The organism is Allobosea sp. BK604 (genome assembly GCF_004341515.1).
Lineage (GTDB): Bacteria > Pseudomonadota > Alphaproteobacteria > Rhizobiales > Beijerinckiaceae > Allobosea.
Map to the genome: position 1 here is coordinate 56756 of NZ_SLZF01000004.1, position 230686 is coordinate 287441.

206 protein-coding genes, 2 tRNA genes and 2 pseudogenes (1 of these 210 only partly in view) are annotated in these 230686 nt (G+C 67.0%); 130 read left to right on the forward strand and 80 right to left on the reverse strand.

Annotated features, from left to right (window positions below):
* Positions 1-125: 125 nt before the first annotated feature.
* Positions 126-1103, reverse strand: coding sequence for a Bug family tripartite tricarboxylate transporter substrate binding protein (locus EV560_RS13415; protein WP_165923452.1), 978 nt, complete (start codon positions 1101-1103; stop codon positions 126-128).
* A gap of 288 nt (positions 1104-1391) precedes the next feature.
* On the opposite strand from EV560_RS13415, the gene EV560_RS13420 reads away from it, so the two are divergent.
* Positions 1392-2366 carry a Bug family tripartite tricarboxylate transporter substrate binding protein gene (locus EV560_RS13420; RefSeq protein WP_165923453.1) on the forward strand — a complete coding sequence of 325 codons (975 nt, stop codon included), beginning with the start codon at positions 1392-1394 and terminating at the stop codon, positions 2364-2366.
* A gap of 164 nt (positions 2367-2530) precedes the next feature.
* A complete protein-coding gene (locus EV560_RS13425; protein WP_131856291.1) occupies positions 2531-3244 on the forward strand; it encodes a 2'-5' RNA ligase family protein in 714 nt (237 codons plus the stop codon).
* A 115-nt stretch (positions 3245-3359) separates the two neighbouring features.
* Here EV560_RS13425 and EV560_RS13430 read toward each other — a convergent pair whose 3' ends face one another.
* Complete coding sequence (locus tag EV560_RS13430) at positions 3360-4982, reverse strand: GMC family oxidoreductase (protein WP_131856292.1); 1623 nt, start codon at positions 4980-4982, stop codon at positions 3360-3362.
* 390 nt (positions 4983-5372) lie between these two features.
* Here EV560_RS13430 and EV560_RS13435 point away from each other — a divergent pair, with 390 nt between their 5' ends.
* From EV560_RS13435 to EV560_RS36380, 7 genes and pseudogenes are all read left to right on the forward strand, one after another.
* Positions 5373-6635, forward strand: coding sequence for an ABC transporter substrate-binding protein (locus EV560_RS13435; protein ID WP_207908024.1), 1263 nt, complete (start codon positions 5373-5375; stop codon positions 6633-6635).
* Between the two features lie 84 nt (positions 6636-6719).
* Positions 6720-7940 carry a CaiB/BaiF CoA transferase family protein gene (locus EV560_RS13440; protein WP_131856293.1) on the forward strand — a complete coding sequence of 407 codons (1221 nt, stop codon included), beginning with the start codon at positions 6720-6722 and terminating at the stop codon, positions 7938-7940.
* Between the two features lie 10 nt (positions 7941-7950).
* A complete protein-coding gene (locus tag EV560_RS13445) occupies positions 7951-8592 on the forward strand; it encodes a flavin reductase family protein (RefSeq protein WP_131856294.1) in 642 nt (213 codons plus the stop codon).
* A 14-nt stretch (positions 8593-8606) separates the two neighbouring features.
* Positions 8607-9389 (forward strand): ABC transporter ATP-binding protein, encoded by a 783-nt coding sequence (locus tag EV560_RS13450; RefSeq protein ID WP_131856753.1) that lies wholly within the window; start codon positions 8607-8609, stop codon positions 9387-9389.
* On the forward strand, positions 9382-10110 hold the full coding sequence (locus tag EV560_RS13455) for an ABC transporter ATP-binding protein (RefSeq protein WP_131856295.1): 729 nt from the start codon (positions 9382-9384) through the stop codon (positions 10108-10110). Before EV560_RS13450 ends, EV560_RS13455 begins: the two co-directional genes overlap by 8 nt.
* A 21-nt stretch (positions 10111-10131) precedes the next feature.
* A pseudogene (locus tag EV560_RS36375) lies at positions 10132-11016 on the forward strand (branched-chain amino acid ABC transporter permease); the annotation flags it as partial.
* Between the two features lie 87 nt (positions 11017-11103).
* Positions 11104-12048: a branched-chain amino acid ABC transporter permease gene (locus tag EV560_RS36380; protein ID WP_465247010.1), complete on the forward strand. Its 945-nt coding sequence runs from the start codon at positions 11104-11106 to the stop codon at positions 12046-12048.
* A 48-nt stretch (positions 12049-12096) separates the two neighbouring features.
* On the opposite strand, the gene EV560_RS13465 is transcribed toward EV560_RS36380, so the two are convergent.
* The 3 genes from EV560_RS13465 to EV560_RS13475 form a co-directional block, all read right to left on the reverse strand.
* Positions 12097-13056 (reverse strand): D-2-hydroxyacid dehydrogenase family protein, encoded by a 960-nt coding sequence (locus EV560_RS13465; RefSeq protein WP_131856297.1) that lies wholly within the window; start codon positions 13054-13056, stop codon positions 12097-12099.
* Positions 13057-13064: 8 nt separating this feature from the next.
* Positions 13065-13976, reverse strand: coding sequence for a LysR family transcriptional regulator (locus tag EV560_RS13470; RefSeq protein ID WP_131856298.1), 912 nt, complete (start codon positions 13974-13976; stop codon positions 13065-13067).
* A gap of 118 nt (positions 13977-14094) precedes the next feature.
* On the reverse strand, positions 14095-14868 hold the full coding sequence (locus EV560_RS13475) for an enoyl-CoA hydratase/isomerase family protein (RefSeq protein ID WP_131856299.1): 774 nt from the start codon (positions 14866-14868) through the stop codon (positions 14095-14097).
* Positions 14869-15207: 339 nt separating this feature from the next.
* On the opposite strand from EV560_RS13475, the gene EV560_RS13480 reads away from it, so the two are divergent.
* Positions 15208-16080: an MBL fold metallo-hydrolase gene (locus EV560_RS13480; RefSeq protein ID WP_131856300.1), complete on the forward strand. Its 873-nt coding sequence runs from the start codon at positions 15208-15210 to the stop codon at positions 16078-16080.
* A 7-nt stretch (positions 16081-16087) separates the two neighbouring features.
* On the opposite strand, the gene EV560_RS13485 is transcribed toward EV560_RS13480, so the two are convergent.
* Positions 16088-16969, reverse strand: a complete 882-nt coding sequence (locus tag EV560_RS13485; protein ID WP_131856301.1) for a GntR family transcriptional regulator — start codon at positions 16967-16969, stop codon at positions 16088-16090.
* Between the two features lie 97 nt (positions 16970-17066).
* Between EV560_RS13485 and EV560_RS13490 the strand changes: the two genes are divergently transcribed.
* Both EV560_RS13490 and EV560_RS13495 read left to right on the forward strand, forming a co-directional pair.
* Positions 17067-18215, forward strand: coding sequence for a C45 family autoproteolytic acyltransferase/hydolase (locus EV560_RS13490; RefSeq protein ID WP_131856302.1), 1149 nt, complete (start codon positions 17067-17069; stop codon positions 18213-18215).
* Positions 18216-18240: 25 nt separating this feature from the next.
* The gene (locus EV560_RS13495; protein ID WP_131856303.1) at positions 18241-19785 is read left to right on the forward strand and encodes an ABC transporter substrate-binding protein; all 1545 of its coding nucleotides are present in this window, start codon (positions 18241-18243) and stop codon (positions 19783-19785) included.
* Between the two features lie 115 nt (positions 19786-19900).
* Here the strand turns inward: EV560_RS13495 and aptA are convergent, their stop codons facing one another.
* Both aptA and EV560_RS13505 read right to left on the reverse strand, forming a co-directional pair.
* The gene (gene aptA / locus EV560_RS13500) at positions 19901-21238 is read right to left on the reverse strand and encodes an omega-aminotransferase AptA (protein ID WP_131856304.1); all 1338 of its coding nucleotides are present in this window, start codon (positions 21236-21238) and stop codon (positions 19901-19903) included.
* A gap of 103 nt (positions 21239-21341) precedes the next feature.
* Positions 21342-22226 carry a GntR family transcriptional regulator gene (locus EV560_RS13505; RefSeq protein WP_131856305.1) on the reverse strand — a complete coding sequence of 295 codons (885 nt, stop codon included), beginning with the start codon at positions 22224-22226 and terminating at the stop codon, positions 21342-21344.
* Positions 22227-22311: 85 nt separating this feature from the next.
* Between EV560_RS13505 and EV560_RS13510 the strand changes: the two genes are divergently transcribed.
* A complete protein-coding gene (locus EV560_RS13510; protein WP_131856306.1) occupies positions 22312-23454 on the forward strand; it encodes a C45 family autoproteolytic acyltransferase/hydolase in 1143 nt (380 codons plus the stop codon).
* Positions 23455-23561: 107 nt separating this feature from the next.
* Positions 23562-25124, forward strand: coding sequence for an ABC transporter substrate-binding protein (locus tag EV560_RS13515; protein ID WP_131856307.1), 1563 nt, complete (start codon positions 23562-23564; stop codon positions 25122-25124).
* Positions 25125-25136: 12 nt separating this feature from the next.
* Here EV560_RS13515 and EV560_RS13520 read toward each other — a convergent pair whose 3' ends face one another.
* Positions 25137-25766 (reverse strand): GntR family transcriptional regulator, encoded by a 630-nt coding sequence (locus EV560_RS13520; RefSeq protein ID WP_131856308.1) that lies wholly within the window; start codon positions 25764-25766, stop codon positions 25137-25139.
* Between the two features lie 117 nt (positions 25767-25883).
* On the opposite strand from EV560_RS13520, the gene EV560_RS13525 reads away from it, so the two are divergent.
* Genes EV560_RS13525 through EV560_RS35770 form a run of 9 tightly spaced genes read left to right on the forward strand, consistent with a single transcriptional unit; the run spans position 25884 to position 35004 of the window.
* Positions 25884-26768 (forward strand): alpha/beta hydrolase family protein, encoded by an 885-nt coding sequence (locus EV560_RS13525; protein ID WP_131856309.1) that lies wholly within the window; start codon positions 25884-25886, stop codon positions 26766-26768.
* A gap of 40 nt (positions 26769-26808) precedes the next feature.
* The gene (locus EV560_RS13530; protein WP_131856310.1) at positions 26809-28350 is read left to right on the forward strand and encodes an ABC transporter substrate-binding protein; all 1542 of its coding nucleotides are present in this window, start codon (positions 26809-26811) and stop codon (positions 28348-28350) included.
* Positions 28351-28380: 30 nt separating this feature from the next.
* Positions 28381-29325: an ABC transporter permease gene (locus EV560_RS13535; RefSeq protein ID WP_131856311.1), complete on the forward strand. Its 945-nt coding sequence runs from the start codon at positions 28381-28383 to the stop codon at positions 29323-29325.
* The gene (locus tag EV560_RS13540) at positions 29322-30137 is read left to right on the forward strand and encodes an ABC transporter permease (protein ID WP_131856312.1); all 816 of its coding nucleotides are present in this window, start codon (positions 29322-29324) and stop codon (positions 30135-30137) included. The genes EV560_RS13535 and EV560_RS13540 overlap by 4 nt, the downstream gene beginning before the upstream one ends.
* A complete protein-coding gene (locus tag EV560_RS13545) occupies positions 30137-31798 on the forward strand; it encodes an ABC transporter ATP-binding protein (RefSeq protein WP_131856313.1) in 1662 nt (553 codons plus the stop codon). Before EV560_RS13540 ends, EV560_RS13545 begins: the two co-directional genes overlap by 1 nt.
* A gap of 48 nt (positions 31799-31846) precedes the next feature.
* Positions 31847-32650, forward strand: coding sequence for a polysaccharide deacetylase family protein (locus tag EV560_RS13550; RefSeq protein ID WP_248312039.1), 804 nt, complete (start codon positions 31847-31849; stop codon positions 32648-32650).
* Complete coding sequence (locus EV560_RS13555; protein WP_131856315.1) at positions 32647-33411, forward strand: polysaccharide deacetylase family protein; 765 nt, start codon at positions 32647-32649, stop codon at positions 33409-33411. The genes EV560_RS13550 and EV560_RS13555 overlap by 4 nt, the downstream gene beginning before the upstream one ends.
* A gap of 23 nt (positions 33412-33434) precedes the next feature.
* A complete protein-coding gene (locus tag EV560_RS13560; RefSeq protein WP_248312064.1) occupies positions 33435-34859 on the forward strand; it encodes an ABC transporter substrate-binding protein in 1425 nt (474 codons plus the stop codon).
* 4 nt (positions 34860-34863) lie between these two features.
* Positions 34864-35004: a hypothetical protein gene (locus EV560_RS35770; protein WP_165923455.1), complete on the forward strand. Its 141-nt coding sequence runs from the start codon at positions 34864-34866 to the stop codon at positions 35002-35004.
* Between the two features lie 467 nt (positions 35005-35471).
* Here EV560_RS35770 and EV560_RS13565 read toward each other — a convergent pair whose 3' ends face one another.
* The 6 genes from EV560_RS13565 to EV560_RS13590 all read right to left on the reverse strand — a co-directional run bounded on the left by EV560_RS13565 (position 35472) and on the right by EV560_RS13590 (position 41463).
* Complete coding sequence (locus EV560_RS13565) at positions 35472-36581, reverse strand: 5-methyltetrahydropteroyltriglutamate--homocysteine S-methyltransferase (RefSeq protein ID WP_131856317.1); 1110 nt, start codon at positions 36579-36581, stop codon at positions 35472-35474.
* A 15-nt stretch (positions 36582-36596) separates the two neighbouring features.
* The gene (locus tag EV560_RS13570) at positions 36597-37367 is read right to left on the reverse strand and encodes an ABC transporter ATP-binding protein (protein ID WP_131856318.1); all 771 of its coding nucleotides are present in this window, start codon (positions 37365-37367) and stop codon (positions 36597-36599) included.
* Positions 37360-38112 (reverse strand): ABC transporter ATP-binding protein, encoded by a 753-nt coding sequence (locus EV560_RS13575; RefSeq protein ID WP_131856319.1) that lies wholly within the window; start codon positions 38110-38112, stop codon positions 37360-37362. Before EV560_RS13575 ends, EV560_RS13570 begins: the two co-directional genes overlap by 8 nt.
* The gene (locus EV560_RS13580) at positions 38109-39131 is read right to left on the reverse strand and encodes a branched-chain amino acid ABC transporter permease (protein WP_131856320.1); all 1023 of its coding nucleotides are present in this window, start codon (positions 39129-39131) and stop codon (positions 38109-38111) included. Before EV560_RS13580 ends, EV560_RS13575 begins: the two co-directional genes overlap by 4 nt.
* A 155-nt stretch (positions 39132-39286) precedes the next feature.
* Positions 39287-40141, reverse strand: a complete 855-nt coding sequence (locus tag EV560_RS13585) for a branched-chain amino acid ABC transporter permease (RefSeq protein WP_131856321.1) — start codon at positions 40139-40141, stop codon at positions 39287-39289.
* Between the two features lie 140 nt (positions 40142-40281).
* Positions 40282-41463 carry an ABC transporter substrate-binding protein gene (locus tag EV560_RS13590; protein WP_131856322.1) on the reverse strand — a complete coding sequence of 394 codons (1182 nt, stop codon included), beginning with the start codon at positions 41461-41463 and terminating at the stop codon, positions 40282-40284.
* 619 nt (positions 41464-42082) lie between these two features.
* Between EV560_RS13590 and EV560_RS13595 the strand changes: the two genes are divergently transcribed.
* The 4 genes from EV560_RS13595 to cysN all read left to right on the forward strand — a co-directional run bounded on the left by EV560_RS13595 (position 42083) and on the right by cysN (position 46409).
* Positions 42083-42868 (forward strand): SDR family oxidoreductase, encoded by a 786-nt coding sequence (locus EV560_RS13595; protein WP_131856323.1) that lies wholly within the window; start codon positions 42083-42085, stop codon positions 42866-42868.
* Between the two features lie 171 nt (positions 42869-43039).
* The gene (locus tag EV560_RS13600) at positions 43040-43879 is read left to right on the forward strand and encodes a phosphoadenylyl-sulfate reductase (protein WP_131856324.1); all 840 of its coding nucleotides are present in this window, start codon (positions 43040-43042) and stop codon (positions 43877-43879) included.
* Positions 43876-44778 (forward strand): sulfate adenylyltransferase subunit CysD, encoded by a 903-nt coding sequence (gene cysD / locus EV560_RS13605; protein WP_131856325.1) that lies wholly within the window; start codon positions 43876-43878, stop codon positions 44776-44778. Before EV560_RS13600 ends, cysD begins: the two co-directional genes overlap by 4 nt.
* Complete coding sequence (cysN, locus tag EV560_RS13610; RefSeq protein ID WP_131856326.1) at positions 44778-46409, forward strand: sulfate adenylyltransferase subunit CysN; 1632 nt, start codon at positions 44778-44780, stop codon at positions 46407-46409. The genes cysD and cysN overlap by 1 nt, the downstream gene beginning before the upstream one ends.
* A gap of 96 nt (positions 46410-46505) precedes the next feature.
* Here the strand turns inward: cysN and EV560_RS13615 are convergent, their stop codons facing one another.
* The 6 genes from EV560_RS13615 to EV560_RS13640 are packed head-to-tail and all read right to left on the reverse strand — an operon-like array spanning position 46506 to position 51949.
* On the reverse strand, positions 46506-46907 hold the full coding sequence (locus tag EV560_RS13615; RefSeq protein ID WP_131856327.1) for a RidA family protein: 402 nt from the start codon (positions 46905-46907) through the stop codon (positions 46506-46508).
* Between the two features lie 51 nt (positions 46908-46958).
* Positions 46959-48602: a benzoate-CoA ligase family protein gene (locus EV560_RS13620; protein ID WP_131856328.1), complete on the reverse strand. Its 1644-nt coding sequence runs from the start codon at positions 48600-48602 to the stop codon at positions 46959-46961.
* 1 nt (position 48603) lies between these two features.
* Positions 48604-49818 carry an acyl-CoA dehydrogenase family protein gene (locus EV560_RS13625; protein ID WP_131856329.1) on the reverse strand — a complete coding sequence of 405 codons (1215 nt, stop codon included), beginning with the start codon at positions 49816-49818 and terminating at the stop codon, positions 48604-48606.
* A gap of 1 nt (position 49819) precedes the next feature.
* Positions 49820-50653, reverse strand: a complete 834-nt coding sequence (locus tag EV560_RS13630; protein ID WP_131856330.1) for an enoyl-CoA hydratase family protein — start codon at positions 50651-50653, stop codon at positions 49820-49822.
* Positions 50650-51192, reverse strand: a complete 543-nt coding sequence (locus EV560_RS13635; RefSeq protein ID WP_131856331.1) for a MarR family winged helix-turn-helix transcriptional regulator — start codon at positions 51190-51192, stop codon at positions 50650-50652. The genes EV560_RS13630 and EV560_RS13635 overlap by 4 nt, the downstream gene beginning before the upstream one ends.
* 1 nt (position 51193) lies before the next feature.
* Positions 51194-51949 (reverse strand): SDR family NAD(P)-dependent oxidoreductase, encoded by a 756-nt coding sequence (locus EV560_RS13640; RefSeq protein ID WP_131856332.1) that lies wholly within the window; start codon positions 51947-51949, stop codon positions 51194-51196.
* Positions 51950-52192: 243 nt separating this feature from the next.
* Here EV560_RS13640 and EV560_RS13645 point away from each other — a divergent pair, with 243 nt between their 5' ends.
* From EV560_RS13645 to EV560_RS13675, 7 genes are all read left to right on the forward strand, one after another.
* A complete protein-coding gene (locus tag EV560_RS13645) occupies positions 52193-54517 on the forward strand; it encodes a bifunctional salicylyl-CoA 5-hydroxylase/oxidoreductase (protein ID WP_131856333.1) in 2325 nt (774 codons plus the stop codon).
* Between the two features lie 91 nt (positions 54518-54608).
* Positions 54609-54950, forward strand: coding sequence for a hypothetical protein (locus EV560_RS13650; RefSeq protein WP_131856334.1), 342 nt, complete (start codon positions 54609-54611; stop codon positions 54948-54950).
* Between the two features lie 140 nt (positions 54951-55090).
* Entirely contained in the window at positions 55091-56038 is a 948-nt protein-coding gene (locus EV560_RS13655; RefSeq protein ID WP_131856335.1) for a ring-cleaving dioxygenase, read from the forward strand.
* A gap of 157 nt (positions 56039-56195) precedes the next feature.
* On the forward strand, positions 56196-57623 hold the full coding sequence (locus EV560_RS13660; RefSeq protein WP_131856336.1) for a phospholipase D-like domain-containing protein: 1428 nt from the start codon (positions 56196-56198) through the stop codon (positions 57621-57623).
* Positions 57624-57643: 20 nt separating this feature from the next.
* Positions 57644-58369: an endonuclease/exonuclease/phosphatase family protein gene (locus EV560_RS13665; protein ID WP_131856337.1), complete on the forward strand. Its 726-nt coding sequence runs from the start codon at positions 57644-57646 to the stop codon at positions 58367-58369.
* 637 nt (positions 58370-59006) lie between these two features.
* Positions 59007-60047 carry a DUF2778 domain-containing protein gene (locus tag EV560_RS13670; RefSeq protein ID WP_348982217.1) on the forward strand — a complete coding sequence of 347 codons (1041 nt, stop codon included), beginning with the start codon at positions 59007-59009 and terminating at the stop codon, positions 60045-60047.
* A 44-nt stretch (positions 60048-60091) separates the two neighbouring features.
* The gene (locus EV560_RS13675; RefSeq protein ID WP_131856339.1) at positions 60092-60355 is read left to right on the forward strand and encodes a hypothetical protein; all 264 of its coding nucleotides are present in this window, start codon (positions 60092-60094) and stop codon (positions 60353-60355) included.
* Positions 60356-60635: 280 nt separating this feature from the next.
* On the opposite strand, the gene topA is transcribed toward EV560_RS13675, so the two are convergent.
* Complete coding sequence (topA, locus tag EV560_RS13680) at positions 60636-63290, reverse strand: type I DNA topoisomerase (protein WP_131856340.1); 2655 nt, start codon at positions 63288-63290, stop codon at positions 60636-60638.
* 228 nt (positions 63291-63518) lie between these two features.
* On the opposite strand from topA, the gene EV560_RS13685 reads away from it, so the two are divergent.
* Genes EV560_RS13685 through dprA form a run of 5 tightly spaced genes read left to right on the forward strand, consistent with a single transcriptional unit; the run spans position 63519 to position 67915 of the window.
* Positions 63519-64463 (forward strand): aspartate carbamoyltransferase catalytic subunit, encoded by a 945-nt coding sequence (locus EV560_RS13685; RefSeq protein WP_131856341.1) that lies wholly within the window; start codon positions 63519-63521, stop codon positions 64461-64463.
* Between the two features lie 5 nt (positions 64464-64468).
* Positions 64469-64717, forward strand: coding sequence for a hypothetical protein (locus EV560_RS13690; RefSeq protein ID WP_131856342.1), 249 nt, complete (start codon positions 64469-64471; stop codon positions 64715-64717).
* A 1-nt stretch (position 64718) separates the two neighbouring features.
* The gene (pyrC, locus tag EV560_RS13695) at positions 64719-66011 is read left to right on the forward strand and encodes a dihydroorotase (protein ID WP_131856343.1); all 1293 of its coding nucleotides are present in this window, start codon (positions 64719-64721) and stop codon (positions 66009-66011) included.
* 53 nt (positions 66012-66064) lie between these two features.
* On the forward strand, positions 66065-66688 hold the full coding sequence (plsY, locus tag EV560_RS13700) for a glycerol-3-phosphate 1-O-acyltransferase PlsY (protein ID WP_131856344.1): 624 nt from the start codon (positions 66065-66067) through the stop codon (positions 66686-66688).
* Between the two features lie 6 nt (positions 66689-66694).
* A complete protein-coding gene (dprA, locus tag EV560_RS13705) occupies positions 66695-67915 on the forward strand; it encodes a DNA-processing protein DprA (RefSeq protein ID WP_131856345.1) in 1221 nt (406 codons plus the stop codon).
* Between the two features lie 112 nt (positions 67916-68027).
* Here dprA and EV560_RS13710 read toward each other — a convergent pair whose 3' ends face one another.
* The 3 genes from EV560_RS13710 to EV560_RS13720 all read right to left on the reverse strand — a co-directional run bounded on the left by EV560_RS13710 (position 68028) and on the right by EV560_RS13720 (position 69728).
* Positions 68028-68291 carry a hypothetical protein gene (locus tag EV560_RS13710; RefSeq protein ID WP_131856346.1) on the reverse strand — a complete coding sequence of 88 codons (264 nt, stop codon included), beginning with the start codon at positions 68289-68291 and terminating at the stop codon, positions 68028-68030.
* A gap of 65 nt (positions 68292-68356) precedes the next feature.
* On the reverse strand, positions 68357-68650 hold the full coding sequence (locus tag EV560_RS13715) for a hypothetical protein (RefSeq protein ID WP_131856347.1): 294 nt from the start codon (positions 68648-68650) through the stop codon (positions 68357-68359).
* A 154-nt stretch (positions 68651-68804) separates the two neighbouring features.
* Positions 68805-69728 (reverse strand): AEC family transporter, encoded by a 924-nt coding sequence (locus EV560_RS13720; RefSeq protein WP_207908025.1) that lies wholly within the window; start codon positions 69726-69728, stop codon positions 68805-68807.
* Positions 69729-70039: 311 nt separating this feature from the next.
* Here EV560_RS13720 and EV560_RS13725 point away from each other — a divergent pair, with 311 nt between their 5' ends.
* On the forward strand, positions 70040-70480 hold the full coding sequence (locus EV560_RS13725; RefSeq protein WP_131856349.1) for a hypothetical protein: 441 nt from the start codon (positions 70040-70042) through the stop codon (positions 70478-70480).
* Between the two features lie 181 nt (positions 70481-70661).
* Entirely contained in the window at positions 70662-71012 is a 351-nt protein-coding gene (locus tag EV560_RS13730; RefSeq protein WP_131856350.1) for a DUF5320 domain-containing protein, read from the forward strand.
* Positions 71013-71072: 60 nt separating this feature from the next.
* Here EV560_RS13730 and ruvX read toward each other — a convergent pair whose 3' ends face one another.
* The 3 genes from ruvX to EV560_RS13745 form a co-directional block, all read right to left on the reverse strand.
* Positions 71073-71561 (reverse strand): Holliday junction resolvase RuvX, encoded by a 489-nt coding sequence (gene ruvX, locus EV560_RS13735; RefSeq protein WP_131856351.1) that lies wholly within the window; start codon positions 71559-71561, stop codon positions 71073-71075.
* Positions 71562-71613: 52 nt separating this feature from the next.
* A complete protein-coding gene (locus EV560_RS13740) occupies positions 71614-72603 on the reverse strand; it encodes a tripartite tricarboxylate transporter substrate-binding protein (protein WP_131856352.1) in 990 nt (329 codons plus the stop codon).
* A gap of 66 nt (positions 72604-72669) precedes the next feature.
* Complete coding sequence (locus EV560_RS13745; protein WP_131856353.1) at positions 72670-73386, reverse strand: GntR family transcriptional regulator; 717 nt, start codon at positions 73384-73386, stop codon at positions 72670-72672.
* A gap of 138 nt (positions 73387-73524) precedes the next feature.
* On the opposite strand from EV560_RS13745, the gene EV560_RS13750 reads away from it, so the two are divergent.
* From EV560_RS13750 to EV560_RS13770, 5 genes are all read left to right on the forward strand, one after another.
* Entirely contained in the window at positions 73525-73812 is a 288-nt protein-coding gene (locus tag EV560_RS13750) for a UxaA family hydrolase (protein WP_131856354.1), read from the forward strand.
* Positions 73813-73969: 157 nt separating this feature from the next.
* Positions 73970-75160 carry a UxaA family hydrolase gene (locus tag EV560_RS13755; protein WP_131856754.1) on the forward strand — a complete coding sequence of 397 codons (1191 nt, stop codon included), beginning with the start codon at positions 73970-73972 and terminating at the stop codon, positions 75158-75160.
* A gap of 76 nt (positions 75161-75236) precedes the next feature.
* A complete protein-coding gene (locus EV560_RS13760) occupies positions 75237-76289 on the forward strand; it encodes a YeiH family protein (RefSeq protein ID WP_131856355.1) in 1053 nt (350 codons plus the stop codon).
* A 2-nt stretch (positions 76290-76291) separates the two neighbouring features.
* Positions 76292-77221 carry a hydroxyacid dehydrogenase gene (locus EV560_RS13765; protein ID WP_131856356.1) on the forward strand — a complete coding sequence of 310 codons (930 nt, stop codon included), beginning with the start codon at positions 76292-76294 and terminating at the stop codon, positions 77219-77221.
* Positions 77218-78180: an Ldh family oxidoreductase gene (locus EV560_RS13770; RefSeq protein WP_131856357.1), complete on the forward strand. Its 963-nt coding sequence runs from the start codon at positions 77218-77220 to the stop codon at positions 78178-78180. The genes EV560_RS13765 and EV560_RS13770 overlap by 4 nt, the downstream gene beginning before the upstream one ends.
* 29 nt (positions 78181-78209) lie before the next feature.
* On the opposite strand, the gene ade is transcribed toward EV560_RS13770, so the two are convergent.
* Complete coding sequence (gene ade, locus EV560_RS13775) at positions 78210-79910, reverse strand: adenine deaminase (RefSeq protein WP_131856358.1); 1701 nt, start codon at positions 79908-79910, stop codon at positions 78210-78212.
* A gap of 125 nt (positions 79911-80035) precedes the next feature.
* Between ade and EV560_RS13780 the strand changes: the two genes are divergently transcribed.
* From EV560_RS13780 to gatA, 3 genes are all read left to right on the forward strand, one after another.
* Positions 80036-80734, forward strand: coding sequence for a metal-dependent hydrolase (locus tag EV560_RS13780; RefSeq protein ID WP_131856359.1), 699 nt, complete (start codon positions 80036-80038; stop codon positions 80732-80734).
* Between the two features lie 170 nt (positions 80735-80904).
* The gene (gatC, locus tag EV560_RS13785) at positions 80905-81192 is read left to right on the forward strand and encodes an Asp-tRNA(Asn)/Glu-tRNA(Gln) amidotransferase subunit GatC (protein ID WP_131856360.1); all 288 of its coding nucleotides are present in this window, start codon (positions 80905-80907) and stop codon (positions 81190-81192) included.
* An 85-nt stretch (positions 81193-81277) separates the two neighbouring features.
* Entirely contained in the window at positions 81278-82792 is a 1515-nt protein-coding gene (gene gatA, locus EV560_RS13790; RefSeq protein ID WP_131856361.1) for an Asp-tRNA(Asn)/Glu-tRNA(Gln) amidotransferase subunit GatA, read from the forward strand.
* A gap of 148 nt (positions 82793-82940) precedes the next feature.
* On the opposite strand, the gene EV560_RS13795 is transcribed toward gatA, so the two are convergent.
* Both EV560_RS13795 and EV560_RS13800 read right to left on the reverse strand, forming a co-directional pair.
* The gene (locus EV560_RS13795) at positions 82941-86129 is read right to left on the reverse strand and encodes an efflux RND transporter permease subunit (RefSeq protein ID WP_131856362.1); all 3189 of its coding nucleotides are present in this window, start codon (positions 86127-86129) and stop codon (positions 82941-82943) included.
* Positions 86130-86257: 128 nt separating this feature from the next.
* The gene (locus EV560_RS13800; protein WP_131856363.1) at positions 86258-87397 is read right to left on the reverse strand and encodes an efflux RND transporter periplasmic adaptor subunit; all 1140 of its coding nucleotides are present in this window, start codon (positions 87395-87397) and stop codon (positions 86258-86260) included.
* 231 nt (positions 87398-87628) lie between these two features.
* Between EV560_RS13800 and gatB the strand changes: the two genes are divergently transcribed.
* The 4 genes from gatB to EV560_RS13820 all read left to right on the forward strand — a co-directional run bounded on the left by gatB (position 87629) and on the right by EV560_RS13820 (position 91007).
* The gene (gene gatB, locus EV560_RS13805; protein WP_131856364.1) at positions 87629-89110 is read left to right on the forward strand and encodes an Asp-tRNA(Asn)/Glu-tRNA(Gln) amidotransferase subunit GatB; all 1482 of its coding nucleotides are present in this window, start codon (positions 87629-87631) and stop codon (positions 89108-89110) included.
* Between the two features lie 4 nt (positions 89111-89114).
* A complete protein-coding gene (locus tag EV560_RS13810) occupies positions 89115-89621 on the forward strand; it encodes a GNAT family N-acetyltransferase (protein WP_131856365.1) in 507 nt (168 codons plus the stop codon).
* Positions 89622-89686: 65 nt separating this feature from the next.
* Positions 89687-90175 (forward strand): GNAT family N-acetyltransferase, encoded by a 489-nt coding sequence (locus EV560_RS13815; RefSeq protein ID WP_131856366.1) that lies wholly within the window; start codon positions 89687-89689, stop codon positions 90173-90175.
* 124 nt (positions 90176-90299) lie between these two features.
* Positions 90300-91007, forward strand: a complete 708-nt coding sequence (locus tag EV560_RS13820) for a glutathione S-transferase N-terminal domain-containing protein (RefSeq protein WP_131856367.1) — start codon at positions 90300-90302, stop codon at positions 91005-91007.
* A 126-nt stretch (positions 91008-91133) separates the two neighbouring features.
* Here the strand turns inward: EV560_RS13820 and EV560_RS13825 are convergent, their stop codons facing one another.
* The gene (locus EV560_RS13825; RefSeq protein ID WP_248312066.1) at positions 91134-91472 is read right to left on the reverse strand and encodes a DUF2147 domain-containing protein; all 339 of its coding nucleotides are present in this window, start codon (positions 91470-91472) and stop codon (positions 91134-91136) included.
* A gap of 403 nt (positions 91473-91875) precedes the next feature.
* Here EV560_RS13825 and EV560_RS13830 point away from each other — a divergent pair, with 403 nt between their 5' ends.
* The 3 genes from EV560_RS13830 (at position 91876) to ndk (ending at position 93410) form a co-directional block, all read left to right on the forward strand.
* Positions 91876-92145, forward strand: coding sequence for a sel1 repeat family protein (locus tag EV560_RS13830; RefSeq protein WP_248312040.1), 270 nt, complete (start codon positions 91876-91878; stop codon positions 92143-92145).
* 190 nt (positions 92146-92335) lie between these two features.
* On the forward strand, positions 92336-92911 hold the full coding sequence (locus EV560_RS13835; protein WP_165923457.1) for a YbhB/YbcL family Raf kinase inhibitor-like protein: 576 nt from the start codon (positions 92336-92338) through the stop codon (positions 92909-92911).
* Positions 92912-92987: 76 nt separating this feature from the next.
* A complete protein-coding gene (gene ndk / locus EV560_RS13840) occupies positions 92988-93410 on the forward strand; it encodes a nucleoside-diphosphate kinase (protein WP_131856370.1) in 423 nt (140 codons plus the stop codon).
* Positions 93411-93579: 169 nt separating this feature from the next.
* On the opposite strand, the gene EV560_RS13845 is transcribed toward ndk, so the two are convergent.
* On the reverse strand, positions 93580-94401 hold the full coding sequence (locus EV560_RS13845; protein WP_131856371.1) for a MipA/OmpV family protein: 822 nt from the start codon (positions 94399-94401) through the stop codon (positions 93580-93582).
* Between the two features lie 334 nt (positions 94402-94735).
* Between EV560_RS13845 and EV560_RS13850 the strand changes: the two genes are divergently transcribed.
* Positions 94736-96823 carry a molybdopterin-containing oxidoreductase family protein gene (locus tag EV560_RS13850; protein ID WP_131856372.1) on the forward strand — a complete coding sequence of 696 codons (2088 nt, stop codon included), beginning with the start codon at positions 94736-94738 and terminating at the stop codon, positions 96821-96823.
* A 123-nt stretch (positions 96824-96946) separates the two neighbouring features.
* Positions 96947-97294, forward strand: a complete 348-nt coding sequence (locus EV560_RS13855; RefSeq protein ID WP_131856373.1) for a hypothetical protein — start codon at positions 96947-96949, stop codon at positions 97292-97294.
* Here the strand turns inward: EV560_RS13855 and EV560_RS13860 are convergent.
* Complete coding sequence (locus EV560_RS13860; protein WP_131856374.1) at positions 97278-98000, reverse strand: glutathione S-transferase family protein; 723 nt, start codon at positions 97998-98000, stop codon at positions 97278-97280. The two genes, EV560_RS13855 and EV560_RS13860, sit on opposite strands and share 17 nt — an antisense overlap.
* A gap of 111 nt (positions 98001-98111) precedes the next feature.
* Here EV560_RS13860 and EV560_RS13865 point away from each other — a divergent pair, with 111 nt between their 5' ends.
* Positions 98112-98894, forward strand: a complete 783-nt coding sequence (locus EV560_RS13865) for a helix-turn-helix transcriptional regulator (RefSeq protein ID WP_131856375.1) — start codon at positions 98112-98114, stop codon at positions 98892-98894.
* On the opposite strand, the gene purN is transcribed toward EV560_RS13865, so the two are convergent.
* Positions 98822-99385, reverse strand: coding sequence for a phosphoribosylglycinamide formyltransferase (gene purN / locus EV560_RS13870; RefSeq protein ID WP_465247011.1), 564 nt, complete (start codon positions 99383-99385; stop codon positions 98822-98824). The genes EV560_RS13865 and purN overlap by 73 nt on opposite strands.
* Before the next feature lie 56 nt (positions 99386-99441).
* Positions 99442-100515: a phosphoribosylformylglycinamidine cyclo-ligase gene (purM, locus tag EV560_RS13875; RefSeq protein ID WP_131856377.1), complete on the reverse strand. Its 1074-nt coding sequence runs from the start codon at positions 100513-100515 to the stop codon at positions 99442-99444.
* A 151-nt stretch (positions 100516-100666) separates the two neighbouring features.
* On the opposite strand from purM, the gene EV560_RS13880 reads away from it, so the two are divergent.
* From EV560_RS13880 to EV560_RS13895, 4 genes are all read left to right on the forward strand, one after another.
* Complete coding sequence (locus EV560_RS13880) at positions 100667-101197, forward strand: CDP-alcohol phosphatidyltransferase family protein (protein ID WP_131856378.1); 531 nt, start codon at positions 100667-100669, stop codon at positions 101195-101197.
* Positions 101198-101371: 174 nt separating this feature from the next.
* The gene (locus EV560_RS13885; RefSeq protein WP_131856379.1) at positions 101372-102481 is read left to right on the forward strand and encodes an AI-2E family transporter; all 1110 of its coding nucleotides are present in this window, start codon (positions 101372-101374) and stop codon (positions 102479-102481) included.
* Complete coding sequence (locus EV560_RS13890; protein ID WP_131856380.1) at positions 102474-103187, forward strand: P-loop NTPase family protein; 714 nt, start codon at positions 102474-102476, stop codon at positions 103185-103187. The genes EV560_RS13885 and EV560_RS13890 overlap by 8 nt, the downstream gene beginning before the upstream one ends.
* Positions 103188-103201: 14 nt before the next feature.
* The gene (locus EV560_RS13895; protein WP_131856381.1) at positions 103202-103558 is read left to right on the forward strand and encodes a gamma-glutamylcyclotransferase family protein; all 357 of its coding nucleotides are present in this window, start codon (positions 103202-103204) and stop codon (positions 103556-103558) included.
* A 12-nt stretch (positions 103559-103570) separates the two neighbouring features.
* Here the strand turns inward: EV560_RS13895 and EV560_RS13900 are convergent, their stop codons facing one another.
* The 3 genes from EV560_RS13900 to EV560_RS13910 form a co-directional block, all read right to left on the reverse strand.
* Complete coding sequence (locus tag EV560_RS13900; protein WP_131856756.1) at positions 103571-103975, reverse strand: type II toxin-antitoxin system VapC family toxin; 405 nt, start codon at positions 103973-103975, stop codon at positions 103571-103573.
* Positions 103975-104214, reverse strand: coding sequence for an antitoxin (locus EV560_RS13905; RefSeq protein WP_131856382.1), 240 nt, complete (start codon positions 104212-104214; stop codon positions 103975-103977). The genes EV560_RS13900 and EV560_RS13905 overlap by 1 nt, the downstream gene beginning before the upstream one ends.
* Positions 104215-104277: 63 nt before the next feature.
* Positions 104278-105522 (reverse strand): acyl-CoA desaturase, encoded by a 1245-nt coding sequence (locus EV560_RS13910; RefSeq protein ID WP_248312041.1) that lies wholly within the window; start codon positions 105520-105522, stop codon positions 104278-104280.
* 256 nt (positions 105523-105778) lie between these two features.
* On the opposite strand from EV560_RS13910, the gene EV560_RS13915 reads away from it, so the two are divergent.
* Both EV560_RS13915 and ppx read left to right on the forward strand, forming a co-directional pair.
* Positions 105779-107971, forward strand: a complete 2193-nt coding sequence (locus EV560_RS13915; protein ID WP_131856384.1) for an RNA degradosome polyphosphate kinase — start codon at positions 105779-105781, stop codon at positions 107969-107971.
* Positions 107955-109481, forward strand: a complete 1527-nt coding sequence (gene ppx, locus EV560_RS13920; protein WP_131856385.1) for an exopolyphosphatase — start codon at positions 107955-107957, stop codon at positions 109479-109481. The genes EV560_RS13915 and ppx overlap by 17 nt, the downstream gene beginning before the upstream one ends.
* 53 nt (positions 109482-109534) lie before the next feature.
* On the opposite strand, the gene rnd is transcribed toward ppx, so the two are convergent.
* Entirely contained in the window at positions 109535-110674 is a 1140-nt protein-coding gene (gene rnd, locus EV560_RS13925; protein WP_131856386.1) for a ribonuclease D, read from the reverse strand.
* 278 nt (positions 110675-110952) lie between these two features.
* Here rnd and aspS point away from each other — a divergent pair, with 278 nt between their 5' ends.
* From aspS to EV560_RS13950, 5 genes are read left to right on the forward strand one after another with little or no spacing between them, the layout of a single operon-like run.
* On the forward strand, positions 110953-112731 hold the full coding sequence (aspS, locus tag EV560_RS13930) for an aspartate--tRNA ligase (RefSeq protein WP_131856757.1): 1779 nt from the start codon (positions 110953-110955) through the stop codon (positions 112729-112731).
* Between the two features lie 7 nt (positions 112732-112738).
* Entirely contained in the window at positions 112739-113110 is a 372-nt protein-coding gene (locus EV560_RS13935; protein WP_131856387.1) for a hypothetical protein, read from the forward strand.
* A 14-nt stretch (positions 113111-113124) separates the two neighbouring features.
* Positions 113125-113424 (forward strand): hypothetical protein, encoded by a 300-nt coding sequence (locus tag EV560_RS13940; protein WP_131856388.1) that lies wholly within the window; start codon positions 113125-113127, stop codon positions 113422-113424.
* A 43-nt stretch (positions 113425-113467) separates the two neighbouring features.
* Positions 113468-114388 (forward strand): glycosyltransferase family 2 protein, encoded by a 921-nt coding sequence (locus tag EV560_RS13945; RefSeq protein ID WP_131856389.1) that lies wholly within the window; start codon positions 113468-113470, stop codon positions 114386-114388.
* Positions 114385-115446 (forward strand): acyltransferase family protein, encoded by a 1062-nt coding sequence (locus tag EV560_RS13950; protein ID WP_465247005.1) that lies wholly within the window; start codon positions 114385-114387, stop codon positions 115444-115446. Before EV560_RS13945 ends, EV560_RS13950 begins: the two co-directional genes overlap by 4 nt.
* On the opposite strand, the gene EV560_RS13955 is transcribed toward EV560_RS13950, so the two are convergent.
* Together EV560_RS13955 and EV560_RS13960 are read right to left on the reverse strand one after the other, a co-directional pair.
* Positions 115418-116131 carry a CatB-related O-acetyltransferase gene (locus EV560_RS13955; protein WP_131856390.1) on the reverse strand — a complete coding sequence of 238 codons (714 nt, stop codon included), beginning with the start codon at positions 116129-116131 and terminating at the stop codon, positions 115418-115420. The two genes, EV560_RS13950 and EV560_RS13955, sit on opposite strands and share 29 nt — an antisense overlap.
* Positions 116121-117959, reverse strand: coding sequence for a hypothetical protein (locus EV560_RS13960; protein ID WP_131856391.1), 1839 nt, complete (start codon positions 117957-117959; stop codon positions 116121-116123). The genes EV560_RS13955 and EV560_RS13960 overlap by 11 nt, the downstream gene beginning before the upstream one ends.
* Positions 117960-118140: 181 nt before the next feature.
* Between EV560_RS13960 and EV560_RS13965 the strand changes: the two genes are divergently transcribed.
* The 4 genes from EV560_RS13965 (at position 118141) to EV560_RS13980 (ending at position 119484) form a co-directional block, all read left to right on the forward strand.
* Positions 118141-118617, forward strand: coding sequence for a DUF192 domain-containing protein (locus EV560_RS13965; protein WP_131856392.1), 477 nt, complete (start codon positions 118141-118143; stop codon positions 118615-118617).
* 226 nt (positions 118618-118843) lie between these two features.
* Positions 118844-118920 (forward strand) — tRNA-Pro (locus EV560_RS13970).
* Between the two features lie 31 nt (positions 118921-118951).
* On the forward strand, positions 118952-119257 hold the full coding sequence (locus EV560_RS13975) for an ETC complex I subunit (protein ID WP_131856393.1): 306 nt from the start codon (positions 118952-118954) through the stop codon (positions 119255-119257).
* Positions 119258-119407: 150 nt separating this feature from the next.
* A tRNA-Arg gene (locus EV560_RS13980) sits at positions 119408-119484 on the forward strand.
* Positions 119485-119522: 38 nt separating this feature from the next.
* Here the strand turns inward: EV560_RS13980 and EV560_RS13985 are convergent.
* Complete coding sequence (locus EV560_RS13985) at positions 119523-119813, reverse strand: hypothetical protein (protein WP_131856394.1); 291 nt, start codon at positions 119811-119813, stop codon at positions 119523-119525.
* Between the two features lie 298 nt (positions 119814-120111).
* Between EV560_RS13985 and EV560_RS13990 the strand changes: the two genes are divergently transcribed.
* The 3 genes from EV560_RS13990 to EV560_RS14000 all read left to right on the forward strand — a co-directional run bounded on the left by EV560_RS13990 (position 120112) and on the right by EV560_RS14000 (position 122957).
* Complete coding sequence (locus tag EV560_RS13990; protein WP_131856395.1) at positions 120112-121800, forward strand: ArnT family glycosyltransferase; 1689 nt, start codon at positions 120112-120114, stop codon at positions 121798-121800.
* A gap of 63 nt (positions 121801-121863) precedes the next feature.
* Positions 121864-122613 carry a glycosyltransferase family 2 protein gene (locus EV560_RS13995; protein ID WP_131856396.1) on the forward strand — a complete coding sequence of 250 codons (750 nt, stop codon included), beginning with the start codon at positions 121864-121866 and terminating at the stop codon, positions 122611-122613.
* Positions 122613-122957, forward strand: coding sequence for a lipid-A-disaccharide synthase N-terminal domain-containing protein (locus EV560_RS14000; protein ID WP_131856397.1), 345 nt, complete (start codon positions 122613-122615; stop codon positions 122955-122957). Before EV560_RS13995 ends, EV560_RS14000 begins: the two co-directional genes overlap by 1 nt.
* Before the next feature lie 213 nt (positions 122958-123170).
* On the opposite strand, the gene EV560_RS14005 is transcribed toward EV560_RS14000, so the two are convergent.
* The 3 genes from EV560_RS14005 to metC form a co-directional block, all read right to left on the reverse strand.
* Entirely contained in the window at positions 123171-124376 is a 1206-nt protein-coding gene (locus tag EV560_RS14005) for a glycosyltransferase (RefSeq protein ID WP_131856398.1), read from the reverse strand.
* Positions 124373-125362 carry a polysaccharide deacetylase family protein gene (locus EV560_RS14010; RefSeq protein ID WP_131856399.1) on the reverse strand — a complete coding sequence of 330 codons (990 nt, stop codon included), beginning with the start codon at positions 125360-125362 and terminating at the stop codon, positions 124373-124375. The genes EV560_RS14005 and EV560_RS14010 overlap by 4 nt, the downstream gene beginning before the upstream one ends.
* 679 nt (positions 125363-126041) lie before the next feature.
* Positions 126042-127232, reverse strand: a complete 1191-nt coding sequence (gene metC / locus EV560_RS14015) for a cystathionine beta-lyase (protein ID WP_131856400.1) — start codon at positions 127230-127232, stop codon at positions 126042-126044.
* Positions 127233-127499: 267 nt separating this feature from the next.
* Between metC and EV560_RS14020 the strand changes: the two genes are divergently transcribed.
* The 6 genes from EV560_RS14020 (at position 127500) to EV560_RS14045 (ending at position 133744) form a co-directional block, all read left to right on the forward strand.
* Complete coding sequence (locus EV560_RS14020; protein WP_131856401.1) at positions 127500-128525, forward strand: amino acid ABC transporter substrate-binding protein; 1026 nt, start codon at positions 127500-127502, stop codon at positions 128523-128525.
* Between the two features lie 155 nt (positions 128526-128680).
* Positions 128681-129703, forward strand: coding sequence for an amino acid ABC transporter substrate-binding protein (locus EV560_RS14025; RefSeq protein ID WP_131856402.1), 1023 nt, complete (start codon positions 128681-128683; stop codon positions 129701-129703).
* Positions 129704-129829: 126 nt separating this feature from the next.
* Positions 129830-131023, forward strand: coding sequence for an amino acid ABC transporter permease (locus EV560_RS14030; RefSeq protein ID WP_165923459.1), 1194 nt, complete (start codon positions 129830-129832; stop codon positions 131021-131023).
* Between the two features lie 10 nt (positions 131024-131033).
* Positions 131034-132413, forward strand: coding sequence for an amino acid ABC transporter permease (locus EV560_RS14035; RefSeq protein WP_131856403.1), 1380 nt, complete (start codon positions 131034-131036; stop codon positions 132411-132413).
* Between the two features lie 21 nt (positions 132414-132434).
* Entirely contained in the window at positions 132435-133223 is a 789-nt protein-coding gene (locus tag EV560_RS14040; protein ID WP_131856760.1) for an amino acid ABC transporter ATP-binding protein, read from the forward strand.
* 233 nt (positions 133224-133456) lie between these two features.
* Positions 133457-133744, forward strand: a complete 288-nt coding sequence (locus EV560_RS14045) for a hypothetical protein (RefSeq protein WP_131856404.1) — start codon at positions 133457-133459, stop codon at positions 133742-133744.
* Positions 133745-133831: 87 nt separating this feature from the next.
* Here the strand turns inward: EV560_RS14045 and EV560_RS14050 are convergent, their stop codons facing one another.
* Both EV560_RS14050 and EV560_RS35775 read right to left on the reverse strand, forming a co-directional pair.
* Positions 133832-134992: a glycerophosphodiester phosphodiesterase gene (locus EV560_RS14050; protein ID WP_131856405.1), complete on the reverse strand. Its 1161-nt coding sequence runs from the start codon at positions 134990-134992 to the stop codon at positions 133832-133834.
* A gap of 332 nt (positions 134993-135324) precedes the next feature.
* Positions 135325-135465: a hypothetical protein gene (locus EV560_RS35775; RefSeq protein ID WP_165923460.1), complete on the reverse strand. Its 141-nt coding sequence runs from the start codon at positions 135463-135465 to the stop codon at positions 135325-135327.
* A 182-nt stretch (positions 135466-135647) separates the two neighbouring features.
* Between EV560_RS35775 and EV560_RS14055 the strand changes: the two genes are divergently transcribed.
* Positions 135648-136946: an RsmB/NOP family class I SAM-dependent RNA methyltransferase gene (locus EV560_RS14055; RefSeq protein ID WP_131856406.1), complete on the forward strand. Its 1299-nt coding sequence runs from the start codon at positions 135648-135650 to the stop codon at positions 136944-136946.
* A 48-nt stretch (positions 136947-136994) separates the two neighbouring features.
* The gene (gene guaA / locus EV560_RS14060) at positions 136995-138560 is read left to right on the forward strand and encodes a glutamine-hydrolyzing GMP synthase (RefSeq protein ID WP_131856407.1); all 1566 of its coding nucleotides are present in this window, start codon (positions 136995-136997) and stop codon (positions 138558-138560) included.
* Positions 138561-138587: 27 nt separating this feature from the next.
* Here guaA and EV560_RS14065 read toward each other — a convergent pair whose 3' ends face one another.
* Both EV560_RS14065 and EV560_RS14070 read right to left on the reverse strand, forming a co-directional pair.
* Positions 138588-139418, reverse strand: coding sequence for a hypothetical protein (locus tag EV560_RS14065; protein WP_131856408.1), 831 nt, complete (start codon positions 139416-139418; stop codon positions 138588-138590).
* Positions 139419-139491: 73 nt separating this feature from the next.
* Entirely contained in the window at positions 139492-139719 is a 228-nt protein-coding gene (locus tag EV560_RS14070; protein ID WP_131856409.1) for a hypothetical protein, read from the reverse strand.
* 113 nt (positions 139720-139832) lie between these two features.
* Here EV560_RS14070 and EV560_RS14075 point away from each other — a divergent pair, with 113 nt between their 5' ends.
* A complete protein-coding gene (locus EV560_RS14075) occupies positions 139833-140405 on the forward strand; it encodes an HdeD family acid-resistance protein (RefSeq protein WP_131856410.1) in 573 nt (190 codons plus the stop codon).
* Between the two features lie 30 nt (positions 140406-140435).
* Complete coding sequence (locus EV560_RS14080; RefSeq protein ID WP_131856411.1) at positions 140436-141920, forward strand: alpha/beta hydrolase; 1485 nt, start codon at positions 140436-140438, stop codon at positions 141918-141920.
* Positions 141921-141922: 2 nt separating this feature from the next.
* On the opposite strand, the gene EV560_RS14085 is transcribed toward EV560_RS14080, so the two are convergent.
* The 8 genes from EV560_RS14085 to EV560_RS14120 all read right to left on the reverse strand — a co-directional run bounded on the left by EV560_RS14085 (position 141923) and on the right by EV560_RS14120 (position 149417).
* Positions 141923-143728 carry an SLC13 family permease gene (locus EV560_RS14085; protein WP_131856412.1) on the reverse strand — a complete coding sequence of 602 codons (1806 nt, stop codon included), beginning with the start codon at positions 143726-143728 and terminating at the stop codon, positions 141923-141925.
* Positions 143729-143844: 116 nt separating this feature from the next.
* On the reverse strand, positions 143845-145476 hold the full coding sequence (locus tag EV560_RS14090) for a complex I subunit 5 family protein (RefSeq protein ID WP_131856413.1): 1632 nt from the start codon (positions 145474-145476) through the stop codon (positions 143845-143847).
* Entirely contained in the window at positions 145473-147008 is a 1536-nt protein-coding gene (locus EV560_RS14095) for a complex I subunit 5 family protein (protein WP_131856414.1), read from the reverse strand. Before EV560_RS14095 ends, EV560_RS14090 begins: the two co-directional genes overlap by 4 nt.
* Positions 147005-147352, reverse strand: coding sequence for an NADH-quinone oxidoreductase subunit K (locus EV560_RS14100; protein ID WP_131856415.1), 348 nt, complete (start codon positions 147350-147352; stop codon positions 147005-147007). Before EV560_RS14100 ends, EV560_RS14095 begins: the two co-directional genes overlap by 4 nt.
* Positions 147349-148281, reverse strand: coding sequence for an MnhB domain-containing protein (locus EV560_RS14105; RefSeq protein WP_131856416.1), 933 nt, complete (start codon positions 148279-148281; stop codon positions 147349-147351). The genes EV560_RS14100 and EV560_RS14105 overlap by 4 nt, the downstream gene beginning before the upstream one ends.
* On the reverse strand, positions 148278-148568 hold the full coding sequence (locus tag EV560_RS14110) for a cation:proton antiporter (RefSeq protein WP_131856417.1): 291 nt from the start codon (positions 148566-148568) through the stop codon (positions 148278-148280). Before EV560_RS14110 ends, EV560_RS14105 begins: the two co-directional genes overlap by 4 nt.
* Positions 148568-148858 carry an MrpF/PhaF family protein gene (locus EV560_RS14115; RefSeq protein ID WP_131856418.1) on the reverse strand — a complete coding sequence of 97 codons (291 nt, stop codon included), beginning with the start codon at positions 148856-148858 and terminating at the stop codon, positions 148568-148570. The genes EV560_RS14110 and EV560_RS14115 overlap by 1 nt, the downstream gene beginning before the upstream one ends.
* Positions 148851-149417, reverse strand: a complete 567-nt coding sequence (locus EV560_RS14120) for a Na+/H+ antiporter subunit E (RefSeq protein ID WP_131856419.1) — start codon at positions 149415-149417, stop codon at positions 148851-148853. The genes EV560_RS14115 and EV560_RS14120 overlap by 8 nt, the downstream gene beginning before the upstream one ends.
* Before the next feature lie 236 nt (positions 149418-149653).
* Between EV560_RS14120 and EV560_RS14125 the strand changes: the two genes are divergently transcribed.
* On the forward strand, positions 149654-151399 hold the full coding sequence (locus EV560_RS14125) for a metallophosphoesterase family protein (protein WP_131856420.1): 1746 nt from the start codon (positions 149654-149656) through the stop codon (positions 151397-151399).
* Here the strand turns inward: EV560_RS14125 and EV560_RS14130 are convergent.
* The 16 genes and pseudogenes from EV560_RS14130 to EV560_RS14205 all read right to left on the reverse strand — a co-directional run bounded on the left by EV560_RS14130 (position 151389) and on the right by EV560_RS14205 (position 170298).
* Complete coding sequence (locus tag EV560_RS14130) at positions 151389-152432, reverse strand: AI-2E family transporter (protein ID WP_131856421.1); 1044 nt, start codon at positions 152430-152432, stop codon at positions 151389-151391. The two genes, EV560_RS14125 and EV560_RS14130, sit on opposite strands and share 11 nt — an antisense overlap.
* An 85-nt stretch (positions 152433-152517) precedes the next feature.
* Positions 152518-153588 (reverse strand): patatin-like phospholipase family protein, encoded by a 1071-nt coding sequence (locus EV560_RS14135; protein ID WP_131856422.1) that lies wholly within the window; start codon positions 153586-153588, stop codon positions 152518-152520.
* 37 nt (positions 153589-153625) lie between these two features.
* Entirely contained in the window at positions 153626-155359 is a 1734-nt protein-coding gene (locus EV560_RS14140; RefSeq protein WP_248312042.1) for a hypothetical protein, read from the reverse strand.
* A complete protein-coding gene (locus EV560_RS36385; protein WP_248312069.1) occupies positions 155359-155880 on the reverse strand; it encodes a DUF1269 domain-containing protein in 522 nt (173 codons plus the stop codon). The genes EV560_RS14140 and EV560_RS36385 overlap by 1 nt, the downstream gene beginning before the upstream one ends.
* Before the next feature lie 279 nt (positions 155881-156159).
* Positions 156160-156621: pseudogene (locus EV560_RS36390) on the reverse strand (M17 family peptidase N-terminal domain-containing protein); the annotation flags it as partial.
* 18 nt (positions 156622-156639) lie between these two features.
* Positions 156640-157812 carry an efflux RND transporter periplasmic adaptor subunit gene (locus EV560_RS14150; protein WP_131856425.1) on the reverse strand — a complete coding sequence of 391 codons (1173 nt, stop codon included), beginning with the start codon at positions 157810-157812 and terminating at the stop codon, positions 156640-156642.
* On the reverse strand, positions 157812-160898 hold the full coding sequence (locus tag EV560_RS14155; protein ID WP_131856426.1) for an efflux RND transporter permease subunit: 3087 nt from the start codon (positions 160896-160898) through the stop codon (positions 157812-157814). The genes EV560_RS14150 and EV560_RS14155 overlap by 1 nt, the downstream gene beginning before the upstream one ends.
* Entirely contained in the window at positions 160895-162031 is a 1137-nt protein-coding gene (locus EV560_RS14160; protein WP_248312043.1) for an efflux RND transporter periplasmic adaptor subunit, read from the reverse strand. Before EV560_RS14160 ends, EV560_RS14155 begins: the two co-directional genes overlap by 4 nt.
* Before the next feature lie 547 nt (positions 162032-162578).
* A complete protein-coding gene (locus tag EV560_RS14165) occupies positions 162579-163268 on the reverse strand; it encodes a response regulator transcription factor (RefSeq protein ID WP_131856428.1) in 690 nt (229 codons plus the stop codon).
* Positions 163265-163648, reverse strand: coding sequence for a response regulator (locus EV560_RS14170; protein WP_131856429.1), 384 nt, complete (start codon positions 163646-163648; stop codon positions 163265-163267). The genes EV560_RS14165 and EV560_RS14170 overlap by 4 nt, the downstream gene beginning before the upstream one ends.
* Positions 163645-164292: a response regulator transcription factor gene (locus tag EV560_RS14175; RefSeq protein ID WP_131856430.1), complete on the reverse strand. Its 648-nt coding sequence runs from the start codon at positions 164290-164292 to the stop codon at positions 163645-163647. The genes EV560_RS14170 and EV560_RS14175 overlap by 4 nt, the downstream gene beginning before the upstream one ends.
* Positions 164289-167216 (reverse strand): MASE1 domain-containing protein, encoded by a 2928-nt coding sequence (locus tag EV560_RS14185; protein ID WP_165923462.1) that lies wholly within the window; start codon positions 167214-167216, stop codon positions 164289-164291. Before EV560_RS14185 ends, EV560_RS14175 begins: the two co-directional genes overlap by 4 nt.
* A 221-nt stretch (positions 167217-167437) precedes the next feature.
* A complete protein-coding gene (locus tag EV560_RS14190) occupies positions 167438-168205 on the reverse strand; it encodes an SDR family oxidoreductase (RefSeq protein WP_131856431.1) in 768 nt (255 codons plus the stop codon).
* Between the two features lie 40 nt (positions 168206-168245).
* Positions 168246-169007, reverse strand: coding sequence for an SDR family oxidoreductase (locus EV560_RS14195; protein WP_131856432.1), 762 nt, complete (start codon positions 169005-169007; stop codon positions 168246-168248).
* A gap of 131 nt (positions 169008-169138) precedes the next feature.
* Positions 169139-169579 carry a hypothetical protein gene (locus tag EV560_RS14200; RefSeq protein WP_248312044.1) on the reverse strand — a complete coding sequence of 147 codons (441 nt, stop codon included), beginning with the start codon at positions 169577-169579 and terminating at the stop codon, positions 169139-169141.
* Positions 169580-169668: 89 nt separating this feature from the next.
* A complete protein-coding gene (locus EV560_RS14205; RefSeq protein ID WP_131856433.1) occupies positions 169669-170298 on the reverse strand; it encodes a DUF3306 domain-containing protein in 630 nt (209 codons plus the stop codon).
* Between the two features lie 484 nt (positions 170299-170782).
* Between EV560_RS14205 and EV560_RS14210 the strand changes: the two genes are divergently transcribed.
* The gene (locus tag EV560_RS14210; RefSeq protein ID WP_131856763.1) at positions 170783-171499 is read left to right on the forward strand and encodes a nitroreductase; all 717 of its coding nucleotides are present in this window, start codon (positions 170783-170785) and stop codon (positions 171497-171499) included.
* Between the two features lie 233 nt (positions 171500-171732).
* Positions 171733-172650, forward strand: a complete 918-nt coding sequence (locus EV560_RS14215; RefSeq protein WP_131856434.1) for an MBL fold metallo-hydrolase — start codon at positions 171733-171735, stop codon at positions 172648-172650.
* 72 nt (positions 172651-172722) lie between these two features.
* Here EV560_RS14215 and EV560_RS14220 read toward each other — a convergent pair whose 3' ends face one another.
* Both EV560_RS14220 and EV560_RS14225 read right to left on the reverse strand, forming a co-directional pair.
* Complete coding sequence (locus EV560_RS14220; protein WP_165923463.1) at positions 172723-173448, reverse strand: helix-turn-helix transcriptional regulator; 726 nt, start codon at positions 173446-173448, stop codon at positions 172723-172725.
* A 493-nt stretch (positions 173449-173941) separates the two neighbouring features.
* Positions 173942-175123 (reverse strand): alpha/beta hydrolase, encoded by a 1182-nt coding sequence (locus EV560_RS14225; protein WP_248312045.1) that lies wholly within the window; start codon positions 175121-175123, stop codon positions 173942-173944.
* Between the two features lie 354 nt (positions 175124-175477).
* Here EV560_RS14225 and EV560_RS14230 point away from each other — a divergent pair, with 354 nt between their 5' ends.
* The 5 genes from EV560_RS14230 to EV560_RS14250 all read left to right on the forward strand — a co-directional run bounded on the left by EV560_RS14230 (position 175478) and on the right by EV560_RS14250 (position 182289).
* Entirely contained in the window at positions 175478-177028 is a 1551-nt protein-coding gene (locus tag EV560_RS14230) for an AbgT family transporter (RefSeq protein WP_131856436.1), read from the forward strand.
* A 45-nt stretch (positions 177029-177073) separates the two neighbouring features.
* A complete protein-coding gene (locus tag EV560_RS14235; RefSeq protein WP_131856437.1) occupies positions 177074-178288 on the forward strand; it encodes a M20/M25/M40 family metallo-hydrolase in 1215 nt (404 codons plus the stop codon).
* Between the two features lie 53 nt (positions 178289-178341).
* Complete coding sequence (locus EV560_RS14240; protein ID WP_131856438.1) at positions 178342-180171, forward strand: SLC13 family permease; 1830 nt, start codon at positions 178342-178344, stop codon at positions 180169-180171.
* A 282-nt stretch (positions 180172-180453) separates the two neighbouring features.
* Entirely contained in the window at positions 180454-180699 is a 246-nt protein-coding gene (locus tag EV560_RS14245) for a hypothetical protein (protein WP_131856439.1), read from the forward strand.
* A gap of 141 nt (positions 180700-180840) precedes the next feature.
* Positions 180841-182289 (forward strand): metal-dependent hydrolase family protein, encoded by a 1449-nt coding sequence (locus EV560_RS14250; RefSeq protein WP_131856440.1) that lies wholly within the window; start codon positions 180841-180843, stop codon positions 182287-182289.
* Positions 182290-182424: 135 nt separating this feature from the next.
* Here the strand turns inward: EV560_RS14250 and EV560_RS14255 are convergent, their stop codons facing one another.
* A complete protein-coding gene (locus EV560_RS14255; RefSeq protein WP_131856441.1) occupies positions 182425-183765 on the reverse strand; it encodes a PQQ-dependent sugar dehydrogenase in 1341 nt (446 codons plus the stop codon).
* A gap of 330 nt (positions 183766-184095) precedes the next feature.
* On the opposite strand from EV560_RS14255, the gene EV560_RS14260 reads away from it, so the two are divergent.
* The 6 genes from EV560_RS14260 (at position 184096) to EV560_RS14285 (ending at position 191749) form a co-directional block, all read left to right on the forward strand.
* A complete protein-coding gene (locus tag EV560_RS14260) occupies positions 184096-185688 on the forward strand; it encodes an ABC transporter substrate-binding protein (protein WP_131856442.1) in 1593 nt (530 codons plus the stop codon).
* Between the two features lie 170 nt (positions 185689-185858).
* Entirely contained in the window at positions 185859-187475 is a 1617-nt protein-coding gene (locus EV560_RS14265; RefSeq protein ID WP_131856443.1) for an ABC transporter substrate-binding protein, read from the forward strand.
* Between the two features lie 304 nt (positions 187476-187779).
* Positions 187780-188790 (forward strand): ABC transporter permease subunit, encoded by a 1011-nt coding sequence (locus EV560_RS14270; RefSeq protein WP_131856444.1) that lies wholly within the window; start codon positions 187780-187782, stop codon positions 188788-188790.
* 43 nt (positions 188791-188833) lie between these two features.
* Positions 188834-189745 carry an ABC transporter permease subunit gene (locus EV560_RS14275; RefSeq protein WP_131856445.1) on the forward strand — a complete coding sequence of 304 codons (912 nt, stop codon included), beginning with the start codon at positions 188834-188836 and terminating at the stop codon, positions 189743-189745.
* A 4-nt stretch (positions 189746-189749) separates the two neighbouring features.
* Positions 189750-190772: an ABC transporter ATP-binding protein gene (locus tag EV560_RS14280; RefSeq protein ID WP_131856446.1), complete on the forward strand. Its 1023-nt coding sequence runs from the start codon at positions 189750-189752 to the stop codon at positions 190770-190772.
* Positions 190769-191749: a peptide ABC transporter ATP-binding protein gene (locus EV560_RS14285; protein ID WP_131856447.1), complete on the forward strand. Its 981-nt coding sequence runs from the start codon at positions 190769-190771 to the stop codon at positions 191747-191749. The genes EV560_RS14280 and EV560_RS14285 overlap by 4 nt, the downstream gene beginning before the upstream one ends.
* Here the strand turns inward: EV560_RS14285 and EV560_RS14290 are convergent.
* A complete protein-coding gene (locus EV560_RS14290; RefSeq protein WP_131856448.1) occupies positions 191716-192672 on the reverse strand; it encodes a LysR family transcriptional regulator in 957 nt (318 codons plus the stop codon). The two genes, EV560_RS14285 and EV560_RS14290, sit on opposite strands and share 34 nt — an antisense overlap.
* A 107-nt stretch (positions 192673-192779) precedes the next feature.
* On the opposite strand from EV560_RS14290, the gene EV560_RS14295 reads away from it, so the two are divergent.
* The gene (locus EV560_RS14295; RefSeq protein ID WP_131856449.1) at positions 192780-193769 is read left to right on the forward strand and encodes an MBL fold metallo-hydrolase; all 990 of its coding nucleotides are present in this window, start codon (positions 192780-192782) and stop codon (positions 193767-193769) included.
* Between the two features lie 10 nt (positions 193770-193779).
* Here the strand turns inward: EV560_RS14295 and EV560_RS14300 are convergent, their stop codons facing one another.
* Positions 193780-194907: an aminodeoxychorismate synthase component I gene (locus tag EV560_RS14300; protein ID WP_131856450.1), complete on the reverse strand. Its 1128-nt coding sequence runs from the start codon at positions 194905-194907 to the stop codon at positions 193780-193782.
* A 17-nt stretch (positions 194908-194924) separates the two neighbouring features.
* On the reverse strand, positions 194925-195740 hold the full coding sequence (panB, locus tag EV560_RS14305; protein WP_131856451.1) for a 3-methyl-2-oxobutanoate hydroxymethyltransferase: 816 nt from the start codon (positions 195738-195740) through the stop codon (positions 194925-194927).
* A gap of 300 nt (positions 195741-196040) precedes the next feature.
* On the opposite strand from panB, the gene EV560_RS14310 reads away from it, so the two are divergent.
* The 28 genes from EV560_RS14310 to EV560_RS14445 form a co-directional block, all read left to right on the forward strand.
* Positions 196041-196991: a LysR substrate-binding domain-containing protein gene (locus EV560_RS14310; protein WP_131856452.1), complete on the forward strand. Its 951-nt coding sequence runs from the start codon at positions 196041-196043 to the stop codon at positions 196989-196991.
* A 195-nt stretch (positions 196992-197186) separates the two neighbouring features.
* The gene (locus EV560_RS14315; RefSeq protein ID WP_165923464.1) at positions 197187-199307 is read left to right on the forward strand and encodes a TonB-dependent siderophore receptor; all 2121 of its coding nucleotides are present in this window, start codon (positions 197187-197189) and stop codon (positions 199305-199307) included.
* Between the two features lie 10 nt (positions 199308-199317).
* The gene (locus EV560_RS14320; RefSeq protein ID WP_131856454.1) at positions 199318-200316 is read left to right on the forward strand and encodes a siderophore-interacting protein; all 999 of its coding nucleotides are present in this window, start codon (positions 199318-199320) and stop codon (positions 200314-200316) included.
* The gene (locus tag EV560_RS14325; RefSeq protein ID WP_131856455.1) at positions 200313-201218 is read left to right on the forward strand and encodes an ABC transporter substrate-binding protein; all 906 of its coding nucleotides are present in this window, start codon (positions 200313-200315) and stop codon (positions 201216-201218) included. Before EV560_RS14320 ends, EV560_RS14325 begins: the two co-directional genes overlap by 4 nt.
* The gene (fhuB, locus tag EV560_RS14330; RefSeq protein WP_165923465.1) at positions 201211-203205 is read left to right on the forward strand and encodes a Fe(3+)-hydroxamate ABC transporter permease FhuB; all 1995 of its coding nucleotides are present in this window, start codon (positions 201211-201213) and stop codon (positions 203203-203205) included. Before EV560_RS14325 ends, fhuB begins: the two co-directional genes overlap by 8 nt.
* Before the next feature lie 221 nt (positions 203206-203426).
* On the forward strand, positions 203427-205082 hold the full coding sequence (locus EV560_RS14335) for a hypothetical protein (RefSeq protein WP_131856457.1): 1656 nt from the start codon (positions 203427-203429) through the stop codon (positions 205080-205082).
* 60 nt (positions 205083-205142) lie between these two features.
* Positions 205143-206948, forward strand: a complete 1806-nt coding sequence (locus EV560_RS14340) for a type I secretion system permease/ATPase (protein ID WP_165923466.1) — start codon at positions 205143-205145, stop codon at positions 206946-206948.
* Positions 206935-208236 (forward strand): HlyD family type I secretion periplasmic adaptor subunit, encoded by a 1302-nt coding sequence (locus tag EV560_RS14345; protein WP_131856459.1) that lies wholly within the window; start codon positions 206935-206937, stop codon positions 208234-208236. Before EV560_RS14340 ends, EV560_RS14345 begins: the two co-directional genes overlap by 14 nt.
* A 31-nt stretch (positions 208237-208267) precedes the next feature.
* Positions 208268-209266, forward strand: coding sequence for an amino acid ABC transporter substrate-binding protein (locus EV560_RS14350; RefSeq protein WP_131856460.1), 999 nt, complete (start codon positions 208268-208270; stop codon positions 209264-209266).
* A 238-nt stretch (positions 209267-209504) separates the two neighbouring features.
* Positions 209505-210755: an ABC transporter substrate-binding protein gene (locus tag EV560_RS14355; protein ID WP_131856461.1), complete on the forward strand. Its 1251-nt coding sequence runs from the start codon at positions 209505-209507 to the stop codon at positions 210753-210755.
* A gap of 173 nt (positions 210756-210928) precedes the next feature.
* Positions 210929-211783 (forward strand): helix-turn-helix transcriptional regulator, encoded by an 855-nt coding sequence (locus EV560_RS14360; protein WP_131856462.1) that lies wholly within the window; start codon positions 210929-210931, stop codon positions 211781-211783.
* Positions 211776-212789, forward strand: coding sequence for a branched-chain amino acid ABC transporter permease (locus EV560_RS14365; RefSeq protein ID WP_131856463.1), 1014 nt, complete (start codon positions 211776-211778; stop codon positions 212787-212789). The genes EV560_RS14360 and EV560_RS14365 overlap by 8 nt, the downstream gene beginning before the upstream one ends.
* Position 212790: 1 nt before the next feature.
* Positions 212791-213885 carry a branched-chain amino acid ABC transporter permease gene (locus tag EV560_RS14370; RefSeq protein ID WP_131856464.1) on the forward strand — a complete coding sequence of 365 codons (1095 nt, stop codon included), beginning with the start codon at positions 212791-212793 and terminating at the stop codon, positions 213883-213885.
* Complete coding sequence (locus tag EV560_RS14375) at positions 213882-214670, forward strand: ABC transporter ATP-binding protein (RefSeq protein WP_131856465.1); 789 nt, start codon at positions 213882-213884, stop codon at positions 214668-214670. Before EV560_RS14370 ends, EV560_RS14375 begins: the two co-directional genes overlap by 4 nt.
* Positions 214663-216912: an ABC transporter permease gene (locus EV560_RS14380; protein WP_131856466.1), complete on the forward strand. Its 2250-nt coding sequence runs from the start codon at positions 214663-214665 to the stop codon at positions 216910-216912. Before EV560_RS14375 ends, EV560_RS14380 begins: the two co-directional genes overlap by 8 nt.
* A complete protein-coding gene (locus EV560_RS14385) occupies positions 216909-217790 on the forward strand; it encodes a phosphoenolpyruvate hydrolase family protein (RefSeq protein WP_131856467.1) in 882 nt (293 codons plus the stop codon). Before EV560_RS14380 ends, EV560_RS14385 begins: the two co-directional genes overlap by 4 nt.
* 183 nt (positions 217791-217973) lie before the next feature.
* Positions 217974-220886: a flotillin family protein gene (locus tag EV560_RS14390; RefSeq protein ID WP_131856468.1), complete on the forward strand. Its 2913-nt coding sequence runs from the start codon at positions 217974-217976 to the stop codon at positions 220884-220886.
* 11 nt (positions 220887-220897) lie between these two features.
* Positions 220898-221335, forward strand: coding sequence for an SRPBCC family protein (locus EV560_RS14395; RefSeq protein WP_131856469.1), 438 nt, complete (start codon positions 220898-220900; stop codon positions 221333-221335).
* Between the two features lie 3 nt (positions 221336-221338).
* Positions 221339-221791, forward strand: coding sequence for an SRPBCC family protein (locus EV560_RS14400; RefSeq protein WP_131856470.1), 453 nt, complete (start codon positions 221339-221341; stop codon positions 221789-221791).
* A 1-nt stretch (position 221792) separates the two neighbouring features.
* A complete protein-coding gene (locus tag EV560_RS14405) occupies positions 221793-222614 on the forward strand; it encodes an FAD binding domain-containing protein (protein WP_131856471.1) in 822 nt (273 codons plus the stop codon).
* 10 nt (positions 222615-222624) lie between these two features.
* Entirely contained in the window at positions 222625-223107 is a 483-nt protein-coding gene (locus EV560_RS14410) for a (2Fe-2S)-binding protein (RefSeq protein ID WP_131856472.1), read from the forward strand.
* A gap of 11 nt (positions 223108-223118) precedes the next feature.
* Positions 223119-224891 carry a xanthine dehydrogenase family protein molybdopterin-binding subunit gene (locus EV560_RS14415; RefSeq protein WP_248312046.1) on the forward strand — a complete coding sequence of 591 codons (1773 nt, stop codon included), beginning with the start codon at positions 223119-223121 and terminating at the stop codon, positions 224889-224891.
* Between the two features lies 1 nt (position 224892).
* Positions 224893-225936, forward strand: coding sequence for a xanthine dehydrogenase family protein molybdopterin-binding subunit (locus tag EV560_RS14420; protein ID WP_131856473.1), 1044 nt, complete (start codon positions 224893-224895; stop codon positions 225934-225936).
* Between the two features lie 4 nt (positions 225937-225940).
* On the forward strand, positions 225941-226825 hold the full coding sequence (locus EV560_RS14425; protein WP_131856474.1) for an AAA family ATPase: 885 nt from the start codon (positions 225941-225943) through the stop codon (positions 226823-226825).
* Between the two features lie 91 nt (positions 226826-226916).
* Positions 226917-228029 (forward strand): vWA domain-containing protein, encoded by a 1113-nt coding sequence (locus EV560_RS14430; RefSeq protein WP_131856475.1) that lies wholly within the window; start codon positions 226917-226919, stop codon positions 228027-228029.
* The gene (locus tag EV560_RS14435; protein ID WP_131856476.1) at positions 228026-228910 is read left to right on the forward strand and encodes an amidohydrolase family protein; all 885 of its coding nucleotides are present in this window, start codon (positions 228026-228028) and stop codon (positions 228908-228910) included. Before EV560_RS14430 ends, EV560_RS14435 begins: the two co-directional genes overlap by 4 nt.
* Before the next feature lie 14 nt (positions 228911-228924).
* Complete coding sequence (locus EV560_RS14440; protein WP_131856477.1) at positions 228925-229773, forward strand: MBL fold metallo-hydrolase; 849 nt, start codon at positions 228925-228927, stop codon at positions 229771-229773.
* Between the two features lie 163 nt (positions 229774-229936).
* A protein-coding gene (locus EV560_RS14445; RefSeq protein WP_131856478.1) for an isochorismatase family protein crosses the window boundary here: on the forward strand, positions 229937-230686 show its start. 882 nt of this gene lie beyond the right edge of the window; the window shows 750 of its 1632 coding nt (coding positions 1-750); the start codon lies at positions 229937-229939; the stop codon falls past the right edge of the window.

Below are 230686 nucleotides of genomic sequence, written 5' to 3' on the forward strand. Positions count from 1 at the left end.
CGAGCACCCGGGTCTTGCCTTCGGCAAGCCCGAGTACAGGCTCCGCGAAGCAATCCAGGGGCGGCAGCGCTCTACGTCCCCGGATTGCTTCGTCGCTACGCTCCTCGCAATGCCGGGCATCGATCCTATTGCGGCTCGATCTTGGCGTCGCGGATCACGTTGCGCCAGGTCTCGATATCGCGCTCGACCACGGTCTTGAACTCGGCCGGGCCGAGCGTGCGCGGCACGAGGCCCTGCAGCTTCATCCAGTCCTGGATCTTCGGCTGCCTGACGATGTCGATGATCGCGTCGCTCAGCTTGGTCACGATCGGCTCCGGCGTCGCCGCCGGCACGAAGAAGCCGAGCCAATAGACCTGCTCGAAGCCCTGGCTCATGCCGCTCTCGCGCATGGTCGGCATGGTCGGCATCAGCGGCGAGCGCTCGGGGCTGGTCACGGCGAGCGCCTTGATCTGCCCGCCTTCGGCCAGCGCGCGCGAGGCGGTGACGGTGTCGAACAGCAGCTGCACCTCGTTGCCCATCAGCGCCTGGATCGAGGGGCCGCCGCCGCGGAACGGCACATGCACCATGTCGATTCCGGTCTGCAGGCCGAAAAGCTCGCCGATCAGATGGCCGGACGAGCCCTGGCCGGCCGAGCCGAAATTGAGCTTGCCCGGATTAGCCTTCGCATAGGCGATGAACTCGGCGACGTTCTTCGCCGGCAGCGACGGATGGGTCACCATCAGGTAGGGGCCGATCGCGACCTGGGCGAGCGGCCGCAGATCCTTGCTGACATTATAGGGCAGGTGCTTCTTGAAGCTCGGGTCGACCGTGATCACCGAGGTGTGGAACAGGATGGTGTAGCCGTCGGCATCGGCCTTCGCGACGGCGTCGGTGCCGATCGAGCCGGCGGCGCCCGGCCGGTTCTCGACGATGACGGACTGCCCGAAGCGGGCGCGCAACTCATCGGCGACGGTGCGCGCCACCGGGTCGGTCGAGCCTCCCGGCGGATAGGGCACCACGATCTTGATCAGCTGCTTGGGGAAGCTGTCCGCCGGGCCTTGCGCGGCGGCGGGGAGAAGCACGGCCAACTGGGCGAGCAGGGCCAGGGCGAGACGCCCGATCATCGGCCGATCCTTTCCTTGAGAATCATTCCTCGCCGAGGCGGCGGGCGCTCTTTGATCGGCTCCAGACGCGTTTCGGCAAACGAAGGTTATCGGGCTCGCCGCGCCGCAACCATTCACGCCGGGCGGAGGGCAGGTTTGCGCCGCGTGGAAAGCCGCTACGCCGCAATGATCCGCAGCCCAGCTTTTCATCTGCCGCACAACTGCTCGACGCGGCGTGGCCATGTTCGCACAGGCGAAGGCTCTGCTAGCTCTCGCCGCGGAAGCCATGTGCTCTCGGGGAGAATGAACATGCTCGATCGTCGCCATTTCCTGGCAGGGGCAGGTGCTTCGCTCGCCGTCGCCGCGTCGGGGCCGGCCTCGGCCCAGGCCTGGCCGTCGAAGCCGGTGCGCTTCATCGTGCCCTTCGTCGCGGGCGGCGGCTCGGATGTCGCTGCGCGGCTGCTGGCCGAGGAGCTGCGCCGCGTGCTGGGCGTGCCCTTCGTCATCGAGAACCGGCCGGGGCTCGCCGGCTCGCTCGGCGCCGATGCAGCGGCCAAGGCCGAGCCCGACGGCTATACCATCGTCATCGCCACGCCCGGCGTGCAGATGACCAATCCCTTCCTCTACGCGAGGCTGCCCTATGACGCGATGAAGGACCTCCGGCCGATCGTCCATGTCGCGCAATTGCCGAGCGTGCTGGTCGTCCACCCCTCCGTGCCGGCGAAGACGACGGCCGAGTTCATCGCTCATGCCAAGGCCAATCCCGGCAAGCTCAACTTCGCCAGCAACGGGCCGGGCTCGGCCAGCCATCTTGCCGTCGAGCTGTTCAAGACCATGGCCGGGATCGACATGATCCACGTGCCCTATCGTGGCTCGGGGCCGGCGCTGCTCGACCTCGTCGGCGGCCGCGTCGATTGCGCCATCGACTCGCTGACCGCGATGATGCCGCAGGTCCGCGACGGCAAGCTCAGGGCGCTCGGCGTCTCGACGGCGCAGCGCGTCTCGCTGGAGCCGAACCTGCCGCCGATCGCCGACGGCCTGCCGGGCTACGACGCCTTCACCTTGCTCTACCTCACCACGGGCTCGGCCGTGCCCGACGCGGCCGTGACGAAGCTGAATGCCGCCGTGAACGAGATCCTGGCCTTGCCCGAGATCAAACGCCGCTTCGAGGAGCAGGGCATGCTGCCGACCGGCGGCACCCCGGCCGAGCTCCAGGCCGTGATCGAGACCGAGCGCGTCAAGTGGAAGCGCATCATCGATGTCGCCGGCGTGAAGGTGGAGTAACGGCGGCCCATCGAGCCGCGCGCCCGCACGCCGGCATCGAACGCCCGAGGGGATGCACCGGAGGGCGGCTTCAGGGTAGCCGAAAGCGCATGGCGCGCAGAATCGCTTTCAACTAGATTTCTCCCCGGACACGCCGCTCTTCCACGCATTCGGGGAGGAAAACGATGGCGACATTCGTCACAGCCATCGGCTTCGGGCTGGCCTTGATCTTCGGCTTCGCCCAAGGGGCCATCGCCCAACAAAAACCGGTGACAGCGATCGACATTGCGCTCGAGCCCGACGCGACGATGCTTCAGCACGCGAAGGACGCCAACGCGCGGCTGCTCAAGTCTTTCCCGAAGGGCTTTGCGCTGGATGAGACGCACCACCCGCATGTCACCATGGTGCAGCGCTTCGTCCGCACGGCCGATCTGGACAGCGTATACGCCGCGGCGAATGCGGTTCTGGCCAAGGAAAAGCCGACCTCATGGACGCTGAAAGCTTACAAATATTACTATATCCCGTCTTCGCCGGTCGGCCTCGCGGGGATCGTCGTCGAACCGACCGACGAGTTGCACCGGCTGCAGGATGAGCTGATCAAGGCCGTCGAGCCCTACACCGTGAAGACCGGGACGCCGGCGGCGTTCTTCAGCAGGGATGGCGGCCGCGACATCCAAAGATCGCTGATCGAATACGTCGCCAATTTCGGCACGATCGCGGCGGGCAAGCGCTTCAATCCGCATGTGACGATCGGGGTCGGAACGGAAACCTATTTGAAGACGATGCTGGCCGAGCCATTCGGCACGTTCACGTTCTCGCCGACTGGTGCGTCGGTCTATCAACTCGGCACGTTCGGCACGGCTCGGAAGGAACTGAAGGCGTTGCCGCTGACGCCCTGAAGCGCGGCACGGCAAACGACCGGCAACGCGCTTCCTGCCGCCGATGGCGCAAGACGTCATCGAGCATACATTCGCGCCATCCCCGCGCGGCGGGTCGAAGGCGGAGCCTTCGCCGCTACGCCCGCGAATCCTCCTTGATCATCGCAGCCGCCTTCTCGGCGATCATCATGGTCGGCGCCGCCGTATTGCCCGAGGTGATGCGCGGCATCACCGAGGCGTCGGCGACACGCAGGCCGGCGATGCCGCGCACGCGCAGGCGCTGGTCGAGCACGGCCATCGGATCGTCCTCGCGCCCCATCTTCGCCGTGCCGACCGGGTGGAAGATCGTCGTGCTGTATCTGGCCGCGGCGTCGAGCAGGGCCTCGTCCGTGTCGGCCGCCGCCCCCGGCAGGTATTCCTGCGGATGGAAACGGGCGAGCGGCGCCTGCGCCACGATCCGGCGCGCCAGCCGCAGCGCATCGACCGCGACCTGCTTGTCCTCCTCGGTATCGAGATAGTTCGGCGTGATCGCCGGCTGCTGCGCGGCGTCCGCGCTCTTGAGATGCACGCTGCCGCGGCTCGATGGGCGGAGATTGCAGACGCTCGCGGTGAAGGCGCCGAACTTGTGCAGCCCGTCGCCCCATTTGTCGAGCGAGAGCGGCTGGAAGTGGAATTCGAGATTGGCGGTGGCGTAGTCGGGCGAGGACTTGGCGAAGGCGCCGACCTGCGAGGGCGCCATGGTCAGCGGCCCCGTGCGGAAGGCGGCGTATTCCAGCGCCATCAGCGGCCGGCGCCAGAGCTTGGCATAGTCGGTATTGAGCGTGCGTACGCCCTCGACCTTGTAGACCGGCCTGATCTGCAGATGGTCCTGCAGGTTCTCGCCGATGCCGGGCAGATGCGCCTTCGTCTCGATGCCCAGTCCCTGCAAGCGCTCGCCATGGCCGATGCCGGAGCGCTCCAGGATCGCCGGCGAGCCGAAGGAACCGGCGCTGAGCACGATCTCGCCGCCAGCCTCGGCCCGCAGCTTTTCCCCGCCGCGCGAGAATTCGACCGCGACCGCCTTGCCGTCGGCGACGACGATGCGCTCGACCAGCAGGCCGGTCTCAAGCTTGAGATTCGGCCGGCTGAGCACCGGCTTGAGGAAGGCGCGATAGGCGCTCATCCGCCGGCCGCGCTTCTGGTTGACCTGGAAATAGGCGGAGCCCGCATTGTCGCCCGAGTTGAAATCGGCGATGCGCGCGATGCCGGCGGCCTCGGCCGCATCGCGGATCGCGTCGAGCACGTCCCAGCGTACGCGCGGGTTCTCGACGCGCCATTCGCCGCCGGAGCGATGCAGGTCGTTCGGCGGGTCGATATGGTCCTCATGCGCCAGGAAATGCGGCAGCACGTCGTCCCAGCCCCAGCCGTCGAGGCCGAGCTGGCGCCAGCCATCGTAGTCGGCGGCCTGGCCGCGCATATAGATCATCGCGTTGATGGCCGAGCAGCCGCCGACGACCTTGCCGCGCGGGAAGGGCAGGGCCCGGCCACCGAGCCCGGCCTGCGGCTCGGTCTGGAACAGCCAGTCGGCGCGCGGATTGCCGATGGCGTAGAGATAGCCCACGGGGATGTGAAACCAGATCCAGTTGTCGTCGCCGCCGGCCTCCAGCACCAGCACGCTGCGTCGCGGATCGGCCGACAGCCGGTTCGCCAGAACGCAGCCGGCCGAGCCCGCGCCGATCACGATATGGTCGAAAGTCCCGATGCTTCTGCGCGTTGGCATGGCGTCCTGCTCGTCAAAAAATCCGCCGGCGGGCAGCCAGCCATATCAGCGAAGCGCTAGCCGGGCCACGCCGCGCCGGCAATGAAGCTGGCCGGTAAGCATTGTTGCCGAAAGCGCAAAACCGCACAGGCGACGATGCCTCCGGCCGACCCGGTCGAACGGGCGTCCGGTTGTGCGCATGCGGCAAGGCGATCACCGCGCTGTTGGTTTTGGGGCCGCTATATCAGCGCAAAAGCCCGGATTTTTGCTTCCCGGCGCACATTGGCTTTCCATTTTCAGCATAACCCAACCGATTGAAGGGGAGCAGGCGGCTCAATAGGGTGCCTCGAACCAACCGGCCGCAACCACAAAAATGGCCGTGTGCGAGCGAGGGACCTGGAGGGGATCGCCATGAACGAGACACGTGCGAAGACGAAGACGGCGATGCCTCGCAATGCGGCGATGCTCAGGACGGCGGCGCTTGGCGCTGCGATCGGCATGCCTCTCCTGGCGGCGCTGCCGGCCCAGGCCCAGATCTCCGACGATGTGATCAAGCTCGGCATCACCAACGACCAGTCCGGCATCTATTCGGCGGCCGGCGGCCCCGGCGTCGTCGCCGCGGCGCGTATGGCGGTCGAGGATTTCGGCGGCGCGATCAACGGCAAGAAGATCGAGATCGTCGTCGCCGACAACCAGAACAAGCCCGATATCGGCGTCGGCATCGTGCGCCGCTGGCTCGATACCGAGAAGGTCGACGCCATCGTCGATGGCGGCAACTCCGCCGTCGGCGCGGCGATCCAGGAGGTCACCCGCGAGAAGAACAAGGTCTTCCTGATCTCCGGCTCGGGCACGACATTGCTGCACAACGAGGCCTGCTCGCCGGTCGGCTTCCAATGGTCCTGGGACAGCTACGGGCTCGCTGCCGGCACGGCCGGCGCGCTGGTCAAGCAGGGTCTCGACACCTGGTTCTTCATCACGGCCGACTATAATTTCGGCCATGTCCTGGAGCAGCAGGCCTCCGACATCGTCAAGAAAAGCGGCGGCAAGGTGCTGGGCGCGTTGCGCCACCCGTTCAACACCGCCGATTTCTCCTCCTACCTGCTCCAGGCCCAGGCCTCGGGCGCCAAGGTGATCGCGCTCGCCAATGCCGGCGGTGACACCGTCAACGCCATCAAGCAGGCCAACGAGTTCGGCCTGACCAAGGGTGGCCAGAAGCTCGCGGCGCTGCTGCTCAACATCACCGACACCCATGCGCTCGGCCTGCAGACCGCGCAGGGCCTGATCGTCACGACCTTCTATTATTGGGACAAGGACGAGAAGACTCGGCCCTTCGGCGAGCGCTTCCTCAAGCAGACCGGCTCGGCTCCGACCTGGCTCCAGGCCGGCGCCTACAGCGCCGTCACGCATTACCTCAAGGCGGTCAAGGAAGCCGGCACCGACGAGACCAAGGCGGTGGTCGAGCAGATGCGCAAGACCAGGATCAACGACGCGATGACGACCGATGGCTGGATCCGTGAGGACGGCAAGGTCATGCGCGGCGTCGACGTGGTCGAGGTCAAGGCGCCCGGCGAGTCGAAGAAGCCCTGGGACTACTACAAGGTCATCGCCTCGGTGCCGCCGGAGGCTGCGGCCATGCCGCTCTCCGAGAGCAAGTGCCCGCTCGTGAAGAAGTAAGCCTGCCGCTTACGAAAGGCCGGGGCGCGCTCTCGGGTGCGCTCCGGCCAACCTTTTCCTGATCCGCCTATGGGAGCCGTCGTCTTGGCCGGTCCGCTGTCGCATATCCGCGTTCTCGATCTCAGTCGCGTCATGGCCGGCCCCTGGGCCGGGCAGATGCTCGCCGATCTCGGCGCCGACGTGATCAAGGTCGAGCGCCCGAAAGTGGGCGACGACACGCGCGGCTGGGGCCCGCCCTTCCTGAAGGACAAGGATGGCAACAACACCCGGGATGCCGGCTATTTCCTCTGCACAAATCGCGGCAAGCGCTCGCTCACCATTGATTTCGAGAGTGAGCAGGGGCGCGAGATCGTCCGCCGGCTGGCCGCGCGCTCCGACATCCTGCTGGAGAATTTCAAGGTCGACACGTTGCAGCGCTTCGGTCTCGGCTATGACGAGCTCAAGCTGCTCAATTCCAGCCTGATCTACTGCTCGATCACAGGCTTCGGCCAGGACGGTCCGCGCCGCGCCAGCGTCGCCTACGACTTCATGATCCAGGCCATGGGCGGGCTGATGAGCGTCACCGGCGAGGAGGACGGTCAGCCCGGCGGCGGGCCGCAGAAGGTCGGCGTCCCCATCGTCGACCTGATGACCGGCATGTACGCCACCATCGCGGTGCTCGCCGCGCTCGCCCGGCGCGATACGACCGGGCAGGGCGACTATATCGACCTCGCCATGTTCGACGTCCAGGGCGCCTTCCTCGCCAACCAGGCGATGAACTACATGCTCTCGGGCAAGCCGCCGCGGCGCTATGGCAACGGCCACCCGAACATCATGCCGCAACAGGTCTTCGCCTGCCGTGACGGCCATGTCGTGCTCGCCGTCGGCAATGACGGGCAATTCGCCAAGCTCGCCCAGGTGCTGGGCGTGCCGGAATGGGCGAGCGACGAGCGCTTCCGCCTCAATGCCGGCCGCGTCGCCAATCGCGACGAGTTGCTGGCGCTCGTCGCCGGGCATTTCGCGACGTGGACGCGGGCCGATCTGGTCGCGGCGCTGGAGAAGGTCGGCGTGCCCTGCGGGCCGATCAACGCGGTGCCGGAGGTCTTCGAGGACAAGCAGGCGATCCATCGCAAGATGCGGATCGAGATCCCGCATCCGGTCGCGGGTTCGGTGCCGCAGATCGCCAATCCGATCCGCTACGCCCAGGCACCGATCACGCATGAGCGCCACCCGCCGCTGCTCGGCGAGCACAATGCCGAAATCCTCGCCGATCTCGGCTTCACGCGGAAGGAGATCACCGATCTCGCCGCCTCGGGCGTGATCTGAGGAGCGCTTCATGTTCTACGATCCGCGCAGCGACGAGCACGGTCTGCCGCACAGCCCCGTCACCGCGCTGGTGACGCCGCGGCCGATCGGCTGGATTTCGAGCGTGAGCCGGGCCGGGGTGGTGAACCTATCGCCCTATAGCTTCTTCAACCTGGTCTCGGCCTATCCGCCCTTCGTGATGTTCTCGAGCGCGCCGGCAAAGGATTCGCAGCGCAATGCCGAGGAGACCGGCGAGTTCGTCGTCAACATCGCGACCTATGATCTGCGCGACGAGGTCAACGCATCCTCGGCCGAGTTCGGCGCCCATGTCAGCGAGCCCGCGGTCGTCGGGCTGGAGATGATCCCCTGCCGCAACGTCCGGGTGCCGCGCGTTGCGCGCTCGCCGATCGCGCTCGAATGCCGCTACTCCAAGACCGTCGGCCTCGAATCCGGCGACGGCAAGCCAAACCCTTCGGCGATCGTGATCGGCGAGGTGGTCGGCATCCATATCGACGAGGCCGTGCTGGTCGAGGGCCTGATCGACGTCACCAGCGTGCGCCCGCTCGCCCGCCTCGGCTACATGGATTATTGCGTCGTCGACGAGGTCTTCGAGATCAGGCGGCCGGGCGAGCCGGCGGCTGCGCTCAGCCGTAAGGCGGAGCCGGTCTCGTGAGCGCCGTGCCCGCCATGCCGGTCGCAGCGGATGCCGCGACGCCATCGCGCGATATCGTCCTGCGGACCGAGAAGCTCACCAAGGTCTTCGGCGGCTTCAAGGCCGTCGACGATGTCAGTTTCGCGGTCGAGCGCGGCACGATCCATGCCGTGATCGGACCCAACGGCGCCGGCAAGACGACGCTGTTCAACCTGCTGACCAAGTTCCACCTGCCGACGACCGGCCGCATCTTCTACGGTCAGGACGAGATCACGACGATGCCGGCCGACGAGACGGCGCGGCAGGGCATCGTCCGCTCCTTCCAGATCGCCGCCGTCTTCCCGCAGATGACGGCCTACGAGAATGTCCGCCTCGCCCTGCAGCAGCGCATGGGCAACTGGTACCGCTTCTGGAGCCCGGAACGCTCGCTCGCCGGCCTGCGCGGGCGCGCCGAGGAACTGCTCGCCGCCGTCGGCCTCTCCGATTTCTGCGAGACCTATGCCTCGGACCTGTCCTATGGCCGCAAGCGCGCGCTGGAGATCGCGACCACCCTGGCGATGGAGCCCAGGATCCTCCTGCTCGACGAGCCGATGGCGGGGCTCGGCCATGAGGATATCGACCGCGTCGCCGCCCTGATCCGCGAGGTCGCCATCGGCCGCACCGTGCTCTTGGTCGAGCATAACCTGCGCGTCGTGGCCGATCTCTCCGACACCATCACCGTGATGACCCGCGGGCGCGTGCTGGCCGAGGGCAGCTATGCCGAGCTCGCCGCCAATCCGGCCGTGGTCGAGGCCTATATGGGGACCGGACATGGCTGAGCCTGCCCGACAAGCCGCTGCCGCCCCCTTCCTCGAGATCCGCGATCTCAACGCCTGGTATGGCGAGTCGCATGTGCTGCAGGGCATGAGCTTCTCGATCGCCGAGGGCGAGCTGGTCACGCTGCTCGGCCGCAACGGCGCCGGCAAGACCACGACCCTGCGCGCCATGATGGGCATTCTCGACAGGCGCCAGGGCTCGGTGCGCTATCGCGGCGAGGAGCTGATCGGCGCGCGCTCCTATCGCATCGCCCGCGCCGGCCTGGCCTATTGCCCGGAGGAGCGCGGCATCTTCGCCAGCCTTAATGTCGAGGAGAATCTCAAGCTCCTGCCGATCATCGACAAGGGCGGCATGGCGGTCGAGGAGATCTACGAGCTCTTCCCCAATCTTGCCGAGCGGCGTCGCAGCGACGGCAACAAGCTCTCCGGCGGCGAGCAGCAGATGCTCGCCATCGGCCGCATCCTGCGCACCGGTGCTCGCACGCTCCTGTTGGACGAGCCGACCGAGGGGCTCGCCCCGGTCATCGTCCAGCGCATCGGCGAGGTGCTGCGCCTGCTCAAGGCGCGCGGCTTCACCATCCTGCTCGTCGAGCAGAACTTCCATTTCGCCGCGACCATCGCCGACCGGCACCATCTCGTCGAGCACGGGCAGGTCGTGGCGATGATCCCCAATGACGAGCTCGACGCGCAGCGCGACCTGCTGCGCCATCATCTCGGCGTCTGACGGCCGGGCAAGGTTCAAAGAATGATCACTGTTCCGCTTCTCGGCATTCCGCTCCAGGTCCTGCTCGGCCAATTGCTGCTCGGGCTGATCAACGGCTCGTTCTACGCATTGCTGAGCCTGGGCGTCGCGATCATCTTCGGCCTGCTCAACATCGTGAACTTCGCCCATGGCGCGCAATATATGCTCGGCGCCTTCGCGGCCTATTTCCTGCTGAAGCTGACCGGCATCGGCTATTGGGGCGCGCTGATCCTGGCGCCGCTGATCGTCGGCGCGCTCGGCCTCGTCATCGAGCAGCTCTTCCTCAAGCGGCTCTACAAGCTCGACCATCTCTACGGCATGGTGCTGACGCTCGGCCTCGCCATGGTGATCGAGGGCGTGTTCCGGCATTTCTTCGGCGCTGCCGGCCTGCCTTACGGCATACCCTCGGCGCTTCAGGGCGGCCAGAATCTCGGCTTCATGTACCTGCCGAACTATCGCGGCTGGGTCATCGTCGCCTCGCTGATCATCTGCTTCGGCACCTGGTACCTGATCGAGCGCACGCCGCTCGGCGCCACCCTGCGCGCCGCCACCGAGAACCGCGTGCTGGTCGAGGCCTTCGGCCTCAACGTCCCCCGCATGGTGATGCTGACCTATGGCTCCGGCGTCGCGCTGGCGGCGTTGGCCGGCGTCATGGCCGCGCCGATCTACCAGGTCAGCCCGCTGATGGGCACGAATGTCATCGTCGTCGTCTTCGCCGTCGTGGTGATCGGCGGCATGGGCTCGATCCTCGGCGCCATTCTCTCCGGCTTCACGCTCGGCCTCGTCGAGGGCCTGACCAAGGTCATCTATCCCGAGGCCGCCTCGACCGTGGTCTTCGTCATCATGGCGGTCGTGCTGCTGACCAGGCCCGCCGGCTTCCTCGGCCGCAACCAGGCCGCGCCGACCGGCAACAGCTTCCTCGCCGATGCCGTCTCGCTCGGCGCCCGGCGCTGGACGAAGCCGGTCGAGATCGCCTTGCTCGCCTTCGCCTGCGTCGCGCCCTTCTTCATCTATCCGCTCTTCCTCTCGAAAGTTCTGTGCTTCGCGCTGTTCGGCGCGGCCTTCGCGTTGCTCGCCGGCCATGTCGGCCTGCTCTCCTTCGGCCATGCCGCCTATTTCGGCGCGGGCGCCTATGTCACGGCCTACACCGCCAAGGCCTGGGCGCTGCCGCCCGAGCTCGCCATCCTGCTCGGCACCGGCGTCGCGGCGCTGTTCGGACTGCTCTTCGGCTGGCTCGCGATCCGCCGCTCCGGCATCTATTTCGCCATGGTGACGCTGGCGCTGTCGCAGCTCATCTTCTTCGTCGCGCTCCAGGCGAAATGGACCGGCGGCGAGGACGGCATCCAGGCCGTGCCGCGCGGCCGGCTCTTCGGGCTGGTCGATCTCGAGCAGCCGCTCGCGATCTATTTCTTCACGCTGGTCGTCTTCGTCGCCTGTTTCCTGCTGATCCGCCGCATCACCAGCTCGCCCTTCGGCCAGGTGCTGAAGGCGACGGCGCAGAACGAGGCGCGGGTGATCTCGCTCGGCTACAAGGTCCAGCGCGCAAAACTGCTCGCCTTCGTTCTCTCCGCCGCCCTGGCCGGCCTCGCCGGCTCGATGAAGGCGCTCGTCGTCAAGCTCGCTTCGCTTGCCGACGTGCACTGGTCGATGTCGGGCGAGGTGCTGCTGATCAGCCTGATCGGCGGGCTCGGCTCGCTGCTCGGCCCGATCTTCGGCTCCTTCGTGCTGATCGGCATCGGCGACTATCTCGCCGCCGCCGGCGCCTGGGTGACGGTGCTGCAGGGCCTGATCTTCGTCTTCAGCGTGCTGCTGTTCCGGCGCGGCCTCGTCGGCGGGCTCGATGATCTCTTCGGCTGGTTCGCGCGCCGGCGCGGCAAGGCCGCCGCGCCGCTCGCCATCCGCCCGGCGGCGGGCGAGTAGAGTTCCGGCCCGAAACCGGGGTTGCGATAACTCGCCCGCTGATCCGGCTCAGGCGGTCAGCACCCGCACCGGGTTGTTGTCGAGCCAGCGCGCGATGTCCTCGACCACCCCGGTGAAATAGGCGCGGTAATTTGCCTGGGTGACATAGCCGAGATGCGGCGTCGCCACGACATTCGGCAGGCCGCGCAACGGATGTGGCACCGGCAGCGGCTCGGTATCGTAGACATCGAGGCCCGCGCCGGCGATCCTGCCGCTCTTCAGCGCATCGATCAGCGCAGCCTCGTCGACGATCGGCCCGCGCGACGTGTTGATCAGCAACGCCTGCGGCCGCATCAGCCCGAACTCGGCCGCCCCGATCAGCCCGCGCGTGCCGGCATTCAGCGGCACATGGATGCTGACGATATCGGATTGCCGCAGCAATTCGTGCAGCGTCGCGGCGCGCTCCGCGCCGACCGATTTCGCGGTCTCCTCGCTAAGCGAGCGGCTCCAGCCGAGCACGTTCATGTCGAAGGCGGTGCCGACGCGGGCGACGCGCTGGCCAAGATTGCCGAGACCGATAATGCCCAGCGTCGTGCCGCGCAGATCCCGCCCGACGCTGGTCTGCCACGGCCCGCCGGCATGGAAATTGGCGTTCTCCGCCGGGATCGTGCGCGTCAGCGCATGGATCAGCCCCCAGGTCAGCTCGGCCGTGGTGCCTGGCGCGCTCGACGTGCCGCAGACCGTGACGCCCTGTTTGGCCGCCGCGGCGAAATCGATCGAGGCGTTGCGCATGCCGGTGGTGACGAGGAGCTTCAGCTTCGGCAGGGCGGCGAAGAGCTCGGCCGGGAAGGGCGTGCGCTCGCGCATCATCACCACGATCTCGGCATCGGAAAGGAGCGCGATCAGCGCTTCGCCGACGACGGGCGCAGTGCTGACGCGGAGGTTGACGCGCTCGCGCAGGGAGCTCCAGTCCGCCATCTCGAGCGCGACATTCTGATAATCGTCCAGGATCACGCAGGTTGGTGTCATCGTCGTCCTCAAGCGCGCACGGCCTCGGGCAGGTAGCGCACCAGGAAATCCGTGAAGGCGCGGATCTTCGGCGCGTTCTGCATGTTCGGCGGATACATCACATAAACATGGGTGTCGAAGGTCGCCATCGTGGTGATCTGATGCTCCGGCAGCACCCGCACCAGCCGTCCGCGCCGCTCCTCCTCGCGCACGACATAGTGGTGGAAGATGCTGATGCCGCAGCCGGCCAGCGTGGCCGAGAGCAGGGCGCCGACATCGTTGCTCTGGAACAGGCCCTCGATCCTGACCTCGCGCATCTCTTCGGGCTGGCCGATGCGCCAGATCGTCGGCTCGTCATTGACGACGAAGGCCAGGCAATTATGGCTCAGCAGCGCTTCCGGCGTCTCCGGCAGGCCGAATTCGGCGATATAGGCCGGGCTGGCATAGAGCCCCTGCTGGGCCGAGACGACGCGGCGCGTGATCAGCGAGGAGGCCGGGCCGAGCCCGAAGCGGATACCGATATCGATGTCGTCGGCGAGCGTGTCGATCTGCTGGCTCGTGAGTCGCAGGTCGATCTTCAGGCCTGGCTGCTCGCGCATGAATTTCGGCAGGAGCGGTGCGATCAGGCGCGCGCCGAGCGAGACGCGGCTCTGCACGCGCAAGGTGCCGCGCGGCTTGTCGCGGAACAGCGCGACCGCGTGGTCGGCCTCCTCGAGATTCTCCAGCACGCGCCTGACCGCGCCATGATAGGCCCGGCCGGCCTCGGTCAGCGTGACATGGCGCGTGGTGCGCACGAAGAGCGGCACGCCGAGCCGCTGCTCCAGCGCCGCGATCCGGCGCGAGACGGTCGAGGGCGGCAGGCCGAGCTGGCGCGCCGCGGCCGAGAAGCTGCCGGCCGCGACGACCTTGGTGAAGACCCTGAGATCGGCGAATTCGTGCATCGGGCGAGGGCGTCCATCGAGGGCCGGGCGGGCCTCGCATCAAGCCGGCGCACCATGTCGCGCTTTGCCGGCCGCCGCAATGCGGACGAGCGCAGATCTCAGTGTACCTGCGGCGTATCTAGCGCCCTTTGAACACGGGCTTGCGCTTCTCGACGAAGGCGCGCTGCGCCTCCTTGGCATCCTCGGTATGGGAAAGGGCGACGGTGATCGACTGCTCGTAGCGATAGCCGTCGCGCACCGGCATCTCCGCCGTGGTGCTGAAGCCGCGCTTGGCACCCTGGACCGCCAGCGGGCTCTTGGCGGCGATGGTGCGGGCGATCTCCATGGCCGCCGGCATCAGCTCCTCCGCCGGCACCACCTTTTCGATGATGCCGAGACGATAGAGTTCCTGTGACGTCACGCGCGCTCCGGTGAAATAGAGATAGCGCGCCTTCGACTTGCTGAAATGCTCCATCACGAAGCTCTGCCCGCCGGAGAGGCCGACATCGACCTCCGGCATCGAACCATAGGCCGTGTCGGTGGCCAGCATGATGTCGCAGGCCAGCATCAGTGCGAAGCCGGCGCCGATCGCGGGGCCGTTCACCGCCGCGATCACCGGCTTGGTGCAATCGGCGACGGCATAGAAGAACTCGCGGGCGACGCGGTTATGGCTGATATAGTCGCCCGGCTCCTGCACCAGACCGACGCGCTCCTTGACGTCGGCCCCGGCCGAGAAGGTCTTGCCGGCCGCGGTCAGGATCACGACGCGGACATCGTCGCGGTCGCTGAGCTGATCGAAGATGCGGATCGCCTCCTCGCGCGTCTCGCGATTCTGCGCGTTCACCGGCGGGCGGTTGAAGGTCACGGTGGCGATGAAGTCGCTGACCTCGACCTGGAAATGCTTGTAGCTCATCCTCGTCCTCTCGCGGGCGCGGCTTTGGCCTGGCCGGCGCGTCCCGTCCTGCAGCGGCCGGACATCCGGCCCCGTTTCTGCTCGTCGTCTTCGTAGGGCAGGTTAGGGGCTGGCGCGAAGCAGCGGAAACAGCGGCGCTTCGCAAAGCATTTGTGCGCTCGCTGCAATGGCTTGCCGGCGCGCGCTGCCTATGGTGCAACGCCGGCCCGCCAGGGGCCGGGCGTTCTGGAGCATTCCCGCGTTTCCTCGACTCGCGAACATGCGCCAGCCTTTGTGTCATCGCATTGTCCTCGCGAACCGGTGCCCGCTTCGCTCGAAAATGCTCCAGGGAGAGACGGCATGTTCCGCTTTGGCGAAGTCGAGATCAGCGTGGTTCCGGAGCTGATGCTCCGCGAGCCGGCCAGCCTCTATCCCGATTTCGCGCCGGAGGTGGCGCAGGCCGAGCTGTCCTGGCTGGCGCCGCATTTCTACGATCCGGCGAGCCAGACCTTCGCCTCCAGCATCCATACCTATGTGCTGCGCTTCCCCGGCCGGCTCGTCATCGTCGATACCGGCGGTGGCAATGCCAAGGACCGGCCGGCCTCGCCGCGCTTCCACCGGCTGAACGAGCCCTATCTCGAGCGTCTCGCGCTCGCCGGCGTGACGCCCGAGGCGGTCGATCTGGTCGTGCTGACCCATCTCCATGTCGACCATGTCGGCTGGAACACCACGCTCGTCGACGACCGCTGGGTCCCGACCTTTCCGAAGGCGCGCTACGTCTTCTCTGCGACCGAGCGTGACGCGCGCGACCCTGCGCGCGGCGGCGCCAGCAAGCCCGCAGCCTATCAGGACATTTTTCGCGACAGCGTCCAGCCGGTGATCGATTCCGGCCAGGCCTGGATCGTCGAAGGCACGGAAACGCTGGCGCCGGGGCTCGACCTGATGCCGATCCCCGGCCATGCGCCCGGCCAGATGGCGGTGCGCATCCGCTCGCAGGGCCAGGAGGCGCTGCTGATCGGCGATGTCATGCACCAGCCGCTGCAGGTCCGCGCCCCGCATTGGAACAGCCGCTATTGCGAGGATCAGGAGACGGCGCGCGCCACGCGGCTGAAGCTGCTCGATTATGCCGCCGAGACCGGCTGCGCCATTTTCGCCGGCCATTTTGCCCATCCGCACGGCGGTCATGTCCGCCGCGACGGCGAGGGCTATCGCTTCGAGCCGCTGGTGGCGTGACGCAGCCTCAGCCCTGATCGAGCCAGTCCTGCGCCGCCTGCCTGAGATGCGCGGCGAGGAGGCTCGCAGCTCCCCGCCGGTCGCCGGCGGCGAGCGCGTCGAGGATGGCGAGATGCTCCTCGCAGGATTGCGTGATCTGCTCCGGCGTCAGCTGCGGAAAATCGGCGAATTGATGCATCCGCCGCAAGGTGTTCTGCCGCTTCACCGCCTGCACGAAGAAGCGGTTGCGCGACCATGAGGTGAGCGTCTCGTGGAAATGCGCATTGACCTGGAACCACATGTCCGGGGCGATCTCGGCGGCGGGCTTGCGCATCAGGGCCTGATGGGCGCTCCGCATCCGCTCCAGCTCGGCGCGGTCGATCCGGTAGTTCAGCTGATTCAGCGCGGCGCATTCCACCGCCTCGCGGAAGGCGTAGCTCTCGATGATCGCCTGCGGCGTGTCGAGGCTTTCGCTGAAGCGCCAGCCATGGCCGCGCTGGCGCTGGACTACGCCCTCGGCCGCGAGCCGCTGCAGGGCGCGGCGCACATCACCGCGCGAGGCGCCGAAGCGTGCGATCAGCGCGTTCTCGGTGACCTCTTCGCCGATCAGCCCGGAGGAGCGTTCGATCAGGAGCTTCTGGTAGAGGTCGCCGCTGCCGGTCGCCTCCTCCACGCATTGCTCGATCATCGCCGCGTCGATCGGCCGGTTGAGCTTGAAACCGGTGCCCGGCTCGCGGCGCAGGATGCCGCGTTCGCTGAGGTCGATCAGCGCCCGGCGCACCGGGGTGCGCGACACCCCGAGCCGGCCCGCAAGCGGCTTTTCCCCGACCGGCGCTCCCACCGTCCAGGCCTCGTCGCGGCCGATTCGCAGGATATCGCCGATGATTTCGTGATGTAGTCCGCTCGGCACGGAAGGCGTCTCCCCAGCAGGGCCACTCTGTCATTGACAGGCGTCTTTGGCGATGGTCCCATGCACAACGTTGACGTAAAAAACACAAGGGCTGTGGATGATCGCGCCGTTTCCCTTCGTCCCGGTCTCCGGCACGCCCTATGAGCGCGGCCGTCAGCATGGCACGGCCGTGGCGGAGCGGGTACGCCGCAGCGCGCGCTTCTATTCCGGGCAGATCGACAAGCTCGGCCTGCGCCCCGGCCAGCGCGAGGCGCTGATCGCGGAATTCGCCCGCAGCATCGCCGCCTTCGACGGCGACTATCTCGAGGAGATGCGCGGCATCGCCGACGGCGCCGGGCTCGATCTCGAAGCCATCGTGATGATCAATGCCCGCACCGAGGTCGTCGCCAAGGCGCGGCTGCTCGCCTCCCGCCCGGTCGAGGATGATGACGAGGACGAGGAGGCGATGGCCGATGGCTGCACCGGCGCCATCATCCTGCCCGAGCGCAGCTGGAACGGCGGCATCATCCAGGGCCAGAACTGGGACTGGCAGCCCGAATGCGCGGAAACCGCGATCGTACTGCGCATCCGCCGCGAGGACGGGCCGGATGTGCTGACCTTCGTCGAGGCGGGTGGGCTCGGCCGGCACGGCATGAACTCCGCCGGCATCTGCGTCACCGGCAATTACCTGCGCAGCGACCGCGACTATTGCCAGGAGGGAGTGCCGCTGGCGCTAATCCGCCGCAAGGCGCTGGAACAGGAGCATCTGGCGCTGGCGATGAAATTCGTCGCCACCACCCCGAAGGCCTGCTCGACCAATATGATGCTGAGCCAGAATGCCGGCTTCGCCATCGATCTGGAATGCGCGCCGAACGAGGCCTTTCCGGTCTATCCGCAGGACGGGTTGATCGTGCACGCCAACCACTGGGTCAGCCCGGTGGCGCTGACCAAGCTGCGCGACACCGGCTTCGCCTCCTCGCCCGACAGCCATTATCGCGACTGGCGCGTGCGCAAGCTGCTGACCGAGCCGCAGCGCTTCCTGACCCGCGAGGATCTCAAGGCGGCGCTTTTCGACGATTTCCTGACGCCGCATTCCGTCTGCCGCCCACCGCGCGCCGGGGCGACCGGTGACCTGACGGCGAGCGTTGCGATGATCCTGATGGAGCCGGCGCTCGGCATCATGGAGGTCGCGCCGCTGCCGGCGCTGAACCGCAATTTCACCTGCTACAGCCTCAAGGACGATCCGGTCGCGGTCGCGGCCGAGTGACGGCAGGCGACGAGGGGAGATGCCGATGATCCGTAGACCGCTTGCCGCGCTTGCCGTCCTCTCCGCCATCGCCGCCACGCCACTGGCCGCGCAGACCCTGACGGTCGCGCTCAAGGCCGATATCCGCGGCACCAATCCCGGCGTCAATCGCGACGACGACACCGACGCCGTGACGCTGCACATGGTCGAGGGGCTCGTCGCCTATCGCGAGGGCGGCACGGTCGGCTCGATGCTGGCGGAAAAGATCGAGACCTCGCCGGATGGGCTGACCTACACGTTCGAGCTTCGCAAGGGCCTGTCCTTCCATAACGGCGCGCCGCTGACCGCGCAGGACGTGGTCTGGAGCTGGCAGCGCTACATGGACCCGAAGACGGAATGGCGCTGCCTCGCCGATTTCGACGGCCGCAACGGCCTGAAAGTCGAGGCGGTCGAGGCCGTGTCGCCGACCACCGTGCGCATGCGCATCAACGAGGCGAATGCCCTCTTCCTGTTCTCGCTCGCCCGAACCGATTGCGGCAGCGCCGCGGTGATCCACAAGGATTCCCTCAATCCGGACGGCTCCTGGAAGGCGCCGGTCGGCACCGGCCCGTTCAAGCTCAGTGAATGGAAGCGCGGCCAGCAGATCGTGCTGACGAGGTTCGACGGCTACCAGTCCTTGCCGGGCGGGCTCGACGGCTTCGCCGGCGGCAAGCGCCCGCTCGTGCCGGAGGTCAAGTTCCTGGTCGTGCCCGATGCCGCTTCGGTCAAGGCCGGCCTGCTCTCCGGCCAGATCGACATCGCCGAGGTGCTGAGCTCGGATGTCGCGGCGCTGCGCAAGGAGAAGGGCGTCACGGTCCAGACCGTGCCAACCGCGGCGCGCCATGCGCTGCTCTTCCAGACCAACGATCCGGTCTTCCGGAAGCCGGCGATGCGCAAGGCGCTTGCCGCTGCGATCGATTTCGGCCAACTCGTCGCGATCATCTCCGATCTCGACGTCAAGCCGAACAACTCGACCATCCACGCCAAGTCGACCTATCGCAGCGAGGTCCAGAACCTTTCCTTCCACTATGATCCTGCGCTGGCTAAGAAGCTCCTGGCCGAGGCCGGCTACAAGGGCGAGCGGCTGAAGATCACCACCAACAACCGTAAATCCTCGCCGAGCTTCAATATCGCGGTCGTGCTGCAGTCGATGTTCCAGGCGGTCGGCGTCAACTCCGACATCGATGTCGTCGAATGGGCGACGCATATGGACCGGTTCCTCAAGGGGAACTACCAGCTCATGGTGCATTCCTATTCGGCCCGGCTCGACCCGGCGCTGAGCTTCGAGCATTTCACCGGGCCGAAGGCCGACCAGCCGCGCAAGGTCTGGGACGATCCGGCCGTGATCGCGCTGCTCGACAAGGCCTCGAAGATCGAGAATGTCGCCGAACGCCAGGCGATCTTCGACGACCTGCACAAGCGCATGATCGACGACGTGCCGCTTGTGATGCTGTTCAACTCGGTCGAGGCCTGGGCCTCGACAGCCCGTGTCGAGGGCTTCGTGCCCTGGGAGTCGCGGATCAGGGCCTGGGAGGTCAGCCTGAAGAAGTGAGCAGCCACCACCGTCATGCTCGGCCTTGTGCCGAGCATCCACGTCTTGAACACCGCACTCGACAAGCGAAGACGTGGATGGTCGGGACAAGCCCGACCATGACGGGAAGGGCGTCTCAATCCAGCTTCGCCAACACAGCCTCGATCACGCCGAAGACCTCCTCGATCTCGCCCTGCGAGATGATCAGCGGCGGCGACAGCACGATCGTGTCGCCCGAGCCGCGCACGAGCACCCCGGCATCGAGGCAGGCCTTGGCGCCGGCCGCGCCGCGCGTTCCCGCTGCGCCCGCCTTCGGCGCGAGCTCGATGGCGCAGAGCAGGCCGAGCGTGCGGATATCGACCACATGTGGCGCACCCTTCAGCGCCTGCGCGCGCTCTTGCCAGATCGCCGAGCTCGCCCTGGCCTTCGCGACGATGCCCTGCTCGGCGAAGACGTCGAGCGTCGCGAGGCCCGCGGCGCAGGCGAGTGGATGGGCCGAATAGGTATAGCCGTGGAAGAGCTCGATCACGTCGGGCGGGCCGGCCATGAAGGCGGCGTAGACATCGCCGGAGACGATGACGCCGCCCATCGGCACCGAGCCGTTGGTCATGCCCTTCGCGCAGGTGATGAGGTCGGGCGTGACGCCGAGAGCCTGTGCCGCGAAGGGGGCACCGAGCCGGCCGAAGCCGGTGATGACCTCGTCGAAGATCAGCAGGATGCCGTGCTTGCTGCAGATCGCGCGCAGGCTCTCGAGGTAGCCCTTCGGCGGCGGGTAGACGCCGCCCGAGCCGATCACCGGCTCGACGATCACCGCCGCGACGCTCAGCGGGTCGTGCACCTCGAGCAGCTTTTCGAGATCCTCGGCATAGGCCGCGCCGCGCTCCGGCTGCCCGGGCGAGAAGGCCATGCCGGCATCATAGGGCAGGGGCAGATGCGCCACCTCCGGCAGCAGCGGCCCGAAGCCGCGCTTCTGCCGCCCGAGCCCGGCGACCGAGAGCCCGCCGAAGCCCATGCCGTGATAGCCCTTGGCCCGGCCGATCAGCTTGGTCCGGCGCGCGTCGCCGCGGGCATGGTGATAGGCGCGGGCGATCTTCAGCGCGGTATCGACGGCTTCCGAGCCGGAATTGACGAAGAAGACATGGTCGAGTCCGTCAGGCGCGAAATCGCAGAGCCGCGCCGCATAGGTCTGCGCCGCCGGGTGGCTCATCTTGAAGGAGGAGACGAAATCGAGCCGGCCCGCCGCCTCGCGGATCGCCTCGACGATGTGCCGCTGGTCATGGCCGGCATTGACGCACCAGAGCCCGGCCATGCCGTCGAGCACGCGCCGTCCCTCCGGCGTGATGTAGTGCATGCCCTCGGCCCGCTCGAACAGGATCGGCTCCTGCCGGAAGGCCCGCATCGGCGTGAACGGCATCCAGAACGCGTCGGGCTCGTTGCCGCGGTCGGCTTCGCTGCGAAGGGCTGTGGCTGGCATGTCTGATCTCCGGCGCGCAGGGGTGGATCGCACCGGCTGGGCCAGGCGATCTGGCCATAGTGTGTTTCTATTGAAGAAAAGACAATAGCGTGTGAGGGGCGCTTTAGCCGGGGCGTCCGTCAGGCGCTCGCAGGGTGCTGGCGCGCTGCAGATGCCGGCGCATCAGTGCCGATGCGACCTCGCGATCGCCGGCCGCGATATAGTCGAGGATCTGCAGGTGCTCGGTGCAGTTCACCTCGACGCGCTCGAAGCCGAAGATCCAGTCGTAATTGGAGAGGCGCCGGAGCTGGTTCTGCCTGCGGATCGCGGCATGGACGAAGCGGTTGCCGGAGGCGGCCGCCAGCCCCTCGTGGAAATCGGCGTTCATCTCGTAGAAGGCGACAGCGGAGCTGTCCCGCCACGGCCGCTGCAGCGTCTCATGGTGGCGGGTGCGCATCTCGTCGATCCAGCCCTGCTCGATCGCGAAACCGGGCTCGAGCAACGCCATCGGCTCGATCATCAGGCGGAAGCGATAGGCCTCGTCATGCACCGAGGAATCCCGCGGCGCCAGCAGGAAGCGCCAGCCATAGCCGGGCTTGCGCTCGATCATGCCGAGATCGGCGAGGCGGGCGAGCAGGCGCTGCACCTCGGGCCGGCCGAGTTCGTAGCGCCGCATCACCTCCATCTCCGAGATCTCGTCGGCGATCAGCCCGGCCTCGCGGTCGCGCGCCAGCTTGACCAGGACGAGCTCGGTCGCATCCGGCGTCGCGCCGCCATCATTGGCGGCGCTTGGGACCGCGACCAACTCGACCCCCTTGTTGGAATGGCGGCGTACGAAGCCCTGCTCGGCGAGATAGTCGATCGCGGCGCGCACCGGCGTGCGCGAGACATTGAGCCGCTTCGCCGTGCTGTTTTCGTTGAGCCAGGTGCCCGCCTCCAGCCCGTCCTCGCGGGCCATTTGCAGGATGGCGTCCGCGATCTCGCGCTGCAGCCGGGTCGGATTTGCCATGAAAATGCTCTTGCCTGTCTTAGCTCAAGATGAAATACATTTCTTTTCGACGATGCGCCAGAGCATGCTCAAGGAGGCCCGGCCGATGGTTGAACCCTTTCCCTTCATCGATGTCTCCGGCTCACCCTATGAGCGCGGCCGCCAGCATGGACAGGCTGTGCCCAAGCGCGTCAAGCGCTCGATCGAGCTCTATGGCGGCCAGCTCACCGAGCTCGGCTATGATTCTGCGGCCAAGTCGCGGCTGATCGGCGAGTTCGCCCGCGAGATCGAGGCCTTCGGCCCCCATTATGTCGAGGAGATGCGCGGTATCGCCGACGGCGCCGGCGTCAGCCTCGAAGACATCGTGATGATCAATGCCCGCACCGAGGTCGTGGCCAAGGCGCGGCTGGAGAAGGCGAAGCCAGTCGAGGCCAACGAGGAGCTCGACGATGGCTGCACCGGCGCGGTGATCCTGCCCGAGCGCAGCGCCACCGGTGAGCTGATCCACGGCCAGAACTGGGACTGGAAGGCCGAATGCGCGGAGACCGCGATCGTGCTGCGCGTGCGCCGCGATGACGGGCCGGATTTCCTCACCTTCGTCGAGGCCGGCGGGCTCGCGCGCTGCGGCATGAACGCGGCCGGCGTCACCATCACCGCCAACTATCTCGAGAGCGAGCGTGACTTCACCCAGACCGGCGTGCCGCTGGCGCTGATCCGGCGCAAGGTGCTGGAGCAGGAGCATTTCGCCATGGCGATGAAGGCCGTGGCGACGACGCCCAAATCCTGCTCGAACAACATGATGCTCTCGACCGTCGCCGGCTTCGCCATCGATTTCGAATGCGCGCCGGACGCGGCCTTCCCGATCTATCCGCAGGACGGGTTGATCGTGCACGCCAACCATTGGGTCGGCGAGATCGCACTGACCAAGCTCACCGATACCGGCACCCCGCGCGTGCCGGAGAGCTTCTATCGCGACTGGCGCGTCCGCAAGCTGCTGGACGAGGCCGGCCGCAAGCTCTCCGTCGACGATCTGAAGAGCGCCTTGTTCGATGACTTCCTGTCGCCCTACGCCGTCTGCCGCCCGCCGCGCCCGAACGAGACCGGCAATCTCTCGGCGACCGTCGCGATGGTGGTCATGCAGCCGGCGCGCGGGATCATGGAGGTCGCGCCGCTGCCGGCGCTGAACCGCCAGTTCACCCGCTACAGCCTGACCGAGGAGCCGGTCACGCTGGCGGTCGCGGCCGAGTGAGCTCAGCGGAATAGGACGACATGGCGCGGAGACCGAAGAGGGCGGCCCGCGCCGACGCGTTCGAGAGACAGGCGAATTCGAGAGATAGGAAAGACGGAGGAGTGATCATGGTCTCAAAGCCGATCGCGGCGGCCGCCTTCGCGGGCGCTGCTCTTGCCGCAATTCTGGCCGGGCCGGCGCAGGCGGCGTCGGTGATCAAGGTGCAGCAGAACGCCGATATCCGCAGCATCAACCCCGGCGTGAACCGCGACGACAATACCGACGCCGTGGTGCTCCATATGGTCGAGGGTCTCGTCGCCTATGGCGAGGATGCCGAGGTCAAGCCGCTCCTGGCCGAGAAGGTCGATATCTCCGAGGACGGCAAGACCTACACGTTCACGCTGCGCAAGGGCGTCAAGTTCCACAACGGCGCCGAGCTGACCTCGGCCGACGTCGTCTGGAGCTGGAACCGCTACATGGACCCGAAGACCGACTGGCGCTGCCTTTCGGAATTCGACGGGCGCGGCCGGGCGAGGGTCGAATCCGTCACGGCGCCCGATCCGGCGACGGTGGTATTCAGGCTGGATACGCCGAGCGCGCTCTTCCTCGCCAATATCGCCCGCACCGATTGCGGCATGACCGCGATCATGCACAGGGACTCGGTCAGGCCCGATGGCAGCTTCGACAAGCCGATCGGTACCGGCCCGTTCAAGTTCGGCGAATGGAAGCGCAGCGAGTTCATCCGGCTCGAGCGCTTCGCCGATTATGCCAGCCTGCCCGGCAAGATCGACGGCTATGCCGGCGGCAAGCGCCCGCTGGTCGACGAAGTTCGCTTCATGATCATCCCCGACAGCTCGACCGCCAATGCGGCGCTGCTGCGCGGAGATATCGACATCGTGCCCGACGTCGCCAATAACGAAGTCGCCGAGCTGCGCAAGAACCCCAAGGTCGAGGTTTCCGTCGTCTCGAACATGGGTCTCGTCGGCATCCTCCTGCAGACGCGCGATCCGCTGCTGAAGAACGTCAAGCTGCGCCAGGCGATCGCGGCCGCGCTCGATACGCCCGAGATCGCAAATGCGGTCACCGACGGCCTCGGCAAGTCGAACAACTCGATCGTCCCGGCCATGTCGGCCTTCCACGGCCCGGTCGAGAAGCAGGGCTATAAATACGATCCTGCCGCCGCCAAGAAGCTGCTCGCGGAGGCCGGCTACAAGGGCGAGCCGATCGTGATGCTCGCCAACAAGCGCTACCCGCAGAGCTTCGATTCCGCCGTCATCGCCCAGCAGATGCTGCAGGCGGTCGGGCTCAACGTCACCATCGAGGTGCTGGAATGGGCGACGCAGCTCGACCGCTACAGCAAGGGCAACTACCAGATGCAGGCGTTCCCCTATTCGGCGCGGCTCGACCCTTCGCTGAGCTTCGAGTCGATCGCCGGCCCGAAGGACAAGCAGCCGCGCAAGGTCTGGGACGATCCGGATTCCCTGGCCCTGCTCGACAAGTCGATGGTGGTCTCCGACCGGGCCGAGCGCCAGAAGCTGTTCGACGAGCTGCACAGGCGCTTCATCGAGCAGGTGCCGATGGTGATGCTCTATAACGGCCTCGATGCCGGCGTCTTCAGCAAGAAGGTGAAGGGTTACCAGCCCTCGATCCTGTCGAAGCCGCGGCTCTGGGAAGTCAGCATCGGCCAGTGAGCCGAGCTGCCGTCACGGGTCGTTCCTGAGGATATGGCCCGTGATCAGCTCGGTGAGGCGCACCGAGTCGCGCGCCTCCAGCGCCTCCAGCATGGCGTGATGGTCACGGTCGCTGCGCTGGAGCGCCTCGTGCGAGATCCAGACCGTGACATCCGAACCGCGCGAGCGGTCGCGCAGGTTCCAGATCAGCTCCTCCATGATCGGATTGCCGCTGAGATGATACATCAGGTGGTGGAATTCGCTGTTGATCCGGCTCCAGTCGGCCCGCGTGCCGCCCTGCACGGCGCCGGAAAACCGCTCGGCGATCTCGCGCAGCTTGCCGAGGGTGGAGGCGTCGACCGCCGCGACGATGCTGGCCACGGTCGCGGTCTCGATCGCGACGCGAGCCTCGCGGATATGGCGCAAGGTGGCGCTGTCGATCTCGGCGACGCGGTAGCCGCGATTCGGCACGTGCTCGATCGCCTTCAGCACGACGAGCTTGTCGAGCGCGGCGCGGACGTCGAACCGCGTCGCCTGGAACTTCTCCTCGAGATCGATCTGGCGCAGCCATTCGCCCGTGCGATAGGCGCCGGTCCGGATCGCCTCGGCGATCTCGCCGGCGAGGGGGCGCTTTTGTTTCCGCTTCCGCATCACGCTCGTCATGGTTGTTCCTTAGCCTATCCGGCCGCGTGCTTGCTACAGCAGCGAACGCAGCTTGCCAGACTTCGTCGTCTATGCAACTAAATTGGCGCCAATTTAACTGCCAATCAAGGATGTCCGATGACTGCCGCCCCTGCGAAGCCTGACGCGCCCGAGTCCGATGCGGCGGCCCGCGGCCGCGCGATGTACGACCTGGAGAGCACGCCGGTCATCGCCTGCAAGCATGATCCGCGCTTCAGCTACTGCCTCTATGTGCCGCCGACGCTGGGGCAGGGCGAGGAGCCCTCGCTCGTCGTCACCATGCACGGCACCGGCCGCGGCTTCGTCGGGTATCGCGACGGCTTCGCCGAATTCGCCCGCTGGAACAACTGCATCATCCTGGCGCCGCTCTTCCCGATCGGCGTGCGCGGCGACGGCAATCGCGACGGCTTCAAATACATGCGCGAGGGCGACATCCGCTACGACCTCGTCCTGATCAAGATGATCGAGGAGGTCGTCGCGCATTACGGGCTGAAATCCGACAAGTTCGCGCTGTTCGGCTATTCCGGCGGGGGCCATTTCGCCCATCGCTTCTTGATGTTCCACCCGCAGCGCCTCTGGGCCGCCTCGATCGGCGCGCCGGGCTCGGTGACGCTGCTCGATCCGACCCGCGATTTCTGGGTCGGCACCCGCAACGTCAAGGAGCTCTTCGGCCTCGAGATCGATACTGCCGCCATGGCCAAGGTGCCGGTGCAGATGATCGTCGGCGCCGCCGATCTCGAGACCTGGGAGATCACCCACAAGGAAGGCGGCCGCAACTGGATGCCGGACGCAAACCATGCCGGCAAGAACCGCCCGGAGCGGCTGGCGGCGCTGAAGAAATCCTTCGAGGAGCACGGCATCGCGGTGCGCTTCGACCTCGTGCCGAACATGCCGCATGACGGGCCGAAGGCGCTGTCGCGGGTCCAGGATTTCCTGGCCGACGTGCTCAGGAAGCGCCGGACCGGGGCGGCCAGGGCCGCCTGAGAACAACAAGCCTATAATCATCAAAAACAGGGGATCGTCGATGAACCGTATTCTTGCTTCCGCCTTCGCCCTGGCCCTCTCGGCCGGGGCTGTCCAAGCCCAGACCCTTACTGCGGTGCTGAACGCCGACATGCGCTCGTCCAACCCGGGCGTGAACCGTGACGACAACACCGACATGATCGTGCTGCACGTCGTCGAAGGCCTCGTCGGCTATGATGAGGGCGGTGCGGTCGGCCCGCTCCTGGCCGAGAAGGTCGATATCTCCCAGGACGGCAAGACCTACACCTTCACGCTGCGCAAGGGCGTGAAGTTCCACAACGGCGCCGAGCTGACCTCGGCAGACGCGCTCTGGTCCTGGAACCGCTACATGGACCCGAAGACGGATTGGCGCTGCCTCGGCGATCTCGATGGCCGCAACGGCCTCAAGGTCGTCTCCGCCACGGCACCGGACGCCAACACCTTCGTCATGGAGTTGAACGCGCCGAACGCGCTCTTCCTCGACACGCTCGCCCGCACCGATTGCGGCGGCACCGCCATCATCCACAAGGACTCGGTCAAGGCCGACGGCAGCTGGGACAAGCCGATCGGCACCGGCCCCTTCACGTTCGGCGAATGGAAGCGCGGCCAGTCGGTCCAGCTGCTCGCTTATTCCGGCTATGCCTCGCCCAAGGGCGACAAGCCCGACGGCATGCTCGGCTCCAAGCGCCCGCTGGTGAAGGAAGTCCGCTTCATGGTCATCCCCGACGCCGCGACGGTGAAGGCCGGCCTGATGTCCGGCTCGCTCGACATCGCCTCGGTGCCGGCGAGCGACGCGGTCGAGCTGAAGGCACATCCGCGCCTCAATGTCATCACCGTCACCAACCCGGTGCGCCACGGCCTGATCATGCAGACGCGCGATCCGGTGCTGAAGAACGTCAAGCTGCGCCAGGCGATCGCGGCATCGATCGATTTCCCCGAGCTCGTCGCCAACGTCACCGACAATCTCACGAAGCCCAACAACTCGCCGATCTACACGACCTCGAAATATTTCGGCGAGGTCGAGAAGCAGGGTTTCAAATACGATCCGGCGCGGGCCAAGAAGCTGCTGCAGGAGGCCGGCTACAAGGGCGAGAAGATCGTGATCCTCGCCAATAAGCGCTCGACCGTGCCGAGCTTCAACACCGCGGTCATCGCCCAGCAGATGATGCAGGCTGTCGGCATCAACGCCGAGATCGAAGTCCTGGAATGGGCGACCCAGCTCGATCGCTACAACAAGGGCAATTTCCAGATGGAGTCCTTCTCCTACTCCGCCCGCATCGACCCCGCGCTCGGCTTCGAGCAGATTTCGGGGCCCAAGGACAAGCAGCCGCGCAAGGTCTGGGAGGATCCCGAGGCGCTGGCGCTGATCGACAAGAGCATGGTCGTGTCCGATCCGGCCGAGCGCCAGAAGATCTTCGACGAGCTGCATAAGCGCTTCATCGAGCAGGTGCCTTCGATCTTCACCCATAACGACATCGACATCGTCGCCCATTCCAAGCGCGCCTCCGGCGTCAAGCCGTGGATGTCGAAGCTGCTGCTCTGGGAAGTCAGCGTCGCCAACTGAACCGCAACGGAACGGGGAGGGTAGGAGCGCATGCTTCGCTTCGCGCTGACGCGCATCCTGATGGCGTTGCCGACATTGCTGATCGTGGCGGTGTCGGTCTTCGTCCTGATCCGGCTGATCCCGGGCGATCCGGCGCAGCTCATGCTCGGCGACCTCGCCGACCCCGCGAGCCTCGCCGATCTGCGCGCCAGGCTCGGCCTCGACAAGAGCCTGCCGGTCCAGTTCGGCATCTGGTTCGGCAACCTGCTGCAGGGCGATCTCGGCCAGTCGATCTCCTCGCAGCAGGCGGTGCTGCCGCTGATCCTGCAGCGCTTCTGGATCAGCGCCCAGATCGTGCTCGTCGCGGTCTTCCTCGCCTGTCTCGTCGCCGTGCCGGCCGGTGTCATCGCCGCCTGGCGCCAGAACAGCACGCTCGATCTCGGCCTCGTCGGCCTGGCGACGCTGCTGCTCTCGATCCCGACCTTCTGGCTCGGCCTGCTGCTCCTGCTCTTCTTCGGCCTCAAGCTCGAATGGCTGCCGGTCGTCGGCTATGTCTCGATCAGCGAGGATGCGACCCGCGGCATCCTCTACCTGGTCATGCCGATCATGACGCTGTTCCTGCACGAGATCGGCGTGCTCCTGCGCATGGCCCGCGCCTCGACGCTGGAAGTGCTCAGGCTCGACTATATCACCCATGCCCGCGCCAAGGGTCTCTCGGAAGGGGCGGTGCTCTGGCGCCACGCCTTCAAGAACGCCTTCGGCCCGACATGGACGCTGATCGGCCTCGTGCTCGGCAACCTGCTCGGCGGCATCGCCGTGGTCGAGACCGTCTTCACCATCCCGGGGCTCGGCCGGCTCCTGGTCGATTCGATCTTCGCCCGCGACTACCCGGTCATCCAGGGCTGCCTGCTCTTCGTCGCCTTCACCTATGTCATCGTCAATCTGGTGATCGACCTGTGCTATCCGATCTTCGATCCAAGGGTGACGGCGCAATGAGAATGCCCGCACCCAACGCCCTGCTCGGCGGCTTCCTCATCGGCACCCTGATCATCGTTGCGCTGATCGGCGCGGTCTGGACGCCTTATGATCCGCTCCAGCTCAGCTTCCGCGCCAAGCTCGCCGCGCCCAGTGCCGCCCATTGGCTCGGCACCGACGAGTTCGGCCGCGATGTCGGCAGCCGCCTGATGGCGGGCGCCGCCACCAGCGCCTGGATCAGCCTGCTCACCGTCACGCTCGCGGTCATCTGCGGCACGGTGATCGGCATCCTCAGCGGCTATTTCCGTGGCTGGTTCGACCGTATCGTGATGGCCTTCAACGATGCGCTGCTGGCCTTTCCCGGCATCCTGCTGGCGCTCGGCCTGCTGGCCGTGCTCGGCGCCAACAAATACGGGATCATCGTTGCGCTCGGCATCGCCTATACGCCCTCGGTCGCCCGCATCGTCCGCGGCGCCGTGCTCTCGCTGCGCGAGCGCGAGTTCATCGCCGCCTCCAGGGTGATGGGCAATTCCGAGCTCTTCACCATGGCCCGCCACATCCTGCCGAACTGCATCGCGCCGCTGACCGTGCTGGCGACCTCGATGTTCGGCTATGTGCTGCTGGCCGAGAGCGCGCTCTCCTTCCTCGGCCTCGGCGTGCCGCCGCCGGCCCCGACCTGGGGCAACATGCTCGCCGGCAGCCGGCCCTATATCGGCCAGGCGGTCTGGCTCGGCATCTTCCCGGGTCTCTGCATCTCGCTCACCCTGCTCGGCATCAACCTTCTGGGCGACGCCGTGCGCGACAAGCTCGACCCGCGCATGAGGGGGATGTGATGGCCGAGAACACCACCCCGTTGCTCGCCGTCGACAACCTGACGCTCGAGATCAACAGGACCGGCAAGCGCGTCGTCAACGGCGTCAGCTTCTCGGTCTTCCCCGGCGAGATGGTCGGCATCGTCGGCGAATCCGGCTCGGGCAAGACGCTCGCCGCCCGCGCCGTCATGGGCTTCATCCCGCCGGCGATCCGGAAGGTTTCCGGCACGATCCGCTTCGAGGGCCAGGACGTGATGACCATGGCGCCGAAGCTGCTGCGCGAGATGCGCGGCGCCCGCGTCGGCATGGTCTTCCAGGAGCCGATGACCTCGCTCAACCCCTCGATGCTGATCGGCGAGCAGCTCGACGAGGGTCTGGCGCTGCATCGCAAGCTCAGCACCGCCGAGCGCAGGGCGCTGATCCTCGACATGCTCCGGCGCATCGGTATCCGCGATCCCGAGGGCGCGCTCACCGCCTATCCGCACCAGTTCTCCGGCGGCATGCGCCAGCGCATTATGCTGGCCTCGGTGATGCTGCTGAAGCCGGCGCTGCTGCTGGCGGACGAGCCGACCACCGCGCTCGACGCGGTCGTTCAGCGCGAGGTGCTGGAGCTGATGGTCGATCTGACCAAGGCCAACAACACGGCCGTGCTGATGATCTCGCACGATCTCGGCATGATCGCGCGCTATTGCAGCCGCATCATCGTGATGCAGCAGGGCGACGTGGTCGAGCAGGGCCTGGCGCAGGACCTGCTCAGCCGGCCGCAGCATCCCTATACCCGCAAGCTGCTGGCGGCGATGCCGCATCGTGGCCCGGCGCGCGTGCTGCCCAGGGCCGATGTGCCGATCGTCGCGGTCCGTGACCTCGTCGTCGACTATGGCGGCCGGCAGGGCTTCTTCCGCAAGGAGAAGCCGAAGCGCGCGCTGCATGGCGTCAGCATCGACGTCCAGCCCGGCGAGGTCGTCGCCGTGGTCGGCGGCTCCGGTTCGGGCAAGACCACCCTCGGCGGCGCCATTGCCGGGCTGGTCAAGCCGAGCGGCGGCGAGATCCGCTTCAACGGCAAGCCGATCGACAGGAGCGAGACGGCCTATTGGGACTATCGGCTGAACTGCCAGATGGTCTTCCAGGATCCGTATTCCTCGCTCGATCCGCGCATGACCATCGGCGATCTCGTCGGCGAGCCGTTGCGCCTCGTCTCCGGCATGGGCAAGGCCGAGAAGGCCAGGCGCGTGCAGGAGGTGCTGACCGAGGTCGGCCTCGCCGAGGGCTTCGCCAGCCGGTTCCCGCATGAGCTCTCCGGCGGCCAGCGCCAGCGCATCGCCATCGCGCGGGCCGTCGTGCGCCGGCCGAGCTTCGTCATCGCCGACGAGCCGGTCTCGGCGCTCGACGTCACCGTGCGCGCCCAGGTACTGGAGCTCTTCGCAGAGCTGCAGCGCAAGCACGGCTTCTCCTGCCTGTTCATCAGCCATGATCTCGGCGTGGTCGAGCAGGTCGCCGACCGCGTCGTCGTCATGCACGAGGGCCGGATCGTCGAGGAGGGCAGCCGCGACGCGATCTTCGACAATCCCCGCCACGATTACACGCGAAAGCTGCTCTCGGCGGTGCCGGGGCTGGAGAGCACCGGCGATGGCGGCGTGCGCCTGTTCTGGCGCCTGTCGGAGGGCGTGACGGCAGAGGCCTGAGCGCAGGGGATATTGGCCAGCAGGGCAGGAGCGTTGGATATGACGAGTATGAACAAGCCCCGCTGGCCCGGCGGGGCCCGGGCCGTGATCTGCGTGACCGTTCATGTCGACGGACCGGCGGTCGAGGCCGGGCGTGGCCAGAACCCGCTCGGCATCAACAGCCGCGGTAATTACGCGCTGCGCCGCGGCGTCGACCGCTATCTCGACATGCTTGCGCGCCACGGCATCAAGGCAACCTTCTTCTGCTGCGGCTACGATGCCGAGCACTGGCCCGAGCCCTTTGTGAAAATGCATCGGGCCGGCCACGAGATCGCGGCCCATGGCTACCAGCACGAGGGTTTCGACCTCGGCGAGCGCGAGCCGGAGCTGCTGGAGAAGACCCATCGCATCCTGACCGATGTCGTCGGCGAGGCGCCGGTCGGCTGGTGCTCGCCCTCCGGTCGCAAGAGCAAGCTGACGCTGCCAACCCTGCGCCGCCTCGGCTATCGCTACGATGCCAGCGAGAAGGACGAGGACCTGCCTTATCTGCTCGATGACGGCTTCGCGGTCGTGCCGAACAACACCGTCTCGCTCGACGATTTCCCGATGTACTTCACCGGCGGCGCGCTGGCCTGCGAGGTCGAGCGCAATTTCATCCAGGAATTCGACGCGATCAGCGGCCGAGACGGCTATGTCCATCTCACTGTGCATCCCAAGGCCGGCGGCGGCTCGGGCACGCCGGCACGCGCCGCGGCGGTCGACCGCTTCCTCGCCTATGCCAAGGCGCAGACGGGCGTGCGCTTCATGACCTGCAGGGAGATCGCCGACCATTGCCTGGCCGATCCCGCAGCCTGGCGGGAGCCGCGCCAATGACCCTGCTTCTCACCGTCAATGTCCATGGCATCGGACCGGAGGCCGCGACCATGCCCGAGGCCGAGCTCTTCGGCCGCGACGCCCATGGCCGCTACACCTACCGCATCGGCCTGGCCCGCGTGCTCGATGCGCTCAGGGACTATGGACTGAACGCGACCTTCTTCTGGCCCTCCAGCGAGGCGCAGCGCATGCCGGCGCTGTTCGAGCGCTGCCTGAAGGAGGGGCACGAGATCGCCAGCAATGGCCGCGCCTTCGAGGACCACGCCAAGCTCGGTGCCGAGGAGAATGCGGTGATCGAGGAGGCGCATGAGATCCTGACGCGGCTTGGAGGGGCGCCGATCGGTTTCCGCTCGCCGACCGGGACCTTGTCGGAACGATCCATCCCGATCCTGCAGCGTCTCGGCTATCGCTACGATTCGAGCTTCCTCGACGACGACGCGCCCTATGCGCTCGCCCATCACGGCGGCGCCGGCATGGTCGAACTGCCGATCTCGGAAGGCTTGACCGACGCCACCCATTTCCGCCGCCGCGTCACGCAGGACCGGGCCGAGGCGCTGCTGGCCGAGGAGCTCGTCGCGCTCCTTGGTGTCGAAGGCTATGCCTGCCTGACCGTCCATCCGCGCGCCGATATCGGCATCGGCCGGGCCGCGCGCCTGCCGATGCTGGAACGGCTGGTGAAGCTCGCCGCAATGCAGGGCGTCGAGCCCGGGCTCTGTCGCGACGAGGTGGCGCGCGCGAGCCGGGACTTGGCGGCGCAATGATCGGATCTCGGGAGAGGATCGTGATGGGACATCGCAACCTGCCGGGCCGCCTGCTGCGCTCGGCCCTGGTTATTGCGGCGGGCTCGATGCTGCTGACCGGCGCCGCCTCGGCCCAGACGCTGCGGACGGTGATCAACGCCGATATCCGCGGCCTGATGCCGGGCAGGAGCCCCGACATCTCGACCGGCAGCGTGTTGCAGAACGTCTATGAGGGGCTCGTCGCCTGGCGCGCCGATGGCAGCGTCGCGCCGATGCTCGCCGACAAGATCGAGACCTCGGATGAAGGGCGCAGCTATACCTTCACGCTGCGCGACGGCATCACCTTCCACAACGGCGCGCCGCTGACCGCGAAAGAGGTCGTCTGGACCTGGACGCGTTTCCTCGATCCGAAATCGGCCTGGCCCTGCCGCGGCAATTTCGACGGCTCGAACGCGATCAAGGTCGAGACGGTCGAAGCGCTCGACGACAGGCGCGTCGTCTTCCATCTCGCCAGCCCGAGCGGCGCCTTCCTCAGCGCCATGGCCCGCGCCGATTGCGACTCGACCGCCATCGCCCATCCCGCTTCCGTCGATGCCGACGGCAACTGGATCGCCGCCATCGGCACCGGCCCGTTCAAGCTCGCCGAATGGCGCAAGGGCCAGTTCGTCGAGCTTGCGCGCTTCGACGCCTACAAGCCGCGCAGCGAGGCAGCCGACGGTCTCGCGGGAGCCAAGGCAGCCAAGGTCGAGAAAATCCGCTTCGAGCTGATCCCGGATGCGCAGGCGACGAAGCTCGCGCTCTTCCAGGGCAAGATCGATATCTGGCCCGAGGCCGACAGCAACCAGATCAAGGAACTGCAGCAGAACCCGGCGGTCAGCGTGGTCTCGACGCCCTTCTCGGCGATCTACGCCCTGCCGTTCCAGACGCGCGATCCGGCCCTGGCCGATCCGCGCATCCGCCAGGCGATCAACTATGCCATCGACCGCCAGAGCATGTCCGCCGCCCTTGTCGACGGCAAGGTGCCGCCCTCGGGCTCGCTGATCCCGGCGACGAGCAGCTATTACGGCGCGGTCGAGAAGACCGGCGCCGAATTCGACCCCGCCAAGGCCAAGGCGTTGCTCGCGCAGGCCGGCTACAAGGGCGAGCGCATCGTCATCCTGACCAACAAGCAGAATGCGATCATGGCGGATACGGCGATTTATGTGCAGTCGATGCTGCGCGCCGTCGGCCTCAACGCCGAGGTCGAGATGCTGGAATTCGGCGCGCAGTTCGAGCGCTATTATGCCGGGCGCTACCAGATGATGGTCTGGAACGTCACGCCCTATCTCGACCCGCTCTTCATCGTCGAGCGCTTCACCGGCGGACAAGGCGCGCCAGGCCGACAAGCCCTGGGACAATCCCAAGGCGCGCGAGCTGCTGAAGAGCCTCTTCGCCGAGAGCGACGTCGCCAGGCGCCAGGCGCTCTATGACGAGATGCACAAGCTCTACCTGCAGGACATGCCGATGGTGGTCTGGGGCACGCGCGTCGGCTTCAGCGCGATGCGCAAGAACGTCTCGGGCTATGAGGGTTGGCCCGGGCAGAAGCCGCGATTCTGGGGCGTGTCCGTGAATTGAAGGGCGCCACCTTCTCCCCTTGCGGGAGAAGGTACCCCGAAGGGGCGGATGAGGGGTCGCGCTGCCCTGCATCGGTGAGCTTGTTCGAGTGGGTGCGGTAGCCGTCGCGCGACCCCTCATCCGTCTCGGCTTCGCCGAGCCACCTTCTCCCGCAGGGGGAGAAGGGAGGGAGCCGCAGCCCCAGACCTCCGTCTCGACGATCAGCCCGATCGTCGGCCACTCCCGCCAGAGCAGAAGCGCGATTTCGAGGTGTTTTGGTCAATCGAAGGGCGCCCCCTTCTCCCCTTGCGGGAGAAGGTGCCCCGAAGGGGCGGATGAGGGGTCGCGCTGCCCTGCATCGGTGATCTTGTTCGAAGGGTTGTGCGGTAGTCGTCGCGCGACCCCTCATCCGTCTCGGCTTCGCCGAGCCACCTTCTCCCGCAAGGGGAGAAGGGAGGGCCTCCCGCAGGAGGAGAAGGAAGGGAGCCTCAGCCCCAGACCTCTCGCGACGTCTCGACGATCAGCTCGAGCTTCCGCCACTGTTCGTCCTCGGCCAGTGTGTTGCCTTCCTCTGTCGAGGCGAAGCCGCATTGCGGCGAGAGGCAGAGCTGCTCCAAAGGCGCGAATTTCGAGGCTTCGTCGATGCGGCGCTTCAGATCGTCCTTGCTCTCAAGCACGCCGGTCTTGGAGGTCACCAGCCCGAGCACGACCTGCTTGCCCTTGGGCAGGAAGCGCAGCGGCTCGAAGCCGCCGGAGCGGTCATTGTCCCATTCCATGAAATAGCCGTCGACCGGCATGGTGTTGAACAGCAGCTCCGCGATCGGCTCGTAGCCGCCGGACGCGATGAAGGTCGAGCGGAAATTGCCGCGGCACAGATGCATGGTGATGGCCAGGTCTTTCGGCTTGTCCGCGAGCGCGGCGCGGACCATGCCGGCATAGATCTCCGGCTGGTGCTCGGGATCGTCGCCCCGCGCCCGCAGCATCTCGCGCTGCTCGGGGTCGCAGAGATAGGCGAAGGAGATGTCGTCGAGCTGCAGATAGCGGCAGCCGGCGTCGTAGAAGGCGTGCACGGCCTTGTTATAGGCGCTGCCGACATCGGCGTAGAACGCCTCCATCTGCGGATAGACGCCCATATTGATCATCTTCCGGCCGCCGCGATAATGCAGCATGCTCGGGCCGGGAATGGTCATTTTCGGCGTCGAGCCGGGCGAGACATTGTCGCGCAGGAAGCGGAAATGCTCGATCATCGGATGGCCGGAGAAGCCGATCTTGCCGGTAATCCGCAGCGATTTCGAGATGCCGACGCCGCCCTTGAAGTTCATGCCGGAATCGGCGGTGATCGCGTCGACGCCGTCGAGTTCCTCCATGAAGTCGAAATGCCAGTAGGCGCGGCGGAACTCGCCATCGGTGATGCCCTTGAGGCCGATCGCCTCCTGCTTTTTGATCAGCTTGCGGATCTCGGTATCCTCGATCGCCTTGAAGGCGGCATCGTCCATCGTGCCGGCGGCGTGCTTTTCGCGAGCCTCCTTCAGCGGCGCGGTGCGCAGCAGGCTGCCGACCATGTCGGCGCGGAACGGGGGAGTGGTCCTGGCGGTCATGCTCTTGTCCTCAGGTCAGTGAGCGTGTTGCCCGGTCCCGCCGGGCGGAACCGGTGTCGATGAACGCCGAGGCCGGGCAGGGCGCTCGGCGACGGAGAGATGCGCGGCCATAGCCGCCTCGTCGGCCAGCAGCTCGGCGGAGCTGGCCGCGTGCACGATCGCGCCTCGGTCGAGGATCACGGCCCGGTCGGTCACCGGCAGGATCTTCCGCGCCTTCTGCTCGACCAGGATCACGGTCAGCTTCTCCTCACGGATCAGCCTGGCGATCGCGGCGAGCAGCTCGTCGACGATGATCGGCGCAAGGCCTTCCAGCGGCTCGTCGAGCAGGAGCAGCTTCGGATCGAGCATCAGCGCCCGCGCCACGGCGAGCATTTGCTGCTCGCCGCCGGAGAGCTGGTTGCCGAGATTGCGCCGGCGCTCGCCGAGGCGCGGGAACATGGCGTAGACCCGCTCGATGCCCCAGGCGCTGCCGCGCTGCACTGCGGTCAGGTTCTCCTCGACCGTGAGCGAGCGGAAGATGTTGCGCTCCTGCGGCACCCAGCCGATGCCGAGCGCCGCGCGCCGCTCCGGCGCGAGCCGGGTGATGTCCTCGCCATTGAAGCGCATCCTGCCGGAGACATGCCGCGTCAGCCCCATGATGCTGTCGATCAGGGTGGTCTTGCCGGTGCCGTTGCGGCCGAGCAGGGCGAGCGCCTGGCCCGCATCGAGCGAGAGCGAGAGACCGTTGATCACGACGGCGTCGCGATAGCCTGAAACCAGGCTCTCGATCGCGAGGAGCTCAGACATGCGCGTCCTCCCCGAGATAGACCGCTTTCACGCGCGGATCGCCGGCGATCTCATCGACCGGGCCCTCGGCGAAGAGCATGCCCTGCACCAGCACCGAGATGCGGTCGGCGAAGGAGAAGACCAGCTCCATGTCGTGCTCGATCAGCAGGACGGTGACATTCTCGGGCAGCGCCGCGACGCTGTCGAGCACGTCGTGGCGCTCATCCTCGGGTACGCCGGCAGCCGGCTCGTCGAGCAGCAGCAGCTTCGGCTTGCAGGCCATGGCGAGCGCGATCTCGAGCAGGCGCTGCTTGCCATAGGGCAAGGTGTTGGTGCGCCGCGTCATCATCGCCCCGAGCTGCATGCGGGTGAGCAGGGCCTCGGCCTCGTCGATCACGGCGCTGTCGGAACCGACCCGCGACCAGAAGCGCGCGCCGGTGCCCTGGCGCTCGGCAATGGCGAGGCTGACCGTCTCCAGCGGCGTCAGGTCGGGAAAGAGCTGGTTGATCTGGTAGGTGCGGGCCATGCCGCGCCGGACCCGGCCCTGCTGGCTGACGCGGCTGATGTCCTCGCCATTGAGGTGGATCGTGCCCGCGCTCGGCGGCAGCACGCCGGTCAGCAGGTTGATGAAAGTGGTCTTGCCGGCGCCGTTCGGGCCGATCAGCGCGTGTCGGGCGCCCTGCGCCACCGTGAGCGAGATCTCGCTATTGGCCTTGAAGGCGCCGAAGCTCTTGCCGAGCCCGTCCGTCTGGAGTGCGGGTGTCATGGCCGGCGCCCCCCGATCAGCCGCAGCAGCGGCGCGAACGGCCGGGCGATCCCAGCCACCAGTCGGTCCCGGCCGATCAGCACCAGGATCACCAGGATGAAGCCCATCCAGAAGATCCAGTAGGCCGGCGTCATCGCCGAGAGCGTGTCCTTCATCAGCTTGAAGGCGATGGCGCCGATCAGCCCGCCATAGAGATAGCCGGAGCCGCCGATGACGAGCACCAGCAGCGCATCGGCAGAGCGCGAGAAATCGAGCACTTCCAGCGAGACGAATTGCGTCGTCTGGGTCAGCAGCGCCCCGGCCATGCCGGCATAGACGGCTGCGAGCGTGTAGATCGCGATCAGCCGCCGGTTCGGCGCGATGCCGATCGTCGCGGCGCGCAGCCTGTTGTCCTTCAGCGCCTTCAGCGACAGGCCGAAGGGCGAGTTGACGATGCGCCGCGCCGCTAGGAAGAGCAGGAAGGTCACGCTCAGGCTATAGACATAGGCGGTCCTGCCGGTGAAATCGAACTCGAACCGTCCGAGAATGGCGCTCGGCGCGACACCGAGCAGCCCATCCGTGCCGCCGGTGATCCAGTCGAGCCGGTTGGCGATCTCGTGGAAGATCAGGGCGACGCCGAGCGTCACCATCAGGCGGGTGAGATCGGTTCCGCGCAGGATCATGAAGCTGGCGAGGAAGCCGGCCGCGCCCGCGAGCGCACCCGAGATGAGCAGCCCGGTCACCGGCTCGGTGACGCCGTATTTGGTCAGCAGCCCCGCCGCATAGGCGCCGACGCCGAAGAAGGCGGCATGGCCGAGCGAGACGATGCCGGCATAGCCGAGGATCAGGTCGAGCGAGAGCGCGAACAGGCCGAGGATCGCGATCTCGTTCATCAGGAGATGGCGATTCGGCAACAGAAGAATCAGCGCGAAAGCACTGAGCCAGAACAGATATTCGGGCCAGCGCCAGGCCGCTTTCGCGTTCAGGAAGGCAGCTGGCGCGGAGGTTTCCCTGGTCTCGGGCGGGACGGAGGTGAGCATGGCTAGCGCGCCTTCCCATCAGAGAAAGACGCGCCGCTGCACTCCGCCATTGCAAGCGTAGCGAAGCCATGCAGGAGGATCGCGCACCACGTCCCCCTGGATTGCTTCGTCGCTTCGCTCCTCGCAATGACGGGTGCGGATGGTTGCGCCATGGCTCAGCGTCCCCGCGCGAACAGGCCCTGCGGCCGGATCATCAGCACGGCCAGCATCATCGCATAGATGATGAAGGCGCCAAGCTGGGGCACAAGGTACTTGCCCATCACATCGGCGACGCCGAGCAGCAGCGCCGCCAGCAACGGCCCCGTCAGGCTGGACGTGCCGCCGACCGTGACCACGATCAGGAAGTAGAGCATGAACTTGAGCGGGAAGCCGGGATCGAGCCCGACGATCTCGGCGCTGAGTGCACCGCCGAGCCCGGCCAGTCCCGAGCCGAATGCGAAGGTGATCGCAAAAACCGTGCCGACGGGAATGCCGAGCCCGCGCGCGACGCGCCTGTCGTCGACCGCGGCGCGCAGCTGGCTGCCGAAGCGCGTTCGCGCCAGGATCAATTGCAGGCCGAGCGCCATCAGCCCGCAGATCACCACGAGGAAGAGCCGGTAGACGCCGATGCCGACGCCGGCGACGGTGATCCGCCCCTGCAGATAGCTTGGCAATTGGATATTCTGCTGCGACGAGCCCATCAGGTAATCGGCGGCGGCGATCGCCATGAAGACGAGGCCGATCGAGAACAGCACCTGGTCGAGATGGCTGCGCTCGTACATCCGGACGTAGAGCGTGCGCTCGAAGACGAGGCCGAGAGCGGCACTGAACAGGAAGGCGAGCGGCAGGCAGGCGAGGAAGGGCACGCCGAAACGCGTCATCAGCACGACCGTGGCGTAGCCGCCGGCCATTGCGAAGGCGCCATGGGCGAGGTTGACGAAGTTCATCAGCCCCAGCGTGACGGCGAGCCCAGCCGCCATTACGAAGAGCAGCATGCCATAGGCAATCCCGTCGAACAGGATGGTCAGCAAAGGGGGACGGGCTCCGATACGATGCTGCGTGCTGCGTGCTGCGAGCAGGCGCGTGCGCGGCGCCTGCTCGTCCAGTGGTCCCGGATCGGGGCTTGGCCGCGTCCGGGATGATCGCCTAGGCAATCACTTGGTGGCGTCGATCACTTGGCGGCTTTGACCGGGTCCGCCACCGCTTCGAAGGTCGAGAACTCGACATTGTAGAGCTGGCCATCGACCCGCTCGACCTTGCGGACATAGACGTTCTGGACGATGTCGCGGGTCTTGGGGTCGATCGAGATCGGCCCGCGCGGGCTCGTCCAGCTCATGCCCTTCATGGCTTCGAGCAGCGCTGTGCCGTCGGTCGAGCCATTGGTCTTCTTCAGCGCCTCGTAGATCAGGTTCATGCCGTCCCAGCCGCCCATGGCCATGAAGTTCGGGCGCATGTTGGCGGCCTTGGTGAAGGCGGCGACGAAGGCCTTGTTCTCGGGCGAGTTATGGTTTGCCGAATAATGGTGCGAGGTGACGGTGCCGAGCGCGACATCGCCCATGCTGTCGACCTGGTCGTCATCGGTGACGTCGCCGGTCGCAATCAGCCTGACGCCCGACTTGTCGAGCCCGCGCTCGACGAATTGCTTCATGAACTGCGAGCCGAAGCCGGAGGGCACGAAGACGAAGAGCGCGTCGGGCTTGGCATCGCTGACGCGTTGCAGGAAGGGCGCGAAATCGGGATTGCGCAACGGCACGCGCACCTCGCCGATGACCTCGCCGCCGGCCGCGGTCAGCCGCTCCTTGAAGGTCTTCTCGGCGTCGATGCCCGGGCCGTAATCGGTCACCAGGCTCATCGCCTTCTTGACGCCGTTCTTGCTCGCCCAGTCGGCGATGCCGATCGTCACCTGCGGCAGCGTGAAGCTGGTGCGCACGATATAGGGCGATTGCTCGGTGATCGAGGAGGTCGCCGCCGCCATCACGACCATCGGCGTTTTCGACTGAGTCGCCAGCGGCGCAGCGGCGAAGGCGAGCGGAGTCAGCCCGAATCCGGCGAGGACGCTGACCTTGTCGTTGACCAGGAGCTCCTGCGCGATGCGGCGGGTCACGTCCGGCGTGCCGGTATCGTCCTTGACGATGAGCTCGATCTTCTTGCCGGCGACGGTCGCGCCCTTCTCAGCGATATAGAGCTTGGCCGCGGCCTCGACCTGCCGCCCGGTCGAGGCGGAGGGGCCGGTCATCGGCAGGATCAGGCCGATCTTCACCGTCTCCTGCGCCAGCGCCGGAGATCCGGCAAGCACGAGAGCGCCGCCGAGCGCGATCGCCGCCCGGCGCGAGAAGGCAAATCTGGATGTCATCGAGCTCTCCCTAAGATGTGCGATTATCGCACTATTATTCTGAAATCGCACAGGTTTTCCGCCGATTGCTTGAACCTGTCAATTAGGTCGATAGGCGAGGTCGATGACAATTATCACTTGAGCGGCAGCGGCGCCCGGATTCTGCCGCGGCGCCATATTGCCGCGCCGGACGATCCGCCAATCGCGGGGGTGGGATCAGCCTGTTCTTATTCCGTGCCTCCCGCCGCCGGCTTCGGACTGAGCTTCTGGTCTGACTTGTGTGTGGAAGTTGGGGCCTCGTCGGGCTCGGGATTGATCGAGACCTTCTTCAGGGAGTCCTTGTCCGGTGCGCCCTGGATCGACCTGACCTTCCGCTCCTCTTCCGGCGATAGCTTGTTTCCGCGCCCGTCTCGCATGGTGGTGGCCTCCTTCTGGTGGTCCCCCTCGGGGTTTAAACCGATGGCCCGGACCCCTGTTCCGCCTGCCGAGGGTCTTTGCCATCCTCTCCCTGGTCGTCCCTGAACAGATCATGGCCCGATCGGGCATTGCCCGTTGGCCGCGATCTGTAGCAGGAGTTGTCGGGATCGCGCCGGCATCGACCGCTGCGCGGCGCAACGCCCTGCTCGCATACGAGGGAATCATGGATCTCGGACTTCACGACAAGCGCGCCCTCGTGCTCGGCGCCAGCCGCGGCCTCGGCGCCGCCATCGCCCGCACGCTCGCCCGGGAGGGTGCCACGGTGATCGCCGCCGCCCGCAATACCGCCGCGATCGATGCCTGGATCGCCGAATGTCCTGTGGAGGTGCAGGGGCGCATCGTCGCCGCCAGCCTTGACCTGTCGGATGTCAATTCGGTCGAGACCCTGACCGGCGTGTTGGAACATGCTGGCGGTATCGACATCCTGATCGGCAATTCCGGCGGCCCGCCGCCCAAGGAGGCGAGGGAAGCGAGCCGCGCCGACTGGCTCGCCCATTTCGAGGCGATGGCAGCCAACCTGTTCCACCTGACCCAGGCCTTCCTGCCCGGCATGGCCGAGCGCGGCTGGGGCCGCATCGTCACCATCACCTCGTCCGGCGTCGAGCAGCCGATCCCGCGGCTCGCGCTCTCGAACGGCGTGCGCTCGGCCGTGCTCGCCTGGTCGAAGACGCTGGCCGGCGAGGTCGCGGCGCAAGGCATCACCGTCAATGTCGTCATGCCCGGCCGCATCCAGACCGAGCGGGTCGCGGAACTCGACCAGGCCGCCGCGTCCCGTGCCGGCAAGAGCGTCGAGGAGGCCGCCGCCGCCTCGCGCGCGACGATTCCCGCCGGCCGCTACGGCACGCCGCAGGAATTCGCCGATGTCGTCGCCTTCCTCGCCAGCGAGCGGGCGAGCTATGTGACGGGGGCCAAGATCAGGATCGATGGCGGCGCGACGCGCGGGATCTGACCTGGATCAGTCCGGTGGAATCGGCCGCAAAAGCCGATTCCGCCGGCTGTCGGGAAGGTTCTTCTACTTTCGACGTGAAATAAGAAAAACCACGCTACTGCCTGTGAATTGATCATTAGGGCCTGCGGGTATAGCTCAGGTGTTCGATTTACCGAACGCTGACGTGTTGCCATGTCCCTGGATAAGCTCGTCTCCGATCGGCGCCTGACCGGGCTGCGAGGCGAGCCCGGGGGCGTCGTACCCCACGAATCCGCGCTGCAGGCACGGGCGGCCGATCTGGTGCGTGCGTTCGGCGCGGCGGATGCGCCGGGACGCCTTGCCGGTCTGGTCGCCAGCGCGCCCGGCCGTATCGTCTTCACCTCCAGCTTCGGCCTCGAGGACCAGGTCCTCACCCATCTCATCGCCAGCGTGAAGCTGCCGGTCGAGATCGTCACCCTCGATACCGGCCGGCTCTTCCCGGAGGTCTATGCGCTCTGGGAGGAAACGGAGCGGCGCTATGGCGTGGTGATCCGGCCGTTCTATCCGCGGCATGAGGCAATCGAGCTCTATGTCCGCCAGAACGGCATCAACGGCTTCTATCATGCACGCGACGCCCGCAAATCCTGCTGCGATATCCGCAAGGTCGAGCCGCTCGGCCGCGCGCTCGCCGGCGCCGATCTCTGGATCACCGGGCTGCGCGCCGACCAGTCGGCCGCGCGTGGCGGCGTTCAGCTGGCCGAGGCCGATGCCGAGCGCGGGCTGATCAAGTTCAACCCGCTGCTCGACTGGTCGCGCGAGCAGGCGCTCGCCTTCGCCAGGAGCGAAGCAGTTCCGCTCAACCCGCTGCATGAGAAGGGTTTCGTCTCGATCGGCTGCCAGCCCTGCACCCGCGCCATCGCGCCGGGCGAGCCGGAGCGGGCCGGGCGCTGGTGGTGGGAGGACGATGCCGCCAAGGAATGCGGACTGCATGTCGGCGCGGACGGCAAGCTCACGCGCGCCAAGGCGCCGGAAGCGGCGGAGGCACGCTCATGATCCAGCTCAGCCATCTCCAGAAGCTCGAAGCCGAGGCGATCTTCATCATCCGCGAGGTCGTCGCGACCTGCGACAAGCCGGTGCTGCTCTATTCGATCGGCAAGGATTCCGCCGTCCTGCTGCATCTGGCGATGAAGGCCTTCTATCCGGCCAAGCCGCCATTCCCGCTGCTCCATGTCGACACGACCTGGAAGTTCCGCGAGATGATCCGGTTCCGCGACGAGACGGCGGCGCGGCTCGGCCTCGATCTCATCGTCCATATCAACCAGGATGGGGTGAGGGCGGGGATCAACCCCTTCGCCTCCGGCTCGCGCGTCCATACCGACGTGATGAAGACGCAGGGGCTGAAACAGGCGCTCGACCTTCACAAGTTCGACGCGGCCTTCGGTGGCGCGCGCCGCGACGAGGAGAAGAGCCGGGCCAAGGAGCGCGTCTTCTCGCTGCGCTCGCCCGAGCATCGCTGGGATCCGAAGAACCAGCGCCCCGAGCCCTGGCAGCTCTTCAACACCCGCAAGCATCGCGGCGAGAGCTTTCGCGTGTTTCCGCTCTCGAATTGGACCGAGCGCGACATCTGGGACTATATCGCGCTCGAGAACATCCCGGTCGTGCCGCTCTATTTCGCCGCCCCGCGCCCGGTCGTGCGCCGCGACGGCGCCTGGATCATGCGCGATGACGAGCGCATGGATCTGGCTCCCGGCGAGGTCGTCGAGACCCGCATGGTCCGCTTCCGCACGCTCGGCTGCTACCCGCTGACCGGGGCGGTCGAGAGCGAAGCGGCGAACCTCACCGATATCATCGCCGAGATGCGCTCCTCGCGCGCCTCCGAACGCCAGGGCCGCGTCATCGACCATGACGGCTCGGGCTCGATGGAACAGAAGAAGCAGGAAGGCTATTTCTGATGGGTCTTGCCGCCGAGAAGAAGCGCCAAAGCGCCGCTGCCCCGCTTCCCGCCAATGATGCCTCCGGCCTTGCCGGCACCGGCCAGAACTCGCTGCTGCGCTTCATCACCTGCGGCTCGGTCGATGACGGCAAGTCGACCCTGATCGGCCGCATGCTCTACGAGGCCGGGGCGGTCTTCGACGACCAGCTGAGCGCCCTCGACAGCGATTCCAGGAAGTTCGGCACGCAGGGCTCGCAGCCCGATTTCGCGCTGCTCGTCGACGGGCTCTCGGCCGAGCGCGAGCAGGGCATCACCATCGATGTCGCCTATCGCTATTTCGCCACGGACAAGCGCAGCTTCATCGTCGCCGACACGCCCGGCCACGAGCAATACACCCGCAACATGGCGACCGGCGCCTCGACCGCCGATCTCGCCATCATCCTGATCGACGCCCGCAAGGGCCTGCTGCCGCAGACGCGGCGGCATTCCTTCATCGTCTCGCTGGTCGGCGTCCGCCATGTCGTGGTCGCCATCAACAAGATGGACCTCGTCGATTACGACGAGGCGGTGTTCGAGCGCATCGCCGCCGATTATCGCGCGGCGGTGAAGAGCCTCGGCTTCGCCTCGGTCCATTTCATTCCGGTCTCGGCGCGCGACGGCGAGAACGTCATGCGCCCGTCGCGGGCGATGCCCTGGTATGACGGGCCGGCGCTGCTGCCCTTCCTCGAGACGATCGCGATCGCCCGGGCGGAGCGCGGCGAGGACGGCTTCATCCTGCCGGTGCAATGGGTCAACCGGCCGGATCTCGATTTCCGCGGCTATGCCGGCACGCCGGTGCGCGGCCGCATCCGCGTTGGCGAGGCGGTCACGGCATTGCCCTCCGGGCGCACCAGCACGGTCGCGCGCGTCATTGGCGCCGCCGGCGACACCAGCAATGCCGCCTCCGGCCAGGCGGTGACGCTGACGTTGACCGACGAGGTCGACATCTCGCGCGGCGATCTCATCGTCGCCGCGGAGGCGCCGCTGCCGGTGCGCCGCGAGCTCAAGGCGAAGCTGCTCTGGACCGGCGAGCGCGCCATGCTCGAAGGCGGCCAATTCGCGCTCAAGCTCGGTACCCAGGCCGTCAACGCCACGGTCGAGACCCTGCATCACAGCATCGATATCGAGGGTTTCCAGCCGGTGCCGGCGCAGAGCCTGCGCATGAACGGCATCGGGCTGGCGACCCTGCGCTTCGACCGGCCGCTGGTGGCGCTGCCCTATGACGACAGCCGCGAGCTCGGCGGCTTCATCCTGGTCGACCGGATCAGCAACGAGACGGTGGCCTTCGGCTTCGTCGCCGCCGAGGCGCGGCCGGGCCGTGACGAGCCGCTGCCGGAGGAGGGAGCGGCCCAGCGCTTTCGCTCCGCGGCGATCCGCCTGGTCGGACGACGCGGCACGCCGGAGCGGCGGCTGTGGTGGAGTGCAGTGAGCTGGCGCGTGCTCAGCACGGCCGGGCTGTTCGCGGCAGCGTTTGCGCTGACCGGGCGGCCCGACCTCTCCGGCGCGCTGGCGCTGGGCGATATCGCACTGCGGCCCTCGCTGCGGGCCCTGCATGCGCATCTCTGGCGCAAGCATCCCGGCGCGGCGCTACAGGACGGCGCCGGGATTTAATCTCCGTCATTGCGAGCGCAGCGAAGCAATCCAGGGGGACGTAGAGCGCTGCCGCCCCTGGATTGCATCGTCGCTGATGCTCATCGCAAGGACGCTTTAGCCGCCGATCACCGCCGTCGCCTCGATCTCGATCAGCGCCTGCTGCTCGACCAGCGCTACGACCTGCACCACGGCCATGGCCGGGAAATGTCGGCCGAGCACCTCGCGGTAAACCGGCCCCATCTCCTTCAGGCTGGCGCGATAGGTCGCGATATCCGTGACATACCAGGTCAGCCGCACGATATCCTCGACGCGCCCGCCGCCGGCCTCGACCACAGCCTTGATATTGACCAGCGTCTGGCGGAGCTGGCCGATGAATCCCTCGGCGAAGGCCCCCTGCGCATCCCAGCCGACGAGCCCGCCGGTGACGAGCACGCGCCCTTCGGCGACCATGCCGTTGGCATAGCCGCGCGGTACGGGCCAGCCCTCCGGCAGGATGGCGCGGTTCTGGTTCGACATGAGGGTTGCCTCGATTTGTGGGCTGTTGCAGCCGATTCCTAATGCAGAGGTTCAGGATTCGCCGCGTGCCATCTGGCGCAGGGCGAAACGTTGGAGCTTGCCGGTCGGGGTCTTGGGCAGGGCCGCGACGAATTCGATGGCGCGCGGATATTTATAGGGCGCGATCGCCGCCTTGACATGCTCCTGCAACGCCTTGACCAGCGCGTCATCGCCTCGCCGGCGCTCGCGCAGCACGACATAGGCCTTCACGATCTGGCCGCGATCTGGGCAGGGTGCGCCGACCACCCCGCATTCGGCCACGGCCTCATGCGTCAGAAGGCAGGCTTCCACCTCCGGCCCGGCGATATTGTAGCCGGCCGAGATGATCATGTCGTCGGAGCGGGCCTGGTACCAGAAATAGCCGTCGGCATCGCGCAGATAGGTGTCACCGGTGATGTTCCAGCCGTTCTGGACGTAGTTCGCCTGGCGCGCATCGGCGAGATAGCGGCAGCCGGTCGGGCCGCGCACGGCGAGGCGCCCGGCCGTGCCGTCCGGCACCTCCTCACCCTCGGTGTCGACGATCCTGGCCTCGTAACCGGGCACCGGCACGCCGGTCGAGCCCGGGCGGATTGCCTCGCGCGGCGCGCCGATGAAGATGTGCAGCATCTCGGTGGCGCCGATCCCGTCCATCAGCGGCAGGCCGGTCGCCGCCTGCCAGGCATCGAACGTCGCTTTCGGCAAGGTCTCGCCGGCCGAGACGCAAATGCGGAGAGAGGAGATGTCACGACCTTCCAGCCTCTCCAGCATGGCGCGATAGGCGGTCGGCGCGGTGAAGCAGACGCTGGCCTTGTGGCGCTCGATCGCCGTGACGAGATCCGGCGGCGCGACCTTGTCGGGCAGCAGCATCGCCGCGCCGATCCGCATCGGGAACAGCACCATGCCGCCGAGCCCGAAGGTGAAGGCGAGCGGCGGCGAGCCGATGAAGCGGTCATCGGGCGCGGCCTTCAGCACGCGCGCGCCATAGCAGTCGCAGATCGCCAGCAGGTCCTGATGGAAATGCATCGTGCCCTTGGGCTCGCCGGTCGTGCCCGAGGTGAAGCCGATCAGGCAGACATCGTCGCGGGCCGTGTCGGCGGCCTCGAAATGCTCGTAGCCGTCCTGCGCGACCAGTGCTTCGAGATCCGCCTGCGTGCCACCGCCCCAGCTGACGATGCGCTGGAGCTCCGGCGCCAGCTTCTGCGCCGCTTTGAGGTCGTCGACAAGGCGGTGGTCGCAGAGCGCCAGCGCGATCTGCGCCTTGCGGATCGGATAGGCGAGCTCGCCCGCCCGCAGCATCGGCATGGTCGCGACCACGACGCCACCCGCCTTGATCGCCGCGAGATAGGCAGCGACCATCATCGGCGTATTGGCGGCGCGCAGCAGCACGCGATTGCCCGGCACGAGCCCGAGATCGCGCACCAGCACATTGGCGATGCGGTTCACCTGCTCGGCGAGCTCGGCATAGCTCCAGCTCGCATGGTCGGAGACGATCGCGGTGCGCTCACCGCGCCCTTCCGCGACATGGCGATCGAGCAGTTCTGTGACGGCGTTCAGCCGGTCAGGATAATCCAGTCCGGCTTCGGCCAGGCGCAACTGCGGCCAGGTTTCGCGCGGCGGCAGGTTGTCCCGCGCAAAGCTGTCCGAGTGTCCCGACCGCACGAAATTGGCGGTGTCCATCTCATTCCCCTGGCTTTTTGCCTTGTGTCTTCAACAGGTCGCGCGCGATCACGACCTTTTGCACCTCGCTGGCGCCCTCGTAGATGCGCAGCGCCCTGATCTCCCGATAGAGCTCCTCGACCTTCACGCCCCTGGTCACGCCGAGCCCGCCATGGATCTGCACGGCGCGGTCGATGACGCGCTGCGCATTCTCGGTGGCGACGAGCTTGGCGAGCGCCGCCTCGCGGGTGACGCGGGCCGCGCCGCGATCCTTGGTCCAGGCGGCGCGGTAGACGAGGAGGGCGGCGGCATCGACCTCGGCCGCGCTTTCGGCGATGGCGGCCTGCGAGAGTTGCAGGTCACCGAGCGTGCCGCCGAACAGTTTTCGGCCATTGGCCTGGACGAGCGTCTCGTGCAGCGCGCGCCTGGCGAAGCCGAGCGCCGCAGCGCCGACCGTCGAGCGGAATATGTCGAGCGTCGCCATTGCCACCTTGAAGCCGTCGCCGGGACCGCCGATGCGGTTCTCGGCCGGGATGCGGCAGGCGTCGAAGCGCAAGGTCGCGAGCGGGTGCGGCGCGATCACGTCGATGCGCTCGGTCACGCTCAGGCCCGGCGTGTCGGCCTCGACGAGGTAGGCGGAAAGGCCGCGCGCGCCTGGCGCCTCGCCGCTGCGGGCGAAGACGACGTAATGGTCGGCGATGCCGCCATTCGAGATCCAGGTCTTCTCGCCGTCGATGCGCACATGCGTATTGCCGTCCGGCGTCGCGGTGGTCGCCATCGCGGCGACGTCCGAGCCTGCCTCCTTCTCCGACAGCGCGAAGGCGGCGATACGCCTGCCGTCGCGCACGCCGGGCAGGATGCGCTGCTTCATCGCCTCCGGGCCGGCGATGCTGATCGAGCCGGTGCCGAGTCCCTGCATGGCGAAGGCGAAATCGGCGAGTCCGTCGCGGGCAGCCAGCGTCTCGCGAGCGAGGCAGAGCGTGCGGACGTCGAGGGCCTCGGAAAGCCCGCCATGGGCGGCAGGCACCACCGCCTTGAGGAAGCCGGCTTCGCCGAGTGCCTTCACCCGTGCGCGGCAGGCTTCGTCGACATCGTCATGCGGCAGGTCGGGCAGGGTGGCATCGGCCCAATCGGCGAGTTGCCTGGCGAAGGCGCGCTGGCGATCCTCGAAGAACGGCCAGTCTAGCGTGTCGCCGAGGATGCCGAGGCCGAGAGGGGCGACGCCGGGCGCTGCCATCTCAGTTGCCCTCGAAGACCGGCTTCTGCTTGGCGGCAAAGGCGTGATAGGCGCGGGCAAAATCCTCGGTCTGCATGCACAGCGCCTGCGCCACCGCCTCGGCCTCGATCGCCGATTCGACCGACATCGCCCATTCCATTTCGAGCATGCGCTTGGTCATGGCGTTGGCGAAGGTCGGTCCATCCGCCAGCTCGGCGGCGAGCGCCTGCGCCTCCGACAGCGCGGCCTCCTTGGCGACGAGCCGGTTGAGAAAACCCCAGCGCTCGGCTTCCTCGCCCCTGAGCACGCGGCCGGTATAGAGCAACTCTGCGGCCCGGCCCTGGCCGATGATCCGCGGCAGCATCGCGCAGGCGCCCATGTCGCAGCCGGCCAGGCCGACACGGTTGAACAGGAAGGCGATCTTGGTCTCGGCCGTGCCGAGCCGGATATCCGAGGCCATCGCCATGATCGCGCCGGCGCCGGCGCAGACCCCGTCGATCGCGGCGACGATTGGCTGCGGGCAGGCCCGCATCGCCTTGACCAGCTCGCCGGTCATCCGGGTGAACTTCAACAGGTCCTTGGTTTCCATCGCGACCAGCGGCCCGATGATCTCGAACACGTCGCCGCCCGAGGAGAAATTGCCACCGGCGCCGGTGACGACGATCGCCTTGACCTGTTCCTCCTTTTGCGCGGCGAGGAAGAAATCGGTCAGCTCGCGATAGCTCTCGAAGGTGAGCGGGTTCTTCTTCTCCGGCCGGTTCAGCGTCACGGTCGCGAGCTTGCCGGTGACCGAAAGCTGGAAATGCCCCGGCGTGAAATCGGCGAGCGGCAGGATCGTGGCGTTGGCGGCGCTCATGCGCTGTCTCCCTCGCCATTCGCCTCATCGGCGCGGCGCTTGATGGCCTGGTGCAGCGAGGCCTTGGTCTGGCCGAGTAGGCGGAACAGCTGGGCGAGCTCGGGCTGGTCGAGCCCGGCGAAAAGCTCGGCGATCCAGCCCTCGTGCCGTTCGGCCATGGCCTTGAAGCTCCTGCGGCCGAGCGGGGTCAGGGTCAGCACCTGAACGCGCCGGTCCTGCGCCGCCGGGCGCTTGTCGACGAGCCCATCCGCCAGCAGCCCGGCGACGACGGCGGTGACATTGCCGTTCGAGACCATCAGCCGCTGCGAGACCTCGCCGACCGTCATGCCCGCCGTCGATTTTTCGAGCTGCGCCATCAGGTCGAAGCGCGGCAGCGTCGTCTTGAACTCCTCGCGCAGGCGGTTGCGAATCTCGGTCTCGATCAGGGTCGAGCAGGTCAGCAGCCGCAGCCAGAGCCGCAGTTCGTCCTTGTGGTCGCCGGGGCGCTCATTGGCCTTGGTCTCGCGGTCGAGCACGAAGCCGGGGGCGGGCGTTTCCATCTTAGAACTCCCCGCCATTGATCAGCAGCGATTGGCCGGTGACCGAGGCGCTCGCGGAGCCGCAAAGATAGAGCACGGCGGCGGCGACCTCGGTCGGCTGGATCAGCCGCCCCTGCGGATTGTCCTTGACCAGCTCGGCCAAAGCCTGCTCGGCAGACTTCCCGGTCTTGGCCGTGATCGCGGCGACGCCGCCCGCCACCATGTCGGTATCGGTATAGCCGGGGCAGACGGCATTCACGGTCACGCCGCTGCGCGCCGTCTCGAGCGCGAGCGAGCGGACGAGTCCGATCACGGCATGCTTGGCGGCGACATAGGCGGACACATAGGGATAGCCGCGATGGCCGGCGGTCGAGGCGATCGCGATCAGCCTGCCGGTCTTGCGCTCGATCATGCCCGGCAGGGCAGCGTGGAAGACATTGACCGTGCCGATCAGGTTGAGCTCGAGCATGCGCCGGAAGCGCTCGCTATCGCTCTTCAGGAACGGCCCTGTCTCGACCGCGCCGGCATTGGCGACGACGATGTCGAAGGGAAGCGGCTCGGCGAGTCTGGTCATGGCAGCGGCGATGGCGGCCTCGTCACGAACATCGGCCCGGGCACAGGCATCGGCGGTGCCGCCGGCGACAGCCGCTTGCAGGACAGCCTCGTCCCGGCCGATGATCGAAACCTGAGCGCCGGCCGCCTTCAGCGTCGCGGCGATGGCGCGGCCGATGCCGCGTCCGCCACCCGTCACCAGCGCATGCCGTCCCGCCAGATCCATGCCGCCGCTCCTCCTGAGGAGAATATATTTTAGGTCTAAAGGAATTTGCAAGCTGGTTGTCATGGCGCCGCTGCGGTGCGATTTCGCCACGCCGAGGCAGGCTATCGGCTTTTCCTGCGGTGGCAGCCGGATGGCACAGCTGAGCCGGAGCGATCGCGTCGGCAACCCTCTTGAGCAAAAATTATTTCAGACCTAAAATAATTTTGGATCGAGATGGGCAGATCGGGGGCAGGGAGGTCGCGCATGCGTATCGCGGTGGTCGGCGGCGGGCCTGCGGGGCTCTATTTCGCGCTCCTGATGAAGCGCGACTGGCCGGAGCTCGACGTCACGGTGTTCGAGCGCAACCAGCCCGACGACACGTTCGGCTTCGGCGTCGTCTTCTCCGACCAGACGCTCGACACCTTCAAGGCGGCGGACGAGGTGAGCTATCGCGCCATCGTCGATAATTTCGCCTACTGGGACGATATCGAGATCCACTTCAAGGACGCGACCTTCCGCGTTCCCGGCAACGGCTTCTGCGGCTGCTCGCGCCGTTCGCTGCTGATGCTGGTGCAGGAGCGCTGCCGCCAGCTCGGCGTCGCCCTCAAATTCGGCGAGGAGGCCGGCGATATCGAGCTGCTGAAGCGCGAATTCGATCTCGTCGTCGCCGCCGACGGCATCAACAGCCGCATCCGCGAAGGCTGGCGCGAGCGCTTCAAGCCGCAGACCGATCTCCGGCCCAACAAGTTCACCTGGATGGGCTCGACCCGCCCCTTCGACGCTTTCAGCTTCTTCTTCAAGGAGACCGAGCACGGGCTCTTCATCGCCCATTGCTACCAGTACGAGATCGGCCGCTCGACCTGGGTGCTGGAGACCGATCCCGAGACCTTCGCCCGGGCCGGGCTGGACGATATGGACGAGGCCGGCTCGGCCCTCTTCCTCGAGGGCGTCTTCGCCGAAGAGCTCCAGGGCCACAGGCTTATCACCAACCGCTCGCTCTGGCGCAATTTCCCGATGATCCGCTGCGAGCGCTGGGTCTCCGAGAATGTCGTGCTGATCGGCGACGCCAAGGCGACGGCGCATTTCTCGATCGGCTCCGGCACCAAGCTGGCGATGGAGGATGCGATCGCGCTGCACCGCGCCTTCGGCGCGGCCAGGCTCGATGTTGCCGACGCGCTGGCGCTCTACGAGCGCACCCGCCGCGTGGAGGTCGAGAAGACCCAGCATGCCGCGGATGTCTCGCTGGTCTGGTTCGAGCAGCTGCGCCGCTTCTGGGATTTCGATCCGCTGCGCTTCGCCTTCGGGCTGATGACCCGCTCCAAGGCGATCACCTATGACAACCTCGCGCTGCGTGCCCCGGAATTCGTCGCGGCTGTCGACGAGCTGGTGGCGGAGGAGGTCGGGCCGGACGCTCGCCGCAAGCGCGACGGCACGCCGGTGCCCCCAGCCTTCCAGCCGTTCAGGCTGCGCGAAATGGAGATCGGCAACCGGATGGTGCTCTCGCCGATGTGCCAGTATTCGGCGCAGGAGGGCATGCCGACCGACTGGCACCTGATGCATTACGGCTCGCGTGCCGTGGGCGGGCCGGGGCTGATCGTCTCCGAGATGGTCTGCGTCGCCGCGGATGCCCGGATCACGCCGGGTTGCGCCGGCCTCTATAGCGACGAGCAGGAAGCCGCCTGGACCCGCATCGTCGCATTCGTCCATGCCAATTCCTCGGCCAAATTCTGCCTCCAGCTCGGCCATGCCGGACGCAAGGGCGCAACCAAGCTGATGTGGGAGGGCATGGACCGGCCGCTTCCCGGCGGCGCCTGGCCGATCATCTCGGCCTCGCCTTTGCCCTACTACCCGGAGAGCCAGGTCCCGCGCGAAATGACCCGCGCCGATATGGACCGGGTCCGCGACGAGTTCGTCGCGGCAGCCGAGCGCGGCGAACGCGCCGGCTTCGACATGCTGGAGCTGCATTGCGCCCATGGCTACCTGCTGGCGAGCTTCCTCTCGCCGCTGACCAACCAGCGCAGCGACGAGTATGGCGGCTCCATCGAGAACCGGCTGCGCTACCCGCTCGAAATCTTCCGCGCCCTGCGCGCGCTCTGGCCGCATGACAAGCCGATCTCGGTGCGCGTCTCGGCGACGGACTGGAAGGAAGGCGGGCTCTCGGCCGAGGATTCCGTCGCCATCGCCGCTGCCTTCGCCGAGGAGGGCTGTGATCTCGTCGACGTCTCCACCGGCCAGACCGTCAACGACAGCCGGCCGATCTATGGCCGGATGTTCCAGACGCCGTTTTCCGACCGCATCCGCAACGAGGCGCGGATCGCCACAATGTGCGTGGGGAACATCACGACGGCCGATCAGGTCAACACCATCGTCGCCTCCGGCCGGGCCGATCTCGTCGCGCTCGGCCGGCCGCATCTTGCCGATCCATCCTTCGTGCTGCGCGCGGCGGCCTGGTACGGCGTCGATATCCCGCAGCCGGTGCAATACCTCGCCGGCAAGGACCAGCTGATGCGCAACACGCCGCGCGAACGCGAGGAACTGATCGAGCTCAAGCTCAAGGCCCGGCCGAGCGCGCACGCGCAAGGGCACTGAAGAGCCGGGGGAACATCCCGCGCGGCCACCCGTTGCCCGATGAATGGTTCATCGCGCCGGCTTAAATGCCGGCAAGGCAAGGGGTTTTTCGATGCTTCGCTCCGCTTCCCTGTTGGCGACGGCCGTAGTCGCCATGCTGGCCCTCCCAGGGCCGGCTTTCACCCAGGCGCCACAGACGCCGGCGCAACCGCCGCCAGCCGCCGCGCCGGATGGCAATTCCGGCCTCGGTCCGCAGACCACGCATCCATCGCAGGTCGACAAGGGCCAGAACATGATCCTGCCCTCCGCCGGGAGCGCCGGCCGCTCCGCCGCGCCGACCATGGTCTATGACTGCAAGGAGCGGCCGCACGAATGCACCACGCCGGTGACGCCGGCCGACAAGGCGACGGCGCCGGCGCAGTCCACTCCGCCCGCAACCGCACCCAAGCCCTGAGTATATATCGCTGGCGGCCTGTTCATTGCATTCACGCAATGGAGCCTTTGGCGGAGCCGATCTATCATGCCGTGGCGAACCCGCTATCTCACAGGCAGAGCGCAGGCCGCATCGGCCTGCCATAGATCATGAGGCCAGCGATGAAGCTCACCGGCATCCACCACGTCACCGCGATCTCGGCCAATGCGCCGCTGAACCGCCGCTTCTACGTCGAGACACTCGGCATGCGCCTCGTCAAGAAGACGGTGAACCAGGACGACACCTCCGCCTATCACCTGTTCTATGCCGATGGCGCCGGCTCGCCCGGCAGCGACCTGACCTTTTTCGATTGGCCGGCGGCCCCGGCCAGGCGCGGCACGCATGCGATCGTGCGCACCTCGCTGCGCGTCGCCAACGAGGCCTCGCTGCAATGGTGGCGTGAGCGGCTGACGGCGGCCGGTGTCACAGTTTCCGACATCCGCAGCATCAACGGCCGCGCCTCCATCGATTTCGAGGATCCGGAAGGCCAGCGCCTGACGCTGATCGCCGATGGCGGCGACATCCCCTTCGTCGTCTGGGAGAAGAGCCCGGTCCCGGCCGAGCATCAGATCCGCGGCCTCGGGCCCGTCACGATCTCCGTGCCGCGTCTGGAGCCGACCGAGACCGTGCTGACCAAGCTGCTCGGCCTGGAGCGGGCCGCGAACTATCAGCATGCGGACCATGCCGGCGGCGACATCCATGTCTTCAATATCGGCGCGGGCGGCCCGGCGGCGGAGCTGCATGTCGCTGTCGAGCCCGACCTGCCACAGGCGCGGGAAGGGGCGGGCGGCGTGCACCATCTCGCGCTGCGCACGCCGACCTTTGCCGATTACGACGAATGGGCGGAGCGCCTGCGCGCCGTTGGCTACCCCAATAGCGGCCCGGTCGACCGTTTCTATTTCCGCTCGCTCTATTTGCGCGAGCCGAATGGCGTGCTGATCGAGATCGCCACCGACGAGCCGGGATTCTCCGCCGATGAGCCGGCCGAGACCATGGGCGAAAAGCTCGCACTGCCGCCTTTCCTGGAGCCGAAGCGGGCCCAGATCGAGGCGGGCCTGAAGCCGCTGTAGCGCACGTCCTTCTCCCCTCGGGGGAGAAGGTGCCTGTGAAGCAGGCGGATGAGGGAAGGGCCGCTCTCCAGCGGCCCTTTTTCTTAGCTGAGCTACCCACAAGGCGAGAAGGATCGAGCTTACGGCCAGGCGGATTTCGTAGTACGCCATCAAGGACATGGACGCCGCCGCGCTCGCCTCGCCCCTGCTCGACCATGGAGCGTTGCTCCTCACGCTCGCGCATTTCGCGAGCGCCTTCGCCGTCACCCTCCACGCCCTGTTCGGCAAGCGCGAGGTCGCGGCCGCGATCGGCTGGATCGGCCTCGCCTGGCTTTCACCCTTTTTCGGTCCGTTCCTTTATCTCTGCCTCGGCATCAACCGGGTGAAGCGCCGGGCGCAGCGCCTGCGCGGCCCCGAGGGCAGCACGCTCCAGGGCGCGGCGCGCAAGGGCAGGGCGGGCAAGAGCGACCACAGCCTGCAGAACGCCGTCGGCAAGATCACCGGCATCGACTGCCTGCCCGGGCGTGTCACCGACGTCCTGCATTGCGGCGATGAAACCTATCCGCGCATGCTCGAGGCCATTGCCGGCGCACAGAAGAGCATCATCCTCGCGACCTTCATCTTCCGCGCCGACGCCGCCGGGGAGCGCTTCATCGCGGCGCTCGCCGAGGCGCATCGCCGTGGCGTCGCCGTGCGTGTCCTGATCGACGGCTTCGGCGGCGGCTTCCTGCGCTCTCACGCCTATCACCGGCTGCGGGAGGAGGGCGTGCCGGTCGCCCGCTACCTGCATTCGCTGCTGCCCTGGAAGATGCCGCTGCTCGATCTCAGGCTGCACAAGAAGATCATCGTCGTCGACGGCGCGGTCGCCTTCATCGGCGGGGTCAATATCGGGGCCGAGAACCTGCTCGCCACCAAGCCGCCGGAGCCGGTCTGCGACGTGCATTTCCGCATCGAGGGGCCGGTCGTCGGGCAGATCGCCGCGAGTTTCCAGGACGACTGGTCCTTCACCACCGGCGAGAGCCTGGACGGGCCGGAATGGCTCGCCGAAGACCATGACGTGAGCGGCGCGCCGGCACGCGTCGTCGCTTCCGGCCCGGACCAGAGCGTCGACCCCCTCGTGCTCGTCCTGCTGGCGGCGATCAGCTCTGCCAAGCGCACGATCAAGGTCGCGACGCCCTATTTCCTGCCGGACGAGCAGATCCTCACGGCACTGCAGCTCGCGGCGCTGCGCGGCGTCGGCGTCGATATCGTCATGCCCTCCGTCAACAATCATCGCCTGGTTGGCTGGGCCGTTTATGCCCATGTCCGGCCGCTGCTCAAGATGGGCTGCCGGCTCTGGCGCTCGCCGCCGCCCTTCGATCATTCCAAGCTCATGGTCGTCGACGATGAATGGTGTCTCGTCGGCAGCGCCAACTGGGATGCGCGCAGCCTGCGTCTGAACTTTGAGTTAACAGTCGAGTTTCATGATAGTGATTTGGCAAGGCGCCTCGGTGCCATTATCGAGGGCAAGCTGACCGATCCCATCACCGTGGCCGAAATCGACGGCCGGTGGGGCATCGTGAAGATTCGCGATGCCGCCGCGCGGCTGCTGATGCCTTATCTGTAGAACGCTAAGCCGAGGTTTTGGTGAAGGTCGCTTCCTACAACATCCACAAGTGCCGCGGCACCGACCGCTTGGTGCGCCCGGACCGAATCATCGGCGTTCTCGGCGAGATCGGCGCTGATCTCGTTGCGCTGCAGGAGGTCGATCGCCGCTTCGGCCAGCGCATCGGCCTGCTCGATCCCCTGACCCTGCAGAAGGAAACCGGCCTGCACCTCTTGGTGCAATCGGACCATGTCGACGGCCATGGCTGGCACGGCAACGCACTGCTGGTGCGCGGCGAGCCTGTCTTCTATCGCCGCTTCCGTCTGACCTTGCCGGGGCTCGAGCCGCGCGGCGCCGTGGTTGCTGAGCTCGATCTGGGCGAGGGCAAGTTCCGCGTCATCGCGGCCCATCTCGGCCTGCTCAGACGCTCGCGCGTGGACCAGGCCAATGCGCTGCTGAACGCCTTTCTCGAGCTCGTACCGATGCCGACCATCCTGCTCGGTGATTTCAACGAGTGGCGCCGCAGCCGCAAATCCTCGCTCAATGTGCTCGAGCCCTATTTCGGCGGCTCGCAGCCGCTGCCGAGCTTCCCCGCTCAGAGGCCGATGCTTTCGCTCGACCGGATCCTCGGCTGGCCTCAGGGGCTGATCAGTGAGCTCGCCGTTCACGACACGCCGCTTTCGCGCAAGGCCTCGGACCATCTGCCGCTCAAGGGCCGGGTGGATCTCGAGGCGGTCAGCGCCTCCTTCCGCAAGGCTGCGGCCTGAGGCCACGCCCCCTGCCACGCTCGCGCCTCCTATCGGCCGCAATCCCGCCCGAAGCAGCGGCTTGAAGACGCCCGTCCAGAGCATTTTCGAGCGAAGTGGGCACCGGTTCGCGTGAAGAAAATGCGATAAATCAGAAGCTTAGAGTATTTTGCGCTTCGAAGGAGCGCGGAAATACTCTAGCGCATCGGCCCGAACGTGGATTGCGGTTGTCGGAGCATGCCGAATGCGAAACCAGGAAGCTGGATCATCGGAAACGTATCCGATGATCGAGCGTTGGCGGGTCGGTATCGTTGCAACTAAGCACACTCAAAAAAGATCGTCTTGGTTCACGCGTGATTAACCAAACGCGCGCCTTATGAGCTGAACGACGTTTGGGGCTTCCCTCTTCTGATCATTGGACCGGCAGGACGGTCCGCTCGCGGCTCGCGATGGCGAGCGCGCGCGGGACATCTGCGTGCCGGCGCCTGTCGGGAGCGGGGAAGAGTATCCGAGTATCCCGAGAGTGCGGCGTATGAGAGAATCGACCTATAGGCTACGTGGCGCTTCGCGCTCTCGCGCTCGCCGGCATAGAACCCGCTTCCCCCGGATCGTCTTTCTTATCGTCGCCTTCGGCGTCGCCGCCATCGTCGGCATAACCGTGCGCGACAATGACAGGGCTCCGCGTGAATCCGTCCTGCGCGAGCTCACGCCTGTGCTGGCCGCGCCGGCCAAGGTTGCCGCCGCCGATCCCTACGACCCGATGATCGATCCGGGCTTCTCGCTCGGTCATTCGCCGCGTTCGCTCGGCGAGAGCGAGCCGCTCGGCGCCGGGTTCCAGCTGGCGGCCCCGGCCCCTGAGGCTCCGGCGGCCGACCAGCAGGCCGCTGCGGAGGATGAGCCCGACAGCGCCCCGGCGCTGCCGTTGCCGCCGCTGCCGCCCGCGCCGCCTGCCGCCAGGCTGGCGCAGCAGAACGCGCCGCTGCCGGTGCCGCGCCCCTCCGATCTCAAAGCGCCGCAGGCTGATCTCAAAGTGCCGCAGGCCGATAAGGCGCCACAGGCCGATATCAAGGCCTCGCCCGCTCCGGAGGCGCCGCGCCTCGCCGAGCGGCAGCCGTCGCGCCGTGAGCGGCTGGCCGCCGCGGCCAAGGCGACTGCGCCGGCCCCCGAGGACAACCGCAACTTCTTCGAAAAGATCTTCGGCATGCAGCGCTCGTCGGGCCCGGCGCTCGCCTATGCCGCGCCTGAGGACGATGTCATCGACCGCTCGCGCGGTCGTAGGCTGAGCCCGACCCTGCCGAGCTCCGCAGCCCCGGTCACCTCGGCCCAGACCGCGATCTACGACATCTCGGCGAAGACGGTCTACATGCCGAATGGCGAGCGGCTCGAGGCCCATTCGGGCCTGGGCGATAAGATGGATGACGTGCGCTTCGCCCATGTCCGCATGCAGGGCGTGACGCCGCCGCATGTCTACGATCTCACCGAGCGCGAGGCCTTGTTCCACGGCGTGCGTGCGCTGCGGCTCAACCCTGTCGGCGGCAGCGGCAAGATCTTCGGCCGCGCCGGCCTGCTCGCCCATACCTACCTGCTCGGGCCACGCGGCGACTCGAATGGCTGCGTCTCGTTCAAGGATTATGAGCGCTTCCTGCAGGCCTATCTGCGCGGCGAGGTGAAGCGGCTGGTCGTCGTCGCCAGCATGTAAACCGGAGGTGCCAGGGTCCGCGGGCCGCAACCTGGAGGGACCCGATGCGCATTGCGAGATATTCCGGCGCGGGCGCCCTCGCTGCCGTCCTGTTGCTCGCGCTCGGCGCATCCGCGCTCGCGGAGGTCCGCTTCGGCAACAATGTCCGCGTCGGCGGGCATGATTTCTCGAACCGGACCTATGACCGCAGGAATCGCGCGGTGATCCATCTCTATGACCGCACGCCGCGCAATCCCGGCTGCGTCTGGCGTGCCGACGGGCGCGGCGGCCGCGTGCAGGTCTGCCACCTGCGCCGCAAGCCGCGCTAGCGCATTTTCGAGCGAAGTGGATACCGGTTCGCGTGAAGAAAATGCGTCAAAACAAATGGATAGAGCATTTTCGTGATTCGAAGAAACGCGGAAATGCTCTAGCGCATCGGCCCGAAAGGTGGATTGCGGTTTTCGGGAAAGCCGATGCGAAAGCAAGGAGCCGGATTCGATCGGGTTGAATCAATCCGATCAAATCCGGCTCTAAACCATTGATAGAAGGCGCGGATCCGATCTGACCGCCTCGCGATCAGATCGGCGCGTACGCTGGCGCAGGCGCCGCTCAGTCCTTCGCCGCCGTCTTGGCCTTTGCCGGTGCCTTCTTGGCGGCGGCCTTGGGCGCAGCCTTCTTCGCCGGCGCTTTCGTGGCCTTCGCCTTGCCGCCCTTCGCGCCACCTTTGGCGCCGCCATTGGCTGCGGCCTTGGCATTGACCAGCTCGACCGCCTGTTCGAGCGTCAGCGTCTCCTGGGCCACGGCCTTCGGAAGGGTGGCGTTGACCTTGCCCCAGTTCACATAGGGCCCGTATTTCCCGGCGCGCACCACGAGCTTGCCGCCGTCCGGATGTTCGCCGAGCTCGCGCCCGGGGACCGCGGCAGCGCCGCGCCCGAAGCGCCCGCCCGCGCCGCTCTCCTTGGCGACGATCAGGTCGATGGCGCGATTGCCGCCGAGCTGGAGGACATCGTCATCCTTGTCGATATTGGCGTAGGTCTTGCCGTGCTGGACGTAAGGTCCGTAGCGGCCGATGCCGACCAGGATCGGCTCGCCGCTTTCGGGATGTTTCGCCACCTCCTTCGGCAACGCCAGCAAGGCCAGCGCCTTGTCGAGATCGACCGACGCCGCGCTCATGCCCTTGGGCAGGCTCTGGCGCTTCGGCTTCTCGCCCTCGCCGAGCTGGACATAAGGCCCGAAGCGGCCGTCGCGCAGCGTGACCTCGAGCTCGGTGACCGGATCCTTGCCGAGGATGCGCACGCCCGGCGTGCCCTGGCCGCCATCCTGCGTCGCCTCGCCTTCGGCGGCGGGGATGGAGAGGGGGCGCGTATAGCGGCATTCCGGATAGTTGGAGCAGCCGACGAAGGCGCCGAACTTGCCGAGCTTGAGCGAAAGCTGGCCGGTGCCGCAGGTCGGGCAGATGCGCGGATCGCTGCCATCGCCCTTGGCCGGGAAGATGTGCTCGCCCAGGATCTCGTTCAGCGCGTCCAGGACCTCGGCGACGCGCAGCTCCTTGGTGCCGGCGATCGCCTTGGTGAACTCTTCCCAGAACTCGCGCAGCAGCGCCTTGTAGTCGATCTCGGCATTGGAGACGCGGTCGAGCTTCTCCTCCAGGCTCGCCGTGAAGTCATATTCGACATAGCGCTTGAAGAAGCTCTCGAGGAAAGCCGTGACCAGCATGCCCTTGTCCTCGGGCATCAGGCGCTTCTTCTCGATGCGCACATATTCGCGGTCGCGCAGCGTCGCCAGCGTCGCGGCATAGGTCGATGGCCGGCCGATGCCGAGCTCCTCCATGCGCTTGACCAGGCTCGCCTCGGAATAGCGCGGCGGCGGCTCGGTGAAATGCTGGTCGGCGGCGATGGCGCGCTTCTCCAGCGGGTCGCCGGCCTTCATCGGTGGCAGCTTCCTGCTGTCCTCGTCCTCCTCGTCGTCGCGGCTCTCCTGATAAAGCGTCAGGAAGCCGTCGAAGAGCACGACCTGGCCGGAGGCGCGCAGCTCGAGATTGCGGGCGCCGACCTTCGCCGCGACGTCGACGGTGGTGCGTTCGAGCTCGGCCGATTCCATCTGGCTCGCGATCGTGCGCTTCCAGATCAGCTCGTAGAGCTTGGCCTGTTCGGGCTCGAGATGGCGCGCGACCATGGCCGGCAGCCGGCCGAGATCGGTCGGGCGGATCGCCTCATGCGCCTCCTGGGCGTTCTTGGCCTTGACCGTGTATTTGCGCGGCACGTTCGGCACGTAGTTCTCGCCGAACTCCTTGCCGATGACGCGGCGGGCGGCGGCGATGGCGCTGCCATCCATGTCGACGCCGTCGGTCCGCATATAGGTGATCAGGCCGACGGTCTCGCCGCCGATATCGACGCCCTCATAGAGCCGCTGCGCCACCTGCATGGTGCGGGCCGGCGCCATGCCGAGCTTGCGCGAGGCCTCCTGCTGCAGGGTCGAGGTCTGGAAGGGCGGGTAGGGGTGGCGCTTGACCGGCTTCGCCTCGACCTCGGCCACATTGAACAGCGCGCTCTCGAGCGCCTGCTTGAAGGCCTCGGCCTCGGCGCCCGTGCCGATATCGAGCCGGGTGATCTTCTTGCCGTCGGCGCCGACGAGGCGCGCATCGAAGGTCGCGCCGGTCTTGGTCGCCAGCGTCGCCACCAGCGACCAGTATTCCCGGGCCCGGAAGGCCTCGATCTCGCGCTCGCGGTCGCAGACCAGCCTGAGCGCGACCGATTGCACACGTCCGGCCGAGCGGGCACCGGGCAGCTTGCGCCAGAGCACCGGCGAGAGCGTGAAGCCGACGAGATAATCGAGTGCGCGCCGCGCCAGATAGGCGTCGACCAGCGCCTGGTCGACCTGACGCGGATTGGCCAGCGCCTTCTGCACGGCGTCCTTGGTCACGGCGTTGAAGGTGACGCGCTCGACCGGGATGCCCTTCAGCGCCCGCTTCTCGTTCAGCGCCTCCAGCACATGCCAGGAGATCGCCTCGCCCTCGCGATCAGGGTCGGTGGCGAGGATCAGCTTCTCGGCGCCCTTGACCGCCTTGACGATCTCCGAGACCTGCTTGGCGCCGCGGCCCTCGATCTCCCAGAGCATCTTGAAGTCATGCTCTGGATCGACCGAGCCGTCTTTCGCCGGCAAGTCGCGAATATGCCCGAACGAGGCGATGACCTCGTAATCGGAGCCCAGATATTTATTGATCGTCTTGGCCTTGGCCGGCGACTCGACGACGAGGAGCTTCATGGCGATTTCAGTCTCATAGGCGTTCGGCGAAGCAAGCACGGCTTGTGCCTGTTCCGCGGGGCGCCGGAATACCGTTTCGGAATTGCGCGCGAAAGTGGGTCAGCACGCCGGCCCTGTCAAATGGGGATTGCGGCATGAATGCAACAGTGGCTTGACGATCAGCACTGTCGAAAGCCGCGGCAAGTGCCTTGCGCCCGACACGACTCAACCCTAAACAGCGATCTTCAAATGACATCGCCAGCCCCGATCTATCCGCACCGCCACCTCCTCGGTATCGAGGGTTTGTCGCATTTGGATATCGAAGCGCTGCTTGACCGCGCCGAGGACTATGTCGCGCTCTCGCGGCAGGTCGAGAAGAAAACGGCGACGCTGCGCGGCCGCACCCAGATCAACCTGTTCTTCGAGCCGTCGACCCGGACGCAGGCCTCGTTCGAGCTCGCCGGAAAGCGCCTTGGCGCCGACGTCATGAACATGTCGGTCGCCTCTTCCTCGGTGAAGAAGGGCGAGACGCTGATCGACACCGCCGCGACGCTGAACGCGATGCGGCCGGACATCCTCGTCGTGCGCCATCATGCCGCCGGTGCCGTGAACCTGCTCGCCCGCAAGGTCGACTGCTCGGTGGTGAATGCCGGCGACGGCGCCCATGAGCATCCGACCCAGGCGCTGCTCGATGCGCTCACCATCCGCCGCAACAAGGGCCGGATCGCCGGCCTCACTGTCGCCATCTGCGGCGATATCCTGCATTCGCGGGTGGCACGCTCCAACATCATCCTGCTCAACGCGCTCGGCGCGAAAGTCAGGCTGATCGCGCCCTCGACCTTGTTGCCCGCGGGCATCGAACGCATGGGCCTTTCCGTCTTCACCGACATGAAGAAGGGCCTGGAAGGCGCTGATATCGTGATGATGCTCAGGCTCCAGCTCGAACGCATGCACGGCGCGTTCGTGCCCTCCTCGAAGGAATATTTCCGCTATTACGGGCTCGATCGCGAGAAGCTCGCCTTCGCCCAGCCCGATGCGCTGGTCATGCATCCCGGCCCGATGAATCGCGGCGTCGAGATCTCCTCCGAAGTCGCAGACGGCGCGCAGTCGCTGATCCGCGAGCAGGTCGAGATGGGTGTCGCCGTGCGCATGGCGGTCCTGGATGCGCTCGCGCAGCACCTGCCGAATGGCTGAGCCCGATGGAGCTCTTCCTAGCCTGGCTGTTGCGACAGATGCGCCGTGCGCGCGTCGTCTTCATCGGACTTTATCTGGTCAGCGCGGCAGGCTTCCTCCTGGCCGATCCGCGCTCCGGCTGGACATGGTTCATCGTCATTGCCGGGGCGCTGCTCTGCCTGCTCTTCTGGGGGCTGGTCGCGTTCTGGACGATGGTCTTCACCGATAAGCACAACCCTGCCTCCGACGACGGGACCCGCCGCGAAAATGCCTGAGATGCGCGAGCTTGCGATCGTCAACGCCCTGCTGGTCGATCCGGCTTCGGGCCGGCAGCAGCATGGTTCGCTGCTGCTGCGCGGCGGCGCCATCGCCGATATCGCCTGGGGCGGCGCACCGGCGACGGGCGAGGGCGTGAAGCGGCTCGATGCCAGCGGGCTCGTCGTCGCGCCCGGCCTCGTCGACCTGCGCGCCTATCTCGGCGAGCCCGGCGCCGAATTCCGCGAGACGCTCGGCACCGGCTCGCATGCCGCTGCCGCCGGCGGCGTCACCACCATCGTCTGCCGGCCCGATACCGACCCGCCGATCGACGATCCCGCCATCATCGATTTCATCAAGCGCCGCGCCCGCGACAAGGCGATTGTCAATGTCCTGCCGGCCGCCGCGCTGACCAAGGGCATTGCGGGCCGGGAGATCACCGAGTTCGGCCTGCTGCTCGAAGCCGGCGCCGTCGCCTTCACCGATGGCGCCAAGGCGGTGAAGAACCCGCAGGTCATGCGCCGTGCCATGACCTATGCGCGCGATTTCGACGCGCTGCTGATGAACCATGTCGAGGATCCGGACCTGCTCGGCGCCGGCGTGATGAACGAAGGCGAATTCGCCAGCCGCAAGGGCCTGCCGGGCATTCCGGTCGAGGCCGAGACGGTCATGCTCGAACGCGATATCCGCCTCGCCCGGGCGACCGGGGCGCGCTACCACGCCGCGATGATCTCCTGCGCCGAATCGGTCGAACTCGTGCGCCGGGCCAAGGCGGAAGGCGTCCGCATCACCTGCGGCGTCTCGATCAACAACCTGACGCTGAACGAGAACGATGTCGGCGACTACCGCACCTTCTGCAAGGTCTCGCCGCCGCTGCGCCATGAGGACGAGCGCCTCGCCATGGTCGAGGCCCTGGCCGAGGGCGTGATCGACGTCATCGTCTCCGACCACGACCCGCAGGATGTCGAGACCAAGCGCCAGCCCTTCAGCGAGGCGGCCAATGGCGCGCTCGGCATCGAGACCATGCTCTCGGCGTCGCTGCGGCTGGTCCATGCCGGGCAGATCGAGCTGCCGGCCCTGCTCGGCGCGCTCTCGTCACGCCCGGCCGAATTGCTCGGCCTGCGCTGCGGCAGGCTGGCGGCGGGAGCGCCTGCCGACCTGATGCTGCTCGATCCCGACGCGCCCTATGTCGTGGACAAGCGCAAGCTCAAGTCGCGCGCCAAGAACTCGCCCTTCGACGAGGCGCGGCTGCAGGGGTTGGTGCAGACGACTTTGGTTGCCGGAGCAGTGGTCTACGAGGCCGAGCCGGTCTAGTTTGATTGGTGGCCGCTCGAGTTTGGGCGGTGGCGGGGGGAGCTGGGAGCGGCATGCCGGATGGATTGAACCTGGGCCTGTCCTGGCCCGTGCTGCTGGGCGCGCTCGTCATCGGCTATCTGCTCGGCTCGATCGCGTTCGGCATGGTCCTGACGCGGCTCAGCGGCGGGCCGGATCTGCGCAGCATCGGCTCGGGCAATATTGGCGCGACCAACGTCCTGCGTACCGGCAACAAGAAGCTCGCGGCGGCGACGCTCGCCGGCGACATGCTCAAGGGCACGGCGGCGGTCCTTCTTGCCACCTATCTCTTCGGCTCGCGCGAGGCCGGGTTGGTGGCGGGGCTCGGCGCCTTTCTCGGCCATCTCTTCCCGGTCTGGCTGAATTTCAAGGGCGGCAAGGGCGTCGCCACCTATCTCGGTATCCTGATCGGCGTGAAATTCTCGATCGCGCTGGTTTTCGCGGCGATCTGGCTGAGCATCGCCTATCTCACGCGTTATTCCTCGGTCTCGGCGCTGATCGCGAGCCTGCTGACGCCGCTGCTCCTCTGGTTCTGGGCCGGGCTGCCCCAGGCGGCCGTGCTGATGGGCGTGCTCAGCCTGCTGCTCTGGTTCATGCATCGCGAGAACATCGCCCGGCTGCTGTCCGGCAGCGAGGGCAAGATCGGCCAGAAGGGCTGACGCGGCATGGCCGCCGTCGTGCTCACCGAGCGCCAGCGCCTCGATTGGCTCCGCCTGATCCGCAGCGAGAGCATCGGCCCGCGCAGCTTCCGCGCCCTGTCCACCCGTTTCGGCAGCGTCTCGGCGGCGCTGGAGGCCTTGCCCGAGCTCGCACGCAGCGCCGGCCGCAGCATCCGCATCTGCAGCATGGCCGAGGCCGAACGCGAATTCGAAGCCCTGCGCCGGCTGCGCGGCCGCTTCATCGCGCTGGGCGAGCCGCACTATCCGGTGCCGCTGCAGGCGATCGATTCCGCCCCGCCGCTCATCTCCGTGCTCGGCGAGCCGGCGGCGCTGCTGCGCCCCTGCGTCGCACTGGTCGGCTCGCGCAACGCCTCGGTCGCCGGGCTGAAATTCACCGCGAAACTGGCGCAGGAGCTCGGCGATGCCGGCTTCGTCATCGTCTCCGGCCTGGCGCGCGGGATCGATACGGCCGCCCATAGCGCCAGCCTGGCGACGGGAACCGTCGCGGTGCTGGCCGGCGGGCTCGACGAGGTCTACCCGCCGCAGAATCTCGGACTGTTCGAGCGCCTGCAGGGCAACGGCGCCGCAATCAGCGAGATGCCTTTGGGCTGGGCGCCGCGCGGCCGCGATTTTCCGCGCCGCAACCGGCTGGTCTCGGGGCTGGCGCTCGGCACGGTCGTGGTCGAGGCCGCGCATAAATCGGGCTCGCTCATTACCGCCCGCTTCGCCAATGAGCAGGGCCGCCAGGTCTTCGCGGTGCCCGGCTCGCCGCTCGATCCGCGCGCCGAAGGCGGCAACCACCTCATCCGCGAAGGGGCGACGCTGTGCTCCGAGGCCTCGCATGTCATCGAGGCGCTTACGCCCCTGCTGCGTCCGGACGCAGCATTTCCGCACGCCACGACCTGGATCCGGGAGGAGGGGCGCGCCGGCGAGGCCGAGCCGCTCTGGGACGAGCTCGACCTGCCCGAGGTCGCCCCGGCGCCGCAGACCGCCACGCTCTCGGCTGCGGATTGGGGCGAGCCGGCTGAAGCGTTGGCGCCGCAGGATGGCGGCGATCTTCTGCGCGTCAGCTTGCTCGGCCTGCTTGGTCCGGCCCCGGTATCGGTCGATGATCTCGTTCGCGCCAGCGGCCGCCCGGCCAGGGATGTCAGCCGGGCGTTGCTCGAGCTCGAACTCGACGGCACGGTCCTGCGCCATCCCGGCGGCACGCTCAGCCGCGCCATCTGAGTGCGCCAGCCTGGAGCATTTTCGAGCGAAGTGGACACCGATTCGCGTGAAGAAAATGCGTCAAAACAAAGGGATAGAGAATTTTCGCGATTCGGAGAAACGCGGAGATGCTCTATCTGTCGCGCCAGCGCTGTGCCTGCGTGCTGGCTTCCTGCCGGGCCATGTCGAGGAAATAGAACAGGTGCTGCAGTTCGGCCGCGCGTGCCATCACGCCCATCTCGGCGAGCAATTGCTCGATATAGCGCGCAGCCTCGAAGCGAAGCCAGCGCTGCTGGTCCTGCGGACAATCGAGCGGATCGTTGGCAGGTAGTTGCGGTCTGATGAAAGCCCCGGCTTCGCCGGAGCGAACGGCCTCGTTCGTGCTCTCGGGCTGCATGGCATGTCTCTCGCGTGTGCACGGAGAAATCTACAACCTTTGATTTAATGAATCGTGATCGGCTCTTAGTCGAGATCGGTCTTGCTTTTCCGGTTCTCGACCTGGGTCGAGGCTTCGAGCCGCGCCATGTCGATGAAATAGGCCAGTCCCTCCAGCTCGGCCCCCTGGGCCATCGCACGCAGCTCGATGCACATGCTCTGGATATACTCGGCCACCTTGAGCTGGTGCTGATCCTGCTCGTCCGAGGTCATCGCGGCGAAGGACAGATCGGAGCGCAGCATCTCCGCCTTGGCTTCCCTGGCTTCGGCATCATTGACGTTTGCTGCTTTTCCGGCCGGCTTCTCGTCTCGCGAATTCATGGCGACATGCCTTTCGCAGGCGCCGGAACGGGTCCGCGCGCGACTGTCTCATTTCCAGACAATTGCCAACAAACTGCCGTCCACGCAATCTCTGCGTGCATGATATTCCAGCTGCAACTGAATTATCCGGGGAGCAAGTTACCCGAGGAGCAGATTACCCGAGGAGAATGATTGCGAGCGGCAGGGTGGCGAGCGCGAACAGGGTCTGCATCGTCGTGATCTCGGCCATCAGAGGCGCGTCGCCGCCCATGTCGCGCGCCAGGAAATAGGCTGCCGTGGCCGTTGGCACGGAGGCTGCGATCACGGTGATCGTCAGTGCCGTGCCGGTGACGCCGAATTGCCGCGCCAGCGCCCAGGCGAGCAACGGCATGACCACGAGCTTCAGCAGGATGGCGAGCACATGCGCGAAGCGCGGCTGCCTGAGCCTGTGGATGTCGAGCCCGGCGCCGACGACGAGCAGCCCGACGCCAAGCGAGGCGCGGCCGAGAATATCGACATAGGTGGTGAAGGCGACCGGCAGCAGCCACTGCACCTGGTTGAGCGCGAGGCCGACCGCGGAGGACCAGATGAAGGGGTTGATCGCGATCGAACGCACCGTCTCGCCGGTGCTCATCGGCTTGCCGCCGGCATAGCGCGCCAGCACCATGACGCAGAGGACATTGAGCAGCGGAATCATCGAAGCGACGGCGATGGCCATCAGCGTCGCGCCCTCGCGCCCATGCAGCCCGGCCGCGAGCGCCAGGGCGACGAAGGTGTTCCACCGCACCGAGCCTTGCAGGATCGAGGTGAAGGCCGGCCCCTTGATGCCGCCGCGCTCGAGCAGCGGCCGTGTCGCCATCAGGCCGCCTGCGACGAGCAGGATGGCGCAGACCAGGGCAAGCCCCATCGCCAGCACCGGCAACTGCCTGAGATCCGCGACGGCGAGCGTGTAGATCACCACGGCTGGGAACAGCACCTGGTAGGTCAGGCGCTCGACCCCTGCCCAATGCGCGGCCGAGACGAAGCCGCGTTCCTTCAGCGCCCAGCCGGTTGCGAGCACGAGGAAGATGGCGATCAGGCTGTTCAGGATCGGCGTCATGCTGGAACCAGGCTGCACGGAAGGCCCTGCCGACAAGCGGAAGCGGAACAATCCGGCAAGGGGAGGGTTGCTGAAGGTGGAGTCGTCATCGGGAGGTGGCACACCTGTCATGACGACGCGCACCGGACAAGCGCTTCCAATCGGTACGGGGCTGCGCCTGCCGCAATCCCGCCCTGATTGGTTCAGGCCGCATTCAACCGATTGGCCTGATCATGCGTCGCAAGTTCTGGCCCGAAGCATTTTCAAGCGAAGTCGATTCCGGTTCGCCTGATGAGGATGCCGAGGCGCCAAGGACCACAGGAGATCAGACAATGGCTTCGTTGAAGATTGCCGCTATCGCGGTTTTGACGGCCACCTCCATCGGGTCGGCCGCGCTCGTGACACCGGCCTTCGCCGAACAGCGCAGGCCCAGCGTCGATGCAGGCCGACTCGACAAGGCTCCGGCCGAGTACAGTCAGTATTACCGCCGTGGCTATTATCGCGGCGGCGGCTGGGGCTACAATCGTGGTGCGGCCGTCGCCGCCGGCGTCGGCCTCGGCGTACTCGGCGCAGCTGCCATCGCAGCCAATCGCCGCGCCTATTATGGCGACCCCTACTATTACGGTGACGGCTACTATGGCGGTGGCTACGCGCCTGTCTACGCCGAGCCGCCGGTCGTCTATGCGCCAGCTCCGCGCTATTACGCGCCGCGCTACGGCTATGGCTACATTCCCGACAATATCCGGGATCCGGCCGGCGGCAGCTATCGCTGAGGCGCAGCTATCGCCCAGGCCTCACCGCTGGGGCGGATAACGTCAACAAAATCTGAACGCCTGACATCTAGGGTCATCGGGCCGCTGCCGTCATCGACGGTGGCGGCCCTTTTATTGAGCGCGCATGAGCGGCGCGGCGCGCGATCCGCAATGGCCGTCGAGACGACCTTGGAGAAAGATGATGGAAGGCTCCCTCAAAACGCTGCTGGCCGGTTGCGGCGCACTGGCCCTGGCGGCGCTCTGGTCCGGCACCGCGGCGGCCCAGTATTACAACGACGGCTATCAGCGCCAGTATGAGCGTCGCGGCTACGAGCGGCCCGGCTACGACCGCGGTTACGACCGTGGCTATGACCGCGGCCAGGATCGTGGCCAGGATCGTGGCTACGAGCGTTCCCGCCGCGACTATGGCTACGGCAACCCCGGCCGCAGCAACCCGGTCAACCGCATGACGATCGACGAGCAGAAGCAGGCGCTCAAGAATCACCGCGAAGCGCAGAAGAAGGCGATCAAGCGCGGCTACGTCATCCCGTAACGGCACCGCTCGCCGCTGTCATCGCGCCGCCGTGGAAGCCTCCGCGGCGGCGTTTCCATGTCAGTCGTCCTGTTCCGGCGGCGCCATGCGCAGCAGCCGGTCGAGCGCGCCCTGCAGGATATAGGCGGCGGCCATCTTGTCGACGACCTCGGCGCGCTTGGCCCTGGAGGCATCGGCGTCGAGCAGGGTCCGGGTCACGGCAAGCGTCGAGAGCCGCTCGTCCCAGAAGACGATCGGCAGCGAGGTGAGGGGGGCGAGATTGCGGATGAAGGCGCGTGTCGATTGCACGCGCGGGCCTTCCGAGCCATCCATGTTGAGCGGCAGTCCGATCACCAGCCCGGCAACCTCGTACTTCGCCGCGATCTTCAGGAGCGCCGCGGCATCGAGACCGAACTTGACCCGCTTGATCGTCTCGAGCGGCGTCGCGATCTGGCGCTCGACATCCGAGAGCGCGAGCCCGATCGTCTTGGTGCCGAGATCGAGGCCGAGCAACCGCGCTTGGTCGGGCAGGTCCAGGAAGGCTTCGAGCGGCACCAGATTGGCTGACATGCCGCGCGATAGCACGCGCCGCCCGCTGAGGCGAGCGGCGCGTTCGAGCGACTCAGTTGGCATTCTGCGGCGTCACGCCGGCTGCCTTGAGCGAGGCGGCCCATTTCGCCACTTCGTCGCCGAAGCGCTTTGTATGGGCGTCGCGGGTCCATTCGGCCTCGGGGAAGGCGCTGGTGCCAACGGCCTTGAAGCGATCGAGCACCATGGGGTCCTTCAGCGCCGCCTTGAGCGCGCCGTTGAGCTTGTCGAGGACCGGGGCCGGCGTGTTCTTCGGCGCGTAGAGCCCGTGCCAGATCGTCATTTCGAGATCGGTGCCGGCCTCCTTCGCCGTGGGCGTGTTCGGCAGCACGTCGAGCCGCCCGGTCGAGGTCACCGCATAGGCGCGGATCTTGTCGCCCTGGATCTGCGGCACGGCGGTGGTCGACTGGTCGCAGAGCACGTCGACCTGGCCGGAAACGAGGTCGTTCATGGCCGGGCCGGTGCCGCGATAGGCGACCTGCGTGAACTTGGCGCCGAGCGCCTGCGACATCAGCACGGCGCAGAGATGCGAGTTCGAGCCGACACCGGCATGGGCGACGGTCAGCTTGTCGGCCTGGGCCTTGGCGTAGGGGAAGAAGGCCTTGCCGTCGACCGGGGGCAGGGCGAGCTTGCCGGCCACCACCATCGGCCCGGTATTGACCAGCCCGACCGGGGCGAAGGCGGTCAGCGTGTCATAGCCGAGATTGCTGTAGAGCGAAGGCGCCGCCGCCAGCGCGAGATGGTGGATCAGCAGCGTGTAGCCGTCGGCATCGGCCGAGGCGAGGCGCTTGGCGCCGGCCGTGCCGCCGGCCCCGGCGACATTCTCGACCACGACCTGCTGGCTCAGCGTCCGGCCCATATGGTCGGCGAGGAGGCGGGCGATCACGTCGCTCGGCCCGCCGGCCGCGAAGGGCACGATCAGGGTGAGCGGCTTGGTCGGGAAATTCTGCGCCATGGCCGGGCCGGCGAGCCCCAGCGCCAACAGGCCGGCAAGCGCAATACGTCTGGTCGTCCTAGCAAACATTCGTTCCTCCGGTTGTGATTGCACCGCTCTTCGGCGGCTTCAGGTGAGCGCAGCCCCGTTTCGGGGTCAGCGCAAATCGGACAGGTAGTGAGCCTCCTCCGTCAGGCAAAGGCTCAGGCGCCGCTCGACCGGCATGCCGTCGAGCGCGAGCGCGAGGCGGTCCACCTGCAGGGCGGGAGAGCGCGCGGCGACACCGAGCAACACGGCATCATCGGGGGCAAGCGCGACGGCCTTCAGACGCTCGCGGGCATGGGCGATGGTGACGCCGTAGCGCGCCGCGTAGAGGCTGTAGAGATTGTTCGGGATCGGATCGACCTCGAGCCCCCGGAACAGCCGCTGCGGCAGGCTGAGCGTCTCGACGATCAGCGGCGCGGCATCGAAGGAGCGCAGCCGCCGGATGCGGATGACCTTGTCCCGGGCCGGGAGATCGAGCGCCTCGCGCTCGGCCGCGTCGGCCACCCCCGTCGTCACGCTCAGCACCGCGCTGTCCGGAAAGCGCCGCTCGCCCTGGTCCGGCACCAGCTTGAAGAACTGGAAGAGGATGCGCCGCTCGTCATGCTCGGCGACGAAGGTGCCGCGGCCCTGCTTGCGCACGACCAGGTTCTCGGCCGCGAGCTCGTCGAGCGCCTTGCGCACGGTGCCCTGGCTGACTCCGATCTCGGCGGCGAGCTGCCCCTCGCTCGGCAGGCCTTCGCCCGGCGCCCAGACGCCGTCGACCAGCCGGCGCACGAAGATCGCCTTCACCTGCCGATAGAGCGGCCGGAAGCCGAGCGGCTCGGCCATGCCGGGCTCGCCGCCTCGCTCTGCATTTTCGTGCTTGTGCACACTCATATGTCTTATATAAGACTTAGCCAAACGCAGGTCGAGCCCGATTTTAGTCGAGGGCATCGATCCTGCCGCGAGGATCGAAGGAGGCCAGACATGAGCAAGCCCCATCTCTTGGTGCATGAGAAGAAGGATACGGTCGGTGTCGTCGTCGTCGAGGGCCTGAAGGCCGGCACCGACATGCTGTGCGTCGTCACCCACGACAATTCGGATTTCCACCTGACCGCCAAGATGGACATTCCGATCGGCCACAAGGTCGCGCTCCAGGACATCAAGAAGGGCGATACGATCTGGAAATACGGCCAGGACATCGGCAAGGCCGTCGCCGACATCAAGAAGGGCGAGCACCTTCACGTCCACAACGCCAAGACCAAGCGCTGGTAAGCAGCCCGATCCACGACATTCAGGGCTCCCGCCTCGGTCGAGCCCGCCAAGCTGAGAGGACAACGCCATGTCGATCGTCGCCAATTTCGATCTCGTGAAGGGCAAGCTCGGACGGGTGAAGGGCCGCAAGATCGAAGCGCCCGAATTCAAGGCCCCGATGGTGAAGCGCCCGAGCGGCCGCAGCCTCGATTCCTTCCACGGCTGGCGCCGTGAGAATGGCCGCGTCGGCGTGCGCAACCATGTGCTGCTGCTGCCGCTCGACGATCTCTCCAACGCCGCCTGCGAGGCCGTCGCCAACAACATCAAGGGCACGCTGGCCATCCCGCATGCCTATGGCCGCCTGCAGTTCGGCGAGGATCTGGAGGTGCATTTCCGCACGCTGATCGGCACCGGCGCCAATCCGAACGTGGCCGCCGTCATCGTCATCGGTATCGAGGATGGCTGGACCAAGATCGTCGTCGACGGCATCGCCAAGACCGGCAAGCCGGTCGTCGGCTTCGGCATCGAGGGCCATGGCGACATCGCCACCATCGCCAAGGCGTCCTATGTCGCCAAGGAATTCGTGCAGTGGTCGACCGAGCTGCAGCGCGAGAAATGCGGCATCGAGGAGCTCTGGGTCTCGACCAAATGCGGTGAGTCCGACACCACCACGGGCCTCTCTTCCTGCCCGACCGTCGGCAACATGTACGACAAATGGATTCCGCGCGGCGTCTACGGCGTCTTCGGCGAGACCTCCGAGATCACCGGCGCCGAGCATCTCTGCAAGGCCCGCGCCGCCACCCCCGAGGTCGGCGAGCGTTGGTACAAGATGTGGAAGGCCTATCAGGACGACGTCATCGAGGCGCACAAGACCGACGACCTCTCGGATTCGCAGCCGACCAAGGGCAACATCGCCGGCGGCCTGACCACGATCGAGGAAAAGGCGCTCGGCAATCTCGAGAAGATCGGCCGCGAGTGCAAGTTCATCGACATCCTGGAGCCGGCGCAGACTCCGGCGAGCGGGCCGGGCCTCTACTACATGGACACCTCGTCGGCCGCGGCCGAATGCGTGACCCTGATGGCGGCGGGTGGCTACGTCGTGCACACCTTCCCGACCGGGCAGGGCAATGTCATCGGCAACCCGATCGTCCCCGTGATCAAGATCACCGGCAACCCGAAGACCATGCGCACCATGCCGGAGCATATCGACGTCGACGTCTCCGGCATCCTGCGCCGTGACCTCACCATCCCGCAGGCCGGCGACGCTCTGATCCAGAACATCGTGCGCACCGCGAATGGCCGCCTCACCGCGGCCGAGACACTTGGTCACCGCGAATTCTCGATGACCAAGCTCTATCGCTCGGCCTGATCACACGCTAACGGGCAGGGCGGTCCAATCGGCCGCCCGCCTTCGATCCCTGAATGAACGAGCCCGGAGCGCGTTCTTGACCACCGCGACCTCTTCCCCGCTCAGCACCTGGCGCCCGCTCGTCGATGGCATCGTGCTGTCGGTCATCGTCGCTGTCGCCTCCGATTTCGCCGAGCCGGCGCTGAAGAAGCTGATCGGCGCGCAGGTCGGCATTCCCTCGGTGGTGATCGCGCTCGTGCTCGGCATGCTGCTGCACCCGTTCGCCAACACGCCCCGCTTCGTCCCGGGCATGACCTTCTGCGTCAAGAAGCTGCTGCGCTGGGCGATCGCGCTGCTCGGCCTGCGCATCGCGCTCGGCGACATCGTCGCGCTCGGCCTCTCGACGGCGCTGCTCGTGGTCCTCGCGATGACGTTGACCGTCGCCTCCGGCTTCCTGCTGGCGCGCTGGCTCGGCCGCGAGCGCGGCACCGGCGCGCTCGCCGGCGTCGCCACCGCCGTCTGCGGCGCCTCGGCGGCTCTGGCGACGGCGACGGTCGTGCCGGACTACAAGGGCAAGTCGGCCGACGTCGCCTTCACCGTCATCGCCATGAACGCGCTCTCGACCCTGGCGATGCTCGGCTACCCGCTGATCTGCGTCTGGCTCGGCCTCAACGCCCAGCAGACCGGCATCCTGCTCGGGGCGACCATCCACGACGTCGCCCAGGTCGTCGGCGCCGGCCAGTCGGTCTCGGACGATGCGGCGAATGCCGCCGTCATCGTCAAGCTCTTCCGCGTGTTCATGCTGCTGCCGGCCGTGCTGATCGTCGGCTGGTGGCTGGCGCGCGATGGTCACAAGGTCAGCGAAGAGGCCAAGGTGCCGGTGCCGGTCTTCGCGATCGTCTTCCTCGGCCTGTGCCTGCTCAACAGCCTGCTCGCGACGCAGCCGGCGCTTGCCGGGATCTACCCGCCGATTCGCGCCGGCCTGCTCGAAGCCTCGCGCTGGGGCCTGCTGGTCGCCATCGCCGCGCTCGGGCTCGGTACCTCTATCGCCGCCATGGCGCGGCTCGGCTGGCGCCATCTCGTCCTCGTGACCGGAACCTCCCTCGTGATTCTGGTCGTCGTCACCGGCGGCCTGCTAGCCCTGGGCTGAACATGACCGATATCGTCGTCACCGAATTCATGGATGAGGCTGCAGTCGAGGCGCTGAAGGCGCGCTACACGGTCCATCACGATCCGGATCTGTTCGCCAAGCCGGATGAGCTGGCGAGGCTCACCGCCGGAAGTCCGGCCCTGATCGTGCGCAATCAGACCCAGGTGCGCGGCGCGCTGCTGGACGGAGCGAAGAGTCTGAAGGTTGTCGGCCGGCTTGGCGTCGGCCTCGACAATATCGACATGGAGGCCTGCGCCGCTCGCGGCATCAAGGTCTTCCCGGCAACGGGGGCGAACAGTCTCTCGGTCGTCGAATATGTCATCGGCACCGCCATGACGCTGCTGCGCGGCGCCTATTTCGCCAATGCCGCGATGCTCGCCGGCGAGTTTCCGAAGACCAAGCTGATCGGCCGCGAGATCGCCGGCAAGCGCATGGGCCTCATTGGCTTCGGCGCCATTGCCCGCGATACCGCCCGCCATGCCCGCCTGCTCGGGATGACCGTCGCCGCCTACGATCCTTACGTCGCGGCTGACGACGCGGCCTGGGGCGATGCCGAGCGGCTCGAGCTCGACACGCTGCTCTCGACCTCCGACGTCATCAGCATCCACCTGCCTTTGACCCCCGAGACCAAGGGCGTGATCGGCAAGGACGCCTTCGCCCGGATGAAGCCGGATGCGGTGCTGATCAATGCGGCGCGCGGCGGCGTCATGGACGAGGAGGCATTGGTCGCGGCGCTAAAGGGCGGCACGCTCGGCGGCGCGGCGCTCGACGTCTTCGCCGAGGAGCCCCTGCGCGGCGGCGCCAAGCTCTTCGCCGGCACGCCGAACCTGATCCTGACGCCGCATATCGCCGGCAATACGGTGGAATCGAATGGTCGTGTTTCCGGCCTCGTCGCCGAGCGCGTCATTGCTGCGCTGGAGGGGCGGATATGAAGCTCTCGCTGGAACAGGCTGAAGCCAGGATCGCGGAACTCTTCGTCGCCGCCGGCGCCTCGCCGGCCAACGCCGCCTCGGTTGCCTGGGCGCTGGTCATGGCCGAGGCGGACGGGCTCAAGGGCCACGGGCTCTCGCGCGTGCCGACCTATCTGGCGATGCTCAAGGCGGGCAAGGTCGACGGCAAGGCCGTGCCGATCGCACGCCGGCCCAAGCCCGGCGTGCTGGCGATCGACGCCGCCCATGGCTTCGCCTATCCGGCGATCGACCTCGCCGTGATCGAACTGCCCGAGATCGCGCGGGCCCAGGGCATCGCCGCCGCGCCGATCCGCCGTTCCAGCCATTGCGGCGCCGCCGGCCTGCATGTCGAGCGCCTGGCCGAGCAGGGCCTGGTCGCCCTGCTCTTCGCCAATACGCCCGGCGCGATCGCGCCCTGGGGCGGTTCCAAGCCGGTGTTCGGCACCAATCCGATCGCCTTTGCCGCGCCGCTCGCCGGCCGCGAGCCGGTGGTCATCGACATGGCGCTGTCGAAGGTCGCGCGCGGGCCCATCGTCGCGGCCAGGCAGAAGGGCGAGAGCATCCCGGAAGGCTGGGCGCTCGATGTCGACGGCAAGCCGACGACCGATGCCGCCGCCGCGCTCGCCGGCACCATGGTGCCGCTCGGCGACGCGAAGGGTGCGACGCTGGCGATGATGGTCGAGATCCTTGCCGCCGCGCTGGTCGGCACGCATTTCGCCTTCCAGGCCTCGTCCTTCATCGACGACAAGGGCGGCCCGCCCGATACCGGCCAGCTCATCCTCGCCATCGACCCCGCCGGCATGGGCGGCAACTGGTTCGGTGAGCGCATGAAGCTGCTGGCGCATGCGATCGAGGAGCAGGAGGGCACCCGACTGCCCGGCGTCCGCCGGCTGAATCTGCGGGCGAAGGCGAAGGCGGAAGGGATCGAGGTCGATCTTTGATCGGCCGTCAGGCTCGGGCTTGACCCGAGTCAGACGTAGTCGAACCTGTCGACATCGACCAGTCCCTTGTCGGTGATCTTCAGGTGCGGGATCACCGGCAGCGTCAGGAAGGCGACCTGCAGGAAGGGCTCGGCCAGCACGACGCCGAGCGCCTTGGCCGCGGCCCGCAGGCCCTCCAGCCCATGGCGCACAGCCTCGAAGGGCTGATCGCTCATCAGCCCTGCCACCGGCAGCGCCAGCTCGGCCACGACCTTGCCCTGGTCCGCCACCGCGAAGCCGCCGCCGATCTCGATCAACCGGTTGGCTGCTGCCGCCATCGAGGCCTCGTCGACGCCGACGACGCAGAGATTATGGCTGTCATGGCCGACCGAGGAGGCGATGGCGCCGTGCTTCATGCCGAAGCCATTGACGAAGCCGGTCGCGATGCCGCCTGATCGTCCGTGCCGCTCGATCACCGTGACCTTGACCGCGTCCTGGGCGAGATCGGGCAGAGCCTCGCCGTCGCGCGCGGGCAGGGACATGGCCAGCCGCTCGGTGATGATCCGGCCCGGCACGACGCCGATCACCGGTGTCTCGCCCGGACGCGCCGCCGCCCTGAAATCCGCCTCCGTCAGCTTCCGGCTCTTCACGCTGCCGAGGCCGACCGGCGCGACCGGGCGCCGATCGGCAAAGAGCCCGGCCTCTACCATCCTCCCACCGGCAAAGACCTGCTTGACGCAGCAGGCCGCGAGATCCTCGACCAGCACGATATCGGCGCGCTTGCCCGGCCCGATGAAGCCGCGGTCGAACAGGCCGAAATTCCGCGCCGCCGAGAGCGAGGCGACGCGATAGGTCGCGAGCAGGTCGGCGCCGTGCGCGATCGCGGTGCGGATCATGAAGTCGAGATGGCCTTCCTCGGCAATGTCGAGCGGATTGCGGTCATCGGTACAGAAGGCGAGGAAGGGCGAGGCGTCGCGGCTGATCAGCGGGATCAGCGCATGCAGGTCCTTCGAGACCGAGCCCTCGCGGATCAGGATCGCCATGCCCTTGGCGAGCTTCTCGCGGGCTTCCTCGGCAGCGGTGGTCTCGTGGTCGGTGCGGATGCCGGCGGCGAGATAGCCGTTGAGGTCCATGCCGCGCACCAGCGGCGCATGCCCGTCGATATGCCGGTGGGAGAAGGCCTCGAGCTTGGCGAGGCAGCCGGCATCGCGATGCAGCACGCCGGGGAAGTTCATGAATTCGGCGAGGCCGATCACCTTCGGGTGGTTCATCAGCGCGACGAGATCGGCCGCTTCAAGCTGTGCTCCCGCCGTTTCCAGATGCGTCGCCGGCACGCAGCTCGAGAGCTGGACGCGCAGGTCCATGCGCATCTGCTCGGCGCAGGCCAGGAAATAGGCGATGCCCTCGCTGCCCAGCACATTGGCGATCTCGTGCGGGTCGCAGATCGCGGTGGTGACGCCATGCGGCAGCACGCAGCGCTCGAATTCGAGCGGCGTCACCAGCGAGGATTCGACATGCAGATGCGTGTCGATGAAGCCGGGCACGGCGATCAGGCCGGTCGCGTCGAAGCTCTCCTTGCCCTCATAGCGGCCATGGGTGCCGACGATCGTGTCACCGCACAGCGCGATATCGGTTTCGACCAGCGCGCCGGTGACGAGGTCGAGCATTCCAGCGCCGCGGATGACGAGATCGGCCGGCTCGTCGCCACGACCCTGGGCGATGCGGCGGGACAGGGTTGCGGCGTCGGTCATGGCGTCACCTCGGCTTGGAATCGTGAGCGCGAGCCTGCACGCCCGTGGCCGCAAAGTCGACTTGGTGTCGTCGCCGAACGGGCCTAGATAGACCGGCCCGTCATCGTGCCGCTGGAGACCTTGCGATGAAACTGACCTGGTACGGCCAATCCGCCTTCCGACTCGATCTTGCCGGCGCCTCGCTGCTGATCGACCCGTTCTTCACCGGCAATCCGGCCTTCGAGGGCGATGTCGCGGAGATCTCGAAGGGCATCGGCCATATCGTCGTTACCCATGGCCATGGCGACCATATCGGCGACACGCTCGCCATTGCCGAGGCGACCGGCGCGACAGTCGTCAGCAACTATGACCTGTGCATGTACCTCGCCTCGAAGGGCTTGAAGAAATTCGAGCCGATGAACACGGGCGGCACCGTCGATCTCGGTGCCTTCTCGGTGACGCTGGTCCGTGCCGACCATTCGGCCGGCCTGGTCGAGGCCGGCGTCGGCTTCCCGCTCGGCAGCGCCAATGGCGCGATTATCAAGGCCAAGGGCGAGAAGACGCTCTGGCACATGGGCGATACCGACATCTTCTCGGACATGGCGCTGCTCAGCGAGATCCATGGCGTCGAGATCTGCCTCTGCCCGATCGGCGACCGCTTTACCATGGGCGGCAAGGTCGCCGCGCTGGCGATGACCCGCTTCGTCAAGCCCAAGCTGGCGGTGCCCTGCCATTACGGCTCCTTCCCGATCATCGACCAGAACGCGGATGCCTTCGTCGAGGGGCTGAAGGGCAGCGACGTCAAGGCGGTGGTGCCGAAAAAGGGCGAGGCGGTCGAGCTCTGACCCGAAACCCTCTCCCGTAAGGAGAGGCCGGAACACGGTGAGCCTGACCGCGGTGAGGGGCCCCGCGTTTCCTCGTTTGGCGGCGCAGCATTGTTGCGGGCAAATCATCCGCGTCTTATAGCGCTGGGACGTTTCAGCGCCTTTGGCGCCAAGGTCTTCAGGAGCCTGCCATGTCGGTCGATCTCGCCACCGTCAAGCGCGTCGCGCATCTCGCGCGCATCGCCGTGCCGGAGACGGAACTGCCTAAGCTGCAAGGCGAGCTCAACGCCATCCTCGGCTTCGTCGAGCAGTTGAACGAGGTCGATGTCGACGGCGTCGAGCCGATGACCTCGGTCACGCCGATGGCGATGAAGCAGCGCGCCGACGTGGTCAATGACGGCGAGATCGCCGACCGCATCGTCGCCAATGCGCCTGCCTCCGAGGACGATTACTTCATGGTGCCGAAGGTGGTTGAATGAGCGCCTGAAGCGCTCATTCAACCATCCCGGACGCGCGAAGCGCGTTCCGGGATCGCTTCCAATTCAGCCCGACCGGATTTCAAACGTGACCGATCTCACCCGCCTGACGCTGACCGAGGCCCGCGACGGCCTCAAGGCCAAGACCTTCTCGTCGACCGAACTCACCCAGGCGCATGTCGCCGCGGTCGAGAAGGGCCGCGCGCTCAACGCCTATGTGCTGGAGACGCCGGAACATGCCCTGAAGCAGGCCGCCGCCTCCGATGCCAGGCTCGCCAGGGGCGAGGCCGGCCCGCTCGAGGGCCTGCCGCTCGGCATCAAGGACCTCTTCGCCACGCAGGGCGTGCGCACCACGGCCTGCTCGAAGATCCTCGGCAATTTCGTGCCGGCCTATGAATCGACCGTCTCCAGCCAGCTCTGGCGCGACGGCGCGGTCATGCTTGGCAAGCTCAACAACGACGAATTCGCCATGGGCTCGTCGAACGAGACCTCGGCCTTCGGCAATGTCGTCAATCCCTGGCGCCGCCAGGGCTCGAATGTCGGGGCAGGGGCCTCCGGCGCGATCGAGGGCAATCATCTCGTGCCGGGCGGCTCCTCCGGCGGTTCGGCCTCGGCCGTCGCCGCCGATCTCTGCCTCGCCGCGACCGCGACCGATACCGGCGGCTCGATCCGCCAGCCTGCCGCCTTCACCGGCACGGTCGGCATCAAGCCGACCTATGGCCGCTGCTCGCGCTGGGGCGTCGTCGCCTTCGCCTCCTCGCTCGACCAGGCCGGGCCGATCGGCAAGACCGTGCGCGACTGCGCCGTGATGCTGCGCTCGATGGCGGGCCACGATCCCAAGGACACGACCTCGGTCGACATGGCCGTGCCGGATTATGAGAAATCCGTCGGCCGCTCGGTCAAGGGCATGAAGATCGGCATACCCAAGGAGTACCGGCTCGACGGCATGTCGCCCGAGATCGAGGCGCTCTGGCAGCAGGGCATCGCCTGGCTGAAGGCGGCCGGCGCCGAGATCGTCGACATCTCGCTGCCGCACACGAAATACGCGCTGCCGGCCTATTACATCGTCGCCCCGGCCGAGGCCTCGTCCAATCTCGCGCGCTATGACGGCGTCCGCTACGGCCTGCGCGTGCCGGGCAAGGACATCGTTGAGATGTACGAGAGGACCCGCGCCGAAGGCTTTGGCGCCGAGGTCAAGCGCCGCATCATGATCGGCACCTATGTGCTCTCGGCCGGCTATTACGACGCCTATTATCTCCGCGCCCAGAAGGTCCGCACCCTGATCAAGCGCGATTTCGAGACCGTCTACGCCGATGGCATCGATGCCGTGCTGACGCCGGCGACCCCGTCCGCCGCCTTCGGCATCGGCGAGAAGGGCTCGGCCGATCCGGTCGAGATGTACCTGAACGACATCTTCACGGTGACGGTGAACATGGCCGGCCTGCCCGGAATCGCTGTTCCCGCAGGCCGCGACGTGCAGGGCCTGCCGCTCGGCCTGCAGCTCATCGGCCGGCCCTTCGACGAGGAGACGCTGTTCTCGCTTGGCGAGGTGATCGAGCAGGCCGCCGGCCGCTTCCCCGTGCGCGAGCGCTGGTGGGCCTGAGCCCGGCTGGAGCCACGCACGGAAACGGACAAGGGCCGCGCGAGCGGCCCTTTCTTTTCTTGCCGCTCCTGCCCGCCCATCGAGGACCGTTCAAAGCGAAGCGGCCCGCCTCCGGGGGAGGCGGGCCGCTTCGCGTCAGGTCACCGGATCAGTGCGCCGTGTGCGCGTCGCTTGATGCCGGCTCCGGCTTTTTCTTCTTCTCGAAGAGTCCGGCGAGCCAACGCACGACGACATAGAACACCGGTGTGAACAGCAGGCCGAAGGCGGTGACGCCGATCATGCCCGAGAACACGGCGACGCCGAGCACCTGGCGCATCTCCGCGCCGGCGCCGATCGAGATCGTCAGGGGCAGCACGCCCAGGATGAAGGCGAGCGAGGTCATCAGGATCGGCCGCAGCCGGGTCCTGGCGGCTGCGATCGCCGCTTCGCGCCGGGTCATGCCCTCGTCCTCGGCCTGCTTGGCGAATTCGACGATCAGGATCGCGTTCTTCGCGGCGAGGCCGACGAGCACGACGAGGCCGATATCGACCAGCACGTTGCGGTCGAAATCCTTGTACCCGACGCCGATCATCGCCGCGAGGATACACATCGGCACGATCAGGATGACGGCGAGCGGCAAGGTCCAGCTCTCGTAGAGCGCCGCGAGCAGCAGGAAGACGAAGACGACGGCGAGGCCGAAGGCCATGATCGCGGTATTGCCGGCGAGCTTCTCCTGCAGCGCGATCTCGGTCCATTCGAAGCCGAAGCCGGCCGGCAGCACCTTCTGCGCGATCTGCTCCACCGCCGCGATGCCCTGGCCGGTCGAATAGCCGCGCGCCATCGAGAGCTGCACCTCGGCTGCCGGATAGAGGTTGTAGCGCGGCACGCGATAGGCGCCGGTCGTGTCCGAGAAGGTCGCGACCGAGCCGATCGGCACCATCTCGCCATCGGCATTGCGCGTCTTCAGGTCGGCGACGTCACGGATGTCGAGCCGGTTCGGGTTGTCGGCCTGGGCCGTGACCCGGAAGGTGCGGCCGAGGATGTTGAAGTCGTTGACATAGGCGGAGCCCATATAGATCGACAGCGTCTCGAACACGCGCGTCACCGGCACGCCGAGCATCTCCGCCTTGGTGCGGTCGATATCGGCGTAGATCTGCGGCGTCTTCGTCGAGAACAGCGTGAAGGGCTGCTGGATGCCCGGCGTCTGTCCGGCCGTGCCCGCAACGGCCCAGGTTGCACCTTCGAGCGCCGCCAGGCCGCGCCCGCCACGATCCTGGACATAGCCTTTGAGACCGCCGCCCGTGCCGATGCCGGGAACCGCCGGCGGCTCGATGATCAGCGCGAAGGCCTCGCCGATCTGGAAGAGCTGGCCGCGCAGGTCGTTGAGGATGCCCTGGGTCGTAAGGCCCTGCTTGGCGCGCTCCCTGAAGTCGGAGAGCGTGACGAAGGCGACGCCGGCATTCGGCGCCATGGTGAAAGTCGCGCCGTCAAGGCCCGCGAAGGTCACGGCATGGGCGACACCAGGGCGCTTCAGCAGCATGTCGGTCGCCTTGCGGATGACCTCGTCGGTGCGTTGCAACGACGCGCCCGGAGGCAGCTGGAAGACCGCGATGAAGTAGCCACGGTCGAGCTGCGGCACCAGGCCTGTCGGGATCGCCACGAGGCGCTGGCCGGCGACCGCGATCAGCGCGGCATAGACCAGCAGCATCAGCACGCCGACGCGGATCAGGCGCGAGGTCACCGCGCCATAGGCGCGCGAGAGCCAGTCGAAGGCCTTGTTGAAATATTTGAAGAACCAGCGCAGCGGCGCGCTCAGCATGGCCAGGAAGCCCTTCGGCTCCTCATGGCTGTGCGGCTTCAGCAGGATCGCCGCCAGCGCCGGCGACAGGGTCAGCGACACGAAGCAGGAGATCGCCGTCGAGGCCGCGATCGTGACCGCGAACTGCTGGTAGAACGTGCCCTGCAGGCCGGTGATGAAGGCGGTCGGGATGAACACGGCGCAGAGCACGAGCGCGATCGCGAGCAGGGCGCCGCCGACCTCGTCCATGGTCTTGTGGGCCGCGTCCACCGGGCTCATGCCCTGCGCGAGATAGCGCTCGACATTCTCGACGACGACGATCGCGTCGTCGACGACGATGCCGATGGCGAGCACGAGCGCCAGCAGCGAGATCGTGTTGAAGGAGATCCCGACGGCGCTCATGATCAGGAAGGTGCCGACCAGCGAGACCGGGATCGCGATGATCGGGATGATCGCAGCGCGCCAGGTCTGCAGGAACAGGATCACGACGATGACGACGAGCAGGATCGCCTCGAGCAGCGTCTGCACCACTGCCGAGACGGATTCCCTGATGAACTCCGTCGGGTTGTAGACGATCGTGTACTCGACGCCGGCCGGGAAGTTCTTCGACAGCGTCTCCATCGTCTTGATCAGCGAGTCGGAGGCCGCGAGCGCGTTCGAGCCCGGGCGCTGGAACACGCCGATCGCCACCGCTTCCTTGTTGTCGAGATAGGAATTGGTCAGGTAGTCCTGCGCGCCGAGCTCGACCCGGGCGAGGTCGCGCACGCGGATCGTGCCGCCATCGGCATCCGAGCGGACGACGATATTGTAGAACTCGTCGATGCTGGTCAGGCGCCCGAGCGTGTTGACCGAGAGCTGGAAGGCGCCGTCGGACGCCGCCGGCGGCTGGTTGATCGCGCCTGCGGCCACCTGGATATTGGCGGCGCGGATCGCCGCGACGACATCGCCGGCAGTCAGGTTGCGGGCCGCGACCTTGGCCGGATCGAGCCAGACGCGCATCGAATAGTCGCGCGCACCGAAGACCTGGACGTCGCCGACGCCTTCGACGCGGGTCAGCACGTCCTTCACGTTCAGCGTGGTGTAGTTCGAGACATATTGCTGGTCGCGCGTGCCGTCCGGCGACAGCATGTGGATGACCATCAGGAAGTCCGGCGAGGCCTTGCGGACCTGCAGGCCGAGCGCACGCACCTCCTGCGGCAGGCGCGGCTCAGCCACCGAGACGCGGTTCTGCACGAGGACCTGGGCCTGGTCGACATCGACGCCGGCCTTGAAGACGACGCTGATCGTGACGCGCCCGTCGCCGGTCGACTGCGACGAGATATAGAGCATGTCGTCGACGCCGTTGACCTCCTGCTCGATCGGCGCCGCGACTGTCGAGGCGACGACCTCGGCGGAGGCGCCCGGATAGCTCGCGGTGATCGTGACGGTCGGCGGCGCGATCTCGGGATATTCGGCGATCGGCAGCGTGCGCAGCGTGATGGCGCCGGCGATCGTCAGCAGCACCGAGAGGACGGTCGCGAAGATCGGCCGGTCGATGAAGAAATGGGCGAAGCGGAACATGTTTCGGTCCTGGCCTGGAGCAATTCCGGGAAACGCGTTGACCGGTTTCCCCTCGGGAATTGCGCCAAAGAGACTTGGGCAGGGCGGACGGAGGATACCGTCCGCTCATTGTTGTGGCCTTCGGGCCGTCAGTTGGCGGCGGCCGCCTTGATCTCGCTGGGCTGCGGCGTCACCGTCGCGCCCGGACGCACTATCGGGTTGGCGATGCCGTTCACGATGATCTTGTCGCTCGGCTCGAGACCCTTGGTGATGACGCGCAGCCCATCGCTGATCTGGCCAAGCTGCACCGGCTTCGGCACCACCTTGTTGTCCGGCCCGACCGCCAGGACGATCTTGTTGGCCTGGTCGGAGACGATCACGGCATCCGGCACCAGCAGCGCATCGGCCTCGCCGGCGAAGAGCCGCATGCGACCGAAGGTTCCCGGCGTCAGCATCCCGTTGGGGTTCGGGAAGACGGCGCGGGTACGGATCGTGGCGGAGCGGGCGTTCAGCGTGTTGTCGACGAAGTCGATCTTGCCTTCCCGGTCCCAGCTGCGCTCGTCGGCGAGACGCACGCGCACGGGGGTGCCGGGCTTGCGCAGGTCCTGCAGCCGCGCATAGCGCAGGTAGTCGGCCTCCGAGGCGTCGAAGACGAAGTTGATCGGATCGACCGAGACGATCGTCGTCAGCAGCGTCGCGCCGGACTGGCCGCCGGCGATCAGGTTGCCGGCATCGACGCGCCGGTTTGAGATGCGTCCGTCGAGCGGCGCGCGCACCTGCGTCCATTCCAGGTTGAGCTCGGCCGTCTTGAGATTGGCCTCGGCCGCCTGCTGCTGGGCGATGGCGCCGTTCAGGTTGGCGCGGCGCTGGTCGACGTCGCGCGCGGTGATCGTGCGGTTCTGCGTCAGGCCCTCGGCGCGTTCGACCTCGTTGCGGGCGAGCTCGACCTGGGCGCCGGTGCGCGCGACCTCGGCCTTGGCCGCATCGACTGCGAGCCGGTAGGGGCGCTGGTCGATGGTGAAGAGCAGGTCGCCCCGCTTGACCATGTCGCCGTCGCGGAAATGGATGCTGTCGAGGAAGCCCGAGACCCGCGCGCGGACCTCGACCTGCTCGCGCGCCTCGAAGCGGCCGGTGAACTCGTCCCAGTTGGTCACGCGCTTGGCGAGGGGCGTTGCGACCTGGACCGGCGGAGCCGGCGGCGCGCCCTGGGCCCAGGCAGCATCGGCCGACATGGCGGCCACGGCCGCGATGATGGCGAGTGCAAGGCCCCGTGAACGGCGAACTGTCATGGAAAAACTCCGGATAGCGGGATCGGCACAACCGAGACAGGTTTCCAATCGTGCGCGCAACAAATGGGTCACACTGACGATTGTCAAGTTCCGTCACTCGACACGGCTGTCAAATTCACGTCACATAAGCAACATTCCGGCCATGGGGTGACAGGATGGCAACAGAGGCTTGCCGCCCGGGCCTCGAAGTTTTAACCGATACGCCACACTCTTCGAGCCGGAAGACCCGCAATGAACGCGCATGCCCGCCCCGCCGACCCCAAGAAGCTGATCAAGGGCGCCACCGGCGATTGGGAGATCGTCATCGGCATGGAGATCCATGCGCAGGTCACCTCCAACGCCAAGCTCTTCTCGGGCGCCTCGACAGCCTTCGGCGCCGAGCCCAACGAGCATGTCAGCCTCGTCGACGCGGCCATGCCCGGCATGCTGCCGGTGATCAATGCCGAATGCATCCGCCAGGCGGTGCGCACCGGCCTTGGTCTCAACGCGCGCATCAACAACCGCTCGGTCTTCGATCGCAAGAACTATTTTTACCCCGATCTGCCGCAGGGCTACCAGATCAGCCAGTACAAGAGCCCGATCGTGGGCGAGGGCGAGATCGTGGTCGACCTGTCGCCGACCGAGCAGATCACCGTCGGCATCGAGCGCCTGCATCTCGAGCAGGATGCCGGCAAGTCGATCCACGACCAGCATCCGACCATGAGCTTCGTCGATCTCAACCGCTCCGGCGTGGCGTTGATGGAGATCGTCTCGCGGCCGGACCTGCGCTCGGCCGACGAGGCCAAGGCCTATGTCACCAAGCTGCGCACCATCCTGCGCTATCTCGGCACCTGCGACGGCGACATGGAGAAGGGCAACCTGCGCGCCGACGTCAACGTCTCCGTGCGCCGCCCCGGCGAGCCCCTCGGCACGCGCTGCGAGATCAAGAACGTCAACTCGATCCGCTTCATCGGCCAGGCGGTCGAGGTCGAGGCACGCCGGCAGGTGGGCATTATCGAGGATGGCGGCACGATCGACCAGGAAACCCGGCTCTACGATCCCGGCAAGGGCGAGACCCGCTCGATGCGCTCGAAGGAAGAAGCGCATGACTATCGCTATTTCCCGGATCCGGACCTGCTCCCGCTGGAATTCGACGACGCCTTCGTCGAGGACCTGAAGGGGCATCTGCCGGAGCTGCCCGACGCCAAGAAGGCGCGCTTCATCGCCGAATACGGGCTTTCACCCTATGACGCCTCGGTGCTGGTCGCCGAGCGCGACCAAGCCGATTATTTCGAGGCCGTAGCCAAGGGCCGCGACGGCAAGGCCGCCGCCAACTGGGTCATCAACGAGCTCTTTGGCCGCCTCAACAAGGAAGGCCAGGACGTCACGGATTCGCCGGTCTCGGCCGCGCAGCTCGGCGGTCTCGTCGATCTGATCGGCGAGGGCGTCATTTCCGGCAAGATCGCCAAGGACCTGTTCGAGATCCTCTGGTCGGAAGGTGGCGACCCGCGTGAGATCGTCGAGAAACGCGGCATGAAGCAGGTCACCGATACCGGCGCGATCGAGAAGGCGGTGGACGAGATCATCGCCGCCAACCCGGACAAGGTCGAGCAGGTCAAGGCCAAGCCGACCATGCTGGGCTGGTTCGTCGGCCAGGCGATGAAGGCCTCCGGCGGCAAGGCCAACCCGCAGGCGCTGAATGAGATCCTGAAGAAGAAGCTGGGTATCGAGTGAGAGTGTGACGCCGGACGGTCTCATTATCCGGGATGCGGTCACGGCCGATCTTCCGGCCGTCCGAGCGCTATTGGTCGAGACCTGGCACGATACCTATGACGGCATCTATGGCTGGCGCCGGGTGGCCGAGATCACCAATGCCTGGCACTCCCTGGAGAACCTCAGCGCCCAGCTCGACCGCGACGGCGAGGCCTTCCTCGTCGCGCAGGTCGGCGAGGAGATCGTCGCGACCTCCTCGGCCAGGCGTGAGCGCGACCGGGCGGCGCTGCTGACCAGGCTCTATGTCCTGCCGGCCTATCAGGGCATCGGCATCGGCCGCACCTTGCTGCAGGTCACGCTGGCGCATTTCCCGCTGGCGCCGGTGGCGCGGCTCGAGGTCGAGCTGCAGAACGAGCCGGCCATCGCCTTCTACGAGCGCATGGGCTTCTTCCTGCAGCGCTCGGCCCGGTTCGATGGCCGCGAGGACACGCCCAACACCCTGATGATGGCCAAGCGGCTCTTCGCCGATTGAGGCTGGTTCCGCCTGGCGGCGCGATGCTCTAAAGCCGGCGCATTGCTGCCCGAGGAGCCTGCGCCATGAGCGAAGCCAAAGTCGCCCCGTCCGAGATCACGATCCGTCCGGCCCGGCGCGAGGATGTCCGCCGCGTCGCGACGCTGATCATGCTCGGCGCCGCCAACCAGACCATGACGCCGGCCGAGATCGAGGCGGAGGCCGCCCATCCGTCCTATGAGCAGTCCTTCGACGTGGTCGCGGCCAGCCCCGACAACACGCTCTTCGTCGCCGAGCGAAACGGTGCGGTGATCGGCACCTTCCAGGTCACGATCATTCCCGGAATCATCTCGCGCGGACGCAAGCGCGCCAAGTTCGAGAGCGTGCATGTCGCGCCGGAATGCCGCGGCATGGGCGTGGGCGCCGTGATGATCGGCTTCGCCATCGACTTCGCCAGGAGCAAGGGTGCCGAGCTGGTCGAGCTGACCTCGAACAAGGCGCGGCTCGACGCGCATCGCTTCTACCGCAATCTCGGCTTCGACCAGAGCCATGAGGGTTTCAAGATCCTGGTCTGAGGAGGGCGTCCGCAACCGCCTTCACGACATGGCGAACCCGCTTGGCGAGCGGGCGCTTCGGCTTCCAGCATCATCCGAAGCAGCCTAAATCTGACGCCGAGCCAACTGCGACAGGAAAAGTACCATGTCAGCCAGCCAGACCCAGCCGATCGAGCTCTATTATTGGCCGACGCCGAACGGCCACAAGATCACGATCATGCTCGAGGAATGCGGGCTGCCCTATAAGATCGTGCCCGTGAATATCGGCAAGGGCGACCAGTTCAAGCCGGAATTCCTGGCCTTCTCGCCGAATAACCGCATGCCGGCGATCATCGATCCCGAAGGGCCTGACGGCAAGCCGATCACGGTCTTCGAATCCGGCGCGATCCTGCAATATCTCGGCCGCAAGACCGGCAAGTTCTATCCGAGCGACGAGCGCGCCCGCGTCGCCGTCGACGAATGGCTGTTCTGGCAGATGGGCGGCTTCGGCCCGATGCTCGGCCAGACCCATCATTTCCGGCTCTACGCGCCGGAGCAGATCCCCTACGCCGTCGAGCGCTACACCAACGAGGCCAACCGACTCTACGGCGTGCTCAATCGCCGGCTCGAGGGCCGCGACTATATTTGCGGCGAATACTCGATCGCCGACATGGCCTGCATCGGCTGGGCCCGCGGCTGGGAGCGCCAGGGCCAGGACATCAAGCAGTTCCCGAATGTCGGGCGCTGGCTCGAGACCATGCAGGCGCGCCCCGCGGTCCAGCGCGGCCTTGCCGTCGGTGCCGAGCTGCGCAACCCGGCTGGCATCAGCACGCCCGAGGAAAAGGCCGTCCTGTTCGGCCAGCGGGCGCGGTAGGCCGCGCCCGCAATCTCGTCATGGTCGGGCTTGTCCCGGCCATCCAAGCCTTCGCTGCTCGAGCGCGGTGTTCGAGACGTGGATGCTCGGCACAAGGCCGAGCATGGCGGGGGCCCGCCAAGAACCTCAGTTGGACCGCGACCATTTGGCCGAACGGCAGATCATGCCGCCGAGCACGCAGCCCGAGGTGGTCAGCGTGTCGCCCGATAGCGCCATCGTGCCGGAATAGGTCTTGCCGTCTTCGGGGTTGAAGGCGCTGCCGCTCCATTTCCCGGGGCCGTTCGGCTTCATGTCATAGAAGATGCGCTGGCCGAGCTTGGCCGGGCCGGTCGGGTCCTTCAGCCAGGACAGCGTGCCGCACATCGCCTCACCGCATTTGGCGAAGCGCACGCGCGAGGCGCCCGTATCGCGCAGCCAGGTGCCGGTGACGTCCTGCGCCAGGGCAGGGCCGGCGAAACCGAGCATCACGACGGAAAATGCGAGACGTCGCGCCCCGCCGGCGCGCGCAATGGTAGCCATGCTTTCCTCCCTCGTGACCAGCTGTGACCGCATGGTTCAGATGTAAACTATATCCGATCCGTCCGTGGCTTCAAGTTCGCTCGGACAAGCAGGCCCTTCGCGGCTCATCGCCGGCCAGGGTGAACGAGCCGTCAACGGCCGCGTCCGGCGCGCTCGAAGATATCTTTGAAAAATATGCGCTTTTCGCCATGTCGGCGTAAACGGGGCGTTGATTTAACCGGTCGATTACGACTCGTTGAGCTTCGATTCATCGCAAATTTTAGCGGAGTTTTTCAGGGCTCGGACAGAATCTCATCCTCACAAGCCGGCCGAAAAACAGGACTGGCGCAGGAATAAAAGGGTGGTTGTCATGGCGCAGTTGGAGATGAACGCGGTTCCGGCCGCATTGATGATCCCGACCGAGGCTCCGGCCGAGGCCTATTACGAGCTCGGCCTGATGCATGCGTCGGGCCGCTGCGGTGCGGTCAATCTCGTCGCCGCGCAGACCTGGTTCAATGTCGCGCTCGCCCGCGGCTGCGGCCGGGCCGCGTCGCATCGCGCCGAACTGGCGCTGGAACTGTCGCGGGACGAGCTTGCCGAAGCCCTGCGCGAAGCCCGCAGCTTCCTGACGCGGCACTAGAGCCTTTCCGCGTTTCTCCGAATCGCGGAAGTCCTCTATCCCTCTGTTTTGACGCATTTTCTTCACGCGAACCGGTGTCAACTTCGCTCGAAAATGCTCCAACGAGCAGCCGCCATAAACGGCATGATGCCCGGCGCGGCGAGGGCCGTCCCAGCCCGCCGGTTTCGCCCGCGACGTTCGGATGGGAGCGATGAACCCTGCTGTCGAGCGTGCCATTGGCCGGTTGCTCCGGCCGCTCAGGGCAAGCGAGCGTCATCTCGCCTGGAACGATCCGCGCCTCGCTGAGGCGCCGCCGGATATCCGGCTGACCAGCGCAGCCTTTGCCGATGGCGGCGCGATCCCGCTGCGCCATGCCGGCGCGGGCGTCGGCGCCAATCTCTCGCCGCCGCTCGGCTGGAGCGGTGTCCCTCACCACACTGCCGAGCTTGCGCTGATCGTCCAGGATCCCGATGCCCCGCTGCTCAGGCCGGTGGTCCATCTGATCGCCCTGGGCCTGCCACCCGGCCGCGACGGCCTGGAGGAAGGCGAGCTCGCGCCGGACAAAAGCGGCGGGATCCGATTCGGTCGCGGCTCTTTCCGTCGCATCGGCTATGCGGGCCCGCGCCCGGTGCGCGGCCACGGCCCGCATCGCTATGTCTTCCAGATCGTCGCGCTCGTGCGCCCGCTCCCCGTCCCGTCCGAGCCCGATCTCGCCGCGACCCTGGCAGCGATGGCGGGGATCGTCAGCGCGCGCGGGCGCTTGACCGGTACCTTCGAACGGAGCTGACGGCCTGCCTTGTGGGCCGGGCGGGGCGCCGCTATAAGCGCGCCACTTTTCCCCGTTTGCCCTCAAGGAACCCACGATGGCTGTCCAGCGTACCTTCTCCATTCTCAAGCCCGACGCGACGAAGCGCAATCTCACCGGCGCGGTCAACGCGGTCATCGAGAAGGCCGGCCTGCGCATCGTCGCGCAGAAGCGCATCCAGATGACCAAAGCCCAGGCCGAGACCTTCTACGCCGTCCACAAGGAGCGGCCTTTCTTCGGCGAGCTCGTCGAGTTCATGACCTCCGGTCCGGTCGTCGTGCAGGTCCTGGAAGGCGAGAACGCCATCGCGGCCTATCGCGAGGTGATGGGCGCCACCAACCCGGCCAACGCTGCCGAGGGCACTGTCCGCAAGCTCTTCGCCCAGTCGGTCGGCGAGAACACCGTCCATGGTTCGGACGCTCCGGAGACCGCCGCGATCGAGATCGCGCAGTTCTTCTCGGGCAACGAGATCGTCGGCTGATCCCAGCCTTCTGTTCCCGCATCGGCCTTTCCCGAAAACCGCAATCCACTTTTCGGGCCGATGCGCCAGCCAATAGCGAAACGGCGGAGCCAAGGGCTCCGCCGTTTTCGTTTGTGCCGTCAGGGACTTGAGTCTCGGCCCTCATGCGAGGGCCGAGGCAGGCCGAAGCTCATCTGAAGCCCGAGTCGAAGGCGTAGCTGGCGGAGATGCCCACGGTCCAGGAGTTGCGCGAGCCCCAGGTCTTGACGATCGGCGCCTGGGCCGCATCGCCGACCAGGTACTTGTACTCGACATAGGCCGTCGTCGAGAGATTGTCGGTCCAGTTATAGGTCGCCTGGGCAATCGCGCCGACCGAGTAGACGCCGGCATTGAAGCGCTTCAGCATTCCGCCGCCACCAGCGGTGTAGGAGCCGTAATAGGTGCGCAGATAATCGGCACCGACGACGCTCATGCGCGGTCCGGCGCCGAGCGTCCAGGCGCCGATGCGCTGGAAGGCATCGAGCTTGAAATCGGCGACGAGCGCATCATGCGCGACGATGCCGCGGCGCAGATCGGCGCGGGCACGCAGCCAGGAGGTCGGGTAGAACTCGACGAAGCCGCCGGCCTCGGCGCCGAACTTGGTCTCGGGAACGGCAACCAGCGCCGGGTTGACCTCGGCCTTGCGCTTCCACAGCAACTCGCCGGAGAAGCCGACGCGCCAGCCCTGGCCGGAGAAGAAGCCGACGGTCAGCGTCGGGTCGTCCTCGGCCGACCACCAGGTGCTCTTCAGGCCGCGGCCGAGCGAGATGATCGGCCTGGCGCGGAAGACGTAATCGTCCGAGCCGGTGTAGTCCGGCTGGTAGCGCAGGCCGGCGCCGACCGTGACGTACCAGTTCTGGGCCGATTGGGGCGAGGTGAGAGTGGTGTAATCGCTCGACTGCGCCTGAGCGCGATCGGAAAACGACAGGGCAAGACAGGCCAGGACGCCTGCCAGGTACGCAACGCAACGCATTAGTCGGACTCCGGCGCCGCGGCGCCTTTGGCAAACACAACGCGGGCAATCTGAGCCATTTACCTTAACCCAAGGTTGATGCGGCCACCGGTCGGGCCAATCCGCCGAAATTCATCCGTAAAGGAGATGCGCCGATTCCTGAAGGGCGCGCAGCGAAGGTCGGGCATGGGCTGGGTGGGCCGACGAAAAAGCCTGGCGCATCGGCGCGAAAAGTGGATTGCGGTTTTCGGAAGAAGCCGATGCGAAAACAAGGAGCTAGATCAGAGGACCGGATCCGCTATCCGGTCCGATGATCTAGCTTCCGCTTTTGCTGGAGCTGTTCTAGGAAATCCGGATGACGGAATTGCCACGCATCAAGCTGCAGCCATCGGTTTGCCCGCATGACTGCCCCTCTGCCTGCTCGCTCGAGATTGAGGTCATCGACGGGCGCAGCATCGGCCGCGTCCGCGGCTCCAAGCGCCAGAGCTATACGGATGGCGTCGTCTGCGCCAAGGTCGCGCGCTATTCCGAGCGCATCCACCACCCTGACCGGCTGCTCCATCCGCTGCGCCGCACCGGGCCGAAAGGGTCGGGCTCCTTCGCGCGCATCTCATGGGACGAGGCGCTCGACGAGATCGCCAGCCGTTTCCTCGCCATCGAGGCCGAGCATGGCAGCGAGGCGATCTGGCCGTATTACTATGCCGGGACGATGGGGCTGGTGATGCGCGACGGCATCAACCGCCTGCGCAACGTCAAACGCTATTCCGGGCAATATTCGACGATCTGCACGACCATGGCGTGGACCGGCTATATCGCCGGCACCGGCCGCCTCGCCGGGCCGGACCCGCGCGAGATGGCGAAGTCCGATTGCGTGGTGATCTGGGGCACGAATGCTGTGCACACGCAGGTCAATGTCATGCACCACGCCGTCAAGGCGCGGAAGGAGCGTGGCGCCAAGATCGTCGCCATCGACATCTACCATAATCCGACGCTGGCCCAGGCCGATCTGGCGCTGGTCCTGCGCCCCGGCACCGATGGCGCGCTCGCCTGTGCCGTGATGCATGTCCTCTTCCGTGACGGCCACGCCGATCGCGACTATCTCGCCCGCCATACCGATGCGCCCGAGGAACTCGAGGCGCATCTCGCCAGCCGCACGCCGGAATGGGCGGCGGCGATCACTGGCCTCTCCGTCGCGCAGATCGAGGAATTCGCGGCGCTGGTCGGCACCCGCAAGAAGAGCTTCTTCCGCCTCGGCTACGGCTTCGCCCGCCAGCGCAACGGCGCGGTCAACATGCATGCGGCGCTCTGCGTGCCGACCGTGACCGGCGCCTGGCAATATGAGGGCGGAGGCGCCTTCCACTCCAACAGCGGCATCTACAAATGGCGCAAGAGCCTGATCGAGGGGCTCGACGCGCTCGATCGCTCGATTCGCCAGCTCGACCAGTCGCAGATCGGCCGCGTGCTGACCGGTGATGCCGAGGCTTTGCGCCACGGTGGTCCGGTCAAGGCGCTGCTGATCCAGAACACCAACCCGGTCACGGTCGCGCCCGAGCAGGAACTGGTCAAGGAGGGCTTTGCCCGCGACGACCTCTTCACCGTCGTGCACGAGCAGTTCATGACCGAGACCGCCGCCATGGCCGATATCGTGCTGCCGGCGACGCAGTTCATGGAACATGACGACCTCTACCAGGGCGGCGGCCACCAGCACATCATGTGGGGCGGCAAGCTCATCGACGCGCCCGGCGAATGCCGCTCGAACCATGAGGTGATCGTCGGCCTGGCTGCGCGCCTCGGTGCCGAGCATCGCGGCTTCGCCATGACCCCGCGCGAGCTCGCCGACTGGACCTTGCAGGAGAGTGGCCGCGGTCCGCTGGACGAGCTGATCGCCAATGATTTCCACGACATCCAGCCGGATTTCGACACGGCGCATTATGTCGACGGCTTCGGCTATCGCGACCGCAAGTTCCGCTTCAAGCCCGACTGGCCGAAAGTGCCGAACGCCAATGCCGGCCCGGTCGGCCCCTGGCAGACGATGCCGGCCCTGCCGGACCATTGGGATGTGATCGAGGGCGCCGACGAGGCCCATCCGTTCAAGCTCGCGACTAGCCCGGCCCGCAGCTTCCTGAACTCGACCTTCACGGAGACGCCGAGCTCGCAGAAGAAGGAAGGCGGCCCGACCCTGATGTTGCATCCGCAGGATGCCGCTCCGCTCGGCGTCGCCGAGGGCGACGAGGTCGTCATCGGCAACCAGCGCGGCAGCGTCCATCTCAGGGCGGTGCTGTTCGAGGGCGTCGTGCGGGGCGTCGTCATTGCCGAGTCGATCTGGCCCAATGCCGCCCATAAGCATGGCCGCGGCATCAACACGATCACCGGGGCCGATGCGGTCGCGCCCTTCGGTGGCGCCGCCTTCCACGACAATAAAGTCTGGATCAAGCGGGCGTGACCTTGCGGGCTCTTGACCTTTACCGAGCGCTGTGAACCATCCGCGCCGCATGCACCGCGGCATGATCCTTGCCCGGCAGGCGGCATTTCGAGGATTGGGCAAGACATCATGATGATGCGGCGGATGGGTGCGGCCTTGCTGGCCGGTGGATTTTCTGTGCTGTTCGGGGCCGTGGCCTATGCCGCCAGCAGCTCGGCCCCGCTGCCGCCGCCGGACCCGACGGCGAAGAACCTGACGCCCTACATGATCCAGCTGCGCGCCTTCGACGCCTGCCTGCATGTCCAGTCGCGCCTGATGAACACCACCCGCGAGGCGGTGCACACCCCGTGCAGCTGCTACGCCAAGGGCACCGTCAACGCGATGACCAAGGACGAGCTCCAGGCCTTCCGCGACACCGGCTATTTCAACGACACGGCCCGCGCCAAGGGCTTCGACTTCATCGACCGCTGCAAGCTCAAGCGGCCGAGCTGAGCTCCTCGCGCTCGTTAAAATAGGCCGCCCTGATCCGCGCCGCATAGGCGACGAGATTGGGGTGGCCCGCGATCACGCCGCGCAGCGGTGAATCGAAGAGCTGGCACAGCCCCGCCACCATGAAGGCGCCGACCGTCGCGTCGGCCCAGCACGGTTCCTCGCGCACCAGGAAACGGCGCTCGCCCAGCACGGCGGCGACGGCCCCGACAGCTTGCCGGGCGAGTTCCAGCCGCTCCGCCGGCGTATAGCGGCCCATGCCATGGCCATGCAGGTTCTGGCGCACCTTGCGCTTGATCATCGCGATGACGAGAGGGCGCAGCGGCGCCGGCACGGCCTCAAAGAAATGCCGCGGGCCGCGGTCGAAATTGGCGTCGACGGTCCAGCGCTCCTGCACCACCATCCAGTAGAGATGGTCTTCCAGCATCTTCTCGACCGCCCAGGCGGCGCCGCGCTGCTCCGCCGTCAGGCCCTTGTCGAGGTCGACGCCGTGCCGGCGCTCCAGATGCAGGCGGATGAAGGTCGAATCGGCAATGATCTCGCCATTCTCGACGATCATCGGCAGCTTGCCCTTGGGCGCCTTGCGCATGTTGCCGCGCTTGCGCTCGAAGGGCAGGCCGGACATCTGCAGCAGCAGATCGGCCTTGATGCAGAACGGGCTCGGGTCCGGCAGGCCGAAGCCCGGGCCGAAAGCATGCAACTCGATCATCGCGAATCCCCCTTAGGCCCGGCCATATCATGCTCCTGACATAGTCCTGACAATTCCTGTCAGGACCGCTAGAGCATTGTTGCCCCGAAACCGACGGGTGGGAACTGCCCCATGCAACGCGCTGAACGATTGCTCGACTTGATCCAGGGCCTGCGCCGCCGTCGCCGCCCGGTGACGGCGGAGACGCTGGCCTCGGAGCTCGACGTGTCCGTGCGTACGATCTATCGCGATATCGGCGCCCTGATCCGCCAGGGCGTGCCGGTGCGCGGCGAGGCTGGCATCGGCTATGTGCTCGATGCCGGCTTCGACCTGCCGCCGCTGATGCTCTCGCCCGACGAGATCGAGGCCGTGCTCGTCGGCATGCGCTGGCTCAGCGAACGGGCGGACCCGGTGCTCTCGCGCGCGGCGGAGGACGTGGTCAGCAAGGTCGCGGCCGTGCTGCCGCAGCATCTCAAGCCGATCCTGCTCGATGGCGCACTGTTTGCGCCGGCCTATGGCCGGGACATGCCGGTCGACCAGGTCGATGTCGCCGGCATCCGCGCCTCGATCCGGATGGGCCGCAAGATCTCGGTCCGTTACCGCGACGAGGCCGGCCAGGAGACGCAGCGCATGATCTGGCCGATCGGCCTGACCTTCTATGACCGCGTCCGCATCGTCATTGCCTGGTGCGAGCTGCGCGAGGCCTTCCGGCATTTCCGCACCGATCGCATCACCGAGCTCGACCTGCGCGAGGAGCGCTATCCGGCCCGGCGCGCCGACCTGCTGAAGCGCTGGCAGAACGAGGAGGCGGAAGCCGAGGCGAAGCGCGCCGAATGCGCCGATCAGCGCCGGATGACGGAATCGCCTGCGAGCACGGCCCGGCCGCTCGCGACCTCGGCCAGCGCCAACGGATAGAGCTTGTGCTCCTGCTCGAGCACGCGGGCGGCAAGCTTGTCCTCGTCGTCGCCGGGCAGGACCGGCACCTTGGCCTGCGCGATCACCGGCCCGGCATCGAGCTCGGGCACGACGAAATGCACGCTGCAGCCATGCTCGGCGACGCCGGCCTCGAGCGCCTGCCTATGCGTGTGCGTGCCGCGGAACAGCGGCAGCAGCGAGGGGTGGATGTTGATCAGCCGGCCCTGCCAGCGCGTCACGAACCAGGGCGTCAGTACGCGCATGAAGCCGGCGAGCACGACGAGCTCGATCTGGTTGATGCGCAGCACCTCGTCCATCGCGCGCTCGAAGGCCTCGCGATCCCCGCGGAAGGGGCGGTGATCGACCGCGGCGGTCGCGATGCCCGCTTCGGCCGCCCGCGCCAGCCCGCCGGCTTCCGGCGCGTTCGAGAGCACGAGCGTGATCTCGGCCGGGAAATCGGCGGGCTTCGCCGCCTCGACCAGCGAGACCATGTTGGAGCCGCGGCCCGAGATCAGGATCGCGGTCCGCTTGCGCGCCGGGCCTGAACTCACAGCTTGAGCGCCCCGCGATAGCTCACCTGCTCCGCGCCCTCGGCCACGGGCACGATCTCGCCGAGCCGGACCGGCGCTTCGCCGGCCGCCTTGAGCGCGGCCTCGACTTCGGCAGCCTTGTCGGCCTGCGCTGCGACGATCATGCCGATCCCGCAATTGAAGGTGCGCAGCATCTCGCGCTCGACGACGCCACCGACCTTGGCGAGCCAGGAGAAGACCGGCGGCACCGGGATGGCGGGAAGGTCGAGCGCGACGCCGAGTCCGTCCGGGAGCACCCGCGGGATGTTGTCGGGGAAGCCGCCGCCGGTGATATGCGCCAGCGCCTTGATGCCGCTCGTCGCCTTCAGCGCCTGCAGCAGCGGCTTCACATAGATCCGGGTCGGCACCAGCAGCGCCTCGGCCAGGCTCGTCTCCGGCGCGAACGGGGCGGGGGCGTCCCAGGCGAGGCCGGAGACCGCAACGATGCGCCGGACCAGCGAATAGCCGTTGGAATGCACGCCGGAGGAGGGCAGCCCGAACACGACATCGCCTGGCACGAGGTCGGCGCGTGGCAGCAGCGCGCCGCGCTCGGCCGCGCCGACGGCAAAGCCGGCGAGGTCATAATCCTTCTCGGCATACATGCCGGGCATCTCGGCCGTCTCGCCGCCGATCAGCGCGCAGCCGGCCTGGCGGCAGCCATCGGCGATGCCGCGCACGATCTCGACGCCGACTTTCGGGTCGAGCTTGCCGGTGGCGTAATAGTCGAGGAAGAGCAGCGGCTCGGCGCCCTGGACGATGAGATCGTTGACGCACATCGCGACGAGATCGATGCCAATCGTCGAATGCAGCCCGCTCTCGATCGCGATCTTGACCTTGGTGCCGACGCCGTCATTGGCCGCGACCAGGATCGGGTCGCTGAACCCGGCTGCCTTCAGGTCGAACAATCCGCCGAACCCGCCGATCTCGGCATCGGCGCCGGGCCGGCGCGTCGCACGCACCAGCGGCTTGATCGCATCGACCATCGCGTTGCCGGCATCGATATCGACGCCCGCCTGCGCATAGGTCAGTCCGTTCGCGCCCGGTTTGCTCATGGCTCCGCCTTCCTTGTTCTGGCGCGAGCGATAGGCAAGCCGGCATGGTGTTGCAAGCGCGAAGGGCGCTTTCGGGCGCGCCGATGTCGATAACTCGAATTTTCAGGCGCCATGTTCTAGCCTTTACCCAGCAGAAGCCGGCGAGCCCGCGATGACGCTTCCCAACCTGATCACGGTCGGCCGGCTGTTCCTGGTGCCGCTCGTCATCCTGATGATCGTCAGCCAGCGCTGGCAGGCCGCTTTCGCCATTTTCGTGATCGCCGGCGTCTCCGATGCGATCGACGGCATCCTGGCGCGGCACTTCGGCATGGCGAGCGAGCTCGGCGGCTATCTCGACCCGATCGCCGACAAGGCGCTGATCGTCTCGATCTATGTCACGCTCGCCATGGTCGGCGCCGTCCCGGCCTGGCTCGTCATCCTCGTGGTCTCGCGCGATCTCATGATCGTCTCGGCGGTGATCCTGTCCTGGGTGATGGGCAAGCCGCTCGCGATGACCCCATTCGCCATCAGCAAGATCAACACTGCCGCGCAGGTCATCTTCGCCGCCCTCGTTCTCGGCAGCCATGCTTTCGGCGTCGATCCCGGCGCTGCAGGAGAGGTCGTCGAGCTCGCCGTTGCCATATTGACGGTCGGCTCGATGGCGGCCTATCTCGCCTTCTGGCTGCGCCGTATGGCGGCCTGAAGCTGTCCGGGGAGGGCGGCTTGGAACCCCGCCCGGCGCTCACCATGTCTCGGCCGTGATGCCGATGGGTGCGAGCCGGTCGGGCGACATCATGCTCTCATGATTTCATGCTCGCATGAGGTCCTGGGAGCGCTGACCAAAGGCAATGCCGGATCTCCTGGGGGCCACCTGATCATGACATTGCAGCGTCAAATCGGCTTCTGGCTGCTCGCGCTTGCCGTTCTCGTGCTGGGGCTCGTGCTGCTGCGCGACGTGCTGCTGCCCTTCATCGCGGCCTTGGCGCTGGCCTATCTGCTCGATCCGCTGGCCGACAGGCTGGAGCGGCTCGGCTTGCGGCGGCTGACCGCGACCATCGTCATCCTCATCCTGTTCCTGCTGATCTTCGTGCTGGCGCTCGTCCTGCTCGCGCCGCTGCTGACCCAGCAGCTCGCCGGCCTCGTCGCCCGGCTGCCCAGCGACGCCGCCAAGCTGCAGGCCCTGGTGATGGAGCGCGGCGCCCCGCTGATCGAGCGTTTCGGCGGCACCAAGCTGGCCGCGGACGCCCAGAGCTCGCTCGGCAACCTCGTCGGCGCCGCGACGAGCTGGGTCGGCAGCGTCCTGCAATCGCTCTGGTCCGGCGGCACCGCGATCATCGGCATTTTTTCGCTGCTGGTGCTGACGCCGGTCATCGCCTTCTATCTCCTGGTCGACTGGGATCGCATGTGCGCCACGGTCGACAGCTGGCTGCCGCTCGACCATCGCGATACGATCCGCGGCCTGCTGCGCGAGATGGACACGGCGATCGCGGGGTTCCTGCGTGGCCAGGCGCTGCTCTGCCTTCTGCTCGGCGCGTTCTATGCGGTCGGGCTGAGCCTGGTCGGCGTCAATTTCGGCGCGCTGATCGGCATCATCAGCGGCTTTCTCTCCTTCATCCCCTATGTCGGCTCGCTGACCGGGCTCGTGCTTTCCGTCGGCGTCGCCACCGTGCAGTTCTGGCCGGACTGGACCTGGCCGCTCGCCACGCTCGCCGTCTTCGTCCTCGGGCAGTTCATCGAGGGCAACATCCTGCAGCCCAAGCTCGTCGGCGACTCGATCGGCGTCCACCCGGTCTGGCTGATGTTCGCGCTGCTCGCCTTCGGCACGCTGTTCGGCTTTGTCGGGCTGTTGCTGGCCGTGCCGCTGGCTGCGGTCATCGGCGTGCTCTGCCGTTTCGCGCTCCGGCAGTATCTCGCCAGCAACATCTATCATGGCGGCGATGCCGCCAAGGCCGCCGAGATGCACAAGCGGCACGGGGCCGATGTCTGAGCCTCCGAATTCCGAACCTTCCCGCCGCCCGCGCCAGCTCGCCTTCGACCTGCCGGTCGACAGCCGCCATGGCGTCGAGGATTTCCTGATCGGCCCCTCGAACGAGGCCGCCTATGGCCTGGTCGAATCCTGGCCGGGCTGGCCCGAATCCTGGCTGCGCCTGGTAGGGCCGGAGGGCGCGGGCAAGACCCATCTCGCCGCGATCTGGGCCGCGCGCGCCCATGCCTGGACCGTGCCGGTCACCGAGGTGACCGAGGAGAACGTCCTGCACCTGATCTCCGGCGGTGCGCTCGTCGTCGAGGATTGCGACCGCGGCCCGCGCGATGAGCCCGCCCTGTTCCACCTGATGAACGCGGTGAGGGCGAGGGGCGGCTTCCTGCTGCTGACGGCCCGCTCCGCGCCCGATCTCTGGGGCGTGCGCGTGCCCGACCTGCTCTCGCGCCTCCGGCTCGCCCCGCACGCAACGATCGCGCCGCCGGACGATGCACTGCTGCGGGCGCTGCTGGTCAAGCTCTTCATCGACCGCCAGCTCGTCGTCGATACCAGCATCATCGAGGCGCTGACGCTGCGCATGGAGCGCTCCTTCGCCGCGGCGCGCGCCATCGTCGATGCGCTCGACAAGCTCTCGCTGGAGCGCGGCCGCCGGGTCACGCGGGCGCTGGCGAACGAGGTCCTGGCGGAGCTGTTTCCGCAGGATGTGGACTGAGTTGGGGGTACGGAATGAGTGCCGAAGACGCGACGATCTGGCTGTTCTCCTACGGCACCTTGCGCCAGCGCAACGTCCAGCTCGCCACCTTCGGCCGCGAGCTGGAGGGCCATGACGACGCGCTCGTGGGCTTCTCCCGCGCCATGGTCGAGATCAAGGATCCCGCGGTCGTCGCGACCAGTGGCGAGACGCATCACCCGATCGTGGCGCCGAGCGGCAACCCGGCCGACGAGGTGCCCGGCGCGGTCTTCCGCATCACGCCCGCCGAGCTCGCCGCTGCCGACAGCTACGAGGTCTCGGACTACAAGCGCGTCGCGGTGACGCTGAAATCGGGCATCGAGGCCTTCGTCTATATCAACGCGGCGGGGTGAGGCTTCGGCTGTTCATTCCAGCCAGTTCTCGAGCTTGAGCCCGCCCACGCGCGAGAACTCGTCGAGGTTGTTGGTCACCAGCGGCGTGCCAAGCGCGCAGGCATGGGCGGCGATCAACAGGTCGTTGGGCCCGATGAGTCGCCCCTTTTGGGTCAGCTCGTGTCGGATGCGGGCATATTCGCGATCCGCGGGCTCATCGAGCGGCAGGATCTCAAGCGCGGACAGAATGGTCTCGACCTGGTGTGTCAGCGCCGGCGACGCTCGTTTGGCGCAGCCATAGCGAAGCTCCGCCGCGACCACGATACTGATCGCGAGCCCATCATCACCGAGTTTCGCGATATGTCGGCTGACTGCTCCCGCGGGATTTCTGACGAGATCGGAGACGATGTTGGTATCCAGCATGAAGCGCGGCTGGATCACAGCTCGATCTCGCGAGGCAGGGAGAGGTCCTCGTCGACATCAGGGAAGGGCTCGTCCAGAGGGGACAGGGTCTCCAACACGGCGAGAAGCGAAAGCTTGCGCAACGGCTCGATGACCAGCCTGCTGCCCTCGCGGCGCATCACCGCTTCGTCTCCGGGCAGCTCGAATTCCACGGGGATGCGAACGGCCTGGTTGCGGCCGTTGCGGAACAGTTTGACGTGGCGTTCCTGATTCATGGTGAGCCCTCCGGCATAGGCCTAAGCATATGCCGGAGATGGCGATGTTTCAACGATATGAGATCAGCGATCTGCGCCGGCTTGGGCGGGAGCAGCCACCAGCCGCGCATGCATCGCCTCCAGCAGCATGTCATGCGCCCGCGCCGCGATCGCATCCAGCGAAGGCGTGCGCACGAACATCGCCGAGGCCTTCTCGCGCAGCTCTTCGCGGCTCGGCAAATGCGGCAGATGCGGCAAGTGCCAGTGCGAGACCGCTTCATGCGCCTGCTGCTGCATGGCGGCGAGCCGGTCGCCGGCGCGGTGCTGCATCTCGGCGAGCGCCGCCTTGAGATCGGCCAGCGTCATGCTCGGCAGGTGCAATTCCGGCAGGCCGGGGCTCGCCGCATAGGCCTCGCGGAAGGCGCTGACGACGCGGTCGAGCGGCACGGAGGCCGCCAGCCGTTCGGCTGAGCGCTCGATCACGCGCGGCGGCAGTGCCTGCGAGCGCTCGATCACCGCCTGCGGCGGGGCCTTCAGGTCCCAGACCAGGCGGAGCTTCGACAGGCCGAGGATCGCGTAATAGGTCGGGTCCCATTGCCACCAGCGAAAGCCCTGGCGCACGCTGTACTGATAGGCATGGTGGTTGTTGTGCCAGCCTTCGCCCATGGTAATGATCGCGAGCCACCAGTTGTTGCGGCTCTCGTCGCCGGTCACATAGTCCTTGTCGCCATGCACATGGGCGAGCGAGTTGATGCAGAAGGTCCCGTGATAGACCGCGACCGTCGACCAGAAGAAGCCGACGATGAGCCCGGCCCAGCCGTCGATGGCGAAGCAGGCCAGGGCCAGCAGCACCGCCGGAGCCAGCTCGAACCGGTGCAGCAGGCGCAGCTCGGGAAACCGGGTCAGGTCCTGGATGCTCGAATCGTCGAAGCGGTCATGGCTTTTGCTGAAGATCCAGCCGACATGCGAATAGGCGAAGGAGGTCAGGACCGGCGAATGCACGTCATGCTCGGTATCGGCATGGCGATGATGGTGCCGGTGCTTCGAGGCCCACCAGAGCACGCTCTTCTGCGCCGTCGACTGCGCCAGCACCGCCAGCAGGAACTGGCCGACACGGCTCGTCTTGTAGGAGCGATGCGAGAAATAGCGATGGTAGCCCGCGGTCACCGCGAACATGCGCAGCCAATAGAGGCCGATCGCCAGCCAGGCCGAGGTCCAGGTCACGCCACTCCAGATCGCGCCGAAACAGGCGAGATGGGCCAGCACGAACGGGATCGCCGACGGATAGACGATGTCGCCATCATCATGCGCAGTGGTGGTGTCGCTCAAGAAAACCTCGTCGGGGAAGGAAAAAGGAGCAGCCCTGCCGCCAAGCTGCGGCGCGGATTCCGGCATAGCCAACTCAGATTCACCAAACAGGAGCGGCGATTTCTCCGCAAGTGCGCCTCTCGCCGCATCCTGTTCACAGAATCGCGCCGCGCGCGAAGACATCCTAGTGTCATGGAATGGTCACGCTAGGATGTCTTCAAGGCCGCATAGGAGATTCGGTGTGGCCAGAGCAGTGTCCCGTTTGAAGGCGAAGCCCATGAATCTCGAATCCACGGATGCGAGCCCGCTCGAGGCCATTCTCGTCGAAGCCGAGACCGGATTGCGGCATTCGCCCGCCCGCTTCATGAACCGCGAGCTCTCCTGGCTTCAGTTCAATCGCCGGGTGATGGAAGAGGCCTCGAACCGCAACCACCCGCTGCTCGAGCAGCTGCGCTTCCTCTCGATCTCGGCCAATAACCTCGACGAATTCTTCATGGTCCGCGTCTCCGGCCTGCGCGAACAGCTCAAGGCCGGCGTCGTCACGCAGAGCCAGGACGGGCTGACCCCGGCCGAGCAGCTCGTCGAGATCGGCAAGGCGACGACGGCTCTGACCGCCGACCAGCAGGCGCGCTGGGTCGAGCTCAAGCGCGAGCTGCACGAGAACCGCATCCTGCTGCTCGGGCCGCAGGATATCGGCGCGCAGCATCGGACCTGGCTCGAGGATCATTTCCTCAATTACGTCTTTCCGGTGCTGACGCCGCTGGCGATCGATCCGGCGCATCCGTTCCCGTTCATCCCCAATCTCGGCTTCACCATCGCGCTGGCGCTGGAGCGGACCAGCGATGGCCGCCAGCTCGACGCGCTGATCCGCGTCCCGATCAAGATCGATCGCTTCATCGAATTGCCGGATCTGGCGCGTGATGGCGGCCACCGCTTCATCACGCTGGAAGACACGGTCTCGCTCTTCATCGCCAAGTTGTTCCCGGGCTATTCCGTCAAGGGCACCGGGTCCTTCCGCGTGATCCGCGATTCCGACCTCGACATCGAGGAGGAGGCCGAGGACCTGGTCCGCGTCTTCGAGACCATGCTGAAGCAGCGCCGCCGCGGCGTCGTGATCAGGCTCGAGGTCAGCATCGGCATGCCGGCCCATCTGCGCCAGCTCATCGTGCGCGAGCTCAAGGTCGACCAGGACGAGATCGATCAGGTCGAAGGCATGATCGGCCTCAACGAGCTGTCGCAGCTCGTCGGCGTCGACCGGCCGGACCTGAAGTTCAAGCCGTTCAATGCCCGCTTCCCCGAACGCATCCGCGAGCATGGCGGCGATTGCTTCGCCGCGATCCGCCAGAAGGACCTGATCGTCCACCATCCCTATGAGAGCTTCGACGTCGTCGTGCAGTTCCTGCAGCAGGCGGCACATGATCCCAGCGTCGTCGCGATCAAGCAGACGCTCTACCGCACCTCCTCAAACTCGCCGATCGTGCAGGCCCTGACCGAGGCCGCCGAGGCCGGCAAGTCGGTGACCGCGCTGGTCGAGCTCAAGGCCCGCTTCGACGAGGAAGCCAATATCCGCTGGGCCAAGGAGATGGAGCGCGCCGGCGTCCAGGTCGTCTACGGCTTCATCGAGCTCAAGACCCACGCCAAGCTCTCGATGGTGGTCAGGCGCGAGGCGGGACAGCTCGTGAGCTATTGCCATATCGCGACCGGCAATTATCACCCGATCACGGCCCGCATCTATACCGACGTCTCCTTCTTCACCGCCGATCCGGTGATGGGCCAGGACGTCGCCCGCGTCTTCAACTTCATCACCGGCTATGCCGAGCCGGCCGAGCTCGAGAAGATGTCGGTCTCGCCGGTCGGGCTGAAGCAGCGCCTGCTCGCCGATATCGCCGAGGAGGTCGCCCATGCCAAGGCCGGCCGCAAGGGCGCGATCTGGGGCAAGTGCAATTCGCTGGTCGACCCCGAGATCATCGACGCGCTCTATGACGCGAGCCGCGCCGGCGTCGAGATCGATTTCGTCGTGCGCGGCATCTGCTGCCTGCGGCCGGGTGTGCCGGGCCTCTCGGACAATATCCGCGTCAAGTCGATCGTCGGGCGCTTCCTGGAGCACACCCGCATCTATGCTTTCGGCAGCGGCCACGGCTTGCCGTCGCCCAAGGCCAAGCTCTACATTTCCTCGGCCGACCTGATGCCGCGCAATCTCGACCGCCGCGTCGAGGCGCTGACGCCGATCCAGAACGCGACCGTCCACCAGCAGTTGCTCGAGCAGATCATGCTCGCCAACTTTCTCGACAATGAACAGAGCTGGACCATCTTGCCCGATGGTGGCTCGCGACGCATTGTCCCGCCGCCGAGCGACGAGTCGTTCAACGCCCATAATTATTTCATGACAAATCCGAGCTTGTCCGGCCGTGGAAAATCACTCTCCAGTTCAAGTCCTCGCAGCCTCGCGCGCCGTGGCCGAAAGGGTTGATCCCGTCCTGCTTCCGGGGCGGCTGAGCCATGGCGAGACCCTCGCCATCGTCGATATTGGCTCGAATTCCGTCCGCCTCGTCGTCTACGAGATGCTGTCGCGCTCGCCGGCGCAGGTCTTCAACGAGAAGGAGATGGCCGGTCTCGGCCGCCAGGTCGCGACCACCGGCCGGCTCGCCGACGATGCGATGGCGAAGGCGCTCGAAGCGCTGGTGCGCTTCCGCATCCTCTGCGAAGCGATGCAGGTCGGTACGATCCGCGTCATCGCCACGGCGGCGGCGCGCGATGCCGCCAACGGCCACGACTTCATCACCCAGGCCGAGAAGGCGATCGGCCAGCCGATCGAGCTGATCTCCGGCAACCGCGAGGCCTATCTTTCGGCGCTCGGGGTGATCTCCGGCTTTGCCGAGCCCCACGGCGTGGTCGGCGACCTCGGCGGCGGCTCGCTCGAGCTGATTTCGGTCGATGGCGACCGGGCGGGCGAGGGCGTAAGCCTGCCCATCGGCGGCCTTGCCCTGATGGACCGCTCGAAGGGCTCGCTCAAGGCCGCCGAGAAGATCGTGCGCGAGGAGCTCGACCATCTGCCGCAGCTTGCGGCGATGCGCGGCAAGGATTTCTTCGCCGTCGGCGGCACCTGGCGCGCGCTCGCGACACTCCACCAGCGCCAGTCGGGCTACCCGCTCAGCGTCATGCACGGCTATACCGTGCCGGCCCGCGACGTCGCCGAATTCGCCCGCATGGTCGAGCGCGCCGATTCCTCGATGCTCGAATCGATCGATGCCGTGTCCTCGGCCCGCCGGCCGTTGCTCGCCTACGGCGCCTTGATCCTCGATCTCGTGATCAAGCGCGGCCGGCCGCGCGCGGTCGTGATTTCGGCGAGCGGCGTGCGCGAGGGCCTGCTGCACGATCAGCTGCCCGAGCGCGAGCGCAAGGTCGATCCGCTCCTGCGCGGTGCCCAGGACTACAACCAGCTTCGGGCCCGCGATCCGCGCCATGCCGCCGACCTGATCGCCTGGATCGACAAGCTCGTCACCAGCACCGGGTTGCACGAGGACGGGGCGAACCGGCGCCTGCAGGACGCCGCCTGCCTGCTCTCCGATATCGGCTGGCGCGCCCATCCGGATTATCGCGGCGAGCAGAGCCTGAACGTGATCGCGCATGCCGCCTTCAGCGGCGTCGACCATTCCGGCCGCGCCTTCCTGGCGCTGACCGTGTTCCATCGCTATGCCGGCGCCAAGAGCGACACGCTGATGGCGGAGGGGCTGCGCCGGCTGCTGACGCCACGCTTGCTGGAGAAGTCGCAGCTGCTCGCCAGCGCCTTCCGCGTCGCCTATCTGCTTTCGGCCGGCATGCCCGACATCCTGCCACGCATCTCGCTGACCTGTGTCGACCGCCGCCTCGTCCTGCGCCTGCCCGAGGATCTGAAGGCGCTTGCGAGCGACCGGGTAACGGGTCGCCTCAGGCAGCTCGCCCGCCTGCTCGGCCGCGAGCCGGAGGTGAGGGCGGGCTGAAGCTTTGCGCTGAAGCCTCGCGCTGACGTCGCGCGTTCGAGACTTGCGCCGCGTCAGGCCACCGTGACGCGGCCGCGCACGATCCTCAGGCTGAGCCTGCCGTTCTTCAGCGCCACGGCCTTCTCGCCGAAGACCTCGCGTCGCCAGCCCTGCAGGGCGGGGACGTCGGCATCGTCGTCGAACGAGATCGCCTCGAGATCGTCGGATGAGGCGAGGATCTTCGGCGCGACACGCTCGGCATCGGCCGTGGCCTTGAGCAGCACCTTGAGCAAGTCGAGCACCGCGCCATTGGCCGGCCGGCCGCGCTCGCGCTCCAGCCGCGGCAGGTCGCGCGTGTCGAGCGCGTTGCCCCGCTCGATCGCCGCCAGCACCTCGCCGCCGGCGCGCGAGCGCTCAAAGCCGTTCGGCACCGAGCGCAGCTCCGCCAGTGCCTCGACCGAGCGCGGGCCGCGCTGGACGATATCCATCAGGGCATCATCCTTGAGCACGCGCTGGCGCGGCACGTCGCGCGATTGTGCCTCGCGCTCGCGCCAGGCGGCGAGCTCCATCAGCAGGGCCAGCTCCTTCGGCTTGCGAATGCGCCCCTTCAGGCGCTGCCAGGCATTCTCCGGCTTGACCTCATAGGTCGCCGGCGAGGTCAGCACCGCCATCTCTTCGGCGACCCAGGCTTCGCGTCCGCTCGCGGCGAGATCGGCCTTGAGGGCGAGATAGATGTCGCGCAGATGCGTCACGTCCGATTCGGCATAGGTCAGCTGTGCCTCGGTCAGCGGCCGGCGCGACCAGTCGGTGAAGCGCGAGGACTTGTCGATCCGTGCCTTGGCGAGATCGTTGGCAAGCTGCTCGTAGCCGACGGAATCGCCATAGCCGCAGACCATGGCCGCGACCTGCGTGTCGAAGAGCGGCGTCGGGATCAGCTTGCCGATGATCCAGACGATCTCGAGGTCCTGCCGTGCGGCATGGAAGACCTTCACCACGTTCTGGTCGGCCATCAGCGCCAGGAAGGGCGCGAGGTCGAGCTCGGGAGCGAGCGGATCGACCAGCACGGCCTCATCAGGAGAGGCGAGCTGGATCAGGCAGAGCTTCGGATAATAGGTCGTCTCGCGCAGGAATTCGGTATCGACCGTGACGAAAGGATGTTCAGCCAGACGCGCGCAAGCATCGGCCAAGTCCTGGGTGGTGGTGATCAAGCTCATGTCTTCGGCTCATAGAGCATGCGAAGCCGCAGGGAAATGCTGATTCGCCAGCCCTTTCCAATAAGGCCTTGGCGCGGCCGATCATGCAATCCGCCTCGCAAACCCGGCGCGAAGCTCTCGCTTTCGCCGGATGGCCCGGTCTCGCTTGCGGCGAGTTTGTGGCGGAATCTCACGCGACATTTCTTGACAAGCCGCCCGCGCGCGTGTGCTTACGCGCCTAGCTTCGGCCGGCCACGCGCTGGCCTTTTTCGCATTTCCGAAAGACGAGTGCCGTGACCCTGCATCGCTATCGTTCCCACACCTGCGGCGCGCTTCGCGAGAGCGATATCGGCTCGACCGCGCGCCTCTCCGGCTGGTGCCACCGCATCCGCGACCATGGCGGCGTGCTCTTCATCGACCTGCGCGACCATTACGGCATGACCCAGGTCGTGATCGATCCGGATTCGCCGGCCTTCGCCGATGCCGAGAAGGTCCGCTCCGAATGGGTCATCCGCATCGACGGCAAGGTCAAGGCGCGGCTTGAAGGTACCGAGAACCCGAACCTCGCCACCGGCGCGGTCGAGGTCTTCGCGACCGAGCTCGAAGTGCTCGGCCCGGCCGGCGAATTGCCGCTGCCCGTCTTCGGCGATCTCGAATATCCCGAGGACACGCGCCTCAAGTACCGCTTCCTCGATCTGCGCCGCGAGAAGCTGCACAACAACATCATGCTGCGCGGCAAGGTCGTCGACTCCATCCGCAACCGCATGAAGAACTCGGGCTTCTCCGAGTTCCAGACGCCGATCCTGACGGCCTCCTCGCCGGAAGGCGCGCGCGACTTCCTGGTGCCGAGCCGCTTGCATCCCGGCCATTTCTACGCGCTGCCGCAGGCGCCGCAGCAGTACAAGCAGCTCCTGATGATGGCGGGCTTCGACCGCTACTTCCAGATCGCGCCCTGCTTCCGCGACGAGGACCCGCGCGCCGACCGCCTGCCGGGCGAGTTCTACCAGCTCGACGTCGAGATGAGCTTCGTCACGCAGGACGACGTCTTCCGCACCATGGAGCCGGTCATCGCCGGTGTCTTCGAGGAATTCGGCGGCGGCAAGTCGGTCACCAAGGACTGGCCGCGCATCCCCTATGCCGACGCGATCACCAAATACGGCTCGGACAAGCCGGACCTGCGCAACCCGATCGAGATGCAGGCCGTCTCCGAGCATTTCCGTGGCTCGGGCTTCAAGGTCTTCGCCCGCATCCTCGAGGACGAGAAGGCGCAGGTCTGGGCCATTCCGGCGCCGGGCGGCGGTTCGCGCGCCTTCTGCGACCGGATGAACTCCTGGGCGCAGGGCGAGGGCCAGCCGGGCCTCGGCTACCTGATGGTCAAGGAGGATGGCGAAGGGCAGGGGCCGATCGCCAACAATATCGGTCCCGAGCGGGTCGCGGCGATCATCGCCCAGATGTGCCTGAAGGGCGGCGATGCCTGCTTCTTCGTCGCCGGCAACCCGGAGAAGTTCTACAAGTTCGCCGGCAGCGCCCGGAACAGGGTCGGCTCCGAGCTCGGGCTGATCGACGAGAACGCCTTCGCCTTCGCCTGGATCGTCGACTTCCCGATGTACGAGTGGAACGAGGACGAGAAGCGGGTCGATTTCTCGCATAACCCGTTCTCGATGCCGCAAGGCGGCCTGGAATCGCTGCAGAAGGACGATCCGCTCGCGATCAAGGCCTTCCAGTACGATATCGCTTGCAACGGCTATGAGCTCGCCTCCGGCGGCATCCGCAACCACCGCCCCGAGGCGATGGTCAAGGCCTTCGAGATCGCGGGCTATGGCGAGGAGACGGTGGTCGAGCGCTTCGGCGGCATGTACCGCGCGTTCCAGTATGGCGCTCCGCCGCATGGCGGCATGGCGGCCGGCATCGACCGCATCATCATGCTCCTCGCCGGCGCGACGAACCTGCGCGAGGTCGCGCTCTTCCCGATGAACCAGCAGGCGGTCGACCTCCTGATGGGCGCTCCTTCGGAAGTCGGCCCCAAGCAGCTGCGCGAACTGCATATCCGCCTCAACCTGCCCGAAAAGAACGGCTGACCTCGCCATGCCCTGCCTGCCCCGAGGAGCGCGGTTCGCCGCGCTCGCGTGCCTGCTCGCCCTGCCGCTCGGGGCCTGCGTCTCGACCGCCTCCAACCCGAGCGCGATCCGTGCGGCCGAGTTCGCCAACCTGGTCTCGCGCTCGACCGCCTGTCGCGCCGGCTATCCGCGGGCAAACACGCTGGAGCAGTTTCTCGCGGCCGAGCGCGCCCGCGGCGCGACGCCGGAGCAACTCGCCAGCGCGCGTTCGGCCTATGTCGGTGTCTCCGAGGCCGACACGATCAACCAGGGCGTCAAGCCGCAGCCCTGCACCGCCGACGAGCGGGCGGAGCTGAAGGCGAAGATGGCCAGGGTCCGCGCCGGCGAATTCAGCTTCTGAGCCGGGACGCTGCGATGTCCTTGGTGAAGCTCGGCGCCGGCGGCGCGGTCATGCTCGGCCTTGCCGGCTGCGTCACGGCGGGCCCGATTCCCGGCACGCCGGAATATGCCGCGGCTCAGGTCTCGCGCGGCTACGATTGCGGGGTGAAGGTCGAGCGCAGCCGCGTCATTGCGAGGCTGGCGCCGCAGGAGCGGCGGCGCTTCGTCGAAGCCAATGCCAGCTATGCGGTGAGGTCCTATAACGCGCCGCGCCGCTGCGATGCGTCCGAGCGGCAAAGCGTCCAGCGTGAGCTGAGCGAATTGGCCCGGCGCTGAATTCCGCTTGCGTGCAGGGGTTGATCCCGGCCAGAAGGCAGGCATGTCGGCTCCCGCCCAAGCTCCAGCCCCGCTTCGAGACGATGTCACCGCGATCGTCGTCGCCTTTGACAGCGCCGAGGTGCTTCCGGCCTGCCTTGCGGCGCTGGCAGGCGAGGGCGTGCCGACGATCGTGGTCGATAATGCCAGCAGCGACGATTCCGCGGCGATCGCGAAGGGTCATGGCGCGCGTGTACTCGCCAATGCCCGCAACGAAGGCTATGGCCGGGCCAATAATCTCGGCGTCGCCGCCTGTGACACGCCCTTCGTCCTGATCGTCAACCCCGATCTCGTCCTCGGCCCCGGCGCTGTCGCGGCACTGCTGTCGGCGGCGGCGCTTTATCCCGATGCCGGCATGCTGGCGCCGCGCATCGTCGAGCCTTCGGGCCGGGTTTTCGTGCAGCCGCGCTCGCTGCTCTCGCCGCCGCATCTCAATCAGGCCAAGGCTTTGGTCATTCCCGAAGGCGATGCCTGCCTGCCCTTCCTCTCCGGCGCCTGTCTGCTGATCCGGCGCGAGCTCTTCCTCGCGCTGGGAGGTTTCGACCCCGCGATCTTCCTGTTCTACGAGGATGACGATCTCTGCCGTCGCTTGCGCGATTCCGGCCATGCGTTGGTGCATGTCGATGCAGCGCGGGTGGAGCACGCGCGCGGGCGCTCCAGCAAGCCCGACCTGGGCCGGCGCTTCCGGGCGCGCTGGCATCTCGCCTGGTCGCATTTCTATGTCGCCGCGAAATACGGCCTGCCGGCGCCATCGCGCTGGACGATCCTTGAAAACGGTGCAAAGGCAATCGGTTACGGCCTGATCCTGAACCTGGACAAGTTGTTCGCCCATGCCGGCTCGGTGGCGGGCGCGCGGGCCTGGCGCAGAAACGTGACCGCGCTGGAGCAGGAGGAGCTCGTCGAAAAGGCGGGAGCAGCCAGGTGAAGGCCAATCCGGTCCCGCTGAGCGCGATCGATCGCGCGCTCGATCACGAGCACAATAATTTCGGCCTGCTGCGGCTGGCGCTGGCGCTTGCCGTCGTCGTCTCGCATGCGTTCAGCGTCACGACCGGCGTCGTCGAGGACGAGCCGCTGGCGCGCCTGACCGGATTCACGCTTGGCGAGCACGCGGTCAACGGCTTCTTCGCCATTTCCGGCTTCCTGGTGACGATGAGCTTCGTCAATCGCGGCTGGCGCGACTACATTCTCGCGCGCCTGCTCCGCATCGCGCCCGGCCTGATCGCGGCGACGCTCGTCGTCTCGCTCCTCCTCGGCAGCGCCCTGACCCGGCTCGATCTTGGCGCCTATCTCGGCGATTCCAGGCTTTGGCGCTTCATCTACGGCACGTTGACCAGCTTCAAGAGCGCGGCGCCCCTGCCGGGCGTGTTCGACGGCAACCCGCTACCCTTCCCGATGGGCACGGTCTGGACGCTGAAATACGAGACCTTGTGCTATCTCGGCGTCTTCGTGGCCGGGCTCGCCGGCTTGCTGCTGCGTCGTGAAGTGGCGCTGGGCGCGCTCATCCTGCTGACGCTGGCCGTGATCGGCCGCGAGATCGTCGCGCCCGACGGACCCAAGGGCGTCGAGACGGCGCTTCGCCTGCCGCTGATCTTCCTCGCCGGCGGCGTCGCCTATCTCTGGCGCGAGCGTGTGCCGCTGTCGCTGGCGGGCCTCGCCGCGGCGATGGTGCTGACGGCGCTGCTGGCCTGGACGCCCGCCTTCAAGGCGGCGCTGTTCCTGACCACCGCCTGGGGCGTGCTGGTGCTGGCCATGGCGCCTCCGCTGACACGCTGGCGCAGCGAGCCGCCGGCCGATCTCTCCTATGGGGTCTATCTCTATGGCTGGCCGGTGCAGCAGGCGCTTGTCGTGTTCTGGCCGGGCGCCGCCGCCCTGGTCCTGCTCTGGCCGGCGCTGGCGCTGACGCTCATCGTCGCCGCCCTCTCATGGTACGGCATCGAGAAGCCGGCGCTCGGCCTCAAGCGCCGCCTGCTGCGGAAGTCCTGATCCGCGCGACCAGCTCGTCGACTTTCTCCGACATCAACAGGGGCAGCAGCGTCTTCACCCGGGCCTCCGGCAGCTCCCACCAGCGTAAGGCCAGCAGCGCCGCGATATCGGCCTCCGGCAGGCGCTTCCTGATCTCGCGCGCCGGATTGCCGCCGACGATCGCGTAGGGCGCCACATCCTTCGTCACCACGGCCCGCGCCGCGATCACGGCGCCATGGCCGATCGTGACGCCCGACATGATCATCGCCTGCGAGCCGATCCAGACGTCATGGCCGATCGTGACGTCGCCGCGCGTCGCGTCATGGCCGCCCATGCCCCTTGCCTCCGGCCAGAGACCGGGCAGGGCGGGGAAGGGATAGGTCGTCGCCCATTCCGTGCGGTGATTGCCGCCGAGCAGGATCTCGACGCCATCGGCGATGGAGCCGTAGCGCCCGATCGTCAGCCGGGCGCCACTCTCGGGAAAGCGCACCTTCGGCCGGCCATAGCTATAGGCGCCGGCCATGATCTGCCCCGGCCGCCGCGCGATCAGATGCGCGAGGTGCAGCCGGGTCTGGTTGTCGGGGTTGACGCGCTTGCGCAGGAAGCCGCGCGGCCCCTGCGGCAAGCCCGCCCACCAGGACACGAGCGCGCCCGGTCGCCAGCTCTCATCCTCGGGCGGCAAGACGCCGCCAGCCTCACTGGGCATTGGCCTTGAGGTTGATCTTGTCGAAGATCTCGGTCGGATCGGCGATGGCGATCACGTCGGCAAGGCCAAGTCCGCTCGCCGTCTTGGCGGTGGCTTCGACAGTGAGCGTGCCCGGCTGGGCGACGAAGCGCGAGACCGCCGCCGCGAGCGTCTTGGCGCCGTCGGACGGGCCGAGGATCGCTGCGAGGCCGAGGCTCGCCATCATCGCGTATTGGCGCTTGACCTCGTCCGGCTTGCGGTTCGACTTGCGCGCCTCGTTCTCGACCAGCTTCTCGAACAGGCCGAGATTCTGCAGCTTGGCCTGGACGTTGCGCGCGGTCGCGCCGAGGGCGGCGATCTGCGCAAGCGCGGTATCGCTGGAGAACAGGTCCTTGGTGACGTTGCCCAGGGTGCCGGAGGCTTGGAGCTGGCCCATGCCGGCGCCGCCGACCGCGATATTGCGGATGGCGAGCTCGTTGCTGCCGGCGTTCCAGCCGAGGTCGAGCTTGGCCGAGAGGTCGAGATTGCGATAGCCCATCGCGATCAGGTCGCGCACCGCCGGGTTGCCGGGGCCTTCGACCACCGGGACCTGGAGCTTGTCGATCGTCATGGCGAGATTGGTCGGGATGCCGTTGAGCTGATCGCTCGCCTTGATCTCGAACGTGCCGAGCCCGATCCGCAGGGGCGGCAGCGCCTGGCCCGGCTTGGCGCCCTTCTGCGGCGCCTCGGCGGTGAGGCCGGTGAGCCGGATCGTGCCAAGCGTCGGAATCAGCGAGCGGTAGTCGATATTGTCGAAATCGGCATCCGGCTGGGAGAGCACATCCTTCCAGCCCTTGATCGTCGAGCCGAACGAGAAGCCGCTATAGCTGATCAGGCCGATCGTGCCCTTGGCGTCCTCCGTCGCGAAGTCGAAGCCTTCGAGCGCGAAGCCGGATTTGGTCGGGGTATCCTCGCCATAGGCCATGCGGGCGATCTTCATGGTGACCGCGACCGGCTTTTCGTTCGGCTTGGGCGGGGTCACGATGTTCATCGCCACGTCGCGGACCTCGCCGCTGCCATAGTCGACCGTCTCGAACAGCGAGAGCAGCGCGAGGCCGATGCGCTTGTCCGCCTCGGTCTGCTCGGGCGTGCGCTTCGCCGTCGGGTCGCGCCCGCTCTTCTGATCGGCTTCGGCCTGCGCGACGATGCGTGAGAACAACTCCCCGAGCGGCTCGGATCCGACCTTGACCTTGAAGGCCCGGCCGCTCGCCTTGCCCATCGACATCTTGCCGGCGGCGCCCAAGTCGAGCGCATAGCCATCCATCTCGAAGCGGTCATAGAGCGGCAGCGCCTGCTCCTCGACGCCGGGCGCAGCCTTCTCGCTGAAGACACGGGCGATCTGGCGCAGGTTCATCCCCTCGAAGCCCATGCGCTTGAGCTCGCCGGTCATGGTGCCGGTCGGGGCGCCCGTCACGGCCAGCGTGCCGCCGGCGGCCTCGCCGCGCGCGATCCTGCCGTCACGGATCTCGCTGAAGCGGATGTCACGATAGATCGTGGTCTGCTTCTGCGCGCCCAGTTCCTGGACGATCGAGAGTTCCGGTGCGGTGATCTCGGTCGCGCCGAGGCGGCTCATCCGGGACGCGGTGCTCTCGCCGGTAGTCGCGTTGAACAGCGCGATGAAGGCCTCGCGCTCGAGCGGCGAGCCCTTGACGGCGATCTTCGGCACCGTGATCGCGGCTCCGCCGAAATCGAATTTCAGGTTGTCGATCTGGAAATCGGCGGCCAGCGCTGGCTGCACCAGCACGATGAGCGTGGCTGTTCCGGCAATCCGGGTCAGCCGCGTCAGGCTGCCAAAGGTCGAGGCGATCATACCCATCTCCTTGTTGGGGCAGCGAACCTGCCGCAAGGCCGCGACGAAAGAAAGACATCCCCACTAGGTCTGGGCATGAAAAACTTGACCCACGCCCCGCCATGCTCCGTATCTGTCGCAGATTCGCCATCTGACGGGCGCAGGAGCCCGGCGACAGACGATGAATGCTGGGAGTCTCGAGATGCAGTCCGCCAGACGTTTCCTGATAGCCTGCTTCGCCTGGCTGCTGCTCGCCCCGCTCCCGGCTTTCGCCCAGCAGGCCGCAACCGCTCCTGCGACCGGGCTTGAGCCGCTCGCGATCGTCAGCGGTGGCCAGCGCCACAGCTTCCAGGTCGAGGTCATGCGTACGCCGGATCAGCGCGCGCGCGGCCTGATGTACCGCAATTACATGCCGCCCGATCGCGGCATGCTCTTCGATTTCGCCCGCAGCGAGCCGGTCGCGATGTGGATGCAGAACACCTACATCCCGCTCGACATGCTGTTCATCCGCGCCGACGGCACCGTCGCGCGTATCGCCGAGAACACCGAGCCGCTCTCGACCCGCACGATCCCCTCGGGCGAGCCGGTCCTGTCCGTGCTGGAAGTGAATGGCGGCACCGCCGCCAAGCTTGGCATCAAGCCGGGCGACAAGGTCGAGCACTCGCTTTTCAAGAAGTGACGGCTCTGCCGCGGCGGCTGGAACAACGCCGTGTCGGCCGGGCGTTGGCTCGTCACCTTGCGATCTGTGCCCGCTGCCCGAAAACGCGATGTGAAAGCCACACGGAATTTTGTCGGCGTTCGGTTCCCAAATCGTCCCTTCGATGTTATTCCGTTCCGCGTCGCGCCATGCTGTCGAGGACATGGCGGGGCGGTTTTGCAAGTGTTTCGATGCATTTGCGGACCGGCGGGGTATAGCGCAGCCCGGTAGCGCATCTGCTTTGGGAGCAGAGGGTCGCAGGTTCGAATCCTGCTGCCCCGACCATTCGCGACACCACAGACGGCCGAGCCAGACGATGACCGCACGCATCTATCGCCCCGCCCGCAACGCCATGCAGTCGGGCACCGCCAAGACCGAGCGCTGGCTCCTGGAATACGAGCCGGAGCAGCCGCGCCAGATCGAGCCGCTGATGGGCTGGACCTCGTCGGGCGACATGAAGAGCCAGGTCAAGCTCTGGTTCGACACGGAGGCCGAGGCGGTGGCCTATGCCACGCGCAACGGCATTCCCTATCGCGTCGAGCAGCCGCATGATCCCAAGCGCCGCTCGATGGCTTATGCCGACAATTTCAAGTTCAACCGCGTCGGCCAGTGGACGCATTGAACGGGTGCCGCCTCGAGCGGCATCGAGCGCATCGGCCCGAGAAGCGGATTGCGGTCTTCGGACAAGCCGATGCGAAAACAAGAAGCTGGATCATCGGGTCCGATGATCTGGCGAGCATTCCGGATGGCGGGAGCGTCAGCTCCGACCAACGGGCCCGTAGCTCAGATGGATAGAGCAGCAGCCTTCTAAGCTGCTGGTCGCAGGTTCGAATCCTGCCGGGCTCGCCATATTTGGCCACTAGCAGCAACATGGCTGCCAGCCTTTCTCACTCTTCGCGGCCAAGATTGCGCAGGCGCCGGATCGCCGCCCGCGGATCGGCCGGGCGCCGCCGCCACAATTCCCGCGCCAGGCCGATCGCGGCTCCCAGCACGAAACTTGGTAGTGCGATCGCGATCGGCGCGGTGACGAGGCCCATCGCGCAGCCGCCGGAATCGCCGGGGCTGCCGCAGACCGGGTCGAAGATCATCAGGCCGATCACGAAAAGCAGTGCGAAGAGCGGCCCGAGAAGCAGGCCCCACAGTCCCGTGCGGATCGTGCCCCAGATCAACTCGCCCATATTTGCCCCCGCCGATGCGGCAGGCTAGCGCATTGGCCGGAAAAGTGGATCGCGGTTTTCGGAGAATGACGATGCGATCGAGCGGCAAGGCGACACCGTGTCATCGCGTTCAGCTTGCGGCCGCCTGTGGGGCAGCGTAAACCGCGCCCGCTGCCGGCGACGGCGGCCTTCGCCTTGATCGCGCCCGAAAGGCTCGTCATTCGGGCGCCGCCCATGCTTCGCCATCTGGCGGAGCGGGACGGCCTGCCCGCCGCATCCAGCCCTTGAGGAACGCGACCACCGGTCGCGAGGGATACCGATGATCTCGATAGGTCCCGTGCTCGACCGTCTTGCTGGAGCCGCTTCCGCCAGCCATTGGCGCGCCTGCGCGCTGCTTGTGCTGATCGCGCTCGGCGCCTTCCTGCCCGGCTTCAGCACGGTGCCGCCCTTCGATCGTGACGAGCCCCGCTTCACCCAGGCCAGCAAGCAGATGCTGGAGAGCGGTGATTTCATCGATATCCGCTTCCAGCAGGAGGCCAGGCACAAGAAGCCGGTCGGCATCTACTGGTTGCAGAGCGCCGCCGTGGCGGCCGGCGAGCATCTCGGCGTGCCCGAAGCCCGTGTGCAGATCTGGCTCTACCGGCTGCCCTCGCTGATCGGTGCCATCGCCACGGTCCTGCTGACCTATTGGGCCCTGCTTGCCTTTGTCTCGCCGCGCCTGGCCTTGCTGGGCGGGGCGCTGATGGCCGCCGCGGTGCTGCTCGGCGTCGAGGCGCGCATCGCCAAGACCGACGCGGTGCTTGCCGCCTGTGCTGTCGCGACCATGGGCGCGCTCGCCCGCGCCTGGCTCGACTGGACGCGCTCGCTGCCCTTCGTGCCGGACCGGCGCAACTGGCTCGTCTTCTGGGGCGCGACCGCGATCGCGATCCTGATCAAGGGTCCGATCGTGCCGATGGTCTGGGGCCTCGCCACCATCGTGCTGGCGATCCGCGAGCGCAGCTTCCGCTGGTTCGCGCCCTTGCGGCCGCTGAGCGGGCTGATCCTTTGCCTGATCGTCGTGATGCCCTGGGTCGCGGCCATCGCCTGGAAGACCGGTGGCGCCTTCTTCAGCGAAAGCGTCGGCAACGACATGCTCGGCAAGGTCGCCGAGGGACAGGAGAAGCATTGGGGCCCGCCCGGCCTCTACCTCCTGATCTTCTTCGGCACTTATTGGCCGGCAGCGGCCTTCGCCGCCATGGCCGTGCCCTTCGCCTGGGCGCGCCGGCGCGAGCCGCAGATCCTGTTCCTGCTCGCCTGGATCATCCCGTCCTGGATCGTCTTCGAGGCGGTGCCGACCAAGCTGCCGCATTATGTCCTGCCGCTCTACCCGGCGATCACCGGTCTCCTGCTGCTGGCGGTGGTCAATAACGGCATCGACCGCTTCCGCTTCGGCGCGGTCGCGACGGCCTGGCTGGTCTTCCTGGTTCCGGCGGCGCTGGTCGGCGTCATCCTCTACGCCAACTGGACCTTCGACCACACGCTGCCCTATCTCGCGCTGCCCGTGCTGGCGCTCGCGCTCATCGTCGCGGTGCTGGTCGTCAACGCCTTCCGCCGCAGCGATTTCGAGGGCGCGCTCTGGCGCTGCGTGGTCGCGAGCCTGCTGCTCAGCGTCGGCGTCTTTGGCCTGGCCTATGAGAGCCTGCGCTCGCTGCAGCTCTCGCCGCGCCTGGCCGAGTCCGTGCGCGCCGTCGGCTGCGCCGATCCCGCGGTGATCACGGTCGGCTATCGCGAGCCGAGCCTCGTCTTCCTGACCCGAACCGACCTCGCCATGGGCGCGGATGGCGCCGCCGCGGCCGAGTTCCTCAACCAGCCCGGCTGCCGCGTCGCCCTGGTCGAGAAGCGATTCGCGGCCGATTTCCAGGCGGCCATCGCCAAGGCCGGCATCACCCCGCGTGTCGTCACCACCATTCCCGGCTTCAATCTCAATGGTGGCAAGCGGCTCGAAATCGGCGTATTCGCGCGCCAGTGAAAGCAGTTGCCCCATTCGCCGGCTTGACGCAGTTTGCGCGCCGTTCTCCCGGATAAAGCTCGAGTGACCGAAGTTTCGCCCATCCATCCGCTTCTGCTCAGCGTCGTCGTGCCCGTGCGCAACGAGGTCGGCAATGTCGGGCCCCTGATCGCCGATATCGAGAAGGCCTGCCAAGCCGTCGCTCCGTTCGAGGTCATCTATGTCAATGACGGCTCGACCGACGGCACCCAGGCCGCGCTGACCGAGCTCGCCGCGACGCGGCCCTGGCTGCGCATCATCAGGCACGTCGAATCCTGCGGCCAGAGCGCGGCCGTGCGCACAGGCGTGCGCCATGCCCGCGCGCCGGTCGTGGCGACGCTCGACGGCGACGGCCAGAACGATCCGGCCTTCCTGCCGCAAATGGTCGATACCTTGCAGAAGGGCGGTCTCCAGGCCGGGCTCGTCCAGGGCCAGCGGGTCGGGCGCAAGGATACCGGCTTCAAGAAATGGCAGTCGCGCATCGCCAACAGCGTCCGTGTCCGCGTCCTCAAGGACGGCACGCGCGATACCGGTTGCGGCCTGAAATGCTTTCGGCGCGAGGCCTATCTCGCCTTGCCCTATTTCGATGCGCTGCACCGCTTCATGCCGGCGCTGATGGTGCGCGAGGGCTATCACGTGCTGCATGTCGACGTGCGCGACCGGCCGCGCCTGACCGGCGTCTCGAATTATGGCTTCTTCGATCGACTCTGGGTCGGAATCCTCGACCTCACCGGTGTCTGGTGGCTGATCCGGCGGCGCCGGCGCGTGCCGCAGATCGTCTCGGAGGCGCGCTGATGCTGATCGATCTCCAGCACAAGATCGGCGACTATTTCCACGATGTCTTCGTCAACAACATCGACTGGTGGGTGTTGCTCGGCGTCGTCGCCCAGGCGCTCTTCACCATGCGCTTCGTCGTGCAATGGCTGGCAAGCGAGAAGGCGAAGCGCTCGGTCGTGCCGATGACCTTCTGGTGGTTCTCGATCGGGGGCGGCGCGCTGCTTTTCCTCTACGCGCTCTACCGGCGCGACCCGGTCTTCATCCTCGGCCAGGGCTTTGGCCTGTTCGTCTATTGCCGCAACCTGCAATTCGTCCTGCGCGCCAAGGCGCGGGGCGAGGATTCCAATGCCGGGCCCGGATAGGCTGCGGCACGTCAGAACATTTTCGAGCGAAGTGGATACCAGTTCGCATGAAAAAATCCGATAAAACAAAGAACTAGAGAATTTTCGCGATTCAAGGAAGCGCGGAAATGCTCTAAGCGTCTGATATTGCGATGCCCTCGCGGGCGGGATGGAGGCGGCGGGCTCGGAGCGCTCCTGGGCCTGATCCGCGACGATTGCGCGGCAGCGGGGTGCTCATGCAGGCCGCTCGATGGCCGACAGCAGCTTGCGGGCCTCGATCGCCACATCGAACTCGCGCTCGATGGTGCGGCGAGCCATGCCCGCCATCTCGCGCGTCGAGGCTGGGTCGGCGATCAGGCGCTCGATGCACTGGGCCAGTTCCTTCGCATCGCCCGGTTCGGCCAGCAGGCCGGAGGAGCCGTGTTCGATCAGTTCGGGAATGCCCGACACCCGCGTCGACACCACTGGCAGACCGGCGGCCATCGCTTCCATCAGGGCCACCGGGATACCGTCGCAGTCGCCACTCGCTGTGACGACCGACGGTAGCGCGAACACCCCCGCACGGGCGAGGTAAGCCCTGACCTCCTCCTGCTTGAGGGCGCCGAGCATGGTCACCCGGTCCGACAGGCCGGCCGCATCGATACGCGTCTGCAGCGCGCGGTGCAGCGGCCCTTCACCGATCACAAGGCATTCGAATGGGACGTTGCGGCGCGCGAGCAGTTCGCAGGCGTCGACGAGGTGGTCGAAGCCCTTGATCTCGGCGAGCCGGCCCACCGCCAGGATCAGCTGCCGGTGGCGCCCCGCGGGCGCGAACTCGAAGTCCGCCGGGCGTACGCCGCAATGGATGATGCGCATGCACTGCAACGCGAGGGGCGACACATTGTCGGCGAGGTAGCGGAGATTGAACTCGGAGATTGTCACGCCGAACGCGGCTGTGCGCATCTTTTCGGCCAGCATGTGGTCTTCGAGGAAGATGTCGTGGGCGTGCGCTGTAAAACTGTACGGCTTGTCGAGCCGCCGGGACGCGAGCATGGCCGAGGTGGACGGGTAGGTTGCCCAGTGCGCGTGCAGATGGTCGGGCGCGAGCCCGCGCAGCGTGGGCAGAAGCGCCAGCGTGCGCCACCACACCACCAGTGTCTTGACCAGTGCCACGGGGTGCCGCCACAGGCCGCGCACGATATCGGCCAGCGCGGAGAGCTCACGCCGCGGATGCTGCAGGCAGGTGCCGAGTACCTGCGCCACTGGGCGCACGCCGCGCAACGGGTAGATGACCCGGTCGAGCAGCGCAGCCGCGTCGGACTGCACCATCTTTTCCACCGGGTGTTTCAGCGACACGATGTGGACGTCCACGCCCAGCCGGATCAGTTCGCTGATCTCGCGGACGATGAACGTTTCCGACCAGCAGGGAAACCGCGACGTGAAGTAGAGGACTTTCGTCACGGGGCGGGCTGGGCGTCGCTGCGCAGCAGCCGGACGCGCAGGCGCCCGTAGCGATGGTTGCCGAGCAGCCGCTTGGCCGACGCAAGGATGAGGTAGCAGGCACGGCGGTTGGTTATCTCCCACCAGTCATGGCCAAGCCAGCGGGCCAGTTGCGCGTCCGACGTGGACTGCAGCACCGCGAGACGGGGCACGTCCCAGGGGCCTTCGCGGGTATGCCAAAGACCCACGCGCGACGAGCACACGGCGGCGTAACCGGCGCGCGCGGCGACGACGCGCAGGTTGGGGGTCACGCGGCCGCCGGGAGGGGCGAACAAGGTGACCGGCCGGCCTAGATGATCCTCTATGGCCTTCTTGGAATCGACGAGCTGAGCCACGACCTCCGCCGGGCTCAGCTCGTTGAGGTAGCAGTGATCCTGTCCATGCGACTGGATGGACATGCCGGCATCGGCCATTGAACGCAGGTCGCTCCAGCCGAGGTTATGTGGCTTGCCCACCCGGGACGGGTTGATGAAAAAGTCGGCACTGCCGCCGGCGCGGGCGATGCGTTCGGCCGCCGGGCCGTTGCTGCCGTGGCCGTCGTCGAATGTGAGCGCCACGCTTGCCGCGCGGTCAGCCGGTGCGGCCAGCAGCTGTGCCACGCTGCGCACGCGCAGGCCCGCCTGGGCGGCCAGCGCGAGGTGACTGTCGAACTGGCGCGACGTGACGGTGTAATGCGCCTCGGCACCCGCGCATTCGCCGCGCTTGTTGCCCATCGCGTGGTACATGAGGACCGTAACGGTGCTGTTCATGTTCCCGGCGGGCACCTCACGCCTGTATAAGGGGAATGCCGGGCGGCCCTTGGCGGCGAAGTCGTTACTTCGACCGGCAACCAAATCCGAAGCAGTGCTGAGATCGCCCTTTTCCAGGCTTACCAGCGCAGAGTGCCGCGCGGCCTCAAGATCGGAGCCCGATAATGCCGGTTCTTCCACAACCTGACGGGTGATCATTTGTTGCGGCTTTTAATTGGTGCGTACGCATTTCAGCAGAGAGGCGATATACTCGTCCAGTGAGGAATTCCGCTATGATTGAGCCGGAACAACACTATAAAGTGGTACTTCCGCTGCTTAGACGCATCCATAGCGTCCGGGCAGGATCGGTCCATGTCCAGCTCTTGTTCTAGCATCGTTCCTGCGACAACGGGATCCCAGTTTTCGGTCCGATGCTTTATCTCGCAGCTCAGAGCCGCGCGAACCTAGCTTTGAGATGGGCCTTGCCGATGTCGACACCGACGGTGACGAGCGCAGACTGATCCATCTTGTCCGCGTCCCCGGCTTGCCATCCGGGTCACAACGCCCTGGTATCCGTTCAGGCCGCGAGGAAAGGTGAGGGGCATAGTGGTCGGCGCGACAGGCTTCTGGTTGGCGCTCCTTCGACACCGGCGCGGTGCCACCAAGAAAAACCCCGCCGAGGGGCGGGGCTTGGGAGGCTTGAAATCGTGCTTTGTTCAGTCCCTACAACACAGCTCGGCAGAGCGCGGCATCTCAAGTGAGCCGCCATACTATCTCGTGACGAGCCCCGGCACCGCTGCCGAGCGCGCCGTCGCCGGATGTCGGGTCGCAGAAGGCGGCGCGTCAGGCTCGGCGAAGACGATCGCCTCTCGCCGTGCCGCCATCCCGGCCGATTGGCTCAGGCCGCGGCCTTGAGCCGGGCGAAGCCGGCTTCGAGGTCGGCCTTGAGGTCACTGAGATCCTCGAGCCCGATATGGAAGCGGATGGTCGGTCCCTCGAAGCCCGGCTTTGTCGCCGTGCGGTAGGGTCGGCAGTCGAAGGGCAGGGCGAGGCTCTCATAGCCACCCCAGGATGCGCCCATGCCAAACAGCGCGAGCCCGTCCAGCATCGCGCCGACCGCCTTTTGCGAAACGGGTTTCAGCTCGACCGCGAAGAGCGAGGAGGCGCCGGTGAAGTCGCGCTTCCAGATCGCGTGGCCCGGGTCGCTCGGCAGGGCAGGGTGCAGCACCCGCGCCACTTCCGGACGGCTCTCGAGCCATTTCGCCATATCGAGGCCGGCCGGCATCTGCTCCTTCAGGCGCACATGCATGGTGCGGATGCCGCGCAGCGTCAGGTAGGCGTCCTCCGGCGCGATGATGACGCCGAGCGTCTGCCAGGTTTCCTGGAGCTGCTTGTAGAGCTCGGGCGTCCGGGCCGAGACCGTGCCGATCAGCACGTCGGAATGACCGGCATAATATTTGGTGCCGGCCTGGACGGAGATGTCGACGCCGAATTTGTGGGAATCGAAGAAGAGCGGCGTCGCCCAGGTATTATCCATTAGAACGAGAACATCGCGGGCATGGGCGGCTTCGACGATGGCCGGGATGTCCTGCATCTCGAAGGTCTGCGAGCCCGGCGCTTCGGTCCAGACCGCCTTGGTGTTCGGCTTGAACAGCTTGGCGATATCGGCGCCGATCGTGGGATCGTAATAGCTGACTTCGACGCCCAGGCGCGGCAGCATCTTGTCGCAGAAATTGCGCGTCGGCCGATAGACGCTGTCGGTCACCAGAAGGTGATCGCCGGCAGACAATATCGCCAGCAGCGGCAAGGTACAGGCGAGCAGGCCGGAAGAGCAGACCAGGACGCCGGCGCCGCCTTCCATGGTATTCAGCGCCGCCAGCAGCGCGTCGATCGTCGGGTTGCTCTGCGTGCCATAGGTGTAACGCGCCTTGCGGGCGAGGAAATCTTCCATGTTCGGATAGATCACCGTCGAGCCACGCACGATCGCGGGATTGACGAAGCCGTAGCTGTCGGCCGGATCGCGGCCTGCCAGGACGAGGCGGGTCTTCTCGCGCAGCTGCGCGAAGTCTGACGGAGCTAGTTTTTTCATGGAGCCGACGCGTGGGAGGAGGGTCTGACGGGCGGGGCGGCCGAGCTTGACCGCCCCCTGAAAGTCGCATGTGATGCGGGGGCTGGAAAGAGGCACGTCGGGAAGGGGCCGTTGCTTGACGCTCATGCGCCGCTCTGGCAATCGAATCCGGGGAACGTCGCTCAATTTATGTGCAACCGAGCCGGCCTTGCGCACCGGATGACGACGCAACCGATGCTTGCTCCGCCGGCGGGGACCGGGCGGACCATCTCAACGGGAGAGACAATGATGAAGAAACTCATGGCAGCCGCGATCGCCGGGCTCGGGCTCGCGATCTCCGCTTCGGCGGCGTCGGCGCAAGCGCCTCAGACGCTGGCCCAGATCAAGTCGCGCGGCATTCTCAACTGTGGCTCGAATACCGGTCTCGCCGGATTCGGCGTGCCGGACGCGCAGGGCAACTGGCAGGGCCTCGACGTCGATTATTGCCGCGCCATCGCGGCGACGATCTTCAACGACCCGACCAAGGTCAAGTTCATCCCGCTCTCGGCCAAGGACCGCTTCACCGCCCTGCAATCCGGCGAGGTCGACGTCCTGGTCCGCAACTCGACCTGGACCATGTCGCGCGACACCTCGCTCGGCCTGCTCTTCACCGGCGTGAACTATTATGACGGCCAGGGCTTCATGGTCCGCAAGAAGCTCGGCGTTACCTCGGCGCTGCAGCTCTCGGGCGCCTCGGTCTGCACCCAGCAGGGCACCACGACCGAGCTCAACCTCGCCGACTTCTTCCGCGCCAACAACCTGAAGTACGAAGTCGTGGCCTTCGCCACCTCGGACGAGACGGTCAAGGCCTATGATGCCGGCCGCTGCGACGCCTTCACGACCGACGCCTCCGGTCTCTATGCCGAGCGCCTGAAGCTGACCGCGCCGGACGACCACATGGTCCTGCCCGAGATCATCTCCAAGGAGCCGCTTGGCCCGTCGACGCGCAACACCGATGCGCAATGGTTCAACCTGGTGAAATGGGTCCATTTCGCCATGCTGAACGCGGAGGAGCTCGGCGTGACCAAGGCCAATGTCGACCAGATGCTGAAATCCGACAATCCGGAGATCAAGCGCCTGCTCGGCACCGAGGGCAAGTTCGGCGAGTCGATCGGTCTGACTACCGACTGGGCCTATCGGATCGTCAAGCTGGTCGGGAACTACGGCGAGTCGTTCGAGAAGAATGTCGGCCAGGGCTCGCTCCTGAAGATCGCCCGCGGCCAGAACGCGCTCTGGACCAAGGGCGGCCTGCAATACGCTCCGCCGGTGCGCTGAGCTGAATTCGGGGGCGTCGGCTACTGCCGGCGCCCTTTTTCCCTTTGGAAACAGAGACGAAAGGAGAATTTGACCAACCGCACGCTTGGTCCAGGACTTGCAGGATAACCGAGGACGGGCAGGAACCCGTTCCGCCAAAACAGGGGACAACAACCATGAACAAGTTCTACGCCGCAGCGCTCGTCGCTGCTGCAACGACAGCGTGCATCGGCGGGGCACAGGCCCAGACCGGGCTGCTCGCCCAGGTCAAGAGTCGCGGACAGCTCGTGTGCGGCGTCGGCCCGGGCCTGGCCGGCTTCGGCATTCCCGACGCCCAGGGCAATTGGACCGGGCTCGACGTCGATCTCTGCCGCGCCATCTCCGCCGCGATCTTCAACGATCCGAGCAAGGTCAAGTTCGTTCCGCTCTCCTCGAAGGACCGCTTCACCGCGCTGCAATCGGGCGAGGTCGATCTGCTCTCGCGCAACACCACCTGGACGATGTCGCGCGACACCTCGCTCGGCCTCAACTTCGCGGGCGTGAACTATTATGACGGCCAGGGCTTCATGGTCCGCAAGAAGCTCGGCGTCGATTCCGCCTTGAAGCTCGCCGGCGCCTCGGTCTGCACCCAGCAGGGCACCACGACAGAGCTGAACCTCGCCGACTATTTCCGCGCCAACAAGATGAAGTACGAGGTCGTCGCCTTCGCCACCTCGGACGAGACGATCAAGGCCTATGAATCGGGCCGTTGCGACGCCTTCACCACCGACGCCTCCGGCCTCTACGCCGAGCGCCTGAAGCTCTCCACGCCGACCGACCATATCGTGCTGCCCGAGATCATCTCGAAGGAGCCGCTCGGCCCGGTCGTGCGCCATGGCGACGACGCCTGGCTCGACATCGTCAAATGGACCTATTTCGCCATGCTCAATGCCGAGGAGCTCGGCATCACCAAGGCCAATATCGACGAGATGCTGAAATCGGAGAACCCCGAGATCAAGCGCCTGGTCGGCACCGAGGGCAAGTTCGGCGAGGCGATCGGCCTCGGCAACGACTGGGCCTATCGGATTGTCAAACATGTCGGGAATTATGGGGAATCATTCGAGAAGAATGTCGGCGAAGGCTCGTTGCTGAAGATCGCCCGCGGCCAGAATGCGCTCTGGACCAAGGGTGGCCTGCAATACGCCCCACCGATCCGCTGAGGAGGCGGCGCGCCGCGTTCAAGGGGAACGGCGCGTGAATGACAAGGCCGGCGGCGCCCGAACGGGTGGCGCCGGACGCCACTGAACAAGAAGCCGCCGCCTATCAAGAAGAAAAGGGCGTAGACCGTGTCGACACTCTCAACCGAACCGGCCCGGCCGGGCAAAGCCTCGCTGTTCTACGACCCCAAGATACGGGGCTACGTCTATCAGCTCTTGCTCCTCGCCGTCGTGGTGTTCGTGATCTACGAGGCCGCCACCAACGCGATCGACAACCTGCGGGCCCAGAAGATCGCGTCGGGCTTTGGCTTCTGGAACAATGCGGCGGGTTTCGACGTCAACCAGAAGCTGATCCCGTTCAGCGCCTCCGGCAGCACCTATGGCCAGGCCTTCTGGGTCGGCCTGCTCAACACCTTGCTGGTGTCCGCGATCGGCATCGTGCTCTCGACCTTCCTCGGCTTCTTCATCGGCGTCGCCAGGCTGTCGCATAACTGGATCGTCTCCAAGATCGCGATGGTCTATGTCGAGGTCGTCCGCAACCTGCCGCTGCTGCTGCAATTGTTCTTCTGGTACAATGCGGTGCTGAAGCCGCTGCCGGATGCGCGCAACTCGATCCAGCTGCCGGGCAATATCTTCCTCAACAATCGCGGCCTGATCACGCCGAACCCGATCTTCGGCCCCGGCTTCTCGATGGTCCTGCTGGCGCTGTTCATCGGCATCATCGCGGCTGTCGGCTTCTATCTCTGGTCGAAGCGGCAGCAGGAGGCGACCGGCAAGCAATACCCCAACGGCCTGATCGCCACGGCCCTGGTCATCGGCCTGCCGCTGCTCGTGTTCGTCCTGGTCGGCCGGCCGCTCTCCTTCGACCTGCCGCAGCAGGGCCGCTTCAACCTGACCGGCGGCCTGCAGATCTTTCCCGAATTCGTGGCGCTGCTGATCGGCCTCACCACCTATACCGCGGCCTTCATCGCCGAGGTGGTCCGCGCCGGCATTCTGGCGGTCTCGCGAGGGCAGTCGGAGGCCGCGCATGCGCTCGGCCTGAGGCCCGGCCCGACGCTCAAGCTCGTCGTCATCCCGCAGGCGATGCGCGTGATCATCCCGCCGCTGACCTCGAACTATCTGAACCTGACCAAGAACTCCTCGCTCGCGGTCGTGATCGGCTATCCCGATCTGGTCCAGGTCTTCATGGGCACCGTGCTCAACCAGACCGGCCAGGCAGTCGAGATGGTCTCGATCACCATGGCGGTCTATCTGACGATCTCGCTGGTGACCTCGTTCTTCATGAATATCTATAACAAGCGCATGGCGCTGGTCGAACGGTGAGGGCGCCACGATGACCGATGCAACCACCGAGAACGCCCCTAACTTCTTCGTCCGGCGCGAAACCCTGCCGCAGGAGGCCGCGCCGCTTTCCGTGGCCGGGCCGATCGCCTGGGTCAGGTCGAACCTGTTCAACGGGCCGCTCAACACCATCCTGACGCTGCTTTGCGCCTATGTCGTCGTCACCGCGCTTCCGGAGATCCTGCGCTTCTATTTCATCGACGCGGTCTGGACCGGGACGAACCGCGACGCCTGCCTGGCCGACAAGATCGGCCGGCCGGTCGGCGCCTGCTGGGCCTATGTCGCCGATCGCTACCAGTATTTTATCTATGGCTCCTACCCGGTCAGCGAGCGCTGGCGCGTCAACATCGTCTTCGCGATGTTCGCCATCGGTGTGATCTGGCTGCTCTGGAACAATGCGCCGCTGAAGAAGCTGGGAGCCTTCTTCTTCTTCGTTCTGCTGCCGATCACAGCTTTCATCCTGCTGCTCGGCGGGCCGAGGGCGACGGGCCTGCTCCACTTCCTGGTCTGGATCACGCTGGCGCTGGCCGTCTTCTACACGGTCCTCTCCTTCGTCCCCAGCCTGGCGCGCTTCTACACCGGCCCGGCCTTGCTGGCCGTCGAGGAGGCCGCGCCGCCTTGGAAGCGCTTCTACCGGCCCAAGCGCCTGATCCTGATGTCGCTCGTCGCCTTCGGCATCATCGCCATGCTGGAGAATTCGATCGGCCTGCCGCGCGTCGATACCGGCCTCTGGGGCGGCATGATGGTGACCTTCCTGGTCGCCGCCGTCGGCATCGTCTTCTCGCTGCCGCTCGGCGTCCTGCTGGCGCTCGGCCGGCGCTCGAAGCTGCCGATCATCCAGCTGCTCTCGGTGATCTTCATCGAGTTCGTCCGCGGCGTGCCGCTGATCACCGTGCTGTTCATGGCCAACACCATGCTGCCGCTGTTCGTACCGCAGGAATATTCGCCCGACCGCCTCCTGCGGCCGCTGATCGGCGTCGCGCTCTTCGCCGCCGCCTATATGGCCGAGGTCATCCGCGGCGGCCTGCAGGCGATCCCGAAGGGCCAGTACGAAGGCGCCATGTCGCTCGGCCTCGGCTACTGGCAGATGATGCGGCTGATCATCCTGCCGCAGGCGCTGCGCATCGTGATCCCCGGCATCGTCAACACCTTCATCGGGCTGTTCAAGGATACGACGCTGGTCACCATCGTCGGCATCTTCGACTTCCTGAGGACGATCGAGGCGACCCTGGTCGATCCGACCTGGGCGACACCGACGACGCGCGGAACGGGCTATGCCTTCGCCGCGATTTTCTATTTCCTATGCTGCTGGGGAATGTCGCGTTATTCGATCTCGGTCGAGAAGCGCCTCGCCGCCGGCCAAAGACGTTGAGAGGGAACAAAGACCATGGCAATGGCTGAAACCAAGAACACCCGCCCTGCGGCGCTGAAGCCGACCTCGCTGAACACCGCGGTCGCGGTCGAGATGATCGGCGTCAACAAGTGGTACGGCGAGTTCCACGTGCTCAGGGACATCAACCTCAAGGTCGCGCGCGGCGAGAAGCTGGTCATCTGCGGCCCGTCGGGCTCCGGCAAGTCGACGATGATCCGCTGCATCAACCGGCTCGAGGAGCACCAGAAGGGCAACATCATCGTCGACGGCACGGAACTCACCAACGATCTCAAGAAGATCGACGAGATCCGCCGCGACGTCGGCATGGTCTTCCAGCACTTCAACCTGTTCCCGCACCTGACCATCCTCGAGAACCTGACGCTGGCGCCGATCTGGGTGAAGAAAATGCCCAAGCGCGACGCCGAGGAGATCGCGATGCACTATCTGCGCCGGGTCAAGATCCCGGAGCAGGCGGCGAAATATCCCGGTCAGCTCTCGGGCGGCCAGCAGCAGCGCGTCGCCATCGCCCGCTCGCTCTGCATGAGCCCGAAGATCATGCTGTTCGACGAGCCGACCTCGGCGCTCGACCCCGAAATGGTCAAGGAGGTGCTCGACACCATGGTCTCGCTGGCGGAGGAGGGCATGACCATGCTCTGCGTCACCCACGAGATGGGCTTTGCCCGCCAGGTCGCGGATCGCGTCATCTTCATGGATGCCGGCCAGATCGTCGAGATGAACGAGCCGAACGAGTTCTTCAAGAACCCGCAGCACGAGCGCACCAAGCTCTTCCTCTCGCAGATCCTGCACTGAGGCCGCGAGCCGCTGTTTCCGAAGGGCGCGCCGGGCAAATCCGGCGCGCCCTTTTATTATCGGCGTAGGCATGGTCGAGATGCGCCTCTCCCTGACAGAAAGCGCCTTGGCCGCAAGCTCTTGGCAGTAATCTCACGCTGTTGTCGTTGCTCTCCCCGGGACTATCGCTGTGGAGACCTCGGGAACAATCAGGCAAGACGCTCGTTCTCTGCTCCAAATCGGAGGAACGCGCGATGAAATTCATCATCCCGGCTATGACTGCTGCTGTCCTGCTCGCGACGGGCGGGGCCTATGCTCAATCGATCAACGTTGGCCCGGGCGGTGTCTCGGTCGATACCCGCACGCCGCATGAGCGCCACATGGATCGCGAGATCCGGCGCGAGGAGCGCTGGCGTGATCGCGAGCGCGAGCGTGCCCGCTGGGAGCGCAGCAATTATCGCGGCGGCGATTGTCGCACCGTGACCACGCGCGAGGAAACGCCGCGCGGCGTCGTCAGGCGCACGACCCGCGTCTGCGATTGATCGCAGTCGATAACTGAAAAAGCCCGCCTCGCGACGAGCGAGGCGGGCTTTTCGTTGTTTGAGCGGTGGGCCCTCTACCTTGGGCGCCTACTTGCCGTCGCGCGCCTTCACGGCATGGTCCGGGAAGTCGGAGAAGAGGCCGTCGATGCCGAGGTCGAAATAGGGCTTGTACTCGGCGACCGGGTCGCCCTTGTAATTCGAGGCGAGGCGCTTGGGCTCGCTGCGGAAGGTCCAGGTATGGACGTAGAGCCCCGCCGCATGTGCGTCCTTGACCACGTTGGTCGGCTGGATCAGCACCCGATCCTGATCGTCGATCTTGCCGTCGCCATTGAGATCCTTCGGCTTGCCATCCTCGCCGATCACCTGCTTGGCCGCGAGGATATAGGGCTTCCAGGGGGCGACGATGTCGGCATAGGTCTTGATCTCCTTCAGGCCTTCCGGCGTCAGCAGATCCTTGAAGGTGCGCTTGTCGCCGAGCACGGCGAAGTCGTAGGGCCGGTCGAACGGGGCGGCGAGCACGATATTGCCGTCCTTGTCGACATCATCCGCGTCGACGAGCTGGGAGAGGCGAAGCTGCGTCTTGCCGCGCAGATACTTGAGATTCGCGGTCTCGAAGCTCTGGATGATCACCGGCGAGGACTTTTCGCTCCAGCCAGCTGCCTTGAGCTGCTCCAGCAGCTTGTCCTCGATCGCGAGGCCGAGCGCGCTGTGGAAGGTCGAGTGCTTGATCTCGGGATAGATCCCGATCGTGCGGCCGGTGCGGGCGCTCTCGCTCTTGGCGAGGTCGATAATCTCCTGCAGCGTCGGGATCTCGAACTTGCCGTTATAGGACTGGTCGCGATCGTCGAATGGCTGCTTGGCGCGCAGCGTCTTGATCTCGGCGAGGGTGAAATCGCTGGCGAACCAATCGTTGGTGTCGATGCCGTCGATCTTCTTGACCGTCTTGCGCGAGGCGAATTCCGGGCGGGTCGAAACGTCGGTCGTGCCGCTCATCATCGGCTCGTGGCGGGCGACGAGCACGCCATCCTTGGTCGAGACCAGGTCGGGCTCGATGAAGTCGACGCCCATCGCGATCCCGGTCTTGTAGGCTTCGAGCGTGTGGTCCGGCCGATGGCCGGCCGCGCCGCGATGGCCGACGACGAGCGGCTTGGCGCCGTCCAGCGTCGGCGCAGCGGTCTGGGCGAGGGCGGGCGCGCCGGCGAAGGCGAGTGTGGCCAGCATCGTGGCCGACAGGAGCATCTGCTTCATGGGTCCGATCCTTGATCGCGGTCTATGGCCGCGACCATGATCAGGCGATGTGACAGCCCGGTGAAGTGCTTTTCTCGGACCCAGCCGGCTCGGGCTGCCCCGGCGCATCGGCCCGAAAACTGGAGCGCAGCATTCGGACAATGCCGGCGCGAAGCCAAGGATCGAGGCCCCGGAGTGTCGGTTATCCCGGTCCTGCGGTCGGTATTGCCGTCAACAGAAAGCCCGCGACGACATGATGAATGTCGTCGCGGGCTCTCATGAAACACATCAAGCAACCGCTCGAAGTGCCGCTCGGATTTGCTCGAACGGCGCTTGCGCGGTTCCCGCTATGATCAGCGGCGATTCTCGAGCGTGGTCTTGGCGTCGAGGCGCTTGCTCGGCGGCGGGGTCAGGTCCTGCGGAGGCGTGGTGGCGCAGGCGGCAAGCCCGAGCGTAATGAGAGCGGCAAGCGTGAGACGGCTGAGGCGCTGCATGGCGAGACCCTTTGTCGCGAGGAAGCAGTTGCCACGTCTTGCAGCTTGTGAAACGACCACGTCAAGCGCGCCGCAACGCGGGTGGGCATTCCTGCGCCTCATGTTCGCGTTCTTCGAAAGAAAAAGATGAGCCTGTGCCAATTCTTCCACACTGACTCGCCGCGTCTTCGGAGCGTTACGGCATGACGCCCGCCGCCCGCATCAGCGCCGCCATCGAGGTGCTGGACGACATCATCGCCCGCCGCCGCCCGGCCGCCGATGCGCTCAAGGATTGGGGCCTGTCGCGCCGCTTCGCCGGCTCCAAGGACCGGGCCGCGATCGCGACGCTGGTCTATGACGCGTTGCGCCGGAAATCCTCCTCCGCCTTCGCCATGGGTGATGAGAGCCCGCGCGCGCTCGTGCTCGGCATGCTCGCCAGCGTGCGCGGCCTGGAGATGGAGGAGATCGCCGAGCTCTGCTCCGGCGAGAATCACGCTCCCGCGCGGCTGAGCGAGCAGGAGGCGCGGAACCTGATCACCTTCGATCTGGACGCCGCGCCCGATTGGGTCAGCGCCGACGTGCCGGAATGGCTCTGGCCCTCCTTCTCCGCGAGCTTCGACACCGAGGCCATCACCGAGGGCCAGGCGCTCGCCGGTCGCGCCCCGGTCGATATTCGCGTCAACCGGCTGAAATCGAGCCGCGACAAGCTCCTGGACGATCTCGCTCATCTCGCGCCGGAGCCGGGCGCCTGGTCGCCGGATGCGATCCGCTTCCTGCCGGGGCCGGATGGGCGCGGTCCTTCGCTCCAGACCGAGCCGGGCTTCTTCGACGGCGCCTTCGAGATCCAGGACGAGGGCTCGCAACTCGTCGCGCTGCTTTCGGGCGCCGAGCCCGGCCAGACAGTGATCGACCTGTGCGCCGGCGCCGGCGGCAAGACCCTGGCGCTGGCCGCGCTGATGCGGAACGAGGGCAGGCTCTTCGCCACCGATCTCGACAGCCGGCGGCTGGCGCCGCTGCATGACCGGCTCGCGCGGTCGGGCGCGGCCAATGCCGAGGTCCGCGTGCCGAAGAACCGCGGCCACGAGGCGCTGGCCGATATCATGGGCCAGGCCGATTTGGTGCTGGTCGATGCGCCCTGCACCGGCTCGGGCACCTGGCGGCGCAATCCCGACGCGAAATGGCGGGTGCGCCCGGGCGCGCTCGCCGAGCGCATCAAGGACCAGGCCGAGGTGCTGGCCCGCGCCGCGAAGCTGGCCAGGCCCGGCGGCCGCATCGCCTATATCACCTGCTCGGTCCTGCCCGAGGAGAATGACGGCGCCGTCGAGACCTTCCTCGGCAAGCATCCCGGCTTCGCGCCGGTGCCGCTGGCCGAGGTGCTCGCCACGGGCGAGGGCGACTTTCGCCTGCTCGCCCGCTTCGCCACCCGGTTCGGCCTGCAATTATCGCCGAACCGCATGGGCACGGACGGGTTCTATCTGGCCTGCGTCAGACGGGGAGATTGAGGGCTTTTCGGCCGTTGCGCGGGCGCACGTGATGGCGTAACCAGCGCCATGACGAGCACCATCCCTCACGACTCCATCCTCATCATCGATTTCGGCAGCCAGGTGACGCAGCTGATCGCGCGCCGCGTGCGCGAGATCGGCGTCTACTGCGAGATCGCGCCGTTCCAGTCGGCCTCCGAGGCCTTTGCCCGGATGAAGCCGAAGGGTGTCATCTTCTCCGGCGGCCCGGCCTCGGTGCCAGACGCCAACTCGCCCCGTGCCCCGCAGGAGGTCTTCTCCGCCGGCTTGCCGGTGCTCGGCATCTGCTACGGCCAGCAGACCATGGCCGAGCAGCTTGGCGGCAAGGTCGAGAGCGGCCACGCCGCCGAGTTCGGCCGCGCCGATGTCGAGATCGTCACGCCGTCGGCACTGTTCGAGGGCATCTGGGAGGAGGGCGGCCGCTACCCGGTCTGGATGAGCCATGGCGACCGCGTCACCCAGCTCCCGGCGGGCTTCACCGTCAAGGCGACCTCGGAGAACGCACCCTATGCGGTGGCGAGCGACGAGGGCAGGCGCTTCTACTCGACCATGTTCCACCCCGAGGTGGTGCATACGCCGGATGGTGCCAAGCTGCTGCGCAATTTCGTCGTCAACATCTGCGGCTGTACGCCGGACTGGAGCATGGCGGCCTATCGCGCCGAGTCCATCGCCAAGATCAAGGCGCAGGTCGGCTCCGGCCGCGTGATCTGCGGCCTGTCGGGCGGCGTCGACTCCGCAGTTGCAGCCGTTCTCATCCACGAGGCGATCGGCGACCAGCTCACCTGCGTCTTCGTCGATCACGGCCTGATGCGCCTCGGCGAGGCCGAGCAGGTCGTGACGCTGTTCCGCGACCACTACAACATCCCGCTCGTCCATGTTGAGGCGGAAGAGCTTTTCCTCTCCGAGCTCGCCAAATGCGGCGCCGATCCGGAGGCGAAGCGCAAGACCATCGGCCGGCTCTTCATCGACGTCTTCGACGCCGAGGCGGCCAAGATTGGCGGCGCCGATTTCCTGGCCCAGGGCACGCTCTATCCCGACGTGATCGAGAGCGTCTCCTTCTCCGGCGGCCCCTCGGTGACGATCAAGAGCCACCACAATGTCGGCGGCCTGCCCGAGCGCATGAAGATGAAGCTCGTCGAGCCGCTGCGCGAGCTGTTCAAGGACGAGGTCCGCGTGCTCGGCCGCGAGCTCGGCCTGCCCGAGGCCTTCGTCGGCCGCCATCCCTTCCCAGGCCCCGGCCTCGCGATCCGCTGCCCCGGCGAGATCACCAAGGAAAAGCTCGACATCCTGCGCAAGGCGGATGCGATCTATCTCGACGAGATCCGCAAGGCCGGGCTCTACGACGTGATCTGGCAGGCCTTCGCCGTGCTGCTGCCGGTGCGCACGGTCGGCGTGATGGGCGACTACCGCACCTATGACCATGTCTGCGCCCTGCGCGCCGTGACCTCGGTCGACGGCATGACCGCGGATTTCTATCCCTATGACATGGCCTTCCTCGGCCGCACCGCGACCCGCATCATCAACGAGGTCAAGGGCATCAACCGGGTGGTCTACGACGTGACGAGCAAGCCGCCCGGCACGATCGAGTGGGAGTGAGGGGAATAGTCCGAGGCCGCTTCCTGCCTATGCGTCCTTCGAAGCGGTATCCACGCTATCGATCAGTGCGTCGAGATTTCCGGGCCTGGAAAGCTCCGGGATCGATTTGTCTGTGATTTCCTGACTGAGCCCGAGGATGGTCTCCGGCAGGTCGCCGTAATGAGTCGGCCCCGCCACGTGAATGCTCATGCCGCCGCGTTCGAAAGCGTTGTCGAGAAACTTGTCGATCTCGCGGTCTGAGACGCCCGCCAGAGGAGCGGGGGTTGAGGGGGTGGCGGATCGAAACTCGGTCCAGCCACGCTCGCGCTGCCGCCGGCCGTAAGTGGCGGCTGCCTGGTCGAACCCGACATGAAGGAGTTGCTGCAGCCTGAACATCGAGTCGATGAGAAGGGATTTCTCGATCGGCCGCCCGGGCGCCTGTCGCAGCAGCGTCGATTCGATCAGACGGAAGATGTCCGGCGACACCGCGTTCTCCAGGAGTTGGTCCGCATAATTCACCGGTCTGATCACGAGATCGGTCCGGGATTGCGGAGCACGCAGCATTTGCCGCAGCTGCGGACGGGCGCCGATTCTCGGGAGGTTCGCCGGGTTGACGCCGTCGAGATGCAACGCGAACAGGGCCCGATGCGCAGCCGCGATGCGGTTCGTCCCCGAATAATCGCCCTTTACGTCCTGAAAGGACGCCCCGCCGTAACCTGTTGCCCGGTTCGCAAGATCACGAGCACGCAAGCATGTCGCCTGAGCGAGGATCTCCGACATCGTATTCAGTCGCCCGGTCGCATGAACCGCAAGCGCGCCGGGGTCAATTGGCGATGGCAGGTGATATTGCTGCATTCCGCCAGGCACGAAGCCAGTCATTGTCCTCGACATATCCCGCTCTCTTCTGGCCAGCGCGACGTCGCGGCGTTGCGCGCTGAGGCGGTTTGACCGGTCAGGCCGACATCGCTTTTTCGAGATGAGGCAAGGTGAACCCTTTGCTTTCCCCTGTAAATCTGTCGGGAAGTTCTTGCGTGAGATGGGTCACATTGGCGGCCGCTCGCTCGGATCGGCGTGAATAGGCATCCAACGTCAGCTTCGGCCGATGGAACGGCTGATTGGCTGCCCCGCGATCGAGAAAACGGGATTCCCTGACTAGCTTTGGGATTTTCTGCTCATCCATCCACCCTTCAGGACCGGCATAACTAGGTTCCGCTGGAACCGCCGATCGTTTCTGGGTGCTTCCGGCTGACAGGCAGCACCCGCTTTGATGCGAAGCTCTGGGGGAGAGGATTGATGGCCAAGACCTTGTCCCAATCGAGCGCAAGCCCACCCGGCCGCGACCTCGCCCGGGCGATCTCGGGCAGGATGATCTTGCTTGGCACCGCCCTGATCATTTGCGGTGCGGTCGCCATTGCGAGCCCGGCCATCTCGACCATGGCGGTGACGCTCTTCCTCGGCCTGGTCCTGGCCGTGGGCGGCATCGTCAAGATCGTCCAATCCTTCCTGATGAAGGAATGGGGCGGTTTCGCCTGGCAGTTGCTGGTCGGCCTGATCGAGCTTGGCGGCGGTCTGCTCGTCTATTTCAACCCGATGAAGGGCGCGATCGCGATCACTATCGTCATCGCGCTGGTGCTGATGGCGGAGGGGCTCGCACAGCTTGGGCTCGCCTTCAGGCTGCGGGCGCAGCGCGGCGTGGTCTGGATGGTCCTGTCGGGCATCATCACCATCGCCGTCGGGGCGGCCCTGGCGCTGCGGCTGCCCTATGACGGGGTCTATGCGCCCGGCACGCTCGTCGGCATCTCCCTCGTCTTCGCCGGCTGGGCCTATATCGCGATCGTGCTCGCCGCCCGCAGGGCCGCGGCCTGAGCGCGGCTGAGATTCCCGAAGGTCGACAGCATGCGTGGTTTCCTTGGGAAGTTGGTGAGGCGCGGCGCTGCGGTCCTCGTGATCATCGCGCTCTCCCTGATCGGCTTCCGCATCTACGATACCCAGCGCGGCGCGCCGCTCGAGCCCTGGCACACATTCGTGCCGCATGAGCTTTCGCTCGCCGAGCTCGATCGCGACAGCTGGAGCGATTACCTGAAGGCGGAGGATGCGGCCTTCGCCAGCGTCCGGGCCGAGGTCACGCAGAAGCTCGCGCCGGACGAGCGCATCCCGGTCAATCGCTATTTCGACGGCAGCGCGATCTATCCCGGCCATTTCAAGCAGGACTGGAACCGCTCCTATGTCATGGAGCCGGAGGGCAAGCCGGTCGGCGTCGCGGTGTTCCTGCACGGGTTGACGGATTCGCCCTATAGCCTGCGCCATGTCGCCCGCCAGTATCGCGATCGCGGCTTCCTAGCCATCGCGATCCGCTTGCCGGGCCATGGCACGGTGCCCGCCGGTCTCAGCGAGATCGAATGGGAGGACTGGCTCGCGGCGACGCGCCTGGCCGTGCGCGAGGCGAGGCGGCGCGTCGCCCCCGACGTCCCGCTGCATCTGGTCGGCTTCTCGAATGGCGGGGCGCTAGCCCTGATGTATGCGCTCGACGCGATCGAGAATCCCGAGCTGGCGCGGCCCGACCGGCTCGTGCTGATCTCGCCGATGATCGGTATCACCGCCTTCGCCCGCTTCGCCGGGCTCGCGGCGCTGCCCGCGTTCCTGCCGCGCTTCGCCAAGGCCGCCTGGCTCAGCGTCCTGCCGGAATTCAATCCGTTCAAGTACAACTCGTTTCCGGTCAATGGCGCGCGGCAGTCGCATCTGCTCACCCAGGCGCTGCAGCAGAAGATTCTGAAGCTTGCGCGCGATGGGCGCCTGAAGGATGTGGCGCCGCTCATCACCTTCCAGTCGGTGATGGATTTCACGGTGAGCACGCGGGCGATCATCACCTCGCTCTATGCGCATCTTCCGGCCAATGGCAGCGAGCTCGTGCTGTTCGATCTCAACCGTTCGACCAAGTTCGGGCCGCTGCTGAGCTCGGCCTCGGACACGCTGCTGACGCGGATACTGCCGCCGCCACCGCGCAACTTCCGGGTCGCGGTCATCACCAACGCCAGCGACGATTCCAGCGCGATGGTCGAGCGGGTGACCGAGGCCGGCGCCAGCGCCGAGACGGTGCGCGATCTCGGCCTGACCTATCCGTTCGACGTGTTCTCGCTCTCGCATGTCGCCCTGCCGTTCCCGGTGAGCGATGCACTCTACGGGCTCAATCCCGATCCGGGCGAGGATTTTGGCATCAAGCTCGGCTCGGTTGCAGCGCGGGGCGAGCGCGGCACCTTGATCGTGAATCTCGATTCGCTGCTGCGCATGTCGTCGAACCCGTTCTATCCCTATCTGAGCGACAGGGTCGACGAGTCCCTGCGCGGGGCGGCGCGGGCCTCCTCGGCAGCGCCCGGGAAATAGGGCTAGAAACGCCAGATCAGCGGCACGTAGAACACCGACATGACGAAGAACCAGATCATCAGCGGCGTGCCGAGCTTCCAGTAGCTGCTGAAGCTGTAGCCGCCTGGACCCATCACCATCATGTTGGTCGCGGTCGCGATCGGGGTCAGGAACGACGCCGCCCCCGCGATGCACAGGCTCATCATGATCGGCCGCGGCGAGACGCCCATGCTGGTCGCCGCCGCCATGGCGATCGGGATGACCAGCATCGTCGTCGCCGTATTGCTCATGATCTGGCCGAGGCTCGCGGTCAGCATGAAGAGCCCGGCGAGGAAGACGAGCGGGCCGCCGCCGCCCGTGAGGGCGACGAGATGGTCCGCCACGAGCTTGGCCGCGCCCGACTGAACCATGGCGGTCGAGAGCGGCATCATCGCGCCGACCAGGATCACGGTCGTCCAGTTGATCGCGCGATAGGATTGCTCGACCGAGATGATGCCGGCGAGAATGAGCACGCCGGCCGCCGTGAGCCCTGCGACCGCCGGCGGCACGATGCCGGTGGCGAGCATCAGCACCAGGCCGACAAGCGCCGCGACCGCGATGCCGGCGCCGGCTCCCATCGGCACGGCCTGCCGCCTGACGAGATCGGGCGAGTTGACCACCAGCACGTCGGGATCGTCGAGATGGAGGTCGAGCGCCTTCCAGCTGCCCTCGAGCAGGATCGTGTCGCCGGCCCGGAGGACATCGCCCGGTGCGAGATCGGCTCCCGAACGCTGCACGGCGAGCACGACGAGATCGCCGCTATCGGTGACCATGCCCGGAAACATCAGGCGGCCGATCAGGGCCGAGCGCGGCGGGATGACCACTTCGGCAAGGCCGGAATGACGGCTGAACAGGCTATAGCCCTCGTCGGCGGCATCGTCGCGCAGGGCGAGATGCGCTTCGGCCGCGAGCTTTGCCACCGCCTCGGCCTCGCCCTTGACCAGCAGGTAATCGCCCTCGGAGACCGTTGGCGCCCGTAGCGGCATCGCCGAGGCGCCGGCCTGCACGGCCATCAGCTCGAGCCGCGCATCGCCTGCCAGGGTCACGTCGGCCGGCGCCATGCCGATAAAGGGCGAACTGCCGCGGATGCGCAGGCGGAAGATGCCATCGCTTAGGCCGTAGTGCTCCACCAGCGTCTGGGCATGGCGGCTGAAATCGGCCGGCAGCCGGGCGCTGCTTTGCTCGGGCAGGAGGCGGCGCCCGAGCAGGAGGATGATCGCCATCGTGCCGATGAGGAGCGGCAGTCCGACCAGGGCGAATTCGGCGAAGCCGAAGCCGGGCAAGCCGGCATCTTCGAGCGCCTCCGAGACCAGGATGTTCTTCGGAGCGCCGGTGAGCAGCATGTTCGCGCCGGCATGGGCCGAGAAGGCGAGCGGCATCAGCAGCTGCGAGGGCGATTGGCGCAGGCGGATCGCGGCCATGACCACCACCGGCATCAGCGCCGCGACCGCCCCGCTGCCGCTGATCAGGGCGGTCAGGCAGCCGGCAGCCGTCATGATGATGACCAGCAGGCGCGTGCGGTTGTTCTCGCCGGCCCTGGCGATGAGGAACTGGCCGGCCCAGGCGGTCACGCCGGTCCTTTCCAGCGCGGCGCTGACGATGAACAGGCTGGCGATGAGCAGCACGGCCCGGTCGCCGAAGCCCGCCAGCGCCTGCTCGAGCGTGACCACGCCGGCCGCCCAGAGCGAGAGCGCTGCAGCGAAGGCGACGATGATCACCGGCAGCCCGTTCCAGGCGAACAGGGCGATCGTGATGGCGATGATGATCGCGGTGCTTTCGATCGGGCTCACGACGCGCGCCGCTCCTTGCCGAGGCGGGGTGAAGCTGGTCCGACGCGGCGGCCGGATCCGAGGCTGCCGGTCATGGCCGACCGTGCTGCGCCTAGCATGCTGCATGATGACATGGATCAGGCTCCCAGCATCAGCGTTCCCGCCAGCAGGGCGGCGATGATCAGGAGCCCGAGCCCGGCGACCGGCCACCGGCGCAGGGCGGCATCGGCCTGCTGGACGCCGAGCAGCAGACGGTCCAGCGCCGCGCCGCCGGCCTTGGCCAGGACGACGATATCTCCTTCGGGAACGGCTCCCCGCAGGCCCGGTAGCCGGCTGACGATCAGCATTGCGAGCCAGCCCACGGCCATCGGCCAGAGCAGCTTCCAGAGGGCCTCGACCTGGAACAGGCCCTGCACCGACTCGCCGGCAATGGCGGGGTAGAGCGACCAGGGGATGATCAGCGAAGCCGCCGCCACCACGAGCCAGGGCAGGACCTGTCCTGGCGGGGCCGACATGTCGGGGTTCTGTCGGGCATCGCGGGCGACGGTGACGATGAAATGCAGCATCAGCAGCGTGCTGCCGGCCCCCGCGAGACTCATCACGTCACCGAGGATGCCATAGCCGAGCAGCGGCTTGGTCGCGAGCTTGGCCAGTGCGCCGCTGGTCAGCGGCATGCCGCCGAGGCTGAGCGCGAGGATCGCCGTGAGCAGGAGGGCAGGGCGCAGGCGCGCACCGCCGGTCGCGGCCAGGATGCCGACGGCCAGGAAGAGCGCGCCCTTCACCAGCGTGTGGTGCACTGCGTAATAGGCGACGAACATCGTCCCGGCCGGATCGGCATTGTCGAGGCCGACGCCGAGCAGAACCGCGAGCAGGCCCATCTGGCTGACCGTCGAATAGGCCAGGATGGTCTTGGCGCGCGTCTGCGTCACGCCAATGGCGACACCATAATAGGCGGTGACGACCCCGACCGCGATCAGCACGCTTCCCCAGATTGGCAGGCCGGCTTCGAAGGGCAGGAAGCGGATCAGCCCGATGACGCCCGCCTTGACCACCACGCCGCTGAGCACGGAAGAGGCCGGCATCGGCGCGGCCGGATGGGCGAGCGGCAGCCAGATATGCAACGGCACGAGCCCCATCTTCAGCCCGAAGCCGAGGATCAGGAGTGCCGCGATGCCATTGCGCAGCAGCGAGGCAGGCAAGGTGGCGACGACATCGCGGATCAGCGGATTGGCGTCGGGATGGCTGGCCGCGAGCATGACGAAGGCGAGCAGCAGGAAGGCCTCGCTGAACAGCGCGAGGACGACATAGACGACGCCCGCCCTGTGCGCGCTCGCCGTCTGCTCGTGCACGATTAGCCCATAGGCCGCGAGGCTGGCCAAGGTGTAGACGAGGTAGAAGCTCACGACGTCGCCGACGACGAAGACGCCGAGGCTCCCGGCCAGTGTCAGCAGCCACCAGATGGCGAAACGGATCGTCGCGGGCTTGCGCCCCATATAGGCGGCGGCGAAGGCGCCGGCCGCGCTCCAGAGCAGCGCTGCGCCGCCGAGCAGGATCGCGCCGGGCCGATCGAGCAGCAGCGTCATCCGGAATGGAGCGGGAAACAGGACGAACGAGCCCTCCGGCGAGAACAAGGCCGCGATCAGGGCTGGAATCGGAGCGAAGGCGAGCAGGAGCGGAGCGTGGCGGCGGATGCCCGGGGACATGCAGGCCGCCGCCATGATGAGCGGCACGAGGATCGCGGCCGCGAGGAGGAGGCCTGCGGCATTCATGGCGCCACCGCCGTCAGGCTGTCCGGCCGGCCAATCTGCAGGAAGGCGAAGGGCTGGAGCGGCACGAGCCCGAGCAGGACGGCGGCGACCGCCAGGACCAGCGCCGCCAGCTCGAGCCGGCGCGGGATCGGTTTGCGCGGCGCAAGCGGGATCGCGGGCGTCGCCAGCGCCCGGTCGACGACGCGGAAGACATAGCTGCCGGCGAGCAGCCCACCGGCCAGGATCGTGGCGGCGAGCCAGGGGTGCCCGCCGATGACGGCCGCCGTCAGCAGGAGACATTTGGCGACGAAGCCGCCGCTCGGCGGAATCCCCATCAGCGACAATCCGGCCAGCCCGAACGCCGCGGCGCTGATCGGAAGCGCGCGGCCGAAGCCGCCGAGATCGGAGATGCGGTCATGGCCGTAGGCCTCGGCGATGGCGCCCGCGGCCAGGAACATCGCGGCCTTGGCGAGCGCGTGCGAGATGAGCTGCAGCGCGCCGCCCGTCCAGGCGATCGTGCCCCAGGGCGGCAGCGTCTCGCTGCCGGAGGCGAGCGGGAAGACGATGAAGAGATAGCCGATCTGCGCCACCGTCGAATAGGCGATCATCAGCTTCAGCCGCGCCTGCCTGAGCGCCATGACGCTGCAGAACAGGATCGAGGCGGCGCCGAGAACGGCGAGGAACTGCCCGGCGAACGCGGCCGACTGCGGTGGCGCGACGTCGAGGACGAGCCGCAGGATCAGGAAGAACGGCGCCTTGATCACGAGCGCCGAGAGGACGGCGCTCGCGGAGGCCGGGGCGCCGGCATGGGCCGGCGGCAGCCAGAGATGCAACGGGAACAGCGCGGCCTTGGCCAGGAGCCCGGCGATCATCAGAGCCAGCGCGACCGGGAACACCGGGCCTTCTGCGCTCGCCTGCGAGAGGAGGCTGATATCGAGCGTGCCGAAGCTACCATAGATAAGGGCGGTGCCGAGCAGGTAGAGCAGCGAGCCGAGCAGCGCGAACATCAGGTAGCGTAGCGCGGCAGCCATGGTCTCGGCGCGTCCGTCGAGGCAGACGAGTGGCACCGCCGCGAAGGTCAGCAATTCCAGGGCGACATAGAGGTTGAACAGGTCCTCGCCGACGAAGATCGCATTCAATGCGCTCCAGACCGCCATCAGCAGGATCCAGAAGCTCGTCGGCGCCCGGCCGTGGCTCGTCGCGGGGTCGAGCTGCTGCTGCGCATAGCCGAAACAGCCGGTCGCCGCGATGACGAGCGCCGTCATCGCCAGCATCGCCACGGAGGTCCCGTCGGCGCGCAGAGCGATGCCGAGCGGCGGCTGCCAGCCGCCGACGACATAGGTCAGCGCCTCGCCGGTCCGCAGGAGCTCGGCCAGGATGGCGATGGTGACGAGCAGGCCGATGGCGAGCGTGGCCAGCGCGATGCGCCGGGTCCAGCGCGGGCCGAGGGCCAGCATCAGCAGCACCGCGACCACGGGCAGCATGACCGCGAGGACGAGCAGGACGCCGCCCGGCGTCGCGACATGGGCTGGTTCGGTCGCGAGTGGGCTCATGCCTCGCTCCGCGGGGAATGCTCCTGCGCCGCTTCGAGCGTCTCGCGACCGGTCAGGTCGAACAGGCGTTGCAGGAGCGCGACGGCGAGCGCCGTGGCCGAGAAGGCGACGACGATGCCGGTGATCACCAGCGCCTGCGGCACCGGATCGCCGCCGAAACCGGCTCCCGCCCCGCGCCGCGCGACGGCACCGAAGACGAGGAAGATGCCGGCGCCGAGGATGTTGAAGCCGACGATCCGGCGCAGCAGGCCGGAATGGGTGATCACGACGAAAAGGCCGATGCCGGCGAGCGCCGCGCCGCACAGGCCGAACAATGTCGCCGGGCCGAGCGCTGCGACGCTCATCGGCCCGACGCCATCTGCGCCGGGCCTGCGACCAGCAGGCCGAGGGTCGCGGCGATCGACAGGGTCAGGGCCGCCTCGATGCCGACGATCAGCGGCTTGGCGATGCTCTCGGGGTAGGAGAGGAAGCCGCCAGCCATCGCGAAGCCGAGAAAGCCGATCGCCACGAACAGCGCCGGCCCGGCGATCAGCGTGAGCCGCAGCGCCTTGCCTCGCGTCTCGGGCTCGGGGCTGAGGCCGGCCAGCATGACGAGCAGCCACATCGCCGCGAGCACCGTGCCGGCCTGGAAGGTTCCGCCCGGCGCGTCGGCGCCGACCCAGCACATATAGACCGCGATCAGCACGCCGAAGGGCGGCAGCATCTGTGCGAGATAGGCGAGCGGCTCGGGCACGAGGGCAGGGCGCAGCCTCGGGGCGCCGCCCCAAAGACCGTCGGGAGCAAGCGACCAAACGCCGATGAGCGCGAGGATGAGGACGACCTTCTCGAGCAAGGTGTCGAGTGCCCGATAGGCGAGGAGGACCGCGGTCACCGGGTTGCCGAGGCCTGTTGCCGGCAGCGCCGCCGCGGCGGCCGGGGCGAGCGTCGGCGCCGGCGAGGGGAAGGCGAGGACGACCAGCATGAGACCGACCGTGACCATGACGCAGGCCACGGCCGTCACCGCCTTGCCCACGACGCCCTTCGACGGGCCGCCGGGCTTGCGCTTGCGCAGATGCGCCTCGGCTCGCAGGAGCAGCATGCCGGTGACGCCGCCGCCGATCGCCGCCTCGGTCAGCGCGACGTCGAGCGCGGCGATCCGGGTCCAGCCCAGGCCGAGCAGCAGGCCGAAGGCGATGAATGCGACGATGGCGTCGCGGTCGCCGCGTGCGGAGGTGACGTAGAGCGCCAGGGCGAGCAGCCAGGCGACGAGCGCAAGATCGAGCAGCAGGCTCATGGGCCGGGCTTGCGGCGGTAGACGGCGCCGGCGATGAGCTGGCTCGCCGTCGCGGCCGAGAGCTGCGCCAGCAACCAGACGCAGACCAGTTTGAGCGCGCCGGTCACGCTCTCGCATTGCGGCAGAAGGCCGACGACGACGAGGCCGAGCCCGAGATTATCGGCCTTGCTGAGCGCGTGCAGCCGGCTCAGCGTGTCGGGAAAGCGCAACAGGCCGAGCGTACCGGCCAGGAACAGCACCGCCCCGGCACCGACGAAGACGAGCGTGAAGGCCTCGGTCGCCGCCATCACGCCCCATCCTCCGGCCGCTCGCTGCCGTCGACATTCGGGCTGGCCTGGCCGAGCGCGAAGGCCGAGCAGGAGAAGGCAGCGAACAGCACCAGCAGGAGGGCGACATCGCTCATCGCGCCTGTCCCGGAGGCGGCTCCGAGCAGCAGGATGGCGGCGGCCCCACCGGTGCCCAGCAGCTGGACGGCCATCATACGCTCGACCGCGAATTCGGCTCGCAGCACCCGAAACAGGCCAAGCGCGGTGACGGCCAGGATGAAGAGCGCAACGCCGGTCAGGATCTCAGCCACGGCGGCCACCATCGCGTAGCATCCCGCAGAAGGCAGCCTCGTCCGCGGCGGTCTGCTCGCGGATAGGCTCGCTCCGGTCGAGACAGTGAATCTGGAGCATGTCGTCGGGATCGACCGCGACCGGCAGCTTGCCCGGCTGGAGGCTCATCACTGCGCACATGGCGCGGCGGGCGGTCCCGGCCGGCAGGGCTGTCCGGCAGGCGACGAGCCCCGGCTGCAATGCGGGCCGGGGCGCGAAGGCGCGGCGTGCCACATCCGCTCCGGCGACGACCGACTGGGGCAGGAAACGCAGCACGAAGCGCAGCAGGCCGAGCGGGGCGATCTCGCCATGCGCCGGCCAGAGCAATTCGCTCGCCCAGCTCGCGGCGGCAGCGGCGGCAAGACCGACGGCGAGGTCGACCGGCTTCGCGCCGATCAGGACGATCCAGAGAAGCAGGAAGCCGAGGCCCCTGGCGAGCACCGATGAGAGCGGGCGTGAGCCGATCGCTGGCGTCATGGGCTTCCACGGTTGGTCGAGATCGCCGGCAATCGTCGTAATCGCCTGATAATAAAGTAGCATTCGGTCCTTGGACGGTCATCGACCGCCTGTCCCACTTCTGTGCCGGGCGTCCCAAATCCGGGCCACCCCCTCCTGCGCCGGCGTTGAGTGCGTGCATGCGCCCGGCATCGGCGATAGCCTCGGGGCGGCCGGATGGTTCAGCCCCCTGGGCGCCGCGGCGGGGGGCGAGACGTGACGATTCCAGGCCGATTTCCGCCGCCGAATGCGCAATCCTCCGGTCGCGGCGGTCTCCTGCCATGATCATCGATCCGCGCGCCGGCGACGCCGAGGACGATCTCAGCAGCACCAAGAAGCGCTCGCTCCTCGCCATTGCCGGCAGCCTGCTGGGCGAGATCAACCTGCCCAAGCTCGCGCTGGCCTGGATCATCCTCGCCGGCCTGCCCGGCTTGCTGCTCGGTCTCGCGCCCCTGGTCGTCTCCGCCTGGTTCCTGTCGGTCTCGGACAGGGTCACGGCACTTGCGAGCATCGGCTCGTTGCTGCTGCTGGCCCTCGTCGCGGTCTTGGGTTGGTATGGTGTCCGCCCGCTGTTTCGCGCCGCCGAGCGCAGCTTCTGGTCGCTGAATTCGCTCGTGGTCCAGCCGGGCTATGCACTGTGCCGGGAAGGCCTGCGCCATCTGGCCGAGCGCTTTCTGTCCGCCGAAGCCAGCGAGGACAGGCGCGCCGGGTTGCGGGCTGCGACGGCTTTCGGCGCAGGTCTCGGCGCCTTCGCCTTGGCTGCGGGGCTGGCCGCGCTCGTCTGGCCGGCGACGCGCTGGTCGGGTGAGTTCGCCGATCTCGCCCAGCCCCTGCGGCTCGTCGTGCCGGCATTCGCCAACACGGTCGTGCTGATGGCGGGCTATTTCGCGCTCGCCTCGCTCGCCTGGGGTGTGGCCGATGCGAGCATGGACCAGCCGCGCGATCTTGCCGGTTTCGACGAGGTGCCGCCCTCAGCCGCGAGATGGCGCGTCGCTCATCTCTCCGACATCCATGTCGTCGGCGAGCGCCACGGTTTCAGGATCGAGAGCGGCCGCGCCGGCCCGCGCGGCAACGAGCGATTGGCAGAGGTGCTCGACAGGCTGGCCGAGATCCATGCCAGCGAGCCACTCGACCTGGTGTTGATCACCGGCGACATGACCGATGCCGGCCGCTCGGCCGAGTGGGGCGAGTTCCTCGACGCGATGGCCGGTCATCCCGAGCTGGCGCGGCGCAGCCTGATCCTGCCTGGAAACCACGACGTGAATATCGTCGACCGCGCCAATCCGGCCCGGCTCGAATTGCCGACGAGCCCCGGCAAGCGGTTGCGGCAGATGCGGACGCTGTCGGCCATGGCCGCGATCCAGGGCGAACGGGTCCATCTGCTCGATCGCAAGCGGACGCAACTCGGCGGCACGCTCTCGGAGACGTTGGAGCCGCATCGCCCGGCGATCGCGCGCTTCGCGGATGCGGGGACATTGCGTCTCTCGGCCGGGCTTGCCCAGGTCTGGGCCGACATCTTTCCGATGGTGCTCCCGCCGAAGCAGGAGGACGGTCTCGGCGTCGTCTTGCTCAACTCCAATGCCGAGACGCATTTCTCCTTCACCAATGCGCTCGGGCTGGTGGCGGAAGAGGATATGCAGGCCATGCTCGCGATCCTCAGGCGCTTCCCCAGGGCGCGCTGGATCATCGGCCTGCATCATCACCCGGTCGAATATCCGCGGCGCGCCAAGGCCTTCTCGGAGCGGATCGGCACCGCGCTGATCAATGGCAGCCGCTTCGTGCGCCAGCTCAAGCCCTTCGGCCATCGCCTCGTCGCCATGCACGGACACCGCCATATCGACTGGATCGGCCGCTGCGGCCCGCTGAGGATCGTCTCTGCGCCGTCTCCGGTCATGGAGGCGACCGACGACCAGCCGACGAGCTTCTACATCCACACGCTGGCGGCGGCGCCGGATGGAGGCCTGGCGCTGCTCGCGCCGCAGCGGATCGACATCGCGCCGCGGCCGGCCACAACCCTCACGTCGTGAGCGGCGGCGCCTCCTTCTCGGGCGAGCCGAAAAGCTCGGCCAGCCACAGGCTCGACGGATGCTGGGCGCAGAAGGTCAGGAGGGCGATCGTGATGGGAACGCCGATGAAGGCGCCGAAGACGCCCCAGAGAAAGCTCCAGAAGAACACCGAGAACAGCACCATGGCTGGAGAGATCGAGAGCGCGCTGCCGGCGACGCGCGGCTCGATATAGCTGCCGACGACGAACTGGATCAGGTTGAGGCAGGCGAAGACGGCGATGACGGCCTGCCACGAGCCGAACTGGGTCATCGCGAACACCGTCGGGAACACCGTCGCGACCAGGGGGCCGAGGAAGGGGATATAGTTCAGCGAGAAGGCGATGAAGCCCCATTCCGCCGCGAGCGGGAGCCCGACCAGCGTCGCGAAGCCCCAGACCAGCAAGCCGGTGATGACGCTCATCAGCGTCCTGACCAGCATGTAGCGGCGGATCTTGGCGGAGGTGGCGACGCAGCCGCGGAACAGAACGTCTCCGGTCTCGCGATTGCGCATGGCGCGAAGCTTGCGCCCGAAATCGTCGACCTCGAGCAGCCCGAGGATGACGTAGACCAGCACCACCAGCCAGAAGCTCATCGTGCTGTTGAGCCGGCCGGTGAGGGTCTGCGCCATGCGCAGGACCCAGCTCATGTTGAAATTCTCGGACCAGACGCCGGCGACGGCGATGCCATGCCCCTCCAGCCAGGCAGTGATCTGGTCGTAGAAATTCTGGAAGCGCGCCGCGTCGCTGACGATCCAGCGGCCGACCCGCCCGAACGCCCAGGCGATCAGCGAGCCGAAAGCGGCGAAGGCCACGACCATGATCACAACGCTGATCGCGAGCGCCAGCAGCTTGGGCAGCACGCTCTGCAGCCCCTTCTGCAACGGCCAGACCAGCGCGATGATGAACAGCGCGAAGGCGACGGGCGCGAAGACCGAGCTCGCCACCGAGAGGGCGGCGACCGCCAGGATGGTCGCGACGAGGATTTGCGCGCCGTGCAGGATCTTGCCGCTTGTCATCTGAACCCGCTTGTCATCTGAAGCCTTGGGCAGGCCGCCTGAACGAGGTCGTGCCGGATGGGCCGCGGCCCATCATCGAGGAGGATCATACGCCCTCGGTCAGCTCGTCCAGGTCAAGCGTGGAGCGCTTGCCGAGATCGTCCTTGTGCTCGCGGTAGAAGGCCTCGGCCGAATGTCTGCCTTCGCCATGGAGCATGGTCAGGAACTCCCATTCGGCATTGAGCTTCGATGAATAGCCGAGATCGGCCATCGCCTCGCTGGTGACGCGGTGGATGCGCATCTGCGCCCAGCGCGCGCCTTCGCCGCTTTCGGGATTGGCCTTCTGCCGGAGCATGGCCATCATCCGCAGCTCCTTGAGCAGCACGGCGTTGAACGAGACCTCGTTGAGGCGGTTGAGGATGTCGCGCGCGGTGCGCGGGATGCCGGGGCGCTCGACCGGGTTGATCTGCACCAGGATGGTATCGAGCGCGTGGCTGTCGCGGATCAGCGGCGTCATGGTCGGGTTGCCGGAATAGCCGCCGTCCCAATAGCCGTCGCCATCGATCTCGACGGCCTGGAACAGGGTCGGCAGGCAGGCCGAGGCCAGCAGCACGTCCGGCGTGATCTCGGCATTGCGGAACACCCGGCCCCGGCCGGTCCGCACATTGGTTGCGGTGACGAAGAGCTGGATCGGCCCGCCGGCGAGCGCGTCGAAGTCGATGACCTCGGCAAGGATATCGGTCAGCGGATTGCTGCCGCCCGGATTGAGGCTGTAGGGCGAGACCAGCCGGGACATCATGTCCATGGTGACGAAGAGCGGTGAATTGTCGAGCGTCCAGCGGCCGAGCAGGATATCGAGCGGGCTGCGCTGGAACGGGCTGAACCGGGCTGCATCAGAGACCTTGCGCCAGAACAGCTCGAGCGCCTCGCGCGCGCCGGGCCGTCCGCCCCTGGCGTAGCCCGAGGCGAGCACGGCGGCGTTCATGGCGCCGGCCGAGGTGCCGGAGATCGCGTTGATCTCCAGCCAGTCCTCTTCGAGGATGCGGTCGAGCACGCCCCAGGTGAAGGCGCCATGCGCGCCGCCGCCCTGCAGGGCGAGATCGATGATCAGGAGCTCGCGCTTGCTGGCGCCGTCGCGGCCGCGCACCACGCTGGCGAGGGAAGGGGCGCTGGTCATGTCGTTCTCATCCTGATTGCGAGGCGGGCCGGCCGGGTCACGGCGACTTCACCAGTCCTGAAAAGCCGGCGACCGCCAGCAGGCTCAGCGCCCAGCCAATGACCGACTGGAAGTAGAAATAATTGATGGCGACACGACCGCCCGGCTTCGACGGGTTCGGCCGCCAGAAGGTCCTTTGCCCCATGTCCAGCACCGGCAGCAGCGTATCGAGCGAGTACATCCACGGGCTGAAGGCGGGATAGCTCGACGCTTCCCAGCGCTGGCGGAAGCAGTCGAGCTGGGTCTGCTCCGGCGCGGCCAGCCCGCTCGTCTGCGGCGTGGCGAAAAGTGAGCGCTGCTCGGAGGTCTCGATGCCGCAGAGGGTCCATTCGGGCGCGCGCAGGACCACGGCGCTGTTCGGCATCACCGCGCCCCGGTGCTCGGCATAGGCGAAGATGGCGACGCCCAGGAGCCAGAAGAAGATCAGCCAGACGAAAGCCAGAAGCGGCTGGCGGCCATAGGCGAGGGTGATGCCGAGCACGCCGTCGACGGCCGCGAGCAGCCAGCGCAGCAGGGGGTTGCCGGCGCGCTTGCGCCTCGCCCTGCGCTGCAGCCGCTCCTTGACGACGAGCACGGCGCGGGCATCCTCGCCATGGCCCATCTCGCGGAACACGGCGGCGAGCTGCTCATAGGGCTGGGGCCAGAAATCCTCGCCGCAGCGCTCGGGCGTCTGGCGGGCCAGCCAATCCAGCCGGCTCTCGGCATCGACGGGGCCGTCGATGAAGGCACCATAGCGGCAGCGGTTCAGCAGCAGGTCGCCAAGCTTCGGCCAGGACGCGGCCTCGTCATGAATCGTGCCGATCGAAGCGCCGGTCAGCGCCAGCATGCCGTTCACCTGTGCCGCGCGCCGCAGGAAGAAGGCCCCGCGGATCGTGCTGCGGCTCAGGTCGAGCGCAGTGCTCCCGGCATGATCCAGAACCGCGCCCGAGCAATCCATGTCGCCGGCGATCTGCGCAGCAGTCAGGCGGATTTCGCCCTCGACGCGGGTGGTCCGGAGCACCACGCTGCCGCGGGCCTCGGCCTCGCTCGCCTCGATCGCGATGCCTTCCGTCGGTGTGATGACGGCGCCGGCGCAATCGAGATCGGCCGCCAGTTGCGCGCCTGCCAGATTGATGCCGCCCTTCAGCTGCGCGCCGTGGACCAGCACGTTGCGGACTTCGAGGCTGCTGGCGAGCAGGGCATAGCCGCGCGGCACGCGGATCGTCGCCCCGCCGCATTCGAGATTGCCGCCGAGGCGCGACTGCACGAGGTTGACCTCGCCATTGATCTCGGCCCCGCGCAGATAGACGCCGCCGCGCGCCTCCAGCCGCTCGGCCTGGAGGCCGGGCAGCTGCGAGCCGTCGAGGAACAGGCGGTTGATGATCGCCGCCTTGAGAATGGGCGCGGCCTCGAAATGGCAGTCGTTCAGGCCGATATCGCGGAAGACGCGGCAGGCCTCGAGGTCGAGCACGTCCGTGATCCAGGCGCCGGTGATCCGGATGCCCTTCTCATGCGGCCGGCAGCCGTCCTCGCCGCCGAGCAGCAGGAAGCGCAGGAACCGCGCCCGGACGATCCGCGCCGGATCGGCGCTCTCCGGGCGCGAGCCGTCTCCGAGCCGGTCGAAGCTGCCGCTCAGCAGCTTGGCGACGACGTCCTCTTCCGCTGGCAACAGCGGCCGGAAGTCGTCGAGGCGCGCCGTCGCGGTGGCCCATTGGGCCCGTTCAGCCTCCGCGGCGACGCTCCAGTCCGTCATCACGAAGCCGCGGGAGCCGCCGCTGCTTCGGTGCTCGCATGCGCCGCCAATGCCTCGCGCAGCGCTGCTTCCTTGGTCTCGTCGAACGAGGTGCTGATCAGCGTACCGCCGGCGCCCTTGAGATCGGCGAGGACCTTGTCGGTGGTCATCTTGCGGATGAGCAGGAAGAGCCCGGCGGTGTTGGGCTGGAGCGCGCTCGCCGCCTCCTTCATGAACTTGTCGTTGATCCCGACATCGGTGAGCTTGCCGCCGAGCGCGCCCGAGGCCGCGCCGAGGGCGGTGCCGACAAGCGGCGCCAGGAAGATGAAGCCGATCAGCGTGCCCCAGAGCGCGCCCGAGGCGGCGCCGGCCGCGGTCAGGTTCATCATCTGGTTGAGCTTGACGTGCCCCTTCTCGTCCTTGACCACGACGACCGCATCGCCGAGCTCGATCAGGTACTCGCGCTGCAGCGAGAGAACCTTCTGGCGGACCTCCTCGGCTTTCTGCTCGGTCGGAAAGGCGATGAAAACCAGATCACTCATGAGATTATCCTCCGTTGCTGGTGGGAGATGGATCGACCGGGATCTCGCGTCGTCGTGCAGCTCCGGTCGGTAGGCTGGCGCGGCGGTGGGTGGAAACGGGCAGGGGCCTGACGGCGCCGGGTCGGCCCCCTCGGCCATCGCAATCCCCTGGCGGAGCGCCTCGACGAGCTGGAGGGTCAGCGTCTGTGGGATCAGCAGCATGATCCTGCGGGCCGAGCGGCCCTCGGCTCCGGCGGGGATCGCGCCCTGGTTGGGGCGGGCGAGGATGCGTCCGGCCTGTTGCACCCGCCAGGCCACCGGGCGGCGATGCACCTTGCTCTCCGCCAGCGCCACGACCGCGTCGGCGATCCTGAGCTCGGCGAGGGCGCGGGCGGTGGCGAGCAATCCCTGGCAATAGCTGTCCTCGGACACCGCTTCGCCGTCGTCCAGGCCCACGAGCAGCAGGCGTGCCGCCGCGACACCGGACATGGGATCGATCAGCAGCGTCGCCCCCGGATTGGAGGCGAGCGTGCCCCGCTCCAGCGCAAGCGAGAGGCCGCCCTCGGACAGCTCGTCGATCCGCTTGGCCGATCCGGTCAGCGGAGTGCTGGCGCCGAGGACCAGCAGCTCGGTCTTGAGCCGCGCGGCGTCTCCGACGGCGGGAATGATCTCGATGGAATTTCTCCGCGAAGAAATCATGGGACCATGCGGCTGCTGATGAACGGGTTGCGGTCGGCCTAGGCAATCGAGGTCGCGCGCCATGCCGCGAGATCGGGGTTGTCAGGTAGGGGGCGCGCCGTTGCGGCCCTGCGGCGGTGATGCGGCCGCGGTCCGCCCGGCAGGCGCCGGCGGTGGGAGTTGCCGCACGCGCTGCCCGAGATGCAGGGCCTGGATTCCGCCGGAGACGATGATTTCGCCGGGCTCCAGCCCCTGCGAGACGATGACCTGGCCGGGATCGAAGCGCAGCACATCGACATTGCGCAGCGAGACGGTGGATTTCGCCGGATCGACCACCCAGACGGCGGGCGAGGCGCCCTGCTGGGTCAGGGCGCTGGCCGGGATCGAGACGATCGAGTCGGAGGTCAGCTCCAGCGTCCCGACCACGGTCGAGCCGAGCCGCATGGCCTCCGGCGGATCCTGCAGGCCGACCCTGACCTGGAAGGTCCGGGTGACCGGGTCAGCCTGCGGCGCGATCTCGCGAACCCGGCCGAGCGCGGTGACCGTCGCGGCGTCTGCGAGGGCGACCCGGATCGTGCTATCGCCGGCCTGCGTCTCCAGCAGCCGTGCCGGCACGTTGAATACCGCATCGCGGCCATCCTCGCGCGCAAGCTGGACCACGACTTGCCCGGGCTGCACGACCTCGCCGGGCTCGACATTGCGGGCGGTGACGATGCCGGCGACGCCGGAACGCAACTCCGTGAAGCCGAGCCGATCCTGCGCCAGCTCAAGCTGCGCCTCGGCATTCTCGAGCTGGGCCTGCGCCGTCTCCTGCGCCTTGAGCGCCTGGTCGAAGCGCGGCCGGGTGGTGAAGCCCTGCGCCATCAGCCGCTCCTGGCGCGCAAACGTGTTGCGCGCGGTGTCGACCTCGCCGCGGGCGGCTTCGAGCGTGGCCTTGGCGGCGGTCACCGCGTTCTGCTCGAGTGTCGGGGCGAGCCGGGCGATGACCTGCCCGGCTGTGACGCGATCCCCGACATTGACGGGGCGTTCCGCGACGCGTCCGCCGATGCGGAAGGCGAGCCCGACATTCTTCTCGGCCTGGATCTCGCCGCTGAGCTGGACATCGTTGGCGAGCTTGCCGGCTTCGACCGTCACGACACGGACGGGCCGCGCCTCCGCGGTCCTGGCCTTCTCGTTCTGGCAGGCGGCCAGTGTCAGGAAAAGCGCAATGGCCGCCGCGCTCCGGGCGAGATCCCTGCAGATCGACGAAGGCCGCTTCGTTGCAAGATGCAGCATCACGCAGAAACTCCCGCAACGGCTTTGGCACGGGCTCCCGGTTTCTTCGGCGCAGGCGAGTTGCGGCCGAAGACGGCAACGTAGAGAACCGGCAGCAGCACGAGGGTGAGCACCGTCGCGACCAGCAGGCCGCCCATGATCGCGAGCGCCATCGGGCCCCAGAACACCGTCGGCGCGATCGGGATCATGCCCAGCACCGTCGAGACCGCGGTCAGCATGATCGGCCGGAAGCGCGTGCCGGCTGCGTCGATCGCCGCCTCGACGACGCCCTTGCCGGTTTCCCGCTCGGCCTCGATCTGGCCGACCAGGATCACCGCGTTCTTGGTGATGATGCCGATCAGGGCGAGGATGCCGAGCAGGGCGACGAAGCCGAGCGGCTTGCCCGAGATGAGCAGGGCGCCGACGACGCCGATCAGCCCGAGCGGCGCGATGCTGAGCACGATGGCGAGCCGCCTGAAGCTGCGCAACTGCGCCATCAGCACGGTGAACATGATCAGCAGCATCACCGGCACCACCGCGATGACCGAGGCCTGTGATGTCGCGCTTTCCTCGACGGTTCCGCCAGTGGCGATGCCATAGGCCGGCGGCAGCGTCTTCCTCAGCGCGTCGATGGAAGGCTGCAGCGCGTTGACGACGGTCTCCGGCAGCGTTCCGGGCGCGACATCGGCGGCGACGGTCAGGTTTGGCACCCGGTCGCGCCGCCAGATCAGCGGCGCGTCGAGCCCGTAGCTGAAGGTGACGAATTGCGACAGCGGCACCGAGCGCCCGCCGGGCAGGGCGACCTGCATCGTCCTCAACGTCTCCAGCGAGGCGCGGTCGGCATCCTGGGCGCGCACGACGACGTCGACGAGGTAGATGTCGTCGCGCACCTGCGTCACCACCGTGCCGGAGACGACTGCGTTGAGGATTGTCGCCAGGGCCTGCGAGCTGAGGCCAAGGCGGCGCGCCTCGTCCTGGTCGACCCGCAGGCGCAATTCGCGCGCCGGTTCGATCCAGTCGAAATTGACCTGCTCGGCCTTCGGATTGGCCGCGATGACCTGCGCGAGCTTCATCGCGATCGAGCGGACCTCGGCGATATCAGGCCCGGTGACGCGGTACTGCACCGGCCAGCCGACGGGCGGCCCGAGCTCGAGCGGATAGACGCGGCCGACCACGTTCGGGAACTGGTTGGCCAGGAGCGCCTCGAGCTTGACCTGCAGCCGCTCGCGGGCCGCGACATCCTTGGCGACGATCACCGCCTGGCTGAAGAAGTCGTTGGGCAGCTGCGCATTCAGCGGCAGGTAGAAGCGAATGGCGCCGCGACCGATATAGGTGCTCCAGCGCTCGACATCGGGATCGCCCTTCAGCGCCGCGTCGAAGCGCGTCGCCATCTGCTCGCTGGCATAGATCGAGGCGTTCTGCGGCAGCTTGAGATCGACCAGCAGTTCGGGCCGGTCGGAGGCCGGGAAGAACTGCCGCGGCACCAGCGGCAGCGCCAGCACGGATGCGGCGAAGAGGGCCAGCGTCACGGCGATCGTGATCCAGCGCAGCCTGATCGCGGTCGAGAGCAGGCTCCTGAAGGTCCGCTCGACACGTCCGGGACCGGCATTGGCCGATCTGGCATCCGGCGCCTTCAGCATGGCGACGCCGAGCACCGGCGCGAAGATCACCGCCACGAACCAGGACACGACCAGCGCGATGCTGACCACGGCGAAGAGCGTGAACGTGTACTCGCCGGCGCCGCTCGCCGCGAAGCCGATCGGCACGAAGCCGGCTATGGTCACCAGCGTGCCGGCGAACATCGCCATCGCGTATTTCTTGAAGGCGTAGGTTGCCGCCTTGGTCTTCTCCTCGCCGGCCGCGAGACGCGTCACCATCGCATCGGTCGTGGTCATGGCGTCGTCGACGAGCAATGCGAGCGCGATGATCAGCGCGCCGAGCGAGATGCGCTGCATGTCGATGCCGCTGACCAGCATCCCTGCAAAGACGATGGCGAGCGTCAGCGGGATCGACAGGGCGACGACGAGGCCGGGGCGCACCCCGAGGCTGATGAAGCTCACCACCAGGATGATCGCGACCGACTGGTAGAGCGAGCTCATGAAGTCGGCGATGGCATGGTCGACCGTCACGGCCTGGTCGGCGACGAGCCGGGGCTCGATGCCGAGCGGCAATTCGGCGGTGACCTCCGCCATGACCTTGGTGATGCTGCGGCCGAGCGCCAGGATGTCGCCGCCGTCGCGCATCGCGATGCCCAGCCCGATCGCATCCTGGCCATTGACCCGGAACATCGGCTGCGGCGGGTCGGCCTGGCCGCGGCGCACCGTGGCGATATCGGCGAGCCGGACCATGCGGTCTCCGACCGGGAAATTGACGTTGAGAAGGTCGGCCTCGGATTGGAAGGCGCCGGAGACGCGCAGCGAGAGCCGCTCGTCCTGCGTCTGGATGATGCCGGCCGGGCGCACCACGTTCTGGCTCTGCAGGGCGCCCAGCAACGCGTTGCGATCGATGCCGAGATTGGCGAGTTCCCTGACCGAGAACTCGACGAAGATGCGCTCGTCCTGCGCGCCGATGATCTCGATCTTCGAGACGTCGGGGACGAGCAGCAGGCGGGACCTGATCGCCTCGACATGATCGCGCAATTCGCGGCTGGTGAAGCCGTCGGCGGTGAAGCCGTAGATGATGCCGAACGTGTCGCCGAACCGGTCGTTGAAGAACGGCCCGAGCGTTCCCGTCGGCAAGGTGTGGCGCATGTCGGCGACGAGATTGCGGACCCTGTACCAGGTGTCCTGCACGTCGCGCGCCGGGATGGACTCCTTCAAGTCGACGAAGATCGTGGTCACGCCCGGCGTCGTGTAGCTGCGCACGGTGTCGAGGCCCGGCGTCTCCTCAAGCTGGCGTTCGAGCCGCTCGGTGACCTGGGTCAGCGTGTCCTCCATGGTCGCGCCCGGCCAGGCGGCGGAGACCACCATCGACTTGATGACGAAGGACGGATCCTCGTTGCGGCCGAGTCGGAGGAAGGCGAGCACGCCGGCCGCCACCGCGATGATCATCAGGTAGATGACGACCGAGCGGCTCCTGAGCGCCCATTCCGACAGGTTGAAGCTCATCGTGGTTCCGTTCCGGTCAGGCGGACATGCTGGCCTTCCCGCAGAAGGCTGGCGCCGGCCGTGACGACGATGTCGCCAAGCGCGAGACCTTTCTGGATGAGGGCTCCGGCGGGGTCGGAGCTGAGCACGTCGAGCTTGCGCATTGATACGGTGAGGGTTTTCGGATCGACGATCCAGACGCCCGTGTCCTGCCCGCGCCGCGTCAGGGCCGTCGCAGGGATGGCGATCCCGGAGGTCTCGCCGCCGCGGATCGTGCCCGAGACCGCCGTGCCCAGGCGGAACGATGGTGGTGGCTCGGACAGGCCGACCCTGACCCGGAAGGTCCGCGTCACAGGGTCGGCCTGCGGCGCGACCTCGCGAACCCGGCCGCTGACGGTGACGTTCGGGTCGCCGGAGAGGGCGACATAGACGCGCGCGTCGGGCGGCAATGTGCGCACCGCATCGGCGGGCACTTCGAACACGGCATCGCGCCCCTCGCGCCGGGCGAGCTGCACGATCATGCGGCCGGCGGCAACGACTTCGCCGGGCTCGGCCCCGATGCCGGTGACCAGGCCCGGTGCGTCAGCCTTCAGCGTCGTGAAGCCGACGACATCCTCGGCCGAGCGGACGCGCGCCTGGGCCGCATCGACCTGGGCCTGCGCGGCGGTGCGCCCTTGCTCGGCGGCCTCGAAATCCGCCCGCGTCGTCACATTGCGCTCGAGCAGGTGGCTCTGGCGCTGAAGCTGGTTCTCCGCCTTGCGCAGCGCGCCCTGGGCGGTGACGAGCGCGGCCCGCGCCGAGCGCAGCTCGTTGAGTTCATTCTCCGGATCGAGACGAGCGACGATGTCGCCCTCGCGCACGTTCGCGCCGACGCCGACCATCCGTTCCGCCAGCCGTCCGCCGATGCGGAAGGACAGCGCCGCCTGATCCTGGGCCTCGATATGGCCGGTGAAGCTGACATCGGCGCCCTGTCGCGGCGGCTCGACGGTGATGGTCCGGACGATCCGGATGGGCGGAGGCGCCTGCGCCTCCTCGCGGTTGCAGGCCGCGACCGAGACGGCGATGGCGGCAAGCGCAGCCGCAATCCGATATCGCCCAAGTTTGGTGAGCCGGGGCGCGCTCCTGCCGGCGATCTTCGTGAGGTCCGCCGACACGGCCCGAAGAGCCTTGGAGCCGGTCAAGCCGCTGCTGCGAAATGCTTTTTCTCGCGGGCCTTCCGGACACATCACGCTCTTCCTCGGGCGACCGTCGCCATGGAAGCTCGGGCGCAAGCGGGTTTCGTCGCACCAGGCTCCTCAAATGGTGACGGACGCTACCAACAGCGCGGGACAGGTGGATGAGCACAGAATCCCAATTCTGCGCTGCTCATCCCAAACTTGCCGTGTCCAGCAAAGGCCGGAGTGTCGGTCAGGGCCGTCGCGGGCGTGATGCGTGCGCTGTCTGGGTTCGATGGCGCGTTGGACGATTGTCCCGGCAAGAGGCGATCCGTTGGGGCGTCATTCCACCCCATCCCCTAAGGTCTGTCCTCATATTGGCGGGTGCCGTGATCGAGCCATTTTCGCCCGCCCCCGAAGGGGCGCGGGCCTTTTTCCCGGCTGGTGCGTCGCGCGGCCTTGCAAACCGGGCGGTTTGCTGCCGCCACGCTCCTGCTGCAGGACAAAATGCCTCGCGTCACGGTACCCTCCAATATGAGGACAGACCCTAGGCTGGACGCGCCTCACGGATATCGGCTGGAAGCGCTTCCCAGGTGCGGATCAGTTCCCCGAGCGAGCTCGCGTGCATTTTCCGCATCGCATTGCTGCGGTGGAGTTTGACGGTGACCTCGCTGATGCCGAAATCGAATGCGATCTGCTTGTTAAGGCGTCCGCGCGCGACCTCATGCAGGACCTCGCGCTCGCGCGGCGTCAAGGTCTCGAGATATGCGAGGCTACGCTTTGCGACCGCTGCCTCGGCGCGCTGCGCGGCATCCACCGCAATCGCGGCGGTCACGGCGTCGAGCAAAGTCTGGTCCCTCACCGGCTTGGTGAGGAAATCCATGGCGCCGGCCTTCATCGCCTGGACCGTCATGGGGATGTCCCCATGTCCGGTCAGGAAGATGATCGGCTTGCGATTGCCGCGTTGAACGAGCTGATGCTGCAGTTGGAGCCCGCTCGCTCCCGGCATGCGCACGTCGAGGATCAGGCAGCCGGGGCTGTCCAGGATGTCGGCTGCCAAGAGTTCGCAGGTCGAAGGGAAGCTGACCGATCGGAAGCCCACCGACAGGATCAACTCCGAGAGCCCCTCGCGAACAGCCGCATCGTCGTCGACAATGATGACCAGCGGCTCTGTTTCGGGTGCCCGCTGGGTTGGGGAAGGCTCGGATCGTCGTAGATCAGGCTGGCCAGCCTTCATGTTCGCCCTCCATGTTTCGATTCCGGCAAGGCGTCGCCGATAGCCGCCAGGAGAAGCTGCCCGTCGAAGGGCTTGCGGAAGAATCCGCTGATTCCCTGGGCTCGGCTTTGATCGGCAATTTCGTGGCGGCCCGTGATCATGAACACCGGCAGACCCGGACGCGACTTTATCACCAGGTCGCGAAGCTCAAAACCGTCCATGTCGGGCATGCCGATATCGGTGATCAGCGCGTCAAAGCCCGACAGGCCGTTGACGAGGAACAAATGAGCCGAGGAGAAGGTACGGGCGGCGTAGCCGGCGGATTCCAAGAGGTCTTCAAGAGATTCAAGCAACCTTGGATCGTCATCGACAACGGCCACGACGGGTCTGCGCTTCGTCACGCTCGGCTCCCTCCCGCTCGACGCGAATGAGTGATCGGGATGTCCAATTTCTCTGCGATCCGGACGAGGTCGGCGAGCGAGGCGGCAGCCATTTTCTGCATCACATTCCTTCTATGAATCTGCAGGGTGACCTCGCTGATGCCCAGCTGGGCGGCCGCCTGCTTGTTGAGAAGACCGCTCACCACCAGCGGCAGCACCTCGCGTTCGCGCGGTGTCAGGTCGAGATAGCGCTGCTTCAGCGCGTCCAGACCGGCACGCTCCGATCGTCTTCCCCGATCCTGCGCGATTGCCGCGGTGATCGCCGCCAGAAGGTCCGCGTCACTGAACGGCTTCGTCAGGAAATCCACGGCGCCGTGCTTGATGGCCTGGACGGACGAGGGGATGTCGCCATGCCCGGTTATGAAGATGATCGGCGGATGGTCGCCGGTCGCGATCTGGCGCTGCAGCTCGAGGCCATTGATGTCCGGCAGCTCGACATCAAGGATGAGACAGGCCGGGACCTGCGGCTTGTCCGCATTGATGTAGTCGCCGGCCGAGCCGAATGCTTCCGTGCGCATGCCATGTGACGCCAGCAACTCGCCGAGCGCTTCTCGAATGCGTTCGTCGTCGTCGACGATGAAGACGATATGGTCATGCGCAGTCATGTCGACCTGTTCATTTCAACCGGTAATGTGAAGGCGAACATCGCTCCGTAGGGCTCGTTCTTGTCGGCCCATAGCCGTCCGCCATGGGCCTCGACGATCGAACGGCAGATCGCGAGCCCCATGCCCATGCCGTTCCCCTTCGTGGTGAAGAACGGCTCGAATATCCTGTCGGAGAACGCGACGCCGGGACCCTGGTCGGTGATCTCGGTCTGCACGACATCGCCGAGCCGCCGCGTGCGAATGCCGAGAAGCCTGTCATTGGCGGCGGCATCCATCGCTTCCATGCCGTTGCGGATGAGGTTTACCAGCACCTGCTGGATCTGCACCCGGTCGAGCGAGACGAGCGGAAGATCGCTTTCGACATCGACATCCAGGCGAATGCGACGCCGCGCCGTCTCTTCGGCCATGAGGTTGAGCGCTTCGGCGATGACGCTGTCGAGCGGCATGCTCGTCCTCGTCTCTGCGGATTGCTTGAACAAGGCGCGGATGCGGCTCACCACGTCGGCGGCAGAGTTGGCGTCGCGGATGATGCGCTCCACGGTCTTTTGCGCGCGGTCCAGGTTCGGCGGCTCAGCCGTGAGCCAGCGCTGGCAGGCATGCGAGTTCGCCACGATGGCGGCGAGCGGCTGGTTCACCTCGTGCGCGACGGATGCGGAGAGCTCGGCGAGGCTGGCGGCCTGGCTTGCCCGTGCAAGCGTCTCCTGCGCCAGTCGCAGCTTGTCGTGTAGCCGCGCTTCGGTGATCGCCAGCGACGCCATCTGCGCGAGCTGGACGGCTATTCCCTCGTCCTCGGCGGTGAATTCACCCTGATCCTTGTCCGATAGTTGCAGCAGGCCGATATTCTGGCCGTTGCTGTCGATGAGCGGGGCCGCAAGCCAGCCGCGCAATGGGGGATGCTGGTCGGCATGCCCGCCATATCCGCGCCACGCCGGATGGTCCTTAAGCTCCGCCTCGGTCAGCCGCAGCGAGCGGTTCAAGTTGCAAACCAGACCATAGATGCCCGAGCCGTCGGGCTTGGCGTCGAAGCCGCGATAGGCCGCATATTTCTGTGACAGCGACACAGCCTGGATGGCCTGCGCCCAGCGCTGGTCGACGGTCGTCCCGATCACAGCCATATGCGCCCCAATGATCTCACGCGCACGATCGGTGATGGTACGCAGTACCTCGTCGAGCGATCGGCAGGCGTTCAGGGCGATCGCCGTTATCGCCAGCCCCCGCAGCGCTTCTTCGGCGCGCATCTGATCGTCTATGTCGTGAGCGAGGCCATACCACTGGACGATATGTCCGCTCTCATCGCGCAGCGGCTCCGCGCGGGCCGACACCCAGCGATAGAGGCCGTCGGCGCGTCGCAGGCGGTACTGCATGGAGAAGTGCTCGCCGCTGACAAGGCAGCGGTTCAGCGTCTGGATCATGCCCGCGGCGTCGTCAGGATGGATGATGGCCGTCAGCGTCGCCTTCAGGCGGCTGGCGCCCGGCTTGTCGTAATCCGCAACGTCGAGGCCGAGAAAATCGATCGTGCGCTTGTTGAAGAAGTTGGGCTCTCCATTCGGGCTCAGCCGCCAAAGGAGACTCGGAACCATGTCCACGAGCTGTGAGAGCTCTCGCTCCCTGTCGCGCAAATCCTCCTGCGCCCTCATCTCATCGTCGACATCGATGGAAATCGCGTACCATTGCATGATCGCACCGTGCTGGTCGCGCACCGCTTCGCCGCGGCCATCGACCCAGCGATACGCGCCATCCGCGCGGCGCATCCGATACTTCATGGCGAAGGACTCGCCAGTTGCGAGGGAGGTGTGGACAGTCGCCAGCAGGCGCGGTGCATCGTCAGGATGGACGAGCGTCTGTATCGCCGCCGCCAGCCGGTTCATGTCCGGCTTGTCCAGTTGCGCGATGTCGCTCATGCCGAAGAAATCCAGCAGGCGCTTGTTGAAAAAGGTCGGCTTGCCTTCGGGGGTCAGGCGTCTGATGTGAACGGGAACCATATCCACCAGCTGCGAGAGCTCCTGCTCGCGATCGCGCAGTGCGAGCAGCGCCTGCTGGTGCTGCCGGGATATGGCGGCGACGATCAGTGCAGAGAATGCTGAGATGGCCAGAAAGAGCTGCAGCATGACCTGCTTCTGCCTCTGGGTCTCGGGATCGCCGACAAACTGGCTGCCACCGGATATCGTGAGCGTCATCGTGACGAGGGCAAGAAGGGTCAGCGCGACGGCGACACCCTTGAACTCGAAGCGCACCGCGGCCCACAGAATGGGCGGCATGATGATGTACGCGGAGAGCAGGAAGTCGTGCTTCAGGGACAGCGCGGCGAGGCCCAGGAAGATCAACCCGAGGCTGCCCGCCTCCACCCACCGGACGGCGGAGAACTTGGTCCTGTTGCGCCAATGCTGGATCACGACCAGCGCCAGCGGCGCCACGAGCAGGATGCCGGTGGCGTCGCCGATCCAGAATAGCGGCCACACCCCCGCGAAGGTCTGGGATTTGACGCCGAACCAGGCAAGCGTGGCGCTTCCCACCGTGGCGCTCATCAGTGGTGCGACCCCGGCGCCCAGGACGACGAATGCGAGAACCTCCCGCAAGGTTTCCAGCCGAACCGGACGTCCAAATGCACGGTTCACGAGCGTCGCGCCGACAATCGCGCAAAGGGCGTTGCCGACATAGATGAGAAAGCCTGCGAGCGGCGGGCTGTGGAACCACAGGATCTGCCCCGTCATCTCGGCCAGGCAGCCGGCCAGCACCCACCAAGGCCAGCTATACGGGGAGGTGAGGATGAGCGTCGCGATGAAAACCCCGGCCGGTGGCCAAATCGAGACCGTTATCCCGGGGACGATTGCGAGCGCCTGGGCGAAGCCGCATCCGAGGACATAGGCCGCGAAGAAAAGCGCCAGATGCAAGATTTGGGGGCGGTGCGACCAGACGTCCATCATCGGCTGCTCCAACCGGGTACGGCCCACCTTAATCCCGCTATGGTTGAACCGCATCTCATGGAAATCCATGAGATGCGGTCAGGCGGTCCTCAGGGATGATGTTGCCCAGGTTAGCCGAACTTTCCGCAGTCGACATGATGGCTGCTACCGCGACCACTCCGCCGCGCCGGAAGCTGGGACGCGGAGCGCGCCCGCTTTTCGAGATTCGCCGCCGTGAGCCTTCAATTCGCTGGCGCCAGGACCTGGGCGACGTAGCGCCGAAGCCAGTCCTCGAAGCGCGTCGGCGCAAAGCGCGGATGGTCGCCCGGGATCAGGGTGTCATCGCGCAGGATCGCTCCGAAATACGGAGCCTGAGCATCGGCGATGACCAGTCGGGGATCGCCATTCGCCGCCAGGATCTGCTGGGCGAGCTCGTCGAGGCGAAATCGGTCCGGACCGACGATCTCGAGCTCGCGGTTCTGGGCCTGCCCCAGCACGACGTCGCGAAGCGCCAGGGCGACATCGTCTCCGGCGATGGGCTGGACCAGGGCGGGGGAAATGCGGAGCGTGTCGCCGTCGGAGCCCGCTTCGACGATCCCGTTGATATACTCGTAGAAGGGCGTCGATCGCAGGATCGTGTAGGGCAGGTTCGAAGCCCTGATCAGGTTCTCCTGAAGCATCTTAGCCCTGAAATATCCGCTTTCCGGAAGACGCTCGGTTCCGACGGCGGACAGCGCGACGTGATGTTGCACGCCGGCCGCCTTCGCCGCAGCCATCAGATTGCAGCCGGAGGCCTCGAAGAAGGCCGAGGCGACCATCTTCTCCAGCGACGGTGAATTCGAGACATCGACGACGACCTGTGCGCCGGCCAGGGCATCGGCCAGGCCCTCGCCGGTGATGGTGTCGACGCCTGTCGAGCGCGAGGCGATGACCACCTCGTGATTGCGCTCGAGCAGGGGAACGAGCTTCGACCCGATCAGGCCGGTGCCGCCCACGACGACGATCTTCATGGTCCTTACTCCTGTTGCAATCGCAGCGTCCCGGTTTGCGTCAGGCCGTCTTCTTGAGGGCGGCCCGCTGGACCCAATCTTCGAAACGGGTGGTGCCGATGCGCGCGCCTTCGCCGGGAACGAGCGAGCGGTCGTTCAGCAGGGCGCCGAAATAGCGGGCATTCGGGTCGGTCACGACCTGGCGCGCGTCGCCGGTGACCGCGAGGAAGCGCCGCACCAGCGCATCGAGTTGGAAGCGATCCGGACCGGCGACCTCGACCATGCCGTTGACCGGTGCGCCGAGCGTGACCGCGGCGAGCGCCTGCGCAACATCGTCGGAGATGATCGGCTGGATCGCAGCCGAGGACAGGCGAACCGTCTGGCCTTCGGTCGCAGCTTGCGCGATCGCGCCCATGAAATCGGCGAACTGGGTCGACCTGAGGATCGAGTAAGGCGTCCTCGATGCCCTGATCAGGTTCTCCTGGGCCATCTTGCCGCGGAAATAGCCGCTTTCGAGCAGGCGGTCCGTGCCGACCACCGACAGGGCAACATGGTGCGCGACGCCGGCGGCAGCCTCGGTGGCGAGAAGATTGCGGCCCGAGGTCTCGAAGAACTCGAGCACCGCCTTGTCCTCGAACGAGGGCGAGTTCGCCACATCGACGACGATCTGCGCACCCGTCAGGGCCTCGGCGAGCCCTTCGCCCGTGATGGTGTTGACGCCGGAATTCGGCGAGGCGGCCAGGACGTCATGCCCTTTCTGGTTGAGAATGCTGACCAGTTTCGAGCCGATCAGGCCGGTACCACCGATGACGACGATTCTCATGGACTTGACCTTTCCATCTGGCGGCCGACGCGGGTTGCGCGGCCAATCGGTTGATGTGAAGCGAGGGGAGGCGACTCGGCTTGACCGAGATTCGGCTTGGCCAAGATTCGGATTGGCGAAGAGAGGCCGGCTCAGGCGAGGGCAAGCTTCTGCGCGCGTGAGCGACGGATTGCCCAGAGGGTGAGCAGGATCCCGAAGAGCGCCGGCATCGTCACGGCCGGGAAATCACGCGGGATGACCGAGGGAGCGCAGATGCCGACCGCGACTTCCCAGAAATGGAAGAGCGCATGGGCGCTGAGCCAAACGGTCGCAGCGGCCCAAAGGCCGATGCGGCGCTCCGGGTTCACGAAGCCGAGCCCGAAGGCCACGCCGAGGAAGAGCTGGATCATCCCGATATCGCGGATGAAGTGCTGGTTGAAGAAACCGGTATCGGTCACGCCGGGTACCAGCTCATACCAGGCCAGCGGATCGATCAGCATGAAGAGGCCGTTCAGGAGGAGAAACCCTCCGTTGAAGATCACCATTGCGATGACTGCCGCCGCGACAGCCCGGTTTTCCCTGCTGAAATCCATGATCAGTCCCTCACGTGATTGAAGTGGAGCCAGGCGATGCCCGGGGGGCCTCGGGCCCGGCAGCGCGCGGGGCGGACACATCCAGCGCCTCACCACCACGCGCCCGGACTCAGCCATGGCGCCAGAGCCGAGGCTTTGACCGGCTTGGCGCGCTCGATCTCGAGCGTGCGTTCGAGCCTCGCCACGGCTTCCCCGATCATCTCCGCCGAGGGCTCGATCAGCGCGTAGCCGGGAGCGCCTCCGGGCGTGTTGTAGTCATGGGCATAGTCGAGCGCGGCGCTGACGAAATCGCGGATGGCCGGATCGATCAGCCACATGCGCCGCATCGCGGCGGCTCTGAGTTCCCAAGGGACCGATGGCTGCATGAACGCGATCAGGCTGTGGCTCGGCAGCAGGTCCTCGACGCGCGGAAGTTCGAAGTTCGGCCCTTCAGGGAGTAATTCCTCGCCTGGGGCCCGCTCTGCGCCCAGCGCGATCGACGGCGCCGGCTCCAGAGCGGAGCGGCAGCCAATCTGGACAGTTCGATATGCCGGGATGGGCCGAGCCGTCGAACAGTCCACGGCGGCGAGGGATCTTTCCCATGTGGAATTCGCCCGGCAAGGCGCCGCCAGCAGGATGGCCAGGCCAAGCGCGGTCAGCGCAGTGCGAGCAATACCATTGCAAGATCGCGCGCGTCGGCCAGTCGGGATGCCGCCGGCCCTGTTCCGGGAGGTCCTCATGGTGGTGCCCTCGCTCGTCGGCCGGAATGGCCGCGGGCAGGAGGCTAGGTTGGCGGCGACGTCGGAAGCGATCGGGTTCGAAGCCGAGGATCGGCCATACCAAGGTTTAGGGCGCTATGACCGACTGATAGGTTTCGGACGCTTCGGTATTGATCACGGGTGAATCCGCCAATCCCTGCCGGTCCAGCTTGCAACTGGCTTTCTCAGCTCGGACTCATGCCGGGAGCGCAACGCGTTCGGCAATCTCGGGCGGGTCCGATGCACCCTTCATCAATTCGCCTTTGCCACGCGGTGCGGGCCGGTTCAGCAGTGCTGGAACGCTCAGGCCCCAGGGCGCCACGCGTCCCATCGGACGACCCTCGACATTGGTATGCCCGCCCTGAACCTATGTCGTAGGCGGGCAGGCACAGCGCAGAATGGGCCGCTCCCCTTCGAGCTTGGTACGGCTTCATCGCTGGAATTCAGCAAGCGAAGGGGACTGATCATGGACGTGTATGAGGCGGTTACAAGCCGGCGCGCGGTCCGCGGGTTCACCGACCAGCCGATCCCGAAGGAGGTGCTGGAGCGTGTTCTCTCCGCCGCGGCCTCGGCGCCGTCCGGATCGAATCTCCAGCCTTGGAACATCTATCTCGTGACCGGCGCGGCCTTGGCCGAGCTCAAGAAGCGCGCCGGCAGACGCGTGGTAGCGCGGGACTCCTGGGACGAGCGGGAATACGAGATGTATCCGTCCGAACTGAAGTCTCCTTATCACCAGCGCCGGTCGGCCTTCGGCCGTGACCGCTATGGCGCACTCGGCATCGCGAAGGACGACTGGGAGGCAAGCCAGAGGGCGGCTGCGGCGAACTGGGATTGCTTCGGCGCGCCCGCTGCACTGTTCTGCTACATCGACCGTGACCTGGGCTTTCCGCAATGGGCCGATCTCGGCATGTACCTGCAAACCTTCATGCTGCTGCTGCGCAGTGAAGGCTTGCACAGCTGCCCGCAAATGGCCTGGTCGGTCTATCGCAAGACCGTCGCCGAGATCCTGACTCCGCCCGAAAGGCTCATGCTCTTCTGCGGCATGTCGATCGGATACGAGGACGTCACCGCGCCCTACATTCGCAATGCCCGGGCCCCGCTCGAGGAAACCGTCACGTTCGTCGACACCGCCCCGCAACAATCGGCGCAGACGGCGCGCGACGGTACGCTGCTGGGAGTTTGAGCCCAGGTCCCTGCACTCATGAAGTCTCCGCGCTCATCAGGGCGATGCGGCGTTCGAAGCGCGATTGCGCAGGGCACGTGATGGCACCGACGACCTCGGGCGTCGGCAGCACCAATACCGGGGGATGGCTCGCGCTGTCCCTCGAAACGATCCAGGGCGAACGGGCCTCAACTCGGAGGCGCCGATGCCGTGGGTAAGACGGCAAGCAGGAGACACATCAACAGGAGACGAACATGAGCTTGGACACTATCCCACACCCCGCCGGACGGGCCTCCGACGAGCTGGTCCCGTCGCGCTACGCGTTGCAGGTCGGCCAGATCGAAGTCCTGGTGATCAGCGATGGAGTGCTGCCGATACCCGCACCGATCATGGCGCATAACGTCGATCCGGCCGTGCGCGCGGCCTGGCTGGACGATATGTTCCTGCCGCCGGAAATGCTGGATTGGCCGTTGAACGTCGTCGTGGTCCGCAGCGGCGGCCAGACCATCCTCATCGACGCGGGGCTGGGGATGGACCCGGACCTGGAGCTGCCGCGGGCCGGGCGCCTGGTCCAACGCTTGCAGGCCGCAGGCATCGACCTCGCATCCGTGACGGACGTGGTGCTGACCCATATGCACATGGACCATATTGGCGGGCTCCTCGTCGACGGGATGAAGGAGCAGCTGCGTCCGGATCTGCGGATCCATGTGGCGGCCGCTGAGCTCAAATTCTGGGAGGCGCCCGATTTCTCACGCGCCTTCATGCCGCCGGGGTTTCCTGACGCGCTCCAGCGGGCGGCCAAACGGTTCGTCAGCCTCTACGGCAGCCAGTTGCGGCCATTCGAGGAGGAGTACGAGGTTGCGCCGGGGGTTGTCGTCCGTCGCACGGGTGGCCATACCCCCGGGCACAGCGTGGTCCGTCTGGCATCCGGCGGCGACCGGCTGACCTTCGCCGGCGACGCCGTGTTCCAGGTCGGATTCGACCGCCCCGACTGGCATAATGGCTTCGAACACGACCCCGAGGAGGCGGCGCGGGTCCGCGTCGATCTCTTGCGGGAGCTGGCGGCGACCCGCGAGCCGCTGGTGGCGACCCACTTGCCCTTCCCGTCCGTCTGCCATGTGGCGGTCGCCGGCGGCGCCTTTCGTTGCGTGCCCACCGTCTGGGATTACTGAGCGCTCGCCGCACCAGGATACGAAACCAAGAAGCTGGATCATCGCACCGGATACGATATCCGGTGCGATGGTCTAGAAGCTGGGCGCGATAGCGGGTGTCGCGTTGGGGAAGGCGAGGCCAGGCGGTTCCGCGGAGAGTCTGGCGAGGCTCCGCTCGCGCGCCTCGGTGGGGCTGCAGCCGAATTCGCGCCGGAATGCCCGGCTGAATGTCGAGTGATCCATGAAGCCCACCTCATTGCCGATGACGTGGATCGACAGGCCATCGCGCGGCGCGGCGAGGCGGCGATGGGCCTCGCGCAATCTTTCACGGTTGATGAAATGCGCCACGCCGCCCGTGCTCTCGAAGAACCGGTAGAGCTTGGAGCGGGACATCGCCAACAGCCGCGCGAGCTGATCCGGGCCGAATTCCGGCGAGGCCATGTTCTGACGGACGACCAGGCGGGCCCGGTCGATCAGAAGCGCGGCGATCGGCGCCTCCGCAGCCTCCGAACGTTCCGGCCGCGGTGCGATGCAGGCTGCGACGAGCGAACAGGTCGCAGCCGCCAGGCCTTGGGCCCGCTCTTGCGAAATATGCGGCAGCTGCCGCGCGAGATTGTCCATATAGCCGGCAAGCAGGGCCGCGAGCTCCGGGTGGATCTCCGGCTCGGGCACCAGCGCGAACGCGTCGGGTTCATCCCGGCAGAAATCCAGCGGCAGGAACAGCGTCAGCACGTCCGTGTCCGTGCTTCGCGCCTCGAACGGTCCATCCAGCGATTGGAAGCTGAGGCTGCCCTGGTGCGGCGTCGCGACGGCGAGCAAATCCTGTCGGTCGGCGCAGGAATGTGCGAGCACGACGCACCAATGATCGGGGAATGACCGTGGGCGATGCTGCCAACGGCGGTCCGAGGCGTCGTGGTAGAGCGTCCTCGTGAACACGACATCCCCGAACATCCAGCAGGACAGTGCGGCCTGGGCTGTCTCTGCGGCGTCCAGTTCCGGTAGCAGGGCGCTCGTCTCCGCCAGCAGCGACTGCCAGGCGGCGAGCCGATTATCCGGGTGCAAATCCTTGATGGTCGAGCGCCGGACGAGAGCAGCCTCAGGCGCTTCCGGACTGGTAAAAGAGAGAACACGCACGACGTCCTCCTTCCAGTTGCTTCAATGCAATTTAGACTCGGGCAACCCGCGAAAAGATTGGTTTCTAACATCTGCCGAAGAAAGTGTGGCGTCCCAAGCCAGAATTGGCAAGCAATAAGCCGATGAAAATTTATAACTTGGCCGAAGCGACTGCCGCCATGCGACAATTCGGCTCTCGTCAGCGCGGCGAGGCCGCATCGAATACGCGGATCGGCGCGGTGACGAGCAGAGTTGCTGCCGAACCCAGCGCATCGGCCGCCGCCAGTGGTGCGGACGCGTCGGAATCGGTGATGACCTGTCCCTGCAGCAGCCTGTCGCCGATGAGCCGAACCGCCTGCGGGCTGGCGGCATAGAGGTCGTGGTTGATGCGGTCGCCGGCATTGATGGCGCTGAGATCGAGCACGGTGATGCCCGAGAGGCCCGCGAGTTGCTGCTGGTACTCGTCGCGCGTCAGGTCGATGCCGCCGAGCCGCGTCGCGCCGCGGGAGATGAAGCGGGAAAGCTGCAGCGCCCGGTCGTTCTGCGAGACGAACAGCGTGATCTGCGGCCGCTGCGGCCCCATATCCTCGACCTGCCGCCTGAACACGCCGACATCGAGATCGGGCGAGGCGAGGATCAGGTTGCTGATCTTTTTCGGCACGCCGCCGCGCTCCAGCGCGAGCTGCCGGACAGCTTCAACCGCCGGCCAACTCCCCATGGAATGGGCGAGGATGACGATCTCGCCGACCGAAGGGGCGTTCGCCGCCGTCTTCAGGAGGTAGGCGAGGTCCGAGCGCGAATAGGACGCGTTGTCGAAATCGCGGCTGTAGTCGAGCAGATGGCCGCGCGAGGGCCACGAGAACAGGACGGGAGCAGCCTTGGCGTCCGCATCATGCGTCAATTGGGCGAAGCGGAAGACCGCCCGGTCGAACGGGGTGTTGAACCCGTGCACGAAGACGAAGACGCGCTTTCGGCCGCCCGTCATCCGGAACCAGCTCGCGAGATCCGATTTCGCCACGGGACTGGCCGAGGTGACGACGAAGTCCGTGGCCGGATTGCCCGGCACGCTGCGCGGCAATTGGATCGTGCCGACCTCGCGCTGCCTGGGAATGGAGACGACGATATTGCTGAACGAAACGCCGTCGCCGCGCTCGCCACTATAGAGCACGCCGGCCTCGTTCGAGGGCGCGCGCGTGGTCGCTGCGAGCATGTCGACGCGGTCGGTTCCGGGCGCAGGCGCGACCGGCACGAGCATGCCGCTCGGCGCCGAAGCGCAGCCCGCGAGGGCGAGGGCCAGCAGGGGCCCGACGCGGCGGAGCAACCTGCCGAAGGAGTAGCGATCGGCCCTGCCGTCATGCCCTGTGCCGCTCGTCGGTCTCACGTCGACCTCGCTCCGTCCGCCGCACGAGATCGGGGCTTCCGATTGCCGTCAGGATAAAGAACGCGCCCGGCAGCGGCAACATGATGAAATCCGGCGCCCGCCTCCTGGCAATCGCCATTCCAGCCGCTTTTGTCCGTATTTCGACTTGTTCCGGAAGAGGAGGCGACGTTCCGAGGCGAGATCGCCGCCAAGTTTGGGACAGGCAGCCCAAGTTTTGGGATTCTGTGCCGATGCCGATTCCGCGCGGAGAACTATGGTCCCGGGCTGAGGATCCGGGCCGCTGTCCGGCGGTCATGCCTGCTGCGTCGCATCTACTTTCGAGGCGCGGAGACCTTCGGCACGGGGGAAAACGACATGACACTCGCGAGCGCCGCGCCCAAGACGACCATGCAGAAATTTCTCGATACGGTCGAGAAAGTCGGGAACATGGTTCCACATCCCGTGGTCATCTTCCTGATCCTGATCGGCATCGTCATCGTGCTGTCGGCGGTGCTCAGCCTGTTCGGCGCGGCGGTCTCCTTCGAGCGCATCAACGCGGAAACGCATCAGGTCGAACGCGCGACCACCGAGATCCGGAGCCTGCTGAATATCGACGGCATCCGCTTCATGTACTCGTCACTGATCCCGAACTTCATGGGCTTCACTGCTGTCGGCCTGATGATCGTCGCGATGATCGGTGCCGGCGTCGCCGAGGAGTCCGGCCTCGTCACCGCACTGATCCGCAAGCTCGTCATCGTCTCGCCCGGCTGGGCCCTGACCTACATCCTGTCCTTCGTCGGCATCATCGCCAGCATCGCGGCCGATGCCGGCTATCTCGTGCTGATCCCGCTTGCCGGCATCGCCTATCTCGCGGTCGGACGGCATCCGCTCGCCGGCCTCGCGCTCGGCTTCGCGGCGGTCGCCGGCGCCTTCACCGTCAATATGCTGATCAAGCCGCTCGACGCCGTCCTCGTCGAGTTCACCAATGACGCAGCCCATCTCGTCGACCCCAACCGGTCGATCGGCCTGGCCTCGAATGTCTGGTTCTCCTTCGCCTCGGTGTTGTTCCTGACAGTCGTGATCGCCTTCATCACCGATCGGGTCGTCGCGCCGCGCCTGGGTACCTACGATCCCGCGCTCGCCGCCGAGGGCACCACCACGGAGCAGGGCGCCGCCCTGTCCGAGCAGGAATCGCGCGGCCTGCGCTTCGCCGGTCTCGGCCTGCTCGCGCTGATCGCGGTGTTCTGCCTGCTGACGCTGCCCTCGGGCGCGCCGCTGCGCAACCCGACCACGGGTGAGTTGATCGGCAACTCGCCGTTCATGAACGGGCTCATCGCGCTGATCATGCTGATGTTCCTGGTGACCGGCTGGGCTTATGGCATCGGCGCAGGCACGCTGAAGACCTTGCCGGAGGTAATCGCGGCGATCGAGAAATCGATCAAGAATCTCGGCGGCACGATCTTCCTGTTCTTCGTGCTCAGCCAGTTCGTCGCCTATTTCACCTATACCAACATGGGCACGGTGATGGCGCTCAGCCTGTCCGGCGTGCTGCAATCGGCCAATATCGGCGCCTTGCCGCTGCTGCTCGGCTTCATCGTCGTGGTCGCGATCATCGATCTCCTGCTGACCGGCGCCATCGCCAAATGGGCGATCTTCGCCCCGGTCTTCGTGCCGCTGCTGATGAAGCTCGGCGTCGAGCCCGAGGCCGTGCTGGCGGCCTATCGCGTCGGCGACTCGCCGATGAACGCGATCACTCCGCTCAACGCCTATTTCGCGCTCGTCGTCGGCTTCGCCCAGAAATACGACAAGTCCGCAGGCGTGGGCACGATCGTCTCGCTGATGCTGCCCTATGTCGTGTGGATCTTCGTGCTCTGGACCGCGCTCTTCGCCGTCTGGAAGATGCTCGGCCTGCCCTGGGGGCTGTGACGGCCGATCGCGCGACCCGACGCTGATTGAACTTCAAACGACCGGATGGATGTCATGAGCAACGTTTCCGTTCCCCTCGACGTCGAGGCCGCGATCGCCCACCTGATGAATTTCCTCTCGGTCGAGGGCGTCACGGGGCAGGAGGCCAATATCGCGGCGGCCGTCAGCGAGGCCCTGAAGAAGGTCGGCGTGCCGGCTTCCGCGATCCGCTTCGACGATGCCAACAAGCGCATTCCATTGCCGACGCAGACCGGCAACCTGATCGTCGACCTGCCGGGCACGAAGCCCGGCCCGCGCCTGCTGTTCTCGACCCATCTCGACACCGTGCCGCTCTGCGCCGGCGCCAAGCCGCGGCGTGAGGGCGAGCGGATCGTCTCGGACGGCACCACCGCGCTCGGCGGCGATGCCCGCACCGGCGTCGCGCTGCTGGTCGTGCTGGCGGAAACGCTGATCAAGCACAAGCTCCCCCATCCGCCGATCACGCTGCTGTTCACGGTTCGCGAGGAAAGCGGCCTGCACGGCGCCCGCGAGCTGAATCCGGCGGATCTCGGCGGCGCGGTGATGTGCGTCAATGTCGATGGCCAGCTCGCCTCCGAGCTGATCACAGGCGCGGTCGGTCAGGAGAACTGGGAGGTCGAGATCAAGGGCCGCGCCTCGCATGCGGGCGTCGCGCCGGAAAAGGGCATCTCGGCCACGCTCGTCGGCGCGATCGGCCTGTCGGAGGCGCATAATGCCGGCTGGTTCGGCAAGGTCGTCAAATCCGACGGCCGCGGCACCAGCAATGTCGGCATTTTCGGCGGCAAGGGCGGCTCGGTCGCCGCCGGCGACGCGACCAACGTCGTCACCGACTACGCTTTCATCCGGGGCGAGGCGCGCAGCCCGGAGCTCAGCTTCGCCAGCCAGATCGTCGATGGCTACGAGGCCGCCTTCGCCAAGGCGAAGGCTGCGGTCAAGGATCATGAGGGCGACACCGCCGAGGTGAGCTTCAAGCGTCAGGCGGCCTATCCGCCCTTCGAACTCGGCAAGGACACCCCGGTCGTGCGGCGCGCCAAGAAGGCGCTCGGAATGCTCGGCATCGAGCCGAACCTGCTCTTCTCCAATGGCGGGCTCGATGCCAACTGGCTCGACAAGCACGGCGTGCCGACGATCACCATCGGCGCCGGCCAGGCCGAGATCCACACCATCAAGGAATATGTCAGGCTCGACGAATACGAGAAGGGCTGCCGGCTCGGCATCCTGATGGCGACGCTCGAAGATTGAGTTTCCTCGATGCGCCGGCTGGCGGCCCAACGGGCTTAACAGGGAGCTGATGCGTGAGTCCGATAGCCTATACCGGCATCATCGTCGCCATAGCCGTCGTCCTCTTCGTCACGAACAAGGTTCCTGTCGTGCTCGTCGCGATGGGCACGGCGTTGGGCCTCTGGGCGACCGGGGTGCTCACCTTGCCGCAGGCGCTCGGTGGCCTCGGCGATCCCGCGGTCATCTTCATCGCTTCGCTCTTCGTGGTGAGCTCGGGGCTCGAGGTCACCGGCGTCACGGCCTGGGCCGGCCAGCTCCTGATCAAGGGAGCGGGTGAGGAGAGCCGGACACGGCTCCTTCTCCTCATGATGGGGCTGGTCGCGTTGCTCGTCGCGCTGATCAGCCTGAACGGGGCCGTGGCCGCCCTGCTGCCCGTCGTCGTCGTCATCGCGGTCCGCCTCAAGCGCAATTCCTCGCAGCTGCTGATGCCGCTCGTCTTCGCCGGGCATGCGGGCTCGATGCTCGCGCTGACCGGGACGCCCGTCAACGTGCTGGTATCCGAGGCGGGGCTCGATATCGGTGTCGGTGGCTTCGGCTTCTTCGAGTTCGCGCTCGCCGGGATTCCGCTGCTGGCCGGCACGATGGCGATCATCATCCTCTTCGGGGAAAAGCTGCTGCCTGAACGCAACGGCGCGACGATGCCGGCCGATTTCAGTCGTCACGCCAAGACACTGGTCGAGCAATACGGCCTGGCGAGCGGCGTCCATCAGCTGCGCATCCGCGCGACCTGTCCCTATGTCGGCGCTGCATCCAGTGCGATCAAGCTCGATGAATGGCCCGGGCTCCAGCTCGTGGCCGTTCAGGATCGCGATACGACGGGCCCGCTGCGCCGCACCGAGATCTCGGAGGGCGATCATCTGCTGCTGCGTGGCGACGCGGAGGCCGCCGCTGATTTCGCGGCGCGCATGCATCTCGCCTTTCGCGAGGATGGTGTGGGCGACAGCGAGGAAACCCTGTTCAACCGGCGCTCAGGCCTGGCCGAGGTGGTGATCCCGCCACGTTCCGGCCTGATCGGCCAGACCGTCTTTCCGGGCATGGTCACTCCAAGTGGCGACCTCATCGTCCTCGCGATCCAGCGTGGCGCGGGTGAGGCTCCGAGCGTCGGCGCGACCAAGGCGGCGGGCGTGGCGCTGCAGTCAGGCGACACCATGCTGCTGCAAGGCACCTGGAAGGCGCTCGACACGCATCTCGACGATCCCGATGTCCTCGTCGTCAGCTCCCCCGAGCTGGTGCGGCGCCAGGCCGTGCCGATGGGGCCGGGGGCCAAGCAGGCGATCATCATCCTGCTCGCGATGGTCCTGCTGCTCGCCACCGGCGTCGTTCCGTCCGCCGTGGCAGGGCTGCTCGCGGCCGGTGCCATCATTCTCTGCGGCATCATGACCGTCGAGCAATCCTATCGCGCGATCAGCTGGACCACGGTGATCCTGGTCGGCGCGATGATGCCGCTCTCGACCGCGATGATCGAGACCGGGGCGGCGAAGATGCTGGCCGACCACCTTGTCTCGCTCGTGGGCGACGCCGGACCGACCGCGTTGCTCGCGGGCCTGTTCGTTCTGACTGCGATCATGGGCCAGCTGATCAGCAATACCGCGACGGCGTTGATCGTCATCCCGATCGGCGTCGCAGCGGCTACGAGCATGGGCATCTCGCCGCGGCCAGTGCTGATGAGCACCGCCGTCGCTGCCGCCGGGGCATTCCTGACGCCCATCGCCACGCCGACCAACCTGATGGTGATGGGGCCGGGCGGCTATGTCTTCAGCGACTACTGGAAGCTCGGCCTGCCGCTGCTGATCTGGTTCTTCGTGGTGGCGGTCTTCATCGTGCCGCTGATCTGGCGCTTCTAGAGCATTTTCGAGCGAAGTGGATGCCGGTTCGCGTGAAGAAAATGCGTCAAAACAAATAGATAGAGCATTTTCGCGATTCGAAGAAACGCGGAAATGCTCTAGCGCATCGGCCCGAAGGGTTGCGGTTTTCGGGCAATGCCGATGCGGAAATACGGAGCGAGATCCGCGATGACGTGCCCTTGGGCGCGAGCAACGTTCCGCCGGCCCGGCGCTTCAGCCCGCTGGCTTGGAACGACCGGACACATTGGCGTCGGGTCGGGTTTTGAAGCCTAGGAGGTTCCATTGATCAATCTTCGCGTGGCGGCGGTTGCCGTCGGACTCGCGCTCGGGGCGTTCAGCTCCGGCGGCGCCTCGGCAGCTCCGGTCTCGGCGGGTGGTGTCGCCCAGGGAAATCTCGGCATCGAGCTGGCACAGTGGCATAGTTCGCGCGGGCGTCATGTCCGTGGCCGATGCTGGTGGGAGACCCGCCGGATGCGCGACCATCGCGGTCGCTGGACCACGCGCCGCGTCCAGGTCTGCCCGCGCTAGGCGAGCTTGCCCGCCTGCGGATGCATTCCGGTTCGGATCTTCGTATCTGTGCGAAGTACCGAGGGCGGGATCGAAGAGCGAGGCGAGGCCCCGGCGAAGCGCCTCGCCCGAATTGATCGACGTAGCCTTGGGAGCGCGATGATGATCAGGGTCGGAGCGAAATATCAGCATCTCATCGGCAGCGGCGGCTGCGTCTGCCACAATCCGCAGATGCGGAAGGTGTCGCAGCGCCTCACCGATTTCTCGCGCCGCGGCTTCCTGGCCGGACTGGGCGCCGCGCTGGTCGCGGCAGGACGACCCGCACCGGTGCTCGCGGCGCCGGCGGTCTCCGGCGGCACGGTCCTGTTCCGGAACCTGCGTCTCTTCGACGGCAAGGCCGATACGCTGCGCAGCGGAATCCAGGTGCTGGTCGAGGGCGGCCGGATCGCCGCCGTCGACACCACCAACAGCGCGCCGCCCGCCGATGCCCGCACGATCGATTGCGGCGGCCGGGTGCTGATGCCGGGCCTGATCGACGCGCACTGGCACGCGCTGTTCGCCGCGGTGCCCCTGGCAATCCTGATGGCGGCGGATCCCGGCTATATCTTTGCCGTCGCCACGGCCGAGGCCGAGCGCACCTTGCTGCGCGGCTTCACGACGATCCGCGACCTCGGCGGCCCCGTCTACTCCTTCAAGCGGGCGATCGACGACGGGGTGATCGCCGGACCGCGCATCTACCCGTCCGGGCCGATGATCACCACCTCCGGCGGCCATGGCGACCTGCGCCAGCTGACAGACCTGCCGCGTACCTCCGACCGGCTCAGCTCGGTCGAGACGCTGGGCGGCGCCATGATCGCGGACAGTGTCGGCGAGGTGCAGATGCGGACGCGCGAGCAACTGATGCAGGGCGCTTCCCAGCTGAAGATCGTTGGCGGCGGCGGCGTATCCTCGCCGCGAAGCCCGCTCGACATGTCCACCTTCAGCGAGACCGACCTGCGCGCAGCCGTTGCCGTGGCGAAGGACTGGAACACCTATGTGACCGTGCACGCCTATGCGCCGAACACGATCCAGCGCGCCATCGCCGCCGGTGCCGCCTGCATCGAGCACGCGCATCTGATGGACGAGGACACGGCGAAGCTGATGGCCGACAAGGGCGTCTGGCTGAGCATCCAGCCCTTCATGAGCGCCGAGGATTCCGTGCCGCTGACCGGCCCGAGCCAGGAGCGGCTGTTGCAGGTGGTCGCGGGAACGCACACCGCCTACGGGCTCGCGCGCAAGCACAAGCTCAAGACCGCTTTCGGCTCCGACATGCTGTTCTCGCCGGCGGTGACGGCGCGCCAGGGCACGATGCTGACACATCTCAGCAACTGGTACGGCAATGCCGAAATCCTGAAGATGGCGACATCGACCAATGCCGAGCTGATGGCCTTGTCGAATCTCCGCAATCCCTATCCGGGCCAGCTCGGCGTCATCGAGAAGGGGGCCTATGCGGACGTCCTCCTGATCGACGGCAATCCGCTGGAGACGATCGGCTTGATCGCGGACCCCGACAAGAACCTGAAGATCATCATGAAGGACGGCAAGATCTACAAGAACACGCTCGTTGGCTGAGCGGGCACCCCGGCTCCCGCAAACCCTTTCTCGCTAGAGCATTTTCGAGCGAAGTGGATACCGGTTCGCGTGAAGAAAATGCGTTAAAACAAAGGGATAGAGAATTTTCGCGATTCGGAGAAACGCGGAAATGCTCTAGCTGGTGGGAGCGGTGACCCGCCAGATCGTGTTGCCGACATCATCCGCAACGAGCAGCCCGCCCTTTGCGTCGACGAGCACGCCGACGGGGCGGCCGCGCGCTTCACCGTTCTCGCCGAGGAAGCCGTCGAGGATGGTCTTGGGCATGCCGCTCGGCTTGCCGTCCTTGAACGCGACGAAGATCACCCGGTAGCCGACGGGCGGCTTGCGATTCCAGGAACCGTGCTGGCCGATGATGGCGCCGCCTTGCAGATCAGGCCCGAGGCTTGTGCCTTCGACGAAGGTGAAGCCGAGCGAGGCCGTGTGCGAGCCGAGCGCATAGTCCGGCTTGAGCGCCTTGGCGACGAGATCCGGGCGAGGGGGCTCGATGCGCGTGTCGACATGCTGGCCGTAATAGCTGTAGGGCCAGCCATAGAAGCCGCCTTCCTTCACCGAGGTCATGTAGTCGGGCACGAGGTCATCCCCGATCTCGTCACGCTCGTTGACCGAGACCCAGAGCTCCTTGGTTGCCGGATTGAAATCGATGCCGACCGGGTTGCGCAGCCCGGAGGCGTAGACCCGGCTGCGTCCGCTCGCAGGATCGATCTCCAGGACAGCGGCGCGGTTATCTTCCTCGTTCATGCCGTTCTCGCCGACATTCGAGTTCGAGCCGACGCCGACATAGAGCTTCGAGCCGTCCTCGCTGGCCACGAGGCTCTTCGTCCAGTGGTGATTCCGGCCCGCCGGCAGGTCGGCGACCTTGGTGGGCGCCGCAGCGATCCTGGTCTCTCCCTCCTTGCAGGGCACGCGCACGAGCGCATCGGCATTCGCGACATAGAGCTGATCGCCGATCAGGGCCATTCCGAAGGGCGAGCGGAGGTTTTCGAGGAAGACAGATTTCGTCTCGGCGACGCCATCGCCATCGGCGTCGCGAAGGAGGGTGATGCGGTTGGCGCTCGGATTGCGGGCGCCGGCGCGCTTCATCAGCAGACCCTGTACCCAGCCGCGAATACCGCCGCCGCTCATGCCCTCCGGCTTGGGCGGCGCGTCGCTCTCGGCGACCAGAACGTCGCCATTCGGGAGCTGATAGAGCCAGCGCGGATGGTCGAGCCCGCTGGCGAAGGCCGAGACCTGATAGCCTGCCGCGGCCTTCGGCTTCTCTCCCTGCTTCCAGCCGACGGCCTCGGCGACCTTGACGGTCGGAAGCCAGGTCGAGCGCGGCTCCGGCAATGTCGGATCGGGACCATAGCCGGCTTCCTCCGATAGTTTGCTGCCGCCGTCGCAGGCTGCCAGGACGACCGACAAGGCGCAGATCACGGCGCCTGTCGACAGAGCAACGATCCGGTTCGATGCGGGCATGAGCCGCCTCCCGCCTGGATGACGCGCCGCGCGCTCGCGGCGTCGCATTTCAATCTCTGCGGGTGCAACGCCGGCTGCCGCGCTTTGTTCGCCGTGGTCGGGAGCCGCCGCATTGTCCCGGCAGGCTCCGGGAGCCGAACCACGTGCGGCGACGCCGTTTACCGTCCCCGACTGACGCGCTCGCGCGCCTTTCGGACGACTTTTCGCGCCCCCTGTCTTGCAATAAGCTGCCGCCAGGGCGGCCTAGGAAATTCCGCGCGCGCAGCTTCCGATGCAACGGGGCCGTCATCCCGTCTGACCGCGGCGGAGAGGGGTTAAGGAGAATTCCATATGAAAAAGTTGCTGTTGGCGACGCTGTCGGCGTCTGCCCTCATGGCGGCGCAGCCGCTCGCGGCCAAGACGCTGATCTACTGCTCGGAAGGCAGCCCCGAGAATTTCGGGCCGAGTGTCAACACGACCGGCACCTCCTTCGACGCGAACACCCAGATCTACGACACGATCGTGAAATTCGAGCGCGGCGGCACCAAGGTCGAGCCGGCGCTGGCTGAGCGCTGGGACATCTCGCCGGACGGGCTGACCTACACCTTCCACCTGCGCAAGGACGCCAAGTGGCATTCCAACCGCACCTTCAAGCCGACGCGGAATTTCAATGCCGACGACGTCCTCTTCATGTTCGAACGGCAGTGGAAGGAGGACAATCCGTATTTCAAGGTGACCAGCTCGAACCACACCTATTTCAACGACATGGCGATGCCGAAGCTGTTGAAGTCGGTCGAGAAGGTCGATGACTACACCGTCAAGATCACGCTCAACCAGCCCGACGCGCCGTTCCTGCCCGATCTCGCGATGCAGTTCGCCAGCATCCAGTCGAAGGAATATGCCGACGCGTTGCTGAAGGCCGGCACGCCGGAGAAGCTCGACCAGGAGCCGATCGGCACCGGCCCGTTCTACCTGCTGCAATATCAGAAGGACGCGATCATCCGCTATCGCGCCTTCCCCGACTACTGGGCCGGCAAGGCCAAGATCGACGACCTCGTCTTCTCGATCACGCCGGACGCTTCGGTGCGCTGGGCGAAGCTCCAGAAGGGCGAATGCCATGTCATGCCCTATCCGAACCCGGCCGATCTCGAGGCGATGCGGAAGGACGCCAATGTCCAGGTCCTCGAGCAGCCCGGCCTTAATATCGGCTATCTCGCCTATAACACGACCAAGAAGCCCTTCGACGACGTCAAGGTGCGCCACGCCATCAACAAGGCGATCAACAAGCAGGCGATCATCGACGCGGTCTATCTCTCCAGCGGCGTCGCGGCGATCAACCCGATCCCGCCGACGATGTGGTCCTATAACGAGATGATCAAGGACGATCCCTACGATCCGGAAGCAGCCAAGAAGGAGCTGGCCGCGGCGGGCTATCCGAACGGGCTCGAGATCGACCTGTGGGCGATGCCGGTGCAACGTCCCTACAACCCCAACGCCAAGCGCATCGCCGAGCTGATGCAGGCCGATCTCGCCAAGATCGGGGTCAAGGCCGAGATCAAGACCTATGAATGGGGCGAGTACCGCAAGCGCCTGCAGGCGGGCGAGCATCAGACCGGCATGTTCGGCTGGACCGGCGACAATGGCGATCCGGACAACTTCCTGCACACGCTGCTCGGCTGCGATGCGGCCAAAAGCAATGGCGGCAATGTCGCGAAGTTCTGCTACCAGCCCTTCGAGGAACTGGTGCTGAAGGCCAAGACGGTCACCGACCAGGCCGAGCGCGAGAAGCTCTACCGGCAGGCGCAGGTGATCTTCAAGGAGCAGGCGCCCTGGTTCACCATCGCCCATGCGGTTCAGCTCAAGCCGATCCGCAAGGAAGTGAAGGACTTCAAGCTCTCGCCCTTCGGCCGCCATACCTTCTACGGCGTCGATATCGGCAGCTGATTGCCCGGCTCTCGCGCGCTTGCCGTTCGGCTGGGTCAGCCGAGCGGCAAGAATGCGCGCCAGCTCACGCGATGGATGCGGCCGCGTCGGCCGCATCCTTTCCGGCGGGAGACGATGGGGCGAGCCGGCCCCGCGCCAGATTCCGCCCCTTCCGATCGAAAGTAACCGCCATGGCCGTTCGCGCTTGTACAGCCGCCCTTGCCCTGGGGCTGAGCGCCCTGTTGCTTCCCGCCGCCGCTCGCGCCCAGGCGCTCGTCGTCTGTTCCGAGGCGAGCCCCGATTTCCTCAACCCGCAGTTCAGCTCGCAGAACACCGCCTATGATGTCGCGGCGCAGCTCTATGAGCGGCTGACGGCGACCGAACGCGGCGGCTCGCAGATCATCCCCAGCCTCGCCGAGTCCTGGACGATCTCGGATGACGCGCTGACCTACGTCTTCAAGCTGCGCAAGGGCGTGAAGTGGCATGCGAACAAGGCGTTCACGCCGACGCGGGAGTTCAACGCCGACGACGTGGTGTTCTCGTTCGGGCGCATGCTCGACGACGCCAACCCCTACCACAAGGTCGGCAGCGGCAATTACCAGTTCTTCGATGAGATCGTGAAGCCGAGCCTGGCCAAGATCGAGAAGGTCGACGACTACAGCGTCAGACTGACCCTGAAGAAGCCGAACGCCCCGCTGCTCAGCGCGCTCTCAGTCGAGCCGATGTCGATCCTTTCGGCCGAATATGCCGCGGCGATGAGCAAGGCCGGCACGCCCGAGCAGGTCGATCTCTCGCCGATCGGTACCGGGCCGTTCTCGCTCGTCGCCTACCAGAAGGATGCGATGGTCCGCTTCAAGGCCGTGCCTGATCACTGGACCAAGGCCGTCGGCAACCGCGACCGCATGGCGCTGGTCAGCGACCTGATCTTCGTCATCACCCCGGACGCCGCCGTGCGCTTCGCCAAGGTCAAGTCCGGCGAGTGCCAGATCGCGCGCTATCCCAATCCGGGCGACCTCCCGGCGATGAAGTCCGACGCCAATCTCAACGTCCTTCAGGGCAGCATCGCCGATCAGAGCTTCCTTGCCTTCAACGAGCGCAAGAAGCCCTTCGACGACAAGCGCGTGCGCGAGGCGCTGGCCTACGCCACCAACATCCCGGCGATCATCGACGCGGTCTACCAGGGCACCGGCAAGCCGACCGCTGCGGCCGTCCCGCCGGCGCTGTGGTCGCACAATGACGCGCTGAAGCCGCGTCCCTACGATCCTGAAAAGGCGAAGGCGCTGCTCAAGGAGGCGGGTTATCCCGACGGTTTCCAGACCGTGCTCTGGGCGATTCCGGTGGTGCGCGCCTATATGCCGAACGGCCGGCGCACGGCCGAACTGATCCAGGCCGACTGGGCCAGGATCGGCGTCAAGGCGACGATCCAGACCTTCGAATGGGGCGAGTATCTCAAGCGCGGCCGTGCCGGCGAGCATGAGGTCGGCATGTTCGGCTATACCTGGGACTATCCCGACCCGAGCCAGATCCTGCTCTCCGGCTGGACCTGCGAGGGCGTGAAGACCGGCGCCAACCGCGCCGGCTGGTGCAACCAGGAGGCTTCGGACGCCCTCGCAAAGGCGAACACGATCACCGACCAGGGCGAGCGCACCAAGCTCTACAAGCGCTTCCAGGAACTGTTCCACGAGGATGTGGCCGGACTTCTCTTCGCCAATGCGCAGGCCTTCACGCCGGTGCGCAAGGAGGTGAAGGATTACAAGATCCACTTCTTCGGCGGTCAGCCCTTCGTCGGCGTGTCGATCGCCAAATAAGGCTAGGCGCAGCGGGCCTGTCCGCAGAAACGCACAGATCGCGCCGGCGTTGCATTCATTGCCGCGCCGGCGCATCTCTTGATCATATTATTGCGTAGCGGCGAGCAAAGCTTCGCAGAGCTTACAAAACTGCAGCCCCGACCGCCGTCATCGCCCGAAGCTTGGCTGGGATTCTTCAACAGGACCTTCTTGATCTTTGGTTCGATCTGGTGTTTGCGCTGCGCCGGATTTCGAACTTGAATAATGCGACAACACAAGGCGCCGCGCGCAAGGCCGCGCCCCGGCCGCTCAGACTGGCAGAACCATGCTCCGCTTCATCCTGACCCGGGTCAGCCTCGTGATCCCGACCTTCATCGGGATCACCTTGCTCGCCTTCTTCCTCGTCCGGCTCGTGCCGGGCGACCCGATCGAGACCATGGCGGGCGAACGCGGCATCGACCCGGCCCGCCATGCCCAGCTCGTCAAGGAATACGGCTTCGACAAGCCGCTTCTGACCCAATACGGCGTCTATATCGAGCGCGTCGTCCAGGGTGATCTCGGCAAGTCGATCGTGACGCGCGAGAACGTGCTCACCGAATTCGGCCAGCTATTCCCGGCCACGATCGAGCTCGCGCTCTGCGCCATCCTGATCGCGCTCATCATCGGGCTTCCGGCCGGCATCATCGCCGCGGTGAAGCGGAACTCGATCTTCGATCACGGCATGATGGGCGTCTCGCTGACCGGCTATTCGATGCCTATCTTCTGGTGGGGACTGCTGCTCATCCTGCTATTCTCGGTGCAGCTCGGCATCACGCCGGTCTCGGGCCGCATCTCGGTGCAATATTTCATAGAGCCGGTGACCGGCTTCCTGACCATCGACAGCCTGCTGGCCGGCGATATCGACGCCTTCTGGTCGACTCTGGCGCATCTCGTCCTGCCGGCGATCGTGCTCGGCACAGTGCCGCTCGCCGTCATCGCCCGCATGACGCGCTCGGCGATGCTGGAGGTGCTCGGCGAGGACTATATCCGCACCGCCCGCGCCAAGGGCATGGCGCCCGTCCGCGTCGTCGCACTGCATGGGCTGCGCAATGCGCTGATCCCGGTCGTCACCGTCATCGGCCTGCAGGTCGGTACGCTCTTCACCGGCGCGATCCTGACCGAGACGATCTTCTCCTGGCCCGGCGTCGGCAAATGGCTGATCGAGGCGATCAGCCGGCGCGACTATCCCGTGCTGCAGGGCGGCACACTTCTGCTCGGCATGGTGGTCATGAGCGTCAACCTCCTGGTCGACCTGCTCTATGGCCTGATCAACCCGCGCATCAGGCACGCCCGATGACCCGCTGCCCCGTCACGACCTGCGCCCACCGGAGCCATCGCCCATGAGCGCCGAAACCCTCGAAGTCCCCGCCGTCGCCGCGCCGAGCGGCACGCCGCCGCATCCGGCCCGCGAATTCTGGAACTATTTCAGCGCCAATCGCGGCGCCGTGGCCGGGCTGGTCGTCATCGTGCTGGTGCTGCTCTGCGCGCTGTTCGCGCCGCTGATTGCCCCGCATAATCCGGACCTGACAAACAATACGGTCTTCCTGAAGCCGCCATTCTGGCAGGAGGGCGGTTCGCTCTCCTATCCGCTGGGCACCGATGCGATCGGCCGCGACATCCTCTCGCGCCTGCTCTATGGCGCGCGGCTCTCGCTCGTCATCGGCATCGCCGTGGTCGCCATCGCGATCGTGGTCGGCGTCGTGCTCGGATTGATCGCGGGCTTCTTCAAGGGCATCGCCGATATCGCGATCATGCGCTTCATGGATATCCTGATGACGATGCCGAGCCTGCTGCTGGCGATCGTCATCGTCGCGATCCTCGGCCCCGGCCTGATGAACGCGATGCTCGCCGTCGCCATCGTCGTGCTGCCGCATTACGTCCGCATCACCCGCGCCGCCGTCATCACCGAGACGAGCAAGGACTATGTCGTCGCCGCCAGGGTCAGCGGTGCGCAAACGCTGCGCCTGATGTTTTCCGAGGTGCTGCCGAACTGCGCCGCGCCGCTCATTGTCCAGGCGACGCTCGGCGTCTCCACCGCGATCCTCGATGCCGCCGCGCTCGGCTTCCTCGGCCTCGGCGCCCAGCCGCCGACCCCGGAATGGGGCACGATGCTCGCCGATGCCCGCGAATTCGTGCTGCGCGCCTGGTGGGTCGTCACCTTCCCGGGCCTGGCCATCCTCATCACCGTGCTCGCCTTCAACCTGCTCGGCGACGGGCTGCGCGATGCGCTCGATCCCAAACTGAAACGCTGATCCCATGCCACTGCTCGAGATCGAAAACCTCAGCGTCGAGTTCCCCACCTCGCAGGGAACGCTGCGCGCCGTCGACCGCATCGACCTCACCCTCGACGAGGGCGAGGTGCTCGGCGTCGTCGGCGAGTCCGGCTCCGGCAAGAGCGTCACCATGCTCGCGCTGATGGGGCTCGTCGGCTATCCCGGCCGCGTCCGTGCCGACAAGCTCCGCTTCGACGGCCGCGACCTGCTGACCATGTCCGCGCGCGAGCGCCGCCAGCTCACCGGCAAGGACGTGGCGATGATCTTCCAGGAGCCGAGCACCAGCCTGAATCCCTGCTTCACCATCGGCTTCCAGCTCGCCGAGACGCTGAAGAAGCATGAGGGCATGGATAGCAAGGCGGCGAAACGGCGCTCGATCGAGCTGCTCGAACAGGTCGGCATTCCCGCGCCCGAGAGCAGGCTGAAAGCCTTCCCGCACCAGATGTCGGGCGGAATGAACCAGCGTGTGATGATCGCGATGGCGATCGCCTGCAATCCGCGCCTGCTGATCGCCGACGAGCCGACGACGGCGCTGGACGTCACCATCCAGGCGCAGATCCTCGAATTGCTGATGTCGCTGCAGCGCGAGCGCGGCATGGCGCTGGTGCTCATCACCCACAATATGGGTGTCGTCGCCGAGACCGCGCAGCGGATCATGGTGATGTATGCCGGGCAGATCATGGAGGAGCGCAAGGTCGATGCGCTGTTCTCCGACCCGCAGCATCCCTATTCCGCCGCGCTGCTCGCGGCGCTGCCGGAGCGCAGCGAGAACGCGGCGCGGCTCGCCACCATTCCCGGCATGGTGCCCGGCCTCAACGACCGGCCGAAGGGCTGCCTGTTCAGCCCGCGCTGCGCTTATGCGACCGAGCATTCGCGCAATGTCCAGCCGGAGCTCAGGCCCTGGATGGACGGGCACGTGCGCTGCCACTACGCGCTCGGCGACCCCAACCGGGACGCGGAACGGGCCCGCGACGAAGGCCGCCTGACGACGGAGGCGACGCGATGAGCAATCCCGTCATCGAGGCGCGCGAACTGACGCAGATCTATCCGGTGAAGCGTGGGCTGTTCCAGCCGCCGGCGCAGCTCCAGGCCGTGAACAAGGTCTCCTTCGCGGTCGAGGCCGGCCGGACCCTTGCCATCGTCGGCGAATCCGGCTGCGGAAAGTCGACGCTGGCACGCATGGCGACGCTGATCGAGACCCCGACCTCGGGCGCGCTGACGCTTGATGGGCTCGACGCCGTCAACCCGCCTGCGGCCGAGCGCAAGCGCCTGCGCCGGACGGTCCAGCTCGTCTTCCAGAATCCCTATGGCTCGCTCAATCCGCGCAAGAAGGTCGGCGCGATCCTCGAGGCGCCGCTGCAGATCAACACCACGCTGAGCCAGGCCGAGCGGACCGAGAAGGCCCGCTCCATGATGGCGAAGGTCGGCCTGCGCCCCGAGCACTACAGCCGCTATCCGCACATGTTCTCGGGCGGCCAGCGCCAACGCATCGCGATCGCCCGCGCGCTGATCCTCTCGCCCAAGGTCGTCGTGGCGGACGAGCCGGTCTCGGCGCTCGACATCTCGATCCAGGCGCAGGTGCTCAACCTGCTCGCCGACCTGCAGGACGAGCTCAAGCTCGCCTATCTCTTCATCTCGCATGATCTCAGCGTCGTCCGGCACATCGCCCATGACGTCTTGGTGATGTATCTCGGCAATGCCATCGAGCACGGGCCGAAGGAGCGTATCTACGCCCGCCCGCTGCATCCCTATACGCAGGCGCTCCTGGCCGCGACGCCACGCGTCGGCGGTGAAAAGCGCGAGCGCAGCGTGCTGCGCGGCGAGCTGCCATCCCCGCTCAATCCGCCGAAAGGATGCGTGTTCTCGACGCGCTGCCCGTTCGTCACGGAGCGATGCCGCGCCGAGCGCCCGGACAAGCGCGAGGTCGACGGACGCCTTGTCGCCTGCCACTACGCCGAGGATTTCCTGGCCAAGGCGGCGTGAGCGGGGCGGATGCCGGCCTGATCCGCCCGTGACCAATCGAACGAGCGGATATGCTGAAGCAGCGCAGCCATCGCCGCGCTCGGATGGCGGCGGTTGGGATAGTACAGGAACCAGCTTGGCAATCCCGGACTCCAGTCGCGCAACAGCTCGATCAGGCTGCCGTCGTCCAGATGCGGCTTCGCATAAGCCTCGAAAACATGCGCGATCCCCTGTCCGGCCAGCGCTGCCTGGAGCTCCTGATGGGCCGAGCTCAATGTCAGACGACCTTCAGGGCTGATCTCCAGAACTTCGCCATCCCTCGCGAAGCGCCATGAGGCCAGCGTCCCGCCCGGAAAGCGCCGGCGAATGCAATCACGGCCGATCAGGTCCTGAGGCGTCGCAGGAGCTTTCGCGATTGTCAGGTAATCCGGCGAGGCGACGATCGCGTATCTCAAGGGCGGACCCAAGGGCACCGCGATCATGTCCTGCTCGAGCTGCCGGCCGAAGCGCACGCCGGCATCGAATCCCTGCTGGACGATGTCGACGATGGCGGCATCGCTGATCAGTTCGACTTTGACGTCCGGGTAGCTCCGCATGAAATCGAAGGCGAGTGGGCAGAGAATATGATCGACCGCCGGCCCCGGGGCGTTGATCCGCAGGGTTCCGGTCGGCTTCTCGCGCAACGCGTTGAGATCGTCGATCGCGAGCCGGATATCCTGCAGGGCGGGCGCAAGCCGTTCCAGCAGGCGCGCGCCCGCCTCCGTCGGAGCCACGCTCCGGGTCGTCCGATTGAGCAGCCTTATGCCGAGCGCGGCTTCGAGCGACGTGATGCTCTGGCTCAGCGCAGCAGATGAGACGCCGCGCTCGGCGGCCGCGGCGCGAAAGCCACCATGGCTGACGATGGAGGCGAAGACATCGAGGCTGTCGAGGCGGATCGATTTCATTGCAAAGTCCAGCTTACCAAGCCTTTCATATTTACCGAGCTTATCCGATCAGTCGTGCGATGTCATTGAGGCCGGACCGCTCAACGAGCCTGCCCAGCGAGACGACCATGACCGCCCCGACCCTGAACCGCCGCAAGATCATGCTCTCCGCCGTCGCCGGCGGTTCCGCGCTTTTGACCGGTCTCGGCCGGCCCGACGGCGCCGGCGCGCAGACGCAAGCGACGACAGGCGGAAATGCCGCGTCCTACCGTTTTCGCGTCGGCGAGATCGGCGCAACCGTCGTGAGCGACGGGATCATCGGCGGGCCGCCGAAGGTTTACGCCAGCGACGCGCCGGAAGCCGAGCTGCAGGAGGTCTTGAAGCGCGCCTTCCTGCCGTCCGACCATCTGACCCTAAACCTCAATACGCTGCTGCTCGACATTGGCGGCAAGCGCGTTCTCCTGGAGGCCGGCGCCGGGCAGACGATGGGTCCCAATGGCGGGCGCATCTTCGCCAATCTGGCAGCGCTCGGCCTGAGCGCCGGCGATATCGACACCGTCGTCGTGTCGCACACCCATCCCGATCATGTCGGAAACCTGCGGACGGCGGACGGAGAGCGGGCCTTCCCGCGCGCCACGATCTTCGCGCCGAAGGCGGACTGGGACTTCTTCGTCCGCAACGACCCCGATCTCTCCTATATGCCGGTGCCGGAGGATTTCAGGCGGCGCTTCGGCGCCGCGATCAAGCGCAGCGTCGAACCCGTGGCACAGGGGATCGAGCTCTATGAGGCCGGGGCGGAGATCGTGCCGGGGCTGACCACCATTGCGGCATCCGGCCATACGCCGGGCATGGTCTCCTTCCTCGTCCATTCCGGTACGGACCAGTTGCTGCTGACGGCCGATCTCGCCTACCACCCCGTGGTCAATATCGACCGCCCCTGGCGCCCGGGTCCCGACCGGGACAAGGATGCGGCCCTCAGTGCGCGCCGCCGCATCTTCGACCGGGCCGCGGCCGATCGGATTCCCGTGCTGGGCTTCCACTATCCATTCCCGGGCCTCGGCCATCTGCTCAAGACGGATACCGGTTACGCCTGGGTGCCCGCGGGCTGGCAGTTCTGAGAGATGCCGGTCAGTTGGTGCCGGCGGCTTTCGCGAGAAAGGCGGCTTTCAACAGGCATTCGTCATATTCGCTCCGGGCGTCGGAATCGAAGACCAGGCCGGAGCCGACATTGAACGTGAGCTGTCCGGAGCCGGCGAGGGTCAGGGTTCGGATGGCGACGTTGAAGCGCGTGTCTCCATTGGGAGCGATCATGCCGATACTGCCGCAATAGACGCCGCGCGCCTCGTCCTCGAGCTCGTGGATCACTTCCATGGCCCGGATCTTCGGCGCGCCGGTCACGGATCCACAAGGGAAGAGGGCGCGGAGCAGTTTGGGCAGCCGGATATCCTGCTGCAACCGGGCTTCAACGCCCGAGGTCATCTGGAAGAGGGTCGGATAGCGCTCGACGGTGAAAAGATCCGTCACCTGCACGGATCCGATTTGCGAGATCCGGCTCAGGTCATTCCGCAAGAGGTCGACGATCATGAGATTCTCCGCCCGGTTCTTGACGCTGGCGGCGAGGTCCGCTGCGGCCTGCCGGTCATGCTCCGGCGTGGTTCCGCGCGGCGCGGTCCCCTTCATCGGGCGCGCACGGATCAGCGAGCCCTCGGTCTCGAAGAACAGTTCCGGCGACAGCGACAGGACGCTCTCGCCGGCGAGGGAAACCAGCGCGCCGTAAGGTGCGGGCTGGAGGGTCCGCAGCGCGGCAAAGAGCGCGACGGGATCGCCCAGCCAAGAGCCGGCCATCGGGAAGGTCAGGTTCACCTGATAGACGTCGCCGGCGCGGATATAGTCGATGACCTGGTTGAAGCGCTCGCGATAGGCGTCGAAGCTCAGGAGCGGAAGGATCTCGCCGATGGAGGCCGCGCCCTCGACCGCACGCCAGTCGAAGCGCCGAGGTTCGTCGAAGACGCCGAACTGGAGCAGGGGACCTTTGAACGCGGGTGCCAGTGCAGCCAGGCGTGGCTCGAACATGTAACCGAGCTCGTAGGCGGCATAGCCCGCCAGGAAATACCCGGCCCGCTGGGCATCGAGCATGGCTGCCAGGATCGCCGGCACCTCGTCATATGAGCGCGCTTCGAGAAGCTGGTGGCAACCCGCGAAGCACAGGGTCTCGCCTCTCCGTCGATCCTCGATCAGGACGAAGGGGCGGTCCATACCGTTCCGAGGGTGGTTCAATAGCTGTGCTCTGGACCCGGGAAAGTCCCGGCCTTGACGGCGGTCACATAGGCCTGGATGGCCTCCTGGATCGATCCCGATCCGGCCATGAAATTCCTGGAGAAGCGCGGGCTCTTTCCCGGGTAGACGCCGATCGCGTCATGGAGGACGAGCACCTGGCCATGGCATGCGACGCCCGCGCCGATCCCGATCGTCGACAGGCTCGCGCTGGAGGCGGTGATCTCGGCTGCCAGCGACGAGGGCACCATTTCCAGGACGAGGAGGCTCGCGCCGGCCTGTTCGAGCGCTGCGGCGTCGGCCTTCAGCCTGCTGGCGGCATCGGCCGTCTTGCCCTGGACGCGGTATCCGCCCAGCTGATGCACCGTCTGCGGCGTCAGGCCGAGATGGCCGCAGACGGGAATGCCGCGCTCGACCAGGAAGCGGGCCGTCTCGACGACATAGGCCCCGCCTTCGAGCTTCACCATATGGGCACCGGCCTTCATCAGCGCGGCGGCGTTGCGCACCGCCTGCGCGGGACCTTCCTGATAAGATCCGAAGGGCATGTCGGCGACGATGAAGGCCCGCTTTGCGCCGCGGGCGACGCAGGCGGTGTGGTAGGCCATCTGCTCCATTGTCACCGGCAGGGTCGTGGCATGGCCCTGCAGGACATTTCCCATGGAGTCGCCGACGAGAAGAAGCTCCACGCCGCAGCCATCGAGCAGGCTGGCGAAGCTCGAATCGTAGCAGGTGAGCATGACCGCCTTCTCGCCAGCCGCCCGCATGCGTGCGAAATCGCCGAGTGCAAGCGGCCGGGTATCGGACAGATAGGTCACGCTGCGCTCTCCTTGAGCCCCAGGGGGTTCTCGCCACTAGTACAACGGTCGGACAAGGACCAGTCCCTTCTCAGGGGGCGCGAGACATGCAGTCCCGATCTGCTTCCGCCCGAGCCGACCAGGCGCATCGTTCAATTGTTCAGATCGGCTGCGAGCAATGGCTTGCGGGTCGGAGCGTCAAACGCTCACATCCATGCTTTGCGACGACAAGCGCTGTGCTTTCGGCTAGTGATCGGCGATGCCGCTACCCCCGCCATTCCGTCGGACCGCTCCGCGCGCTTGCCCAAGGGAGCGGCGCAGATGAATGGCAGGCCCTCGGACGGTCCGTCCTTCGAGCTGCGTCATCTGCGCTACTTCGTCGCCGTGGCGGAGGAGCGCAATTTCGGACGCGCGGCCGAGCGGCTCGGCATCGCCCAGCCGGGCCTCAGCCAGCAGATCGCCAGCCTGGAGACTCTCGTGGGAACACGATTGCTCGACCGTAGCCGGCGGCTGTTCCGGTTGACGCTGGCGGGGCAGGTGTTCCTGACGGAGGCGCGAAAGACGCTGTCCCAAGCCGATGCCGCGCTGGCGGCCGTGCAGCGGGCGGCCCGCGGCGAGATCGGCCGGATTTCGATCGGCTATGTCGCCTCCGCCGCCTATGCCGGCGTCCTGACCGAGCTCGTGAGCGGTTTCCGCAACGCGTTTCCCGAGGTCGATCTCGTCATGATCGAGATGGAGATGGGGCGACAGCTCGACCAGATCGTCGAGGGCGCGCTCGATTTCGGCTTCATCCGCCCGCCGGCCGCAGTGCCTCGGAGCGTGCAGACGCTGACCGTTCTGAGCGAGCCCTTGGCCGCCGTGCTTCCGGTCCATCATCCCCTGGCGGGTGACGAAAAGGTCGATCTGGATGGCCTCGCCAACGAGACCTTCATCACCCCGAACCAGCCGGCCGATGTCGGCTTCCGGCGACAGACGATCATGGCCTGCAAGGCAGCCGGTTTTGACCCGATCATCGAACCGATCGCCGGTGATTTCACGACGATCGCAAGCATGGTCGGGGTGGGCCTCGGGATCGCGCTTGCGCCGCTTTCGACCGCCTGCCTGCAACTGCCCGGCATCGTCTATCGCCGGCTGCAGCAGGGCGATGTCAGTTCCGAGATCGCGGTCGCCTTCCGCCGCAACGAGGGGGCGCCGGCTGTCGGAGCCTTCATCGCGCATTGCCGGACCGAAGCGGCTCGTCAGGCCAGGCTCGCCGCCGGCATCTCACATTAGAATTGATAAAATCAATCGACTTCATAAGCATGGATTATCAAACTCGAAGCCGCGTTTATTGGACGTAGGCTCTGCGCCTGCATAAACGCCATGAGCGAGATCGGCCTGCCATGGGCCGGGAGCGCCACGGCTTCTCGAAAAAGCAGCTCGTTCCCGCAGAAGAGGCAGGTCTGCCACGCACTTTGGGGGCGAAGCATGACCATCCGGATTTCCGCCTCGCTCACTGCGTTGGCCCTGGCCGCCGCGCCTCTGTCCGGCTTCGCGGTAGCACAGGAACCCGGGTCGATCTCGCTCGATACGATCACCGTCGATGGCGAGAGCGCGACCGGCCCGGTTCGCGGCTACGTCGCCCAGCGCAGCACCACGGGCAGCAAGACCGGTACCCCGCTCGCCGAGACCGCCCAGAGCGTCTCGGTCATCACGCGCGAGCAGATGAGCCAGCAGAACGCGCAGAGCCTGAACGAGGCGCTGCGCTATACGCCCGGCGTCACCCCGGAGAGCCGCGGCGCGGGCGCGAGCCGGTTCGACCTGTTCAAGATCCGCGGCTTCGATGCGGTGAACTATCTCAACGGCCTGCGCATGCAGAAGATGAACTGGGTCTCGCCCCAGGTCGATCCCTATCTGCTGGAGCGTGTCGAGGTCCTCCGCGGTCCGTCCTCGGTGCTCTACGGGCAGGCGCCGACCGGCGGCATGGTCAACCAGATCAGCAAGCTGCCGACGATGGCGCGTTTCGGCGAGGTCGGCGTCCAGTTCGGCAACAACGCGCAGCGCCAGGCCAGTTTCGATTTCGGCGGACCGGTCGATCCCCAGGGGCGCTTCCTCTATCGCCTCACCGGCATCGGACGGATGGAGAACGGGCAGATCGCGGATACCGAGGCGGAGCGCTTCGCCATTGCGCCGGCCTTCACCTTCAAGCCTTCGGACGATACCAGCCTGACCCTGCTCGGCCTCTATCAACGCGACCCCAAGGCCAACGCCTATATCGGCGTCCCATCGGCCGGCTCGGTAAGCTACAATCCCAATGGCCGCCTGAGCCGGCGGACCAATGTCTCGGAGCCGAATCTGGAGAGCTTCGACCGCACGCAGAGCTCGGCCGGCTACCTGTTCAGCCATCGCTTCAGCGACGCCGTGACCCTGCGGATGAACGGGCAGTGGTTCCGCAGCAATATCGACTATTTCAGCGTTTTCGGCTCCTCGCTTGCGGCGAACGGGCGGACGCTCTCGCGCTCCGTCTCGCTCTCCCATGACGAATTGGATGCGCTGGCCTTCGATAATCAGCTCGAATGGAATTTCAGCACAGGCCCGCTGTCGCACACGCTGCTGACCGGCTTCGATGCCCAGTCCTCGGACGGCTACTTCGTCTCTGGGACGGGCGCCGCCCCGGCGATCGACCTTTTCGCGCCGGTCTATGGCCGCCCGATCACGCTGCCGGCGACACGCAGGACCGATGTGACGACCAGGCAATATGGCCTCTACGCCCAGGACGAGATCCGCTTCGGCAACTTCATCGCGACCTTCGCCGGACGCTCCGACTGGGCGCAGAACAAGACGACGGTCGCCGGCGCGCGCAGCGCGACGGATGATCACGCCCTGACAGGGCGGGCCGCCTTGCTCTACCGCTTCGACAACGGCATCGCCCCCTATGTCAGCTTCGCGCAATCCTTCACGCCGCTCGCCGGCACGGATGCGACCGGCCGGGCCTTCGATCCGGAACGCGGCCTCCAGTATGAGGCCGGCGTCAAGTATCAGCCGGTCGGGATCAACGCGCTGCTCAGCGCCGCCGTCTTCGACCTGACGCGCGAGAACCTGCTGACCACCGACCTCGTCAATCGCGGCTTCTCGGTGCAGGTCGGCGAGGCGCGCTCGCGCGGTGTCGAGCTCGAAGCCAAGGCGAGCCTCGATTTCGGCCTGAACGTCGCGGCGAGCTACACCTATCTCGACACGAAATACACGCGCGACAATAGCGGGCTCGAAGGGCTGGTGCCGACCGGCGTGCCCCGCCACATGGCGTCGCTCTGGCTCTATTACGATCTGCCGGCGAGTCTTGTGCCTGGCCTGTCCCTGGGCGCGGGCGTGCGCTATGTCGGGAGCACCTTCAACACCAACAACACGATTGAGGTCCCGAGCGTGACGCTCGTCGACGCCGCCCTGCGCTTTGATTTCGGCAAGCTCATGCCGCAGCTCAACGGCATGGCGCTGCAGGTCAATGTCAAGAACCTGTTCGACAAGGACTATGTCGGCACCTGCTACACCTCGACGACCTGCGCCTACGGACAGGGGCGCGTCATAACCGCCGGCCTCAATTACCGCTGGTGACGAACGCACGGTGACCGATCTCGTCGCATATTGCCGTTTCTCGGGCGCTGCCCTCGAGGCGCTCGCCGGGCAGCTCGATGCCATCGACCGGCTCGGGGCAGGGGGCTTCCGCGTCTCCTGCGAGCGCTCGCGACAGGGGCTCTGCCTCAGCCTCTCGGCAGCGGACTGGCGGCGGCTGGCGCTGGCCAAGGCGCGCATTGCCGGCGAGATCCGCCGCATGCCGGGCTGTGCGAACCTCGCCCTGGCCTGGGCCGGCGATGGCGATCCCGAGCGGCTCGGCCATGTCCAGCGCTGGCATGTCTCGCGCGCCAGCCAGGTGACCCCGCATCTGCGCCGGATCAGTTTCGCCGTCGAGGACGCTGCCTTCTATGCCGGTGATCTCCACCATGTCCGGCTGCTCCTGCCGCAGCGCCATGGCGGGGTATTCGCCTATCCGAAGCCTTGCCCTGCGGGCCTTCCGGTCTGGCCGGAGGGCGAGCTGATGCCGGTGCTGCGCAACTACACAATCCGCTCCGTGAGGACGGAGCTCGGCGAGGTGGATGTCGATTTCGTCTTGCACGAGCCGGCAGGGCCCGCGACGGCCTGGGCCCGCGATTGCCGGCCGGGTGACGAGATCGGCGCGCTCGGCCCGATCGGCCAGCCGATCAGCCACGCGCCTCTGCGCATCCTTGCCGGCGACGAGACGGCGCTGCCGACGATCCTCAGGCAGATCGAGGAGTGCCGGCCCGGCGAGGCGATCGATGCCTATGTCGCGCTTGCCGACGATGCCGAACGGCAGGAGGTGGCGCTGCCGGAAGCCTGTCGGCTGCACTGGCTGCGCTACGGCGATCTCGTCGACGCCCTGCAGGCGCGGCCATGCGGGGAGGGCGACGGCGTCTTCGCCTATTCGGGCACGGAACTGGCGACCTCGCAGCGGCTGAAGAGTGTCTTTGGCGGCGATCTTGGATTGCCGCGCGGACAATTCCGCTGCGTCGCCTATTGGCGCGCGCAAGGGGCGATCGCGCCATGACATTGCGGGGACGCCCGGTGACGCCTCCTTCGCTGTCCCGGCGCCGATTGATTGCGCTCGGCGCGGCCGGGTTGATCGCCGGTCCGGCTCGTGCGGCAGCGGAAACGGCCGCCGCAATCGACTGGGCCATGCTCGAAACGGCCCTGGCCCTGGGCATTCCCATGGTCGCCGGCGCCGAGCTGGTGCTCTACCGCAAGTTCGTGATCGAGCCCGCCCTGCCGCCGCAGACGGCGGATCTCGGCCTGCGTGGCGGCATCAATTTCGAGGTGCTGCGCCGAGCGGCCCCGAGCCTCATCCTGAGCTCGCCCTGGTACACGCGCATCGAGCCCAACCTGCGCCGCATCGCGCCGGTCCTTTCGTTGCGGATCCACGAGCGCGGACGCGACCCTTACGAGGCTGCCGAGGCAGCGGCCCTGGAACTCGGCCGCCGCTTCGGCCGCGACGCCGCTGCCGAGGCCCTGATCCGCGAGACGAGGGACGAACTGGCGCAAACGGCCCGTGCGCTTGCGGAGCGGAGCCAGCCGCCGCTTTTCGTCATCACCATCGGCGATCCCCGTCATTTCAGGGTTTTTGGAGACGACAGCATGGTCGGAGCCGTGCTGAAGCGGCTCGGACTCTTGAATGCCTGGGCGCGGCAGACGAGCTACAGCGTGCAGGCCCCGGTCGACATCGTTGCGCTGGCGGATAATGCGGACGCCGCGATCGCCATCCTCGCGCCCGTGCCGGATGACGCTCGGCGCGTGCTGCCGCAGAGCGCGATCTGGCAGAATCTGCCGGCCGTCCGCGCCGAAAGGGTCATGGTGCTCGACCCGGTCAATCATTTCGGCGGACTGCCGGCCGCTCGCCGGCTGGGGCGATTGCTTCACATTGCGCTGTCGGGTGGAGCGCCGGGCCTTGGCTGAAGCATTGCGGCGCTACGGGCTCCTGACCGGCGGGCTCGCGCTTGTCACGCTCTGCGCGGCGCTCGGCCTCCATGCCGTGCTGGGAGGGCTGGGACCGCGCGGGCTGTCGGTCCTGACCGCGCCGCAGCCGGCCGATGGGCTCAGGCGGATCATCGTGCTCCACGCGCTGCTGCCGCGGGTCGCGGTCGCATTGATCGCCGGCGCGGCGCTCGGGCTGGCGGGCGCGCTGCTCCAGCGGGTCCTGCGCAATCCGATCGCCGATGCCTCGACGCTTGGCATCTCGGCTGGCGCACAGCTCGCATTGGTCGCCGCCACCGCCTTCCTGCCGGAGCTCGGCGGTCTCGGCCGCGAGACGGTTGCCCTGGCCGGCGGCGCCGTGGCCGTGGCGGTCGTGCTCGGGCTCGGCTGGCGGCGCGGCTTCGAGGCGACGACGCTGGCGCTGGCCGGCCTGCTGATCGGCCTTCTCTGCGCCTCGGCCGGGGCCGCGATCATCCTGTTCTCCGGCCAGTACCTGACCTCGATGTTCATCTGGGGCGGCGGCTCGCTGGCTCAGCAGAGTTGGGAGCCGGCCAAGGCATTGGCGCTCAGGTTGTTCATCTGCGCCGGATTGGCCGCGCTGCTGCAGCGGCCGCTCGCTGTGCTGGCGCTCGGCGAGGCCGGGGCGCGCAATCTCGGCCTTTCGGTACGCGGCGCGCGCTTCTATGCCGTGTTCGTCGCCGTGGCGCTGGCAGGTTCCGTCGTCTCGCAGGTCGGCATCATCGGCTTCATCGGGCTCGCCGCGCCGAACATCGCCCGCATGCTCGGCGCGCGGCGACCGGGCGCACAACTCCTCGCCTCACCGTTGATCGGGGCGCTCCTTCTGAGCCTCACCGACGGTCTCGTCCAGGCCACCAATGCCGCCAGCGGGCTCGGAACGCCGACGGGCGCTGTCGCCGCGCTGCTCGGTGGGCCGTTCCTGCTGTTTCTGCTGCCCCGGCTGCCGGCCTATACGATGCCGCCGCAGGATAGCGCTGCGTTCCTTGGCAGGGTCGCGCACAGGCCGTGGCGGCTCATCGCCGTGAGCGCGGCCATGCTGGCCGCGCTCGTCTTGCTCGCTCTCGTCCTGGGCCGCGATGCCGATGGGCTCGATCTCGCGATGGGCGCGGCGTTCGGAGAAGTCCTGCCCTGGCGTTGGCCGCGTCTCATGGCGGCGATGGCGGCAGGCGCGATGCTGGCCGCGGCGGGCGCGATGATCCAACGCCTGACCGGCAATCCGCTTGCGAGCCCGGAAGTGCTGGGTATCAGCAGTGCGGCGGGGCTCGGACTGGCGCTGACGATCGTGCTGGTTCCCGGCGCAGACTGGTGGCTGCAGGGCCTCGCCAGTGCGGGCGGAGCGGCGCTTGGCTTGCTGATCCTGCTGGCGATCGCGCGCCAATTCGCGTTGACGGCGAGCCGCATGCTGCTCGGCGGCATCGCGCTCGCGGCTTTCTCCGGCTCGATCCTGACCGTGATGCTGGCGCGTGGCGGGTTGGAGTCCTTCGCCATCCTGGCCTGGCTTACGGGCTCGACGCAGCAGGTGACACCCGACTTCGCCGTGACCGCGGCCGTGACTGCGATCGCGCTGCTGCTGCCGCTGCCGCTGTTCGTGCGCTGGCTGCAGATCCTGCCCCTGGGAGACGCGACCTCGGCGGGCCTCGGCATCGCCATCATGTCGGTTAAGACGCGGATCGTGATCTGCGCGTCGCTGCTGACGGGAGCGGCGACATTGATCGTCGGACCGGTCAGCTTCGTCGGACTGATGGCGCCGCATCTGGCGCGGGCACTCGGCCTGCGCGGCGCGGCGACGCACCTGGCCGGAGCCGTCCTCCTCGGTGCGCTGCTGCTGGCCATGGCGGATTGGCTCTCTCGCCTTGCCTTCTTCCCCTATCAGATGCCGGTCGGCCTGTTCGCCTCCCTGATCGGGGCGCCTTACCTCGTCTGGACGCTGGTGAAAGACCGGAACGGCTGAGTCGCTCCCGCGAGAGCATTCGCCGAGCGTCCGCAATTCGCTGGATCTTCGCGCGGTCCCTGTCGCGCGTGCGGTCCCGAGTTCGGGCAACCAGGCTGCCGGCTAAAAACAGCCTCGTCATCGTTGCATTCGGTTAACGCTGACTGCGTGCCGGCGCGCGCAATTTGAAACCAGAGATGGAGCAGCACGTAACGATAAGATCGGAAGCAATGGAGGTTTCCATGACTCTCCCCACTGCCACCTCAAACCTGTTGCCCGGTCTTCGCTCGATTGAGACGTTGGCCGGGTCGGTGCCCGTCTTCTCTCAGCCCGGCGGTTCCAGCGCCGACGGCGCGACCTTGCAGCTATCCTCGATCCTGCCGCTCGGCCTCGGGGGGGCTGAGGCCGGCGCCGACGTCACCACGCCAGCGCCGGACGCCGGCGCGCCTGCCAACCCTGAGGTCGCTGGAGCTGGGGATGCTTCGGCCGTCCCGCTGACGGCAGCGGCCGAACAGGTCCCGCTTGCCGGCGCCGCAGGCTCGGTGCTGAGCCTTGCCGATATCGCCGGGCCGCAGGCTGGCGTCGCCGAGACCCTTGCTCAGCCGGGTGACCTGATCACACAGCTCAGCAACAGCCTCGTCGATCTCGGCTATCCCAACGGCAAGTCGGCGATGCAAGCCGTGACGAGCCTGCCGGGCGAGGTGACGGGGCTCAACGACAGCTCGCGCAACGTGGCCGATATCCTCTACCATTCAGGCCTCCAATATGTCGGACCCTTCGTCAATGAGGTCGCCGGTACCGTCTCGAACGTGACGAGCCAGCCGCTGGCGACGACGGCGAACGATACGATCCTCGATTTCCACCTGCTGATCGAGGGTGTCAGCCACGAGTTGGGCGTTGGCGTAAACACGGTCCACGCGGTCACCAACCTCGGCGAGACCATCGGCCTCGGCAAGATCGGCCAGGACAATCTCGTCACCGACATCGTCAATCTCCCGGGCAATCTGCTCAACAGTGACAGTCCGCTCGACCCTGTCGGCGAAATCGTCGGTCATGTCGGCGACATCCTGACCGGCGCGACGGATCTCGTCTCGGCCTTGCCGAAGGATCTGGGCTCCGGTAGCGGCCTTCTCGGATCGGACGGGCTGATCGGCGGCAGCGCACTCGATCTTGGGGGCCTCGGAGACCTGCTCAGCCAGGATTCGGGCGGCTTGCCCGGCGCCGTCGGCGGCCTCGTCGACAATGCCACCAATCTTCTCGACGGGCTCGGCACCAATTCCGACGGCTCGCTCAACCTCGTCACCGACGTGCTGAACATGCCGGGCGAGTTGCTCTCCGGGCAGGGCACGCCGAGCCTGACCGATGCCGGCCTCCAGCTCGACACCACCGTGACGGCCGCGGGCGATCTCGTTCAGAACGTGCTCGGCGGCGCGTCCTCCGGCAATCTGCTCGACACGGTGGCGACGTCGCTCGATCAGTTCGGCAATGCCGCCGGGCCCGCGATCGGCATCCCGCTGACATTGACCGGCGTCGACGCGGTGACGGCCTCGCTCGGCCTGGGTGCCGGCAGCGGCGACCCGAATCCCGCCGGCGCGTTGGCCGCCGTGCAGCAGACGGTCAACGGCGTGGTCCAGGATGTGTCCAACGATGCCGCGCTGGCCGGGCTCGGCAACAGTGACGGCATTGCGGTTCCCGGGCTTGGCGGCCTGGGTCTCGATTCGCTGGTCGGCGGCCTGACGCAAGGCCTGCCGGTTGCCGGTGGCGAGCCCGCTGCTCCTGTGACGGCCGATGCCGCTCCGCTCGCCGACGGGTTACTCGGCACCGTAACCGGCCTCCTCGGCCTGGGCGAAGATCAGCATCAGCACCACGGCATGCTTGGCGGGCTCGGCCTCGCCTGAGCGAGATGAGATCGGGAGCGGAGTCGTCCGGCTCCGCTTCCCGCTTTGCGGCGGATGTCCATGCAACTCTCCCGACAAGACAGGCAGAGCACGTCGCCACTTCACGCCGCGGCGCGCGCGCTGGGGCGAGCGCTGGCAGGCGTCGCCCTGGCAAGCGGAGCCATCAACCTGCTGATGCTGGTCGGGCCGCTCTTCATGCTGCAGGTCTACGACCGCGTCCTGTCGAGCCGCAGCGGCTCGACCCTGGTCGGACTCTGCATCCTCGCGCTGGCCATGTTCGTCTTCCAGGGCGTTGCCGACATGACACGGGCACGCATCCTGATCCGGCTCGGCCGCAGCTTCCATCAACGCCTCGAGCCGGAGGTATTCGGCATTCTCGTCACGGCGCGCGGGCAGGACGGCACGCAGGCCGTGCGCGATCTCGATACGCTGCGCTCCTTTCTCTCCGGCAGCGCGGTTGCGGCCCTGTTCGACCTGCCCTGGATGCCGCTCTACGCCGCTATCTGCTTCCTGTTTCACCCGATGCTCGGCCTCGCCGTCGTCGCGGGCGCGCTCCTCCTTTGTGCCGTCACGCTGGCGAGCGACAGGCTGACGCAGCGACCAATGGCGGAGCTCGCGCCGCTCGCCGCGGCACGGTCCGAACTGACCGAGGCGACGAGGCGCAACGGCCTGCTCATCAGCGCCCTCGGCATGCGCGGCCGCCTCGGTGCGGCCTGGCATGGGCGCAATGCCGCCTTCCTCGACCGCCACCAGCGCGCCGCCGACATCGCCTCTGATCTGTCCGCGCTGTCGCGCATGCTTCGCCTCGTGCTGCAATCGGGCGTGCTGGCGCTGGGCGCCTGGCTGGTCATCAATGGCGAGGCGACCGGCGGCGTCATGCTGGCCGCGACCATCCTGACGATCCGGGCGCTCGCCCCGATCGACGCCGCCATCGCCAATTGGCGTGGCTTCGTCGCCGCGCGCCAGGCCTGGCGGCGGCTCGAGACCACGTTCGGCGAGCGCCCGGCCCAACCCGAACGCACGCTGCTCGCCCTGCCGCGGCAGGAACTGACGCTGGCCAATGTCGCGGTGACGGCACCGGGCGCCAATGCGCTGCTGGTGAGCGACGTCACTTTCAGGTTGCGAGCCGGCAATGCGCTGGCGATCATCGGTCCGAGCGGCTCAGGCAAATCCTCGCTCGGGCGGGCCCTGGTCGGCGCCTGGCCGGCGCTCCGCGGCGTCATCCGGCTCGACGGCGCCACGCTCGATCAATGGGACGCCGATACGCTTGGCCAGGCCGTCGGCTACCTGCCGCAGGATGTCGAGCTCTTCGACGGCAGCGTCGCGCAGAATATTGCGCGCTTCGCTCCCGATCCCGACCCCGAGGCGCTGCGGCGTGCCGCTGCAGCCGCCGATATCCACGAGCTCGTCCTGCGGCTTCCCAACGGATACGACACGCAGGTCGGCGATGGCGGCGTGCTGCTCTCAGGCGGCCAGCGCCAGCGCATCGGCCTGGCGCGCGCGCTCTATGGCGAGCCCTTCCTGATCGTGCTCGACGAGCCCAATGCGAGCCTGGACACGGCGGGCGAGCAGGCCCTGGCCCGCGCCGTGCTGGCGGCGAGGCAGCGCGGCGGCATCGTCGTGGTGATCGCGCATCGCGCCAGCATCCTGGCCGCGGTCGATCAGCTGATGGTGCTCAACGAAGGGCGCGTCCAGCATCTCGGCTCGCGCGACGAGGTGCTGGTGCGCTTGAGCGGAGCCGCTGCGCCACCGGCCCAGGCCGAGCGCAACGCGGCGGGCAAGACGCGCGCGAAGCCCGCGACGAACGGGGCCGGCAAGCACGCTCCAGCCAAGGCGAGGGGGAGCCGCGCCCATGCCGCCTCCTGACGATCCGGTCGACCGCTCGCTGCGCGTCCATCTGCGCGCGCTCGTGCTCACCATTATCGGCGCCGGCGGTGTCGCGCTCGCGCTTGGGGCGACGATCGACGTTGCCGGCGCAGTCATCGCGAGCAGCAATCTCGTGGTCGAATCCGAGCTGAAGAAGCTCCAGCATCCGACCGGCGGCGTTGTCTCCGAGTTGCTGGTCAGTGAGGGCGCGCATGTCAGGGCAGGGGACGTGCTGCTCCGGCTCGACCCGACGGTGACGCGGGCGACGCTCGCGGCCGTGACCAAGGACCTCTGGGAGCTCTCGGCCCGGCGCAGCCGGCTGGAGGCCGAGCGCGACGGCGCGGACGACGTCTCCTTTGCCGCGGATCTGCTGGCTGCAGCGAGCGATCCCCCCGTCGCGCGCGTGGTCAGTGGCGAACGCGCGCTGTTCCATTTGCGCAAGGATGCGCTCGCCGGCCAGAAGGCGCAGCTGCGCGAGCGCATCGAGCAACTGCACGACGAGATCAAGGGGCTCGAAGGCCAGCTCGTCGCCAAGCGCTCGGAGAACAAGCTCGTCGGACAGGAACTCGGCGGCATCCGCGACCTCTGGCAGAAGCAGCTCATCCCGACGACGCGGATCAATGCGCTCGAACGCGAGGCGGCGCGCCTCCAGGGCGAGGGCGGCCGGCTAGAGGCGACGCTGGCGCAAACCAGGGGCCGCATCGCGGAGACCGAGCTGCAGATCATCCAGCTCGACCAGACCAGGCGCAGCGACGTCGCCAAGGAACTGGCCGACATCCGCGCCAAGACCTCGGAGCTGACCGAAAAGCGCGTGACGGCGCTCGACCAGAGCGAGCGCGTCGAGCTGCGTGCCCCGCAAACCGGCATCGTGCACCGACTCTCGGTTCATACGAAGGGCGGCGTCATCGCGGCCGGCGAGCAGATCCTGATGATCGTGCCGGAGGCCGACGGGCTGGCGGTGGAAGCCCGCATCCTGCCGCGCGACATCAATCAGCTCCGCCTCGGCCAGGAGGCCCTGCTGCGTTTCCCGACCCTCGGCCGCGAGGCCACGCCCGAGCTTCGCGGCACCGTGAGCCGGATCGGCGCCGACGCGATCAAGGACGACAGGGTCGAGCAGCCCTACTATGTCGTCCGCCTGCGCCTCGACGATCCGGCGGCACTGTCCGGCCTGAACCTCTTGCCGGGAACGCCCGTGGAAGCCTTCATCCGGACGGAAAGCCGTTCATTCCTGTCCTATCTGTTGAGGCCGATCATCGAACAGGCGCAGCACGCTTTCCGGGAACGTTGATCGGAGCCGGGTGCGCCATGAGACCGCCGGCATGACGCTCTCGATATTTTCCGGTCAAGCTGTCCAGCCGGCTGGTGTGAACAGGCCTGCGATACGTGCTCGCAGCAAGCATAGAGAGCTAGAAACAACTTTCGCGGACAGGTCTATCCGGCCTATCGTCTTCGGCATTGCCAAAAGACGGAACGGGATCATGCAAGCCTTTCTGATCGCCCTTCTCAGCATGGTGATATCGACGGCGAGCCTGGCGGCTGACACCCTTGCACGGGCCCGCGAGACAGGAACTGTGCGGCTCGGTTTCCGGCTCGACGCGCCCCCTTACTCCTACAAGGCGACCAACGGCGAACCATCCGGATATATCGTCGATCTCTGCCGCGAAGTCGTTGCCGGTATCAAGAAGGCGCAGGATCTTCCTTCGCTCAAGATCGATTATGTCGAGGTCTCGTCGGCAACGCGCTTGACGGCGTTGCGGGACGGCAAGATCGATATTCTCTGCGACCCGACGTCGATGACCATGTCGCGTCGCGCCATGGTGGATTTTTCCTTGCCAACCTTCATCGACGGCGCCGGTGTTCTTCACCGGGCCAATGAAGTCTATCGGCTCGAGGATCTGCGCGGCAAGAAGATCGGCGTGCTCCAGGGCACGACGACCGAGGAAACCTTGAGGACGACCTTGGCCCAGCTCGGCATCCAGGCGCAGATCGTGCCGATGCAAGCTCATCCCGACGGTGTCCGGACCCTGGCTGAAGGAAAGATCGACGCCTATTTCGCCGATCGCGGGATCCTCAACTATCACCTGCTCAACAGCCGGAACCCCACCGGCATGAAGCTGTCCGACCAGTATTTCACCTTCGAAACCTATGCGCTGGCCCTGCCGCGCGGCGACGACAAGCTGCGGCTGCTGGTCGATGCCACGCTGGCAGAGCTCTACCGCACCGATCGCGTGAAGACGATCTACGCCCGCAGCTTTGGAACCTTTCCGCCCGATCAGTTCATCCGGGCGCTCTTCGTGATCAACGGCGTGCCGAAGTAACACGGCGGCTGCTCGGCTCGGGGCGGCCAGGTCGAGCGTGCCGATCACCCGCGCTCAGGGCGGGGGTACAGCCGTGGGACCAGTTCTCGTGATTGTCGAAACAGACCCTCGGCAATGTCTACGACCTTGGCAGTAGGTCGGCCTGTGATAGCTTGGATATAGAGCGGAATAAAAAATCCGCCGTCGGCTCCGCCGTTGAGATCCTCGGCGCGGCCGTCCACGCAGGGAGGGGAATTCGATGCGGAAGGCATATCTGGCCGCCGTTGCGGCCTGCGCTTTGATTGCGGCCGGCGGGACCGGCCAAGCCCAGGAAAAACTCAAGATCGGCGTGATGGCGACGCTTTCGGGCGCGCTGACCTCGGGTGGCGAGGACGGCGTCCGCGGTGTCCAGATTGCGGCCAAGCAGGCGAATAACAAGATCGCCGGCAAGGACATCGAGATCATCACCGTCGCGACCGATGCCAGCCCGGACTCGGCGCTGCGGGCGGCACGCAAGCTCGTCGAGCAGGACAAGGTCCAGCTGATCATCGGCCCGCTCTCCGGGTCCGAGGGCATCGCCATGCGCGATTACAGCAAGACGGTGCCGAACCTGGTGATGATCAACGGTTCGTCCGGCGCGCTCGAGACCACCTATGTCAATCCCTCGCCGAACTTCTTCCGCTTCAACAGCGACGGCGCGCAATGGATGGCGGGACTCGGCGAGTACGTTTTCAAGGACAAGGGCTACAAGAAGATCGCGGTGATCGGCGAGGATTATTCCTTTCCCTATACGCAGGTCTTCGGCTTCGCGCTCGGCTATTGCAAGGCCGGCGGCAATATCGTCCAGCGCCAGTGGGTGCCGCTCGGCACCAAGGATTTCGGCTCGGTCATCGCCAATATTCCCGATGATGTCGATGCGATCTTCCTCGGGCTCGGCGGCGGCGACGCGGTCAACTTCCTGAACCAGTACGGCCAGACCGGCGGCAAGGCGAAGTTCATCGGCGGCTCGATCATGGCCGACCAGACGGTGCTGTCCTCGCGCGGCACGGCCAAGCGCCTGCTCGTCGGCACGCCGACCTCCAGCGGTGTCGCGGACGAATGGGACGATCCGAAATGGAAGGCCTGGGTGAAGGCCTATCAGGATGCCTTCCCGGCCGATAAGCGCTTCGCCAGCCCGTCGCTCTTTGCGACCAACTACTACAACGCCTTCAATGCGCTGGCCGCGGCGATGGCGAAGGTCAACGGCGATCTCTCGGATGGCGGCGCCAAGCTGCGGGCCGAGCTCGCCAAGACCGAGCTCGACGCGCCCAATGGCAAGGTCAAGCTCGACGACAACCGCCACGCGGTCGCGACCACCTTCATCACCGAGGTCGCCGAGCTGCCGAATGGTGAGCTGACCAACAAGTTCATCAAGACGGTTCCGGACGTGCCGCAGACGCTCGGCCTGTCGGCGGAAGCCTTCAAGGCCGTGGGGCTGCCCTCGCGGACCAATCCGGAATGCAAGCCATAGGGCGCTCGAGCGCCTGACTTTTCGGAGGGGGCGCGGCCTCGTATGGCGCCCCCGTTCCGACCGCCTTTCCGTACCGGCTAAACGACGTCGTCTTGCGCTACCGCACGCGGCATCGGGCGAGGCTTACCTGATGAGGCAGCCTCTCGCCGCCGGGCACTGCTACGCGAGGAGCCATGAGTCGCGCAGTCGCGGTCTGCCACGGTCCTTTCGGCCGGGTGTCGATCTACGATCTCGATCGCCCGCTGGTGCTGCATGCCCACCGTGAGGCCCATCTGATCTTCTACCTGGAAGGCGGCTGCGGGCTCGTCGATGTCAACGGCCGCTCCGTCCGGATCGATCCGTTCATGGGTGTCGCTATCAATCCCTGGGAGCCGCATAATTTCCAGCCGGAGCGCTGCGGCTCGTTCGGGCTCTTCCTCGTCGTCTACCTGAGGCCGGAATGGCTGGCGGCGCAGACGATGACGCCGGCGGGATCGCTCGCCTTCCCGTCCTCGGAGCTCGTCGTCACCCGCGAGCTCGCGGCCTGGCGCGACCAGGCGGTCGAGATGCTGCTCTCCTCGCATCGCGAGCTCAACCTCGCGCCCGTACTGATGGCGCTGGCCCAGGCCTCGAGCGAGCCGATCGGGCCCGATCTCGCATCTTCGCTGATCCATCTGACGCCGGAGGGACTGATCGACCGGCGCGTCCAGCGCGCCTGCCGGCTGCTCGAGGAATATCCCTCCTATGAGGGCGTGCTCGCCGGCGTCGCCCGGGAGGCGGGGCTGTCGCGCGCCCATTTCTTCAAGCTGTTCAAGGAACAGATCGGCGTCACGCCGACCGTCTTCGCCAATACCGTGCGCCTCGACGCCGCGCTCGACCGCATCGTCATGTCGCGTGATCCGGTCACGTTGATCAGCCACAGGCTCGGCTTCTCCTGCCAGAGCGTCTTCACCCGCTTCTTCACTGCCCATATCGGCATGGCGCCACGCGACTATCGCCGTGCGCTGCGCACTGTCGGCCTTCCCATGCTGCAGGCCGCCCATGGGTGACTTTATCGGCCGCCGCCCGATCTGGTCGCTGGTGATCCTGCTCGCGGCGGGGTTCTTCCTCTGGCTGGTCTTCGCGGTCTGGACGCCGGGCATGGAGGCGATGCTCGGGCGCAAGCGCGTGTTCCTGAGCGCGCTCTTCAACGGCATCACGCTTGGCGCGCTGTATTTCCTGGTCGCCAGCGGCTTCACGCTGATCTTCGGCCTGATGCGCAACGTCAACCTGGCGCATGGCTCGCTGTACCTGTTCGGCGGCTATATCGGCTACAGCATCGGCAACCTGACCGGCTCCTGGCTGATCGCGCTGATCGCGGCCTTCATCGTCGTCGCGCTCGCCGGGGTGCTGATGCAGGTGCTGCTCTTCCGCTGGATGGAGGGGCAGGACCTGCGCCAGACGCTGGTCACGATCGGCCTCTCGATCATCGTCGCCGACCTTCTGCTCTGGAGCTATGGCGGCGACACCTTCCAGGTCACGACTCCCGACTGGCTGACCGGCCCGGTGCAACTGCCCTTCATCGTCGCCCTGCGCAGCAATGGCGAAGCGATCATGATGACCTATCCGCTGGTGCGGATCGCGATCCTCGTCGGCGCGATCATCCTCGGCGTTGCGATGTGGCTCGCGCTCAACCGCACGCGGGTCGGCATGCTCGTGCGCGCTGGCGTCGACGACCGCGACATGCTCTCCGCGACAGGCGTGCGGGTGCAACTCGTCTTCGTCTCTGTCTTCGCCTTCGGCGCGGGCCTGGCGGGCCTCGCCGGCGTGGTCGGCGGCACCTTCCAGTCGCTGCAGCCGGGCGAGGACACCAAGATCCTGCTCTCCTCGCTCGTCGTCGTCATCGTCGGCGGCATGGGCTCGATCCCCGGCGCCGCGATGGGGGCGCTGATCGTCGGCCTCGCCGAGCAGTTCGGCTCGGTCTACATGCCGACCTACGCGGTGATGCTGACCTTCATCATCATGGTCGTGGTGCTTGCGATCAGGCCGCAAGGCCTGGCGGCGGTGAGGCGCTGAGATGGCGATCGCCGATTCCCGCATCGCCGGGTACACGCCGACCCCACGCCCCCGCGAGGCGCTGAGCGACGTGATCGCGCGGCAGGGCGTCGGCTTCTGGATCGTCGTCGTGCTGCTGCTGATCATGCCGGCGCTCGCCAATCCGTTCTGGCTCGTCCAGATCATCGGCTATGCGATGGTCCTCGGGATGGTCGCGCTCAGCCTGATGTTCCTGGGCGGGTATGGCGGCATCGTCAGCCTGGTGCAGATGACCGTCGCGGCCTTCGCCGCCTACCTCGTCGCGATCTTCGGCGACAGCGCCATCACCCAGATCAGCCTGAAATGGCCGTGGTGGACGGCGGTTCCGGTCGCGATCGTGCTGGCGACGCTGTTCGGCACGCTGAGCGGCGCGCTCTCGGTCCGGACCGAGGGCATCTACACGATCATGATCACGCTCGCGATCGCCTCGGCTTTCTACTATCTCTGCCTGCAGAACTACACGATCTTCAACGGTTTCAGCGGCTTCAACGGCGTCGTGCCGCCGGTCTTCCTCGGTGTCGACTGGGGCGAGACCATCCCGTTCTACTACCTCGTGCTGGCCTGCTCCGCGCTGGCCTATGCCGCGGTGATCTATGTCTCGCGGGCGCCGTTCGGCCTGGCCCTGCAGGGCACGCGCGACAACCCGCGGCGCATGGCGGCGCTTGGCTTCAACGTCGTCGCCCATCGCATAGCCGCCTATACTTTCGCCTCGGTGATCGCCGCCTTCGCCGGCGTGCTGCTGGTCTGGTACCAGCGCCAGGTCTCGCCGGGCACGGCCGGTGTCGGCCCGGTGGTCGACATGCTGATCATCGCCGTGGTCGGGGGCTTGAGCCGCCCGATCGGCCCTTTCGTCGGCGCGCTGGTCTATGTCCTGCTCCGGACCTTCTCTCTCGATGTGCTGGAGGGGCTCGGCCTCGACGGGAAGCGCTATCAGCTCGTCATCGGCGTCGGCTTCCTCGTCATCGTGCTGTTCTCGCCGGACGGGCTCGTCGGCATCTGGCAGAGGCTGCGCGAGCGCTATCGCCGCAACAGCGAGGCCAAGGCCGCCGCAATGCGCATCGGCGGAGGCTCGCCATGAGCGCGTTGCCCTCCCGCGAGGTGCTGAGCACGGCGGGCTCCGCCAATGCACTGGAGCTGCGTGGCGTCTCGCGCCTGTTCGGCGCGCTGGCGGCGCTCTCGGACATCACGCTCTCGGTTCAGCCCGGCGAGCGGCGCGCGGTGCTGGGCTCGAACGGCGCCGGCAAGACGACGCTCTTCAATTGCATCACCGGCGATTTCGCGCCGAGTTCGGGCATCATCCGCTTCTTCGGCGAGGATGTGACCGCCTTCCCGCCGCATGAGCGCATCCGGCGGGGCCTCAGGCGCACCTACCAGATCTCGTCGCTCTTCACCGGCCTGCCGGTGATCGACAATGTCTACCTCGCCTGCCGGGGCGTCTCGCGCAACCGCTTCTCGCTGCGGCGGCCGCGCCGGGACGATGCCCTCGTCCACGCGGCCGAGAGCCTGGTCGATGCCGTGCATCTGACGGCGGTGAAGGACCGGCTCGTCGGCGAGCTCGCCTATGGCCAGCAGCGCCAGCTCGAGATCGCGCTCGCGCTGTCGGGCGCACCACGCTTCATCCTGTTCGACGAGCCGGCGGCGGGCCTCTCGCCGACCGAGCGGCGCGACCTCGTCCATATCCTGACCTCGCTGCCCGGCCATATCGGCTACATCATCATCGAGCACGACATGGATGTCGCGCTGCGCGTCGTCGAGAGCGTGACGATGATGCACAACGGCCGCATCTTCAAAGAGGGGCGGCCGGAGGAGATCGAGTCCGATCCCGAGGTGCAGGAGCTTTATCTCGGGGGCGCGCATGGCTGAGCGCCTGAAAGCACCACCCGGGGCCGGCATCCCCGTCCTGCAGATCGCGGGGCTCAATGTCTTCTACGGTCGCTCGCACGCCCTCCAGGGCGTCGATCTCACGCTCCAGCATGGCGTGGTCTCCGTCGTCGGTCGCAATGGCATGGGCAAGACCACCATGTGCAAGGCGATCATGGGGCTGGTGCCGATCGCGTCGGGCTCGATCCGCCTGTTTGGCGAGGAGATCGCCGGCCACGCGCCGGCGGAGGTGGCGCGGCTCGGCATCGGCTATGTGCCGCAGGGCCGCCGGCTCTGGCGCTCACTGACCGTCGACGAGCATCTCAGGCTGATGCAGCGCGGCAAGCGCGGCGCCTGGACGATCGAGCGCATCTACGAGGCGTTCCCGCGACTGGCCGAGCGCCGCAACAATGGCGGCGCCCAGCTTTCCGGCGGCGAGCAGCAGATGCTGGCGATCAGCCGGGCGTTGCTGATGAATCCGCGCCTGCTGATCATGGACGAGCCGACCGAGGGCCTGGCGCCGGTCATCGTCGCCCATGTCGAGGAGATGCTGGTCCGGCTCGCCGAGCAAGGCGATGTCGCGATCCTCGTCATCGAGCAGAATATCGGCGTCGCCACCCAGATGTCCGATCCGGTGGCGATCATGGTCAACGGCCGGATCAACCGCGTCATCGCCTCGGCGACGCTGGCCGGCGACCGCGAGCTGCAGCAGCGCCTGCTCGGCGTCGGCCGGCATGGCCATGACGAGACCGACGCCGTGCCGGAGGCGCCGACCACCGGCGCCGCCGCCGCGCGGCCTGCGAGTCCTGCTCAAGTGGGACCGACGCGCGTCTACATCTCGAATCCGGCCATCCCGACGCGCTGGTCGCAGCCCGTGCCGGCCGCGCGCATCGAGGCGCAGGCTCGCACTATTTCGCGCCCGACCCTGGCGACGCTCGATGGCCGCGCCGTCGGCGAGGTCCGCCCGCTGGCGCTGGCGGCGCAGGGCGAGCCCTATGTCGTGATCGCCGGCACGCTCGACACCAAGGGCGAGGAGCTGCGTTTCATCCGCGACCTGATCCGCGGCGAGGGCGTGCGCACGCGCCTCGTCGACCTCTCGACCTCGGGCCGCAGCGCCGGCGGCGACGTCACCCCGCAGGAGATCGCGCTCGCCCATCCCCGGGGCTCGGCCGGCATCTCCTCGGGCGATCGCGGCACGGCGATCGCCGCGATGACCGAGGCGTTCAAGGCCTGGTTGCCGCGCCAGGAGGGCGTGCTCGGCATCATCTCGGCCGGGGGCTCCGGCGCGACCGCGATGGTGACGCCCGCGATGCAGGCGCTGCCGGTCGGCCTGCCCAAGCTGATGATCTCGACCATGGCGTCGGGCGACGTGCGCGCCTATGTCGGCGCGACCGATATCGCGATGGTCCATGCGGTCACTGACGTGCAGGGCGTCAACCGCGTCTCGCGCCTCGTGCTCGGCAACTGGGCCCGCGCAATGGCCGGGATGGCGAAGGCGCGGCTGGCGGAGCTGCGGAGCGAAGGCGCGCGCCGGCGCGAGGCGAGCGAGAAGCCGCTTGTCGGCCTGACCATGTTCGGCGTCACCACGCCCTGCGTGCAGCAGGTCGCGAAGCTGCTCGCCGAGGACTGGGAGCCGCTCGTCTTCCACGCCACCGGCACCGGCGGGCGGGCGCTGGAGAAGCTTGTCGATTCCAGCCTGGTCGGCGCGGTGATCGACGTCTCGACCACCGAGATCTGCGACATGATGATGGGCGGCATCCTGCCGGCGACGGAGGATCGGTTCGGCGCGATCATCCGCACGCGCATCCCCTATATCGGCTCCGTCGGCGCGCTCGACATGGTCAATTTCGCGGCTCCCGAGACGGTTCCGGAGCGCTATCGCGGCCGCAGGCTCTATCCGCACAACCCGCAGATCACGCTGATGCGAACGACGCCGGAGGAGAATGCGCGCATGGGCCGCTGGATCGGCGAGCGGCTGAACCAGATGGACGGGCCGGTACGCTTCCTCATTCCCGAACTCGGCGTCTCCGCTCTCGATGCGCCGGGCCAGGCCTTTCACGATCCGGCGGCCGATGCGGCCCTGTTCCAGGCGCTGGAGCAGACCGTGCGCACGAGCGCCAACCGGCAACTCATCCGCCTGCCGCTCCACATCAACGATCCCGCCTTCGCCTCGGCCCTCGTGCAGCAATTCCGCTCGCTGCATGGCGGCCGGCGCCGTGAACGGGCCGGTGGGGGCAGGTCATGACGGGCTTCGACAAGAACGTCCTGCTCAGCCGCTTCCGGGCGATGATCGCGGCGGGCGAGCCGATCATCGGCGGCGGCGCCGGCACCGGACTCTCGGCCAAATGCGAGGAGCTTGGCGGCATCGACCTCATCGTCATCTACAATTCCGGCCGCTATCGCATGGCGGGCCGGGGCTCGCTCTCCGGGCTGATGCCCTATGGCGACGCCAACGCCATCGTCATGGAGATGGCGGCCGAGGTGCTGCCCGTCGTGCAAAAGACGCCGGTCGTCGCCGGCGTGTGCGGCACCGATCCGTTCCGCCGCATGGACGTTTTCCTCGACGAGGTGAAGCGCGTCGGCTTCGCCGGTGTCCAGAATTTCCCGACCGTCGGACTGATCGACGGCACCTTCCGCGCCAATCTCGAAGAGACCGGCATGGGCTATGGGCTCGAGGTCGAGATGATCGCGCTCGCCAATGCCAAGGGCCTGCTGACCACGCCCTATGTCTTCTGCGAGGACGACGCCCGCGCCATGGCCGGCGCCGGCGCCGATATCATCGTCTGCCATCTCGGCCTCACCACCGGCGGCACGATCGGGGCCGAGACCGCGCTGAAGCTCGACGACTGTCCGGCGCTGGTCGAGCGCTGGGCCGCGGCGGCGCTCGCGGTCAAGCCTGATGCGATCGTGCTGGTCCATGGCGGGCCGGTCGCCGAGCCGGCGGATGCCGATTTCATCATGCAGAACACGGGGCACTGCCACGGCTTCTACGGCGCCTCCTCGATGGAGCGCCTGCCGGTCGAGGTCGCGATCAGCGACCGGACCCGCGCCTTCAAGCGGATCGGCCGGGTGCAGCACATGACAAAGCCGGCGCGCAAGGCCGGCAGGGGCAGCAAGCAATGACAGGCCGCCCGTCCCCTCAAGCCCTCATCCCGGGGAGCCGCGCAGCGGCGTCTCGAAGGATGGTCCAGGAGGCTCAGGCGATTGCTGGAGCATCCTTCGGGACGCGCTCCTGCGGCGCGCTCCTCTGGGTGAGGGCTGGGGCGGTGCGGGGCGGCCCTCGAAATTCGGCGGGAGGATGAGGACATGACGGGACAGCTGATCGGATCGCTGATCCTCTGGCTGATCGTGGCGGTGATCGTCATCGCCATCGTCGTCTATCTGGTGAACTGGCTCTATCGCCGTTCATCGAAGGAGGTCTCCTTCGTCCGGACCGGCCTGTTCGGCGAAAAGGTGGTGATCAATGGCGGCGCCTTCGTGCTGCCGATCATCCACGACGTCACGCCGGTGAACATGAACGTGCTGCAGCTCGCGGTGACGCGCGCCAGCAACGATGCGCTGATCACCCGCGACCGCATGCGCGTCGACATCGATGCCGAGTTCTATGTCCGGGTGAAACCGGAGCGCCAAGCCGTCTCGGTCGCCGCCGCCACGCTCGGCCGGCGCACGCTCCAGCCCGATCAACTCAATGCGCTCCTCTCGGGCAAGTTCATCTCGGCGCTGCGCACCGTCGCCTCCGAGATGACGATGGAGGAGATGCACGAGCAGCGCGGCACCTATGTCCAGCGCGTCAAGGACGCCGCCGCCGAGGCGCTCGACCAGAACGGGCTCGTGCTGGAATCGGTCGCGCTCACCGATCTCGACCAGACCGACCTCCAATTCTTCAACCCGTCCAACCGCTTCGACGCCGAAGGCCTGACCCGGATCATCGAGGAGATCGAGGACAAGCGGAAGCTGCGCAACGATATCGAGCAGGAGGCGATGATCCGCATCCGCACCCGCAATCTCGAAGCCGAGCGCCAGGCGCTCGACATCGAGCGCGAGAGCGAGGCGGCGCGGCTCGAGCAGCAGCGCGAGATCGAGATCAAGCGGGCGATGCAGCGCGCCGAGGTCGCCCGCGAGCGTGCCGTCCGCGATACCGAAGCCGAGCAGGCGCTGATCACCTCGCGTGAGGAGATCGAGAAGTCGCGCATCGCCAATGAGCGTGCGATCAGCGAGGCGCGGATCGCCTCCGAGAAGGAGATCCGCCAGCAGGAGATCGCCCGCACCCGTGCCGTCGAGGAAGCCGAGATCGTCGCCCGCGAGCAGGTCGAGAAGGCGCGCATCGCCAATGAGCAGGCGATCAACACCGCCCGCATCGCCTCGGAGCGCGATGTCCGGCAAAAGGAGATCGAGCGCGCCAAGGTGCTTGAGGCGGCCGAGATCGCCGCGCGCGAGGCGACCGAGAAAGCCCGCATCCTGCAGGAGACGGCAGTCAATGCCGAGCGCATCGCCCGCGAGCAGGAGGTGCGCAATCGCGAGATCGAGCGCACCCGCACGCTCGACCAGGAGGATATCGCGGCGCGCGAGGCCGTCGAGACGGCCCGTATCGGCCAGGAGGAGCGCGTCCGCGCCCTCCAGATCGCGCGCAACAAGGCACTCGACGAGGCCGAGATCTCGGCGCGCGAAGCGGTCGAGAAGGCGCGCATCGCCCAGGAGGACGTGATCACGGCCGACCGGATCGCGCTCGACCAGCGCAAGCGCCTGCTCGAGATCGAGCGGACCGAGACGGTCGAGGCCGCCGAGATTTCGGCCCGCGAGACGGTGGAGAAGGCCCGGATCAGCCAGGAGCGGATCGTCTCCGGCGAGCGCATCCGCCGTGACGAGGAAGTCCGCAATCTCGAGATCGCCCGCAACCAGGCGATCGACACCGCCGAGATCTCCGCCCGCGAGGCGACCGAGGCCGCCCGGATCACGCAGGAGAAGGTGGTCGCGGCTGAGCGCATCGCCGCCGATCTGGCGACGAAGGAATTGGAGATCAGGCGCAATGCCGATCTCGACGCTGCCGAGCTGAAACGCCGCGACAGCGTCGAGCGCCAGCGCATCGCGACCGAGCTCGGGCTGGAGAAGGAGAAGATCGACTCCAGCAAGACCCGCGAGATGCTCCAGATCGCCCAGAAGAAGGCGGTCGAGGTCGCCGAGGAGGAGCGTGCCATCGTGCTCGCCGCCAAGAAGGTCGAGCGCACCGACGCCGACAAGGTGCTGCGCCAGGCCGAGATCACGGCACGCCAGCTGGTCGAGACCGTCGACATCGCCCGCGAGCAGGCGCTGGAGGCGGTTCGGATCGAGCGCCGCCGCACGCTCGAGCAATTGGAGATCGCCCGCAGCCAGGCGCTGCAGGAGGCGCAGATTGCGTCCAACGAGGAGGTCGAGCGCGCCCGCATCTCCTCCGACCGGGGCCTGGACGAGGCCCGCGTCGGCCGCCAGCGCGAGCTGCGCAAGCTCGAGATCGAGCGCGAGCGCGAGGTCGAGGCTGCCGCCATGGACAAGGCGATCGCGCTCTATGCCAAGTCGCTGGAGGAATCGGCGGCCCAGGCCAATGCCGAGATCGCCCGCGCCAAGGCGGTCGAGGCGGAGGAGCAGGTCAAGACCGTCCGCGAGAGCGAAGGCGCCAAGCGCCGCAAGACGGTCGAGGTCCTGCTCGCGGAGAAGGCCGCCGAGGAAGCACGCATCGCCGCCGAGGCCGAAAAAGTGCGCCGGGCCGTCGATGCCGAGGCGCAGAAGCTGCTCTACGAGGCCGAGAACGTGCTCTCCGACGGCGCCCGGTACGGGCTCTTCCGGCGGAGGCTGCTCGACAAGATCGAGGGCATCGTGCGCGAGAGCGTCAAGCCGATGGAAAAGATCGAGGGCATCCGCATCCTCCATGTCGATGGGCTCGCAGGGGCCGCCAGCGGGGCAGGGGGCGCGGGTGGTGCCGCCCGCTCGCCGACCGACGAGGTAATCGAGTCGGCGCTGCGCTATCGCGTCCAGGCACCGATGATCGATCAGGTGCTCAAGGAGATCGGCATCGAGGGCGGCAATCTCGCCAGGATGGGCGGGCTGATGCGCGAGGCCTCCGACATGCAGCGCGTCGCCAAGGAGGCGCAGCCGGCGAAGCCGAAGGATGGCGGCGGCGATGGTGGCAATAGCGGTGGCGGCGAGGGCGGCGGATCGCAGTCCGGCGCCGGCAAGAAGTCGTGAGGCGCTGAACCATGGCCCGCGTCTACGCCTCAAGCGTCATCAGCGCCCCTGCCGCCAAGGTCTGGGCCCGTGTGCGCGACTTCAACGGCCTGCCCAACTGGCACCCGCGCATCGGCGAAAGCCGCATCGAGAACGGCGAACCGGCCGACAAGGTCGGCTGCATCCGCGCCTTCTCGCTGCGCAGCGGCGACCGGCTGCGCGAGCAGCTCCTCGGCCTGTCGGATTACGACATGTTCTGCACCTACTCGATCCTCGACTCGCCGATGCCGCTGACCAATTACGTGGCGACGCTGAGGCTGACGCCGATCACCGATCAGGACCGGACCTTCATCGAATGGTCGGCCGATTTCGAGTGCGCGCCGGAGCGCGAGGCCGAGCTCGTCGCCAGCATCGGCACCAACGTCTTCCAGGGCGGATTCGACGCCCTCAAGCGTGCCTTCGGGGGATGAACCATGCCCCATGTCGTTCGCAGCACCATCATCGATGCGCCGGTGGAGCGGCTCTGGTCGGTCCTGCGCGACTTCAATGGCCATGACCGATGGCATCCGATCGTGGCCCGGAGCGAGATCGAGCGGGCCAACCCGTCCGACCGGGTCGGCTGCATCAGGCGCTTCCAACTGCGCGACGGCAGCGAGCTGCGCGAGCAGCTGCTCACGCTCTCGGATCTCGAAATGACCTTCAGCTACTGCCTGCTGGAAACGCCGATCCCGCTCTTCAACTACGTGGCGCATGTGCGGCTTTTGCCGGTGACCGACGGAAATCGCAGCTTCTGGCACTGGGAGAGCCGCTTCACCACGCCGCCGGGACGCGAGCAGGAGCTCGCCCGACTCGTCGGCGACGAGGTCTACACCAACGGCATCGAGGCGGTCCGCCGGCTGCCCGAGATGGCGCGCGAGGAGGCCTGATATGCTCGATGTAAGAACCTGCGCGAGCCTTTCAGAAGCCGCCGGCATCCTCTCCGGCGACAGGCAGGCCATGCTGATCGGTGGCGGCACGCTGGTGATGCGCGATGTCAACGAGGGTCGGCTGACCGAGGGCACGCTGGTGCGCGTCACCGACCCGGCCTATCGGCAGATGAGCGTCAGCGGCGCGCGCGTCGAGCTCGGCGCCGGCGTGACCATGGCGATGGTGCTCGCCAGCCGCGAGCTCGCCTATTTGCATGCCCCGGCGCGCGGCATCGGCGGCCCGGCGATCCGGACGATGGCGACGATCGGCGGCAATCTCTTCGCCGCCACGCCCTATGGCGATTTCACCGTGGCGCTGCTCGCGCTCGATGCGCAGGTCGTGCTGCAGGCCGGCTACGGCTCCGGCCGAGCCATGCCGCTGGAGGATTTCCTGGCCGGGCGCGAGCGGGGCGGGCAGGGGCTGGTGACCGCGGTGCAGTTCTCGCGGCCGCAGAACCCGTCCGAGTTGTTCTTCCGCAAGATTGCCCGCGTCAAGCCGAAGGGCATCTCGGTCCTGTCGATCGCGGCGCATCTGCCTTCGTCGAGCGGGCGCGTGGCGCAGGCGCGTGTCGCCTATGGCGCGATGGCGCCGCTGCCGATGCGGGCGCGTGGCGTCGAGCGCGTGCTGGAAGGCAAGGCGCTCGACCAGCCTGCCATCCAGGCCGCGAAGCAGGCGGCGCTCGAAGGTTGCCGCCCGGCGACCGATGCGATCGCCAGCGAATGGTACCGGCGCGAGATCCTCCCCGTCCATCTCGGCCGGCTGCTCGCCGGCGAGCCGCGCTGAGGAGGCGCCGATGGCCAAGCTCCCCGTCCAGTTCCGGCTCAACGGCAGCGACCGCGCCACCTTCGTCGACCCGTCCAGCAACCTGCTCGATACACTCAGGCGCGGTCTCGGCGATTTCGCGCCGAAATACGGTTGCGGCCAGGGCACCTGCGGGGTCTGTACCGTGCTGGTCGATGGCGAGCCGCAGCTATCCTGCCTGACCCTCGCCGTCACCTGCGAGGGCAAGCAGATCGAGACGGCGTCGGGCATGGCCGACGGGCCAAACCTGCAGCCGCTGCAGGAGGCCTTCATGGATCATTTCGCGGCCCAGTGCGGCTTCTGCACGCCGGGCATGCTGACCGCCGCGCGGGCCCTGCTGGCGAGGAATCCCAATCCGACCCGCGACGAGGTCGTCGAGGCGATCAGCGGCAATATCTGCCGCTGCACCGGCTACGAGCCGATCATCGCCGCCATCCTCACTGCTGCGAGCGCGCCCGGCGCGCGCCGCGCCTGAAGGAGGTCGCCATGGCAACGATGGAGATGCGCAAGGAGATCTTCGCCGACGAGCGCGACGACAATCTCAATGTCATCGGCAAGGGTGTGCAGCGCCAGGACATGCCGGGCCATGTCACGGCCCGCACCCGCTTCTTCGACGATCATGCCTTCGACGGCATGCTGCATCTGAAGGTGGTGCGCAGCCCGCATCACCATGCCCGCATCCGCTCGATCGACGTCTCCGCCGCCGAGCGGGCGCCGGGAGTGAAGCGCGTGCTGCGCGGCGCCGACGTGCCCGTGAACAAGAACACGCTGCTCAGCCTGATCAATTTCGGCAAGGACGACGAGCCGACGCTCGCCGTGAGCAAGGTCAGCTACAAGGGCGAGCCGGTCGTGGCGGTGATCGCCGATAGCGAGGCGCAGGCGCTCGCCGCGCGCAAGCTGGTCCGGGTCGAATACGAGCAGCTCGCGCCCGTCTTCGATGTCGAGGAGGCGCTGAAGCCCGGTGCGCCGGTCGTCAACGAGACCTATCCCGGCAATTACTTCGAATACCACCAGCGCTTCGACCACCAGAAGCTGCGCTTCGGCGATGTCGAGCGGGCCTTCGCCCAGGCAGACATGGTGATCGAGGAACGCTACCAGATGTCGCCGATCGAGCATGCGCCGACGGAGACCAACGGCTCGATCGCGGCGCCCGAGCATAATGACCGCTATGTCGTGCATTCCTGCGCGCAGGGCCTGTTCTTCTCGCTCGGCACCACCGCGAAGATCGTCGACCTCGAATCCAACCGCTTGCATTTCATCGGCGGCACCGTCGGCGGCGGCTTCGGCGGCAAGGTCGACTCGCTGACCGAGCCTCTCGCCGTGCTCGGCGCCATGCTGACCGGCCGACCGGTCCGCTATGTGCTCGATCGCGAGGAGGAGATGCTCTACGGCTCGCCGCGCGGCGCCGAGCGCATCTATGTCAAGGACGGGCTGATGCGGGACGGGCGCATCGTCGCCCGCTCGATCCGCAGCTATTTCGACGCCGGAGCCTATACGCGGCTGTCGAGCTATGCCGCGATCAAGTGCACGGCGCATCTGCCGGGACCGTACTGGATCCCGAACGTCTCCTCCGACGTCTATGTCAGCTACACCAACCGCTGCCCCTCGACCGCGATGCGCGGCTTCGGCGTCACCGCCGTCGATTTCGCGCTGGAGGTCCAGATGGACCGCCTCGCCGAGGCGGCGAACATGGACCCGATGGAGTTCCGTATCCTCAACGCCTATCGCGACGGGGACATGAAGGCGCATCGCCGCGTCGCCAAGAACACGGCGCTGATCGAATGCGTGCAGGTCGCGGCTGACAGAGCGAACTGGCCGCTCTCGGAGCAGGCGAGGCGGGCCTCCTCGCTCGGGGGCGGGGCGGGCGAGCGCTCGCAGATCCCGGCGACGCAGCTCGACGCGCGCGGCCAGATCGGCCGGCCCGACAGCCGCAGCGGCCCGCCGACGCAGGTCCTGCCGCCCGGCACGATGCGCATTCCGTTGAGCAAGCAGCCGATCATGGACGGTGCCCGCGACGGTCGCGCCACGCCGACGCAGGTGCCGCGCTACGAGCCGCAGCCGGTCGCGCCGCCGCCCATGCCGGCTTATCAGCCGGGCTCGCAAGCCTACCAGCCGCCGCCAGCCTATGCGCCGCCACCGGCCTATCAGCCCGCGCCCAGCTACCAGCCGCCACCTGCACCGCCGGCCCCGCCGCCGGCTGCCCCGTCGCAGCATGGCGCGGTGCGGTTCTCGACGGTCTTCGGCACGAGGAGGCGCTGAGATGGCCCGTCACGAAGGCCGCGGCATGGCCTCGGTCAACTACCCGATCGGCATGAATCTCGGCGGCGATCCGAGCCAGGCGCTGATCCATTCCAACCCGGACGGCAAGTTCACCGTCGCGCTCTCGGCCATCGATCTCGGCCAGGGCATGAAGCAGGTCTCGCGCCAGATCGCGGCCGAAACGCTCGGCGTCCCCGTCGAGGACGTCTATGTCGACACGGCCGACAGCGATACCGGCCCGCATGACATGGGCTCCTTCGCCTCGCGCGGCACGCATCGCATGGGCAACGCCATCATCGTCGCGGCGCGCGAGGCGCGCGGCGTGCTGCTCGAGGCGGCGGCCGAGGAACTCGAGGTCAACGCCGCCGACCTCGTCACCGACGGGCGCGGCAACATCCATGTCCGCGGCGCGCCGTCCAAGACGATCACCGTCAAGGCGACGGCGCAGGCGGCCCAGTTCAAGCAGGGCAAGACCATTGCCGGGCGCGGCATCTTCCTGATCCCGCTCTCGGCGGTCGATGCCGAGACGGGCGAGATGAACCCCAACACCGCCTTCGCCCATGCCTGCCTCGTCGCCGACGTCATGGTCGACGACGAGACCGGCGAGGTCGAGGTGCTCAGGATGACGAGCGCTTATGAACTCGGTCGCGTCATCAATCCGCGCATGGTCGAGCAGCAGCTCGTCGGCGGGGCCTGGATGGGCATCAGCCACGCGCTCTATGAGACGCCTGAGCCTTATTATCCCAATCCCGAGCACGGCCCGCGCGACTTCAACGAGTACCTGATGCCGGGGCCCGGCGATATCGCGCCCTATCACGTCACAGTGCTGGAGCGGCCGGCACCGGATGGACCGTTCGGCGGCAAGGGGCCCGGCGAGATGTGCGCCAACCCGGTCCTGCCGGCCATCGCCAACGCCGTCTACAACGCGGTCGGCGTGCGCGTCGATGAATTGCCGATCACGCCGGAGAAGATCCTGCGTGGTATCAAGGCCAATGGCGGCGTCAAGCAGGGCCCGCGTCGCGGCGGCCCCGTGAACTGGGGGTGACGGCATGGCGCTGCGCACCACCGTCGCCGGCATATCGAGCCCGGAGGACCTCGCTGAGGCCCTGCAGGCGGCGATGTATCTCGCCGATGACGGCATCGCGACGGCGGGCTATCTCTCTCTTGCACTCGGCAAGCCGCTGCTGCTCGAAGGCGCGCCGGGCGTCGGCAAGACCGAAGCCGCCAAGGCGCTCGCCGGCATCCTTGGCCGCCAGCTGATCCGCCTGCAATGTTTCGAGGGCATCGACGCCGCGGCGGCGCTCTATGAATGGAACTACCCCCGCCAGATGCTGGCCATCCGCCAGGCGCGCGAGGGCGAGCAGATCGACATCTACCGCGACGACTTCCTGATCGAGCGGCCGATGCTGACGGTGCTGCGCCGGCCGGAATCGACCGTGCTGCTCATCGACGAGATCGACCGCTCGGATCACGAGTTCGAGGCCTTCCTGCTCGAATTCCTCTCGGATTTCTCGATCTCGATTCCCGAGCGCGGCACGTTGCGCGCGCCCGAGCGGCCGGTGGTGATCCTGACCTCGAACCGCACCCGCGAGCTGCACGAGGCGCTGCGCCGCCGCTGCGTCTACCATTACATTGCCTATCCCGAGCCGGAGCGCGAGGCGCAGATCATCATGCTGCGTTCCTCGGCCGTCGCCGAAGGCACGGCCCGGGCCGTCGTCCACGCGGTCGGGCTGCTCAGGCAGGAACCGCTCGCCAAGCCCCCGGGCGTGGCCGAGGCGGTCGACTGGGCCGAGGCGGCGACCGCGCTGGCTCAGACCGGCGCGACCTGGCCGGAGGCCTTCCGCCGCTCGCTCGGCGCCGCGATCAAGGACGAGGAAGACCTCGCCCATCTGCGCCCGCGCCTGCCGCTATTCATTCCGGGGCTGGCGGCATGAGGGGCCTACCGGAGATTTGCAGGGGATCGCGACCCCTCACCCGGCCATTCGGGCCACCTTCTCCCGCGGGGCGAGAAGGAAAGTGCGCACCATGATCGCGCCGCTCCCCGCCGCAGCCCGACCTTTCGTCGCCTTCCCGGCGCTGCTGCGCGAGCACGGCATTGCCGTCGCGCCCGAGCAGACCACCTCCTTCCTGATGGCGGTCGAACTGCTCGGCCCGCGCAGCATCGAGCATGTTCGCAGGGCCGCCGTCGCGACGCTGGCGCCCCATCCCGAGCAGCGAGCGCGCTTCGATGCGCTGTTCGACATGCATTTCCTCGGCGCGCTGGCCGAGCCCGGCGATGAGGATTTCGCGCCCGACGAGGAGATGTCGGTCCAGGAGGATTCCGGCTCGCGCGAGATCCTGATCGGCGAGGAGGTCAACGAGACCGGCCAGGCCGCGACCGGCTCCGAGGCGCTGTCGGTGCGCCGGCTCAGGACGATCGATGACAGTGACGCCCTGCGCCGTTTCGGCCGGGCGCTTCCCGCCGCGCTGCCGCGCCGGCGCGGCTATCGCCACCGCACCGCTCGGCGCGGCCCGATGGTCGATCTTGCCCGCAGCATGCGCGACGCCATTCGCCACGATGGCGAGGTGATGAGCCTGAAGCGGCTCCGGCGCGTGACACGCCCGCGGCCGATCCTGCTCTTGATCGACGTTTCCGGCTCGATGAAGCAGCGCAGCGATGCCAATCTCGCGCTCGCCCACACCATCGTCCAGGCCGTGCCGCGCGTCGAGGTCTTCACCTTCGGCACCAGGCTCAGCCGTGTCACGCGGGCGCTGCGCCGGCGCCGGCGCGAGCAGGCGCTGGAAGACGCGTCCGGCCTCGTCGCCGACTGGGATGGCGGCACCCGCATCGGCGACGCGCTGCAGGCCTTTCTCGCCGTGCCGCGTTTCGCCTCCTATGCGCGCGGCGCCATCGTCATCGTGCTCTCGGATGGGCTCGAGCGCGGCGACCCGGCAACGCTCGTCACGGCCGTCGCGCGCCTCGCGGCACGGGCCTATCGCATCGACTGGCTCACCCCGCTCGCGGCCGATCCCGCCTATCGGCCCGAGACCGAGGCGCTCCGGCTGATCGCGCCCCGGCTCGCCAGTCTCAGCGATGGCGGCAGCACGGCGCGCATCTGCCGCCACATCCTCTCGCTTGGAGGCACGCAGGCCGCATGACCGCTATCGTCGATGCTCATTTCCATATCTGGCGGCAGGCCGATCTGCCCTGGCTGCTCGGTCCGATGCAGCCGCGCATCTTTGGCCCCTACGAACCGATCCGCCGCGACTATCCGGTCGAGGAATATCTCGCAGATTGCCGGCCGAACGGCATCACGGAAGCGGTCTATGTCCAGGCCAACTGGGCCCCAGTGCGCTATCTCGACGAGGTCGCCTATGTCTCGCAGGCCTCGGAGGAGACCGGCTTTCCGATCGCCATCGTCGCCTATGCCGACATGCTGGCGGGCGATGTCCGCCCGCAGCTCGACGAGCTCGCGCTGAACGGCCGTGTTCGTGGCGTGCGCATGCAACTGCACTGGCACGAGAACACGCTCTATCGCTTTGCAGGCGGACCCGACCTCGCACGCGACCCGGTGCTCACAGCCAATGTCGGGCGGCTCGCGGAATACGGCTTCAGCTTCGATCTCCAGGTCTTCGCCGGCCAGATGGCGGGCGCGGCCGAGCTGGCGGCCGCCTGCCCGGACGTGACCTTCGTGCTCCAGCATGCCGGCATGCTGGAAGATCTCTCGCCCGAGGGCATCGCCGCATGGCGCGACGGCATGGCCGTGCTCGCGGAACAGCCGAACATCACCAGCAAGCTCTCCGGCCTCGGCACCTTCCTGCGCCGCAACGATGCCGAGCACATTGCCTTCATCGCGGCGCAGACTCTGACCCTGTTCGGGGCCGAACGCTGCCTGTTCGGCTCCAATTTCCCGATCGAGAAGCTCTGGACCAGCTATGCCGAGCTGATCGGCGCGCATCGCGCCGCCGTGCCCGAGGGCGTGCATGCGGCCGTGTTCAACGAAACCGCGAGGCGGGTCTACCGCCTCGGACAAGAGTGACTGGGAGGACGTTCATGGCACTGGAAATCAAGGTTCTCGACTATGGCGACATCGAGCTCGAGTCGAGCTTCCTGGTGCTGGGACGCGATTGCGGCCGCACGCGCCGCGTGCCGACCTATGGCTTCCTGATCCTCGGTGGTCCCTGGCCGGTCGTGGTCGATACCGGCTACCGCCATAACCAGATCATGGAGAGCCTCGGCATGCGCGGCCTCCAGTTCCACGAGAACATGATCGAGAACCAGCTCGCCAAATACGGCGTGCGGATGGGCGACGTGCGCTATGTGGCGCATACCCATCTCCATATCGACCATGCCGGGAAGGACGAGCTCTTCCCGATGAACACCACGGTGATCGTCAACCGCCGCGAGCTCGAATACTCGGTTTCCGGGCTGATGCACCCGCAATATCCGGCCCCGGATATCAAGCACCTGATCGACCGGCTGCATACGCGCGACGCGCTGCGCTTCGAGGATCTCGAGCTCTCGGGGATGATCGAACTCTTCCCCGGCTGCTATCTCGAGGCCGCCGGCGCCCATACCGAGGGGTCGATGAACGTGCATGTCGACACGATCGAGGGCCGCGCCATCATTTGCGGCGACGTGATCTACGATTTCAACGACCAGATCGTCACGCCCTTCCACGAGCTGCACGCCAACGAGCCGCGCACCACCGGCAATCACGGCGTCTCCAAGCGCGAGGAGAAGGCGGCGATCAAGAAGCTGCTCTCGGTCGGCAAATTCCTGCTGCCAGTGCATGACAAGCCGGCGAAGATCGCCCATGGCCAGGTCGTCGGCCGGATGGACATGGCGATCCCCGGCCCGGTGGTGCAGTCGCTGCCGGCGCGCAACTGGTTCGCGGCGTGACGCAGATGAACGCGACAGGCCGTCATTGCGAGCGCAGCGAAGCAATCCAGGGGCGGCAGCGCTCCACGTCTCCCTCGATTGCTTCGTCGCTGACGCTCCTCGCAATGACGGTAAGGCCGCGCTGCGCCGATATCGCGCCCGCTCACCTTGCCACGGTGTTCCCATGACCACGCACGTCGCCGTCCGTCCCGCCTTCGCCGAACTGATCGACCTGTGGGTTCCGGTGCGCCAGCTCGGCACCGGTTTCGCCTTCTCGGAGGGGCCGATCTGGCATCCGCGCGAGCATCACCTGCTGTTCTCGGACATGCCAGGCGATGTCCGCCGCCGCTGGGACAGGAGCGGCGTGCGCGAGGTCATGCGGCCGGCGAACAAGTGCAACGGCATGACCTACGATGCCGAGCTGAATCTGATCGTCTGCGAACACGCCACCTCGACCCTGGTGCGCGAGCGGCCGGACGGAAGGCGCGAGGTGCTGGCCTCGCATTTCGAGGGCATGGAGCTGAACAGCCCCAACGATGTCTGCGTGAAGTCGGACGGGGCGATCTATTTCTCCGATCCCTGGTACGGGCGCATGCCGGTCTATGGCGTCGAGCGGCCGCGGCAGCTCGGTTTCCAGGGCGTCTACCGCATTCCGCCGGGAGGCGGCGCGCCTGAGCTGCTGGTCGACCGCTATCTCTTCGACCAGCCGAACGGCCTGTGCTTCTGTCCGACGGAGGACCGCCTCTTCGTCAACGACACGGTCCAATGCAATATTCGCGTCTTCGACATACGCCCGGACGGCAGGCTCGGTCCCGGCCGCGTCTTCGCCTCCGGCATCGTCTCGGCCGATGAACCGGGCGTGCCGGACGGGATGAAATGCGACGCGCAGGGCAATCTCTGGGTCTGCGGCCCCGGCGGTGTCTGGGTCTACACG

Coding starts and splice junctions, on each gene's coding strand:
- EV560_RS13415 (WP_165923452.1), bottom strand. CDS start 1,103: ATGATCGGGCGTCTCGCCCTGGCCCTGCTCGCCCAGTTGGCCGTGCTT.
- EV560_RS13420 (WP_165923453.1), top strand. CDS start 1,392: ATGCTCGATCGTCGCCATTTCCTGGCAGGGGCAGGTGCTTCGCTCGCC.
- EV560_RS13425 (WP_131856291.1), top strand. CDS start 2,531: ATGGCGACATTCGTCACAGCCATCGGCTTCGGGCTGGCCTTGATCTTC.
- EV560_RS13430 (WP_131856292.1), bottom strand. CDS start 4,982: ATGCCAACGCGCAGAAGCATCGGGACTTTCGACCATATCGTGATCGGC.
- EV560_RS13435 (WP_207908024.1), top strand. CDS start 5,373: ATGAACGAGACACGTGCGAAGACGAAGACGGCGATGCCTCGCAATGCG.
- EV560_RS13445 (WP_131856294.1), top strand. CDS start 7,951: ATGTTCTACGATCCGCGCAGCGACGAGCACGGTCTGCCGCACAGCCCC.
- EV560_RS13450 (WP_131856753.1), top strand. CDS start 8,607: ATGCCGGTCGCAGCGGATGCCGCGACGCCATCGCGCGATATCGTCCTG.
- EV560_RS13455 (WP_131856295.1), top strand. CDS start 9,382: ATGGCTGAGCCTGCCCGACAAGCCGCTGCCGCCCCCTTCCTCGAGATC.
- EV560_RS13465 (WP_131856297.1), bottom strand. CDS start 13,056: ATGACACCAACCTGCGTGATCCTGGACGATTATCAGAATGTCGCGCTC.
- EV560_RS13470 (WP_131856298.1), bottom strand. CDS start 13,976: ATGCACGAATTCGCCGATCTCAGGGTCTTCACCAAGGTCGTCGCGGCC.
- EV560_RS13475 (WP_131856299.1), bottom strand. CDS start 14,868: ATGAGCTACAAGCATTTCCAGGTCGAGGTCAGCGACTTCATCGCCACC.
- EV560_RS13480 (WP_131856300.1), top strand. CDS start 15,208: ATGTTCCGCTTTGGCGAAGTCGAGATCAGCGTGGTTCCGGAGCTGATG.
- EV560_RS13490 (WP_131856302.1), top strand. CDS start 17,067: ATGATCGCGCCGTTTCCCTTCGTCCCGGTCTCCGGCACGCCCTATGAG.
- EV560_RS13495 (WP_131856303.1), top strand. CDS start 18,241: ATGATCCGTAGACCGCTTGCCGCGCTTGCCGTCCTCTCCGCCATCGCC.
- aptA (WP_131856304.1), bottom strand. CDS start 21,238: ATGCCAGCCACAGCCCTTCGCAGCGAAGCCGACCGCGGCAACGAGCCC.
- EV560_RS13505 (WP_131856305.1), bottom strand. CDS start 22,226: ATGGCAAATCCGACCCGGCTGCAGCGCGAGATCGCGGACGCCATCCTG.
- EV560_RS13510 (WP_131856306.1), top strand. CDS start 22,312: ATGGTTGAACCCTTTCCCTTCATCGATGTCTCCGGCTCACCCTATGAG.
- EV560_RS13515 (WP_131856307.1), top strand. CDS start 23,562: ATGGTCTCAAAGCCGATCGCGGCGGCCGCCTTCGCGGGCGCTGCTCTT.
- EV560_RS13520 (WP_131856308.1), bottom strand. CDS start 25,766: ATGACGAGCGTGATGCGGAAGCGGAAACAAAAGCGCCCCCTCGCCGGC.
- EV560_RS13525 (WP_131856309.1), top strand. CDS start 25,884: ATGACTGCCGCCCCTGCGAAGCCTGACGCGCCCGAGTCCGATGCGGCG.
- EV560_RS13530 (WP_131856310.1), top strand. CDS start 26,809: ATGAACCGTATTCTTGCTTCCGCCTTCGCCCTGGCCCTCTCGGCCGGG.
- EV560_RS13535 (WP_131856311.1), top strand. CDS start 28,381: ATGCTTCGCTTCGCGCTGACGCGCATCCTGATGGCGTTGCCGACATTG.
- EV560_RS13540 (WP_131856312.1), top strand. CDS start 29,322: ATGAGAATGCCCGCACCCAACGCCCTGCTCGGCGGCTTCCTCATCGGC.
- EV560_RS13545 (WP_131856313.1), top strand. CDS start 30,137: ATGGCCGAGAACACCACCCCGTTGCTCGCCGTCGACAACCTGACGCTC.
- EV560_RS13550 (WP_248312039.1), top strand. CDS start 31,847: ATGAACAAGCCCCGCTGGCCCGGCGGGGCCCGGGCCGTGATCTGCGTG.
- EV560_RS13555 (WP_131856315.1), top strand. CDS start 32,647: ATGACCCTGCTTCTCACCGTCAATGTCCATGGCATCGGACCGGAGGCC.
- EV560_RS13560 (WP_248312064.1), top strand. CDS start 33,435: ATGGGACATCGCAACCTGCCGGGCCGCCTGCTGCGCTCGGCCCTGGTT.
- EV560_RS35770 (WP_165923455.1), top strand. CDS start 34,864: ATGCACAAGCTCTACCTGCAGGACATGCCGATGGTGGTCTGGGGCACG.
- EV560_RS13565 (WP_131856317.1), bottom strand. CDS start 36,581: ATGACCGCCAGGACCACTCCCCCGTTCCGCGCCGACATGGTCGGCAGC.
- EV560_RS13570 (WP_131856318.1), bottom strand. CDS start 37,367: ATGTCTGAGCTCCTCGCGATCGAGAGCCTGGTTTCAGGCTATCGCGAC.
- EV560_RS13575 (WP_131856319.1), bottom strand. CDS start 38,112: ATGACACCCGCACTCCAGACGGACGGGCTCGGCAAGAGCTTCGGCGCC.
- EV560_RS13580 (WP_131856320.1), bottom strand. CDS start 39,131: ATGCTCACCTCCGTCCCGCCCGAGACCAGGGAAACCTCCGCGCCAGCT.
- EV560_RS13590 (WP_131856322.1), bottom strand. CDS start 41,463: ATGACATCCAGATTTGCCTTCTCGCGCCGGGCGGCGATCGCGCTCGGC.
- EV560_RS13595 (WP_131856323.1), top strand. CDS start 42,083: ATGGATCTCGGACTTCACGACAAGCGCGCCCTCGTGCTCGGCGCCAGC.
- EV560_RS13600 (WP_131856324.1), top strand. CDS start 43,040: ATGTCCCTGGATAAGCTCGTCTCCGATCGGCGCCTGACCGGGCTGCGA.
- cysD (WP_131856325.1), top strand. CDS start 43,876: ATGATCCAGCTCAGCCATCTCCAGAAGCTCGAAGCCGAGGCGATCTTC.
- cysN (WP_131856326.1), top strand. CDS start 44,778: ATGGGTCTTGCCGCCGAGAAGAAGCGCCAAAGCGCCGCTGCCCCGCTT.
- EV560_RS13615 (WP_131856327.1), bottom strand. CDS start 46,907: ATGTCGAACCAGAACCGCGCCATCCTGCCGGAGGGCTGGCCCGTACCG.
- EV560_RS13620 (WP_131856328.1), bottom strand. CDS start 48,602: ATGGACACCGCCAATTTCGTGCGGTCGGGACACTCGGACAGCTTTGCG.
- EV560_RS13625 (WP_131856329.1), bottom strand. CDS start 49,818: ATGGCAGCGCCCGGCGTCGCCCCTCTCGGCCTCGGCATCCTCGGCGAC.
- EV560_RS13630 (WP_131856330.1), bottom strand. CDS start 50,653: ATGAGCGCCGCCAACGCCACGATCCTGCCGCTCGCCGATTTCACGCCG.
- EV560_RS13635 (WP_131856331.1), bottom strand. CDS start 51,192: ATGGAAACGCCCGCCCCCGGCTTCGTGCTCGACCGCGAGACCAAGGCC.
- EV560_RS13640 (WP_131856332.1), bottom strand. CDS start 51,949: ATGGATCTGGCGGGACGGCATGCGCTGGTGACGGGTGGCGGACGCGGC.
- EV560_RS13645 (WP_131856333.1), top strand. CDS start 52,193: ATGCGTATCGCGGTGGTCGGCGGCGGGCCTGCGGGGCTCTATTTCGCG.
- EV560_RS13650 (WP_131856334.1), top strand. CDS start 54,609: ATGCTTCGCTCCGCTTCCCTGTTGGCGACGGCCGTAGTCGCCATGCTG.
- EV560_RS13655 (WP_131856335.1), top strand. CDS start 55,091: ATGAAGCTCACCGGCATCCACCACGTCACCGCGATCTCGGCCAATGCG.
- EV560_RS13660 (WP_131856336.1), top strand. CDS start 56,196: ATGGACGCCGCCGCGCTCGCCTCGCCCCTGCTCGACCATGGAGCGTTG.
- EV560_RS13675 (WP_131856339.1), top strand. CDS start 60,092: ATGCGCATTGCGAGATATTCCGGCGCGGGCGCCCTCGCTGCCGTCCTG.
- topA (WP_131856340.1), bottom strand. CDS start 63,290: ATGAAGCTCCTCGTCGTCGAGTCGCCGGCCAAGGCCAAGACGATCAAT.
- EV560_RS13685 (WP_131856341.1), top strand. CDS start 63,519: ATGACATCGCCAGCCCCGATCTATCCGCACCGCCACCTCCTCGGTATC.
- EV560_RS13690 (WP_131856342.1), top strand. CDS start 64,469: ATGGAGCTCTTCCTAGCCTGGCTGTTGCGACAGATGCGCCGTGCGCGC.
- pyrC (WP_131856343.1), top strand. CDS start 64,719: ATGCGCGAGCTTGCGATCGTCAACGCCCTGCTGGTCGATCCGGCTTCG.
- plsY (WP_131856344.1), top strand. CDS start 66,065: ATGCCGGATGGATTGAACCTGGGCCTGTCCTGGCCCGTGCTGCTGGGC.
- dprA (WP_131856345.1), top strand. CDS start 66,695: ATGGCCGCCGTCGTGCTCACCGAGCGCCAGCGCCTCGATTGGCTCCGC.
- EV560_RS13710 (WP_131856346.1), bottom strand. CDS start 68,291: ATGCAGCCCGAGAGCACGAACGAGGCCGTTCGCTCCGGCGAAGCCGGG.
- EV560_RS13715 (WP_131856347.1), bottom strand. CDS start 68,650: ATGAATTCGCGAGACGAGAAGCCGGCCGGAAAAGCAGCAAACGTCAAT.
- EV560_RS13720 (WP_207908025.1), bottom strand. CDS start 69,728: ATGACGCCGATCCTGAACAGCCTGATCGCCATCTTCCTCGTGCTCGCA.
- EV560_RS13725 (WP_131856349.1), top strand. CDS start 70,040: ATGGCTTCGTTGAAGATTGCCGCTATCGCGGTTTTGACGGCCACCTCC.
- EV560_RS13730 (WP_131856350.1), top strand. CDS start 70,662: ATGGAAGGCTCCCTCAAAACGCTGCTGGCCGGTTGCGGCGCACTGGCC.
- ruvX (WP_131856351.1), bottom strand. CDS start 71,561: ATGTCAGCCAATCTGGTGCCGCTCGAAGCCTTCCTGGACCTGCCCGAC.
- EV560_RS13740 (WP_131856352.1), bottom strand. CDS start 72,603: ATGTTTGCTAGGACGACCAGACGTATTGCGCTTGCCGGCCTGTTGGCG.
- EV560_RS13745 (WP_131856353.1), bottom strand. CDS start 73,386: ATGGCCGAGCCGCTCGGCTTCCGGCCGCTCTATCGGCAGGTGAAGGCG.
- EV560_RS13750 (WP_131856354.1), top strand. CDS start 73,525: ATGAGCAAGCCCCATCTCTTGGTGCATGAGAAGAAGGATACGGTCGGT.
- EV560_RS13755 (WP_131856754.1), top strand. CDS start 73,970: ATGGTGAAGCGCCCGAGCGGCCGCAGCCTCGATTCCTTCCACGGCTGG.
- EV560_RS13765 (WP_131856356.1), top strand. CDS start 76,292: ATGACCGATATCGTCGTCACCGAATTCATGGATGAGGCTGCAGTCGAG.
- EV560_RS13770 (WP_131856357.1), top strand. CDS start 77,218: ATGAAGCTCTCGCTGGAACAGGCTGAAGCCAGGATCGCGGAACTCTTC.
- ade (WP_131856358.1), bottom strand. CDS start 79,910: ATGACCGACGCCGCAACCCTGTCCCGCCGCATCGCCCAGGGTCGTGGC.
- EV560_RS13780 (WP_131856359.1), top strand. CDS start 80,036: ATGAAACTGACCTGGTACGGCCAATCCGCCTTCCGACTCGATCTTGCC.
- gatC (WP_131856360.1), top strand. CDS start 80,905: ATGTCGGTCGATCTCGCCACCGTCAAGCGCGTCGCGCATCTCGCGCGC.
- EV560_RS13795 (WP_131856362.1), bottom strand. CDS start 86,129: ATGTTCCGCTTCGCCCATTTCTTCATCGACCGGCCGATCTTCGCGACC.
- EV560_RS13800 (WP_131856363.1), bottom strand. CDS start 87,397: ATGACAGTTCGCCGTTCACGGGGCCTTGCACTCGCCATCATCGCGGCC.
- gatB (WP_131856364.1), top strand. CDS start 87,629: ATGAACGCGCATGCCCGCCCCGCCGACCCCAAGAAGCTGATCAAGGGC.
- EV560_RS13815 (WP_131856366.1), top strand. CDS start 89,687: ATGAGCGAAGCCAAAGTCGCCCCGTCCGAGATCACGATCCGTCCGGCC.
- EV560_RS13820 (WP_131856367.1), top strand. CDS start 90,300: ATGTCAGCCAGCCAGACCCAGCCGATCGAGCTCTATTATTGGCCGACG.
- EV560_RS13825 (WP_248312066.1), bottom strand. CDS start 91,472: ATGCTCGGTTTCGCCGGCCCTGCCCTGGCGCAGGACGTCACCGGCACC.
- EV560_RS13830 (WP_248312040.1), top strand. CDS start 91,876: ATGGCGCAGTTGGAGATGAACGCGGTTCCGGCCGCATTGATGATCCCG.
- EV560_RS13835 (WP_165923457.1), top strand. CDS start 92,336: ATGAACCCTGCTGTCGAGCGTGCCATTGGCCGGTTGCTCCGGCCGCTC.
- ndk (WP_131856370.1), top strand. CDS start 92,988: ATGGCTGTCCAGCGTACCTTCTCCATTCTCAAGCCCGACGCGACGAAG.
- EV560_RS13845 (WP_131856371.1), bottom strand. CDS start 94,401: ATGCGTTGCGTTGCGTACCTGGCAGGCGTCCTGGCCTGTCTTGCCCTG.
- EV560_RS13850 (WP_131856372.1), top strand. CDS start 94,736: ATGACGGAATTGCCACGCATCAAGCTGCAGCCATCGGTTTGCCCGCAT.
- EV560_RS13855 (WP_131856373.1), top strand. CDS start 96,947: ATGGGTGCGGCCTTGCTGGCCGGTGGATTTTCTGTGCTGTTCGGGGCC.
- EV560_RS13860 (WP_131856374.1), bottom strand. CDS start 98,000: ATGATCGAGTTGCATGCTTTCGGCCCGGGCTTCGGCCTGCCGGACCCG.
- EV560_RS13865 (WP_131856375.1), top strand. CDS start 98,112: ATGCAACGCGCTGAACGATTGCTCGACTTGATCCAGGGCCTGCGCCGC.
- purN (WP_465247011.1), bottom strand. CDS start 99,385: ATGGTCTCGCTGGTCGAGGCGGCGAAGCCCGCCGATTTCCCGGCCGAG.
- purM (WP_131856377.1), bottom strand. CDS start 100,515: ATGAGCAAACCGGGCGCGAACGGACTGACCTATGCGCAGGCGGGCGTC.
- EV560_RS13880 (WP_131856378.1), top strand. CDS start 100,667: ATGACGCTTCCCAACCTGATCACGGTCGGCCGGCTGTTCCTGGTGCCG.
- EV560_RS13885 (WP_131856379.1), top strand. CDS start 101,372: ATGACATTGCAGCGTCAAATCGGCTTCTGGCTGCTCGCGCTTGCCGTT.
- EV560_RS13890 (WP_131856380.1), top strand. CDS start 102,474: ATGTCTGAGCCTCCGAATTCCGAACCTTCCCGCCGCCCGCGCCAGCTC.
- EV560_RS13895 (WP_131856381.1), top strand. CDS start 103,202: ATGAGTGCCGAAGACGCGACGATCTGGCTGTTCTCCTACGGCACCTTG.
- EV560_RS13905 (WP_131856382.1), bottom strand. CDS start 104,214: ATGAATCAGGAACGCCACGTCAAACTGTTCCGCAACGGCCGCAACCAG.
- EV560_RS13915 (WP_131856384.1), top strand. CDS start 105,779: ATGAATCTCGAATCCACGGATGCGAGCCCGCTCGAGGCCATTCTCGTC.
- rnd (WP_131856386.1), bottom strand. CDS start 110,674: ATGAGCTTGATCACCACCACCCAGGACTTGGCCGATGCTTGCGCGCGT.
- EV560_RS13935 (WP_131856387.1), top strand. CDS start 112,739: ATGCCCTGCCTGCCCCGAGGAGCGCGGTTCGCCGCGCTCGCGTGCCTG.
- EV560_RS13940 (WP_131856388.1), top strand. CDS start 113,125: ATGTCCTTGGTGAAGCTCGGCGCCGGCGGCGCGGTCATGCTCGGCCTT.
- EV560_RS13945 (WP_131856389.1), top strand. CDS start 113,468: ATGTCGGCTCCCGCCCAAGCTCCAGCCCCGCTTCGAGACGATGTCACC.
- EV560_RS13955 (WP_131856390.1), bottom strand. CDS start 116,131: ATGCCCAGTGAGGCTGGCGGCGTCTTGCCGCCCGAGGATGAGAGCTGG.
- EV560_RS13960 (WP_131856391.1), bottom strand. CDS start 117,959: ATGATCGCCTCGACCTTTGGCAGCCTGACGCGGCTGACCCGGATTGCC.
- EV560_RS13965 (WP_131856392.1), top strand. CDS start 118,141: ATGCAGTCCGCCAGACGTTTCCTGATAGCCTGCTTCGCCTGGCTGCTG.
- EV560_RS13975 (WP_131856393.1), top strand. CDS start 118,952: ATGACCGCACGCATCTATCGCCCCGCCCGCAACGCCATGCAGTCGGGC.
- EV560_RS13985 (WP_131856394.1), bottom strand. CDS start 119,813: ATGGGCGAGTTGATCTGGGGCACGATCCGCACGGGACTGTGGGGCCTG.
- EV560_RS13990 (WP_131856395.1), top strand. CDS start 120,112: ATGATCTCGATAGGTCCCGTGCTCGACCGTCTTGCTGGAGCCGCTTCC.
- EV560_RS14000 (WP_131856397.1), top strand. CDS start 122,613: ATGCTGATCGATCTCCAGCACAAGATCGGCGACTATTTCCACGATGTC.
- EV560_RS14010 (WP_131856399.1), bottom strand. CDS start 125,362: ATGATCACCCGTCAGGTTGTGGAAGAACCGGCATTATCGGGCTCCGAT.
- metC (WP_131856400.1), bottom strand. CDS start 127,232: ATGAAAAAACTAGCTCCGTCAGACTTCGCGCAGCTGCGCGAGAAGACC.
- EV560_RS14020 (WP_131856401.1), top strand. CDS start 127,500: ATGAAGAAACTCATGGCAGCCGCGATCGCCGGGCTCGGGCTCGCGATC.
- EV560_RS14025 (WP_131856402.1), top strand. CDS start 128,681: ATGAACAAGTTCTACGCCGCAGCGCTCGTCGCTGCTGCAACGACAGCG.
- EV560_RS14035 (WP_131856403.1), top strand. CDS start 131,034: ATGACCGATGCAACCACCGAGAACGCCCCTAACTTCTTCGTCCGGCGC.
- EV560_RS14040 (WP_131856760.1), top strand. CDS start 132,435: ATGGCTGAAACCAAGAACACCCGCCCTGCGGCGCTGAAGCCGACCTCG.
- EV560_RS14045 (WP_131856404.1), top strand. CDS start 133,457: ATGAAATTCATCATCCCGGCTATGACTGCTGCTGTCCTGCTCGCGACG.
- EV560_RS14050 (WP_131856405.1), bottom strand. CDS start 134,992: ATGAAGCAGATGCTCCTGTCGGCCACGATGCTGGCCACACTCGCCTTC.
- EV560_RS35775 (WP_165923460.1), bottom strand. CDS start 135,465: ATGCAGCGCCTCAGCCGTCTCACGCTTGCCGCTCTCATTACGCTCGGG.
- EV560_RS14055 (WP_131856406.1), top strand. CDS start 135,648: ATGACGCCCGCCGCCCGCATCAGCGCCGCCATCGAGGTGCTGGACGAC.
- guaA (WP_131856407.1), top strand. CDS start 136,995: ATGACGAGCACCATCCCTCACGACTCCATCCTCATCATCGATTTCGGC.
- EV560_RS14065 (WP_131856408.1), bottom strand. CDS start 139,418: ATGACTGGCTTCGTGCCTGGCGGAATGCAGCAATATCACCTGCCATCG.
- EV560_RS14070 (WP_131856409.1), bottom strand. CDS start 139,719: ATGGATGAGCAGAAAATCCCAAAGCTAGTCAGGGAATCCCGTTTTCTC.
- EV560_RS14075 (WP_131856410.1), top strand. CDS start 139,833: ATGGCCAAGACCTTGTCCCAATCGAGCGCAAGCCCACCCGGCCGCGAC.
- EV560_RS14080 (WP_131856411.1), top strand. CDS start 140,436: ATGCGTGGTTTCCTTGGGAAGTTGGTGAGGCGCGGCGCTGCGGTCCTC.
- EV560_RS14090 (WP_131856413.1), bottom strand. CDS start 145,476: ATGAATGCCGCAGGCCTCCTCCTCGCGGCCGCGATCCTCGTGCCGCTC.
- EV560_RS14095 (WP_131856414.1), bottom strand. CDS start 147,008: ATGAGCCCACTCGCGACCGAACCAGCCCATGTCGCGACGCCGGGCGGC.
- EV560_RS14100 (WP_131856415.1), bottom strand. CDS start 147,352: ATGAGCGTCGCAGCGCTCGGCCCGGCGACATTGTTCGGCCTGTGCGGC.
- EV560_RS14105 (WP_131856416.1), bottom strand. CDS start 148,281: ATGAGCCTGCTGCTCGATCTTGCGCTCGTCGCCTGGCTGCTCGCCCTG.
- EV560_RS14110 (WP_131856417.1), bottom strand. CDS start 148,568: ATGGCGGCGACCGAGGCCTTCACGCTCGTCTTCGTCGGTGCCGGGGCG.
- EV560_RS14120 (WP_131856419.1), bottom strand. CDS start 149,417: ATGCTACTTTATTATCAGGCGATTACGACGATTGCCGGCGATCTCGAC.
- EV560_RS14125 (WP_131856420.1), top strand. CDS start 149,654: ATGATCATCGATCCGCGCGCCGGCGACGCCGAGGACGATCTCAGCAGC.
- EV560_RS14130 (WP_131856421.1), bottom strand. CDS start 152,432: ATGACAAGCGGCAAGATCCTGCACGGCGCGCAAATCCTCGTCGCGACC.
- EV560_RS14135 (WP_131856422.1), bottom strand. CDS start 153,588: ATGACCAGCGCCCCTTCCCTCGCCAGCGTGGTGCGCGGCCGCGACGGC.
- EV560_RS14140 (WP_248312042.1), bottom strand. CDS start 155,359: ATGACGGACTGGAGCGTCGCCGCGGAGGCTGAACGGGCCCAATGGGCC.
- EV560_RS36385 (WP_248312069.1), bottom strand. CDS start 155,880: ATGAGTGATCTGGTTTTCATCGCCTTTCCGACCGAGCAGAAAGCCGAG.
- EV560_RS14150 (WP_131856425.1), bottom strand. CDS start 157,812: ATGCTGCATCTTGCAACGAAGCGGCCTTCGTCGATCTGCAGGGATCTC.
- EV560_RS14155 (WP_131856426.1), bottom strand. CDS start 160,898: ATGAGCTTCAACCTGTCGGAATGGGCGCTCAGGAGCCGCTCGGTCGTC.
- EV560_RS14165 (WP_131856428.1), bottom strand. CDS start 163,268: ATGAAGGCTGGCCAGCCTGATCTACGACGATCCGAGCCTTCCCCAACC.
- EV560_RS14175 (WP_131856430.1), bottom strand. CDS start 164,292: ATGACTGCGCATGACCATATCGTCTTCATCGTCGACGACGACGAACGC.
- EV560_RS14185 (WP_165923462.1), bottom strand. CDS start 167,216: ATGATGGACGTCTGGTCGCACCGCCCCCAAATCTTGCATCTGGCGCTT.
- EV560_RS14190 (WP_131856431.1), bottom strand. CDS start 168,205: ATGAAGATCGTCGTCGTGGGCGGCACCGGCCTGATCGGGTCGAAGCTC.
- EV560_RS14195 (WP_131856432.1), bottom strand. CDS start 169,007: ATGAGAATCGTCGTCATCGGTGGTACCGGCCTGATCGGCTCGAAACTG.
- EV560_RS14200 (WP_248312044.1), bottom strand. CDS start 169,579: ATGGATTTCAGCAGGGAAAACCGGGCTGTCGCGGCGGCAGTCATCGCA.
- EV560_RS14205 (WP_131856433.1), bottom strand. CDS start 170,298: ATGAGGACCTCCCGGAACAGGGCCGGCGGCATCCCGACTGGCCGACGC.
- EV560_RS14210 (WP_131856763.1), top strand. CDS start 170,783: ATGGACGTGTATGAGGCGGTTACAAGCCGGCGCGCGGTCCGCGGGTTC.
- EV560_RS14215 (WP_131856434.1), top strand. CDS start 171,733: ATGAGCTTGGACACTATCCCACACCCCGCCGGACGGGCCTCCGACGAG.
- EV560_RS14230 (WP_131856436.1), top strand. CDS start 175,478: ATGACACTCGCGAGCGCCGCGCCCAAGACGACCATGCAGAAATTTCTC.
- EV560_RS14235 (WP_131856437.1), top strand. CDS start 177,074: ATGGATGTCATGAGCAACGTTTCCGTTCCCCTCGACGTCGAGGCCGCG.
- EV560_RS14250 (WP_131856440.1), top strand. CDS start 180,841: ATGATCAGGGTCGGAGCGAAATATCAGCATCTCATCGGCAGCGGCGGC.
- EV560_RS14255 (WP_131856441.1), bottom strand. CDS start 183,765: ATGCCCGCATCGAACCGGATCGTTGCTCTGTCGACAGGCGCCGTGATC.
- EV560_RS14260 (WP_131856442.1), top strand. CDS start 184,096: ATGAAAAAGTTGCTGTTGGCGACGCTGTCGGCGTCTGCCCTCATGGCG.
- EV560_RS14265 (WP_131856443.1), top strand. CDS start 185,859: ATGGCCGTTCGCGCTTGTACAGCCGCCCTTGCCCTGGGGCTGAGCGCC.
- EV560_RS14270 (WP_131856444.1), top strand. CDS start 187,780: ATGCTCCGCTTCATCCTGACCCGGGTCAGCCTCGTGATCCCGACCTTC.
- EV560_RS14275 (WP_131856445.1), top strand. CDS start 188,834: ATGAGCGCCGAAACCCTCGAAGTCCCCGCCGTCGCCGCGCCGAGCGGC.
- EV560_RS14280 (WP_131856446.1), top strand. CDS start 189,750: ATGCCACTGCTCGAGATCGAAAACCTCAGCGTCGAGTTCCCCACCTCG.
- EV560_RS14285 (WP_131856447.1), top strand. CDS start 190,769: ATGAGCAATCCCGTCATCGAGGCGCGCGAACTGACGCAGATCTATCCG.
- EV560_RS14290 (WP_131856448.1), bottom strand. CDS start 192,672: ATGAAATCGATCCGCCTCGACAGCCTCGATGTCTTCGCCTCCATCGTC.
- EV560_RS14295 (WP_131856449.1), top strand. CDS start 192,780: ATGACCGCCCCGACCCTGAACCGCCGCAAGATCATGCTCTCCGCCGTC.
- EV560_RS14300 (WP_131856450.1), bottom strand. CDS start 194,907: ATGGACCGCCCCTTCGTCCTGATCGAGGATCGACGGAGAGGCGAGACC.
- EV560_RS14310 (WP_131856452.1), top strand. CDS start 196,041: ATGAATGGCAGGCCCTCGGACGGTCCGTCCTTCGAGCTGCGTCATCTG.
- EV560_RS14315 (WP_165923464.1), top strand. CDS start 197,187: ATGACCATCCGGATTTCCGCCTCGCTCACTGCGTTGGCCCTGGCCGCC.
- EV560_RS14325 (WP_131856455.1), top strand. CDS start 200,313: ATGACATTGCGGGGACGCCCGGTGACGCCTCCTTCGCTGTCCCGGCGC.
- EV560_RS14335 (WP_131856457.1), top strand. CDS start 203,427: ATGACTCTCCCCACTGCCACCTCAAACCTGTTGCCCGGTCTTCGCTCG.
- EV560_RS14340 (WP_165923466.1), top strand. CDS start 205,143: ATGCAACTCTCCCGACAAGACAGGCAGAGCACGTCGCCACTTCACGCC.
- EV560_RS14345 (WP_131856459.1), top strand. CDS start 206,935: ATGCCGCCTCCTGACGATCCGGTCGACCGCTCGCTGCGCGTCCATCTG.
- EV560_RS14350 (WP_131856460.1), top strand. CDS start 208,268: ATGACGCTCTCGATATTTTCCGGTCAAGCTGTCCAGCCGGCTGGTGTG.
- EV560_RS14355 (WP_131856461.1), top strand. CDS start 209,505: ATGCGGAAGGCATATCTGGCCGCCGTTGCGGCCTGCGCTTTGATTGCG.
- EV560_RS14360 (WP_131856462.1), top strand. CDS start 210,929: ATGAGTCGCGCAGTCGCGGTCTGCCACGGTCCTTTCGGCCGGGTGTCG.
- EV560_RS14365 (WP_131856463.1), top strand. CDS start 211,776: ATGGGTGACTTTATCGGCCGCCGCCCGATCTGGTCGCTGGTGATCCTG.
- EV560_RS14370 (WP_131856464.1), top strand. CDS start 212,791: ATGGCGATCGCCGATTCCCGCATCGCCGGGTACACGCCGACCCCACGC.
- EV560_RS14375 (WP_131856465.1), top strand. CDS start 213,882: ATGAGCGCGTTGCCCTCCCGCGAGGTGCTGAGCACGGCGGGCTCCGCC.
- EV560_RS14380 (WP_131856466.1), top strand. CDS start 214,663: ATGGCTGAGCGCCTGAAAGCACCACCCGGGGCCGGCATCCCCGTCCTG.
- EV560_RS14385 (WP_131856467.1), top strand. CDS start 216,909: ATGACGGGCTTCGACAAGAACGTCCTGCTCAGCCGCTTCCGGGCGATG.
- EV560_RS14390 (WP_131856468.1), top strand. CDS start 217,974: ATGACGGGACAGCTGATCGGATCGCTGATCCTCTGGCTGATCGTGGCG.
- EV560_RS14395 (WP_131856469.1), top strand. CDS start 220,898: ATGGCCCGCGTCTACGCCTCAAGCGTCATCAGCGCCCCTGCCGCCAAG.
- EV560_RS14400 (WP_131856470.1), top strand. CDS start 221,339: ATGCCCCATGTCGTTCGCAGCACCATCATCGATGCGCCGGTGGAGCGG.
- EV560_RS14405 (WP_131856471.1), top strand. CDS start 221,793: ATGCTCGATGTAAGAACCTGCGCGAGCCTTTCAGAAGCCGCCGGCATC.
- EV560_RS14410 (WP_131856472.1), top strand. CDS start 222,625: ATGGCCAAGCTCCCCGTCCAGTTCCGGCTCAACGGCAGCGACCGCGCC.
- EV560_RS14415 (WP_248312046.1), top strand. CDS start 223,119: ATGGCAACGATGGAGATGCGCAAGGAGATCTTCGCCGACGAGCGCGAC.
- EV560_RS14420 (WP_131856473.1), top strand. CDS start 224,893: ATGGCCCGTCACGAAGGCCGCGGCATGGCCTCGGTCAACTACCCGATC.
- EV560_RS14425 (WP_131856474.1), top strand. CDS start 225,941: ATGGCGCTGCGCACCACCGTCGCCGGCATATCGAGCCCGGAGGACCTC.
- EV560_RS14430 (WP_131856475.1), top strand. CDS start 226,917: ATGATCGCGCCGCTCCCCGCCGCAGCCCGACCTTTCGTCGCCTTCCCG.
- EV560_RS14435 (WP_131856476.1), top strand. CDS start 228,026: ATGACCGCTATCGTCGATGCTCATTTCCATATCTGGCGGCAGGCCGAT.
- EV560_RS14440 (WP_131856477.1), top strand. CDS start 228,925: ATGGCACTGGAAATCAAGGTTCTCGACTATGGCGACATCGAGCTCGAG.